This window comes from Clostridium sp. BNL1100, assembly GCF_000244875.1.
In the GTDB taxonomy this organism is placed as follows: domain Bacteria; phylum Bacillota; class Clostridia; order Acetivibrionales; family DSM-1351; genus Ruminiclostridium.
Genome location: NC_016791.1, coordinates 4,285,795 through 4,516,480 on the forward strand (window position 1 = coordinate 4,285,795; position 230,686 = coordinate 4,516,480).

General features: G+C 37.6%; 196 protein-coding genes, 6 tRNA genes, 3 rRNA genes, 1 other RNA gene, 1 pseudogene and 2 riboswitches (2 of these 209 running past the window's edge). Of the genes and pseudogenes, 69 read left to right on the plus strand and 138 right to left on the minus strand.

From position 1 onward, the window contains the following. The 6 genes from CLO1100_RS18460 to CLO1100_RS18485 all read right to left on the minus strand — a co-directional run. Positions 1-560 carry the 5' portion of a flagellar hook-basal body protein gene (locus CLO1100_RS18460; RefSeq protein WP_014315290.1) on the minus strand. Its footprint begins 253 nt before the window's first position, so only the first 560 of its 813 coding nucleotides appear in the window; the start codon lies at positions 558-560; the stop codon falls past the left edge of the window. A gap of 49 nt (positions 561-609) precedes the next feature. After that, on the minus strand, positions 610-1,407 hold the full coding sequence (locus CLO1100_RS18465) for a flagellar hook-basal body protein (RefSeq protein ID WP_014315291.1): 798 nt from the start codon (positions 1,405-1,407) through the stop codon (positions 610-612). A 134-nt stretch (positions 1,408-1,541) separates the two neighbouring features. Beyond that, positions 1,542-2,570, minus strand: a complete 1,029-nt coding sequence (locus CLO1100_RS18470) for a rod shape-determining protein (RefSeq protein ID WP_014315292.1) — start codon at positions 2,568-2,570, stop codon at positions 1,542-1,544. 183 nt (positions 2,571-2,753) lie between these two features. Next, positions 2,754-3,944, minus strand: a complete 1,191-nt coding sequence (gene hydF, locus CLO1100_RS18475; RefSeq protein WP_014315293.1) for a [FeFe] hydrogenase H-cluster maturation GTPase HydF — start codon at positions 3,942-3,944, stop codon at positions 2,754-2,756. 16 nt (positions 3,945-3,960) lie between these two features. Continuing rightward, positions 3,961-5,373, minus strand: a complete 1,413-nt coding sequence (gene hydG / locus CLO1100_RS18480; protein ID WP_014315294.1) for a [FeFe] hydrogenase H-cluster radical SAM maturase HydG — start codon at positions 5,371-5,373, stop codon at positions 3,961-3,963. 59 nt (positions 5,374-5,432) lie between these two features. Beyond that, entirely contained in the window at positions 5,433-5,678 is a 246-nt protein-coding gene (locus tag CLO1100_RS18485; RefSeq protein ID WP_014315295.1) for a TM1266 family iron-only hydrogenase system putative regulator, read from the minus strand. 302 nt (positions 5,679-5,980) lie between these two features. Between CLO1100_RS18485 and CLO1100_RS18490 the strand changes: the two genes are divergently transcribed. Continuing rightward, entirely contained in the window at positions 5,981-6,373 is a 393-nt protein-coding gene (locus CLO1100_RS18490) for a hypothetical protein (RefSeq protein ID WP_014315296.1), read from the plus strand. 17 nt (positions 6,374-6,390) lie between these two features. On the opposite strand, the gene CLO1100_RS20895 is transcribed toward CLO1100_RS18490, so the two are convergent. The 7 genes from CLO1100_RS20895 to CLO1100_RS18520 form a co-directional block, all read right to left on the minus strand. After that, entirely contained in the window at positions 6,391-6,558 is a 168-nt protein-coding gene (locus CLO1100_RS20895; protein ID WP_014315297.1) for a hypothetical protein, read from the minus strand. 243 nt (positions 6,559-6,801) lie between these two features. Further along, entirely contained in the window at positions 6,802-8,391 is a 1,590-nt protein-coding gene (locus CLO1100_RS18495; RefSeq protein WP_014312332.1) for an IS1182 family transposase, read from the minus strand. A 235-nt stretch (positions 8,392-8,626) separates the two neighbouring features. After that, positions 8,627-9,832, minus strand: a complete 1,206-nt coding sequence (locus CLO1100_RS18500; protein ID WP_014315298.1) for a cation:proton antiporter — start codon at positions 9,830-9,832, stop codon at positions 8,627-8,629. After that, positions 9,832-10,323 (minus strand): cation:proton antiporter regulatory subunit, encoded by a 492-nt coding sequence (locus CLO1100_RS18505; RefSeq protein WP_014315299.1) that lies wholly within the window; start codon positions 10,321-10,323, stop codon positions 9,832-9,834. The genes CLO1100_RS18500 and CLO1100_RS18505 overlap by 1 nt, the downstream gene beginning before the upstream one ends. Before the next feature lie 711 nt (positions 10,324-11,034). Next, positions 11,035-12,339 (minus strand): M60 family metallopeptidase, encoded by a 1,305-nt coding sequence (locus CLO1100_RS18510; protein ID WP_014315300.1) that lies wholly within the window; start codon positions 12,337-12,339, stop codon positions 11,035-11,037. Between the two features lie 208 nt (positions 12,340-12,547). Beyond that, complete coding sequence (gene spoIIID, locus CLO1100_RS18515) at positions 12,548-12,796, minus strand: sporulation transcriptional regulator SpoIIID (protein WP_004618537.1); 249 nt, start codon at positions 12,794-12,796, stop codon at positions 12,548-12,550. Positions 12,797-12,980: 184 nt separating this feature from the next. Next, positions 12,981-13,544: a TetR/AcrR family transcriptional regulator C-terminal domain-containing protein gene (locus tag CLO1100_RS18520; protein WP_014315301.1), complete on the minus strand. Its 564-nt coding sequence runs from the start codon at positions 13,542-13,544 to the stop codon at positions 12,981-12,983. A 117-nt stretch (positions 13,545-13,661) separates the two neighbouring features. Here CLO1100_RS18520 and CLO1100_RS18525 point away from each other — a divergent pair, with 117 nt between their 5' ends. Both CLO1100_RS18525 and CLO1100_RS18530 read left to right on the plus strand, forming a co-directional pair. Beyond that, positions 13,662-14,876 (plus strand): macrolide family glycosyltransferase, encoded by a 1,215-nt coding sequence (locus CLO1100_RS18525; protein WP_014315302.1) that lies wholly within the window; start codon positions 13,662-13,664, stop codon positions 14,874-14,876. 24 nt (positions 14,877-14,900) lie between these two features. Beyond that, positions 14,901-15,611 carry a YiiX/YebB-like N1pC/P60 family cysteine hydrolase gene (locus CLO1100_RS18530; protein WP_014315303.1) on the plus strand — a complete coding sequence of 237 codons (711 nt, stop codon included), beginning with the start codon at positions 14,901-14,903 and terminating at the stop codon, positions 15,609-15,611. An 88-nt stretch (positions 15,612-15,699) separates the two neighbouring features. Here CLO1100_RS18530 and serS read toward each other — a convergent pair whose 3' ends face one another. The 3 genes from serS to CLO1100_RS18545 form a co-directional block, all read right to left on the minus strand. After that, complete coding sequence (gene serS, locus CLO1100_RS18535; protein ID WP_014315304.1) at positions 15,700-16,977, minus strand: serine--tRNA ligase; 1,278 nt, start codon at positions 16,975-16,977, stop codon at positions 15,700-15,702. Positions 16,978-17,326: 349 nt separating this feature from the next. Beyond that, positions 17,327-17,887, minus strand: a complete 561-nt coding sequence (locus CLO1100_RS18540) for a hydrolase (protein WP_014315305.1) — start codon at positions 17,885-17,887, stop codon at positions 17,327-17,329. Between the two features lie 39 nt (positions 17,888-17,926). Further along, the gene (locus CLO1100_RS18545; RefSeq protein ID WP_014315306.1) at positions 17,927-19,102 is read right to left on the minus strand and encodes a MalY/PatB family protein; all 1,176 of its coding nucleotides are present in this window, start codon (positions 19,100-19,102) and stop codon (positions 17,927-17,929) included. A gap of 249 nt (positions 19,103-19,351) precedes the next feature. Between CLO1100_RS18545 and cysK the strand changes: the two genes are divergently transcribed. The 6 genes from cysK to CLO1100_RS18575 all read left to right on the plus strand — a co-directional run bounded on the left by cysK (position 19,352) and on the right by CLO1100_RS18575 (position 24,679). Then, positions 19,352-20,284: a cysteine synthase A gene (cysK, locus tag CLO1100_RS18550; protein ID WP_014315307.1), complete on the plus strand. Its 933-nt coding sequence runs from the start codon at positions 19,352-19,354 to the stop codon at positions 20,282-20,284. A 181-nt stretch (positions 20,285-20,465) separates the two neighbouring features. Continuing rightward, entirely contained in the window at positions 20,466-21,254 is a 789-nt protein-coding gene (locus CLO1100_RS18555) for a phosphopantothenate--cysteine ligase (RefSeq protein WP_242836743.1), read from the plus strand. 1 nt (position 21,255) lies between these two features. After that, complete coding sequence (gene coaBC / locus CLO1100_RS18560) at positions 21,256-21,792, plus strand: bifunctional phosphopantothenoylcysteine decarboxylase/phosphopantothenate--cysteine ligase CoaBC (protein ID WP_014315309.1); 537 nt, start codon at positions 21,256-21,258, stop codon at positions 21,790-21,792. A gap of 56 nt (positions 21,793-21,848) precedes the next feature. Continuing rightward, positions 21,849-22,886: a [FeFe] hydrogenase H-cluster radical SAM maturase HydE gene (hydE, locus tag CLO1100_RS18565; protein ID WP_014315310.1), complete on the plus strand. Its 1,038-nt coding sequence runs from the start codon at positions 21,849-21,851 to the stop codon at positions 22,884-22,886. A 225-nt stretch (positions 22,887-23,111) separates the two neighbouring features. After that, positions 23,112-23,768 carry a helix-turn-helix domain-containing protein gene (locus tag CLO1100_RS18570; protein ID WP_014315311.1) on the plus strand — a complete coding sequence of 219 codons (657 nt, stop codon included), beginning with the start codon at positions 23,112-23,114 and terminating at the stop codon, positions 23,766-23,768. A gap of 20 nt (positions 23,769-23,788) precedes the next feature. Beyond that, positions 23,789-24,679 carry an IS3 family transposase gene (locus CLO1100_RS18575; RefSeq protein ID WP_148265090.1) on the plus strand — a complete coding sequence of 297 codons (891 nt, stop codon included), beginning with the start codon at positions 23,789-23,791 and terminating at the stop codon, positions 24,677-24,679. A 210-nt stretch (positions 24,680-24,889) separates the two neighbouring features. Here CLO1100_RS18575 and CLO1100_RS18580 read toward each other — a convergent pair whose 3' ends face one another. The 3 genes from CLO1100_RS18580 to CLO1100_RS18590 form a co-directional block, all read right to left on the minus strand. Further along, positions 24,890-25,261, minus strand: coding sequence for a PH domain-containing protein (locus CLO1100_RS18580; RefSeq protein ID WP_014315313.1), 372 nt, complete (start codon positions 25,259-25,261; stop codon positions 24,890-24,892). Between the two features lie 91 nt (positions 25,262-25,352). Continuing rightward, positions 25,353-26,453 (minus strand): sugar kinase, encoded by a 1,101-nt coding sequence (locus CLO1100_RS18585; RefSeq protein ID WP_014315314.1) that lies wholly within the window; start codon positions 26,451-26,453, stop codon positions 25,353-25,355. Between the two features lie 33 nt (positions 26,454-26,486). Further along, positions 26,487-27,128, minus strand: a complete 642-nt coding sequence (locus tag CLO1100_RS18590) for a bifunctional 2-keto-4-hydroxyglutarate aldolase/2-keto-3-deoxy-6-phosphogluconate aldolase (protein ID WP_014315315.1) — start codon at positions 27,126-27,128, stop codon at positions 26,487-26,489. A 207-nt stretch (positions 27,129-27,335) separates the two neighbouring features. Here CLO1100_RS18590 and CLO1100_RS18595 point away from each other — a divergent pair, with 207 nt between their 5' ends. After that, entirely contained in the window at positions 27,336-28,013 is a 678-nt protein-coding gene (locus CLO1100_RS18595; protein WP_014315316.1) for a GntR family transcriptional regulator, read from the plus strand. Between the two features lie 315 nt (positions 28,014-28,328). On the opposite strand, the gene CLO1100_RS18600 is transcribed toward CLO1100_RS18595, so the two are convergent. The 3 genes from CLO1100_RS18600 to adhE (CLO1100_RS18610) all read right to left on the minus strand — a co-directional run bounded on the left by CLO1100_RS18600 (position 28,329) and on the right by adhE (CLO1100_RS18610) (position 33,218). Continuing rightward, on the minus strand, positions 28,329-28,994 hold the full coding sequence (locus CLO1100_RS18600; RefSeq protein ID WP_242836627.1) for a hypothetical protein: 666 nt from the start codon (positions 28,992-28,994) through the stop codon (positions 28,329-28,331). A gap of 238 nt (positions 28,995-29,232) precedes the next feature. Continuing rightward, positions 29,233-30,402 (minus strand): iron-containing alcohol dehydrogenase, encoded by a 1,170-nt coding sequence (locus CLO1100_RS18605; RefSeq protein WP_014315318.1) that lies wholly within the window; start codon positions 30,400-30,402, stop codon positions 29,233-29,235. A 212-nt stretch (positions 30,403-30,614) separates the two neighbouring features. Then, complete coding sequence (gene adhE, locus CLO1100_RS18610) at positions 30,615-33,218, minus strand: bifunctional acetaldehyde-CoA/alcohol dehydrogenase (RefSeq protein ID WP_014315319.1); 2,604 nt, start codon at positions 33,216-33,218, stop codon at positions 30,615-30,617. Between the two features lie 369 nt (positions 33,219-33,587). Between adhE (CLO1100_RS18610) and CLO1100_RS18615 the strand changes: the two genes are divergently transcribed. The 3 genes from CLO1100_RS18615 to CLO1100_RS18625 are packed head-to-tail and all read left to right on the plus strand — an operon-like array spanning position 33,588 to position 36,872. Continuing rightward, entirely contained in the window at positions 33,588-34,232 is a 645-nt protein-coding gene (locus CLO1100_RS18615; RefSeq protein ID WP_014315320.1) for a corrinoid protein, read from the plus strand. Positions 34,233-34,276: 44 nt separating this feature from the next. Further along, on the plus strand, positions 34,277-35,038 hold the full coding sequence (locus CLO1100_RS18620; protein ID WP_014315321.1) for a DUF1638 domain-containing protein: 762 nt from the start codon (positions 34,277-34,279) through the stop codon (positions 35,036-35,038). Then, positions 35,031-36,872, plus strand: a complete 1,842-nt coding sequence (locus tag CLO1100_RS18625) for an ASKHA domain-containing protein (protein WP_014315322.1) — start codon at positions 35,031-35,033, stop codon at positions 36,870-36,872. The genes CLO1100_RS18620 and CLO1100_RS18625 overlap by 8 nt, the downstream gene beginning before the upstream one ends. Before the next feature lie 16 nt (positions 36,873-36,888). On the opposite strand, the gene CLO1100_RS18630 is transcribed toward CLO1100_RS18625, so the two are convergent. From CLO1100_RS18630 to CLO1100_RS18645, 4 genes are all read right to left on the minus strand, one after another. After that, positions 36,889-38,106, minus strand: a complete 1,218-nt coding sequence (locus CLO1100_RS18630) for an ABC transporter ATP-binding protein (RefSeq protein WP_014315323.1) — start codon at positions 38,104-38,106, stop codon at positions 36,889-36,891. A 1-nt stretch (position 38,107) separates the two neighbouring features. Further along, positions 38,108-39,160, minus strand: a complete 1,053-nt coding sequence (locus CLO1100_RS18635; protein WP_014315324.1) for an iron ABC transporter permease — start codon at positions 39,158-39,160, stop codon at positions 38,108-38,110. Between the two features lie 12 nt (positions 39,161-39,172). Next, the gene (locus CLO1100_RS18640; RefSeq protein ID WP_014315325.1) at positions 39,173-40,177 is read right to left on the minus strand and encodes an ABC transporter substrate-binding protein; all 1,005 of its coding nucleotides are present in this window, start codon (positions 40,175-40,177) and stop codon (positions 39,173-39,175) included. 133 nt (positions 40,178-40,310) lie between these two features. Continuing rightward, positions 40,311-40,473, minus strand: a riboswitch (cobalamin riboswitch). A gap of 117 nt (positions 40,474-40,590) precedes the next feature. Continuing rightward, on the minus strand, positions 40,591-41,772 hold the full coding sequence (locus CLO1100_RS18645; protein ID WP_014315326.1) for a phosphopentomutase: 1,182 nt from the start codon (positions 41,770-41,772) through the stop codon (positions 40,591-40,593). Between the two features lie 239 nt (positions 41,773-42,011). Between CLO1100_RS18645 and CLO1100_RS18650 the strand changes: the two genes are divergently transcribed. Together CLO1100_RS18650 and CLO1100_RS18655 are read left to right on the plus strand one after the other, a co-directional pair. Continuing rightward, positions 42,012-43,286: a CapA family protein gene (locus CLO1100_RS18650; RefSeq protein WP_014315327.1), complete on the plus strand. Its 1,275-nt coding sequence runs from the start codon at positions 42,012-42,014 to the stop codon at positions 43,284-43,286. Positions 43,287-43,728: 442 nt separating this feature from the next. Next, positions 43,729-45,168 (plus strand): LTA synthase family protein, encoded by a 1,440-nt coding sequence (locus tag CLO1100_RS18655; RefSeq protein ID WP_242836629.1) that lies wholly within the window; start codon positions 43,729-43,731, stop codon positions 45,166-45,168. Positions 45,169-45,199: 31 nt separating this feature from the next. On the opposite strand, the gene CLO1100_RS18660 is transcribed toward CLO1100_RS18655, so the two are convergent. Beyond that, a complete protein-coding gene (locus CLO1100_RS18660) occupies positions 45,200-46,216 on the minus strand; it encodes a nucleoid-associated protein (RefSeq protein WP_014315329.1) in 1,017 nt (338 codons plus the stop codon). Between the two features lie 120 nt (positions 46,217-46,336). Between CLO1100_RS18660 and CLO1100_RS18665 the strand changes: the two genes are divergently transcribed. Continuing rightward, entirely contained in the window at positions 46,337-47,038 is a 702-nt protein-coding gene (locus tag CLO1100_RS18665; protein ID WP_014315330.1) for a tetratricopeptide repeat protein, read from the plus strand. Positions 47,039-47,115: 77 nt separating this feature from the next. Here the strand turns inward: CLO1100_RS18665 and CLO1100_RS18670 are convergent, their stop codons facing one another. After that, positions 47,116-47,808, minus strand: a complete 693-nt coding sequence (locus tag CLO1100_RS18670) for an SGNH/GDSL hydrolase family protein (protein ID WP_014315331.1) — start codon at positions 47,806-47,808, stop codon at positions 47,116-47,118. Positions 47,809-48,004: 196 nt separating this feature from the next. On the opposite strand from CLO1100_RS18670, the gene CLO1100_RS18675 reads away from it, so the two are divergent. Further along, positions 48,005-48,601, plus strand: a complete 597-nt coding sequence (locus CLO1100_RS18675; protein WP_014315332.1) for a DUF1836 domain-containing protein — start codon at positions 48,005-48,007, stop codon at positions 48,599-48,601. Here the strand turns inward: CLO1100_RS18675 and ytaF are convergent, their stop codons facing one another. Then, positions 48,602-49,225, minus strand: coding sequence for a sporulation membrane protein YtaF (ytaF, locus tag CLO1100_RS18680; RefSeq protein WP_014315333.1), 624 nt, complete (start codon positions 49,223-49,225; stop codon positions 48,602-48,604). Positions 49,226-49,727: 502 nt separating this feature from the next. On the opposite strand from ytaF, the gene trpE reads away from it, so the two are divergent. Genes trpE through trpA form a run of 7 tightly spaced genes read left to right on the plus strand, consistent with a single transcriptional unit; the run spans position 49,728 to position 56,175 of the window. Beyond that, positions 49,728-51,194 carry an anthranilate synthase component I gene (gene trpE / locus CLO1100_RS18685; protein WP_014315334.1) on the plus strand — a complete coding sequence of 489 codons (1,467 nt, stop codon included), beginning with the start codon at positions 49,728-49,730 and terminating at the stop codon, positions 51,192-51,194. Further along, positions 51,194-51,775, plus strand: a complete 582-nt coding sequence (locus tag CLO1100_RS18690; protein WP_014315335.1) for an aminodeoxychorismate/anthranilate synthase component II — start codon at positions 51,194-51,196, stop codon at positions 51,773-51,775. The genes trpE and CLO1100_RS18690 overlap by 1 nt, the downstream gene beginning before the upstream one ends. Next, positions 51,772-52,785, plus strand: coding sequence for an anthranilate phosphoribosyltransferase (trpD, locus tag CLO1100_RS18695; protein ID WP_014315336.1), 1,014 nt, complete (start codon positions 51,772-51,774; stop codon positions 52,783-52,785). The genes CLO1100_RS18690 and trpD overlap by 4 nt, the downstream gene beginning before the upstream one ends. Positions 52,786-52,796: 11 nt before the next feature. Then, positions 52,797-53,585: an indole-3-glycerol phosphate synthase TrpC gene (trpC, locus tag CLO1100_RS18700; RefSeq protein WP_014315337.1), complete on the plus strand. Its 789-nt coding sequence runs from the start codon at positions 52,797-52,799 to the stop codon at positions 53,583-53,585. A gap of 24 nt (positions 53,586-53,609) precedes the next feature. Further along, positions 53,610-54,227: a phosphoribosylanthranilate isomerase gene (locus tag CLO1100_RS18705; protein WP_014315338.1), complete on the plus strand. Its 618-nt coding sequence runs from the start codon at positions 53,610-53,612 to the stop codon at positions 54,225-54,227. Beyond that, positions 54,228-55,412: a tryptophan synthase subunit beta gene (gene trpB, locus CLO1100_RS18710; RefSeq protein WP_014315339.1), complete on the plus strand. Its 1,185-nt coding sequence runs from the start codon at positions 54,228-54,230 to the stop codon at positions 55,410-55,412. Further along, positions 55,405-56,175, plus strand: coding sequence for a tryptophan synthase subunit alpha (trpA, locus tag CLO1100_RS18715; protein WP_014315340.1), 771 nt, complete (start codon positions 55,405-55,407; stop codon positions 56,173-56,175). Before trpB ends, trpA begins: the two co-directional genes overlap by 8 nt. Positions 56,176-56,502: 327 nt before the next feature. Here the strand turns inward: trpA and CLO1100_RS18720 are convergent, their stop codons facing one another. After that, entirely contained in the window at positions 56,503-59,391 is a 2,889-nt protein-coding gene (locus CLO1100_RS18720) for a methyltransferase domain-containing protein (protein WP_041700334.1), read from the minus strand. Between the two features lie 195 nt (positions 59,392-59,586). On the opposite strand from CLO1100_RS18720, the gene CLO1100_RS18725 reads away from it, so the two are divergent. Together CLO1100_RS18725 and CLO1100_RS18730 are read left to right on the plus strand one after the other, a co-directional pair. Then, on the plus strand, positions 59,587-61,806 hold the full coding sequence (locus CLO1100_RS18725) for an NTTRR-F1 domain (RefSeq protein WP_014315342.1): 2,220 nt from the start codon (positions 59,587-59,589) through the stop codon (positions 61,804-61,806). A gap of 131 nt (positions 61,807-61,937) precedes the next feature. Further along, positions 61,938-63,026, plus strand: a complete 1,089-nt coding sequence (locus CLO1100_RS18730) for a glycosyltransferase (protein WP_014315343.1) — start codon at positions 61,938-61,940, stop codon at positions 63,024-63,026. A 63-nt stretch (positions 63,027-63,089) separates the two neighbouring features. Here CLO1100_RS18730 and CLO1100_RS18735 read toward each other — a convergent pair whose 3' ends face one another. The 10 genes from CLO1100_RS18735 to CLO1100_RS18780 form a co-directional block, all read right to left on the minus strand. Then, a complete protein-coding gene (locus CLO1100_RS18735; RefSeq protein ID WP_014315344.1) occupies positions 63,090-64,007 on the minus strand; it encodes an aldo/keto reductase family oxidoreductase in 918 nt (305 codons plus the stop codon). 154 nt (positions 64,008-64,161) lie between these two features. Beyond that, the gene (locus tag CLO1100_RS18740) at positions 64,162-65,457 is read right to left on the minus strand and encodes a hexokinase (protein WP_014315345.1); all 1,296 of its coding nucleotides are present in this window, start codon (positions 65,455-65,457) and stop codon (positions 64,162-64,164) included. A 64-nt stretch (positions 65,458-65,521) separates the two neighbouring features. After that, complete coding sequence (locus CLO1100_RS18745; protein WP_014315346.1) at positions 65,522-66,367, minus strand: hypothetical protein; 846 nt, start codon at positions 66,365-66,367, stop codon at positions 65,522-65,524. Between the two features lie 94 nt (positions 66,368-66,461). Beyond that, positions 66,462-67,244, minus strand: coding sequence for an N-acetylmuramoyl-L-alanine amidase (locus tag CLO1100_RS18750; RefSeq protein WP_014315347.1), 783 nt, complete (start codon positions 67,242-67,244; stop codon positions 66,462-66,464). Positions 67,245-67,446: 202 nt separating this feature from the next. Then, entirely contained in the window at positions 67,447-69,843 is a 2,397-nt protein-coding gene (locus tag CLO1100_RS18755; protein WP_014315348.1) for a methyl-accepting chemotaxis protein, read from the minus strand. Between the two features lie 116 nt (positions 69,844-69,959). Next, positions 69,960-71,342 (minus strand): hypothetical protein, encoded by a 1,383-nt coding sequence (locus CLO1100_RS18760; RefSeq protein ID WP_014315349.1) that lies wholly within the window; start codon positions 71,340-71,342, stop codon positions 69,960-69,962. Then, entirely contained in the window at positions 71,343-71,924 is a 582-nt protein-coding gene (locus tag CLO1100_RS18765; protein WP_014315350.1) for a sigma-70 family RNA polymerase sigma factor, read from the minus strand. Between the two features lie 147 nt (positions 71,925-72,071). Beyond that, on the minus strand, positions 72,072-72,764 hold the full coding sequence (locus tag CLO1100_RS18770) for a GTP pyrophosphokinase family protein (protein WP_014315351.1): 693 nt from the start codon (positions 72,762-72,764) through the stop codon (positions 72,072-72,074). 141 nt (positions 72,765-72,905) lie between these two features. Further along, positions 72,906-73,145, minus strand: a complete 240-nt coding sequence (locus tag CLO1100_RS18775) for a zinc ribbon domain-containing protein (protein ID WP_014315352.1) — start codon at positions 73,143-73,145, stop codon at positions 72,906-72,908. Positions 73,146-73,163: 18 nt separating this feature from the next. Continuing rightward, the gene (locus tag CLO1100_RS18780) at positions 73,164-73,757 is read right to left on the minus strand and encodes a TetR/AcrR family transcriptional regulator (RefSeq protein ID WP_014315353.1); all 594 of its coding nucleotides are present in this window, start codon (positions 73,755-73,757) and stop codon (positions 73,164-73,166) included. A gap of 269 nt (positions 73,758-74,026) precedes the next feature. On the opposite strand from CLO1100_RS18780, the gene CLO1100_RS18785 reads away from it, so the two are divergent. Further along, a complete protein-coding gene (locus tag CLO1100_RS18785; protein ID WP_014315354.1) occupies positions 74,027-74,998 on the plus strand; it encodes an alpha/beta hydrolase in 972 nt (323 codons plus the stop codon). 21 nt (positions 74,999-75,019) lie between these two features. On the opposite strand, the gene CLO1100_RS18790 is transcribed toward CLO1100_RS18785, so the two are convergent. Beyond that, positions 75,020-76,573 (minus strand): dockerin type I repeat-containing protein, encoded by a 1,554-nt coding sequence (locus CLO1100_RS18790; protein ID WP_014315355.1) that lies wholly within the window; start codon positions 76,571-76,573, stop codon positions 75,020-75,022. A gap of 420 nt (positions 76,574-76,993) precedes the next feature. Between CLO1100_RS18790 and abc-f the strand changes: the two genes are divergently transcribed. Both abc-f and CLO1100_RS18800 read left to right on the plus strand, forming a co-directional pair. Further along, the gene (gene abc-f, locus CLO1100_RS18795; protein WP_014315356.1) at positions 76,994-78,460 is read left to right on the plus strand and encodes a ribosomal protection-like ABC-F family protein; all 1,467 of its coding nucleotides are present in this window, start codon (positions 76,994-76,996) and stop codon (positions 78,458-78,460) included. 96 nt (positions 78,461-78,556) lie between these two features. After that, positions 78,557-79,138: a uracil-DNA glycosylase gene (locus CLO1100_RS18800; protein WP_014315357.1), complete on the plus strand. Its 582-nt coding sequence runs from the start codon at positions 78,557-78,559 to the stop codon at positions 79,136-79,138. Here the strand turns inward: CLO1100_RS18800 and CLO1100_RS18805 are convergent. Then, the gene (locus CLO1100_RS18805) at positions 79,122-79,676 is read right to left on the minus strand and encodes a biotin transporter BioY (RefSeq protein WP_014315358.1); all 555 of its coding nucleotides are present in this window, start codon (positions 79,674-79,676) and stop codon (positions 79,122-79,124) included. The two genes, CLO1100_RS18800 and CLO1100_RS18805, sit on opposite strands and share 17 nt — an antisense overlap. 142 nt (positions 79,677-79,818) lie before the next feature. Then, complete coding sequence (locus tag CLO1100_RS18810) at positions 79,819-81,096, minus strand: C45 family peptidase (RefSeq protein ID WP_014315359.1); 1,278 nt, start codon at positions 81,094-81,096, stop codon at positions 79,819-79,821. 132 nt (positions 81,097-81,228) lie between these two features. On the opposite strand from CLO1100_RS18810, the gene CLO1100_RS18815 reads away from it, so the two are divergent. Further along, positions 81,229-81,876 (plus strand): isoprenylcysteine carboxylmethyltransferase family protein, encoded by a 648-nt coding sequence (locus CLO1100_RS18815; protein ID WP_014315360.1) that lies wholly within the window; start codon positions 81,229-81,231, stop codon positions 81,874-81,876. A 264-nt stretch (positions 81,877-82,140) separates the two neighbouring features. Beyond that, positions 82,141-84,177, plus strand: a complete 2,037-nt coding sequence (locus CLO1100_RS18820) for a methyl-accepting chemotaxis protein (RefSeq protein ID WP_014315361.1) — start codon at positions 82,141-82,143, stop codon at positions 84,175-84,177. A gap of 46 nt (positions 84,178-84,223) precedes the next feature. Here CLO1100_RS18820 and CLO1100_RS18825 read toward each other — a convergent pair whose 3' ends face one another. After that, the gene (locus CLO1100_RS18825; RefSeq protein ID WP_014315362.1) at positions 84,224-85,111 is read right to left on the minus strand and encodes a hypothetical protein; all 888 of its coding nucleotides are present in this window, start codon (positions 85,109-85,111) and stop codon (positions 84,224-84,226) included. Between the two features lie 348 nt (positions 85,112-85,459). Here CLO1100_RS18825 and CLO1100_RS18830 point away from each other — a divergent pair, with 348 nt between their 5' ends. Beyond that, positions 85,460-85,756 carry a hypothetical protein gene (locus CLO1100_RS18830; RefSeq protein ID WP_014315363.1) on the plus strand — a complete coding sequence of 99 codons (297 nt, stop codon included), beginning with the start codon at positions 85,460-85,462 and terminating at the stop codon, positions 85,754-85,756. Between the two features lie 204 nt (positions 85,757-85,960). On the opposite strand, the gene CLO1100_RS18835 is transcribed toward CLO1100_RS18830, so the two are convergent. The 11 genes from CLO1100_RS18835 to CLO1100_RS18885 form a co-directional block, all read right to left on the minus strand. Beyond that, entirely contained in the window at positions 85,961-86,653 is a 693-nt protein-coding gene (locus CLO1100_RS18835) for a DinB family protein (protein WP_014315364.1), read from the minus strand. A gap of 253 nt (positions 86,654-86,906) precedes the next feature. Continuing rightward, positions 86,907-86,982 (minus strand) — tRNA-Thr (locus tag CLO1100_RS18840). Positions 86,983-86,988: 6 nt separating this feature from the next. Continuing rightward, positions 86,989-87,062, minus strand: a tRNA-Gly gene (locus tag CLO1100_RS18845). 83 nt (positions 87,063-87,145) lie between these two features. Next, entirely contained in the window at positions 87,146-87,790 is a 645-nt protein-coding gene (sigH, locus tag CLO1100_RS18850; protein ID WP_014315365.1) for an RNA polymerase sporulation sigma factor SigH, read from the minus strand. A gap of 208 nt (positions 87,791-87,998) precedes the next feature. After that, entirely contained in the window at positions 87,999-88,958 is a 960-nt protein-coding gene (rlmB, locus tag CLO1100_RS18855; RefSeq protein WP_014315366.1) for a 23S rRNA (guanosine(2251)-2'-O)-methyltransferase RlmB, read from the minus strand. 31 nt (positions 88,959-88,989) lie between these two features. Beyond that, complete coding sequence (locus CLO1100_RS18860) at positions 88,990-89,409, minus strand: ribonuclease III domain-containing protein (RefSeq protein ID WP_014315367.1); 420 nt, start codon at positions 89,407-89,409, stop codon at positions 88,990-88,992. Positions 89,410-89,669: 260 nt separating this feature from the next. Further along, the gene (locus CLO1100_RS18865; protein WP_014315368.1) at positions 89,670-90,431 is read right to left on the minus strand and encodes an exodeoxyribonuclease III; all 762 of its coding nucleotides are present in this window, start codon (positions 90,429-90,431) and stop codon (positions 89,670-89,672) included. 64 nt (positions 90,432-90,495) lie between these two features. Then, a complete protein-coding gene (locus tag CLO1100_RS18870; RefSeq protein ID WP_014315369.1) occupies positions 90,496-91,329 on the minus strand; it encodes an NlpC/P60 family protein in 834 nt (277 codons plus the stop codon). Positions 91,330-91,462: 133 nt separating this feature from the next. After that, entirely contained in the window at positions 91,463-92,848 is a 1,386-nt protein-coding gene (gene cysS / locus CLO1100_RS18875; protein WP_014315370.1) for a cysteine--tRNA ligase, read from the minus strand. A gap of 23 nt (positions 92,849-92,871) precedes the next feature. Then, positions 92,872-93,579, minus strand: coding sequence for a serine O-acetyltransferase EpsC (gene epsC, locus CLO1100_RS18880; protein WP_014315371.1), 708 nt, complete (start codon positions 93,577-93,579; stop codon positions 92,872-92,874). Positions 93,580-93,766: 187 nt separating this feature from the next. Next, on the minus strand, positions 93,767-94,645 hold the full coding sequence (locus CLO1100_RS18885; protein ID WP_014315372.1) for a hypothetical protein: 879 nt from the start codon (positions 94,643-94,645) through the stop codon (positions 93,767-93,769). Positions 94,646-94,785: 140 nt separating this feature from the next. On the opposite strand from CLO1100_RS18885, the gene CLO1100_RS18890 reads away from it, so the two are divergent. Continuing rightward, positions 94,786-96,222, plus strand: a complete 1,437-nt coding sequence (locus CLO1100_RS18890) for an FHA domain-containing protein (protein ID WP_014315373.1) — start codon at positions 94,786-94,788, stop codon at positions 96,220-96,222. Between the two features lie 32 nt (positions 96,223-96,254). Here the strand turns inward: CLO1100_RS18890 and ssrS are convergent. The 3 genes from ssrS to CLO1100_RS18900 form a co-directional block, all read right to left on the minus strand. After that, positions 96,255-96,467: non-coding RNA, 6S RNA (gene ssrS / locus CLO1100_RS20385), on the minus strand. Positions 96,468-96,609: 142 nt separating this feature from the next. After that, the gene (locus CLO1100_RS18895; protein WP_014315374.1) at positions 96,610-96,867 is read right to left on the minus strand and encodes a DUF3343 domain-containing protein; all 258 of its coding nucleotides are present in this window, start codon (positions 96,865-96,867) and stop codon (positions 96,610-96,612) included. A gap of 96 nt (positions 96,868-96,963) precedes the next feature. Beyond that, positions 96,964-97,851 (minus strand): DNA glycosylase, encoded by an 888-nt coding sequence (locus CLO1100_RS18900; RefSeq protein WP_014315375.1) that lies wholly within the window; start codon positions 97,849-97,851, stop codon positions 96,964-96,966. A gap of 209 nt (positions 97,852-98,060) precedes the next feature. Here CLO1100_RS18900 and CLO1100_RS18905 point away from each other — a divergent pair, with 209 nt between their 5' ends. Continuing rightward, on the plus strand, positions 98,061-98,840 hold the full coding sequence (locus CLO1100_RS18905) for a DUF6062 family protein (protein ID WP_014315376.1): 780 nt from the start codon (positions 98,061-98,063) through the stop codon (positions 98,838-98,840). 198 nt (positions 98,841-99,038) lie between these two features. Here the strand turns inward: CLO1100_RS18905 and metA are convergent, their stop codons facing one another. From metA to CLO1100_RS18945, 7 genes are all read right to left on the minus strand, one after another. Then, positions 99,039-99,959: a homoserine O-succinyltransferase gene (gene metA / locus CLO1100_RS18910; RefSeq protein ID WP_014315377.1), complete on the minus strand. Its 921-nt coding sequence runs from the start codon at positions 99,957-99,959 to the stop codon at positions 99,039-99,041. A gap of 101 nt (positions 99,960-100,060) precedes the next feature. After that, positions 100,061-101,341, minus strand: a complete 1,281-nt coding sequence (locus CLO1100_RS18915) for an O-acetylhomoserine aminocarboxypropyltransferase/cysteine synthase family protein (protein WP_014315378.1) — start codon at positions 101,339-101,341, stop codon at positions 100,061-100,063. Between the two features lie 266 nt (positions 101,342-101,607). Next, positions 101,608-102,663: a hypothetical protein gene (locus tag CLO1100_RS18920; RefSeq protein WP_014315379.1), complete on the minus strand. Its 1,056-nt coding sequence runs from the start codon at positions 102,661-102,663 to the stop codon at positions 101,608-101,610. Positions 102,664-102,733: 70 nt separating this feature from the next. Then, entirely contained in the window at positions 102,734-103,825 is a 1,092-nt protein-coding gene (locus CLO1100_RS18925; protein ID WP_014315380.1) for an endospore germination permease, read from the minus strand. Positions 103,826-104,049: 224 nt separating this feature from the next. After that, entirely contained in the window at positions 104,050-105,201 is a 1,152-nt protein-coding gene (locus CLO1100_RS18935; protein ID WP_014315382.1) for a Ger(x)C family spore germination protein, read from the minus strand. Continuing rightward, positions 105,198-106,766 (minus strand): spore germination protein, encoded by a 1,569-nt coding sequence (locus CLO1100_RS18940; RefSeq protein WP_041700336.1) that lies wholly within the window; start codon positions 106,764-106,766, stop codon positions 105,198-105,200. Before CLO1100_RS18940 ends, CLO1100_RS18935 begins: the two co-directional genes overlap by 4 nt. Before the next feature lie 152 nt (positions 106,767-106,918). After that, complete coding sequence (locus CLO1100_RS18945; RefSeq protein ID WP_014315384.1) at positions 106,919-108,094, minus strand: iron-containing alcohol dehydrogenase; 1,176 nt, start codon at positions 108,092-108,094, stop codon at positions 106,919-106,921. A 186-nt stretch (positions 108,095-108,280) separates the two neighbouring features. Between CLO1100_RS18945 and CLO1100_RS18950 the strand changes: the two genes are divergently transcribed. Continuing rightward, positions 108,281-108,655, plus strand: a complete 375-nt coding sequence (locus tag CLO1100_RS18950) for a MerR family transcriptional regulator (protein ID WP_014315385.1) — start codon at positions 108,281-108,283, stop codon at positions 108,653-108,655. 220 nt (positions 108,656-108,875) lie between these two features. Here CLO1100_RS18950 and CLO1100_RS18960 read toward each other — a convergent pair whose 3' ends face one another. Beyond that, the gene (locus CLO1100_RS18960; protein WP_014315387.1) at positions 108,876-109,463 is read right to left on the minus strand and encodes a response regulator; all 588 of its coding nucleotides are present in this window, start codon (positions 109,461-109,463) and stop codon (positions 108,876-108,878) included. Next, on the minus strand, positions 109,464-111,311 hold the full coding sequence (locus tag CLO1100_RS18965) for an ATP-binding protein (RefSeq protein ID WP_014315388.1): 1,848 nt from the start codon (positions 111,309-111,311) through the stop codon (positions 109,464-109,466). A gap of 267 nt (positions 111,312-111,578) precedes the next feature. Between CLO1100_RS18965 and kdpA the strand changes: the two genes are divergently transcribed. From kdpA to kdpC, 3 genes are read left to right on the plus strand one after another with little or no spacing between them, the layout of a single operon-like run. Next, positions 111,579-113,258, plus strand: a complete 1,680-nt coding sequence (gene kdpA / locus CLO1100_RS18970; RefSeq protein WP_014315389.1) for a potassium-transporting ATPase subunit KdpA — start codon at positions 111,579-111,581, stop codon at positions 113,256-113,258. 13 nt (positions 113,259-113,271) lie between these two features. Beyond that, on the plus strand, positions 113,272-115,332 hold the full coding sequence (gene kdpB / locus CLO1100_RS18975) for a potassium-transporting ATPase subunit KdpB (RefSeq protein ID WP_014315390.1): 2,061 nt from the start codon (positions 113,272-113,274) through the stop codon (positions 115,330-115,332). Between the two features lie 19 nt (positions 115,333-115,351). Further along, positions 115,352-115,951, plus strand: a complete 600-nt coding sequence (gene kdpC, locus CLO1100_RS18980; protein WP_014315391.1) for a potassium-transporting ATPase subunit KdpC — start codon at positions 115,352-115,354, stop codon at positions 115,949-115,951. A gap of 53 nt (positions 115,952-116,004) precedes the next feature. Here the strand turns inward: kdpC and CLO1100_RS18985 are convergent, their stop codons facing one another. The 4 genes from CLO1100_RS18985 to CLO1100_RS19000 all read right to left on the minus strand — a co-directional run bounded on the left by CLO1100_RS18985 (position 116,005) and on the right by CLO1100_RS19000 (position 120,170). Continuing rightward, a complete protein-coding gene (locus CLO1100_RS18985) occupies positions 116,005-117,147 on the minus strand; it encodes a universal stress protein (RefSeq protein ID WP_014315392.1) in 1,143 nt (380 codons plus the stop codon). A 16-nt stretch (positions 117,148-117,163) separates the two neighbouring features. Then, positions 117,164-117,988 carry an Asp23/Gls24 family envelope stress response protein gene (locus CLO1100_RS18990; RefSeq protein WP_014315393.1) on the minus strand — a complete coding sequence of 275 codons (825 nt, stop codon included), beginning with the start codon at positions 117,986-117,988 and terminating at the stop codon, positions 117,164-117,166. 361 nt (positions 117,989-118,349) lie between these two features. Beyond that, positions 118,350-119,267: a putative sporulation protein YtxC gene (gene ytxC, locus CLO1100_RS18995; protein WP_014315394.1), complete on the minus strand. Its 918-nt coding sequence runs from the start codon at positions 119,265-119,267 to the stop codon at positions 118,350-118,352. A 147-nt stretch (positions 119,268-119,414) separates the two neighbouring features. Further along, entirely contained in the window at positions 119,415-120,170 is a 756-nt protein-coding gene (locus tag CLO1100_RS19000) for a DUF6873 family GME fold protein (protein ID WP_014315395.1), read from the minus strand. Positions 120,171-120,462: 292 nt separating this feature from the next. Between CLO1100_RS19000 and CLO1100_RS19005 the strand changes: the two genes are divergently transcribed. From CLO1100_RS19005 to CLO1100_RS19035, 7 genes are all read left to right on the plus strand, one after another. Next, a complete protein-coding gene (locus CLO1100_RS19005) occupies positions 120,463-120,678 on the plus strand; it encodes a DUF378 domain-containing protein (protein ID WP_014315396.1) in 216 nt (71 codons plus the stop codon). Between the two features lie 146 nt (positions 120,679-120,824). Then, on the plus strand, positions 120,825-121,016 hold the full coding sequence (locus tag CLO1100_RS19010; RefSeq protein ID WP_004618309.1) for an alpha/beta-type small acid-soluble spore protein: 192 nt from the start codon (positions 120,825-120,827) through the stop codon (positions 121,014-121,016). 210 nt (positions 121,017-121,226) lie between these two features. Then, positions 121,227-122,273: an AI-2E family transporter gene (locus CLO1100_RS19015; RefSeq protein ID WP_014315397.1), complete on the plus strand. Its 1,047-nt coding sequence runs from the start codon at positions 121,227-121,229 to the stop codon at positions 122,271-122,273. 47 nt (positions 122,274-122,320) lie between these two features. Beyond that, on the plus strand, positions 122,321-122,587 hold the full coding sequence (locus CLO1100_RS19020; RefSeq protein ID WP_014315398.1) for a hypothetical protein: 267 nt from the start codon (positions 122,321-122,323) through the stop codon (positions 122,585-122,587). Between the two features lie 30 nt (positions 122,588-122,617). Beyond that, positions 122,618-122,851 carry a MerR family transcriptional regulator gene (locus tag CLO1100_RS19025; protein WP_014315399.1) on the plus strand — a complete coding sequence of 78 codons (234 nt, stop codon included), beginning with the start codon at positions 122,618-122,620 and terminating at the stop codon, positions 122,849-122,851. Positions 122,852-122,941: 90 nt separating this feature from the next. Then, the gene (locus CLO1100_RS19030; protein WP_014315400.1) at positions 122,942-123,358 is read left to right on the plus strand and encodes a hypothetical protein; all 417 of its coding nucleotides are present in this window, start codon (positions 122,942-122,944) and stop codon (positions 123,356-123,358) included. A gap of 147 nt (positions 123,359-123,505) precedes the next feature. Beyond that, entirely contained in the window at positions 123,506-124,066 is a 561-nt protein-coding gene (locus CLO1100_RS19035) for a phosphatase PAP2 family protein (protein ID WP_014315401.1), read from the plus strand. 15 nt (positions 124,067-124,081) lie between these two features. Here the strand turns inward: CLO1100_RS19035 and CLO1100_RS19040 are convergent, their stop codons facing one another. Beyond that, positions 124,082-125,191 carry a DNRLRE domain-containing protein gene (locus CLO1100_RS19040; RefSeq protein ID WP_014315402.1) on the minus strand — a complete coding sequence of 370 codons (1,110 nt, stop codon included), beginning with the start codon at positions 125,189-125,191 and terminating at the stop codon, positions 124,082-124,084. A gap of 70 nt (positions 125,192-125,261) precedes the next feature. Continuing rightward, positions 125,262-126,566 carry an extracellular solute-binding protein gene (locus tag CLO1100_RS19045; RefSeq protein ID WP_014315403.1) on the minus strand — a complete coding sequence of 435 codons (1,305 nt, stop codon included), beginning with the start codon at positions 126,564-126,566 and terminating at the stop codon, positions 125,262-125,264. Between the two features lie 176 nt (positions 126,567-126,742). On the opposite strand from CLO1100_RS19045, the gene CLO1100_RS19050 reads away from it, so the two are divergent. Further along, positions 126,743-128,482, plus strand: coding sequence for an ABC transporter ATP-binding protein (locus tag CLO1100_RS19050; RefSeq protein WP_014315404.1), 1,740 nt, complete (start codon positions 126,743-126,745; stop codon positions 128,480-128,482). A gap of 129 nt (positions 128,483-128,611) precedes the next feature. Here CLO1100_RS19050 and CLO1100_RS19055 read toward each other — a convergent pair whose 3' ends face one another. The 10 genes from CLO1100_RS19055 to yyaC form a co-directional block, all read right to left on the minus strand. Further along, complete coding sequence (locus tag CLO1100_RS19055; RefSeq protein WP_014315405.1) at positions 128,612-129,844, minus strand: DUF438 domain-containing protein; 1,233 nt, start codon at positions 129,842-129,844, stop codon at positions 128,612-128,614. 13 nt (positions 129,845-129,857) lie between these two features. After that, complete coding sequence (locus tag CLO1100_RS19060) at positions 129,858-130,085, minus strand: DUF1858 domain-containing protein (RefSeq protein WP_014315406.1); 228 nt, start codon at positions 130,083-130,085, stop codon at positions 129,858-129,860. A 147-nt stretch (positions 130,086-130,232) separates the two neighbouring features. Further along, positions 130,233-130,526 (minus strand): hypothetical protein, encoded by a 294-nt coding sequence (locus tag CLO1100_RS19065; RefSeq protein WP_014315407.1) that lies wholly within the window; start codon positions 130,524-130,526, stop codon positions 130,233-130,235. An 85-nt stretch (positions 130,527-130,611) separates the two neighbouring features. After that, the gene (locus tag CLO1100_RS19070; RefSeq protein WP_014315408.1) at positions 130,612-130,821 is read right to left on the minus strand and encodes a DUF951 domain-containing protein; all 210 of its coding nucleotides are present in this window, start codon (positions 130,819-130,821) and stop codon (positions 130,612-130,614) included. A gap of 16 nt (positions 130,822-130,837) precedes the next feature. After that, positions 130,838-131,674 carry a mechanosensitive ion channel family protein gene (locus CLO1100_RS19075; RefSeq protein WP_014315409.1) on the minus strand — a complete coding sequence of 279 codons (837 nt, stop codon included), beginning with the start codon at positions 131,672-131,674 and terminating at the stop codon, positions 130,838-130,840. Between the two features lie 54 nt (positions 131,675-131,728). Continuing rightward, a complete protein-coding gene (locus tag CLO1100_RS19080; protein WP_014315410.1) occupies positions 131,729-132,445 on the minus strand; it encodes a gamma-glutamyl-gamma-aminobutyrate hydrolase family protein in 717 nt (238 codons plus the stop codon). 116 nt (positions 132,446-132,561) lie between these two features. Then, entirely contained in the window at positions 132,562-132,720 is a 159-nt protein-coding gene (gene rd, locus CLO1100_RS19085) for a rubredoxin (RefSeq protein WP_014315411.1), read from the minus strand. 83 nt (positions 132,721-132,803) lie between these two features. After that, the gene (locus CLO1100_RS19090) at positions 132,804-133,004 is read right to left on the minus strand and encodes a hypothetical protein (protein ID WP_014315412.1); all 201 of its coding nucleotides are present in this window, start codon (positions 133,002-133,004) and stop codon (positions 132,804-132,806) included. A 139-nt stretch (positions 133,005-133,143) separates the two neighbouring features. Beyond that, positions 133,144-133,659 carry a DUF5668 domain-containing protein gene (locus CLO1100_RS19095; RefSeq protein ID WP_014315413.1) on the minus strand — a complete coding sequence of 172 codons (516 nt, stop codon included), beginning with the start codon at positions 133,657-133,659 and terminating at the stop codon, positions 133,144-133,146. A 122-nt stretch (positions 133,660-133,781) separates the two neighbouring features. Next, complete coding sequence (gene yyaC / locus CLO1100_RS19100) at positions 133,782-134,396, minus strand: spore protease YyaC (RefSeq protein WP_014315414.1); 615 nt, start codon at positions 134,394-134,396, stop codon at positions 133,782-133,784. A 152-nt stretch (positions 134,397-134,548) separates the two neighbouring features. On the opposite strand from yyaC, the gene CLO1100_RS19105 reads away from it, so the two are divergent. Together CLO1100_RS19105 and map are read left to right on the plus strand one after the other, a co-directional pair. Next, positions 134,549-135,670, plus strand: a complete 1,122-nt coding sequence (locus CLO1100_RS19105; protein WP_014315415.1) for a SpoIIE family protein phosphatase — start codon at positions 134,549-134,551, stop codon at positions 135,668-135,670. 63 nt (positions 135,671-135,733) lie between these two features. After that, on the plus strand, positions 135,734-136,546 hold the full coding sequence (map, locus tag CLO1100_RS19110) for a type I methionyl aminopeptidase (RefSeq protein WP_014315416.1): 813 nt from the start codon (positions 135,734-135,736) through the stop codon (positions 136,544-136,546). Here map and hypB read toward each other — a convergent pair. The 9 genes from hypB to CLO1100_RS19155 form a co-directional block, all read right to left on the minus strand. After that, positions 136,512-137,180 carry a hydrogenase nickel incorporation protein HypB gene (gene hypB / locus CLO1100_RS19115; protein WP_014315417.1) on the minus strand — a complete coding sequence of 223 codons (669 nt, stop codon included), beginning with the start codon at positions 137,178-137,180 and terminating at the stop codon, positions 136,512-136,514. The two genes, map and hypB, sit on opposite strands and share 35 nt — an antisense overlap. A gap of 29 nt (positions 137,181-137,209) precedes the next feature. Then, positions 137,210-137,881 carry a trimeric intracellular cation channel family protein gene (locus CLO1100_RS19120; RefSeq protein WP_242836631.1) on the minus strand — a complete coding sequence of 224 codons (672 nt, stop codon included), beginning with the start codon at positions 137,879-137,881 and terminating at the stop codon, positions 137,210-137,212. A 68-nt stretch (positions 137,882-137,949) separates the two neighbouring features. Further along, positions 137,950-138,297, minus strand: a complete 348-nt coding sequence (hypA, locus tag CLO1100_RS19125; RefSeq protein ID WP_242836634.1) for a hydrogenase maturation nickel metallochaperone HypA — start codon at positions 138,295-138,297, stop codon at positions 137,950-137,952. Between the two features lie 125 nt (positions 138,298-138,422). Further along, positions 138,423-138,797, minus strand: a complete 375-nt coding sequence (locus CLO1100_RS19130) for a 4Fe-4S binding protein (protein ID WP_014315420.1) — start codon at positions 138,795-138,797, stop codon at positions 138,423-138,425. A gap of 35 nt (positions 138,798-138,832) precedes the next feature. Continuing rightward, a complete protein-coding gene (locus CLO1100_RS19135; RefSeq protein ID WP_014315421.1) occupies positions 138,833-139,912 on the minus strand; it encodes a nickel-dependent hydrogenase large subunit in 1,080 nt (359 codons plus the stop codon). Then, the gene (locus tag CLO1100_RS19140) at positions 139,912-140,292 is read right to left on the minus strand and encodes an NADH-quinone oxidoreductase subunit C (protein WP_014315422.1); all 381 of its coding nucleotides are present in this window, start codon (positions 140,290-140,292) and stop codon (positions 139,912-139,914) included. The genes CLO1100_RS19135 and CLO1100_RS19140 overlap by 1 nt, the downstream gene beginning before the upstream one ends. A 32-nt stretch (positions 140,293-140,324) precedes the next feature. Continuing rightward, positions 140,325-140,774 (minus strand): NADH-quinone oxidoreductase subunit B family protein, encoded by a 450-nt coding sequence (locus CLO1100_RS19145; protein ID WP_014315423.1) that lies wholly within the window; start codon positions 140,772-140,774, stop codon positions 140,325-140,327. Positions 140,775-140,856: 82 nt separating this feature from the next. Continuing rightward, on the minus strand, positions 140,857-141,714 hold the full coding sequence (locus CLO1100_RS19150; RefSeq protein WP_014315424.1) for a complex I subunit 1 family protein: 858 nt from the start codon (positions 141,712-141,714) through the stop codon (positions 140,857-140,859). Beyond that, the gene (locus CLO1100_RS19155; protein ID WP_014315425.1) at positions 141,711-143,696 is read right to left on the minus strand and encodes an NADH-quinone oxidoreductase subunit L; all 1,986 of its coding nucleotides are present in this window, start codon (positions 143,694-143,696) and stop codon (positions 141,711-141,713) included. The genes CLO1100_RS19150 and CLO1100_RS19155 overlap by 4 nt, the downstream gene beginning before the upstream one ends. Before the next feature lie 522 nt (positions 143,697-144,218). On the opposite strand from CLO1100_RS19155, the gene ytvI reads away from it, so the two are divergent. Continuing rightward, entirely contained in the window at positions 144,219-145,280 is a 1,062-nt protein-coding gene (ytvI, locus tag CLO1100_RS19160; protein WP_014315426.1) for a sporulation integral membrane protein YtvI, read from the plus strand. A gap of 2 nt (positions 145,281-145,282) precedes the next feature. On the opposite strand, the gene prmC is transcribed toward ytvI, so the two are convergent. From prmC to rho, 4 genes are all read right to left on the minus strand, one after another. Then, entirely contained in the window at positions 145,283-146,161 is an 879-nt protein-coding gene (prmC, locus tag CLO1100_RS19165) for a peptide chain release factor N(5)-glutamine methyltransferase (protein WP_014315427.1), read from the minus strand. Positions 146,162-146,179: 18 nt separating this feature from the next. After that, complete coding sequence (locus tag CLO1100_RS19170) at positions 146,180-147,106, minus strand: DUF1385 domain-containing protein (protein ID WP_014315428.1); 927 nt, start codon at positions 147,104-147,106, stop codon at positions 146,180-146,182. Between the two features lie 186 nt (positions 147,107-147,292). Beyond that, positions 147,293-147,502 (minus strand): 50S ribosomal protein L31, encoded by a 210-nt coding sequence (gene rpmE / locus CLO1100_RS19175; protein ID WP_014315429.1) that lies wholly within the window; start codon positions 147,500-147,502, stop codon positions 147,293-147,295. Positions 147,503-147,687: 185 nt separating this feature from the next. Continuing rightward, entirely contained in the window at positions 147,688-149,763 is a 2,076-nt protein-coding gene (gene rho, locus CLO1100_RS19180; RefSeq protein ID WP_014315430.1) for a transcription termination factor Rho, read from the minus strand. Between the two features lie 627 nt (positions 149,764-150,390). On the opposite strand from rho, the gene CLO1100_RS19185 reads away from it, so the two are divergent. Beyond that, complete coding sequence (locus CLO1100_RS19185; protein ID WP_014315431.1) at positions 150,391-150,744, plus strand: VOC family protein; 354 nt, start codon at positions 150,391-150,393, stop codon at positions 150,742-150,744. 74 nt (positions 150,745-150,818) lie between these two features. Here CLO1100_RS19185 and CLO1100_RS19190 read toward each other — a convergent pair. Together CLO1100_RS19190 and CLO1100_RS19195 are read right to left on the minus strand one after the other, a co-directional pair. After that, a tRNA-Thr gene (locus CLO1100_RS19190) sits at positions 150,819-150,894 on the minus strand. A 235-nt stretch (positions 150,895-151,129) separates the two neighbouring features. Continuing rightward, positions 151,130-151,205 (minus strand) — tRNA-Val (locus tag CLO1100_RS19195). A gap of 159 nt (positions 151,206-151,364) precedes the next feature. On the opposite strand from CLO1100_RS19195, the gene deoD reads away from it, so the two are divergent. The 3 genes from deoD to CLO1100_RS19210 all read left to right on the plus strand — a co-directional run bounded on the left by deoD (position 151,365) and on the right by CLO1100_RS19210 (position 156,835). Beyond that, a complete protein-coding gene (gene deoD / locus CLO1100_RS19200) occupies positions 151,365-152,072 on the plus strand; it encodes a purine-nucleoside phosphorylase (protein ID WP_014315432.1) in 708 nt (235 codons plus the stop codon). Between the two features lie 310 nt (positions 152,073-152,382). Continuing rightward, a complete protein-coding gene (locus CLO1100_RS19205; protein ID WP_014315433.1) occupies positions 152,383-154,860 on the plus strand; it encodes an LTA synthase family protein in 2,478 nt (825 codons plus the stop codon). 316 nt (positions 154,861-155,176) lie between these two features. Beyond that, positions 155,177-156,835 carry a PAS domain-containing sensor histidine kinase gene (locus tag CLO1100_RS19210; protein WP_242836636.1) on the plus strand — a complete coding sequence of 553 codons (1,659 nt, stop codon included), beginning with the start codon at positions 155,177-155,179 and terminating at the stop codon, positions 156,833-156,835. A gap of 24 nt (positions 156,836-156,859) precedes the next feature. Here CLO1100_RS19210 and amrA read toward each other — a convergent pair whose 3' ends face one another. Together amrA and arcA are read right to left on the minus strand one after the other, a co-directional pair. Next, positions 156,860-158,266, minus strand: a complete 1,407-nt coding sequence (gene amrA, locus CLO1100_RS19215; RefSeq protein ID WP_014315435.1) for an AmmeMemoRadiSam system protein A — start codon at positions 158,264-158,266, stop codon at positions 156,860-156,862. 21 nt (positions 158,267-158,287) lie between these two features. Further along, a complete protein-coding gene (arcA, locus tag CLO1100_RS19220; RefSeq protein ID WP_014315436.1) occupies positions 158,288-159,523 on the minus strand; it encodes an arginine deiminase in 1,236 nt (411 codons plus the stop codon). A gap of 146 nt (positions 159,524-159,669) precedes the next feature. On the opposite strand from arcA, the gene CLO1100_RS19225 reads away from it, so the two are divergent. Further along, complete coding sequence (locus CLO1100_RS19225) at positions 159,670-161,010, plus strand: flagellin (protein ID WP_014315437.1); 1,341 nt, start codon at positions 159,670-159,672, stop codon at positions 161,008-161,010. Here the strand turns inward: CLO1100_RS19225 and CLO1100_RS19230 are convergent. The 25 genes and pseudogenes from CLO1100_RS19230 to CLO1100_RS19345 form a co-directional block, all read right to left on the minus strand. Beyond that, a complete protein-coding gene (locus tag CLO1100_RS19230) occupies positions 161,007-163,112 on the minus strand; it encodes an MASE3 domain-containing protein (RefSeq protein ID WP_014315438.1) in 2,106 nt (701 codons plus the stop codon). The genes CLO1100_RS19225 and CLO1100_RS19230 overlap by 4 nt on opposite strands. Positions 163,113-163,424: 312 nt before the next feature. Beyond that, positions 163,425-164,789, minus strand: coding sequence for an MATE family efflux transporter (locus CLO1100_RS19235; protein WP_014315439.1), 1,365 nt, complete (start codon positions 164,787-164,789; stop codon positions 163,425-163,427). Between the two features lie 410 nt (positions 164,790-165,199). Continuing rightward, positions 165,200-165,340, minus strand: a complete 141-nt coding sequence (locus tag CLO1100_RS20900; RefSeq protein ID WP_187288900.1) for a hypothetical protein — start codon at positions 165,338-165,340, stop codon at positions 165,200-165,202. 56 nt (positions 165,341-165,396) lie between these two features. Then, complete coding sequence (locus tag CLO1100_RS19240) at positions 165,397-166,140, minus strand: ABC transporter permease (RefSeq protein ID WP_041700530.1); 744 nt, start codon at positions 166,138-166,140, stop codon at positions 165,397-165,399. Then, complete coding sequence (locus tag CLO1100_RS19245; protein WP_014315441.1) at positions 166,127-166,858, minus strand: ABC transporter ATP-binding protein; 732 nt, start codon at positions 166,856-166,858, stop codon at positions 166,127-166,129. The genes CLO1100_RS19240 and CLO1100_RS19245 overlap by 14 nt, the downstream gene beginning before the upstream one ends. A 51-nt stretch (positions 166,859-166,909) precedes the next feature. Further along, entirely contained in the window at positions 166,910-167,674 is a 765-nt protein-coding gene (locus CLO1100_RS19250) for a MerR family transcriptional regulator (protein WP_014315442.1), read from the minus strand. A 212-nt stretch (positions 167,675-167,886) separates the two neighbouring features. After that, positions 167,887-168,642: a CPBP family intramembrane glutamic endopeptidase gene (locus CLO1100_RS19255; RefSeq protein WP_014315443.1), complete on the minus strand. Its 756-nt coding sequence runs from the start codon at positions 168,640-168,642 to the stop codon at positions 167,887-167,889. Between the two features lie 118 nt (positions 168,643-168,760). Then, positions 168,761-169,240 (minus strand): 23S rRNA (pseudouridine(1915)-N(3))-methyltransferase RlmH, encoded by a 480-nt coding sequence (gene rlmH, locus CLO1100_RS19260; protein WP_014315444.1) that lies wholly within the window; start codon positions 169,238-169,240, stop codon positions 168,761-168,763. Positions 169,241-169,317: 77 nt separating this feature from the next. After that, positions 169,318-170,109 (minus strand): MBL fold metallo-hydrolase, encoded by a 792-nt coding sequence (locus CLO1100_RS19265; RefSeq protein WP_014315445.1) that lies wholly within the window; start codon positions 170,107-170,109, stop codon positions 169,318-169,320. A gap of 23 nt (positions 170,110-170,132) precedes the next feature. Beyond that, entirely contained in the window at positions 170,133-171,398 is a 1,266-nt protein-coding gene (locus tag CLO1100_RS19270; RefSeq protein WP_014315446.1) for a UDP-N-acetylglucosamine 1-carboxyvinyltransferase, read from the minus strand. A gap of 205 nt (positions 171,399-171,603) precedes the next feature. Beyond that, the gene (yycI, locus tag CLO1100_RS19275; RefSeq protein ID WP_014315447.1) at positions 171,604-172,437 is read right to left on the minus strand and encodes a two-component system regulatory protein YycI; all 834 of its coding nucleotides are present in this window, start codon (positions 172,435-172,437) and stop codon (positions 171,604-171,606) included. Positions 172,438-172,509: 72 nt separating this feature from the next. After that, entirely contained in the window at positions 172,510-174,015 is a 1,506-nt protein-coding gene (locus CLO1100_RS19280) for a hypothetical protein (RefSeq protein ID WP_014315448.1), read from the minus strand. A gap of 6 nt (positions 174,016-174,021) precedes the next feature. Beyond that, positions 174,022-174,462, minus strand: coding sequence for a hypothetical protein (locus tag CLO1100_RS19285; protein WP_014315449.1), 441 nt, complete (start codon positions 174,460-174,462; stop codon positions 174,022-174,024). Positions 174,463-174,569: 107 nt separating this feature from the next. Beyond that, positions 174,570-176,393: an ATP-binding protein gene (locus tag CLO1100_RS19290; RefSeq protein WP_014315450.1), complete on the minus strand. Its 1,824-nt coding sequence runs from the start codon at positions 176,391-176,393 to the stop codon at positions 174,570-174,572. Positions 176,394-176,428: 35 nt separating this feature from the next. Beyond that, a complete protein-coding gene (gene yycF, locus CLO1100_RS19295) occupies positions 176,429-177,127 on the minus strand; it encodes a response regulator YycF (RefSeq protein WP_014315451.1) in 699 nt (232 codons plus the stop codon). A 212-nt stretch (positions 177,128-177,339) separates the two neighbouring features. Then, entirely contained in the window at positions 177,340-178,434 is a 1,095-nt protein-coding gene (locus CLO1100_RS19300) for a TolC family protein (RefSeq protein WP_014315452.1), read from the minus strand. 30 nt (positions 178,435-178,464) lie between these two features. Continuing rightward, entirely contained in the window at positions 178,465-179,700 is a 1,236-nt protein-coding gene (locus CLO1100_RS19305) for a TolC family protein (protein ID WP_014315453.1), read from the minus strand. 85 nt (positions 179,701-179,785) lie between these two features. Continuing rightward, positions 179,786-182,056 carry an S-layer homology domain-containing protein gene (locus CLO1100_RS19310; protein ID WP_014315454.1) on the minus strand — a complete coding sequence of 757 codons (2,271 nt, stop codon included), beginning with the start codon at positions 182,054-182,056 and terminating at the stop codon, positions 179,786-179,788. Between the two features lie 266 nt (positions 182,057-182,322). After that, a pseudogene (tnpA, locus tag CLO1100_RS19315) lies at positions 182,323-182,811 on the minus strand (IS200/IS605 family transposase). A gap of 184 nt (positions 182,812-182,995) precedes the next feature. After that, entirely contained in the window at positions 182,996-185,914 is a 2,919-nt protein-coding gene (locus CLO1100_RS19320; RefSeq protein WP_014315455.1) for a hypothetical protein, read from the minus strand. 299 nt (positions 185,915-186,213) lie between these two features. After that, on the minus strand, positions 186,214-189,099 hold the full coding sequence (locus CLO1100_RS19325; protein ID WP_014315456.1) for a hypothetical protein: 2,886 nt from the start codon (positions 189,097-189,099) through the stop codon (positions 186,214-186,216). Between the two features lie 300 nt (positions 189,100-189,399). Next, positions 189,400-190,518, minus strand: coding sequence for a glucose-1-phosphate adenylyltransferase subunit GlgD (gene glgD, locus CLO1100_RS19330; protein ID WP_014315457.1), 1,119 nt, complete (start codon positions 190,516-190,518; stop codon positions 189,400-189,402). Beyond that, entirely contained in the window at positions 190,515-191,795 is a 1,281-nt protein-coding gene (locus tag CLO1100_RS19335; RefSeq protein WP_014315458.1) for a glucose-1-phosphate adenylyltransferase, read from the minus strand. Before CLO1100_RS19335 ends, glgD begins: the two co-directional genes overlap by 4 nt. Before the next feature lie 128 nt (positions 191,796-191,923). Beyond that, on the minus strand, positions 191,924-192,700 hold the full coding sequence (gene murI / locus CLO1100_RS19340; RefSeq protein ID WP_014315459.1) for a glutamate racemase: 777 nt from the start codon (positions 192,698-192,700) through the stop codon (positions 191,924-191,926). A gap of 34 nt (positions 192,701-192,734) precedes the next feature. Beyond that, a complete protein-coding gene (locus tag CLO1100_RS19345) occupies positions 192,735-193,136 on the minus strand; it encodes a hypothetical protein (RefSeq protein WP_014315460.1) in 402 nt (133 codons plus the stop codon). A 192-nt stretch (positions 193,137-193,328) separates the two neighbouring features. Here CLO1100_RS19345 and CLO1100_RS19350 point away from each other — a divergent pair, with 192 nt between their 5' ends. Then, positions 193,329-194,546 (plus strand): DUF6385 domain-containing protein, encoded by a 1,218-nt coding sequence (locus CLO1100_RS19350; protein WP_014315461.1) that lies wholly within the window; start codon positions 193,329-193,331, stop codon positions 194,544-194,546. 170 nt (positions 194,547-194,716) lie between these two features. Continuing rightward, positions 194,717-197,362: a bifunctional acetaldehyde-CoA/alcohol dehydrogenase gene (gene adhE, locus CLO1100_RS19355; RefSeq protein WP_014315462.1), complete on the plus strand. Its 2,646-nt coding sequence runs from the start codon at positions 194,717-194,719 to the stop codon at positions 197,360-197,362. Between the two features lie 151 nt (positions 197,363-197,513). On the opposite strand, the gene CLO1100_RS19360 is transcribed toward adhE (CLO1100_RS19355), so the two are convergent. Continuing rightward, positions 197,514-197,589: transfer RNA gene (locus CLO1100_RS19360), tRNA-Pro, on the minus strand. Positions 197,590-197,893: 304 nt separating this feature from the next. On the opposite strand from CLO1100_RS19360, the gene CLO1100_RS19365 reads away from it, so the two are divergent. Both CLO1100_RS19365 and CLO1100_RS19370 read left to right on the plus strand, forming a co-directional pair. Then, positions 197,894-198,613 (plus strand): tRNA 2-thiocytidine(32) synthetase TtcA, encoded by a 720-nt coding sequence (locus CLO1100_RS19365; protein ID WP_014315463.1) that lies wholly within the window; start codon positions 197,894-197,896, stop codon positions 198,611-198,613. Between the two features lie 99 nt (positions 198,614-198,712). Then, positions 198,713-201,571: a phosphodiester glycosidase family protein gene (locus CLO1100_RS19370; protein ID WP_014315464.1), complete on the plus strand. Its 2,859-nt coding sequence runs from the start codon at positions 198,713-198,715 to the stop codon at positions 201,569-201,571. Positions 201,572-201,656: 85 nt separating this feature from the next. On the opposite strand, the gene galU is transcribed toward CLO1100_RS19370, so the two are convergent. Then, a complete protein-coding gene (gene galU, locus CLO1100_RS19375) occupies positions 201,657-202,532 on the minus strand; it encodes a UTP--glucose-1-phosphate uridylyltransferase GalU (RefSeq protein WP_014315465.1) in 876 nt (291 codons plus the stop codon). A 155-nt stretch (positions 202,533-202,687) separates the two neighbouring features. Further along, a riboswitch (FMN riboswitch) is annotated at positions 202,688-202,816 on the plus strand. 100 nt (positions 202,817-202,916) lie between these two features. On the opposite strand from galU, the gene CLO1100_RS19380 reads away from it, so the two are divergent. Next, on the plus strand, positions 202,917-203,468 hold the full coding sequence (locus CLO1100_RS19380; RefSeq protein ID WP_014315466.1) for an ECF transporter S component: 552 nt from the start codon (positions 202,917-202,919) through the stop codon (positions 203,466-203,468). A gap of 227 nt (positions 203,469-203,695) precedes the next feature. Next, the gene (locus CLO1100_RS19385; protein WP_014315467.1) at positions 203,696-203,995 is read left to right on the plus strand and encodes a hypothetical protein; all 300 of its coding nucleotides are present in this window, start codon (positions 203,696-203,698) and stop codon (positions 203,993-203,995) included. Between the two features lie 283 nt (positions 203,996-204,278). Here CLO1100_RS19385 and CLO1100_RS19390 read toward each other — a convergent pair whose 3' ends face one another. Further along, complete coding sequence (locus tag CLO1100_RS19390; RefSeq protein WP_014315468.1) at positions 204,279-206,201, minus strand: glycoside hydrolase family 3 protein; 1,923 nt, start codon at positions 206,199-206,201, stop codon at positions 204,279-204,281. Between the two features lie 128 nt (positions 206,202-206,329). Between CLO1100_RS19390 and CLO1100_RS19395 the strand changes: the two genes are divergently transcribed. Then, positions 206,330-207,223: a TraB/GumN family protein gene (locus CLO1100_RS19395; RefSeq protein ID WP_014315469.1), complete on the plus strand. Its 894-nt coding sequence runs from the start codon at positions 206,330-206,332 to the stop codon at positions 207,221-207,223. Between the two features lie 459 nt (positions 207,224-207,682). Next, positions 207,683-210,154: a N,N'-diacetylchitobiose phosphorylase gene (locus tag CLO1100_RS19400; protein WP_014315470.1), complete on the plus strand. Its 2,472-nt coding sequence runs from the start codon at positions 207,683-207,685 to the stop codon at positions 210,152-210,154. Between the two features lie 279 nt (positions 210,155-210,433). Here CLO1100_RS19400 and CLO1100_RS19405 read toward each other — a convergent pair whose 3' ends face one another. Next, positions 210,434-211,270: a metal ABC transporter permease gene (locus CLO1100_RS19405; RefSeq protein ID WP_014315471.1), complete on the minus strand. Its 837-nt coding sequence runs from the start codon at positions 211,268-211,270 to the stop codon at positions 210,434-210,436. Further along, positions 211,270-212,079, minus strand: a complete 810-nt coding sequence (locus CLO1100_RS19410) for a metal ABC transporter ATP-binding protein (RefSeq protein ID WP_014315472.1) — start codon at positions 212,077-212,079, stop codon at positions 211,270-211,272. The genes CLO1100_RS19405 and CLO1100_RS19410 overlap by 1 nt, the downstream gene beginning before the upstream one ends. Before the next feature lie 266 nt (positions 212,080-212,345). Here CLO1100_RS19410 and tkt point away from each other — a divergent pair, with 266 nt between their 5' ends. From tkt to CLO1100_RS19445, 7 genes are all read left to right on the plus strand, one after another. After that, the gene (gene tkt, locus CLO1100_RS19415; protein WP_014315473.1) at positions 212,346-214,334 is read left to right on the plus strand and encodes a transketolase; all 1,989 of its coding nucleotides are present in this window, start codon (positions 212,346-212,348) and stop codon (positions 214,332-214,334) included. Between the two features lie 210 nt (positions 214,335-214,544). After that, positions 214,545-215,015: a DUF2975 domain-containing protein gene (locus tag CLO1100_RS19420; RefSeq protein ID WP_014315474.1), complete on the plus strand. Its 471-nt coding sequence runs from the start codon at positions 214,545-214,547 to the stop codon at positions 215,013-215,015. A gap of 15 nt (positions 215,016-215,030) precedes the next feature. Then, a complete protein-coding gene (locus CLO1100_RS19425) occupies positions 215,031-215,264 on the plus strand; it encodes a helix-turn-helix transcriptional regulator (RefSeq protein WP_014315475.1) in 234 nt (77 codons plus the stop codon). 35 nt (positions 215,265-215,299) lie between these two features. After that, positions 215,300-216,871, plus strand: a complete 1,572-nt coding sequence (locus tag CLO1100_RS19430) for a DUF4173 domain-containing protein (protein WP_014315476.1) — start codon at positions 215,300-215,302, stop codon at positions 216,869-216,871. A 9-nt stretch (positions 216,872-216,880) separates the two neighbouring features. Next, on the plus strand, positions 216,881-217,294 hold the full coding sequence (locus CLO1100_RS19435; RefSeq protein WP_242836638.1) for a hypothetical protein: 414 nt from the start codon (positions 216,881-216,883) through the stop codon (positions 217,292-217,294). 99 nt (positions 217,295-217,393) lie between these two features. Beyond that, positions 217,394-218,689: an ATP-binding protein gene (locus tag CLO1100_RS19440; protein WP_014315478.1), complete on the plus strand. Its 1,296-nt coding sequence runs from the start codon at positions 217,394-217,396 to the stop codon at positions 218,687-218,689. Positions 218,690-218,819: 130 nt separating this feature from the next. Then, entirely contained in the window at positions 218,820-220,040 is a 1,221-nt protein-coding gene (locus CLO1100_RS19445; protein ID WP_014315479.1) for a M14 family zinc carboxypeptidase, read from the plus strand. Positions 220,041-220,326: 286 nt separating this feature from the next. Here the strand turns inward: CLO1100_RS19445 and helD are convergent, their stop codons facing one another. The 8 genes from helD to CLO1100_RS19485 all read right to left on the minus strand — a co-directional run. Then, the gene (helD, locus tag CLO1100_RS19450; protein WP_014315481.1) at positions 220,327-222,609 is read right to left on the minus strand and encodes an RNA polymerase recycling motor HelD; all 2,283 of its coding nucleotides are present in this window, start codon (positions 222,607-222,609) and stop codon (positions 220,327-220,329) included. A 148-nt stretch (positions 222,610-222,757) separates the two neighbouring features. After that, positions 222,758-222,874, minus strand: a 5S ribosomal RNA gene (gene rrf, locus CLO1100_RS19455). Between the two features lie 116 nt (positions 222,875-222,990). Beyond that, positions 222,991-226,042: ribosomal RNA gene (locus CLO1100_RS19460) — 23S ribosomal RNA — on the minus strand. 371 nt (positions 226,043-226,413) lie between these two features. Beyond that, positions 226,414-226,489: transfer RNA gene (locus tag CLO1100_RS19465), tRNA-Ala, on the minus strand. Between the two features lie 175 nt (positions 226,490-226,664). After that, a 16S ribosomal RNA gene (locus CLO1100_RS19470) occupies positions 226,665-228,186 on the minus strand. Together the 16S, 23S and 5S rRNA genes with 1 tRNA gene alongside form the textbook arrangement of a ribosomal RNA operon. Before the next feature lie 486 nt (positions 228,187-228,672). Continuing rightward, a complete protein-coding gene (locus CLO1100_RS19475) occupies positions 228,673-229,284 on the minus strand; it encodes a class I SAM-dependent methyltransferase (protein ID WP_014315482.1) in 612 nt (203 codons plus the stop codon). Positions 229,285-229,314: 30 nt separating this feature from the next. Next, a complete protein-coding gene (locus CLO1100_RS19480) occupies positions 229,315-230,277 on the minus strand; it encodes a D-2-hydroxyacid dehydrogenase (RefSeq protein WP_014315483.1) in 963 nt (320 codons plus the stop codon). A gap of 188 nt (positions 230,278-230,465) precedes the next feature. After that, on the minus strand, positions 230,466-230,686 hold the final stretch of the coding sequence (locus CLO1100_RS19485; protein WP_014315484.1) for a methionine ABC transporter permease. The gene runs 439 nt beyond the window's last position; the window shows 221 of its 660 coding nt (coding positions 440-660); its start codon lies off the right edge, out of view; its stop codon occupies positions 230,466-230,468.

Genomic DNA, 230,686 nt, shown 5'->3' on the forward strand with positions numbered 1-230,686 from the left:
GGGAAAATTACCATTCCTATAGTCTGATCCATAGGAACGCTAACGCCTTCTGCATCTTTATAGCTCATCTCTCCACGTGGAGAAACTGAAAGCTCCGATATATTTACTTCAGGGTCGAATAGTATCTCCTCTCCCGAATTGTCAAGAACAGCGTATCCATCGGATGTAGTAAGTTTCTTCATACCGTCCTCTGTAATACTCAGCTTAAAGGAACCATCTCTTGAATACTGAACAATTCCCTGTGGGCCCATTATAGTGAAGAAGCCTTCTCCGTCTATGGCGAAATCGAGATTGGAACTCGTCTGCTCAGGGGTACCGTTTTCAAAATTTCTCACTGTGGAGCTTACTACCGTTCCATGTCCTACCTGAAGATTTACAGGCTTTCCGGCATCATTCAGAACATATGCCCTGTCCATTGTCTGGTACAGGAGATCCTTAAATTCTGCTCTTTCCTTTTTATATCCAGTAGTATTAACGTTTGCAAGATTATTTGAAATAACATCTACATTGAACTGTTGAGCCTTCATTCCTGAGCCGGCTGTATATAATGCTCTCATCATAGCCTTTAAACCTCCAAATAAATTTAAAATATATGTTTATCGGAATCTATTATCTAACCAAACCTACCTCATTGACTGCTTTTTCCAACGTTCCATCCTGAGCCTGCAAAACTTTCTGATTTGCCTCATAAGCTCTCATAACTGTTATCATATCAACCATCTCATCTATAACATTAACATTTGACTGTTCATCATAACCCTGAATAACTGAACCTGTGAATTCAGCTACCTCACCTCCGTTATTCTGAACAAGATTATTTCCGAATTTTCTTAATTGAGTTGAATCCGCAAACTGAGCTATACGAAGAGTGTCAACAACAGCCCCGTTCTGCATGATGTTACCTTTACTGTCAACTGTAAAATCCCCCTGTTTAAGGGTTATAGGTCCTTTTTTGCCTAATACGGCATATCCATCCCCTGTAACCAGCTGATTGTTAGCGTCCAGACAAAATGAACCGTTTTTTGTATAGAACTCCTGCATTGTGTTATCCTGCGGATTTATAACTCCTACAGTGAAAAAAGCAGGACTTGCTGTCGTACCTGAACTGTCATCTTTAATTGCCAGGTCGTATCTGTCTCCGGTCTGCACCATCTGGCCCTGTGTGTAATATGTATATACTTCGCCGACATCACTACTGAGCTCCATTGTACCAACAACGGCTGACGGATTGGTCGGACTCTGTGTGTCGTTAATTCTCCTTGTTAAAATTTCAGGAAAACTCTGGTAAACTACTGTATCCTTCTTGTATGCCGAAGTATTGACGTTTGCCATATTATTTGTAATAACGTCCAGTTTCTTTTGATTTGCCAGCATACTCCACGCAGAAGTATATAAACCTCTAATCATAAGATATCTCCTTATGTAAATTCATTACTCTATATATCGGCAACTATAATTATTTACTTTAGATTTTTTCTATACTAATATATCCTAAATATCAAAAAGAGGGGTAAATGTTTTACCCCTCGATTCACTCTTTTTTATCTTTTATAATTTGCCCTGTTTTCTGTAAGAGCACTGGCTTCAATGGCTTCTATATTGTCCAGCGCCTTACCAGTTCCAAGGGCTACACAAGAGATAGAATCATCTGCAATTATTACATTTATACCTGTTTTCTCCTGAAGCAATTTATCCAGACCGTAAATAAGACTTCCACCGCCTGTCATAACTATACCCCTGTCACTTATGTCAGCTGCAAGCTCAGGTGGCGTACGTTCCAGAACTGAATGTACGGCTTCAACAACACTTGAAATAGGTTCTTCCAATGCTTCCATCATCTCAGTTGAGGATATGGTGATTGTCTTTGGAAGTCCTGAAATCAGGTTCCTTCCTCTGATGTCCATTGTAACCTCCTGAACTCGTGGATAAACCGTACCTATGTTGATTTTCAATTCTTCGGCGGTTCTTTCACCTATCATAATGTTGTGTTTTTTACGCATATAACGAACAATAGCTTCGTCAAACTTGTCTCCGGCTATCTTTATGGAAGTACTTACTACTGTACCGCCCAGTGATATTACAGCAATATCCGTAGTACCGCCGCCCATGTCAACAACCATGCTGCCACATGCCTTTGCAATATCAATGCCTGCTCCAATAGCAGCTGCAATAGGCTCTTCTATCAAATATGTCTTTCTTGCTCCAGCTTGCATGGATGCATCTATTACAGCACGCTTTTCAACTTCTGTAACACCGCTGGGAACACAAACCATAATTCTTGGTTTGAAAAACTTTCTGTTCCCGGTTACTTTATTTATGAAATATTTAAGCATTCTCTCTGTTATGTCATAATCGGAAATTACACCTTCACGCAGAGGCCTGATAGCCACTATGTTTCCGGGTGTTCTTCCCAGCATTCTTCTTGCCTCTTCGCCTACCGCAAGTAATTTATTTGTGTTCTTATCTATAGCTACAACGGATGGCTCCCTTAATACTATTCCCTTACCTTTAATGTATACAAGTACTGTGGCAGTACCCAAATCAATACCGATGTCCTGTCCAAATCCCAAACGAAACAACTCCTTGATTCCCTTAATTTGATAATTTAACAGAAATTATAACCATTTATAGAGTACGATTTAAATTTGTACATATTAAGTCAAAATTATCTATTATTTATATTATCATATTAATATAATTATGCAATATTTTTGTACTTTTTAAAAGTTACAAAATGGTAAATATTTCTTGCCTTATAAAGCCACTTTTTCCAATATGCCCCTAAGCTTTGCAATTGCTATTCCGTAATTGCAGATACTTACATTCTGGGCCCCTGCTGACTCTATACGAGAAAGTACATATTTTCTGTTAAACATACAGCAGCCGCACTGAATAACCAGTGAGTATTTTGACAAATCCTTTGGAAAGTCCGCCCCACTGACAATGTCAACTGTCAGGTCTTCACCCACTTTTTGTCTGAGAAGCCTTGGAAGCTGTACACGTCCGATATCCTCACTGAGCGGTGCGTGTGTACAGGCTTCTGCAATCAGAACAGCTGATTCTTCAGTTAGTGCGTCTATTGCTTCTGCACCTTTAATGTATGCAGAAATATCACCTTTGTATTCTGCAAACAGCACGGAAAATGATGTCAACAGGCTTTCTTCAGGTTTTTTTGCATATACCTTGTCGAACACCTGAGAATCGGTAATTATTAATTTTGGAGGTTTTGCCATTGCCTTTAGTGCATTATCAAGCTTGTCGGTAGTAACACTCATAACCATACATTTTAAATCCAGCAAATCTCTGATTACCTGCACCTGGGGCAAAATCAGGCGACCCTTTGGCGCCTGAATATCCTGAGGCATAACCAGCAATACCAGGTCTCCTTCGTTTACAAGGTGAGCTGTTATGCTGCTTACCTCAAAATCTTCCGGCACGGCTCTTATGAGTTCTTCTCTGACTTTATCAAGTCCGGTTTTTTCCTTTGCACTGATAATAATTGGCATCAGTCCAAGAGTGTCCTCTACCTGCTTTGTTATATCATCGGTATTTTCAAGTATATCTGCTTTATTGATAACAGGAATAACCGGTATTTTACGTTTTTTAAGCTCATCAGTCCATTCCTTTTCCAACGAAAGCTCTGTTCCCGAGAAAAATACGATGGCTACATCTGTTTTTTCAATGGCCTTACGGCTTTTTTCTATTCTCAATTCTCCTAAAGTACCAACATCGTCAAAACCCGCTGTATCAATAAACATAACAGGGCCTATGGGATGCAGCTCCATTGCCTTGTATACGGGATCCGTAGTGGTTCCGGCGATTTCGGATACCAGCGCAATGTCCTGTCCCGTTATTGCATTAATTAGTGAAGATTTTCCGCTGTTTCTTCTGCCGAATAGCGCAATGTGCAGCCTGTTTGCACCCGGTGTATTTGTAAGACTCATTTTTATTCCTCCTAATCTAGAACCTGAAATCCCTCTTACCATCATGGAGATCACTTAAATGCTCTTTTACGATTCTTTTAACATCATCGTTTTGCAGCAGCTCCACTTCTTTTTCTATCATTTTTTCACCTTTTGCTCTTGTGTCTTCCGATGCGTAGTCTTCCAGATATTCTTTTAGTGTCATAATTGCATTGGGATGACAAACGTGTGCAATTGCACCGCTTTTAACAAGTCTCATAAACCTGTCCCCTGTTCTACCTTCCCGGTAGCATGCTGTACAAAAGCTTGGAATATACCCCAGTACCAAAAGCCAGTTAACTATTTCATCCATGGTTCTTGTATCGTTTACTTCAAATTGTGCAGAGTTCTCTGATTCTTTTTCTACGTAACCGCCTACACTTGTTGAAGACCCTCCGCTAATTTGAGAAACACCCAATTTGAGACATTCCCCACGGGTCTTCTCCGATTCTCTTGTGGACATGATTATACCTGTGTACGGTACTGCTATACGAAGAATTGCTACAATTTTTTCAAATATGGAGTCAGGTATTGCATTTGAATACTCCTTCAAATCCACATCATCCGCCGGCCTTATACGTGGTACGCTGATTGTGTGAGGCCCAACTCCCATTGCATCCTCCAAATGCTTTGCGTGCATAAGCAAACCTACAAAATCATATTTGTAAAGGTTCAGGCCAAAAAGGACACCAAGGCCTACATCATCAATTCCACCCTCCATTGCTCTGTCCATGGCTTCAGTATGATAAGCATAATTGTGCTTTGGCCCCTTGGGGTGTAGGTACTCGTATGTTGGCTTATGATAAGTTTCCTGAAATAATATATAGGTTCCTATTCCCGCATCCTTGAGCTTTTTGTAATTTTCAACGGTTGTAGCGGCAATATTCACATTAACTCGGCGGATTGCACCATTCTTGTGCTTTATTCCGTAAATTGTTTTTATACTGTCCAATACATATTCTATTGGACAGTTCTCCGGATCCTCTCCCGTTTCAAGTGCAAGTCGTTTGTGACCCATATCCTGCAGGGCCATAACTTCCCTGACTATGTCCTCCTGAGACAACTGCTTTCTTGCTATATGCTTGTTTGAGCCGTGGTAGGGGCAATATCTGCACTCATTTACACAGTAGTTTGAAAGATAGAGAGGTGCAAACATTACTATCCTGTTTCCATAGAATTTCTTTTTAATATGCTCTGCAAGCTTAGACACCTTTTCTTTAACCTCATCCAGCTCACATTCCAGTAATACTGCTGCTTCCCTGTAGCTTAATCCTTTGTACTCAGCTGCCTTTTGAAGGATATCTTCTATGAGCGATATATTCTCCTTGTTACTGCGGGCATACTCCAGTGTTTCTAAAATTTCCTCGTCGTTAATAAAGTCTTCGGCTTTTTTTGATTTGCTGTTATACATATTAATTCCTCCACAAAACAGATTTTTAATCTGACATTACGAGGATGTTATAAGTGGATTTATATTTTCGAGTAAACGGTCTTTGTATTGACTCCCCTTAACATTCCTAATTTCCCTGAAAGTGAGCTGATGACATCATTTGGGGCATCAACAACCACGCTTATAATGGAGACACCCTTTTCACGGTATGGAATACCCATTCTTCCGACTATATATTTCCCAAATTCATGCAGAATCAGGTTTATCTTTTCTGCTGACGATAAATCATCAACTATTATTCCTATCAGAGCAATCCTTGTCTCCATTTGGCTGCCTCCCTTATAAATAAAATAAAACCCCGGATGCTTTACAGGCACGGGGTTTTTCATACTCCACCTTATAGCACCGCCTTACCACTTGGGACTAACCCTCGTGCATTCAGAACGATTATTTTAAATAATCTCTTCGCTCTTAGTATTAAAACTTTGAGTTCAGATACTTTGATAATATTTTAACATATTCACACAGTACCTTCAAGTTAATAATTACCCACCTTTTAAGATAAATATTGCAAAACCTGCCCGGTACTACTAAAATATATTTAACCCACAAATACGGAGGAAGTTATATGAATTGGTTCAGAAAATTTATGATTGGAAGGTACGGGCCTGATCATTTGTCCGCCGGACTTCTGTTTTTATCACTGCTTATTTCATTAATAGGTATGTTTGTACCGGTTAACTGGTTTGGTTATCTGTCTTATATTCCGCTGCTGCTGTGCCTTTACAGAATGTTTTCTAAAAACATTTACCGCAGAAGAGCAGAAAACAATAAGTTTCTAAAGTTCTGGAATCCTGTTGCCGGCTGGTTTTTTAAAAGAAAAAACCGATTAAAAGATTCTAAAACTCACAGGTATTTCAAATGTCCTCAATGCAAACAAGAGGTACGTGTTCCCAAGGGTAAAGGCAAAATTCAGATAACCTGTCCAAAATGCAGGACAGAGTTCATACGCAAATCCTAATTATAAAGAAAAGTTTACTAAGACCCACCTAGTGTGGGTTTTTCAGTTTTCTTTTTTGCACGCTTGCAGTATGGAAGGTATTTTGAATTTTCCGTATGGTATTTTAAGCACTCGGCACATTTGCCGTGACGCACACATGATTTCTTTTTGCAGCTGCACTTTTCTAATCCGTTTTCAAGAACCATCCCTCAAAACCTCCTGAATTCTCTTAATAAACTATTTTTATTATAAGGTTAGTATCCTGCGCTATTCGGTAAATGTCAACTGATAAAGGGAGTGTCGCAAAACTACTTAAAAAGTAGTCAGCGGTGCTCCCTTCTTTTGCTCCAATATTTTTTGTTGTTAAATTGTTGATTACTCTGTAGTTAATTCCCTATTTTGTGGAATTTGAGCGCACTTTAATAGGCCTATTAGATTTCGTTGGAATTTTAGCAGGCTTTTACTTCATGAAGTTCTTTTCCACATCGGTCATTTTGAATTTTGGAGTGTAATTTGTTTATGTTATAGCCAAAACATAGCAGGATAAATTCGGTTTTAACACTGTTTTTCCCTCGTGTTAAAAAACGGCTGAAATTGTAATCACTTTTTAGAACTCCAAAGGCTCCTTCAACTTGGATGGAACGATTTACCCTTAGAAGAATGCCTTTCTCCGTCAAGATGTTTTCATAAGATTTTTGTCTCTTTTTTACAAATGTCTTAGATACCTGCATTTTGCGATTTCCTTGGGCTTTTGTACACTTAGACTTATAGGGGCAATTACTGCAATCTTCACATTCATATATGCTAATCTCGGAACGATATCCTGTTGCTGATTTTCTATGAGTTGTTCCTGACATTTTTAATTGTTTTCCATTATGGCACGTATACTCATCTTTCTCTTCATCATACTGCATATTTTCACGCTTGCTGATATCTTTCTTGAAGCTTTTCTTCTTCCATATCTCGTATGTTTGAGGTTTTATATAGCTTTTCTGATGCTTTTCTTCCAAATACAGATAGTTTTCTTCGCTCTCATAGCCAGAGTCTGCAATTACGTTTTCATAACATCTACCTAAGTTTGATTCCATACTTTTTAGAAATGGGATTAGTGTAGCAATGTCATTCCTATCCTGAAAAATTCCAATGCCAGTAACATACTCGCTTTCAACTCCAATCTGAACATTGTAGGCAGGTTTTAGCTGAGTATTACGCATGTGGTCATCTTTCATATGCATGAATGTTGCATCAGTATCCGTTTTGGAATAACTGTTTCTCCCCTCGAACAGCTGGTTATGGGCATTGTATTTTTCCTGACGTTCTTTAAATTCCTTGAACTGCTCTGTGAATCTTTGTAATTGAGTTTTACGTTTTCCGATTCCATGAACAAATTCTATGTTATCTTCTTTTTGCTTGTCCTTTAAATATTCAAGAACTTGCTCTAAATCCGCCAATATGCTATCTTTTGATACTGAAAAGTTAGTCAAATATGACTGGTTTATATCCTCTAAGCAAGCTTTTATTTTCTCAAACATCTTTGCTTCGTTTTTATTGACTACTTTCTTCCATACAAAGGTATAGCGGTTTGCATTTGCCTCAATTTTAGTACCATCCACAAAAAGGTTTTCGAATTTAACTTCTCCGATAGAATGCAGGTGCTGTACCATTTGATAGAATAGGTCTTCTATTGCCTCTGGAAGATAATCCTTACGGAATCTGGCTATAGTTGAGTGATCTGGCTTTGATTCCCCTTGGAGCAACCACATGAAATTAATATCTCTTTTACATGCAGTTTCAATTTTTCTACTTGAGTATATGTTATTTGAGTTTGCATATGTTATTACCTTAAACATGGTCTTTGGGTCAACTGCCGGTTTTCTTCCAGTAGAAGAGTAAGCCTTATACAACTTTGTGTAATTCAATCCCTCCAATATTTGGCTTAACAGTCTGACAGAATCATCTTCAGGTATTAACATCTCCAAATTTAAAGGCAAAACTAATTGATAGTATCCGTTAAATTCGGTATAATTTTTATGTTGCATAAGTTTTTTCACAAATTAAATTATACAACACTTGCGGGCCCTACGGGACCCGCATTTTACTATTTTAGGGACAAAAAGGGGACTGTTGCACAGTGAATAAATTTATTCATTGTGCAACAGCCCCTTTTGTATATGATTTTTTCAGAAAAAACGCATAACCTTTTCCTCTAAAAAACTAATTTTTCTAATGTTTTATGATAGGAAACTATCAATATGAAACCTCCTTACGACAGCTTCATAACTGCTTTTCCCTTTTTCTGCGTCCGAAAATCTTTTGTAGCCCATTATAAATCGGAACTGAATGTTTAGCCATCAGCGGGCCGGTAATAGCTAAAATAAGCACATATAACACCGCAAAGGATTGGATTACCGGCATAAGTCCTCCGGCTTTGCCCATGTTTGCCATAATAATCGAAAACTCGCCTCTTGATACCAGCGTAAGGCCTATATTTGCTCTGGCCTTTCCATTAATCCCTGCTGTACGGCCCGCTATTATACCGGAAACCATATTACCGATAATTGTAAACACCGCCGCAATAATTGCCATCCAAACTGCACCGCCCAGGGAAAGCGGATTAATTGTAAGCCCGAAACTGAAGAAGAAAACAGCTCCGAAAAACTCCTTGAAAGGAAGAATGTTGTGCTCTATTCTTTTTGCGTGTACAGACTCTGCAAATACCAGCCCCACCAGCAATGCACCTATAGCCTCAGCAACGTGCAGAGATTCTGAAAATCCTGCCACTAGGAACAGAAATGCCATTACTATCAGTAAGAACAACTCTGTGGACGGAATATCCAAAAGTTTGTCAAGATATTTAATCAGTCTCTTTCCGACAAACAGAATAAACAGTATAAATACTATGGCTGTGGCCGCAGTGAAAATAATTCCCCATACAGATTTGGACCCGCTTAAAAGTAATCCTGATAATATAGAAATATGTATGGCAATGAACAAATCATCAAACATAATCATTCCCATAATTATTTCTGTTTCCTTATTAGCCGTTCGCTTAAGATCCATTAGCACCTTTGCAACAATTGCTGTTGAAGAACTGGTCATAATACCGCATATAACCAAGGTTTCTTTTATTGGAAGACCTCCAATCCAGCCCATTATCAAACCCGTGGAAAAGTTGATTAAGATATAGGATAAACCACCCGTTAATATTGATTTGCCCGATTTAACAAACCTCGATACAGAAAATTCCATACCCAGACTAAAAAGAAGGAAAAGAATACCCAGACGTCCCATAAACTCAATAAATTGGGAGCTTTCAATAAATCTAAGATCAAATATACCATAATACGGTGCATGTGGCCCTACAGCCATCCCAATCAAGATGTAAAAAGGAATAACTGAGAAGCGCAGCCTTTTTGATATCAACCCCATTGCTGCTATTAATGCAACCGCTAAACCAATCTCGAAAATTAAATTGTGCATTATAACCCCCCATCTCTAATATAATCTTTGAATATTTTCAAATTCTTTCTTTCTGCTATGACAATTAGTGTGGAATCAGGGGTAAACTGATAGTCCGGTCCGGGATTGATATTCTTTTCACGGTTTTTTTCAATCACTGCGAGTACGGTGACTCCGGTTAACTTGCGTATATTCATTTCCGTAATGGTTTTTCCAACACATGCAAAGCCTTCCCCAACCTTATACCACTCAATAACCAGCCCGCCTAATACTACCTCTATGTTTTCCAACGACTTAGGGCTATATGCCATGCCCCCGATAATACCTGCCAGCAGCCTTGCTTCTGCATCCTCCATACTGACCATAGATGCACTGTCATCCTCTCCATTATTAAAATGGTACAACTCCCGACGGCCATCGTCGTGAACAATAACCACAATTTTATCTCCGCCGTTAACTTCCATTTCAAATTTCTTCCCAATTCCCGGTAAATCCAGCTCTCTGATTATCACAAATATTCCCTCCAAAATTCTCGTACTTTTTATACGCACCCTGTCAAAACCCGTTCTCAGGCGACAGTCTGTCTATAATTAATATAAGTATTTTCTCCTGTCTTAAATTTTACTATGCAATCTGATTCTAATAACGAACTCTGATTCTTTCCATCACAGCGTTGCTGCCTTTTTAATTATTAATAACCACCTCGCCTCTTTTTAGATATTTTTATTTGAAAATTGCGACAGGACTCATAAGGTTCGCCAAAAAACTATGGGACTCTTAATTAAATCCGTATGGCTGCGTGTAATAACAGTCCGACTATATTTAGTTGTAATCTTGTTTCAATACTTCAGATAAAACTTTTGTAAAAAATTTGATAATCAAATGGCTTTACAAATGCTAATCAGCCATTTTTTTAACAGAAAAGAATCAGATGGTATTCACCGTACTCTCATTTTAGCTCATTTTAGCACAATTTTCAATACTTCATTTGAAATTTTTCATTTAATACTTATTATCGATGATTATCTAAGTAAATCATCTGTTATATCAACGAATCTTTTTTGACATTTCAAGTAATTAGTGAAACACTATTTGTTTATCCATAAACACATATAATTTATGTAAACAGATTGCTTCGAACGAATTTATATATTACTAATGAAAAAAGGACCCTGAGATATAATCCCAAAGTCCTTTACCTCTCAATTCAATTGACAGTCATATCAATTGGATGTGAGATAGTTCCTTATGGTATTCAATTCACCTGTCAGAAATGTTGATCTAACATTATAGCCTGAATATTCAGATAATTTGTCCAGAAACAGGTCAAATTTTGCAACCTTTGTTGAAGGATTTACACCTGAACTTGTAAAGTATCTGAATGTTTGCTTAAACGGTTCCCAGCCAATTGTATTCTTGATTCTGATAAAGCAATATGTAACTCCGTCTCCGCTATAAGTTCCTCTTGCTATTGAGTTATTATAACTCCCTGATGCATCTGCCCTATAGTAATTTTCCAATTGTGAGCCAACATAGTACATATTATTCTGCCAAACCTTTCCTCCAAGCTGTTCAAGAATATAGTACATTTTTGTATTAGCCCAGAACTCTGCGTCCCAGTTCCAACCTTCCTGGTCAAAATCATGCCCAATTTCATGAAGTATCCCGAATGACCAGTCATCATTTGCGTTAATCCGGCCTATCTCCTCTGCTATATACGGTTGATTCCAGTTAATCGGGTTTCCTGCGATTGCCCAGTAACCGAGATATATATGAGAGGACATAATACCGATTTTTGCTCCGCTGAATGGTTTTGTTCCTACTAATTCATAATATTTATTATATGCATTATCCAGGTGGCCAATCCAACGAGTGTCATTTGTTCCTGTGAAATTTGCCCATTGATTGCTTTCAAGATCCAAATACAGGTTAGTACCGCTACGTCTTTCAAGCTCAGTTATTTCAATGTTATCAAAGTATGCCTTTCCCTTCATTAAATTTCCATAGAATCCGAGTCTGCATCCAATCTGAACACTTCCACTCTCGGGAGCGATAAAATCAAGATATACTTTCTTCCACCCAAAAGTTCCCACTGAATCCGTACTATCACTTAATGTCCACTCACCCATTAAGCAGATATTTGCTCCTACGGTAGACGTACCATCAGGAATAATATTTTCGCCTTTTACATAAGCACTCAGAGAATATGCCTTTCCGGGTGTAAGCTGAACTGTCTGAACCCATCTGGCATCATTATAGGAATTTGATGTTATGCTGATACATCTGCTTCCATTTATACCTGCGTTTGGCTCCCATGTAAAACTACTTCCGCTTGTCCATGCATCTGCAGTCCAATCAGACGGCATATTAAAGGAACCATTTTCAAAACTACCATTTGCTATTGTAGTAACAGCACTGACTTGATTTGCACCTAATACATCTTTAAGTACAGGTATATTTACTGGTAATGCCTGAAGCGCAAGCGCTAGGGATAAACCTGTACATACAACTTTAAATCTTTTCTTCATTTTAACTCCTCCTTGGTATTAATATAAGTTGATAGAAAATATATTACATATTACCAATAAGTATATATTCTGTCAATTATTATCATTTATTAAATTACAATACATTTATTTAATAGGAGGATTATGAATTAACATATTCCCTTTTGAATGCAAAAGCCGGGTTGCTACTCGCTCCCGGCTTTTCTTGATTTCACTTCTCTATGTAAATTTATTTCGCCTGATATTTTGCCTTTGTTGCTTCGCCACCGCGTATATGCCTTTCTGCCTTATTTTCCTCGAGTATTATCCTTACTTCATTCATAAGTACAGGATTTATTTTTTCCAACCGTTCGGTTACGTCCTTGTGGACTGTGCTCTTGCTTATTCCAAACTTTTTAGCGGCGTATCTTACTGTCGTCCTTTTGTCGATGATATAATTTGCAAGTTCCAAGACCCGCTCTTCTATGTACTCCTTCAACCATATACCCCCCTTTTGATAAGGCATTATTCACTGCATCGTAGATATATTATCCTTTAAGCAAGTTTAAACTCACTAAAAAGCTGTATGGCATCGTCTACAGTGTATATATATGCCTCTTGGGAAGGGCTTATGAATGATAGCTGCAAAATTTAGTAAGATGCATTACAAAACTAATTTTATTTCAATTACTATTAAATGCACCTTTAAATATTTTAATAATTTCTTCGGCAAGAACATCTGCGGACTTGTCAGGCTCATTATACAGCCAATACATTAGCAGTTGGCTATAGCCTGCAACATAGAATCTTGTCTGAGTTATGTAAAATGAATCCTTACGGGCTTTATCCGCACCAACCGTATTATTCAATATAGTAGTAAACCAGTCAAAAATCAGCTTTTGAAAAAAATTATTAAATGATTGCTGTTTATCATCCTTAAAAGCATTTTTAAAGAATTTGCGGTTCTCCTCAAAGTAACGAAGAATTCTGGGAACCTGATTTATTGATTGCTGTATTAATGATTCTCCCGCAACAGCATCATAATCTATTACAAGCATCTGTGTCACTATCTGGTACAGCAGGTCATACTTATCGTTAAAGTGATTATAAAAGGAATGACGGTTTACTTCCGCTATATCAGTGATATTTTGTATCCTGATCTTGTCAAATGGCATTATTGTCATCAAATACTGAAATGCCTCAATTATAGCTGTTCTGGTTCGTGTTTTTTTATGTTGATATTTCACTAATATCACTCCTTTGTTATTTTTTGGACAAACTTTCAATTTTGTCTATTTAAATAGTATACTAATTGGTAATATAATTCTCAATAGTAAATAATTTCCATTAAAGGAGTGATAGTTATGTCCCATGTATTATTTATTAATGTATTTGGTCACGGACACATAAACCCCACCATTAGTATAGTTAGTGAATTGGTGGACAGAGGAGAGAAAGTTACATATATAGCAGGAGAAGAATTTAAGGACAAAATAGAAGGTGCAGGCGCCAGATTTATTGGATATAAGAATTTTGACGAACTTGGATTCAATAACGGTGATATCAGCCCTACGGAAATTGAACCTCAGTTAATGGAAATAGCTCGTGTTTATGTGGAGATTATAGAGATTGTTTTCAGCATTAAGGACAATTTTGACTACGTCATATATGACTCATTATTTTTTGTAGGCGCGGAAATAGCAAAAATATTAAAAATCCCTGCCATCAGCTCAAATTCCACTTTTGCAGTAAATGATAAAACAAATTATCTGTGGTCGTTTTTTACAAGGTTCGGGCCTGTTATAAAAGAGCTTCTCAATAAGCCTGACTTCGCAGCAATTAATTTTTTAAGGGAAAAGTACGGGATAATTGTACCTGATTTATTAGGCTTACACAAATTGAAAAGTGACCTTAGTTTAGTTTACACTTCAAGATATTTTCAAATGAATAGTGAGAGTTTTGACGACAGCTATAAATTTATCGGGCCTTCAATATCTGACAGACAAGAAATACTTGCACCTGAACTGATAAGTAAGGAAAAAAGCAAAATCATTTATATTTCTTTGGGCACTATTTTTAACAAGTCTATAGAATTTTATGAAAGCTGTTTTGAAGCTTTCAGAGGCATGGATGCAAAAATTATTATGTCTGTTGGCATGAATATAGATATCGACAGCTTTAAAGATATTCCCGACAACTTTATTATCAGGAATTATGTACCTCAGCTGGAGATTTTAAAACATGCGGATCTCTTTATAACTCACGGCGGGATGAATAGTACAAACGAAGGATTGTATTATTCTGTACCTTTGATAGTTGTACCTCATTTTTTTGACCAGCCGGTTGTAGCATATAGAGTTGCCGAACTGGGTGCAGGCATAGTAATTGAAAAAGATAAAGTATCTCCTGCGCTTTTAAAAGATTCCGTTACCAAGATTCTTTCAGACAAGTCCTACAAGGTAAACAGTGAAAAAATAGGTAAGTCACTGCGAGAATCAGGAGGGAACAAGAAAGGAGTTGATGAAATTCTTATCTTAAAAGACAGAAAAAAGGCAGCAGGTGAGCTTATTTACATTTAACTTTTATATTATAGGAGGTCTATTATGAAGAAAAAACTAATCTCGTCACTGTTTTGTGCAGCACTGATGTTTGCAAATGTTATCGGTTCAAATGTTTATGCATTTGATCAGAAAATCGATCCCGGTCTTCAATCTTATATTGATAAATCAAAAACAAATGTAAATGAAGCGGAGGCAATTTATAAAGAAATAATTGATACATTGAGCTTTCAGGCATACATAGAAAAAAACTGGAACAACCTACCTGTAGAAAAAGACATGGATCTGTATAATTCTACTGACAAATGGGTTGGAAAACCGGGAGATATCCTCATTACAGTATTTGATAAAACTAACAGTGATATCAATGCAATTACTATGGGTTCCCTTACCACACATGCAGCCTTTGTAGATTCTGACCCTACAAAAGTTCTGGAACTTTTTCAGGATGGTATAGGCAATCGTGAAAATGACTGGAGAACCAGATACAAAAAAATCCTTGTTGTACGTCCAAAGGTTGACCCCAAAGTTATTGCGGATGCAATTGCATACGGACATACCAGAATTGGTACTCCATTCAGCTACTTTAGTAATATGTTCCAGAAAACAAAGATAGATAAATACTATTGTTCACAGTTTGTTTGGGATTGTTATTTCAAAAGTGGAGTTGATTTGGATGGAAATGGCGGAAAAGCTGTTTTCCCATACGACTTTTTAAGAAGTGATAAAGTATCAATTGTTTATAAGCAGGGCTAATAGTTTAAAATTAATTTTGCGACAATCCCTATTTATGTCAAAAAAGCAACTTCAAAAATGAAGTTGCTTTTTTTATAAGTATAAACTCTTATTTAATTACAGTTTTGCCGCCCATGTAAGGTTGCAATGCAACCGGTATATTTACCGAACCGTCTTCATTAAGGTTATTTTCCAGAAATGCAATAAGCATTCTCGGCGGAGCAACAACTGTATTATTTAGTGTATGAGCAAAGTATTTTCCGTTTTCTCCGTCAACACGGATTTTTAAGCGGCGTGCCTGAGCATCACCAAGGTTTGAACAGCTTCCAACCTCAAAATATTTCTTTTGTCTTGGTGACCATGCTTCTATATCCACTGATTTAACCTTCAAATCAGCGAGATCTCCTGAACAACACTCCAGAGTTCTAACGGGAATGTCCAGGGATTGGAATAAATCTACAGTGTTCTGCCACATTTTATCATACCACATCATGCTGTCCTCAGGCTTACAGACAACTACCATCTCCTGTTTTTCAAACTGATGTATTCTGTAAACTCCTCTTTCCTCTATACCGTGAGCTCCTTTTTCCTTTCTGAAGCAGGGTGAATAGCTGGTCAGAGTGTAAGGCAGTGAAGTTTCGGGTATTATGGTGTCTATAAACTTTCCTATCATGGAGTGTTCGCTTGTACCAATGAGGAACAAATCTTCACCCTCTATTTTGTACATCATAGCTTCCATTTCAGCAAAACTCATAACTCCAGTTACAACCTCGCTGCGTATCATGAAAGGAGGTATGCAGTAAGTGAAGCCACGGTTTATCATAAAATCTCTGGCATATGAAATTACAGCAGAATGAAGTCTTGCAATATCCCCCATCAGATAGTAGAAGCCATTACCTGCAACCTTTCTGGCACTGTCCAAGTCAATTCCCTTTAACTTTTCCATAATTTCAGTGTGATAAGGAATCTCAAAGTCAGGCACTACTGGCTCACCGTAACGTTGAACCTCTACGTTCTCGCTGTCATCCTTTCCTATGGGAACACTTGGGTCAATTATATTAGGAATGGTCATGAGAATGTTTTTTACCTTCTCTTCAAGCTCATTTTCTTGTACTTCCAACGCTGCTAGGCGTTCAGATTGAGCTGTAACCTGCTGCTTCATTTCCTCTGCCTCAGCCTTTTTACCCTGAGCCATAAGTCCGCCAATCTGCTTTGAAATTTTGTTTCTGTTTGCTCTTAAAGTTTCTGCCTCCTGCTTTGCGCTTCTCAGCTCAGAATCAAGAGCAATAACCTCATCAACTAACCTAAGCTTTCTATCCTGAAATTTATTCCTTATATTCTGCTTTACAATTTCGGGATTCTCTCTGACAAATCTTAAATCTAACATCCTTGTTCCTCCTGTATTAAATATTGTAGTTTTAAACGAATTAAATAAAATCAAAAAAACCTTCTGTCCCAAATAATACTGGGACGGAAGGTATCCGCGTTGCCACCCAAATTGCCGATAAAAAATACCGGCCACTCGACATAAGTACTATAAAGGGTACCAACCTTTCGATTCGTCACCGACAGCTCCAAAAGTGGATAGATTTATTCTTTCACCGATTTTCACCACCCACCGGCTCTCTAGAGAAATAAACAAATCATAGCTTTTATTATCACTGTTTTTTGGTATTTTGATATATTATTTTCTATTATATATATATTTATTCCAGTTTTCAAGTATTCATGCTGTTTTAATCAACCGCTTCACATTCACGCATTGCAAGTATAGTCTGCTGTATCAGGTAATCCAATTCCCATCCCAGTAATTCAGCTCCACGTTCTATAACCTCTCTGGAACATCCGGCTGCGAAATTGGAAGTCTTATATTTTTTCTTAACCGATTTCACCTCAAGGTCTGAAACACTTTTTGAAGGCCTCATAAGAGCAACTGCGCCAATGAGTCCTGTAAGCTCATCCACTGCATAAAGAACCTTTTCCATTTGATGTTCAGGCTTTATATCCACGGTAAGGCCATAGCCATGACTTGCGGTTGCACGAATAATCAGCGGGTTTATTCCCTTTTCCTTCATGATTTCCTGTTGCTTTATACAGTGTTCCTCAGGATATTGCTCAAAATCCAGATCATGCAGTAAACCTACGATTCCCCAGAAATCCTCTTCCCCCGAATAACCCAACTGTCTTGCAAAATATCTCATTACACCTTCCACAACCTGTGCATGCTTCAAATGAAAAGCATCCTTGTTATACTCTGTAAGAAGCTCCCATGCTTTTTCCCTCGTAATTGTACTCATACTTACTCCACCTCTTTTTGCAAAATATAGATATATATATTATAGTCGGTTTACAGCGGCTTCAAGCTGTAAAAAAGCCTTTTCCAGTATTACTCTGGGGCAGGCAATATTTATCCTTTGAAAGCCTTTTCCCTCTTCCCCAAACATTGCCCCACCGTCAAGCCACAGCTTTGCATCACTTACTATAAGTTTTTCAAGTTCCGCTTCAGTCAACCCAAGTTCTTTAAAATCCAGCCATATCAGATAAGTTCCCTGTGGCTCCGCAAGCTTTACCTGTGGCAGTCTTTCAGCAAGAAAGTTTCTGACAAAAGACAGGTTTCCTGCAAGATAAGCCTTTAGCTGTTGCAGCCATTCATGACCATGCTGGTAGGCTGCTTTACAGGCAACGATTCCCATAGTATTAATCTGACCGTGTCCGGTCTTGTTTATCTCACTCTTTATTGCTCCTTTAATCCCCCTGTTACTTATTATGATATTAGATACTTGCAGTCCCGCAAGGTTAAAGGTCTTACTGGGAGCGGTACATGTAATAGTAATGTCGGCAAATTCAGGCTTTATATTTGCAAACACCTGATGTCTGTAGCCGTCATAAATAAAATCAGCGTGGATTTCATCAGCTACAACTGTAACACCATGCTTCAGGCATATATCTCCCAGCCTTATAAGCTCCTCTCTTGTCCATACCCTGCCTACCGGGTTATGGGGATTGCACAGAATGAACAATTTTACACCGTTCTCTATTATTTTAGTCTCAAAATCTTCAAAATCTATAGAATAGGTTCGGTCATTATATATAAGAGGATTATTTACAAGAGTTCGTTCATTATCAATTATTACATTTGAAAAGGGATAATACACGGGTCTTTGAATCATAACCGCATCACCTTTGTCAGTTAATGCCCTGACGGCCACGGCAATTGCAAAAACAACACCGGGTGTTTTTACAAGCCATGACGGATGTATTTCCCAATCAAAGTTATCCATAAACCACTTCTGGAGGGTCAGAAAATATTCCTCCCTTGTTTCGGAGTATCCAAAAATACCGTGTTCACCTGATTTTACGAGAGCCTCTATGACAGGGGCCGGTGTTCTGAAATCCATATCTGCAACCCACAAGGGTATAGCATCATCAGGCATTCCGTTTCTCCCATGGAAGTCGTGCTTTACTGAATTGGTATTTTTCCTGTCAATTACTTCGTCAAAGTTATAGTTCATAAATAACCTCCTTTACACTTAAATTAATTCCTTTAATATTACATTGTTAGAAAATTAAAGTCAATATCCTACTAAACATATATGAAAAATATTATTATTAATTCAAAAGATATTGACATTTGCATATACGAGGAATATAATGAATACATACTAATTATATAGGAAATATATGAAATATACATATTCATTTCCTATATGCATAACTCACTGATAATTACATTAAACTAATATAAAAGGAGTGTATTAAACATGGCAAAAATATATAAAAGTCTTACTGACCTAATTGGGAAAACCCCTCTTCTCGAACTTTCAAACTACGAAAAAACACACGACTTAAAAGCAACTGTTATTGCAAAACTGGAATATTTTAATCCGGCAGGCAGTGTAAAGGATAGAATAGCAAAGGCTATGATTGATGATGCCGAAGCAAAGGGTATTTTAAAGGAAGGTTCTGTAATAATCGAGCCTACCAGTGGAAATACAGGAATCGGCCTGGCATCTGTTGCTGCTGCAAGAGGATATAAAATAATTCTTACCATGCCTGAAACAATGAGTATAGAACGTAGAAATCTCTTAAAGGCATATGGTGCCGAGCTTGTATTAACCGAAGGTGCAAAGGGTATGAAGGGAGCAATCGCTAAGGCCGAAGAACTGGCAGCATCAACTCCAAACAGCTTTATTCCGGGTCAGTTTGTGAATCCGGCAAACCCTGCGGTTCACAAGGCTACTACCGGCCCTGAAATCTGGGAAGACACAGACGGAAAAGTTGATATATTTGTTGCCGGAATAGGTACAGGCGGCACAATCACCGGAGCCGGTGAATACCTGAAGTCACAGAACCCAAATGTAAAAGTAGTTGCAGTTGAACCTGCAAGCTCCCCCGTCCTTTCTAAAGGAACTGCAGGCCCACACAAGATACAGGGCATAGGTGCCGGTTTTGTTCCCGATACCTTGAATACTAAGATATATGATGAAATAATTGCAGTTGAAAACGATGATGCTTTCGCAGCCGGAAGAGAACTTTCCAAGGCGGAAGGCCTTTTGGTAGGTATTTCATCAGGTGCGGCACTTTGGGCTGCAACCGAACTTGCAAAACGTCCCGAAAATGCAGGAAAGCATATCGTAGTACTACTTCCAGATACCGGTGAAAGATATCTTTCAACACCTTTATTCTCTGAATAATAAACTCAATAAATTAAAATCACCAGGTAAAAGGCAGATGAAAGCTGTAAGATGGCGTTCTTCTGCCTTTTGCTTTGTTATGTTTGTACTGCCGCCATTGAAATAACACATTAGAAGTGTTAAAGTATATTCAACAAGTACCATAAAGACAGCAAATAGTAAGGATGTGAATAGATTGGTTGTGTTGATTACAGCGGGTGGAACAACTGAAAAAATCGATGACGTAAGAGCTATTTCAAACAATTCCACCGGACGATTAGGGACTGCAATAGCAGAGGCCTTTTTGAATTATAAAAGTACTTCTATAGAAAAGATTTACTATGTCTGCGGACAAAGTGCAGTTGTACCTTCATCAAATAAAGTAAGTATTATAAGGATAGAAAGTGTAGCACAGCTTGCATCTGCACTGGAAGAAATCCTTGCCAGCCACAAGGTTGATATAGTGGTTCATTCCATGGCGGTAAGCGACTACGGTGTTGATTGCGTTACAACTAAGGACAGTATTTGCAAATCCATAGAGGGCTATATTCTAGAAAATCCGGAGAAAATCGCAGCTCTGCATCCAAAAGACCTTGCTAAAAACATAACCGACTATGTATTCAGTAATTCAGCAATTAATAATGAAAATAAGCTTAGTTCCGATATAAACGACCTTATAATAAGTCTGAAGAAGACTCCTAAAATCATTGGAATGATTAAAAAAATTCAACCGGAAACAACACTTGTGGGCTTCAAACTTTTAAGCAATGCAGCTAAAGAAGAGTTAATAGACATTGGTTACGGCCTGCTTGAAAGAAACAATTGTGAAATGGTACTGGCAAATGATATGAGCCGGATTACCAATGACAGTCATACAGGGCATCTGATTTTCAGGGATAAGTCGTACCTGACCTATCAAACAAAAGCACAAATAGCAGATGCAATAGTTGCTCATTCTATTGAAATTACTTTGAGCAAAGGGAGGGTTTAGAATGAAAAATATTATTCTTGGAGTAACGGGAAGTATCGCAGCCTACAAAGCGGCTGATATAGCAAATATATTGACCAAGCGTGGTTACAACGTTGACGTTATTATGACAAAGAGTGCAATGGAATTTATTACTCCACTGACTTTTCAATCCCTGACTAAAAACAAAGTTTACTGGAACATGTTTGAGGAGATTACACCTAAAGAAATAAAGCACATATCTCTTGCAAAGAAAGCGGACTTGTGTCTGCTTGCCCCTGCCAGTGCTAACCTGATTGGCAAAATTGCATCAGGTATCGCCGATGATATGCTAACAACAGTGGTAATGGCAATGAACAAGATTCCGGTCTACATTTGCCCTGCCATGAATACCAACATGTACAATAACCCAATTGTTCAGCGAAATATCAGAACTCTTTCGGAACTGGGGTACAGGTTTATTGATCCCAAAGAGGCAGTTCTGGCCTGCGGAGACCTTGGAAAGGGTGCATTGGCTGATGTTGAAACTATAGTAAATACTGTAGAAACATATTTTAAATAACTCTATTGGTGGTATATATATTGTAGCATTGTTAAAATAAATCAGGAGGCCTTTCAATGAAGGAATTAATCGATAAACTATATGAAACACAAGGGCTTGAAAGAAGTGAACTGCTCCTAATATTAAACAATTTCAACGCAGATATAAGCGAATATCTGTTTGAAAAAGCACGATTTGTTTCCAAAAGCCATTTTGGTAACTCCATTTATACAAGAGGCTTAATAGAGTTTACTAATTTTTGTAAAAACGATTGCTATTACTGTGGTATCAGCAGAAGCAATAAAAATGCAGACAGATACAGATTAAGCATGGAAGAAATCCTATCCTGCTGTAAAACAGGGTACGAACTTGGTTTCAGAACTTTCGTTTTACAAGGCGGTGAAGATGGATTTTATTCTGAAGACAAAGTTGTTGAAATAATAAAAAGCATCAAATCAGCATACCCCGACTGTGCAATAACCCTTTCTATCGGTGAACACAGCTATGAATCCTACAAAAGATTTTTTCAGGCCGGAGCCGACCGTTATCTGTTACGTCATGAAACGGCAACGGACGAGCATTACAACAGGCTCCATCCCACAGAACTTTCATTGGCTGACAGAAAGCAATGTCTGTACAATCTGAAAGAAATCGGTTTTCAGGTAGGAACCGGCTTTATGGTAGGCTCTCCATTCCAGACCATGGAAAACATAGTAGAAGACTTACTGTTTATAAAAGAATTTAAGCCGCACATGATTGGGATAGGGCCTTTTATACCACATAAGGACACACGGTTTTTAAACGAAAAACAAGGTAGTCTTGAATTGACACTTTTACTTATAGGAATATTAAGGCTTATGAACCCCAAAGCCCTTATCCCTGCAACAACTGCATTGGGAACTATTGATTCCAAGGGACGAGAAATGGGTATTCTGGCAGGGGCAAACGTTGTAATGCCAAACCTTTCCCCTGTTTCTGTAAGAAAAAAATACGCATTGTATGATAACAAGATATGCACTGGAGAGGAAGCAGCAGAATGTAGGTTCTGCCTTCAAAACCGTATGCAGAAAATCGGTTATGAGCTTGTTGTGGACAGAGGGGATTATAAGGAATAGCAGAAATTTTTCTATTTTAACACCTGTACTCCCGTATAAAATTATATCAATGATTGCTTCCAAGATGGTAGAGTTTCTGGCGGCTCAGCAAAGGATATTTTACCGGCGCTCACATTCATCGTCCATGATTCATGGTTTCGCTAAAACCTACCTAGTGATATGCTCCCCTTGTGGTAGACAGATAAAATAATTAAAACTGTTTATCAAAAGGAGGAGCATGTTTTTGTGAAAAGAATACGTAAATTTACATCAGATGAGAAATTAAGATGCGTTTTCAGGTGCATTGAGGGAAAAGAGCCGGTTCGTCACGTTGCAAATTTGATAGGAGTCAATCATATTACATTGAAGGAATGGATTAGAAATTACAAAGTATTAGGAATCGCCGCTCTAAGCACCACTCATAAGAGGCCTATTTATTCCGATGAGCTAAAAGAATCAGCTGTTAAAGACTATCTTAATGGTATTGGTTCTCAGGAATCTCTCTGCTTAAAATACAGTATACTTGCTAAAAGTACATTACGTAATTGGATTTTGAAGTATAATAGTCATATGGAAGATTCAATAGCAGGAGGAACATCTTTAATGACTGATGCCCATGAAGTCACTTATTACGAAAAATTTGAAATAGTTAGGTATTGTATTGAACACCAGAAAAATTATTCTGAAACAGCCCAAAAGTTTAATGTATCTTATCATCAGGTTTATTCTTGGACACACAAATATGAATCTGGAGGTATAGATGCCTTGCAGGACAATCGTGGAAAGAAAAAGAATAAGGGTGAATGGTCTGAGCTAGAAAAACTGAGAGCTGAGAACCGCAGACAAAAAATGGAGATAGATTTTCTAAAAAAACTCGACGAGATAGAAAGGAGGCGGTTCTAAGTCAGGTAAGATATGAAACTATTTATCTGGCAATACAAGAGCTTCACGATATCATAGCATATCCAATCACAGAATTATGTAATATTGCAGGAATTCAACGCTCTTCATATTACAAATGGCTTAATAGAAAAGAAAGTAACAATGAACAATTCAATAAAAAACTACTTCATATTATAAAAGATGTATATGAAGAGAGAAATGGTATTCTTGGATATCGTCAGATGACAGTCAAGTTAAATCGTGAGCACGATTTCCATGTAAACAATAAGAGAATATACAGACTTATGAGAATACTTAACTTAAAATCTGTGTGCCGTAAAAAGAAAAAGATCTATATCAAATCAACTCCCGAAATTGCTGCAGAAAATGTACTTAATAGAAAATTTTACACGGATGGATTTGGCAAGAAGTGGCTTACTGATATAACAGAAATGAAGTATGGTCTAAATAGCAAAGCTTATCTTAGTGCTATACTGGATTTAGGAGATAAAAGTATTGTATCTTTTGTACTTGGTCATTCAAACAACAATGAACTGGTATTTAATACATTTGACTTTGCACACAATAAATATTCTAAAGCAAAACCAATTTTCCACAGTGATAGAGGATTCCAATATACATCAAGGATATTTAAGAAAAAACTTGATGAGGCAGGCATGACACAGAGCATGTCAAGAATTTCCCGTTGTATTGATAATGGGCCAATGGAAGCATTTTGGGGAATGCTTAAATCCGAAATGTATTATCTAAAAAAATTTAACACATACGATGAACTCGAAGCAGCAGTTAGTGAATACATAGATTATTACAATAACTACCGCTACCAGAAGAGTCTTGACGGTATGACTCCAATAGAGTACAGGCAACATCTTATGGAAAACTTACATAAAGAGGACGCCCACCATAATTAAATGATTGACGTCCTTAAGAATTTATTTTTTCCCTGTCTACTTGACAGGGAGCATATCATAGTGTAGGTTTCCCGGTAAAATATCCATGTTCGCCTATAAACATCTGCAAATATCTTTAACCAAGCTTTCATTGATACAATTTATACTCCTTAAGTACAAGTTAAAAAGGTAAAAATTATTTTCGACAACCCAGTTATTTTTGCTAAAATGCTATTTAAGCAGAGCATTTGCTATAAGCATGTCAAACTTCCTTATATCAACACCTTTTTGCAGATTTATTTTAATATGACCTGCCCGAGTCCACAACTCAACTTCAGCATTAAAATCAAGAAATCGACCTGCATTTTCTGTTGACCACATATTAATGGATGAATATGGTAAATAGTACACCTCAACCTTTTTACCGGTGAGCCCCTGTGCATCCCTTACAATCAGCCTCTTATTGGTGAAAACTGCGGTATCCCGGAATGTTTTATACGCAGCTACTGCCACTTCTCCCTCAACCATCAGATCGTTTACGTCCTCAGGGATAGGACATTCAGATACCAGAGTCCATGCCAGAATACTATTTGTTTCAGCCATGCAAAATTCCTCCTTATGGTTTACGATTTTTTAAACCCATAGTAAAAGTGTATTCAATTACCAATATACTATACCGTAAAACATAATTCAATCACCTTACAACTCTTGCACTCTGACCTTTCATGACACTCTCAACTTCCTTGAGGTTTGCCATTGAGGTATCACCTGGGGTAGTCATTGCAAGTGCCCCATGGGCAACACCATAATTTACAGCCTTTTGAGCATCTCCTGTTGTCATCAGGCCATAAACCAAACCAGATGCAAAGCTGTCACCTCCGCCTACCCTGTCATAAATCTCAAGACCCGGGAATTCGATGGACTTGAAAATTGTGCCGTCAGCCCAGCATATTGCACGCCAGTCATTAACAGTAGCAGTTTTTACTCCTCTTAATGTTGTTGCAACTACTTTCATATTCGGATATTCCTCGACAACCCTGTCTATCATTTTCTTGTAGCCTTCTATATCAAGCTCTTTGAGATTTTTGTCGTTGCCTTCAACCTCAAAACCCAGACATTGAGTAAAGTCCTCTTCATTTCCTATCATAACATCTATATACTTTGCAATTTCCTTGTTTACTTCCTGTGCCTTCTTGTTCCCTCCGATGTAGTTCCATAGAGAAGGCCTGTAGTTTAAGTCATAGGAAACAATAGTATTGTACTTCTTTGCAGTTTTAACGGCCTCAATAACTACCTCAGGTGTAGTCTCAGACAGTGCTGCAAAAATTCCGCCTGTGTGGAACCACCTTGCTCCAAGCTTACCGAATATATACTCCCAGTCAATGTCCCCGGCCTTCAACTGTGCTGCCGCAGTGTTTGCCCTGTCGGAAACACCAAGGGCAGCTCTGATTCCAAAGCCTTTTTCTGTAAAATTCAGTCCGTTTCTTACAGCCCTGCCGATACCGTCAAAAGGTATCCATTTTATGAGGGAGGTATCAACTCCGCCCTGTAGAATCATATCTTCAATAAGCTTTCCGATATCATTATCGGCAAAAGCAGTAACAACGGCACATTTCATTCCAAAGCACTTGCGAAGCCCACGGGATACATTGTATTCTCCTCCGCCTTCCCACGCTTTGAATTCTCTGCTGTTTCTTATCCTTCCATCTCCCGGATCAAGTCTTAGCATTACTTCACCCAGAGAAATACAATCATATGTATAACTTCCTTCAGGTTTTAAATTCAGAATAGACATAACGGCCTCCTTATTTGCTGTGTAGAGTCACTATCAGGCCCTAGCCTGCTTTACCTTTTCAATAAACTGTCTACCTATAGTAACGATTGACTCATAGTCTCCCTTTTTAGCTCCGGCAGTTAAATTTCCGCCGACTCCTACTGCAACACTTCCGGCTTTTATCCACTCTGCTGTGTTTTCCAGGTTTACTCCTCCGGTAGGCATAAGTTTAATCTGAGGCAACGGGCCTCTGAATGCCTTGATAATAGCAGGGCCAAAAAGTTCTCCAGGGAATACCTTTACAATGTCAGCACCTGCTTCCATACACTCAACAGCCTCTTTAACAGTCATGGCTCCGGGCATACAAGCAACCTGATATCTGTTGCAAACCTTAACAACCTCTTTATTCAGGCAAGGGCTTACAATAAACTGAGCTCCTGCAAGTATTGCTGCTCTGGCTGTTTCAGGGTCAAGAATAGTACCTGCTCCTATGAGGATCTTATTGTCCTTGTTGGACTCTGCCAACTTCTTAATTACGTCCAGAGCACCATGTACCGTAAAGGTTATTTCAATGGCACTGATTCCTGCCTCTACGCAGGAGTCGGCTATTTTCATAGCCTGTTCAGAGCTATCAGCCCTGACAACTGCCACGACACCACAATCGCAAATCTTTTTCAACACTTCATTCTTATCCATAATATTACCTCATCAAAAAATATTGAATAACTTCATCTTATATATTAATATACTAGTATACAAGTTGAGTGTCAATCCACTAATATTAATATCACATTACTCTTAAGTTCAGGTAAAAGCTCACAGCTATAAATTGTAAATGTGATGCTTACTGTGCTAAAATTGACAAGAGTTCATTAAAAGCTTTAGTGTGCATAGGAGAGTACCATGAATAGATTTCAAAGAAATGTACTTCCATTAAAAGAAGTAATTTATATGGAAGTTAAAAATAAAATACTGAATCTTGAATATAAACCCGGTCAAATGATTAGCGAGACAGAAATATCAGAACTGCTAAATGTCAGTAGGACACCCGTAAGAGAAGTTTTTATACGGCTTTCCTACGAAAAGCTGATTGATATATATCCCCAGAAGGGCACATTTGTGTCCCTTGTAGACCTTTCCTATGTAAAGGAGAGTGTTTATATGAGAAACCTTCTTGAATGTCAGATTGCAGGTGAAATAGTCGACAGCGAAAAGAAGGATTTACCTGCTGAAATAAAAAAGAATATACGGTTGCAGAAAGATTTAGTTGAAAATGAAGGCAATATAGAAGAATTTCTGGAACTTGACAATGACTTTCACAAGGTTATATTCAAGGCTGTAAACCATGAAACAATCTGGGATATCATTAGTACAACAAGAATTCACTACAACAGATTCAGGCTTTTGACCATGTATGAGCCTGAAATGCTGAACAGGGTATTCCAAGAGCACTTTGACATTATGACCAAAATTGAAGAGGGAGATAAAGCAGGCTGTAATGCACTGCTTAAAAAGCATCATTATAACGGTCTCGAACATGCAGATATCCTCAAGGAAAAATACCCGGGATACTTTTTATAAAATAATGGCATTAAAAATTGGTTGTGGCAAAATTGATTTTTATTTTTTTAACCAGTATTTAGGAATATAAATTATATCAATCGAAGCTTGGTTAAAGATATTTGAATATGTTTCTCGGCGAACATGGATATTTTACCGGAAACTTTACACGATGTAGGTTTTAGCGAAACCATGAATCATGGACGATGAATGTGAGCGACGGTAAAACATCCTAAGATGAGCCGCTAGAAACTCTTGCAAATATCTTGGAAGCAATCATTGATATAATTTTATACGGGAGTATCGGTGTTAAAATAGAAAAACTATCTGTTTTGCCTACATATTTACCTTTCGGCTTCTGGTTACTTCGAATTTTTCCAGCCACCCTTTTTTAAATTTAAGTGAAATAAATCCGGTAATACTGGTTGCAAGCGCTCCTAAGGAATCAACTATTAAATCCTTCATAGTATCTGCCAGAGCCGCTCTTCCCATCATAAGACTTCCGTCTTCGTGTGCAAACTTCTGCATGTTAAGCCCCAGCAGCTTGTCAAAGGCAAACTCGTATATCTCCCACAATGCACCTATTGCCAAGGCGAATGAAAAGGCAAAAACAGCTACAAATAAGGGACTCAGGTTAATCTGTACCTTTTCTGAATCGTTCAAAAGCTTTACAACTGAAAATCCAAGTGCTCCTATCATTGCACCGCTGAAAGTATGAAGAACAGTATCCCAATGGGGTATCTTGTAGTAGAAACTTCTCACCTCACCGAGGTATATAGCCGCATAGAGGAAAAAAACAAAAACTATGTGCATAAAACCGGGGATATTTATTTTCCATTTTCTTTCGATAATTGATGGAAGGAACATAATAATCATACCCATAATACACTGAATCAACATAAGGACATAGTCGCTTCTAAGCTTGACAAATGCTTGTCCCACAAAAGGCTTAGAAGGTGCAGTAATAACATTTACAAGTGAAAAGACCGTTGACAAGATCAATGTGGCAAAGACAAACCAAAAAGTAGTCTTCTCCCAATTTATTTTTTTCTTTATAAAAATAATATCACCCCACTTAATAAATTATACCGTGAATAATTAAAAATGTCTTATTGAATACTTTATAACACTGAAATTTCAGGGTCAAGTTTAATTTTAACAAAGTTGAAAAACAAGCCGCATAAGCATGCCAACTGCAGATTGACATTTATTATGCGGCTCCGTATAAAAGGTCTGCAAATTATTTATAAGACTTAGTATAGATTTCAACAACATCTTTATCGGATAGCTCCACAGGGTCGCAAGCAAACAAACCTCCCATTGTATGCCTTGCATTCTTTGCCAAAGCTTCCATTTCACTAAGCTTAATTCCGTATTCGGACATTTTCAGATCGTCAACTCCACAAGCCTTTTGAAGCTCTACCAATGCTGTCACAAAATCCATAGGCTCCTTTGCATCTTTCTTGCCCAAGGCTACAGCCATGTCAATCATTCTCTGACTGCATGAGCCTGATTTTGCAAAAAACGTATAGTATTCCCTGCTCACCATAATAAGTCCGGCTCCATGGGGTAAATCGGGGTGTAATGCACTCATGGCATGTTCCAGAGAATGTTCTGAAGTACAGCCTGAGGTAGATTCAACCATTCCTGCAAGTGTATTTGCTAAAGCAACCTTTTCACGTGCCTCTTCGTTGGAACCATCATTTACAGCCTTTGAAAGATATCTTCCTATAAGCTCTATGCTCTTTAGGGCATACATGTCACTCATTTCATTTGCAACTACATTTATATATCCCTCTGTGCTGTGGAACAGTGCGTCAAAACCCTGATAAGCTGTAAGATGTGCAGGAACCGTCATCATCAGGTCAGGGTCAACTACAGACAAAACAGGAAAAGTTTTATCATAGCCAAAGCCGATTTTTTCATTGGTCTCGTCATTGGTTATAACCGTCCAGGGGTCTGCTTCAGTACCTGTACCGGCAGTAGTTGTAATAGCCACCACAGGCAGCGGATCAACAGTAACCGGCATGCCCTTTCCGGAGCCCCCGCCTACATAATCCCAATAGTCACCTTCATTTGAAGCCATTACAGCAATAGATTTTGCAGAATCAATACTGCTGCCGCCTCCAAGACCTATAATGAAGTCGCAGCCCTTTTGCCTTGCAAGTTTTGCTCCCTCCATGACATGAGGCTTTATGGGATTTGGCAATATTTTATCAAATAGAATGAATTCTACATTTGCCTTTTTAAGCTCCTCTTCCAGCCTTCCAAGATAACCGTGCCTTTTCATAGATGTTCCGGCTGATGTGACAATCAATGCCTTTTTCCCCGGCAGGCACTGATTATGAAGATTCGAGAGCTGTCCCTTACCAAAAAGTATTCTCGACGGAATAAAATAATTAAAACTCATATGGTAAAATCTCCTTTACAAATTTTCGTATTCAATATATTTATATCCTTTACTTCGTACTCCAATTACGAAAAATGCACCTATGTCTATAATAATTATAGCATCATTATTATTTAAAATCGAACTGTCAAAAAACAAGCCGCATAATCATGCCAACTGAAGATTGACATTTATTATGCGGCTTACCAAATTATATTATAAGGATGTTTTTCTTACTTGCCGTAGTAAACTTTCAGGTACATATCCTTGATTTCACTCAAGAGTGGGTATCTTGGGTTGGCACCTGTGCACTGATCATCGAATGCCTGTTCAACCATTTCATCCAAGGTTGCAAGGAATTTTTCCTCATTCACGCCTGCCTCCTTGATAGTCTTAGGCAATCCTATTTTTGCTTTTAATTCATCTATTTTAGCTAAAAGCTTTTTGAATTTTTCTTCATCGCTGGAACCTGTAATTCCGATAAAGGATGCTACTTCAGCATACCTCTTGAGTATTTCAGGGTACTTATACTGTGAGAACGCACCCATCTTTACAGGAGCTTCGGCTATGTTGAACTTCATTACTTCAGTAATCAACAGTGCATTTGCCACACCGTGAGGCAGGTGGTGGAATGCTCCCAGCTTGTGGGCCATTGAGTGGCAAACACCCAGGAATGCGTTTGCAAAGGCCATACCGGCCATTGTTGATGCATCAGCCATCTTTTCTCTTGCTATAGAATCTTTTGCACCATTCTCATATGCTGAAGGTAAATATTCAAAAATGCTCTTTGTTGCCTGTAAAGCAAGACCTTTTGTATAATCTGTTGAAAGCATTGAAGCGTATGCTTCAAGAGCATGTGTCAAAGCATCTATACCGGAAGCTGATGTAAGACCCTTAGGCATGTTCATCATAAGGTCTGCATCAACTATTGCCATCTTAGGCATAAGTTCGTAGTCTGCAAGAGGATACTTTACACCTGACTGTTCGTCAGTAATAACTGCAAACGGTGTCACCTCTGAACCTGTTCCTGCTGATGTCGGGATTGCAACAAAGTATGCCTTCTCGCCCATCTTAGGGAATGTGTATACTCTTTTTCTGATATCCATAAATCTCATTGCGAGATCCTGGAAATCAACTTCAGGATGTTCATACATTGTCCACATGATCTTACCTGCGTCCATTGCGGAACCTCCGCCTATTGCTATGATAACGTCAGGCTTGAAATCTCTCATTGCTTCAGCACCAAGCTTGGCACAAGCAAGAGTCGGGTCCGGAGCTACATCAAAGAAAGTATGATGCTTGATATTCATATCATCCAAAAGATTGGTAACAGCTTTAGTATATCCGTTGTTGTAAAGGAATGAGTCTGTAACTATGAATGCCCTTTGCTTATTCATCTCAGTCTTGAGTTCTCTTAATGCAACACCAAGGCATCCTTTCTTGAAATAAACTTTTTCAGGCGCTCTAAACCACAACATATTCTCTCTCCTCTCGGCAACAGTCTTAATATTAATCAGATGCTTTACTCCGACATTTTCTGAAACGGAGTTGCCGCCCCATGAACCGCAACCAAGGGTAAGTGAAGGAGCAAGTTTAAAGTTATAGAGGTCTCCGATTCCTCCCTGTGCAGATGGTGTATTTATAACAATTCTGCAAGTCTTCATTGCCGCAGTGAATTTATCAAGTTTATCCTTGCTGTTTACAGTATCAATATATAATGAAGCAGTATGACCGAATCCGCCGTCTGCTATAAGTCTTTCAGCCTTTAATACAGCGTCATCGAAGCTCTTTGCCTTGTACATTGCAAGTACAGGTGAAAGCTTTTCATGTGCGAAAGCTTCAGACAATTCAACTGACTCAACCTCTCCTACCAATACCTTTGCTTCAACCGGAACTTCAAAACCTGCTAATTTTGCAATAGTGTGAGCTGTCTGACCAACGATTTTTGCATTTAATGCACCGTTAACCAATATAACTTCTCTCACTTTTTGAGTTTCTTCTTTATTGAGCATGTAAGCGCCCCTGAGAATAAACTCTTTTTTTACTTCGTTGTATATTTTATCTAAAACGATTACTGACTGCTCAGAAGCACAAATCATACCGTTGTCAAATGTCTTTGAAACAATGATTGAACTTACAGCTGTCTTTATATCGGCACTTTCGTCAATTATTGCAGGTACGTTACCGGGTCCAACGCCTATTGCCGGCTTTCCTGATGAGTATGCAGCCTTAACCATACCGGGTCCGCCTGTAGCAAGTATTATATCCGCTTCCTTCATAACTCTTTCGGAAAGCTCTATTGTAGGCTCATCAACCCATCCGATGATTCCCTTTGGTGCACCTGCTGCAACAGCTGCTTCCAATATTATGTTTGCGGCCTCGATAGTGGACTTCTTTGCTCTTGGATGTGGTGAGAATATAATTCCGTTTCTGGTTTTCAAAGCAATAAGTGCCTTGAAAATAGCTGTTGAAGTTGGGTTTGTAGTTGGCACAATTGCTGCAACAACACCAAGAGGTTCAGCTATCTTTGTAATACCAAAAGCTTCATCACGTTCAATAACACCGCAGGTTTGTGTATCCTTATATGCGTTGTAAATGTACTCTGCTGCATAATGATTTTTGATTACCTTATCTTCTATAACACCCATTCCTGTTTCAGCCTGAGCCATTTTAGCAAGAGGAATTCTCTTTTTATTAGCAGCAAGTGAAGCAGCCAGAAATATCTTGTCAACCTGTTCCTGTGTAAATGTTGAATATTCTTGCTGTGCCTTCCTTATCTCTGCCAGTTTTTCCAACAGAGTGTCTACACTATTTACTACCAAATTTTTCTTAGTCATAATAAGTCACCCTCCATATTCTTGAAGTCAAAGTTGTTTTACTACTAAATCACCAATAGTAATATTTTTATAACTCTGGGTATTGTTATTTTTTTAACAACCTAACCCTTAAAAGCACGTGTTAATTATTTAACAATTTAATTGTAGTCCTTTGTTAATTAATTGTCAATGTTTTTTTGATATTTTTTTAACATACCATATATTAGCAAATATTATTTGATAAGGTATATTGTACAAGGACAAATTTTTACTTTAATTAACATTGTAAAATAATAATGATTTGAATATTTATACTTTTTTTGTATAATATATGACATAGTTATTATAATTTAAGCAAGTGCTAATGAATAGTAAAGTGAGGTTGTACAATTGAGTATATTAAATGAAATTTCACAGGCATTGCAATCAGGCAAAGCCAAAGTTGTCAAAGAATTGGCTCAAAAAGCTGTTGACGAGGGTTTATCAGCTGTTGATATTTTAAATAATGGTCTGTTGGATGGAATGGCTGTTATAGGTGAGAAATTTAAAAAAGATGAAATATATGTTCCTGATGTACTGATAGCTGCAAGGGCTATGAATGCAGGTACAGAAATTATCAAACCACTTCTTATTTCCAGCGGTGCGAAGGCTGTGGGAAAAGTTGTTATAGGAACAGTTTTTGGTGATCTTCATGACATCGGTAAAAATCTGGTTAAGATGATGCTGGAAGGCAGGGGTCTGGAAGTTGTTGATTTGGGCGTAAATGTACCTGCACAGAAATTTATCGACATGGCAATTCAGGAAAATGCTCAGATAATATGTTGCTCTACTTTACTTACGACTACTATGCCTGAAATGGAAATCGTAGTTAATGCTGCTAAAAATGCCGGCATCAGGGAAAAGGTGACTATTATGATTGGCGGAGCTCCTGTTAATCAGAGCTATTGCGATAAGATTTCAGCAGACATATATACACCGGATGCGGCTTCAGCTGCTGAGGAAGCTGTTAAAGCATGCAAAGCCGGGGAAGCTTAACATTACTTGTATAGTGTATGTTTGAGTGTAAAGGGTGAAATTAAATGCTTCGTCTAAAAGTTATAGCCTGCGATGTACTAAACAGAGAAATATCCTACCTTGCCAGTCAGTCAGAGCATTATACCGATGTAACGTTTGTGCACCAGGGTTTGCACGATACCCCTGAAAAGTTGAATAAACGCCTTCAGTATGAAATCGACAAGGTAAATGAAGGTTTTCCATATAACTACTTTGATACCTGTCCCGATTACGATTATATAATTGTCTGCTATGGACTTTGCAGTAACGGAATTACCGGGATAAGCAGTCAAAGGCTGCCTATGGTAGTTCCCAAAGCCCATGACTGCATTACTCTTCTTCTGGGCTCAAAGGAGAAATATATGGATTTATTCAGGCAGCAACCCGGAACTTACTGGTTCTCAACCGGGTGGATTGAGCGTGGCTGGCAGCCGGGAGAACTTAAATACACAACACTCCAAAGAGAGTACATTCAGAAATACGGTGAAGAAAATGCCGAGTATCTTATGGAAATGGAACAAAGCTGGATGAAAGAGTACAATAATGCCGGCTTTATTTCATGGAGTTCCTTTAACAATAATGAATTTTACAGGTCGGCGGCACGTTCCGCTGCTGATTTTCTAAATTGGGATTTCTTTGAAGTACCCGGCAATCCCGGTCTTTTGAAAAACATGTTAAATGGCAGGTTTAATGAGAATGAAGTTCTCATAGTACCACCGAGGGCAAAAATCGCCGCATCCAATGACAATGATATAATAACAGTCGAAGGAGATAATCGGGATGTTTAGTGTAACGGTCAGAAATAACGGCAATACAAAAGTATATACAGCAAACAACGGCAAAAATTTATTTGAGCTGCTCCGGGAAAAGGGTTTTTGTATTGATTCGCCCTGCAACGGGAATGGTACTTGCGGTAAATGCAGAGTAAAGCTTATCCAAGGCTCTAACAGTCCGGCTAAAGCCGAAGAAATAAAACTCCTTGGGCTTAAAGCTCTGGAAGACGGCTACAGATTGGCTTGCCGGTACCATATTCTATCAGATATTGAAATTCTAATAGACAGTAATGACCTTCCTGCAAGTATAGCTACAGAAAGCATACAGCTAAATACTGAATTTAATCCACTGGTCACAAAGGTTTATAGCGTTCTTGAAAAACCTTCACTTGATAATTCTGTCTCTGATTTTATCAGAGTAATGAATGGGAGCTATAATGATAATCCCCTCGAGATAAATGATTTGGGACTTTTAAGAAATATTCCTGATGTTATAAGAAAAAATAATTTTGAAATAACCCTTGTAAAAAACTCATGGGATATAATCGCAGTGGAATCAGGAAATACTACAAATACCCTGTACGGAGTGGCTGTAGATATCGGAACAACCACCATTGCAGCCTACTTGGTAGACTTGACTACCGGTAAAAAAGTCTCAGTTACTTCCCTTCTGAATCCCCAAAAGGCATTCGGGGCAGATGTAATATCACGTATCAGCTATACCATGGAAAATGAACATGGATTGGAACAGCTGAATAGCTTGCTTGTTCAATCACTAAACGTATGTATTACGATTTTATGTAAACAAGCAGGAATTTTGCCAACTGATGTTTACGTAATAACTTTTGCAGGAAATACCACTATGCTTCATCTGCTACTTAAAGTAAATCCGTCAAACATTGCCTATGCACCATTTGTTCCGGCTTTCACCTCCACTGTAAAGGTAAAGGCCAGTGAATTACCCCTGAATATCAACCCTAATGGTACAGCATATATTCTGCCCGGAGTATCTGCGTATGTGGGTGCAGATACCGTGGGAGCAGTACTGGCTGTTGGTATGCACCAGCAGACTTCTGCTTCACTACTCATTGATATAGGAACCAACGGAGAAATTGTTCTTGGAGACAAAAGCGGTATGTACGCCTGTTCAGCGGCAGCAGGTCCTGCTTTTGAAGGAGCGAATATAAAAAATGGGATGGGGAGTGTGAATGGTGCCATTAACAGCGTGTCTTTAAAACATGGAATCACCTACACCACCATTGGGCACACAAAACCAATGGGCTTATGCGGTACAGGTGTTGTTGGCCTGATTGCAGAGCTTCTTGAAGTTGGGATAGTTGACGAAACCGGAAGAATTGATATGTCATGGGAGCCGGAATCTCCAGATCAGGAATCTCTTTGTGGCAGAATAGTTTCCGTGGACGGAGTTAATGCTTTTGTACTTTGCAAAGCCCATGAAACCCTTTCCGGGAGTGAAATACTTCTTACACAGCGTGATATCCGTGAAATTCAGAATGCTAAAGCTGCTATAGCCGCTGGAATAAGAGTACTTGTCAAAAATGCCGGCATAGTTTTTGAAGATATTAAGCAGGTGTATTTGGCAGGGGGCTTCGGAAGCTATATTAATATTGACAGTGCATTAAAAATCGGCCTTATCCCGAGAGAACTGGAAGGCCGAATAGTATCCGTCGGAAATGCCGCAGCTCAGGGAGCCATAGATGTTCTTAACAACAAGTCCCTACTGTCTTCGGCACAGGAAATAAGTAAATCCATTAATTATACAGAGCTTTCCAACAGTAAGGATTTTAATGATTACTATGTAGACTGTATGACCTTTGAGGAAATATAAATCAAATATGTCCCTGCTAAAGCACCTCATGCAGTCTGGAGGAATTTATTACTGCAACCGCCTTTCTTTTAAGGCGGTTATATATTTCTGTAGCTTTCCCGCCTGTAAAGTCTCTGGTCTCAGGCAGGTCGTCCTCTATTATAACAAGCTTCTCTGCCTGTTCTGCAGCCTCCAGATTCCTAATATTTTGAAATCCAAGGGGCATATTGCAGAGTATTGTTGTATGAGAGTTCTTTACATATTCAAGATTCTCGTTGAAAAGTTCATCAGAAATACTGGAGAAAGGCTTTTCCATAAGGTAATCTATCCCGAACACCTCTGCCGATGCTATATCACTGTCCCCCTGAAAAAAAACCCCCGCAGATATATAATACCCTTGTTCGTAAAGCTGTCTTAATACGCTTCCGGCTGTTCCCCCTCCGCCTATTACATGAAACCTTACGGATTTGTTTTTTTCATTAACCTTATGTATGTAAATATCCAGCAAGCCTGTTATTCTGTTTTTGTAAACCAGTGCATTTACACCATAAACACGTGACAAGTTCAGGGACGTAAGAACCTCCTCCGGACTTCCGTCTGCTACAATCCGTCCATCATTCATGAGAACAAGCCTTGTACAGTATTTTGCTGCAATTTTCAGGTCATGGATTGCAGCTAATACGGTTTTTCCCTGTTCAGACAGTTCTCTTGAATATTTGAATATTTGTTCCTGATAAGTAATATCCAGACTTGCGGTAGGCTCATCAAGAAGTATGATATCTGTTTCCTGAGTCAAGGTTTTTGCAAAAAGTACTCTCTGCCTTTCGCCTCCTGACATTTCGTTTATTGCACAATCTTCCAGCTTTTCAGTATCAGTATACTCCATGTTTTTTCTTGCAATCTTATAATCCTCTTTACTCTCTCTTTGCATCCTCTTAAGATAAGGATACCTTCCCATAAGTACTACTTCTCTTGCAGGGAACGGGAAACCTATCTGAGTATTCTGATGCATTAGAGCTATCTTTTCGGCAAGGCTTTTGTTACTCATCTGGTTTATAAATAATCCGTTGACCTTTACAGTACCTTCTGCCTTATAAATACCGTTAAGACATTTAAGCAGTGTGGTTTTACCTGCACCGTTAGGGCCTATGAGACCAACCAGCTCTCCTTTTTTTACATTCAGACAAATATTATCAAGAATTTTTTTACTGTTAATCTCATAATTGAGGTTTTGAATTTCAATAATACTCTCCATATCAGATTACCGCTCCTCCTTCCTTTTTGCTTCTTAGTAAAAGGTAAAGGAAATAAGGAGCTCCCAACAACGCTGTTATTATTCCTACTCCAATCTCATATGGAATGGCCACAACACGCGATACAAGATCACAAGCCACAAGGAAAATAGCCCCTCCAATACTGCTGGCAGGCAGCAGCTTTTTATAATTGGGCCCAACCAGAAGTCTCATTATATGGGGAACAATCAGACCTACAAAACTTATGGCTCCACTGACACAAACCGCACTGGCTGTAGCGATGGAAACTAACACCAGTAATACTGTTCTTATTTTACCTGAACTTAATCCTACAGACTTCGCTTCCTCTTCCCCCAACATAAGAACATTCAAGTCCCTTGAAAAAACAAACATAAGTATAACACTTAAAATTATTGGAATAAGCACCAGCTGTACGTGTTCCCAACGTCTGCCGTCAAGGCCTCCCGTGGACCAGAAAAGAAACTCTTTAACCTGATAATCATAGGACAGAGTTAAGATAATATTGGTTATTGCCCCTATAAAAGTACTTACCGCAATTCCCGAAAGCATCAGTGTAAGTACGGGTACTTTCCCTTTCTGGTAGGACAGCAGGTAAATTACAAATATTGCAATAAATGCTCCCGTAAATGCAAACAGTGGCATAAAATACATGCTTACGGCAGTTAACCCCAGCTTTATAGCCAGAACCGCTCCCAATCCGGAACCGCTGGATATTCCCAGCAATCCCGGGTCTGCCATAGGATTTCTGAACATTCCCTGCATAACTGCCCCGGATGAGGCAAGGGCTGTCCCTGCAAGTGCAGCTACCAGCACTCTTGGGAACCTTACAAGAAAAATTATAGGTTCCTGTCCTTCAGCAAATGTTGCATGTTTTAAAATACCAATATTTTTAAGAATGATTTTAAAGGTATCAAAAAAAGGTACGTTTACAGCCCCTATTGCTGTTCCTGCAACCATTACAAGCAGTAGAAGAACCAGCATTGCCGGTATAAACCCGATATTTGTCAGGTTTTTTTTGATTTTTCTATTTTTCATGTTTCCTCCGGATTATTTAAACAGTCCCGGATAGGCAACCATTGCAATATCCTCTACTGCCAGTACAGCGTATTGTGATGTTGATGAAATATGATTATATGGTACTGAAATGATTTTATTATTCTTTACTGCTTTTATATCAGCCAGTGCCTTATCACCCTTTATCTTCTCATTCAAAGTATAAAAGTTAACTTTAGCGTCATAGTACCATGACGGCAGAATAATAATTTGGGGGTTATACTTTATTATCATTTCCTTGGACAATTCAGGCCATCCTTCAAGACCATCCTTCGATACTGGGTTTATAAGGCCTGCTCTTGTAACAATATCATCAAAATTTGTTCCCTTACCGCTCGTGGTACTCATTTCACTGTAATCAAGTACCGTTTGTTTCTGGTCATCAGTCATTAGTTCAATTCTATCTGATACAGCTTTTAGCTTCTGATCCATCCATTTAATTAAATCCTGTGCTTTGGCAGCCTCACCTACAATTTTTCCTAACAATTTAAGGTTATCTTTCACCTGATCAATATTTGAGGGAGTATTCAGCATAAATACGGTTATATTTGCATCTCTGAGCTGTTTAATAACATTCGCATCTGCCAGATTATCCATAAGAACAAGATCAGGCTGCAATGCAATTATTTTTTCCGCATTGGACTCGGTTCTCTTACCTACTCCTTTAGCCTCATCAGCAATGTTTGAAACTTTAGCATCGTCCACATAATAAGTCATAGCCGCAATTCTGCTTTTGTCTACAAGCGACATAAGCATTTCACAGGTTCCAAGAGGCATACTTACTATTTTAGCCGGCTTGGCCTTTAGAGTTACCTTTGTACCCTTTGAATCCTCCAATGCCAGAGGGTATGTTTCTGTTTTAGTACTTGTCACCGATGTATCAATTGCCTGAGTTGTTTCAGACGCCTGCTGGTTTGTATTACTGGCACATGCTCCAAGGATTCCGGTTGCAAAAATCAATGCGAGTATTAAAGATAAGATTTTTAAATTCCTTTTCATTTTATAGTAGCTCCTAACATTATGTATTTTTTACTCCTTTAAACACAAAAGCCCTTTAAACGTTTTTGTGTTTAAAGGGCATAATTCCATCTGGAATTTTTTTATTAAACACACCCCCTATCACTCGTAGAGTTAACAGTGTAAACATACAGACAGGTATTCTGACTAAGGCATCAACGCTCTCCATTCCTTCCCGGTTAATGTACCAGTGGATTATATGGAGAACTCCTCCAACACAGCGGCGGGACCGTGCAGGGTTCAAACCTGCTTCCCTTATCTGTAGCTCTTATTAAGTTATATTGCATATATTAATATAAAACAAGCTTAATAGCAAATACAAATCATACACATTATCGTCCAAATTTCTTATTCTAGCGGATTTGTCAATTAAATACCATATTTGTCAAAGAATATTAATATTTGATAATCTCCCTTAAAAAGCTTTGTCCAGGGAATTTGTTCTCTGCATTAAATACCTCTGCAATGGTGCAGGCTATATCAGCAAAGGTTTTTCTTGTTCCAAGATTTATATCCTCTCGTATACCCTTACCATAGATAATTACAGGTACATGTTCCCTTGAATGGTCAGTACTTGGAGTAGTCGGGTCACAGCCGTGATCCGCTGTAATTATCAACATATCGTTATCTTTCATGGCAGACAAAATTTCAGGTAATCTGTTATCGAATTCCTCTAAAGCCTGTTTATAACCTTCCGGATTATTTCTGTGTCCGAATACCATATCAAAATCTACAAGATTTGTAAAAATCAGGCCTTTGCTCTCTTGACCCATAAATTTTAATGTAATGTCAACACCATCCATGTTGTTTTTTGTATGTTCAGCAACAGTAACTCCTTTTTTTGAAAATATGTCTTCAATCTTTCCTACCGCAATAACATCCAGGCCCTTTTTATTCAGAATATCCAAAACAGTGTCTGATGTAGGCTCGGCAGAAAAATCCCTTCTGTTCGGTGTTCTTGTAAAGTTGCCCGGTTCACCTATAAACGGCCTGGCAATAACACGTCCAACCATATGTTCCCCTTGCAGCATCTCCCTCGCTATACCGCAAATACGGTACAAATCTTCCAGAGGAACGACTTCTTCATGGGCTGCTATTTGAAAAACACTGTCCGCAGACGTATAAACTATGAGTTTTCCCGTTTTCATGTGTTCCTCGCCGTACTCCTTGATTATTTCAGTTCCCGATGCGGCACAGTTTCCCAGAACACCTCTTCCGGTAAGCTTTACAAACTCATCAAGGACTTCCTTTGGAAAACCGTCAGGATATGTGGGAAACGGGTATTCAAGCTGAAGTCCTGCAATTTCCCAATGTCCTGTTATAGTATCCTTTCCTTTAGAAACCTCCGCCATTCGACCATAGCTCCCTGTAACATGTTCGGGTATGGAAAGATAGTCTACTCCATCTATCTTTCCCATTCCAAGCCGGCTAAGGTTGGGAAGGTTTATTCCATTGCAAACTTTCACGATATTTCCCAATGTATTGCTTCCTTTATCACCGTATTCGCCGGCATCCGGAAGCTCACCTATTCCTACACTGTCAAGGACAATCATAATTACTCTATCTATATTTGTCATATCTATTCTCTCCCAGTTATTTATAATACGTACACATACCTACTACTATTATATTAATACCAAATATTTGCTTTTTCAAACATATTAAAAACTTTTAATTTATTAATATTTCCATATAATTCAAAAATTATACCAATTTCCGTTAAGATTATGGTATAGTTTATTGTAGTTCATACATACAGGATATTTCCGACCAAGAAGACACCCACCGAAATTGAATAAGAGGAATGGTTTGCATAATGATGAGAACAAAGATGATTATCTTCAAACGCACTTTTTACGTATTGTGTATTATGTGCTTTCTGCTTTTAGTCAGCACAACAATAATACTTGCAATAGGTGGTCTCAATACAGACCAGATAAATTCTGCGGCACCAAAGCCCCCTGCTCAAAGCAGTTTTACGGGTTCATCAGAGAGCTCTGCGAATACATCGGATACACCCAAACCGCCAAGCACTCCTCCGCCCCCTCAGACAATAACAATATCAGCCGTGGGAGATATTATGCTGCATCAGGGAAATCTCAATAGTGCATATGATTCTAAAAGCAGGAGATATGACTTCAACGGCTTTTTTGAATTCGTTAAGCCGTATTTGAGTTCATCTGACCTGACAATAGCTAATTTTGAAACGGTTACAGCCGGTGCAGGTATCAAGTATAGAAGTTTTCCTCTTTTTAACTCCCCTGACAGCATACTTCCTGCTTTGTCGGGATCAGGAGTTGATATACTCTCTACGGCAAATAACCATTGTCTTGACTGGGGTATCAACGGTCTTACAAGAACTATTCAAAAAATCAGAGAATATAAAATGGTGAACATAGGAAGCTCTGTCAATGGTAAAGACAAATATGTTATTAAAGATGTAAAGGGTATTAAAATAGCTATTCTAAGCTATTCTCAGTTTTTTAACGGCCATGAAGCAAAGTTAAGCAGCAGTGATAAATCTAAATATCTTAGTATATTAAACGAATCCAAGATTCAAAATGATATAAAAGAAGTAAAGGCAAAGGGAGTTGATACAGTTATAACTGTCCTCCATTGGGGAAATGAATATATTCGTACACCAAGTACCTATCAGACAAATTTGTCCAAAAAGGTTCTGTCATGGGGAGCTGATATAATACTTGGTTCCCATCCCCACGTTATACAAAAATCGGAAATAGTAAAAGTAAACGGCAAAAATAAGTTTATTATTTATTCCATGGGTAATTTTATATCCGGCTACAGACGTACAGATAAAGCAAAACGAATTAATAAAGTTTATACCGAGGATGGAGTTATCGTCACCCTCAAACTTAATAAAGATACTAAAGGCGGCATAAATATTAAAGATGTGACTTATATACCGACATGGGTTGATATGTATTCTTCAAAGAATAAGCCTGTTTATAAAATACTTCCCGTTCCTACACCTGATGTAAAAGCTCCTTATATAAACAGCAGAAATAAGTCCTATGTAAAGCAGTCATATAATAATACCATGAGTATAATGGCAAAATTCAATAGTAAATAATAATATTTTATATAAATTTACAAATCAAATAAATTCTTATAAAATATATAATGGTATATAATGTTATAACTTAGAAAGGTAAATTCAAAACGTAATGTTAAATAATTTTTATGGTAGAGTTTTAAATGCGTTCAAGAATAAGCCATACCGAAGAGCAGTAATTGTTACGGTAATTTTAATAATTTTAAATGCATTTAAGACAACCCTTTTCAACTTTCTGATGTTGCCAAAAACCGGCGGAGGTGCGTTAGGTTATAAATTCTGGATTTCTTTACTTGTTTGTGTTATTGTTTTTTCGTTTGTTCTTAGCTTGAAGTCAAGATATGTTTTTTTAATCGTGTATATAATACAAGGGATTTATTGTTTTACTAATATATCATACTTCCTTTATTACCACAGTTACCTGCATTTTCTTCAGTGGATTTCCTTGTTTAAGGAGGCTATGATTTCAGCTTCCCACTTTGCCAACCCAATAAGCATTCAGCTGTTGGTAGTTTTTATTGATGTTCCGGTAGCTCTATATATTTTCTTCAAATGTTTCAAACGGGAAGTCAAAAGTACAAGGCTGCCTTTTTTGCGCAATGCTATTATTGGTTTATCGGCAGTAATTCTTATAGTAATTGAGATATTTAACTTTGCAAACGGCCAGTCTGTGGTACAGTTCATGGATGACAGATATTCCGGAGAAACACGGATAGTTGAAAGGTACGGTACTGTTGCAAACGGAATAGTTAATATAGTTCAAAATAACACGGAAGAAAAGCTGATTAAACAAATTAATTACGGTAAAAGCATTTCTTCCCCCAGTTCTGTAACTACTTCAAAAAGTACCTCACAGCAGCCGAATTATGTAGTAATACAAGTTGAGTCAATGGATTCAAATATTGTTAAGCAAAAATATAAAGGCTCCTATGTTATGCCTTACCTTAGCTCATTGATGGATAACAGCGTTTATTATCCGTACACCCTCAGCTATCATAAGGGTGGAGGTACATCAGACGCTGAATTTTCAGTTATAAACAGTGTTGAAACCCTTGATTCTTTCCCGGCAATCAAGCTGTCATCATACAGCTACCCCAATTCAGTTGTCTCCAAACTTGCAAAGGCCTCATATAACACTATGGCTTTTCATGGCAACGTGGGAACATTTTATAACAGAAATATAGCTTTTTCAAAAATGGGCTTTAAAAAGTTCTATGACATAAGCTCAATGAACTACGATGACGAGGGCTGGGGAGCACCGGATGACAAGGTCTTCTCATTTGCTTTTGAAAAAATTGAGAAAAGTACAACTCCTTTTTATACACATGTTATAACAATGACAAGTCACGGCCCCTTTGAAAGTGCCAGACATTATTATAATAACAAGGCTTACGACGATATAGAAAATGAAATTGTCCAGAACTATTATAATTCCTTTAGTTATGTTGATAAATCAATAAAGGATTTCGTAGAGAAGATTCAGGCAAAATACAGCAACACTTATATAGTAATTTATGGTGACCATACTCCCAATGTCAACTCACAGGATTTTGCTCAGGCTTCGTTTATAGAGGGCGACAAATATTTTGAGTTTGTTCCCATGTTTTTGCTTACACCTGACCACAAGAAGTACAAGGAAGATTCTGTTGTAGCATCCTTCCTTGACGTTTCTCCAACCATATTGGCAACATCCAAGCTGTCATATAACGTTAAAACTGATGGAAGAAGCCTGTTGGATACTGAAACCCTACCTTCAAACATACCTTTTAAGGGCGGTTCCTTTGACCGCAGCTGGTTGTATAATACAATATCTAACCATAAGTATGTGGAAGAAGAACCTTTGTGGCGAAAATACCTGCCATCCTTTATTTCTTCAAGCCTTATTGAACGACATAAATAAGTATATAAAATAACAAGAGGTAGGTTTTCCCCTACCTCTTGTTTATTATTTTACCAACGTTTTTGATTATGATTGATATGGAACCGTCAGGGTTATTTGCAAATTCTATCATATCCCTGTTGTCGTAATAGCTTAGTGGGAAATTTATCTCAATGCCTGTATCTGTCTTGATTTTATGGGTTTTAAATTTTTTCTCTGCCAATTTTTCAGGTACTGTGATAGCCTCTTCAGTAAGGCCGGCTTTTTGAATCTCCTGTATGTACTCTTCCCTGACGGCAAGATTCGTTTCAAATACCTCCTGAGCTATTTCATCCACCCGTATTTCGTTCTTTTCTTCCAGCCCTTCGGATACAACCTTCTTAAGCTTTGCTACCTTGTCAAAGTCCTCGTCATAGTATTTTTTGCTTATCTTCTGTGTTACCTTGTCAATAATTTTGAGCTTTTGGTTGTCCGACAAATCAGTTGTACAGTTAATCAGGTAATTGGACATGTAAAATTCTTTTGTACCGTTTATTTCGTAGGCTTTTTCAATGAGTTTTATTTCACCTGTTTCCAGACTGATAAGAACGGCTTCATCAACTTTTTGTCCGTCCGACGGTAAAAGTGTTTTATGCCGTATAATTGTATTTACCGCCCCTTCTTCCATCTGGCTTACGTAATGGGTAAATCCTGTTTTATAGTTCAGTTTCAATAGTCCCAGATATGGTTCATTGCTTGCAAGAAAATGACAGCATATAAGGTCCCCGGGAGCTATATCAATATTTTTAAGCATAAAATCAAAAGTCATTGCTCCAATGGCCCTGGTTACTTCCATAAAACAGCCCGAATCCTCTTTAAGTGCATTGCACATATCCCGTACTGTGTTTACTTCACCTGTAAACTGAGCATTTTTCAAATTTGTATCCTCAAAGGTTTTGGAAATATGCTTTTCTAAAAAATCTGCCAATTCTCCGCTTAGCTCAATTTCCTTATCAGAAAGTACGGGAAAGTTTACGCTGGTGTCTAAAATATGCAGGACAGCTGTGTTTATATGAATACTGTATTCCATATCAAGTAATATCTCCTTTTTTATTCGAAGTCAAAACCCGTCCTATATTATATCAAACTTTTAATACAAAAAATAATACATATTTGATATAATCTACTTTAGTGAACAGGAGGAATCTACATGTTTGGAAAATTTAAATCATCTATATACGTTATAAAAGCAAATAGTGCCTATCAAAAAGGCAATACTCAGGAGGCCATAAATTGGTTGGAAAAAGCATATAAAACCGGAAGTGCAAAACCCGGCATAGTTACCACCCTAGGCTACCTCCTTTTAAAGGAAGGGCACCTTGACGAATCATTAAAGATATTTAAGGAGCAGATTAACTCCACTTCAAAGATTAAAGATAATGACCTGTACAGTCTCAAATCCAATTACGCCCTTGCATTGTGGAAAAACGGAGAGCTTGACAGAGCCATTGCACTTTATGAAGAGATATTCCCAAATTACAAAAATACAAATGTTTATGGAAGCCTGGGATATTTGTATATCCTTAAAGGCAACCTTGAAAAAGCCCTGAAATTCAATCAAGAAGCCATGGAATACAATAATACCGGTGCGGTAATATTAGATAATCTGGGTCAAACCTACTATATGATGGGTGAATATGAAAAAGCAGATGAAATATTTAAAAAGTTAATGGCATTGTCGCCAAAGTTCCCAGAAGCATATTATGACTACGCACTGGTAATGGAGAAGCTGGGAGACAAGGATCGTTGTATAGAAAATCTTAAAAACGCTTTGAATTACAAGCCAAATTTTCTGTCAGGTGTTACAGTGGAACAGATTGAGGATAAGCTGAAGCAGGTTGAAACAGAGTAAAATAGGTTTTAAACGTAAAAAAGTTTGTAACGGTAAACCAACACAAAGGTTAACCGCAACAAACTTTTTTTAATGTCTTAGAAGCTAAATTCCAGCATGGATTTCAGAATCTTTTTATGGCCTTTTTCATTTGGATGAATACCATCTGCACAAATCTGTGAACTATAGTTCCTGCATAGTAAAAAGCTCTCCCTGATATCTATCATTTTGCAGTCCATCTGACGTGAAACCCACTCTACTGCATTGTTATAAGCTTCCTGCCAACGGTATATCCTTGCGACATCACCCAACCAGTGAAGTATATTTTCCCTATTTAAGCCTTTGGATATCCAGTTAAAATATCTTTCAGGTTCCAGAGGCGGTAAATTCATAAGTACAGGAGTTATACCTTTTTTCCTGAACATCTCCACCATATTTTGCAGGGTGTTTTTGAAGCTTTCAATAGAAGTTTTGGGCTGATGTACTAAGTCCGGATTCTCAGCTACCTCGCTCCAGTTAAAATCGCAGTCATTTCCGCCAAATTCTATTATTACAATATTTTCTTTATCGGTAATTAATTTATCTATAGAATTTGATATTCTGTTCAGGGCCTTGGTGGAGGTCATGCCGAAGTATGCATTATTCTTCACATTAAACCCTGTTATCTGGGCAAAGCTGCTTATGCTGTTATCCTTCATTACCTTATATTTGCCGTCTTTTTCATCTAGAATAACACCTTTTAAAATTGAATCTCCCCAAACAATTATATTTTTATTTGCTGAATTTGACATAGACGATACATCTCCTATTACCTGAAATTATATAACTTTAAAATTATGTATTGAATTATCAATATCCTATTATCTAGTTTTCAATACTATATTACCCATTTTAGTTCTTCTTGTCAAGGCTTTTTAATAACTATATTGTAATAAATAAACAATGTGTTATAATTAAGATAACCATTTACCAGGAGTGATATTCATTTTGGAGAATAGTAAAATCAATAATATAAAGGAAGAACTTGGCCAATTATCGGCCTCCCTTGGATCATATAAAACTGAAAATTGGAACCAATTTCCGGCAATAGACTTATATATGGATCAGGTAATAACCTATCTTGAAAGACTGCTGAACATTTTCGGTGATACTTCCGATTCCGGCAAGACAATTACCTCAAGTATGGTAAATAATTATGTAAAAGAAGGCTATCTAAAACGTCCCGTAAATAAAAAGTATGACCGGGTGCATCTTGTGTCACTTTACATTATGTCAATGCTAAAGCCGGTACTGCCAATTCCGCTTATTGCCCGTTCACTAGGTAATTTTAACAGTGAAGATGAGTACCGTAATTTTTACAGTGAACTGACCAGTCTTCAGGATCAGGCATTTAACAGTGTTTCTCAAAAGCTCCTAAACCTTATCGAGAGTATGGATGAGGACGATTATGAAAACTCTCTGCGTCTTTTTGCTTTACAGCTTTCAAGCGAAGCAAATGCTCATAGGATTGCCGCTGAGAAAATAATGTCCTTGCTGAATCAAAATGAAGCGTCAAATAAAAATGATAAGACTAAAAGCAAGTAATTATGCAATTATTTGATACAAACCTATAACCAGCAACAGCATGCCCGATATGACTGTTGCTTTTTCACCTAAAAATTTTGACGCATACCGTCTGCCTATTATTGCCCCCACAGAGATAGTTATAAGGCTGAAAACTATTACTGCTGCTGACAATACAAATGCATTTATTCCCGATACACCTGCGCCAAATCCCGTACCAATACAATTGGATGCCAGTGCTATTCCCAAAAGTATGGATTCTTTAAGTGATATGTCTCCGGAATAGTCTCTATCGGCAATACCCGGGTCATCCATTACGGCCTTTATATCGTCTATGTACTGAATACTGTTACCATGAACCTTTTTGGATTTCCTTCTGCTATTCATATATCCAATAATTGTAAATAAGCCCATTGTAATCACTATAGAACCGCCAATGGTTTTTCCAAGGTGGTCGGAAATATAGTTTGTAAGTACGTTTCCAAGAAGACTGGACAATAAGGTTGCTATACCCGAAAATAAAGCGATTGAAATATTCGACTTAAACGGTACATTTATCTTTCTTGCTCCATATGCCAGACCGATTGCCATATTGTCTAAATTCGGTGCCAGGCACAGTAAAAAAATTGATAGAATAACCCCCACGGTCTTTTCACCTCAGGATAGTATATTTTCATTTACACAGAATAGTGCATGTCTCAAAAACGTATTACTATTTGTAAATTTTATACTTTTAAGTATTTTTATGTTTTTTATGTTAAAACATATTGACAATTTTTAATTATGGATGTAATCTTATATTAAATTTAATATCTGCCCTTAAACCGTTGATGTGGAGATAACGGTGATACGTGCACTTACAGAGAGCAAGGGAAGCTGAGAGCCTTGCAGAACGCAGTACATCAAATGGACCACTGAGGGCGTAGTCAAATGGAATTTTTCTTTCCAGAGTATTCTACGACGTAACACATGCGTTATTTGTGAGAAATATGTTTGTATTTCGTAAGTGTGTAAGATTTATTTGCTTACAAAACAAGGTGGCACCGCGGGTGAATTTTAGTACACTCGTCCTTGACTATTTCAGTCAAAGGGCGGGTGTTTTTAGTTTATCAAGAAAATAAATCTTGTACGAAAAAGGAGTGGTATTATGTACAAACCAAGCTTGGAGGAAGCAAAACAACTGTCAGCAGGATATACAATTATCCCTGTTAGCTGCGAAATCTTCTCAGATATTAAAACACCAATTGCAGTACTCCAAAGCCTCAGGGCAGTAAGTAGCCGTTATTATCTTCTGGAAAGCGTTGAAAACGGTGAAAAATGGGGTCGGTACTCATTTCTGGGCTTTGATCCCGTAATTGAACTTTCCTGCAAAGACGGAAACCTTGAAATCAAGGGCGAATGTTCAAAAAAAGTTTTCACAAATGATCCAAACAGCCATATCAGAGAAATCCTGAACCAATACAGAAGTCCCAAACTCAGCTTTCTTCCGCCTTTTACAGGAGGCTTCGTAGGTTACTTTGCATATGATTATATCAAGTATTCCGAAAGAACCCTGAAGCTTGACGGAACAGACGAAGCAAATTTCAACGATGTGGATTTAATGCTTTTCGACAAGGTAATAGCCTTTGACCATTTTAAGCAAAAAGTTATTGTAATTGTAAATATAAAAACCGATAATCTTGAGGCAAATTATGAAAAAGCTCTAAAGGAAATAGAGCGTACAATAAACCTGATTAAACAGGAAGTCCCTGCTGAAAAGCCTGTCTCAAAATTATTGTCACCCTTTACCCCTAAATTCACCATCGAGCAGTACGCTGAAATTGTGGAAAAGGTTAAGCACTACATTTTTGAAGGTGATATATTTCAGGCTGTTCCATCCAACAGGCAGACGGCAGACTTTGAAGGAAGCCTTTTGGATGCCTACAGAACTTTAAGAACCACCAATCCGTCCCCATATATGTTCTTTGTAAAATTTAATGATTTAGAGATAACCGGAACCTCACCTGAAACACTTATAAAGCTGGAAAACGGTAATCTTTCAACCTTCCCTATCGCCGGAACAAGACCTCGTGGGGAAACCGAGGAAAAAGACAAAGAATTGATTGAAGGCCTTTTAAGTGATGAAAAAGAGCTTTCAGAACATAACATGCTTGTTGACCTTGGGAGGAACGATCTTGGAAGAATCAGTGAATTCGGAACAGTTGAGGTTAAGGATTATCTGAGTATAAAAAAGTTCTCCCACGTTATTCATATAGAGTCCAAAGTTACGGGCAAGCTGCGTAAGGATATGGATCAGCTTGATGCCATAACTGCTATCCTCCCTGCCGGAACGCTTTCAGGAGCACCCAAAATCCGTGCCTGTCAGATAATAAATGAAGTTGAGGGGCATAGGCGCGGGATTTACGGCGGTACAATAGGATACATTGATTTTACCGGAAATATGGACACCTGCATTGCAATAAGAACAGCCATTCTCAAGGATAAGAAAGTATATGTCCAATCCGGAGGAGGCATCGTTGCAGACAGTGTTCCCGAAACGGAATATATGGAGACAGTAAATAAGGCAAGAGCCGTAATAAGTGCTATAGAGATGTCCGAAAGGGGGATTGACTAATGATTTTATTAATTGATAATTATGACAGCTTTTCTTATAACCTTTATCAGCTTATAGGTACTATAAACAGTGATATAAGAGTCGTCAGAAATGATGAAATTACCATTTTAGAAATAGAAGCTTTAAATCCTTCCCATATTATCCTTTCCCCCGGGCCGGGTCGCCCCTCAGATGCAGGTATATGCGAAGAAGTAATAAGGCACTTCCATAAAGTAAAGCCGATTTTAGGGGTATGCCTTGGGCATCAGGCAATCTGTGAGACCTTTGGAGCCACCGTTTCATATGCCAAAGTATTAATGCACGGTAAAAAAAGTCTCATACACATTGCAAACGGCAGTGCAGTTTTCAGAGGTCTGCCACCCATTATTGAAGGTGCAAGATATCATTCTCTATCAGCAGTGCGCAGTACTCTCCCCGATGAACTATTGGTTATAGGAGAGGACGACGGCGGTGAAGTAATGGGTATCAAGCACAGAGATTACAATGTTTACGGACTGCAATTTCATCCGGAGTCTGTTTTAACACCCAATGGTATAAAGATATTGGATAATTTTCTAAGAATAGGCGGTGAAGCAAATTGATTCAGGAAGCTATTTATCAGGTAATTAACAAGCAGAATTTGGATCTTGATAAAACAACACAGGTTATGGAGGAAATCATGGAGGGCCACGCTACAAATGCACAGATAGGCTCATTCCTCACGGCCATGAGAATGAAGGGTGAGACTATAGACGAAATAACCGCATGTGCAACTGTTATGAGGCAAAAGTGCAAACGAATTCACCCCGAAAAGGATGTTCTGGATATCGTCGGTACAGGCGGCGATGAGGCCAATACCTTCAACATCTCAACAGTCTCCTCTTTTGTTGTATCTGCTGGCGGTGTACCCGTTGCAAAGCACGGAGGACGTTCTGTTTCAAGCAAATGCGGCAGCGCAGACCTTCTGGAGGCACTGGGTATTAATATTACTTTGTCCGCCGATCAAAGTGCAGAAATACTGCAAAAAATCGGAATGTGTTTTATGTTTGCTCCAACTTATCATGCTTCTATGAAGTATGCCGCTCCCGTCCGTAAGGAACTTTCAGTGAGAACTATTTTCAATATACTGGGGCCTCTGGCAAACCCGGCAGGAGCAAACATGCAGCTTTTAGGAGTATATGATGAAAATCTCGTGGAACCTCTTGCCAGAGTCCTGCTAAATCTGGGAGTTAAGCGTGCAATGGTTGTCCACGGCCATGACGGTCTGGATGAAGTAACTCTCTGCGACACCACCACAATCTGCGAAGTCAGCAACGGCAGCATTAACAGCTTTTTCCTCTCCCCCGAACAATTAGGCTTTTCAAGGTGCACGTTAAAGGAATTGGTTGGGGGTGACCCAAAGGAAAATGCCTCAATAGCTCTGGATATTTTAAATGGAAGTAAGGGGCCTAAAAGGGATATTGTTGTATTAAACTCGGCACTATGCCTTTATATGTCATACAACCAAACTACTCTAAGGGATTGTGTTAAATTGGCTGAACAGCTTATTGACAGCGGTGCTGCAAAGGCTCAGCTGGATAAATTTATAGAGCTGTCAAACAGCTTTAACTAAGAGGTGACATGATGATACTGAATAAAATTGCTGAACATACAAAAATACGTGTTGAGAATCTAAAAAAGGAAGTGCCTTTTGATTTCGTAAAATCTGAGGCCTTAAAATTGGTAAATAAGAGTCCTTTTGCTTTTGAAAAAGCAATAAATAATGGTGAGCTTAATTTTATATGCGAGATAAAAAAAGCTTCTCCTTCAAAAGGACTTATCTCTGAAAATTTTCCTTATATTGATATAGCTAAAGATTATGAAGCTGCCGGGGCCGGAGCAATCTCGGTTTTGACGGAACCTGAATTTTTTCTTGGCAATGACCGATATTTGAAAGACGTAAAAAAAACAGTAAGTATTCCTGTTCTTAGAAAAGATTTTACTATTGACCCGTATCAGATTTATGAAGCGGCCTTAATAGGTGCAGATTGTGTATTGCTGATATGTTCCTTGCTGGATACTCATACTTTGAAAGAGTATATTAAGATTGTGGATAGCCTTGGACTGTCCTGTCTTGTGGAAGCCCACGATGAAACTGAAGTTAAAAGTGCGATTGAAGCCGGCAGCAGGATAATTGGCGTTAATAACAGGAATTTAAAAACCTTCGAAGTTGATATAACAAACAGTGTACGCCTTAGAAAACTTGTACCCTCTGATATAACTTTTGTATCGGAAAGCGGTATCCGCAATGCTCAGGATATTTCAGTACTCCGACAAATAGGGGTAAATGCCGTTCTGATTGGTGAAACCCTTATGAGAAGCGGCAATGCAGGGGCGGAACTGGAAAAGCTGCGGAGTTCTGCAAAAAACTAGGCTATTTCCCATGGGAGGGTTCTTATGTCTGTAAAAATAAAAATTTGCGGTCTTACCAGACCCCAGGATATTGAATATGTAAACGAAGCTCTTCCGGATTTTATAGGTTTTGTTTTTGCAAAAAGCAAAAGACAGGTAACTTCTGAAATTGCGGAACAGCTTAGAAAACTTCTGGATTCAAGAATAACTGTTGTGGGAGTTTTTGTAAATGAGGATATGGATAAAATAACCTTTCTATGCAAAAAGGGTATTATTGATATCGTCCAACTCCACGGAGACGAAAGTGCAGACTATATACAGTCACTGCGTCAGAAAATAAATAATCCAATTATAAAGGCTGTCAGAGTCAAGGACAGTGAATCGGTAAGAGCAGCCTGCTCCCTTCCCTGCGACTATTTGCTTCTGGATACATACTCAGGCAATGACTACGGAGGAACAGGCAAAGCATTTGACTGGGGGCTGATTTCAGAAACAACCAAACCTTTCTTTCTGGCGGGAGGAATATCAGCCGAAAATGCAGAGACAGCAATAAAAAATATAAAGCCCTACTGCTTGGATGTCAGCAGCGGAGTGGAAACAGATTCTTTTAAGGACAGAAATAAAATTTTAAATATTGTAAATTTGGTAAGGAGTGTGAAGTAAATGCTAAAAGGCAGGTATGGAAAGCATGGGGGGCAATATGTCCCTGAAATCTTAATGAACACCATAAATGAGCTCGAGGAGAGTTATAACTACTTCAAGAATGATTTTGACTTCAACAGGGAACTTGATACCTTATTAAAGGAATACGCCGGAAGACCCTCCCTTCTGTATTTTGCAAAAAAAATGACAGAGGATTTGGGTGGCGCAAAAATATATCTAAAACGTGAAGACCTGAATCACACAGGCTCCCACAAGATAAACAATGTTCTGGGGCAGGTGCTTCTGGCAAAGAAAATGGGCAAAAAGCGTGTAATAGCAGAGACAGGTGCCGGACAGCACGGCGTGGCTACTGCAACCGCTGCGGCACTTATGGGTCTGGATTGTGAAATTTTTATGGGCTTGGAGGATACTAAACGTCAGGCCTTAAATGTTTTCAGAATGGAGCTTTTGGGTGCAAAAGTTCACCCGGTTACAAGCGGAACACAAACCCTGAAAGATGCAGTTAATGAGACTTTTCGTGAGTGGGCTTCCAGAATGGAAGACACCGCTTATGTACTGGGTTCCGTTATGGGGCCTCACCCATTCCCAATGATTGTACGAGATTACCAGAGTATTATCGGTAAGGAAGTCAGGGAACAATTGCTTGAAAAAGAAGGAAGGCTTCCGGATATTGCTATGGCTTGCGTTGGTGGTGGCAGTAATGCTATGGGACTTTTTTACGATTTTATCGGGGACAAATCCGTTGAACTGATAGGTTGTGAAGCTGCCGGAAAAGGTGTAGACACTGAGTTGCATGCAGCTACAATAGCAAAAGGACAGCTTGGAATATTCCACGGTATGAAATCGTATTTCTGTCAGGACGAGTACGGGCAAATCGCTCCGGTATACTCTATCTCAGCAGGACTTGATTATCCCGGTATAGGCCCGGAACATGCGTCCCTGCACGACACAAACCGTGCCAAGTATGTTCCCGTAACTGATGCAGAGGCGGTTGCAGCCTTTGAATATCTGTCCCGAACAGAAGGTATTATTCCGGCAATTGAAAGCTCCCACGCAGTTGCTCATGCAATGAAAATTGCACCTAAAATGGGAAAAGACAAAATAATAGTCATTTGCCTGTCAGGAAGAGGAGACAAGGACGTTGCCGCTATTGCAAAATATATGGGGGTGAATATAGATGAGTAAAATCAGTAATGCGTTTAAAAATGGTAAGGCATTTATAGGCTTTCTTACAGCAGGTGACCCGTCCTTGGAAAAGACTGAGGAATTTGTTCTGGAAATGGTTAAGGCGGGTGCTGACCTTATAGAGATAGGAATTCCGTTTTCAGACCCTATTGCAGAGGGTGAGGTTATTCAAAGAGCAAACATAAGGGCATTGACAAACGGAACGACTATGGATAAAGTTTTTGAAACAGTTAAAAGGATAAGACAAAAGACTCAGGTTCCACTTGTTTTCCTAACTTATCTTAATCCTGTATTCACCTACGGTTATGACCACTTTTTCAGAGAATGTAGTGAGTATGGCGTTGACGGTGTTATAATTCCTGATATTCCATTTGAGGAAAAAGACGAACTGATGCCTTTTAGTGATAAATATAATGTTGATATCATATCATTAATCGCACCTACCTCTGAGGAACGTATTAACAAGTTAGCTTCCTGCGCAAAGGGATTTGTCTACTGTGTATCCTCAAAGGGAGTTACAGGTGTCCGCAATGAAATAAAAACAGACCTGCAGTCAATTGTATCCTCTGTCAGGTCTGCGACAAAAATTCCTGTAGCTGTGGGCTTTGGTATATCCACCTCTCAACAGGCATCAGAGATTTCTAAATATGCTGATGGGATTATTGTTGGAAGTGCTATTGTAAAAATTATCGAACAATACGGTAATGATGCTGCAACACCTCTATTTGATTATGTTAGCAACATTAAACAGTCTATAAAATAAAACAAGGTTTCATATTATTCAAGGGGTTGTTTCAAAAGAAAAAGGTTTTCTGTTTTAACACCTGTACTCCCGTATAAAGTTATATCAATGCTTGCTTCCAAGATATTTGCAAGAGTTTATAGCGGCTCATCTTTGGATATTTTACCGTCGCTCACATTCATCGTCCATGATTCATGGTTTCGCTAAAACCTACTTCGTGATAGGTTTTCCGGTAAAATATCCATCTTCGCCTATAAACATCTGCAAATATCTTTAACCAAGCTTTCATTGATACAATTTATACTCACGCACAGGTTAATAAAAAACTAATTTGCAACAGCCTCCTCCTTATTTTTCACAGACTGCTATCATGTTGTATGCCGTTCTCTTTATTCCTTTTTCCACCTTATAATTCTCTACTGAGTAAAATTCTACCGAATCAAATACCTTGTTCAGTATTGTACTGAATTCTTCAAATTCATACTCTTTTATATGAAAAGGATTATGAACATTTCTTCTCATTGCCTTGTTTGGTGTAGATATAATGAATTTCCCCGATTTCTTCAAAACCCTGTATGCTTCTTCTACGTGCTTAACTGTCATATCAACTGTTAGATGTTCAAATACTTCAAATGAAACATACACATCAAATTCCCCGGCATGATAAGGCAGGCAGGTAACATCCCCCGTATTCCAGTGTACGTTTGACTGTCTGTATGCCTGCTTTGCAAATCTTATATTATCATCTGCTATATCTATTGCCTCTACACTGTTGCATACCTTTGATAAATATGCAGCGCCATAACCAAAGCCACACGGGGCTTCCAGTACCCTGCTTTCATTACTCATGAAGCCGGAAGCAAAGGTATATCTCTCGGCTATTTTAAGATACACATTCAATGGAAGAAATTGTGAAGCCGGTATCCCTCTTTCCCACATATAGGCAAGATAATTCTGCTCTACCTCTGCCTTGATTTTCAGGTCTGATATAAAGCCAGCAATATTGTTCTTATATACAGCGTCTTTTTTTAAAATATTACTTGTTATTGATAGGATTTCATCAGAGTTTTTGCTGTTTTTAATCTGCTGGGGAAGTGCATACACTTTGTTGTACAAGTCATACCAAATATTATTTATAATTAACTTTTTATCCTGACTGTTATTTAAGATAAACTCTATTAATTCATATCTGTTAAATTTCTCCCTTTTTCCTATTATTACTTTGGCAGTAGTAAAATCAAAAGTGTCAAAATTATTAGTCTCATAGGAGATAAACTCATTCATCTTGTCATGTATATATTCAAAGGTCGGATTATAATCCTTTTCAAGAAGCCTAAGAATATCCGCTTTCCCTGAAAATTTATGCCATAATTTTTGATTTTGTTTTATTTGCTTTTCAATCAGGGCAATTCGCTCTCTAATACTGTCCGTATCATATATTTCCTCCAGCTTAATACTTATTTTGCAAGGGTTTGTTTTCTTTTTTATAATAAGGAGCTTTTCTGTCAGTCCCATATTCTTAGTGCATGTCAGCTGTCTATCTTTTAGCATCAGGTACTCCCCTACAATATTCTTCTCATCGTTACTCAATTCACTGTCCTTAAAAATTTCAGGAAGGGTATTAAACAGTTGCATAGCTGCTTCTCCGCCTTTTCCCGCCAAATCCTTGTCAAATGGGTAATTCATAAAGTACGAAACCGGAAGCATTTCCACCAATTCCAAACCGTAAGCTTCTAAAATATTTTCTACGTAGTCCCTATCTCTTATTACCATATGAGGTGACTTGCTTTTTACCTGCAAAACACTTATTGGGTCAAGTATTATACAAAATCCGTTAGTGTCCAGATGAATTGAGATATTTTCCAATACTCTTTTATATCGTGTTTCATCTGTTAAATGAAGCAATACATCAGCAGCAAATATTAAATCATATTTTCCACTATAGTACGTTTGATCGCTTATATCACCATTTTTGAATAAATACCCCGGGTATGCTTTACTTAATTCCGAGACCGACTTTTCTGAAATGTCGACAGCTTTATATCCAGCCACTTTATTATTATGGAAAAGTTTTGTGAAAATCCCGGTTCCGGGGCCTAGTTCTAAAACTCTTTTACTGTTCATATTATCAAATAATTTATTTACTATTGCATCCAGCAAATTAATTCTGTTCTTGTAAAGAAATTGGTTATATATCTCACCTAATCCCATAAACCCTACACCTTCAATATCGAATTTTGAATTCAGTCTTTTAATCCAATAATTTTTATAATCGAAGCCTGTAATGTGTTTATTTCTGGCTGAAATATCCTCCAGCAACGATATTATGGATTTTAGCTGCATATCCAGTGAGTAATTATCAGCAACAAAATTTCTGTATTCATCAGAATCATATTCATTATCTTTAATTTTCAAAGTAGCCTCATTAACCGTATTCCACAAATATTTGTGAGGATAAATCTCTGATGCACCTACAAAATTGTGTATAACCGGCTTTATACCTTTAGCCATTGCCTGCATTACACTCATATTCTGCGATTCCAGTACGCTTGTGCACAATATGTAATTTTTATCCTCCAACCATTTATCCAGATTCTTTTGCCAACCTTCAAAGTAATAGTTTTTTTCTAATCCCAACTCAGTTACCATCTGTTTGAAATACAGTGAGTATCTGGGGTCTTGAAACTGACCTGCGATGTAAAAATTATATCGGTTATCACAGTCGTATAGTGCTTTAAAGACCTGCAAAAGCAACATTGGCCCTTTTTTGTAATTAATATATCCCGCATAGGCAACATTAAATCCTGAGTTTCTATTTGCAAAGTTGAACTGTGATAAGTCTACTCCGTTTGGTATTACTGTAGTAATTTTTTCATCTATTCCAAAAGTGTTAATTGCATATTTACGTATTGTTTCTGATACGAATATGAGACTGTCAACACAATCCCAATTAACCCTTGCCGGATAATTTGTAAATGCCTCATAGCTGTGCAGTCTGCAAATTATTTTTTTTTCTTTTGCAATATTAAGTCTAGTGGCATATACCAAAAGTTCATCACACCATTCAAACCAGCAAATATCAGCCCAGTTCATCCATTCTTCCAACTTTTCCATATGCAACATATTGATAGTTATTTTCTGAATGTCATAATACGCTGATAGTTTATTAGCTATATCCCCGATGAATTTGTCATCACCCTTTGAAAATAAAGCTAGTTTTATATTTTTGTCTCCCATGATAACCCCAAGCATAATAAATGTATCTGTTACTATTTATATGCTGCATATATGTTACACATAACGTCACTTTTTAATGTTTTTTGTTAACATAAGGAACAAATTGTGCTATACACCCATATACTGTATCGTAGCATACTAAATATTTAGAGTATGTCTATCACCAAAAACTTTCAAGGAGGTGACAAATTAAAAATGGCTACTAATATTATTATAAATGGCGGTTTTGAAACAGGAACTTTTCCTCCCTGGAATTCGTTCAATGCAATAGTAACTTCCGCCTTCAGCCATTCAGGTACTTTTTCTGCTGAATTACTTGATGGAGGTGTAACCTCAACTATTTATCAGATAATTGAAGCAGATTTTACTGAGCCTTACGAATTCTCCGCTTTCCTCGCAAAAGTAGGAGCATTGCCAAATCCACTTACTACTATTACAATAGCTTATTTTGATGCTAACTTTAATTATCTGGGACTTGGTCTCGTTATCAGTATTCCACCCGGTACCCTTCCTGATGCTACGCTGAATAACTGGCAGGAATTCACGGGTACAACTACGCCTGCACCGGCTGGAACCGTGTATGCGATTGTATCTATAAGTAAGCAGGCCGAACCAAATACAGCTAATGTAGTTGTTGATGATGTATCTTTGACATCATCATCCGGACCTACTGGACCTACCGGACCTACTGGACCGACTGGACCGACCGGGCCTACTGGGGCAACTGGAGCTACTGGTGCTACTGGCGCTACTGGAGCTACTGGCGCTACTGGAGCCACTGGCGCTACTGGTGCTACTGGAGCCACTGGAGCAACTGGCGCTACTGGCGTAACGGGTGCCACCGGAGCTACTGGCGCTACTGGTGCTACTGGCGCAACTGGCGCTACTGGGGCAACTGGAGCTACTGGTGCTACTGGAGCAACTGGTGCTACTGGTGCAACTGGCGCAACTGGAGCCACCGGAGCAACTGGAGCAACTGGCGCTACTGGAGCCACCGGAGCAACTGGAGCCACTGGGGCAACTGGAGCTACTGGTGCTACTGGAGCAACTGGTGCTACTGGTGCAACTGGCACAACTGGAGCCACCGGAGCAACTGGAGCAACTGGCGCTACTGGAGCCACCGGAGCAACTGGAGCCACTGGCGCTACTGGGGCTACTGGCGCTACTGGTGCTACCGGAGCAACCGGAGCCACCGGAGCCACTGGCGCAACTGGCGCAACTGGCGCAACTGGCGCTACTGGCGCTACTGGCGCTACTGGCGCTACTGGCGTAACGGGTGCCACCGGAGCTACTGGTGCTACCGGAGCTACTGGCGTAACCGGAGCCACTGGTGCTACCGGAGCCACTGGTGCTACCGGAGCCACTGGAGCTACTGGCGCTACTGGGGCAACTGGAGCCACCGGAGCAACCGGAGCAACCGGAGCTACTGGCGCTACTGGCCCAACTGGAGCTACTGGCGTAACGGGTGCCACCGGAGCTACTGGCGCTACTGGTGCTACCGGAGCTACTGGCGCTACTGGCGCAACTGGCGCAACTGGCGCAACTGGCGCAACTGGTGCAACTGGAGCAACCGGAGCAACCGGAGCCACTGGCGCTACTGGTGCTACTGGAGCAACTGGAGCTACTGGCGCAACTGGCGCAACTGGAGCAACTGGCGCTACTGGAGCCACTGGAGCCACCGGAGCTACTGGTACTACTGGTGCTACTGGCGCAACCGGAGCCACTGGTGCCACTGGTGCAACCGGGGCTACCGGCGCTACCGGCGCTACTGGCGTAACGGGTGCAACCGGAGCAACTGGTGCTACTGGTACAACCGGAGCTACTGGCGCTACTGGCGCTACTGGTGCCACTGGAGCCACTGGCGCAACTGGACCGACTGGACCGACTGGACCGACCGGGCCTACTGGGGCAACTGGAGCTACTGGTGCTACTGGCGCTACTGGTGCTACTGGCGCAACTGGCGCTACTGGCGTAACGGGTGCCACCGGAGCTACTGGCGCTACTGGCCCAACCGGACCGGCACCAACTTTATTCTTTAATGAATCGCCTGGTCCGGTATCAGTTTTACCGGCAGGTACAGAAATAACGTTGGTATCGGTAACAGTTCCGGTTACAATTGGAGAAGAAATTAAAGTTGACTATACCACAACTATAAATGCAACTGCAGCAGCTTTAGGAGTTTTCGACTTTGAAATCAGATTGTACAGAAATTCTACACTGATTGATACCAGGACATTCAGCAATTCTGTTGTCCAGGTTGGAACTCAATCTATGCAATTGGCAAGTACACAAGTGGATACTGAGTCAGCTACAGGTAACAACACTTATTCTGTAAGAGTTTTTGTAACAACAGCTACGTTAATTACTGCAGCTACAGCAGACAATAGTGATATTAATGCGATTGTATTCCCATAGTATTGTATTTTTACATTAGGATACCTCTTAGGGTATCCTAATGTTTTACCTATTACACCATAAAATAAATAAACAATATATTTGTTAATCTGAATATAATATTATAACTGTACATTAGAAAGGATTGGAAAATGATAAGTATCAGTCTGTGTATGATTGTAAAGAATGAGGAAGAAACTCTTGCACGTTGTTTGGACACAGTAAAGGAGATAGTGGATGAGATTAACATTGTTGACACGGGTTCAACTGATAAGACAAAGGAAATAGCCTCCAGATATACCGACCGTGTTTTTGATTTTCCCTGGACTAACAGCTTTGCGGATGCTCGGAATGAATCATACAAGTATGCTACAAAGGACTATATCCTATACCTGGATGCAGATGATGTGCTATTAGAGGCTGATCAGGTTAAATTTAAAGAGTTAAAGGAAAGCCTCGACCCATCCGTAGAATCAGTATCAATGTATTATGATGCTGGAACGGATGAATTTGGTAATGTTACTTTAAGATATAGACGTAACCGTCTTGTTAAAAGAGAGAAAAATTTTCGATGGTATGGAGATTGCCACAACTATATAGAAGTCAGCGGAAAAATTATTAATTCAGAAGTAGCCATCACTCATAAAAAGATACGTCATTCAGTTGGGCGTACCGTGTCCATATTTGAAACAAAAAAACAGCGTGGGGATGCCTTTAGTGCCAGAGACTACTTCTATTACGGAAATGAATTAAGAGAAAATGGTCGTTATCAGGAAGCGATAGATAGTTATAATCAAAACCTTGCTTTGAAAGAGGGTTGGGTTGAAGACAAGATTTTTTCCTGTATATTCAAGGGGGACTGTTATCGGTATTTAAATGACAAAGAGAATGAGCTAACGGCTTTATTCCAATCATTTCAATTTGCACCTCCAAGGGCAGAGGCCTGCTGCCGTATAGGGTATAATTTTCATCGTAACCGTCAGTATAAAACAGCTATTTTCTGGTATGAGCTTGCAACACAGCAAGTTCCTGATCCCGACAGGTGGAGCTTTATATATATGGCATATTACACCTGGTATCCACATTTACAGCTATGCGTATGTTACTACAATACAGGCGATATGCAAAAGGCCTATGAACATAATGAAATCGCTGCAGGGTACAGGCCGTCAGACTCCAGCGTTTTGTACAACAAAGAACTGTTTGCAAAAATGATAGAAGAAGGCAGGATCAAGCCATAAACAAAACAGCTGTTGCCCGTACTGCAACAGCTGTTTTGTTATATTAGTTAATATGGTCTATTTTTATGGGAGTTTATTACCTGCCGCCAAATATATCTCATACCACTCCTGTCTGGTAAGCTCGATTGTCGATGCCTTGCAAATATCCTTGAGACGGGATACATTGGTTGTGCCCACAATTGGCTGCATTTTAGCAGGGTGTCTCAAAAGCCATGCAATAGCTATTGCTGTATTTGCAACACCTTTTTCCTGTGCCAGTTCATCTATTTTTTTATTGAGTTCAGGGAATTTAGCATTATTGAGAAATACCCCCTCGAAAAAACCGTACTGGAAAGGTGACCATGGCTGGATTGTAATGTCATTTAACCTGCAATAGTCCAATATGCTTCCGTCTCTGTCAATAGAACCTTCGACTTTCATATTTACATTGATTCCTGCGTCTATCATTCCGGTATTTGTAATACTAAGCTGTAACTGATTTATAATTAGTTTCTGATTAAGGTATTTTTTCAGCAGCTCAATCTGCATTGGGTTCTGATTGCTTACTCCAAAATTTCTTACCTTTCCGTTACTTTGAAGAATTGAAAAGGCCTCAGCAACTTCTTCCGGTTCAACAAGTGCATCCGGACGGTGCAGCAGCAGAACATCTATATAATCGGTCTGCAAACGTTTAAGGCTTCCGTCAACAGTTTCTAAAATATGCTCTTTTGAAAAATCATAATACCCTTGTCTTATCCCGCATTTTGTCTGAATTACGAACTTTTCCCTTATGCTTGGACGCATATCAACTGCCTGTGCAAATACTTCTTCTGATTTTCCGCCGCCGTAGATATCAGCATGGTCAAAAAAATCTATTCCCTCTTCCAAAGCAGTATTAATAAGGTTGGCTGCATCATTTTTAGACATCTCACTTATCCTCATACAGCCTAAAGAAATTTCAGAAGAAGTAAGTGCTCCGTTTCCAATGCTAATTCGTCTCATAAAATCATCCTCCTGATATATTAAAACAATAACTGAATTCTACACCTTAAAGTAAACTTTAAGTCAATACTACTATTGTGTACAAAAAATAGCTGCCGTAAAACCTGTTTTCTTTTTGGCTTTAATGCAGCTATTTGATCTTAAAAATTATCAATTATTGTGTTACTGCAAACGCAGCAGCTATTGCAGCACCTAAACCTGAACCATCCTTTACAAGTCTTATTTCAATATTGGATGCGTCATCTCCAAGTGCATCTTTAAATGCCTCCTCCATAAGCTTCGGAGCGTTAGGCATTTTTTCATATATAGTTCCGTCTATTGCAATTACATGCTTATTATTTACCGAAGTACCGCTGTTTTCCTGATGGAAAAGGATTCCCATATGTGACACTGCTACAAGCCTAACAGTTCTTTTTAATATGGCCTCAGATACCTTCTTTATTACCTCAGCATCTTCTAATGTGCAATTATATTGTTCCTTTGTATTTGATGGATATAGAATAAAATTCTCAACCATTAATGCATTAAAGCTCTGGCTAAAAAATGCATCTGTATCGACACCTTCTGATGTAAATATTGCTTTGTTTTTATATAAATCCTGACAAACCTCTTTTAAAAGGCTTCCCATATAGTAACCTGAAACCATTTTTTCAAGCAGCTGCGCTCCCGGTATCTGACTATTTTTATCTATTATCTCATCGTACTTAGTTACAGGAAGTCCAACATTGTAGTTACCTGATTCCATGTTTACAATCATCTTCTGACCGTTAAGAGGATGATTGTTCTCCAGATAACATGTGTTATGGCCTGTCCCCATAATAGAGCCAATATCCGCTGCCTGATAACTGTACATGGCTACCAGCAAGGTACCTACAGTATCATTCAGTATTGCAACCGGCTTAACATTTATGTTTCTTGCCTTCAAAGCCTGTCCAAGCAGCTTATTTATATTCTGACCCTCAACCCCGGAGGTTGTTATTTCCTTTGTCCACTGGATAAGGTAAGCATCGTTTATTCCTTCCTGCCTGCAAGGGAATGAAAATGTGTTTCCGAGATACAAAGTTTCCCCCGGCTCAACCATTTTACCTATACATTCGGCCATATAACCAAAAAGCTGCTTTTCATCGGAATCTGACTTTGTAAGGTCATAATTTTTTTCCTTATTTATAAGCTTCTCTTTTATTTCAGAAACTTTTTCAAAATTTCCACTGCTTATCTTATACTTTGTACATCTAAAATTAGTGCCACCCATGTCTATGGTCATAAAAGTACCCTGTTCTTTTCCAGTAGGCTTTCCAATGTATGAAGGAAGCATTTTAAGACAGGTTTTTTCGCCTTTCAGGCTTTTTTCCATAGTTTCCTTAAACAGTGTTGCTATTCTCAGCATACTTTCTCTGTCAACCTCAAAATTATTAATAACATCTTTTATTATTTCAGAATTGAACCCCATTACGCACCTCTCAAATGTATAATTTTAAATATTAACCTGATTGTATTGTAACTTTTGTATGCGGTCAAGCTTGAATTACTCCATTTATAAATGACATTGCCTTTAGAAGTTCATCCGTTTTTTCATTTTGGTAAAATAATTCAAAGGTTTTCTTAGTACAGAACATATATTTCAGTACCATTCCCTTTTCCGTTGATTCAAGGGATACGCTTTTTACGGAATTCAAAGGTATAAATATCAAATCTCCACATATGTCCTTTTCGTCCATTGGTTCATACTTTTCCTTGAAAACTACTATCTCATTATTACTTACAATTGAGTAGTGCGTTTGAGTAATGATTTTCCTGAATATTGACCAGTATCTGTCATATACTCTCCTTTGATAGAGTTCCAATACAGATATCTGATTTTTAAATAATGCCTCGGTTGTCAAAACCTTGCCTACATATGCCGGTTCATGGCTGGTGTATTCACCCAATTTAACGGCATCGGCAGGGCCTCTCCCCTGTATAATAAACTCCCGCATTTCCTTTACCAATCGGTTCATAATTTCTTCTGCAAAAGAATCAAAGAATATTCTTTCCCTGCCTTCTTCCCTATAGTAAATATTAAGACAAACAGGCTTGGGAAGTCCTTCTATAACTATGTAATTAATTTCGTTATATTCAATAGTATATTTCGATATACTTCCGTTTACTTTTTTTAAAATGACAATTCTATTTTCGTATATTAATAAAAATTTTTCAAATGCATTATGCTTTTCGTTTGTAAGAGAGGAACACATTATTATATTGACAGGGCTGAGTTCAGCTTGCATCAGAATATTATAATATTCCTCGTATTCATTTTTAAGAAGTTCTATATCATTCTCAATAAAGTCTTTTGCATTTGACCCATCGGTATAAAACATATCTTCACTCCTTTTACAGCTGGGATTAAAAAATTCCCCGTAAGTATAATTGTACAAAATTATATAATATTTGTAAAACAAAAAAATATGTCTGTTATTTTTCCTTTACGTATTTAATAAGCCCCTCTGTAATACCTGCTACCATTTTGTTCTGATAATCATCTGTATTAAGACGCTTATCTTCCTCCGGGTTAGTCATAAATCCCATTTCAAGAAGAATTACAGGTACCCTTGACCAATTAAACCCTGTCAATTCTGATGTCTCTTGGATACCTCTTGATTTGGCTTTTGTGTGTTCTATTACACCTGCTAGAACAAGTTCCCCTGCTTTTCTGCTATTTTTCAGAAGTTCTTTATCCTTTATATACTTATTTCCGGGTATCATCATCAGTACTCCGGACACACTGCTGTCATTTGTGCCGTTCCCATGTATACGTATGGTAAGATCCACTTTAGAGGAATTCCAGAATTTTGCCCGTTCTACATTTGTGAGCCCGCATACTTCAGTTTCCCTAACCATAATTACTTTTGCACCATTTTGTTTCAACGATTCTCTAAGCTTTTTAGCTACCGTAAGATTAAGACTTGCTTCCGATATCCCTGTAGCTACGCCCATTGTACCGCTTGCATTTGCTGCTTTTTGAATTTCAGCGTTGGGAGCTATAGGCTCAGTTTCCTTATTTGAACCTGTGGTTTTGCCATGCCCCGGATCTATGCACACAGTAAGGTCTTTAAGTGGAGTACTGCTAACAGTCTGAACCTCTTTACCTACTTGATGTGAAAAATCCCGATTTATGTCAACATGATTGGCAACCCCATATCCTAAAATTATAGAAACGGCTAGGGCTATTACGTATATTTTTATATTTCTCATCATATAAACTCCCTGTTATTTTTTTAGTATAATAGTAGTTTTTGTATTTTTATCTAATTTTATTATAAAAAAGATATTACAATCATTATATTTTATAAGTTAACCCAGTGATTGTTTTCATTTTCACGTTAAACAAAGAGCCAATCACAATAGTGATTAGCTCTTTGTCTTTATAATATAAAGTTATATTTGATTTGCTAACAATTTACTCTGTCTTAAATTTAGAAATCTGGCTTCTTAAATTAACTGACAGATCATTAAGAGTCTTAGCATGGTTTGCCAGATCCTCCGCCGATGCCATCTGCTCTTGTGTGCTGGCTGATATTTCTTCGGTGGTAGCTGCTGATTCCTCAGCCACAGCTGAAATGTTCTCCATGGATTCCATTACTTTTTCTTTCGAAACCATTATATTCTCAACTGATTTTTCAGTTCTTTCAATATTTTCAATAACTTCATCCATAGCACTAAATACAGTTTTGAACAATTCCTGAGTATTATTTACTGCATTTATCTGCTCACTCACAACCTCATTTGATTTAAGAACTTCCTGTACAGTATCATTTGTTTTTTGTTCAATATCGGCAATAATACTGTTAATACTTCCGGTAAACTCTTTTGACTGGTCAGCAAGCTTTTTAACTTCGTTTGCTACAACCGCAAAGCCCTTTCCTGCCTCGCCTGCACGTGCGGCTTCAATAGCAGCATTAAGTGATAAAAGGTTCGTTTGCTCGGATATATTCACCATCATTTTAAGTATTTTTTGTATTTCCTTCATGCTGGAACTTAAATCATTAATATTTTCAGAAACTTTAGCTGTAGTATTGCTTACCTGGCTCGACTTAGTATTAAGTTCCTTGATAGTTGCACTTGCTGTTTTGTTCAACCCGCTGATTTCACGTGCAATTGATGTAACCTTGGACACATCCTCTTCAACATATACAATACCTTGAGCCAGTTTGTCCATATGGCTTACACTTTCATTTATCTCTTCTGCCTGATCTGTAGAACCCTTTGCAATCTGTTCTATTGTAAGAGCTACCTGTTCCGAAGAACTATAGGCTGCTTCAGAGGCAGTTGCTATCTTCTGTGCAGAATTAAGCACACCTTGCGAAGAACCTCTTACACTTGCTACCAGCTTGTTTATATTGGTTATCATTTCATTAAAGTTATGACACACATCTGAAATTTCGTCGTTTTCATTGTCATTTATAGTACCGGTTAAATCGCCTTCTTTTGCCCTTTTCATTGCAGCTGTTACCTTTTCCAACGGTGTTGAAACACTTCTGGCAATTACAATACATAGGAGTATAGCTATGAGGAAGCAAATAATTCCGATTATAATTGTCTTAGTTCTAAGGCTGTTTGCTTCTTTGTTTAAATATGAATAAGGTACAACTGAAGCAAGATACCAGTCTTTATTGCCTATCTTCGTATATGTAATCAAACTTTTACTTCCGCCAACCTTCAAATCAATATGTCCTGACTTTACATCACCCTTTATAGCCTTAGTGATGTTAGTAGCCAGATTTTTGGAGTCATCATTCGACTTATTTACGGGATACATGTCTTCCATTCTTGAGGATACGATTTTACCGTTTGAGTCTACAACTAAAATCGGAAAACCCTTACCCTTATCATCTTTTCCCGTCTCCATATCTTCATAGCTGTCTGCAAGGAAATTTACTTTAGGTATTAAAACAATTTTAGCAATATCTTTACCAAAAGTAGTTGATTTAACATTGCTGATAACTCCTGTATATGAGCCGTTATTAACTTCAATATCTGCCCACTTCATCTTGTTTTCAGCCAGTTTAATTGCCTTTTCCTTGTTGACTTCTAGACTGTTGCTTGTGTATACCTGCGCTCGCCCAAAGTTGTTTCCGTACATAACAGTACAGTTTAGTATACCACCTGCTACTGTGAACTTATTTGTCAGGATTGTCTGAAGTTCTCTTTCCTTGGTCATCTCTTCAAATTGATCCCCTGTCCCATATGTATTCAGTATGTTTTGTACTGAGGTATTCATACCAATATCGTTAATATAACTTTCTATATTTTTTATTTGGCTGCTAAGTACTACACCAGTTTGTTTAATTGTCTCTAAAGAATATGTTTTTACATTAGTGTCAATTGTATTGGTTGAGCTCGTATAAGAAAATATACCTGTAACCAAAAGCATAATCATCAGAAGTAAATTGAAAGACATTATTAATCTATTCTTAATCTTGAACCTTCTCAGGAAGACAGATTTCCCGGAAAACGTGTTACCTACAGCTCCCTTGGTTTTACCTGCTTTACCTACCGGCTTTTTCTCTAGCAATTTCTTTACAGTTGATATCACAGCCGATACAGCCGAAGAAAAGAATAATGTGATTTTCTTACCGATACCGTTCATTTTCATATGCTTACCTCCACAATTTAAACTTGTATTATAACAATTTAAGTCTTCTACAATTACTTTGTCTCTGGTACCATAATTACATAATATGACCTGTGGAACATTAGCAGAGTATTCAAAAAAGCCAAAAATATCAGAATACTCATTAATTTTTACAATTCTATCATACTTCACCAAAGGTATTTTATCAAGTACTTTAGTCATATATTAACAAATCCAGAGAATTTGTCAGATTGTTTTTTTGTCTAAATATACTAAATTATTTATTTTTTTATAATTTATGGTAACATTATAGGTAAACATGCGGAATTATCTTCCAATTATAAGATGTTATTCAGTTTTAAACTGTACTCCCCAAGAAGAAAATACTCCGGATCTTTTATTCCCAGTCTCAATACATCCCCATTCGGTTCATCCAAACTATAATCTATTGACTGTGGAATTCCTTCTTTAAGGTTTGTAGAGTATCCTCCGCCCTGCTCCATACCGAGAATATTCACTCTTCTGAATTGTGCATTGAACATTACCATGTTTTTATCCTCGTTTTCAAATTTAAAATATATTCTCAAAGCTCCGTTAGGGTTTCCATTTTTTATCCTTTCAACATCGCTTATAACCATAGTTGAATTCTTGAATTTTACCTTTTTATTTATTGTGACCCGTTTCCCCTCTTCCGGTATTTTTAAAGTGACTTTTTTCATTTTTTCCTGACTCTTTACAATTAAATAAGGTATTTTGAGTGTTAGGTTTTTTTCTTGAGGCAATACATTAAAATAAAATTTGTTATTGACGCCCATAAAGCCCTCAGGTATTGTGTATGAGTGACTTGTTTTATCTGTTTCAAGTGTCAGCTCCTTTTTTTCATAGCCGAAATCATATTCCTTGGTGAAAGAGGTTATTGTTAGGCCGCTTTTATTAACAGGGTACAGTTCTACAAGCAGTTTATTGTCTTGGCGACTGGATACTGCTGTTATGGATATATTGTTTTTGGTATCTGTTGGCCCTATCTCTTCCAAAGAGTCATAGCCCTCCGGAACTTTTAGTCTGAACTCTACTGAAAGGTTATATTTGTTATAGTTAAATCTATAGACATCTCTTGTACTTAAATTATCCTGTTCAATTTGGTAAGCTGCCGAAATATATTCTACTTTTCCGCCACTTCCAATACTACATCCGGAAGGACGATACTCCTTTCCGTTTACAGCCATAACTAAATTGTTCTTATCATGCTGTATATTGTTTTCAATATTTGATAAGTTCTTTTCCTCATGGAAACTCTTCAATTTAATGAGACAATTTAAAGTAAGATTATTCTTCGTTGCAATTACACTGTTTATTGTAAGAATTGCCTGACTGTTTTCGGAACTTATATTGCGTCCGTCTATGATATATTGAATACTTTGATTGTCTTCCATAATCCCGTATCCCGGTATAAATCCAAACAGCCTCCCCATAGCACTTACGACATTGTCAAAACCTATTGAAAATATTGAAACTACAATTATTATTATTGCTGCCGCTATGGCTGACAATCCTCTGGTCACAAAAGTTTTCCGCCTCATAATTCCTGCTTTTGAGTAAGTGGATTTCTTAATCCTTTTAATGCTATTGGAATCAAGTTTAAATTTTAGCTCCTTTTCAAGGAGCTTGTCTGTTTCCTTTATGTCAAGTAAATCCAATGTGTGTGATATTTTTTTATCCATTCATTTTCCCTCCATTTCTTGGGGCTTTTCCATATTGCCCACTATTGCCCTTAGCTTCGACAGCCCTCTTGACAGCCTTTTGTCTATTGTATTTTGTTTAATTCCCATCAGCTCGGATATTTTCTTGGAGTTCTGACCAAGGTAGTATTTACGGATAAATATTTCACTATCAGGTTCACCCAAGGCCTTTATAGCCTGTATAAGCATATCCTTGGTCTCGGTGTCCACTTCATCTTCAACATTGAAAAGTTGGTTCACAGCACAGTCTTCCAATTCTTGTGTTTCCAGAGAAATCAGATTTGTCACATGCTTCGAGTTTTTTCTAAACAAATCTATCGCCCTGCGTTTAGATAGAACAGCAATATAAGCCTTCAGCGTCCCTTTTGAGAGGTCTATTACACTTCTGTTTTTATATACCTCATAGAAAACTGAGCTGACACACTCTTCTATATCCTCTACCGAAAAGTATTGATTCAGCTTGTTATAAATTATTGTATACACTAGGCCTGAATAAGTATTAATAAGCTTTTCCAGACCTTTTTCGGGTTTATTATTTAATAAATCCAGTATTTTTTTATCCAAATCTTGTACCTTCCCTTCAAAATTCAAACCGGTTCATTTATTAGTTCGTAGATACTAAAAAAAATCTGACAATAAACATTAAAAATTATTCTAAAAATAAAAAAAGCAGCCCTATTCGAGCTGCTTCGCCTCTTAGATAGCATTTTTCTATAAATCACCCTTATTTAATTCTTCGATTGATTTATATATGCTTTGCATTTTAAGATCAGTTTTTGCTATGGTATCTGCACATTCCTGAAGTTCCTGTGCAACAGAGTGCGGTACGGTATCATTGGTTTTGTATCTCAGCTGATGCTCCAGACTTGCCCAGAAATCCATGGCCATTGTCCTTATCTGTATTTCTACAGGTACTACTTCCTTCCTGTCCGAGAAGAAAACGGGTACGGACACAACCAAATGCAAGCTGCGGTAGCCATTCTCTTTGGGGTTCTGTATATAGTCTGTTATACGCAGCAGAACAATATCGTCCTGCTGTGTAAGCATTTTCGCTATCATGTATATATCATCAATGTAATAACACACTACCCTGATTCCGGCTATATCATGAAGGTTTGTTTTAGCCGATTCAAGACTTATATCGTTATCTCTTCTGCTTAACTTTTCAAAGATGCTTTTTATGGATTTAATACGGCTTTGCATATGATGTATAGGGTTTCTTTTATGTATAACCTGAAACTCATCATCCAAAATTTCTAATTTTGTACTTACCTCACGTATCGCTGATTGATACAAATGCTGCATCTCGAAAAAGCTGTTTTTAAGGCTGTTAATATCTTCTCCCGTAAATAATTGCTCCATACCGTTTAAGGAGCTGATAGTTGCGGTTTTTTTCATTATCATGCTTAATTGTACTCTCCTTTGTATTCGATAGGTTAGTTACCTATACCATCCGTACATTGTTTGGACAAAAAGTGCATCCACTTATATTATATCGGTACAAAGTTAAATATGTATGAAAAAAATATGAATATTTTAAATAAACTACATGTTTTTCCACGCAGGAAGTTTCTTCATCATTGCTTCTGCGGCAGAACCGGCAGCTTTTTTATCTAATCCCTGTGTTTTTATTATAAAATTCGTCAAGGAATCCAATTTTTCCTGGTATGACTGCATTGTGCCGTCAGGTCGTGCGCAAAATTTGCAGTAATCTTTTGACTCATCACCTGATGCGTAATCAGAAACTTCTTGCATAGGCATTCCGCATGCTATACATTTTTTCATTTTAAATCATCCTCTCTTTTATTTGTTGTAATTTACCATGTTGAGGTAAAATTCAATCATTTTTTCACCACAAGTCTTTAAAACAGAATCCTCCGGTGCAAATAAGTCACTGTTGGCGATATAGTAGTGAACAAGCCCAATCCATCCGTTAAAAACCATATCTTCAGGAAGTTTTTTCATGACCCCTGCCTCAACTTCCTTTTGAATCGTCTGACTAAGGTGAAAGGATACTGTTGACTGAAGCATTAAAAAAGTATCCCTTGCCTCTTTCGGAAGCAATCTGTTTTCTATTACCAGTCTTGTATAAAATGGCTCAAATTCCGTCAGTACTTCTATATGAGCTTTAAGAGCCAAGTTAAAACCTTTTTGACCACCTGCAACCTCGTGGAGACGAGTGTTAATTCTTTCTCCAACATCTTCTATGACCGCAGTCAGGAGCTCTTCCTGAGTATGAAAGTGTGCAAATATTGTTCCATGAGACACACCTGCTTCTCCGGCAACGTCTGCGGTACGAGTGGTTGTCAGACCATTTATGGCAAACTGTTTGACTGCTGCTTCAATAATCTTCTTTCTTGTTGAATTTTTTTGTAGCTGTCTCTTATTTTCTTTCACTTAATCACTTCCGGTTATTTTATTGACTTGCTACTCATTGACTACTCACTCATTATAACTCTTTAGAGAATGTATTGTCAATATCTCCGCAATATTCTCTTGTTATAACTGGAAAGGTATGTTTATTGCACTGTTTGAGCATTTTCAGGTATAATTTATGTATACTTAATTTCAATCTTTTTTATATTCAGAAATATTTGCAAGTCATAATTTTAATCACTTTATAATAAATTTATCTGATATTGGTCGAGATATAGTGGGAGATATCCATGAAAATTTTTGTAAAAGCATGCATTATAATTGTATTAATAGCTTTTGTTGTAGTTTTGGTTGCCGGTTTCTATTTTTATGATCTTTCCGTTGCCCGTACTAAAAAAGCATTTCTTGCTGAAGACGTAGCCCTTAAAAAGTCCGTTATGGTAAACAGCGAAATTGAACTAAAAAAAACGTCATCAGAATTCACAGATGACGTTGATTGGTTGAGCAGCCAGGCCTATGAGACAGTTGATATTGTATCTTACGACGGGTTGAACCTAAAGGGATATTATCTTAGCGCTGAATCTCCATCTATGAATACAGTTATATTGTCTCACGGTTATTCCTCAAAAGGTCTGTGGATGGGCTTATATGCCAAGCTGTATAATATGTTTGGTTATAACGTTCTTATGCCTGACAACAGAGGGCATGGCAGCAGCGAAGGCAATTACATTGGGTTTGGCTGGATGGACAGGAACGATTATTTAAAATGGATTGATTTCGTTATTAAAAAATCAGGCCCTGATACCAAGATAGTTCTTCATGGAGTTTCCATGGGAGGAGCAACGGTTCTCATGACCGGCGGAGAAAACCTCCCCTCCAATGTAAAGGCTATTGTTTCTGACTGTGCTTATACGTCGGTAAAGGATGAACTCTCATATCAAATGTCAAGAATGTATCACCTTCCTTCTTTTCCTCTGCTTAATGCCACAAGTATTATTACCAAAATAAAGGCAGGGTTTACCTTTGAGGAAGCATCAGCTCTTAAACAGGTTAAAAAAAGTAAGACCCCTACACTTTTTATTCATGGCGGTAATGACGAATTCGTTCCTACCAGTATGGTAAACAAGTTGTTTGAGGCATGCAGCAGTGAAAAAGAACTTTTTATCGTTCCCGGTGCAGGCCACGGAGCTGCATTAAATGCAGACCCCGATGGTTACATTGCAAAGGTAAAGGACTTTACCGAAAAATATATTAATAAATAAATTAAGCATGATAATACGCCTTTAGGGTACTGCCATTTCAAATGCTACACAGAAGTTTGGGAGGGGCTTTCCGCTGTTATATCCCACAAGTGGGTCTGAATCCCGGAGAAGTCCCCACCTGCATGTTCCTCCTGTTCTGTTTGTTCCGGCTGTGAAAGCATACCCGACCTTAACTCCGGTTGACGGCACATCTCCATCACAGGTTATTTTCACTGAATCACCTATTATTGCAACTGATTGTATGGTTATTCTCTTACTTTGTGTGTATACTTCAAAGCCTTTTCCGTTTTTCCATTCTGCTAGGGTGCTTTGATTTGGTTCAGGTAGAGAAGTATCCCAAACCAAAGGCCCGGCAGGCACATGGAACCTCACCGTTATAACATTTCCGCTTCTTTCTACTACTGTTGGCTGTAAAGGCTGCCAGTCATGCCCAAGGACGACCCTTTCGTAATAAACCTTGGCAAACTGCTCTCCTAACTGCTGATATCCGCTTGCTGTCAAATGCACACCATCGGCGGCATATTGTCTTTGATAGTTTGGCCCCACGCAAACCATATCCCCGGGGTAATCTAAGCCAGCCTTCCATTGCACCAGTGTAGATGTAGCAGTTCCCGTACTCCCGCATGAATTCTGCTGAACAATGAACATGGGTATATTCTGGGTTTGTCCGGTAATAGCCTTAATATCCTGATTGTAGTCTGCCCATAATGTGTGCAGCTGATTTTCATAGTTTGTGTTGCCTGCATCCCTTTCACCATGGGTCATTATAACAGCACCTACTCCATAGGTTTTACCCGCCTGTTGTGCAAGGCGTTTTATTGCTTTGACTTCAAATAAAGTGGCTGCATATGCACGTCCTGAATAAGTTGTTTCGGGTGCACCCTTACTGAGGGCATCGATCCCCTGCCCTGTTTCGCCAACCGCAGTATGTACAGAAACATAGTCTTTTCCCGAAGCATTTCTGACCAGAGATGTTATTTGGTTAGCCATTGCTGAATGTGGAGTTTCTCCAAATATGTTCCCCGGATAAGCACCTCCATAGTAATAGCCGTATTCCCTTACGGGTTCAATCAGAGGAATCATCTTAAACAGGCTATTATTGGGTTCAAATGGCGGAACCATAACCTTTTCCAATGAAAGTTTCAGATTGCTAAAGGGCTGTTGGGTTGTAACCGGAGGGTTCCCTTCAGCACCAACCGCAAGGCTTTGTCCGGTACCAATAATCCCGGCCCAGTCCCAAGGGATTTTTACATTGCTTATAGATTCCGCAGGAAATTTGTTAATAATTCCAAGTAAATAGCTTTTCAACAAAGCATAATCCAGAACATCAACAACCCCGTCCCCGTTTAAATCGGCATACTTAAAGCGATTATCTCCCGGGAAACCCCTGTCGTTATCCAATAAATAAATTTTAAATGCTGCGAAGTCAAGTCCGTCAACACTGCCATCACTGTTCAAATCCCCGTAAATATCCGTTGATACAGCGGCATTGGAAAGGGAAATATTACTTGTGATCGAGCAGATAAAAGCGAGAATTGTTAAAAAGACAAGAACCTTTTGACTTGTTTTTTTCATATATCCACGTCCTTTTTGCAATTTTGTTAATTCTTTGTTGTGTATACATTAATTGTATTTACTTACATATTCTATTTTTAGTGCAATAAATCCTCCAAAGCAATTATCTACCTATAATTTAAAGTTGTTTATTTATTGAATTACAGCTATGTGTGTGGTATGCTATTTACAAATAAATGATTGGAGTTGAAAAGATGAAGTAATATTTCTTGCTGATTTTAAACATAACTAAACAATAATTTTTATGGGAGTAATCCCTTGTTTTGTTGTGTACGCAAGAAAGTTACTTATTCTTTTTGGCTCATTCGGCATAATCCTTTGTTCCCTGTCTCCGGTAGACGGGGCCTTGCTGTATTTATATGAGCTGCGGAAAAATTAACTTTCTTGCAGCTCATATTTTTTTGTACAGGAGGGTATTTTATGTCTTTAATTAACGTTACAAATCTGACTTTTGCCTATGACGGCAGTTATGATAATATATTTGAAAATGTAAGCTTCCAGATAGATACTGATTGGAAGCTGGGCTTTACAGGGAGGAATGGCAGGGGAAAAACTACATTCCTCAATCTCCTGCTGGGCAAGTATGAATACAGCGGTAGTATTTCGTCAAAAGTTCCCTTTGAATATTTCCCTTATGAGGTAAAAAATAAAGAAAACAATACCATAGATATTATTGAAGAAGTTTTTCCCAATTATGTTCTGTGGGAGGTTATGCGTGAGCTGTCCTTATTGGAGGTTGACGACGATGTTTTATACAGGCCTTTTGATACTTTGTCCAACGGAGAGCAGACAAAGGTTTTGCTTGCAGCACTTTTTCTGAAAGAGAACAGTTTTTTGCTTATTGATGAACCTACAAATCATTTGGATATAAATGCAAGAAAAGTTGTCAGCGATTATATCAGTACAAAGCATGGATTTATCTTGGTTTCCCATGACAGGGCTTTTTTAGATAATTGTGTTGATCATATTCTTTCTATTAATAAAACTAATATTGAAATACAGAAAGGAAATTTTTCTTCCTGGTGGGAAAATAAAGAGATGCAGGATAGCTATGAACGTGCGGAAAACGACAAGCTCAAAAAGGATATCAAAAGACTTTCCGAAGCGGCAAAACGGACATCTGACTGGTCAGATAAAACTGAGAAATCCAAGATTGGCAATCACGCACCTGACAGAGGTTTCATAGGTCATAAGGCTGCAAAAATGATGAGCCGTTCAAAAGCTATACAAGCAAGACAGCAGTCGGCAATTGAGGATAAATCCAATCTTCTCAAGAACATAGAAAGCTCTGAAAAGCTTAAAATTGCACAACTGAATTTTCATACAGACAGACTTGTTGAGTTGGAAAATGTCTCTATCTTCTATGGTGATAAAACAGCTTGTGATAACGTGACCTTCACCATAGAACAAGGGGACAGGATAGCCCTGATGGGTAAAAACGGTTCGGGCAAGTCAAGTATAATAAAGCTTATTTGCGGTGAGGATATTAATTATTCCGGGACTATCAGGAAGTCAAACCAGTTGAAGATTTCCTATGTATCCCAGAATACCACCCAACTTTGCGGAAATCTAAGTGACTATGCCAGGGCTAACGAAATTGACGAGAGCCTTTTCAAGGCTATTTTAAGGAAGCTTGATTTTTCCAGAGTACAGTTTGAGAAAGATATTTCTGATTTCAGCGGAGGACAAAAGAAAAAGGTATTGATTGCTAAAAGCCTTTGTGATAAAGCCCACCTGCATATATGGGACGAACCGCTGAATTTTATTGACGTAATTTCACGTATGCAGATTGAAGAACTGCTATTGGAACATCAGCCGACTATTCTCTTTGTAGAACATGATATTGAGTTTTGTAATAACATTGCCACTAAGATTGTCCAGCTGTAAGTTATGCTAAAAAACCGGGAAGGGTTTCTCTTCCCGGTTTTTTACCGTTTATATGAAAACTGTTACGGCAATACTGAATACAAGGAGAAAAGATATATGAATCAAGATTTTTCACCTGTAATATGGCCGGAAGAAAAAGTACCGGAACAAGCAACCAACTGTCAAAAATGTGAATTACACTGTCAGAGGTCCCGCATTATATGGGGAGAAGGCAACCCCAAAGCTCCAATACTAGTATTGCTGGATAACCCGGGAGCCCGTGAGGATAAATCCGGTATTGAATTTGTCTGTGGCACCAGACAAACCCTTCAACGTGCAGTTTTTGAAACCGGCCTTCAAATGAAGGATTTATATGTAACATATGTTTTGAAATGCCGTCCTTTACGTCGCTATGACAAAGAAACGGCAAGAAGTGCTTGCCTGGAATATCTTGTGGAACAAATTGACCGACAGAAGCCAATGTTTGTATTCTGCCTTGGCAATATAGCTGCCCAGTGGTTTTTTGGGGAAAAGGATGCAGAGGTCAAAAACCTTAGAGGTGCATGGCATTCCGTGAGAGGATATACCACAACCACTACCTATCATCCTCTTGCCGTCAGAAGACGCCCCAACCTATACTCTACCTTTCTTTGTGATTGGAAGATGCTGGCGGAGCGTTATTTTAAAGAGATACATTGAATAAATTAGCTTTCATCAAGCCTCTACGAATTTGAGGCCCTGCAAAAGCAGCTATCAGAACTTTTACCATATCTCCCGGAATAAAAGGAATCACACCTGCCGAGAATGCTGCTCCCAAAGACATATGTGCCTGATATGCCAGCCATACAGTACCGAACAAATAGCAAACTGCTGTACCCACCACCATTCCTATTAAAGACAAGTACCATTTATTCCAAAACCTGTCTATAAACCAACCTCCAATTATTGCCATGAAAATAAAGCCTATGATATAGCCTCCCGTTGGGCCAACGAGTTTTGACAGACCTCCTGAAAAACCTGAAAACACTGGAATACCTACCAATCCTATCAGCATATAAACTATGTAGCTGAGAGTTCCTTTTCTCATACCAAGGGTATAAAGTGCAAAGTATATTGCAAGATTTGTAAAGGAAATAGGCACTACACCTATCGGTATGGATAATGGCCCTAAAATACAGATTACAGCCGTTATAACACCTATAATTGCAATTTGACGTATGTTCATATTGTTTTTCATAGCTCTCCTCCGAAACTCTTTATGTATATTATATTTATTACCACGTAATATGAGTATATATTTAAGAGAGGCTATTGTCAACCAAAACATTTGTTTAGGTTGACAATAGCCTCTCTTTCATTAACCAAAGAGCTATATTTTCTTAAAATAAAACAGATATTTTTTCAAAAACCGGAACTTTGGGCAAGTCACCTGAAACAGGTCTGAAAAATACCTCATATCTGTTTTTTGCAGGCTCAAAAACCATTATTTGTTGAGTACTTGTGTTATACAAATCTCCTTCTATTTGAGGCCCCGGTTCCTCACCTTGATAATATGATGCTACAGCTTTCATGTTATCAAATGTAACCTTTTCACCTTGTTCCTTTAGTACTTTTTTCATACCGTAAAACCTATTGGTGTTAGAAGGGTTATCAGAGTGGTTATCTAAATTTCCCTTTAAAATAAATGAATTTACACAACCTATTGCGTTCTTGATATCCCATGAAATACCATCATTTAATCCTGACTTTTCAGCCCTGACCTCTCTAAGGCTGTTTTCTTTTCCGCTTATATTATTTTCCAATACCCTAGTTACTTCGGCATCACTTAAAAATATTAAATGACCATATGTATAATTTCTAACAGGAGATTTAAGATAAGCTGCAACCCCATTGAGTGTTGTATAATTTTCAAGTGCATGTCTTAAGTCAAAGGGATATGATCGTTTTTCTTGGGAGGTATAAGGTTCTCCTGTATGTGAGTCCAGAATTGCACCAAATACCTTATTATCATTGAATGCCGATATACATCCCATATATCCCAAATACCCTATAGTACAGATAGACTTTTTAGAATTTTTATATGTAACGACTGATTGGATCCGTGCCAGTTGATTTTCAGACCCTGCATGCCAATCCAATATTCTCATGCTTATATTGTCCTTGTTTTCAGATTTGTCTCCATATACTCCTGCCGCACAGCACTGTGAAGGCCTGACTACATCGGGACATAAATTCATTAAAAATATCTCTTCTGTTGAGAGTTTGCCATCCCCTCTTACATTATCATTCTTCCCGGTGAAATTTGATGCAATTCCCTTTATTTCATCAACATAGTCTTTATCTACTTGAGGTATAATGTCATTTACCCTTTGCAGCATTAAGCTGTATACTTCATCATTTGAGGTAATTTCCGCCAAGTATGAGTCTACAAGGGCTTCATATTGCGGAACTGATTTTAGAATTTGGGAACCGTATTCCTTTCCGATTTTTTCATGAGATTTTTCACCTTTAAAATTTAGTATTACTTCATAGTGTGAACCCTTGTCAGTGATAGTAACTCTTTGGGTAGTTTCTGCTGCGTTTATTGTAATGGCACCCAAATTTAAGCCCGTTACCAAAACAATAACAGACAATAGATATAATAGTTTTTTTCGCATACTTTCCTCCTCGTGTAACCATTTTTGTAATATTATAACATGTATTTGGTACTTCTTGCTTTTTTTCCGTGATTCATATAATATTATTATATGAATGATTGTTCATATATTCAATTATAGGAGGGTTTTAGTATGCAGATAACTGATTTTATTTCTTTGATGTTGTTTTTTATTTTTGGATTAAGCTATATTTTAAAGCTTGTAATATTAAATAAAAACAACAGAATTAAAGCAAATGTACTTGCTAAAGGCAATAAAGAATTTTCAATTTACTCTACGGAACTGTTTGTTAGGACTTCGAGTATGTTGTGGCTGCTGACCTGGATATCTGAAATTGTATTTCATAATAAGATTTCTCATATTGCAGGCAATATCTTCAAAAGTATGTTTATTACATATACAGGTATCCTTATAACCGCTTTAGGTGCAGGCGTTTTTATTTTGGCAGTGGTTTTTATGAAAACTTCATGGAGAGTAGGCATAGACAAAAATACGCAAACAGCTCTTATTACAAACGGCATTTACAAATTCAGCAGAAATCCTGCTTTTGTTGGCTTCAATCTAATGTTTTTAGGTGTTTTCCTTACTTATTCCAACATTATAACCTTGGGCATATGGTTTATTAATATGATTGCTTTTCATTTACTTATTCTGCAAGAAGAACAGCACCTGTCTACTGTGTTTGGAAAGGAATATGAAAAATACAAAAGTAATGTTCCAAGGTACTTTTTAAAGTTCAATTATTTAGTTTATAAAGTTAAAGAATCTTGTAGAAAATGAAGGATTTTAGGATAATTTGTCGAATAATAAACAATGTAAATCTTAAAGCTACTCTTCTACTTTAATAATTTGTTCCTTAAAATTCAAATAAACTAGGTAAGTACACGGCAATAGCAGATAATACGATGTTATGAATTCAATTGCTTCTACTATGTAATTGTTCGGTAAAGCTGTACCAGGATAATGTACTGCCGATAATCAAATTAATACTTTGCTTATCCGGTGTAAATTATACAATATTCTTCAATTAACAGGAGGTAACAAATGCGTATCAAAGGTGCAATTAAATTCAGGGGGTTGAGTTGGAAGATATTCATGGTATCTGTGCTGTGTATGTTAATACCTATGCTGATAAGTTTGTTTATAGCCAGTTATTTTTCCGAAAAGTATTTAGGTAACTCGGCCAGTAATTCGTTATTAAATATTGCTGTTGAAAAGACAAACCAAATAGAATTGGCCTTGTCTGACCTGGAGAAGCAGGCCCAGTCAATTGCAATTCAACCTAGTATAGTTGATCCTCTAACCGAGGCCGCTATCAATTCCACTAATCCAATCGGAACAGATGTGGAGAAGATTTCAAAGAATTTGCAGAATAATTTTAATCTGTCAAACGGGCTTTTTGAAAATATATTCTTAATGTACAAAAACAAAGATATAGCTGACGGTATCGGTGGCAAATCTGTCGGTTGGGAAAATGAAACAATGGGAAGTACGGATAAGTTGCTGATACGAGAAGCTAAAGCATCACCTACTACCGGACGTCCTGTTATTACAATAGTTACCCCTGTAAAAAACAATGAAAAACACCTCGGTACAATAGCAATGGCAATAGAATTGAACAATGTATCTAAAAATATAATTGATAGTAATTCTTCTAAGAATGATTTTAAAACACTAATTTTAAATTCAGAAGGACTTGTTATTTCATCAATAGATCAAAAACAAGTTTTATCTTTAAACTTTCAGGATAAAGCTGTAGGACTGCAAGATTTTTATAATACAATTAAATCTAATAAATCAGGTATCGGTAATTTTACCCTCGATGGAAATAAATATATTGCAGCCTACAGCAACAGTGACAAGTATGGTATGTACATATTGACTTACAAGCCGGTTTCAGCACATATGGAAATGATAGATAATCTGAAATTAATATTATTTGGGGTTATTCTAATAAGCATTATACTGGCACCAATTATTATTTATTTATTAACCAGAAAAATGACAAAACCTATACTTGCAGCTGCCAACCAAGCAGAACGTTTGGCAAATGGAGATTTAACGGTTTATATTCCGGAAGCTTCTCTGAAAAGGAAGGATGAGCTTGGTATGCTGGCGAATTCTTTTTCTGCTATGATTAAGAATTTTAAAACAATAATTACTCAGATAAACGAAACGTCTGACAAAGTGGCTGCATCCAGTCAGGAATTGTATGCATCCGGTGAGCAGGTTGGTACTGCGGCTGAGGATGTAGGCAACACAATTCTTGGTATTTCCACCGGTGCGGAAGAACAATCCGCCAATATTGATTCGGCATTGTCAAACCTGAAAAATTTAATCAACCATATCAATGAAGTAAATACAAGTACTCATAATATGCAAAAAACTACTGTGCATATGATAGATGATATTACAAGAGGAAGCAAGACGGCTAGTGAATCCATTAATAGCATCAATAACCTAAAAGCTGATACAGAAGGTGTTTCAAAGGTTATTTTCAATTTGGGGAACACTTCTAATCAAATAGGACAGATTATTGAATTAATCACCGGCATAGCTGAACAGACCAACTTACTTGCTTTAAATGCAGCTATTGAGGCGGCAAGAGCAGGAGAAGCCGGTAGAGGCTTTAGTGTGGTGGCAGATGAAATCAGGAAACTGGCCGAAGAATCTGCTGACGCCAGCGGCAGGATAGCAAAGTTAATTGTAGAAGTAAGAAGTGGAGTTGACACAGCCGTTACTAAGATGGATAGCAGTATAAAATCCGTAAATTCAAGTGTAAAAGCCATCCAGGAAAATGGTGATACTTTCTCCGTAATTTTTGGACAAGCAGAACAACTAAAGGATATCGTAGCTAATGTAACTGAAAGTGTAAAAATAATGACCGAAAGCAGCCATGACTTTGAGCATACAATGCAGCAAATAAATGAGACAAGCCATGAGTTTGCCGCTAATGCCGAAGGGGTATCGGCAGCTAGTGAAGAACAAATTGCTTTAACAGAAGAAATAGTCTCTTCTTCAAAAGCAATGGCGGAAATGTCTGAAGAACTATCGGGCCTTATCAAAAATTTCAAACTATAAAACCTTATAATAAAGGCTATAGGCAGTTTGCCTATAGCCTTTTGTTTTATATTATGACAAATCCTACTGCGATTGATGCGACATTGGCAATAAAGGTGTAAGCTGCAATTTGTCTTTTTTCTGCTTTACCGAACAGTTTAACATAAATTAAATACTCTGCTAAAAATACCAGAATCTCTCCTATAAGCAAGATTACAAGATAGCCTGTATTAAAAGGCATTTTATGTAAAATTGGATAATTAAATATCATTCCAAAGGTAAGAAAAGTCTGAGTTATGATATTTACTCCCGCAATAATCAATAATCTCTTGGCTTTATTATAGAAGAACGGAATAGCCAAAAATATCTCTATTATCAAGGTTAATAGGAGCCTTATTAAATAGTCTTTGAAAAACTTTTTATCTAATTTTATACCGTTTTTAAGTATGTTTCCACTTATAGACAATACCTGATTGGTCTTCATGTCATATTTTACGTGGGCATTGAAGTACCCATTCCGGATAATATCCGATACCTGTATTGACCCATCAGACTTCTGGATTATTATTTTGAATTTTTGTGGAACGCCAACATAACCAAAGGAATGTCTCATTGTAAGGACTTTCCCGTTTTTATCTTTTTCTACAGGGTCTCCCGTAAGTTTTCCGTTCAGAACCCAAGTTCTCATATGTATAGCCTTCCAGCCATCCTTGTTATATTTATAGATTGGCTGGTCATGCATATTGTCGTACTCTTGGTTGCCATCCGTTGCATCAAAGTATCCATACTCACCTTCCTTGCCAAGAAGGTCCAGATAGTAGCTAGTATCCTGAGGATTTAAAACTGTTATCTCCAGTGTAGGCTTTGGCCCGGAATCTGCATTGACTGTACTATAACTTAATATGAATATAACAAACATTAGAAGTAGTATAATGTGCTTTCTCATTTTTACCATTATGCTTTACCTCAATTTTTCGCTTTATTATATTTACCATTATAATACATATTACTCATTAACAACCATGCTAAAATTCATCTTATAAACTTGTTGCAAAATTCTCCCATAATAGATATAATCTTTTTAGGGAAAATTAAATAGTTGCCGTGATTTCTAAGTGTTGGAGCACTTAGAAACTCATGCAGGTGTCAACACCACCCACACGTATGGACGAAAGTCCACCACAGCAACCAGTTTTTATTATACTTGGTTTTGTTTCTTTTTGCAATCAAACAAGTGCGTGTAGGGTCACACCTATCCGCACTTTTTAATTTTCCCTCCATTTTTTCTTTGGAGGGAAATTATATGTGTTTTAAGAATAACGTTGGTTTTAAGGACAGGGAAACTTTCATTCTATCTTGTATGGATAGCCGAATTGATAAGTTGAGCGACGAATTCATTAATTCCGCTTCATATTTGGAGTTTTCCGCTAAGTATCAAGACATCTTAAAGAAGTTGGCAAATTTATTGCCTTCTGAAACCTTTGCACTGGTTTTGGAGCTTGACAGCTTAAATGGAAAACTATCCTCCGACAATCAAACCTTCTTTTATAAGCAAGGATTTTTTGACTGTCGGATGGTTTTTAATTTTTTGAGGAGATGAAGTATCTCTTTATCAGCGTAATAAATCCTTCAGGCTAACTTATGCCTGTAGGATTTTCTAATGTTAAATCATTTTGTCTTAACCGGTATCCATATTTCACCTGTGCAATGTCCGCTCATACCATAATACATTTCAAAACTCGGTCCCTCAACCTGTTCATTGCCTTGCATTTCATGCACAGGAAAGTCAGATGTATGCTAATAGCTAAACTTTGGCCGTATGTGATGTCTGGCACCTCTTTTTTATTCGTAAAGACTCATTTAGATGCACCATATGATGACGGGTTACAGGCATTAATAAAATTCCTGCTACATTTTTCCTACCCCAAAAATCAATTAACCAATTAGCACCTTCAACGTCCAATACGGCACCTTCATCTATAACCCTCTTCAGTTTGTTCTTTTCTATTTTTCTTTTTAAATCTTCAGGTTTAAAGTCTCTTATAATCTCACGAGTCCTTTTTCCTACTGCAATTCTATATTTACGTAACTCATTCATATCAATATTAGTACTAAAGTGAACAATTTCTTCATTTGTCATAGCATTACCGGTATCACAAATTACATTATTCATTTTTTGAATCCATTGCCCTGAACTGATTACTTGAGCTCCGTCTGCCACCAATATATTCATTGTTATATCTTCTATTCTTGTTGAATGCCATATACACCATGCAATAGTATTATTTTCACTTGCCAACATAGTACGAAATGTTGATTCATCTAGTCCTTGCCACAATTCATCTTCAAATGTTGTAATATTTTTTTGTGACATATCAGAAGAGTGTACCATTTCATGTTGATTCAGACATAATTCAATTACCTCGTCAAATTTGTCTGGTTTTAAAATTATGCTTCTTAATAAATTCTGTTGAGATCCCCATGCTTTTTTATCCATTTTGACCACCTGATTACTTTTGTAATGGCTGCCCCAAGTTTACAATATATAAGGTTTAATTGGGGCTGATTATATGCGATTATCATACCATGAACAACTTAAATTTTCCATATAATATGAAAAGAGAGGAGAATAAAGGCTTCACCGGCTCAGCCCGGCAGAGCGTACACACATTAATGAATTGAGGTCAGTCCGAGTCGAGTCATAGCCCCAAAAAAGAAATACCTCCGACTTTGTCGAAGGTATTTCTTTTTGGAGCTCCCAATCGGAATCGGACCGATGACCTCATCCTTACCATGGATGCGCTCTGCCAACTGAGCTATGGGAGCATATATTGGAGCGGGTGATGGGAATCGAACCCACGCTGTCAGCTTGGGAAGCTGATGTTCTACCATTGAACTACACCCGCATACGTGCGGGACACTAGAACGAACGTATTATAGCATGTTATGAACAATATAGTCCAGTGCTGAAAACGCCAATTTAACCAAATTAGGCTTTCTGTTCTTCTAGATATTTCTCCAATTTACGTTTTACACGCTGTAACGCATTGTCTATGGATTTTACATGCCTGTCCAAATCTTCCGCAATTTCCTGATATGATTTACCGTCAAGGTATGAAGTCAAAACTTCCCATTCAAGGGAACTCAAAATCTCACCCATCTTATTTTCTATGCCACGGAATTCTTCCCTGTTTATAATCAGTTCTTCGGGGTCGCTTATACTCTCCTCACTGATTATGTCCATCAAAGTACGGTCTGATTCTTCGTCAAAAATGGGTTTGTTTAAAGAGACATATGAATTTAATGGAATATGTTTTTGTCTGGTAGCAGTTTTAATAGCGGTAATTATTTGTCTGGTAATACAGAGTTCTGCAAATGCTCTGAAGGATGAAAGCTTGTCCCCTTTATAGTCCCGGATAGCCTTAAAAAGTCCAATCATACCTTCCTGAATAATGTCTTCTCTGTCTGCACCTATCAGGAAGTACGTTCTGGCTTTTGCCCGAACAAAGCTTTTATACTTGTTAATAAGATATTCCAGAGCTTGTTGGTCACCTGCTCTAGCCTCTAATATTACATCTTCGTCAACCATACCAGAATATGTTTGATAGACCTCAGCCTTTAAGTTTATTTTCAATACAGTTGCCCCCATTTTGGCTTACATAAGTATGGTAAGAATTACAACTAAATAAAGATATAGACACTCATTTAAAATTATAAGTGTCTATGTCCCATATGTCAAGTTACTTTACTTTACTGAATTTATCCGGCTCCCGAAAACCCCAGTTTTCCTGCCGAATATACTTTTATTGTGCTTTTATGGGGTTTACTTAAAAAATGTACTTCTATTTACCTCTTTGTTTTAGTATCTCATACATAACTATAGCTGCTGCAACAGATGCATTTAATGAGCTGATTTCCCCCTGCATAGGGATATTAACAACAAAATCACATTTCTCTCTTACAAGTTTACCCATTCCTTCGCCTTCACTTCCCACGACAAGAGCCATCGGGCCTTTCAAGTCGCTTTCGTAAAAAGCTTTTTCTCCTGTAGAATCAGTTCCAACAACCCAGACATTATTTTTCTTGAGATATTCTATAGTCTGGGAAATATTTGTTACCCTTGAAACCGGTACATACTCCACCGCCCCGGCTGATGCCTTTGACACTGCCGAAGTAAGTCCTATGGCCCTTCTCTTTGGAATAATTACCCCATGAGCTCCTACAGCATTGGCTGTTCTTAAGATTGCACCGAAATTATGGGGGTCAGAAATCTCATCCAGTATGATAATAAACGGAGGCTGGCCCTTCTCCTGAGCAGCTGCAAGTATATCGTCTACTTCCACATAATCCTTAACTGCAACATAAGCTATAACTCCCTGATGAGATCTGGTTGTAGACATTCCGTCAAGTATATTTTTGTCAACCTCAGTAGTAATAATCCCTTTTTGCCTTGCCATAGCTATAATCTGGCGAATAGAGCCTTCCTTTTCGCCCTTTGCTATAAACAGCTTATTTATTGTTCTGTTCGCTTTCAGAGCCTCCATTACGGAGTTTCTTCCCTCAAGCTTGTCACTTTCCTCTGGGACAACATTATCTTTTTCAATGTTTTCAAACTCGGTATCTTTTACAGGTGTCGCATAGGTTCCTCTCTTTGCAGGCTCACTCTTGAACCCCTTGCGTTCTTCCGGCTTTACCCCACGTTTTTTACTGTCTCCAGAAAAATTCTTCCTTCCATAGTCAGAAGTGGGGCCCTTTTTATCATAACGGGCATTACCTGGTCTTCTGTTTCTTGATTCTGCCATATTCTTAATTCCACGCTTTCATCGTTATTTGTTATTCTTCAACTGCCAGTCTTAAAATTTCCATAAGCCGTTCGTAGTTGTTTGTTAGGTATAAATATCCTATCAATGCCTCAAAGCCGGTAGAATACCTGTAATCTGTAACATCTGCATGTTTCGGAACAGTTGCCGATTTGGCATTGCGGCCTCTCCTGACAATATCCTGCTCGTCCGCAGTAAGTCTGTCGTTAACACGGTGAACTATATCTGCCTGAGACTTTGCTTTAACATACTTGACAGACATCTTATGAAGCATATTTACATTTGACTTGCTGTTTACTACAAGCATAGTACGTATATAAACTTCATAAACCGCATCCCCTATATAAGCTAAAACCAATGGCTGAAGATTCATCACATCCATCGGTTTAATATCGAAATCTTTGCGCATGTTTTGTATAGTTTCTTCAAACATTCATTTTCTCCAACTCTAATATGCCTTTTTATGCATATTTATTATACACGAAAGTAGCATATGTTAAAACAATTTTTATCCATCATTCCTTTTTGCTTACTTATCCACAGCTAAAACGTAAATAGAGTGATATTTAACACGTTATCCACATTGTCTTTATGTTGTGGACATGTTTTTCTGTGGATAATGTGTATAAATCTGTGTATATATTTAAAATAGGCTTATCCACCATGTGAATAATTCCGGGATAAATTACTGAATTATTCACACTTAATTGTCAATCCTACAGGACAATGATCGGAACCCATAATGTCACAGTATATTTCAGCAGCTTCAATTCTATCCTTTAATGCCTCCGATATGCAGAAATAATCTATTCTCCAGCCTACATTCTTTTCTCTGGCTTTGAACATATATGACCACCATGTGTAGGCTCCCGTTTTATCCGGATACAGAGTTCTGAAAGTGTCCACAAACCCCTGCTCCAGAAGCTCGGAGAATTTTTCTCTTTCCTCCATGGTAAAGCCTGCACTTCTTTTATTTGAACGCGGATTCTTTATATCGATCTCCTGGTGAGCCACATTCATATCGCCGCAAATTATAACAGGTTTAGTCTGCTCCAGCTGCTTCAGGTACACCCTGAAATCATCTTCCCACTTCATACGATATTCCAGTCTTTCAAGCTCTCTCTTGGAGTTTGGTGTATACACATTTACAAGAAAGTACTCCTCAAACTCCAGAGTTATAACCCTTCCTTCATTGTCGTGTTCCTCTATACCGATGCCGCAGGAAGATGATACAGGCTTTATTTTTGTGAAAATAGCCGTACCAGAGTATCCTTTTTTAACAGCATAATTCCAATAATGTTCATAACCTTCAAGCTCCAGTTCAATCTGTCCTTCCTGAAGCTTTGTTTCCTGAACGCAGAATATATCCGCATCTACCTCTTTGAAAAAATCCCAAAAGCCCTTGCCAATACACGCCCTAAGCCCATTGACATTCCATGAAACCAGCTTTGTCATAAGTATTTTCTCCCGTTGTAAAATAAATTAAATAAAGTATATCATAAACGTAAAAAAATTTCTTCTAGTTGAGATTTGCCCCGAATGCCTTTGCAATTTTAATTAAGCAGACATCCAGCCATTTAACATCTCCAGCATGATTATACCAGTATACATTGTCAATACCTGCATTTTGGCTCAAAAAAGCAATAGCTTTAGCAAGCTCATTATAGTCATCAAGTACAGCCACCTTTACAAAACCGATTTTTCCGTTTAAATTTATCTGATACCATCCGTTGTCTGTTTCCCCTGTCACATGTACAAGGCTCCCCACATTTATGATTCCTATGCCTGCTGTATTATCAAATGGCTGTTCATTTACCGTAGTTTTAACTTTTGCCTTTTTAATTGCATTTACAGGTTTAATAATCGCTTCGGGCTTTTGGTCTTCGAAGAAGTTCAGTCTGCCGAAAGTATTAAATGATGGAAAAACCTGTGTTTCAACCACCCCATAAAAAGTTCCTCTTGCATGAATAATTCTGCCGTTTCCCATAAATACACCTACATGAACTATACCCGAACTCGTTTTATTAAAACATAAATCTCCTGCCTGTAAATCCTTTGATTCTATAGGCTTGCATAGCTGAGAATAAATTGCCTGTGCAGTATAATCAGCGGTATTTGCAATAAGCCCCATTTTCCTCAGGGTATAAACAATTAGTCCTGAACAGTCATAATATTCTTTTCCCAACCATCTTTCAGCGGAAAAGCTGTTAAAATAGTAATGGGATTTCCCAAACCGTTTAACCAGTTCTGCCAAGGCTTCCTTCGTCAAAGGCTTATCGTTCTGTCCTCCAAAAACATAGCCGCTGCCAAGCTTTGACCTGACAATTCCTATAAATTCCTGCAACCTGTTCATTAAATCACTCCTTCATATACTATTAAAAAATGTCTATTAACATAATATGAAGGAAAGCGCAAAAAAACACACCTTGGTTTTGCCCAAGGTGTGAAAGGATTTGAGAAATATATAAATTTTACTTGTTATCAAATTACAAAAGCTTTAATTTAGGCCCATTTGCAGTATCTTCTACTGCATACCCCATAGCCTTTAATTCGTCTCTTATCTCATCTGAACGTTTCCAGTTCTTTTGGGCTCTGGCTTCTTGTCTTTCTTCCAGTAGTTTCTGAACCTCGGGACTTATTTCCGTTTCACCTGTGTTGTCCTTCTTTTTCTCCAGATTAAATCCGAATATTTTGTTCATTTTAGTAAGAAGCTCATATATCTCCTGTGACTTTTTACCGTATCTGATTGCGTTCCAAGCCACTCCCAGAGCCTTTGGAATATTCAGGTCATCATTTACGGCATCTTCAAAATCACTGAGGAGTTCTTTTACAACGGCACTGTCAATCTGTTCCTTTCCATCCTTGTGAGAAAGTACACCTTCCACAAACCTGTCATAGGAAACCTGTGCCGACTGCATAACATCCCATGTAAAGTTCAGCTTGTTTCTGTAGTGGGCGTTCAGACACATATATCTGAATGCCATAGGGTCGTAACCCTTTTCCTTTAAATTGTCTATGGTATAAGTATTACCAAGGCTCTTTGACATTTTACCGTTGTTAACCATCATAAATTCACCGTGCATCCAGTAATTTACTGCCGGTTTTTCAAGAAGTGCCTCTGACTGGGCAATTTCATTTTCATGATGAACGGGTATATGGTCAACTCCGCCTGTATGAATATCAAAGGTATCTCCAAGATATTTTCTTCCCATTGCAGAACACTCAATATGCCAACCGGGATATCCCATTCCCCATTCGCTTGGCCACTGCATGATGTGTTCCTTTGGAGCCTTTTTCCATATAGCAAAGTCCGCAGGATGATGCTTTTCCTCATTTACCTCAACTCTTGCTCCTGCAATCTGGTCTTCAAGGTTGGCCCTTGAAAGCTTTCCGTATTCGTCAAATTTTTGTATGTCAAAATATATTCCATCGCTGGTTTCATATCCATAGCCCTTGTCAACAAGACCATGAACAAATTCCAACATTTCCGGAATATGCTCAGTTGCTTTTGGTACTATTTCAGGAATCTGTATATTAAGAGCCTTTATATCTTTCATAAAAATGTTAGTATAGTATTCTGCGATTTCCCAGGGCGTCTTTTTCTGTTCACGGGCACCCTTTACCATTTTGTCCTCGCCCTCGTCCTCATCTGAAACAAGATGACCTACGTCTGTAATATTCATAACATGTTTAAGGCTGTATCCGTTATATTCCAGAACCCTCCTGAGTATATCCATAAATACATATGTGCGGAGGTTTCCTATATGTGCATAATTATAAACGGTAGGACCACAGGAATATATACGTACCTCTTTATCATCAATAGGCTTGAAATCTTCTTTTTGCCTTGAAAGTGTATTGTAGACCTTCATTTCTCTTCTCCTCTCATGTACATCTATTTATTAATTGTATTATTATCATTCTTTTTATTCAAGGGCTGAGAATTCCCACCTGACACCCTTTCACTGTTGCATATCATATTTTCAAAATGCTGCAAACGATTTGCGAGTTTACATATCTCCTGTGACAATGGATCCGGCATGTGTATCTGATCCAGAGACTCGGACGGACAATCAACTCTCTTACCTGCCTTTTTAACAGTTCTCCCTTTTACCCCTACCACTGTGGAATATGGCTCAACCTCAAAGGATACAAAAGTATTTGCTCCTATGGTTGAATTATCTCCAATATTGAAGGGCCCTAACACCTTTGCTCCTGCCCCAATAAGTACATTATTCCCAACTGTGGGATGACGTTTCCTGCCCTTGTCCTTACCTGTTCCTCCAAGGGTAACTCCGTGGTAAATTGTACAGTTATCCCCTATTTCCGCTGACTCTCCTATAACAACACCCATTCCGTGATCTATAAACAAACCGCTACCTATTTTGGCACCGGGATGTATCTCTATACCTGTAAAATGTCTGCCAAACTGCGATATAAACCTGGCTATAAAAAACCTTTTCTTTTTATAAAACCAATGAGCTATCCTATGATATACAAGAGCATGAAAACCCGGATACAGTAAAACGACCTCCAGTGTACTCTTCGCAGCAGGGTCACGACTCGCTATTGATTTCGCATCATACATCAGACCTTTTTTCATACTTTATCCTTTATATATAAATTAAATTCTAAATCATTATATTCTTAATTCAAAAAATCAATCCTGTACAGCTATAGTAATTTTAACAGTTTTAATTTTCTATGTAAATAAGGATACATTGACAGTATAAAGCATAATAAAAAAGGAAGGAACTAAATCCTTCCTCTTTCACCTTACAGTTGCTACGCTAGTCCTCGCATCCATTCACATCTTCAAGTAAAAGCCTTTCTTGATCTGTCGCACCGGGGAAATCAAATTTTTGAGGTGGATAGAACTCATCATATGGAAAATCGAACGTATCAAACAATTCACATGCGTTGTCATCTGTTCCTGCAGGACAGTGCTTATGCGGATATGAAAAATCGAAAGCAGGTATTAAGAGTGGTACAACCCTTGCAAGACTAACTATTGAGAATAATCCTACTGTAACGTACACTCTTCTTGTAAGTACAGGTCCAGGCTGTGGGCCGGGTCCTCTTTCCATTTCCCTGTCATCATCCAGTTTGTCTAAACAGCTCTTTGTTCTTGCAGTTAACGGAATAGGCTCAGCAACTTCTATCTTACAGAAAGGCAGGTTACTTTGCTGCAGCTCGGCATTTGATTGGATGTCCAGTGCCCTTGGCTGGTAAAGTGACTTAAATATCTTAACTCCGCCTTCTGAACCGAATAATATTATTTTCTTGTCGTAGGATATGTTGCCTTCTACTGAAGTTATCTGAATTCTTTCTCTGCCTCCCACAGTTATTCTGGTAAAGAAATCAAGTGTTACAGCTATAATAAATTTGACATCTACAGCATAAAAGCCTCTCTTAAATGGAACTGCTTCTATATCCGTTATAACATCATTTACCTCTGCCGTTCTAATTTTAACGTTAAAGGAATCATTGATAGCACGAACTTCAGCATCCGTAAGACGATCAAAATATACTCTTGCATTTTCTATACAATCCCTATCCTTACATGAATCGTATATTTTTTCAGCATGTACACCGACGGCTTCTCTTATTTTACTGAGATCTCTCTCACAAATAAGCCCCGAGACCACTCTGTCATTATCTTGACCCATAAAAATCCCCCTTAATTGCAGTTGTTTGATGATTTCCCTTAATTACATATTATGTTATTTAAACAAATGTGTGATTACTTTGTTTTGTTACTAAACAGCTAATTTTAAGCATATATATTAATGATTGGAGGCCGATAAATATGTACAATCCCAACAACAAACAATTTGTATTTAAAGATTCCGAGGGCAAGCTTTGGAATTTTTACTATGATACCAATCAGGGAATATGTTACAGCGTATTTTCTAAAAGATTCGCCTGGTCGGAGCCCAGAGTAGTGCAGTCAGAAGCCTATGAGCAATTCTATGTGGAAATCGATGAAAAGGATTGCTTCCATATCATTTATCAGGATAAGAAAGGTAATATTATTTATTGTTTTATGCAGCAAAATGAAACAGTTAAGGCGTTACCCGTCCTTACCAGTAAATCACACTCTGTATTTAACAAACATTTATCGTTGATTGTTGCAAATAGTTCCGTACATATTTTCTTTATAATTGAACATAACGGAATATATATGCTGTCCTATCAGACAATAACCGATGGTGTTCCTGTTGCACCCAAAAAAGTGGATAATATAACTATACTCCCAAACCCTTACACGGTTGTTTATGACTTGAATGATGATATATATGTCTTTTACCATATATCTGACGGAAAGAATAACCAAATAGGTTACAAGAAGTATTCTACGGTTAATAAAACCTGGAGCGAGTATTCACAAATTACCATGTTTTCCTCCAACAGTCAGAATCCGAGAGTAGTCGTTGACAGAAACGGTATCTTCCATATCTGTTATGTAAGAAAACAGGATAAACAGTTTCAGTTGGTATATCAACAAAAAATACCGGACAGAAACATGTGGACATCTGAAAGCATTCTGGCAGCTTCGGGTACTCCTATTTCCAACTTTTCAATACTATCCGTAAAGAGTAGCCTGGTGATATATTACCTTAAGGATGATGCCCTTAATTCATTTATATCAAATGATTCCGGAGCCAGTTTCACAAAATCCCCTAAAAGCACCTCTCTTTCAAGGCAGCATATTTGTGTCAGATATAAGTCAAATAGCCTATATGAGCATGTCCAGTCCAACGAAATACCAGCCACATTTGTAAACGGCTTTAAGTTAATGTTTACACATGATTCCATGGATTGGGAAAGCGGTCTTAGCACTGATGAAATGAGAGCCATTATAACAACGGAACTTAAATTATTGAAAAGACAGGTAGCAGATTTAAAAGAAGCCCAAAATATTATTTTTAATAATATTAAAGCTATTGAGTCAAATCAACAGAATATGGAGCTCTCTCTTATGAAAGAAATATCTAAAATACTGATAGGCATGAAACCGGGAAACCCGAGTACCGAACCGATAGAGGCAAATAGAAGCACCTACGTAGCAGACCTTCCGAATAATATAAAGCGAACTAACAATCCCTATACCCAATCCTTTACCAATCTCCCAAAATCCCGAGAAGAATTGAAGCGTCTATTTTCAGACAGGGTTAAGAGAAAGGTACGCTTGATTAAAAATTTTAAAGGAGTATGGAAAATAAAAAGAAAAAAAGATAAGTAAAAGGGGCATATAAATGCCCCTCGTCACTTTAAGTTAGTCCCAAAATGGCGTCCCCAGTATTTTGACACCTAGCCCGAAGCTAGGTGGGTGTCCCGGTGGTATCTTCAGCCTTCCTTCGCCGTTGCACAACGTTCACGCCGTGTGTCGGAATTACATAAGGCCTGACATCGTATACCAGACAGCAGACTCCCTTATGAAAGATGTAGGTTCAAAATAAAGGTTTCATTCGCTCATTTCAGGATAACTGTTATTCAATTTTTGAAAGTTCACCAGTCGTATATCTGACTGCTTTCGATGGATTTATTATAACATCGGTTCCTATCCATGTAAAACAGAATCTAAATAATATATCGGGTAATAGCGACTGTTTTCTCCCTTATAATTTGTCTAATATAATCTTTCATACTTATTCTTTGAAAACCCCGAAATAACTCTGTATACTTCCTTTACGGGAGTATTGATACGAGCGGCTTCCGCCTTTATTACGCCAAGAAATTCTTCTGGAAATTTCAGACAAAGCCCACATCCTCCTTTAGCAATGCTGCACGGAGTAGACAAAATTTCAAAATCATATCCTTTTTTTTCAAGCTCAGAATTCAGCTTGTAAACATAATTTCCAGATTCTAATATTGCAATACACTTCATAAAATCCACTCCAATTCCGTAATATCCTATACCCACAATTAGTTGCTCTACATTACATAATATTGAAATGGCTTTTAAAAAGTTCCGCAAATGTTTTTATTTCGACATACCTATTTTATTTAACCTTGCATGATAAAATAAATACTGTTGGGCGTACCCTGTAAGGTTTCCGAACTGCTTTGAGGCAAATTGCTGTATTTCTTTGAGACCTGATTCCTTTTTAAGATACAGTTCCTCCATGACACGTTTCACCCAAACGTCAATTGGAAAAACATCATATTTCAATCCGCTGAAAAGCAATATACAATCGGCAACCTTGGGCCCAACACCGGGAAGCTTCATTAGCTCCTTACGTGCCATAGCTGTGTCCATGCCCCTTAAATTTTCTTCTGTTAAAATACCTTGTGCCATCAAGGCAGATGTCTTGTGAATATATTTGCATCTGAATCCTGCCTTACACTGCTGTATATCCTCCAATGACATATTTGAAAGTGTTTCAACATCCGGAAAGCTGTATGCGTTCAGTTGCGGGTCAATACACTTGCCTTTTAAAACAGAAAGAGTGTCTACTGTTTTCATTATTCTTGGTATCATGTTATTTGCAGATATTATAAATGAGATTAGTATTTCCCAGAAATCCTGTTTTAGAAGACGTATACCCCAGCCTGTTTTTATTGCTTCTTTCATTATTTCATCCTGCTCAAGGATAGTTTTGATTTTTGAATAATTAGTACCAAGGTCAAAATATTCATACCAAATGTCTATAAAATCCTGCTCTCTGGAGTTGGTTATACATAGAATCTCGTTATTATAGCTTACATTTACCAGCCGACCTCCCGCTATTCCTCTATAGCTTCCGTCCTCCTGTCTTATCCATCTGAAACACTGTCCGCAGTCGAATATGTGCGTTAAATTGAAGTCCTTAACATTCTTTACGTAAAGGTTTCCATCTGCGGTTTCAAGTGTATAGCCTTTATATTCCATTTTCATTCCTCCCCATTACAATAGTACCCGTCATATGATCGGCAAAACAATATGTTATATCCATAAAGACATTATATTAAGAATATTAATTACAACCCGGAATATCAATGGTTATGTGTGGGAGAAATATTTCTTTAAAGCGCATTGTTTCAATGATATAATTTGAAAATATGGTGTATTTCACTTTTCATATTATAGCGGAGGTTACAATGAAGGAGAAAATATATACAATACCTGTGTCAGATGCTTTTGCAGAGGACTGCGAGTGTCCCCTTTGCGTTTTGGAAAATAAGCTGGAGAATGAGTGTATAGAATATGCTCTTGGACCATCCCTGATGGAACCTGATATGAGACAGGAAACAAATGAAAAAGGGTTTTGCAAAGACCATTTTGAGGCTATGTTCAATAGTCAGGCTAACCGCCTTGGCCTTGCCCTCATGATTGATACTTTTATGCAGGAAAAAAACAAAAAGTTTCAAAACATATTTGAACAACGTGTTGGCTCACTAAAAAAGGATGCTAATGCTGGGCTTATGAAGAATATATCAAATAAAATTTCATCAAAGCAGACGGAAACGGACAAGTTGGTGCAGGAGCTTGTAGGCGAGCTTGATAAGATAGAACACAGCTGTTCAATATGCAGTAAGCTTGAACACACAATGGACAGATATATAGATGTTATTTTTTATTTGTATTTCCGGGAGCCTGATTTCAGGGAAGTCTTTGATTCTAAAAAAGGTTTTTGTCTGAAACACCTTAAACAATTGCTTGTATCAACAAAGAAATATCTTAATACAAGCGAGACAGCTATATTTACTAAAAAGCTCATGGAAATGCAAATCTCCAACCTCGATAGAGTAGAAAAGGAAGTTGATTGGTTTACAAAGAAATTTGACTACAGGTATAACGACGCACCTTGGGGAAACTCAAAGGATGCTGTTTTAAGAAGCATTCAAAAAATAAGAGGAAATTGCAATTTAAAACAGTAACATTTTATATAAAAAATAATATTATGTAAAGTAGATAGACAAATGTCTATCTAGCCTTGAGCACCAAGTGACTACCACCAATCCTGTACCGGCCCTCCCCCTGGCACAGTTATCGAGTCGTAACATGCTATGCCCGTCAAAAAGGTTATGATTTATCACCCTTTCAGGTGCTCAAGGTATTTATTTAATTCATTTTTATTACTTTCCTATGCTAGTTAAATCGTAAGGTGTTTCCTGATATACATAATAGTTGAGCCAATTTAAAAATAAAAGGTTTCCATGGCCTCGCCATCTTACGATAGGCTCCTTTGTTGGATCATCCCCGGGGAAGTAGTTTTTTGGAACCTCTATATCCATATCCCTTTCTACATCTCTCTCGTACTCAAATTTGAGTGTGTAGGGATCATATTCAGAATGTCCTGTAGCAAATATGTGACGTCCATCTTTTGATGCTACCAGATATACCCCTGCTTCTTTGGATTCAGCCAGTATTTCCAGTTTGTCAATCTTTGCTACATCCTCATGAGTAATCTCCGTATGTCTGGAATGGGGTACAAAAAACACATCGTCAAAGCCTCTGAGTAGTTTGACATGCTCCTTTATTTTAGTGTGTTCAAATACACCAAACATTTTCTTAGGCAAATCACGTTTTGCTACGCCGTAGTGATAATACAGACCTGCCTGTGCGCCCCAGCATATGTGCAGTGTAGAGTATACGTTTTTCTTACTCCAATCCATTATCCGTTCAAGCTCTTCCCAGTAATTTACGTCTTCAAAGGGCATTTGTTCAACAGGCGCTCCTGTGATAATCAGTCCGTCAAAATGCTCTCCTTGTATCTCGTCAAAGGTTTTATAAAAAGTTTCAAGGTGTTCCTCAGGAGTATTTTTTGACATATGGGATGCGGGATGCAGCAGTACAATTTCCACCTGAAGAGGTGTGTTTCCAAGAAGTCTGAGCAGCTGCGTCTCCGTGGTTATTTTAGTCGGCATTATATTTAAAATTGCAATTTTAAGCGGTCTTATATCCTGATGGTATGCCCTGTCCTCAGACATGACAAATATGTTCTCACTATTCAGGGTTTCCACCGCAGGTAGATTGTCAGGGATTCTGATTGGCATATTGACCTCCATCTATTAAATAAATAAAATGTAAAAAAAGTGCATAGTATAAATTATATTATTCAATAAGGAAAAGTCAACAGCCAGTCAATATAGGTTTTTTACCTGCTCTTCTCAAGTGCCTGTTCTATGTCATATATAAGATCATCCGAATCTTCAATACCTATAGAAAGTCTAATTGTTCCGGGCGTTATTCCTGATTTTAAAAGTTCATCTTCCGAAAGCTGGGAATGAGTAGTGCTTGCAGGATGTATTACCAGAGATTTAGCATCTGCGACATTTGCAAGTAATGAGAATATTTCCAAGTTGTCTATAAATTTCTTTGCAGCTTCAAGGCCTCCTTTTATTTCAAAAGTAAATATTGATCCTGAACCCTTTGGAAAATATTTTTGTGCGAGTTCAAAGTATTTATTTCCTTTCAGGCTTGGGTAATTTACTTTCTCCACCAAGGAGTGTTTTTCAAGATATTCCGCTATCTTTTTAGAATTGCTTACATGTCTTTCCACCCTTAGAGATAGTGTCTCCAGTCCCTGTATAAATAAGAAGGAATTAAAGGGGCTGATAGCTGCGCCTGTGTCTCTAAGCAGCTGAACTCTGGCTTTTGTTATAAATGCCACCCCGCCTAACTGACTGAATACAACCCCGTGGTAGCTTGCATCAGGTGTTGTAAAACCGGGGAATTTATCTCCAGCAGAATAGTCAAATTTACCTCCGTCAATGATTACTCCACCAATAGAAGTTCCGTGTCCTCCTATGAATTTTGTTGCAGAATGTACAACTACGTCTGCTCCGAAATCTATAGGCCTTACCAGATATGGTGAGCCAAAGGTGTTATCAACTATAAGGGGGATACCATGCTTATGTGCAATGTCTGCTACAGCTTGAATATCAATTAGATTTGCATTTGGGTTACCTATTGATTCAATGTATAGTGCTTTTGTTTTGTCAGTAATAGCGTCTTCAAAGTTCTGGATGTTATCAGGATCTACAAAGGTTGTTTTTACTCCATATCTTGGAAAGGTTGCCGCAAAAAGGTTATAAGTTCCTCCATACAGGGTGTTGGCAGCTACTATCTCGTCTCCGACTCCGGCAACATTTAATACAGAATATGTTATTGCCGCTGATCCTGATGCAACCGCAAGTGCCCCGCTACCGCCTTCAAGTGCTGCAATCCTTTTTTCAAATACGTCGGTTGTAGGGTTCATCATTCTTGTGTAAACATTACCGGATTCCCTTAATCCGAATAAATCTGCTGCATTATCTGAATCTTTGAATACATAGGATGTTGTCTGGTATATAGGCACTGCCCTTGACCTTGTGGTCGGATCTACTTCCTGTCCTGCGTGAACCTGTAATGTGTCAAAACTGAGTTTTCTGCTCATATATGGTATCCCCCTTTATATGCTAGTAAGTTTATAGGTTTTATTATATTAATATAATAAAACCAAATTATATTTTAGTCAATACCTTTTTTATAAAATTTAAAATTATTTTATTTATATTTATACGAATTATATATTATATTTATTTTAAATGCCCGAATTTTGTTTTTTGTACGTCAAGCATTATATCAATAACTTTTAAGTATAAAAAAAGGAATACCTCTTTTGTGAAGTATTCCTTCTACTCTTAAATTATTTTACTTATTTTACTGCAATTTAAAATATATAAAGCTTCCGTCATAATCTATATCTCGTACCTGTTCATTCTGCATAACGAGATAGTTTGTTTTATTCTTATACAGGTCAATTATGACTTTACCTTCCGCAGTAAATGATTCTGTTATACCGGGAGTTACTTTTCTAAATTCTGTAGCTTCATCCATAGCATCATCCAGACTTCCATCAAAGCCATAATCCATAGTCCCTATTATTGATGCATTGTCAGAGGTTTTTATTCCCCATATGTAGGGATCCCAACCGACACTAAGATAAGCTGATCCTTCTCCTTTAACCTTTGTAAGCTGAGCGTTTTGAACTTCCCATAGAACATCTATTACAGCATACTCATGGTCAGCCCTATCCTTCGCAGTGATTCCCATTTGTTCCAGTTCATCCAGTGTCACCTTTTTAAAACTTTTAACAGTCATTGAGAAGGTAGCAGATATTTTGTCACTTAGGAAGTCCTTTGTTTCACTCCAAGTATATTTTTGGTTCAATGGAACCGGGTTATTAATAGTTCCGAGAACTGTTGACGGATTAATAAGATTGTTTGCGGTCTTTTCTCCGTATATGGAGCTTAAATGTTTCTTAACTTCAGTTTTCTGACTACTTGTAAGACTCTTTACCTGAATTGCCTTTGTTGTTGTTGCTACTGCATTATAGGCGTATGTCTTCTTGTTTTTTGTTTTGAGATAAACACCACCGCTGATATTAGAAACACTTAATGTAGTCTTACTGCTAATTACCAGCAAGCCTTTCAGGTTAGCGGTATTCAACTTCTGTTTTGAATCGTAGCCCTTTGAATACTGCGGAGTAAGTATCTTTGCTGTTGAGCCGTTTGGTATGTTCAGCATTTTGTAGGTAACACCGCTATACTTGTAACTATTGATATACTGTAGATTTTTTGTTTCAAGGGTTTTTTGATATGCCTTTATGATGTTAAGCTCTGAAGATGTCAGTTTTGCTGATGCAGCCGTTATGGGAACAGCAAATACAGATAATACAAGACAAACACTTAATACAAATGCTAATATCTTTTTCATATCCAACCTCCTAGGTTTTTATATCCAAATAATAGCATTGTGTTAAAATCTAGTCAATATATGCCTTTTTTCACTTATTAGCAAGAGGTTGTCTCGATTGTTTTATCTCCGCAATAATCCAAGTAATAACCGGTATTATCACCTGCATTGGGAATGCATAGTACGGATAAACTTTGAGGACCCAGTAATTCATTTCAATTATATTGTGATAAACAAAATATGAAAAATAAATCATCAGTAGTCCTATTTGAATAACAATTGACTTGTAATCCTTTAAGTTGAACATTTGACTGATTCCTTTACAAGCTCCCAATAAACATACTGAAGTTTTCACAAAAATGCCTATTATGAATACAAAGGATACCGTAACCTCCACCCCTTGTAAAAAATCACCAACCCTGATTCTGCTGACAGCTTCATAAGAAGGAAAATAGAAGCTGCCTGCCAGATTCCCTAGTACTGCGATATTCCTCATTGTTACTATGATAATCATAAATGATGCAATAAAGGTTCCCCATAAGTAAACCTTTTTTGGTGATTTTTTGGTCTGAAGAGAATTAAAAATGAAAAGGAAGACGACAGTCTCAGCCATGGGAAAGGAAAAACTTATAAACGATCCTCTCATCACCGGGGCCAATCCATTCCCGAGAACAGGTTTAATGTAATTTAGGTGAAGCTGGGGTATTCCTAATATCAATACAACCACTACAATAAAAATAATCAACGGTACAAAAATAGATGCAGTCCTGCTCATAACCTCAACCCCAAGATAAACTGCAGCTATACACACCAGTCCCAGACAAAACAAGGAAATAAACATAGGGGTTTCAGGCAAAGCTACTACTTTGATGAACTCCCCAAAATTCCGCAGTACAAGTGCTCCCAGATGAAAGGTGTACCATATGTATATGGCGGATAAAATTTTACCAGCTATTTTTCCAAATAAAATACTGAAAATTTCAAACAAATCCTTTCCCGGAAAAAGTGCCAACAATCTTGAAAATATAAAAAGAAGCGGAATAAAGAATACAGTTCCTAATACGCCCGAAATCCATGCATCATTTTGAGCATCTCCACCTGTTCCTATAATCATAGTGCTGCCGATAATAAATATAATTAGCGTGATTATTGCTTCTTTATCTGATATTTGCTCTCTTCCCATTTCAAAAAACCTACTTTCCGAATATTGAAGTAATCAAAGTCTCTATAGGCTTAGCTGGACTCGGTATTTTAACATTAAAGGATATTAAAGCGGCTATGATAAAAGATAGTAACCCTAAGAAACTATTGAGCCAGAAGTCATGCCATAATTTCTTCTTATATAACGGAATAAAATCAAATATAACCAATAATGTATAACCGATTACTACAAAAGTTATCAATGCTTTAGCCACCTTTTTTTAATGTTTTCACTAAAATAGAGCTGTTTTTTATACGTACTTTAACATTAACATCTACCTCTAAATCTCTAAAAACGTCATCCCATTTGTCTGATACCCTATTCCATTCCTTTATATTATTTTCCCTAAGCTTCTCGCCAAACTTAAACACATCTGCACCATATTCCGATTGGATTTTCTTAATCAAACCGGTTATATTTTCTTTTGTTGATTCTGAAGCTCCGGCCTCCAGTTCACTTACAGCTTTTTCCTCTATAAAGTTCTCATTCCCTTCAACTTCATCAACTCCCACACTTGTTTTGATGTCTATTCTAAATTTAAGCTTACCTGCCTCGACAACCGGTTTTACTTTTGTTTTGTTGCCGAATATTTCAAGGGAAACAGGAGCCGATATATTTTCTCCCTTTTGTTCAACCAGAACTCCTCCCTTTAACTGGTCTCTTATAAATAGGAGAAATTTTGTTTCATCCCCGCTTAACTCGCCGGCAATTTTATCATTTTTTATAATCGCTGTGCCTATTACCTTAGGAACTATACTGCCGTTTATTTCCTCAAGATGTACAGTGGGAATTACAGTTGAAATACCTTTAGTCTGCCTTTCTATACTAAAATTTAATATATCCATTTTGGGGGCTTTGCTAAGGCTATTTTGATTTTTTATTATATCTTCCAGCGCAAAAGACTTTATGCTCTCGGTTATTTCCTCTCCCTCAAATATTTCTTTCGCCGTATCCTGTTGTGAGTATAATATATTTACGTCATCCCTTATTTCAGCATCCCGAACGAAAACATCAATAAACTTTGTAATTCCTTCCTCTGCCACGTCTTTGCTTAAAATTACCACTTTACAATGGCTCCAGTAAAGTTTCTTTCCGGTTGTTGATATTCCGTTTCTAATGGCATCCAATACGGTTTTTCCGTTCATTGATACCAGTTTTGGCGTTGATTTTGTTTCAACTCCGCCACCTACCTGTACAATTTCAGCAGTTACGATGTATAGTCCGTCAGAATCTTTATCTATAGCTGCTCCCGCAACTATTGCGAGCTTGTCTAATTCTCTGTAGTTCCAGCATCCGGCAGTAATAATTAAATTTATAAAAATAATGCTTGCCATAATAACAAATTTAAGTTTTTTCATTTATTTTTATTTCCATTGTTTTTATTTGAGACTTGTCTTGTCAAATCCTTTGAAAAGATTTTGGGTCTTAGGGTCATATCCCACCAGGGTGCACGAATCCAAGCATCTTGTCCGTCATGGTTTTTAGCCCGGGTACTACCCATCATGTATGGAATACCAAAAGAGCGAATACTCATCATGTGAAGGTACATGACAATAATACACATCAGTAATCCGTATATACCTAGGAATGACGCTCCCAGCAAATAAAAAGTACGAAATACAATAGTGGAACCAATTATGTTCATGTTTATTAATGTTGTAATTCCCGTAAGTGCGGTAATTATGATTACCGGAGCACTGACCAGTTTTGCCTGAACTGCAGCCTGCCCTAAAACCAGTGTCCCTACAATGTTTACTGCCTGACCTACAGGCCCGGGCATTCTTGTACCTACTTCCCTTAAAATATCAAATATAAATAGCATAATGAACAATGAAAGAGATGTCGGAAATGGAACACCCTGTCTGGAAGAAGAAATGCTTACCAGCAACGGAGTCGGAAGCATCTCCTGATGAAATGTCACAAGAGCTAAAAATATTGCCGGTATAGTAGTGGAAGTTACCGCTGTAAAGCCTCTTATTAAACGATTTATGTTTGCGAAAATATAGTTATTGTAATAGTCTTCACTGGCCTGAAAATTCTCCCCGCCAGTAAATGGCATTGTTAATACAAACGGGCTTCCGTCTACAAATAAAGCAACTCGCCCTTCAAGAAGTTTAGACGCTACAACATCCGGCCTCTCATATGCTCCTACAGTCTCAAAAGGCGAATAGGGAGCATCCTTAATAAGCTCCTGAATATAACCTGAATCCAAGATTCCGTCAATCTTTATTTTATTTAAACGTTGGTCAAGTTCAGTTAATACTTCTTCTATTGCCAAACCTTCCACATAGCATATACAGATGGATGTATGCGTTCTTTCTCCCAATTCCCTGAATTTGAACTTCAAATCAGGATTTTGGATTTTTCTACGTACCAACGAAAGGTTTACCGTCAGTGATTCCGTAAAACCCTCTCTGGGGCCACGCACAACCTTTGAGGATTCAGGCTCCTCAATTGACCTTTTTTCCCAGCCCTTGGACCCAATGACCAGACCTTTATCATATCCCTCCAAAATAAAAAGGGTATCCCCTTTAATTATAGAGCTCACCATCTTATTGATATCTGTCTCAATTTTTACATTGTTTGATACAATGACGTTTTCCTTTAGGGCCTCCAACAGATTATTAACATTAATATCTTCAGCAAGATTATTGCGTAAAACAGGCTGAATGATATTTTCATTTACAACCTCTGTATTAATCATTCCCGATATATAAACAATACAGCACTTGGCTTCCTTAACAGATTTATTCTGAAATTCCCTTGTTATAAGGGTCTGATCATCCTTAAATATGTTTTTAAACAGTGATATGTTCTCCTCCAAAGATACCGTCAAATTTTTTGCTTGAGGAGAAGTTCCGGCTTGCTCAGCACTATCTTCAGGATGGTTCATCTTATACTTTTTCGAGCCTTTTTTATACATAACATCATCACCGATCAAATTTTCTAAAATAACAATTTTAGTTATTTGCAATTTAGTGATAAATTAAACAAATTTTATAAATTTTTCATATAGATAAAATAAAACCCTAAAAAGCTAGAATAATCAGCCTTTCAGGGTTTATTTCACGTTTTTTACTTTGCAAGCTTATATATTTCAAGTACATCCTGCCAGTAAAGTTTTTTGAGGCCTCCGATTGAATGTTCTCTACCATATGCCTCACCGGTCGCTTTTTGGGCCATAAGCTCATATTTGCTTTCCTCTATACCGATTTCTGTGAGAGTTGCCGGGAGACCCATTTTTTTATAAAATTCACGGAGTCTTGCGATTCCTTCCATTACTATGGCATCAGGGTCACGATAGCTGCCTTCTACGCCCATTACGTTAACAGCGAACTGTACAAACATATTAATGTTTGTCTTATAAACATACTGCATCCATGCAGGAGTTAATATTGCTAGACCCGCACCATGTGCAATATCATATATGGCACTCAGTTCATGTTCCATATCATGACAAGCCCAATCCTGAGCCCTTCCTAGACCCAGTATGTCATTGTGTGCTATAGTACCTCCAAAACCAACCTGACACCATGCATCATAATTTTCAGGGTTTTGTGAAACTATTAATGCATTTTTCATAATGGTTTTAAGAGTTGTTTCACACAAGCCGTCTGTAAGGTCTGTATGAGTGGTATTTGTGAAATATCTCTCAAAAATATGGCTCATCATATCAGCTACGCCATTAGCAATTTGATTTTTTGGAAGTGTAAAAAACAATTCCGGATTTACTATACTAAGAACAGGTTTAAGATAATTACTGCCATATCCCTTTTTAATCTGTTTTTCTTCGTTGGTAATTACTGTATGCGGGCTGGATTCACTTCCTGCTGCTGGTATTGTCAGAATTGTGGCAACGGTTAGAGCAGCTTTAATTTCACCGCCCTCTTCATAAAACTTCCATATATCATCATTGCATGCGCCTAGCGCTATCGCCTTTGCAGAGTCTATTACACTTCCTCCGCCTACTGCAAGTATCAGGTCTACGCCTTCTTTTTTACAAAGTTCGGCCCCTTCCTCAGCTAAAGACAACCGTGGATTGGGAACTACACCGCCCAGTTCAACAAATTCTATGTTATTTTCCTTCAGGGAAGCAACCACCTGATCGTATAGTCCGCTTTTCTTGATACTATTTCCGCCATAATGTAAAAGTGCTTTTTGGGTATATGGTTTAATTAAACTGCCTATCATTTTTTGGGTGTCCTTACCAAATACAATACGTGTGGGTAGATGCATATCAAAGTTTAGCATAGTCATTTTCCTTTCTCACTTACTATTAATTTTCCAAGTATTATTATACTTATTTTTTACCTTAATTATTTGGCCCCATCTTCAATTAGGATGTTGATGAAGCCTAATATTTTAAGTATAATAAAATTGTAAACCTTAACGTAAACTTTAAGTCAATAGTAATTTTAATATACAGGAGGATATTTAATGGACTATTCTATAAAGCAAGTATCTGAAAAGACAAATTTAAAAGCCCATGTTTTACGCTATTATGAAAGAGAAGGACTGCTTCCTAATGTATCCAGAAGTGAAAGCGGAATACGTCGGTATTCGGAAGAAGACCTCGAATGGCTTGGTCTTATCTGCTGTCTCAAGAATACCGGAATGTCCATTAAACAGATCAGAGAATTTGTCGCACTGAGCACTCAAGGAAAGGGAACTCTGAAGCAGCGTTGTGATATGCTCATAGAGCATAAAAAGACCGTTAAAAGTCAAATTGAGGAAATGAATAACCATTTGAAAAAAGTTACTCATAAAATAGAGTATTTCACTTCCCAGTATGAGGAGTATTTGGGTAAATAGAAGGGTGAAATTAATCAATAATTTCACCCGAACAACCCTCATAACTTTTACCGTTTTTACTTTTACATTTAAAATACGGAGAATAGTTTATTTTATGATAGTTCAAGATATCTATTTTATGCAAATTGCAATAGCCTTGAACACCCTTTACTCGTTTTATTAGTTTTGCCTTTTCAAAATGTCTGCAATTCATTTTTTTCACCTTTCTCTTTTATTTTTTTTAATTTTCCGTAAAAGTCTTATAAAACTGATAAAACCTCTCTGCACTCTTTTCATTCCCGAGTCCTCTATAAGCCCTGCTTATCAGCAAATATACCTCCGGATTTTCAATATCCTTTCCAAGGGCTCTTTGGGCCAATTCCAGTGATTTTTCATAGTTGTTAGCATCAAGAAAAGCCTTTGCCCTTAAAATAAAATTTTCTAAATTCTCTTCATTCTTATTATTCAAATGGGAGTTTTCAAATTCCATTAGTACATTTCTTATTTTGTCTGCTGAAAACGGTTTCTGTACATATGCAACGGCACCTAAATTGGTACAGTCCACGGCATTCTTTACGGTTGCATATGCTGTGATAATTATTACAGGTGTCTTTATACCGTTTTCCCTTATCCTCTTTAAAACCTCAGTTCCTCTTACCCCCGGTAGTTTTATATCAAGGAAGGCCAAATCAAAGGTGTGGGTGGTAAATAACTCCAGAGCCTGTGTTCCGTCACTTGCAGTCAAAACCTCATATCCTTCAAGTTCAAGGCACTTTGTTAATATCATCCTAATATTCTTTGTATCATCAACTACAAGAACTTTCTTCATTTAATATTTGTTCCTTCCTGCTATGTTCAGTGTAAAGCCGAAACTGCTTCCAACGTCAAGACGGCTCTCGCACCATATCCTTCCATGGTGTGCCTCAATTATTTCTCTTACTACTGCAAGCCCCAATCCTGTTCCTCTTACCTCAAAATCAGCATCCTTTACCTGTACAAACTTTTCAAATATATTATCGATGTATTCCTCCGGAATACCCAGTCCTGTGTCTTTAACGGTGACGCACATCATATTATTCTTATCTACACTGGCTGTTACGCTTATTTCATCTCCAGCATTGGTATACTTTAATGCATTTGAAATCAGGTTATTCAAGACCCAGGTTATTTTTTCAAAATCTGCTACAACGTAAGGCATATCTTCTTTACATTTAAAATAAAGTGTTTTATCCTGTTGCTCTGCAATTTGATAAAATGGTTTTATGGCACATTCGATAATATCGTCAATTGCATATTCCTTAATTTTAAATATTGCTTTTCCTGACTCAATTCTTGTTAATTCAAGCAAATCATTCACAAGCTTTGTAAGCCTGTCACTATCTTCACGTATGGCCTTGATAATTTGCTTCTGGTCATCATTCAAATGCCCCATTCCTTCATCAGACAATATATCCGTTCCCATGACAATAGATGTTAAAGGTGTCTTAAATTCATGAGATATTGTGGCAATAAAATCAGTTCTTATTTTTTCAAGTTCTTTTAGATGAGTTACATTCTGAAAGACTGCTATTATTCCTGAAAGATTGGCATTATTATCTTTGACGGTTGTAACAATAATATTAAAATAGTAATCCTCCCTGTTTGCTTTCACCGCAAATATTTTTTGCTCCGTCTCACTCCCGGACCTAAAGGTGTCTGAAATAAAATCAAATATCTCTCCATTTCTTATTCCTTCAAGGAAATGCTTGTTTGTGAGTATTTCCTCGCTGACATTGAATATCTTTTCAAATGCATCATTCAGTAAAATTATCCTGTACTCAGTGTCAAGAAACACCAGGGGGTCAGAAATACATTTAACAATTGCCACAGACTTGTTTTTTTCTGCAAGTAGGTCTCCCATGGTGCTCTGTTCATATTGCTGCAGCCGTTTAGTCATGTTATTAAATTCTGCCGAAAGCTCACCGATTTCATCTTTTACAAATATATCTGCCTCCTGATTAAGGTCCCCGGCTTTTACCATTTTCATTGTCTGAGTCAAAAGGGTTATGGGTTTTAAAAATCTATCCGTAAAATACCTTGATACTGCAAATCCTCCTATAAAAGCCACGGTAGATATTCCAAGGACAAGGTACATTGAATCCTGAGCATTTTTAGTAGCTTCAGCCTTGCTTTTAAACATTGACTTTTCATTTAGAACGCTCAGTTGTCTAAGCTCGTTTTTAGTATTGTTAAACTCTTTGCTCATTTGGGTATTAAAAAATTCATTTGCTTTTGATATACCCTGTTGACTGTGTATTTCTTCTAAATCAAGGAAAAACTTCATATATCTTGTGTAGGATGCCTTAATGGCATTTACTATGTCTTTTTCCCCTTTTTCAGTAATATTATTGGAATCTACATTGTACCATTTAAAAAACACTTCACTATTGTTTGTAAAAAGCTCTTTGCCCTTTTGGGTATCAACATTTATATATAATAACGCTGCGCTGTCCTGCCGTTCTATAGCTTCCATCATCATATTGGTAGCATTTATACTCTTATAGTTGGATATCATCAGGCCATCAATGGCTCTGCTTAACCTAAACAAATTCACTGAAGCAGTTATCCCCACTACAGCAATAAGTATAACGAGACTTAAATATAATAGCGAAACCTTACCTTTAAGTGTCTTAATCATTATTTATCCCCTGATTTAAATATCTTGTATTTAGTATATTGTCTGGGCTGTTTTTTATCAACAAACCATACTATAGCTTTATATTAAAAATACGAGATAATGCTTCGAGTAAGTGTGATAAACTAATTTCATCCCCCCTAAAGGTGTGAGCAAAAGACTGAATTGAAAATTCTCAAGCTTTAGTAATACAGCCTTTTAGAATTATAATCTAACAGACATCAGAATATGGAAACCGGAAGAAATTTTAATTTTAGGGGGGTTAATTCTTTGGAAATTATTCAAATATTAATAACACTGGGTATACTTATGGTTCTGGTTATACCTATGGGAAAGTATCTTTCCAAGGTTATATCAGGTGAGAAATCCTTTATAGATCCATGCTTTGACAGGATTGACGGAGTAATATACAAGCTTACGGGGATTAAAAAGTCTGAAATGAACTGGAAGCAGTACGCTGTTTCCCTTGTTGCAACAAATTTGATAATGGTATTACTTGTGTATATACTTTTCAGGCTTCAGGGAGCTCTTGTACTGAATCCTAGCGGAAATAAAAGCATGAATCCGCTGCTTGCTCTTAATACTGCCATTAGTTTCATTACAAATACCAACCTCCAGCATTACAGCGGAGAATGGGGAATGACTTACTTTACTCAAATGGCAGCGGTCACCTTTTTAATGTTCACATCAGCTGCATCCGGGTTTTCAGTTGCAGCTGCATTTATTCGTGGTATTACAGGCAAGTCGGAAACTGTCGGTAATTTTTTCGTAGATATGGTACGTGTCATTACGAGAGTTCTTTTGCCCCTTTCAATTATAGTAACATTGATTCTTGTATGGCAGGGCGTACCACAGACATTAGTGGGAACTAAAACTATAACTACCTTGCAGGGAAGTTATCAGGATATTCCCCTTGGCCCGGTTGCCAGTATGGAATCCATTAAGCATTTAGGTACAAACGGAGGCGGATTCTTCGGGGCAAATTCCGCACATCCCTTTGAAAACCCGACTCCTTTTTCCAATTTGATTGAAATTATATCTATGATGTTAATTCCCGCATCACTCGTTTATGCCTTTGGTATAATGCTCAAAAACAAAAAGCAGGCGTGGGTATTATTTGCCGCAATGTTGGTTTTATTTCTGATATCTTTACCGGTATGCTATTTTTCTGAAGCAGGAGGTAATCCGATTCTTGCTGATGCAGGTCTCTCCCAGTCAATGGGTAATATGGAAGGAAAAGAGGTAAGGTTTGGAATAGGCCAATCCTCACTTTTTACTACCGTAACTACAGCATTTACCACAGGTTCAGTTAACAACATGCACGACTCTCTTACACCGCTGGGGGGACTGGTACCACTGTTCCAAATGATGCTTAATGTTGTGTTCGGCGGTGAAGGCGTTGGCTTTATGAATATTATTATGTATGCGATATTAGCTGTTTTCCTTTCCGGGTTAATGGTAGGAAGAACTCCGGAATTTCTGGGAAAGAAAATAGAAGGCCGGGAGATGAAATTAATTGCTATAGCCATTCTTATTCATCCTTTTATAATCCTTATGCCTACTGCAATATCACTTATTTCACATCAGGGACTGTCGGCAATAACCAACCCGGGATTTCACGGATTATCGCAGGTTCTTTATGAGTTTACGTCATCAGCAGCTAACAATGGTTCAGGGTTTGAAGGTCTGGTGGATAATACACCATTTTGGAACATTCTAACAGCCATTGTCATGTCTGCAGGTCGTTATCTATCAATTATTATATTACTTGCAGTTGCAGGTTCTCTGGCCTCAAAAAGGCTTATACCCGCCGGAATCGGTACTTTCAGAACAGATAAAACTATTTTTGCTTTTATTCTTGTGGCTGTAGTACTTATTGTAGGAGCATTGACATTTTTTCCGGCACTGGCTTTAGGCCCTATAGCCGAGCAACTAACGTTGGGAAAGTAGGAGGATGGAGTTTATGAATGAGAATTTAAAAAAGAAAAAAAGTTGGATAACTAAGGACATTTTAAAAAATGCAGTAAAGGATTCATTTAAAAAGCTTAATCCTAAAGATATGGTAAAAAACCCGGTCATGTTTGTAGTAGAAGTTGGATTTATTATTACTTTGGTTCTGACTGTCTTTCCAAACCTACTTGAGAAAAATGGAAATTCCTTGTATAACGGAATAGTTTCTGGAATCTTATTTATAACCCTGCTTTTTGCTAACTTTGCCGAGGCGGTTGCCGAGGGCAGAGGGAAAGCTCAGGCTGATAGTATGAAGAAAACTAAGAAGGATACCAAAGCAAAGCTTGTAGACAAAAGCGGCAGCATTAAAATTTTAAGCTCCAATGAAATAAAAAAAGGAGATATCGTTTTATGCGAACCCGGGGATATCATTCCAAATGACGGTGAGGTTGTGGAAGGCCTAGCATTCGTTGATGAATCGGCCATTACAGGGGAATCTGCTCCCGTTCTTAAGGAAGCAGGAGGCGACTTTAGCTCTGTAACAGGCGGAACTAAAGTAACCAGCGACTGGCTTAAAATCAAAATAACAGCGACCCCCGGAGAATCCTTTCTTGATAAGATGATTAGCCTTGTAGAAGGTGCTTCAAGGCAGAAGACGCCCAACGAAATAGCCTTATCAACAATTCTAATAAGCCTTACCGTAATTTTTTTGATTGTAGTTATAACACTCTACCCAATGGCTCATTATGCGGGTGTAACAATCTCCGTTTCGTCTCTAATTGCCTTGCTTGTCTGCCTGATACCTACCACCATAGGAGGTCTTTTATCAGCCATTGGCATTGCCGGCATGGACAGGGTAACACGTTTCAACGTTATTGCTATGTCAGGAAAAGCCGTTGAAGCCTGTGGAGACGTGGACACAATGATACTCGATAAAACCGGAACTATTACCTATGGAAACAGGCTGGCGGCGGAGTTTATTCCTGTAGGCAAGTTCACCCAGGAAAACATTGCAAGGTTTGCTGTAATTGCCTCCTTGAAGGATGACACTCCGGAAGGCCGTTCTGTTGTTGAATTGGCAGCTAAACAGGGAATCAATATTGACAAATCAGAGTACGATAAAGCCGAAAATATAGAATTTACAAGTCAGACACGGATGAGTGGTCTAAATCTGCCCAATGGAACCCCGGTAAGAAAAGGTGCTTCAGATACTATCCAGAAGTACATTTCGGAGCTTGGAGGAACTGTGCCTGAGGACCTTCAGCCAAACGTTGATAAAATTTCAAAACTTGGGGGAACTCCTCTTGTTGTATGTGTTGACAAGGAGATAATAGGAGTCATATACCTGAAAGATACTGTTAAGCCCGGCCTTGTTGACAGGTTCCAGCGTTTGCGTCAAATCGGGATAAAAACAATTATGTGTACCGGGGATAATCCCCTTACTGCGGAAACAATTGCAAAAGAAGCCGGAGTTGATGACTTTATAGCAGAATGTAAGCCGGAGGACAAAATAGACGTAATTAAGCGTGAGCAGGCTCTGGGAAGGCTTGTGGCAATGACCGGTGACGGAACAAACGATGCCCCTGCTCTGGCACAGGCTGATGTTGGTCTTGCCATGAACAGCGGTACTGTAGCCGCAAAGGAAGCCGCCAACATGGTGGACCTGGATTCTGACCCCACAAAGATTATTGAAGTTGTGGAAATCGGGAAGCAACTCCTTATTACCCGCGGTTCATTAACAACCTTCAGCATTGCAAATGATGTTGCAAAATATTTTGCAATTATTCCGGCTATGTTTACATTATCAATACCACAAATGAGAGTATTGAATGTAATGGGGCTTTCCACTCCCAATAGTGCAATTCTGTCGGCACTGATATTTAATGCCGTTATTATACCTGCACTAATTCCTATCGCCATGAGGGGTGTTAAATATAAGCCTATGAGTGCTGAAGCTATGCTTGCTAAAAATATGCTGATTTACGGATTAGGCGGGATGGCAGTACCCTTTATAGGAATTAAATTGATAGATGTTTTAATAAGTCCTATTCTGAAAGCTTTAAATTTGGGTTAATGTGTCAAGGAGGTACTTTATGAAATTACTTTTACGAGCTGTAACAATAACTATTGCTTTATTTATAATTTGTGGATTAGTATATCCGCTTGCTATGACCGGGATAAGTCAGCTGCTATTCCACCATGAGGCAAACGGCAGTATCATGGAAAACAACGGTAAGCAGATTGGTTCCGAGCTGCTGGGCCAGAGTTTTACCGATTCAAGATTTTTTCACGGAAGAATTTCCGCAGTTAACTACAATACTTATAATTCAAAGGATAAAACTGCTTATTCCGGGCCTGGTTCAGGGTCCGCCAATCTTGCACCGTCCAACCCTGAACTTGTAAAACGTGTAAAAAAGGATATCGATGCCTTTTTAAAGGCCAACCCGGAAGTAAGAAAGGAGGATATTCCCACCGATTTGTTGACAAGCTCCGGCTCAGGTCTTGACCCGGATATAAGTCCCGAAGCAGCCAGAATTCAGATACCTGCAATTTCAAAAGCCACAGGTATTAGTATAAGTGATTTGGAGAAAATTGTAGAGAAGTATACTACCGGAAGGACTCTTGGCATATTCGGTGAACCGAGGTTCAACGTTCTTAAAGCAAATATTGAGATATCAGAGAAAATAAAGTAATATAAAAAACTGTCCGTGGATATACAATCTTCCGGGCAGTTTTTGTCTGTGTACTATAAATCGTTGGGAATTACATGAACTTCTATATTCTTTGTCTGTTTTAACAATTTTGTAACCGTTGAGCCCCGTAAAAATGTTTGAAGCTTTGTCCTTCTGGAATGACCTATAATTATCTGAGTTATATGCCTTTCATGTGCAAACTTGGCAAGCTCGCCGGATACACTTTTGCCTTTTAGTCTCTCAACCTCTGCTCCAAGCTGTCTTGCAAGCTTATGGTAATTTTCAAGCATTTCAAGCTGTTTGGGCGTGGTTTTTGGGGCAAAGGTATTTGTACAATCTACACTAACCACCAGCCATTCACACTTGTACCTTCTGGCTATTCTAGCCCCTCTGCGTATAAGTTTCTTTGCAGAAGGACTCGAACCGATACATACCATTACCCTTTCAACAATCCGCCAGTTATCTTTTATACCATGCTCCTTCATGTACTCTTCGAGTTCTTCGTCCACCTCTTCGGCTGTCTGACGCAGAGCCAATTCCCTGAGAGCATTCAGGTTTCCTTTTCTAAAAAAGTTTTTCAGGGCCTGAGGTACCTTTTCCAGATTATATACATTTCCTCTTTTAAGCCTGTTTTGAAGGGCATCGGGAGTTATGTCAACAACAACGACTTCGTCAGCTTTTTCTACAATATAGTCGGGAATAGTCTCCCTTACGGCTATGCCGGTTATCTGCCTTACCACATCGTTAAGGCTTTCCATGTGCTGAATATTTAGGGTTGCTATTACATTGATCCCGCGACAAAGAATTTCTTCTACATCCTCATAACGCTTTTGGTTTTTTGAACCGGGGACATTAGTATGCGCAAGTTCATCAACCAGCACTATCTGTGGTCTCCTTGCTATTATGGAATCTGTATCCATTTCTTCCATAACTACGCCATTATATTCGATCTTCTTTCTAGGTATTATTTCAAGTTGTCCGATTTGCCGGTCGGTTTCTTCTCTTTGATGAGATTCAACATAGCCGATGACAATATCCTTTCCCCTCTTTGCCCTTCTGTTGCCTTCATTGAGCATAGAGTAGGTTTTACCGACTCCCGGTGCATAACCAATAAATATTTTCAGCTTACCCCTGTATTCGTGATTACATTGCTTTAATGCTTCTTCAGGAGTAATACGCTTAAATTCTTCACTCATGCTAAAAATGTATCCTTTATTTCTTATTCTCAACTACAAGGCTTTTCGCCACAACATTCATTCTCTGGATATTAAGTGCTGTCAAATGCTTTATCTGTTCACTTACTTTTTCCTGTACCTCTCTTAAAAGAGGCTTAATCATATAACCGTAAATCAGAACCAGATCCATCTCAATATATATTCCATCCGGCCTGTTCTCTGCTCTGAATCTGGATATTTTTGACACACCCGGGATATTTGCAGTTACATACTCAACTATCTGGTAAATTGTATAATCCGATATGGTATAATTTCCCATATAACTGAATGTGGGACGAACAACGGATTTTTCTCCTACCAGCTGATAGCTGCCTTTTCCTTTTCGTCTGAATATCTGAAGCGGGTCAAGAAAATAACCCGAGAAATCTTTCTTTATTTCGAAGGTTGGCACAGGTATGACATGCTTTCCCTGTTCCCGTCTTGTTGCCAAAGCCTGTTTGATTTCATATTCGCTGGCAACATCGGTAATATATACTTTCTCATCTACAGGGCCTATCCCAAGCCTTTCAGCTATGGTTTCTACCATCCCGTCGGAGGTTCCCAGAATTAGAAGTGCTTGTGCATTGTAGAGAGTAAGTGCGTTTGCTACGTCTTCCGTATGTTTTTTGTCCGTGAATAAAGCCCTTTTAATTGAGGCAATCTTAGTGCTTTCCTTTTTTGCTGAAACACCTGCAATAATCTGATTGCCCTTTATAAGAAGCCCGTCATCTATAATAAAATCAGTTCCGCGTTCTCTGGCAACCCATGAAGCTCTGTGGCTTTTGCCTGTCCCACTCGGGCCTACAAATCCTATTACTTTCAAAAAGTACTCCTCCTAAGAATTTCCCGTTTATTTTATTATTTTGTACTTACTTAGTGTATCCTTGTTATATTAATATAGCACAAAATGCGTAAAAAGGGAAAAGAGAGTCACAAGACTCTCTTTTCTTTTCCCCGGACATTCTTCTTTTGTAATTTTGTTTTTTGTCTTTGGTAAGTAAGTTATATTTTGTCATTTGTACATTTAAAATAAGCTATATTAGCATATTGCCAATACATGTTATTTATTATCAATATATTGTAATTACACAATATATTGTATTTATATACCGACTTTTTGTCAATATATAATGACCTCAAAAGGTCTAGTACTATATTACTATTTTTCCCGACGTTTGTAAATATTATTCTTTACTGTCTGTTTTTACCATTACAATGGAGCATATGTCACATCCATTACATAAAACAACTTTTCCTGAAAAAACGTTTTTTATAGTATCAAGAAGCTTCTTATTTTTAAACCTCTCCCAGTTGTGAACTATAATGTTTCTGGGAGCCAGTGTTATCAGAGAACTAACCAAAAGGTCGTCATGGCTTATATCTGCCTCAGACAGCTCAGTTACAAATTCCTGAATACATTCATTGGTTATTTCATGCTTTTTTTCATCTAAAAGCATGTAGTTATCATCATACTCCATAACAACATGAACAACGTCAAATTTGGAATCCTGTATTTCAACGAAATATTTCAAAAGCCTTATAAACTCCTTGTATTCACGTTCAATTAAAAAATCATCAACTGCATTATCAATAATTTCTTCCAGCTCTTTGTTATAATCTTTTAATCTGAAATTTACAAATCCGTCAAGTATAATACTATTAGAACCTTCAAAGTATTCTAACAACTTCTTTACAATGAGATTTCTTCTGCGTATTTGAAATAGTGTATTAAAAAAAACCTTGTCATCATTTCTAATAATCTTCTTACATATTTCCAATATTTCCCGTTTATCCATAGAATTAAAATAACCATAGTTGCTGTTTATTATCCTGATTAGAAGACGTTCCTCATACTGCTGTATTATATAATCCGCAAGTGCATTAGATATATGGTATTTTAACAGCTCATACTGACTGGTTTTTTTTGAAAACAGTCCCTCCTCCTCCAAATTGCATAGGACGGAAGTTGCACCTTCAATATCAACCACTTTTATTGAGTAATTAATTCTTTTTTCCTTTAATTGCTGAAGTTCTTGATCTATATGCTGTATAACGTTTTCTGCGCTATCATTAACTCCGATTGAGAGGTATTGATACTGCATCAACTTCACTTCCCTTCGTGTGTAGTATATGTTTTCGTATAATGTTGTATTCAATAGGCGTTTAGCAGTTTATTCTAAGTTATGTTACATTATATGCATCGCATATTTTATAGGTACTACACACATTAAGATTTATTTGTATGGTAACTATTCCTGAGTAACGGGAATGATTGTCCCTAAATCAGTCAAATGTTCATCTTTAATAATAACCATGTCCACAGCTTTTAAACTTAAAAAATCATTTATTTCTTTATAATTTTTATGAAGAGTTATATCTCCCGTAAAAAGCAGTTTATTTTTTGATATCAATCCCGTTGCTCCTCCGATAAATCCCATATCAAAAGGTTCAAGCTTAATAGATTTATCCGGCTCGATTAAAAGCACATCCAGTCCTACTCCTGCCGCTTTCCTGTAGATCTCTCGGTCTGAGGTTATAATGCTTTTACTGTCAACAACACATGTAAGACACTTGGAGTACCCCTGTTTTACATGTATCAGGCGGATTTCCTGCTCCTCCAGCAGCTTTTTAATAATAGGGTCCGTGTATTTAGTATTATGAAATGCAAAACTTCCTACCCTTGCAACATTGTAAGCAATAGTTCCCGGATATTTGTTTTGAAGGAAAGTTTCTCCCTTTATCATTTCAAAGCCTTTTTTGCAAAGAAATTCCATTATCTTTAATGGTGTGTTAGGTGCATATACGATAATATTTCCCGAAATATGGTGAAACATAATATCAGGATGGCATGATACGGCAGAATATACGTCCGGATGTTCAAATACCGGGATTATCTCTATATTTCTATTTTTTAATTCATCAATCAGTTTTTTTGGAGCTCTCGCATCCAATAAAACGCAGGAAACATTTCCATCCGGAAGGTTAGGTATTTTGACTATTTTCATATTTTCCTCTCTTATAACCTTTTATCTTAAGTTAAATTTTAGTATCACACATATTTTTAAAATTTCATATTATACTAAAGAAAGAATCTTAAAATCAAAAATCTTCATATTCCAGTACTAACTGCTCTGCGAAAGCGGACAGTTATTCAAATACACCGCATTTCCAAAAACGGAGATGCGGTTATTTTATTTATGGTATCTTTTTTCCACTGAATAAAATCTGTTTATTTAATAATAATATAGAACTGTAACAGAATCTAATTAAATTTTAAAAAAGAAGGGAGTTGGTAATATGAGAACACCATTGGATAGAGTTGCATTAGTACTCATTATAATCGGAGCTCTTAACTGGCTTTCTGTAGGGTTATTCCGCTATGATCTTGTAGGTGCAATTTTTGGACCCGCTTCACTAATTACAAGAGCAATTTTTGTTATCGTCGGTATTGCAGGACTGTACAGCATCAGTCTTCTTTTCAGGGAAAATGATCAAGCTGTACGTCAGCAATAATCAATCAAAGTGGCGTGTTTACGCCACTTGATTTCGGGAAGAGACAGCAAGTAGACATAAATTTCCGTTATATTTTAAGTAATATTGCAAATTATATTAGTACACCGGTAAATCACAGGTGAAAATCACAAAGGAGGAATTTAATTATGGCTAATAACAATAGTAATAACAGACCTTCAGGATTTGAAAACTTGAAATATGAAATAGCTTCTCAGGTTGGTGTAAACCTCAAAGAGGGCTATAATGGTGATTTAACTTCAAGAGAAGCTGGTAAAGTCGGTGGAAATATCACTAAGAGAGTATTCCAGGTATTTAGGGATCAACACCAGAATCAGTAAGAATGAATTTTATGCTGAGTAATAAATAAATAAAAGGATGCCCGTCTTTTCTGACGTGCATCCTTTTATTTTAAAATTAACACTATAGTACTTTATTACTTGATAATCTTTATATATAATTTATATAAGTTAGTACATCACTTTTGCACGGAATATAATCAGCAGAAGTTCCTATGTATTTCCAAATATAAACGATAAGGAAACAACACTATGACCGACTTTAAATCCATTTTGTCCAAGAAAATAACCAAGAGAGTACTAATCCTTGCAGCATTCGCACTTCTGATATACTTCATGCGGGGTATGGCGAACATGTTTCTGCTGACCTTCATATTTGCATATCTGGGGTATACCGCACAAAGCTACGTATTTAAACGGACTAAAATCATTAATTCAAGACTGCTGAAGGCAATAATAATAACCTTTTATCTTGTGGCTGTAACATTGGCTGTCCTGGTACTTTACAAGTATATTCCGGTAATTATATCGGAGCTTAAAACCCTCATAGTGCAAGTAACAACCTTTTATAATATGACTTACGAAAACGATACTCTGAACTACATTATTTCATTATCAAAAGAAATCAAGATTTCTTCCTATATACGGGATAATTTTGAAGTTCTCTATAAATCAATTTCAAATATAGGTAAAATAGGTTTTGACTTTGTTATGGCAATTGTGCTTAGCTTGTTCTTTATATTGGAGAAAAATAGAATTGTCAGATTTACATCAGGTTTTAAAAACAGCAAACTGTCTGTAGTTTATGATGAGCTTTCATTCTTTGGACGTAAATTTCTCCAGTCTTTCGGAAAGGTAATACAGACTCAGATAACTATTTCATTCATAAATGCCATTTTATCCATGATAATGCTTTATATACTCAAATTTCCGCAGATTTTCGGACTTGGCTTCATGATTTTTGTTCTTGGCCTCGTCCCTGTGGCTGGCGTCGTAATATCCCTTCTTCCGCTTTCCATGATAGCACTCAGAATCGGCGGGCCTACGATGATTCTTTATGTTTTGGTACTGGTTATAATACTTCATGCTCTTGAAAGCTATATTCTTAACCCAAAACTCATGTCCCAAAAAACAAAATTGCCTGTGTTCTATACATTTGTGGTATTAATAGTTTCAGAGCATATACTGGGAATATGGGGGCTTATTATAGGTATTCCGATTTTTATATTTATACTTGATGTTCTGGAGGTTAAAAATCCTGATGCAGCTCCCGCTACATCAGATTCAAATAACGATTAATGGGGTATACTTTCCTTATTATATAAAAAACTTTAGGAGGCAATACAATGGCAAAATACAATGTTATGTCTGTTCTGACAAATAAAAGAGTGCAAAATGTAAATCTAATGCAAAATGTTCTCACTGAGTCCGGCTGTATAATTAAAACCCGACTTGGTATACATGATGCAAGCGAAGACAACTGTTCAAATGAGGGCCTTATAATACTTCATCTGACAGGCTCTGACGATGAAATAGAGAGACTGGAAAGCAAATTAAATGAAATTCCGGGCGTAAAAGCCAAAAATATCCTGCTAAGCTCGGAAGATGCATAGATTAATTTATTCTATCAGGGGGGAAATTGGGTGGCTGAACCAAAACGCTGCAAAGAGTGTAACTGCACCTTCCAATATGTAAACAGTGAACAATTATGTTTTAGCTGTAGTCAGAAAAACGATTCCGAATTCCGGAGGATTAAAGAATTTTTAAAGGATAATCCAAAGTCATCGGTCAGTATGGTAGCAACTTCTCTTGATATAAGCGTATCCCATATACAAAAGTTTATTGATGAAGGAAGGCTGGAAATTATCGACAAGTGACAGGAAAATTCAGGTATATTGTTACTAATAGCTTATGTACATTTAGCCGATAAATAAAATGAAAACACAATTATTTTAAGGGGTGCCAATATGGATATTTTTGAACTTATTGCATATCTCAAGGAAACTCAAGGCTACATAGAGTATTCTTTTTATAAACATTCATCTGAAATTATGAACGCTATTTCCAACAAAGGTATAGATGAAGTATTAAATATTATTTCCATGAGAGAAATTAAAAAAGGGGCATATGAATGTGTTACCACATGGGAAGTTGATAACAATTCCTGTTTCAGCAAAACTGTAATAATTGACATATCCAATGAAATGCTTTATATTACCGAAACTCTGGATGGTGCCGACAGCCAGTCAGCCAAAGCAGATTTGGTTTCAGATTTTGATGTGCTGAAGGAATACTCGGAAATTATAGATTTAATGAAGACCAAACAATTAAACAGTATTGAAAAGGAGCTACTTACAAAAGTCGTTGCTGCGTTTTTCAAATAATACATAATGCGATTTCACCTTGATGCAATGAAATTAGCACGGAGTTTTGCACTAAATTACAGTTAGTGCAAAGCTCCTTTTTCATAAAAATACTATTTTTCAGTTGGTATTTATATATGTTAGAATAGGTTCTGATGAGGTGATAAAATGATTTCTGCTATCCAAAATACAGACACATTTATCTTGAACTTTATACAAAACAATCTCCACTCAACTTTTATGGATAAAATCATGCCGGTAATTACTTTTCTGGGTGACAACGGTATGGTTTGGATTGTTATTGCTATTTTACTTGTAATTTCAAAAAAATACAGGACAACAGGCCTTATGCTCATAGGTGCATTGGTAATCTGCCTGATTATAGGCAACCTTACCTTAAAGCCTGTTATTGCGAGGGCACGTCCCTGTTGGGTTAACACAAGTGTACATTTACTGGTGTCATCCCCAAAGGATTATTCTTTTCCTTCAGGGCACACCATGTCTTCCTTTGCAGCGGCTGTTGTTCTTTTCTTAAGAAACAAGAAGTTGGGAATATGGGCCTTACTTGTGGCGGCTATGATATCCTTTTCAAGGCTTTATCTCTATGTTCATTATCCTTCCGATGTAGCTGCCGGCTTGGTTCTGGGAATTGCAGCTGCTTATTTGTCTGTTAAAGCCTTACCAATAATATGGAATCTGTTTAACAAAATAGTTAAAACCCGGCCATAAGGCCGGGTTTTTGGTTTATTTTGGGCTAACTTCCTTTTCTATTTGATTTTCCACATTGATGGAAACCTGACTTTTACTACTCTCTGCTGTTGCCAAAGAAGGGCTTGCAGCAGGGATTATCGCCGTTATAGGTAAAACCGGAATAAATACCGGAGTATTTCCGCTGCCATCAGACAGTACAATTATTCCGTATTCATTTTTATATATTATCCCTGTAGCATGTACATTTGAACCTGTATATATTTCAACATCAGTTTTACCGTTTAAATATTCATAATATGCCGTTACAATATCCGTATCGTATCCGGGGGTGAAAGCAGGTACCGGCAGATATGTAAAAGAAGGATTGTATACCGTACCATCCCCGGTGTATATTGCCGTAATAGAGTTAAGGGGAATTGTTTGCTCTTGTCCGTTGTCCATTACTATGAATAATGCTCCGTTTTTTGCAACAGGAGAAGCAAACAGCTGATAAGGCGTACCTGTTATGGAGGAAGCAGTTAATCCTTTAGTAAACACAGTTACCGTATTGGTAGGATAGAACATTATAATCTGCTGTATTATGTGTGCCAACTGTGAATAACAGAAGTTTGTTGCTGAATTTTCTGACGGAGTGCCGGTATATGTAAGCATCAGTTTGGGGAAATATGGCTCCCATGAGATATTATCTGTGCCAAACTGAACAACAGTAGTCCCGTCGGAATTAGTTAATGCTAAGCCATTGTTTGCAACAGTTCCGTTGAGCCAACTGTTTACCAAAGCTGTTATGTCTATCTCAACTGTTTTATAAAGGTCGTTTGTTGTAACATTAACCTGTGATTGCGTAGGTGTATAAGCCGGCCGTGTATTATAGGTCACTGTAGTTCTGTTGAAAGGTTCCATTACTGTATTTACCACAACAGGACTGGGATTGGTACCGCTTTTTACAATAACAGCCAACTGAAGCACAGCACTGTCAACAAAATTTACGGGCAACGACGGCAATGCTATTTGCATCAAACTTATACAGTTCTGATACTGTGTGTCAGTACCTGAATAAATGGTGGGATATACCGAGAAGTTAATAGTAGGCTGTGCAGAAGACACAAATGTCGTGCTTGGAATATCCACTACAACGGTTGACATAATACGATTCCTTCTTTCATATTTGTTGTATTACTTACATAATATGATTAAAAGAATACTATTATGAGTATTATTTTTCTTTACCTGTTTTCTTTAAGGTATTTTCAATCTCCTTAACTGCCTGCTCCTTGGTATAAGTTTTTGCAATATATCCTTGCATTATCTCTCCAAACTTCTGATGGAAATCGTCTTTTACATAGTTTATATACATATCTCCAACCATATTGTCCTTTTTATAGGTCTCAAACTCCTTAGCAATCTGCATTTTTGACATATCTGCGCCATTTACAGGCGGCATTACCTTGGCAATTTTAGAAAACCACTTCTTACCATAGTCAGAAGTAAAAAGCCAGTTATACAAATCCAAAACCTCAGATAATGCGGGTGAATCCTTATATATCCTCGTAGCCTGCTCGGTTCCCGCAACAATAAATGCATTTAAGGTTTTATCATCTACCGGATATCCTGTAACTCCCAGCTTCATTTTGGGATTAATATTTAAAATATCGGATTCAGCCCATGAACCCTGTCCTATAATCATAGCTGCCTTTCCCATGGCAAAATCAGCTAGCTCTGCTGACAGGTCTGTTTCAAGAGGCTTTATGTCCCCATACTTTACTGTTAAATCAATAAATTTAAAGAAATTATCATTAATAAGGGGATACGTTTCAAATTTATCTTTTCCGGAAGTAAAATTCTTTACAAGCCCTTCAACGTCATCCGGCTTTGAAGCATCCATGAAATGCATAAAAACATGCCTGAACACCCATACCTCCTTATATCCCGTTGAAAAAGGCTGTACACCCATAGATTTCAGCTTCTGAGCCGCAGCTTCAAGCTCAACCAAGGTTTTTGGTACAGGTATTTTGTTCTTATCAAACAACTCCTTGTTGTATACCAAGCCATACACATTTTCCTTGATAGGAAAGCCATAAACCTTACCTTTATATGACATATTCATTCTTACCTCGTCTGTCATAGCTTTTGCAAGGGGTTGGCCTGTTAGGTCATAGGAGTATTTTGCATATTCCTTAATTTCACTGCCTGCGGAAGTTGTAAATACATCAGGCATATCACCTGACTTAATCTTTGTTTTAAGCATTTGAGAATAATCCGACTGAACTGTTTTTAAGTTTACTGTTAAGTTTGGTTTGTTCTTTTTGTATTCCTTAAGGTACTCATTAATTGCATCAACATATTCGGGGTTATTAACAAAAATATTGATCTCTGCTGATTTTGACTTGGATGCCATTGATTTTTTTGAGGCAGTACCTTGTGAAGGCATCTTAGGCGACGGTTCCTCCTTTTTACATCCTGTCATCATACTTACAGTCAGAACAAAAGCCAATATTAAAGACAATAATCTCTTATTCATCGGTATTTCTCCTTTTTATCCCTTTATCAAGTTTAATATAATCAACATAATGGATTTTTATGCAGTTAAAGGTGCTTATCAGATGTATTTTTTGCCCATATTAATCCACCGTTGTGGTAAAATACATCATATAAATTAAAATATAAGAACATCAGAATATTTTTTAGGGAGGTCGTATGCAAACTTTTAAAAAATTTATCAGGTTTTACAAACCTTATAAAAAACTGTTCTTCATTGATATGCTCTGCGCACTTATTGCCTCTGCCATAGACCTTGCTTTCCCACAGATATTGAATCTGCTGACAAAAGGTGTATTCACAGGTAGCTCTGCTCAAATACTTCGTTCACTGTGGATTATCGGGACAGGGTTAATCGTAATGTATATAGTCAGATATTACTGTCAGTATTTTATAACCTCTTGGGGACATATAATGGGTGCCCGTATGGAAAGTGACATGCGGCAAGAACTATTTGACCACTACCAAAAGCTGTCTTTTTCATACTATGATAAAAACAATACAGGAGAAATGATGTCAAAGCTCATTTCTGATTTATTTGATATAACCGAACTGGCCCATCACGGCCCTGAAAACTTTTTCATATCTGCTATAAAGATAATAGGTTCGTTTATACTGCTGGCAATGATTAATGTCCCGATGACGCTGATTTTGCTTGTTATTACGTTAACTATGGGTATTTTCAGCCTTTTCAAAAATCGAAAAATGCGTTCCGTATTTTTCGATAATAGAAAAAAGATTGCAACCGTAAATTCACGTTTACAGGACAGCCTGTCAGGAATCAGGGTTGTACAGTCCTTTGCAAATGAAGAAATCGAAAGGGACAAATTCGGCGAAAGCAATCTGAAATTTCTGGATTCCAAAAAAGACAGCTATCTTATAATGGGAAGCTTTCATGCCGGAAATTCCTTCTTTCAAGGGTTACTTTACACTGTAGTACTTGTCAGTGGAGGGTTCTTTATAGCTAAAGGTACTCTGAGAGCAGCAGACCTTGCTATTTATGCCCTATATATAGGTATTTTCCTTAATCCTCTTGATGTCCTCATAAACTTCACAGAAGCCTTTCAGAAAGGATTTTCAGGCTTCAGGCGTTTCCTTGATGTAGTGGAGACCAAGCCTGAAATAGTGGACAGAAAGGGTGCAAAACCTTTAGTTAACCCACGGGGAGATATCAGCTACAATAATGTTTCATTCAGGTATGAGACGGACTCAGAGGTACTGGATAATGTAAACATAACCATAAAAGCAGGAAAAACTGTTGCTTTTGTTGGGCCTTCCGGAGGAGGAAAAACTACTTTATGCTCTCTTCTCCCAAGGTTTTATGATGTTACCGACGGACAAATCACAATCGACGGAAAAGATATTCGGGATGTAACTCTTAAGTCCCTTAGGAATTGTATCGGAATTGTTCAGCAGGATGTATACTTATTTGCGGGAAGCATCCGTGAAAACATTGCATATGGCAAACCAGACGCATCTGATGAAGAAATAATCCAAGCTGCCCGGAATGCCAATATACATGAATTTGTCATGAGCCTTGAGGATGGATATGATACCTACGTAGGGGAACGAGGTACACGTCTTTCAGGGGGACAAAAGCAGAGAATAGCCATTGCCCGTGTATTTCTAAAGAATCCGCCTATTCTTATTCTGGACGAAGCCACCTCTGCGTTGGATAATGAAAGTGAGCGCCATATACAGGTTTCACTTGAACATCTTGCAAAGAACCGTACAACGATAGTAATAGCTCACAGACTTAGTACAATCCGGAATGCCGATGAAATAATAGTTATAGATCAAAGTGGAATTCAGGAAAGAGGTACACATGATACTTTACTAAAGCAGGACGGTTTGTATGCCAAGTATTATAACATGCAATTCGAAGGTTTAGGTGAGTAAAGTTTTTTCTGTTTTAACACTGATACTCCCGTATAAAATTGTATCAATGATTGCTTCCAAGCTTCCATTGATACAATTTATACTCGCGTACAGACCAAAAAAGATAAAAATTAATTTTGCAACGTTTTATCATGTGGAGGATGCAAGCCTCTTCTCACCGGTAATTTCCTGTATTGGCTTGATATCCTGTGTAACCTCAATAGTCCCCAGATATTCACCTTTGGCATTTCTAACTGCAAAATACCGGATATACACAAATTTATCTCCCATCCTTATCCAAAAGTCCTCATGATCTTTTTTACCGGAGCTAAGATCCTCTACAATTTTTTCTACAATATGAACACTTGCCGGAGGGTGACAGTTTTTCACTTCCCTGCCTATGATGGCTTTTGTTCTTGCAAATATCCTTTCCTTGCCCTGCGTAAAGTATTTTACGATACCATCCTTGTCTACAAAGGTCATATCCAGTGGAAGTGTATTCAAAACTGCATTAATTTCATCGGGAGACATAATTCCCGCATCAAACTTTACATAACCATTATTTGAAGGTTCCTCACCTTCTTTTTCTACCTTTTTTTCCACGTTCACCTTAACAGGCTTCCATTTAACAACGTTATCCAAAAGGCAGTACCCGATTTCACTACTACCCTCTTCAATTATAAACCATTCGTCCTCAGACAATGTTTCCATGACCATTGGAAAAAGTATATTCTCTTCCTTAAAAATCATCTCTTTTACTCTTACTGCCGTCTCTTCCGCCTTGTCTGCCAACTGCTCCCTGTTTACACTGCTATAGTCCGATAAAAGTGTCTTTACGTCCTTTATTGCATCTCGTATTTCATCATCAACTCCCCACATTACCTTTGGAGGTGCTGTGATCTGGTATTTCTCCATAAACGGAAACAAAAGATTTTCTTTTCTTGAATAGTGCTTGTCTATTTCCCAAAGCTTTTCAAAGTCATTTCTGAGATTTTGTATATTATCATGTGTATCCTGACTTCGAAATTTTTCAATGTCTGTCTTGATTTTATCAATCAGACTTTCTATTTTTTTATTTTCAAGCTTAAAAGTGTGAACAGGGTGTCCCGGCGCATCCTCTGCCTTTTGAGGCCTGTGAATTTCTTCGATTGAACCCTTAAAAACTGCCGCATGAACATCACAAAGCCTTTGTACCTCTTCCACAGGCATTCCGTCCATCATAAGGGAATGTTCCATTTCGGATATTTCAGTAGGAGAAACTCCTTCGATAAGTTTTTCAAAGCGCTCTTTAACTTCATCTACACTTTTACCGCTGTGCAATTCTGAAATGAGTTCTTTTAAAACCTTTTGCCTGTATTCCCTGTTATTGATTACTTCGCTCATAAATACCAACCTTTCATTCTTTAATGCTAAAGCCCTTTCCTGCAAGTATATCTTTTAGCTTTTGCAGCTCTATACCCTTCATAGCAGCTCCCTTGGGTATTGTCATAATACGCCCTGCAGTATTTAACATACCCGGTGCAGTAATATTCTCAAATCCCATTTCTTTAAGAATACCTACCATTTCCGGATATTCCTTGCAGATATCATGTACGGATTTTGATAAATCAATTACTTTTGACATAATAGCCACCTACTTCCAGTCTATAAAAACCAATAATATGTATTAATTATTTCCATATTTATGCAATATTATTAGTATTCATGAAAATAAAAACGGCCGTTAAAAGCAAATCTCAAATTGCTTTTAGCGGCCTCTATCCTATAAGGATTAAAGACATACCTTTTGTTTTGTTTCACCTTCAATTTTTCCAATACCGTAACCGTAGCAAAAAGATTGGTACATACTTGTTACTATAAGTGAATGTAAGCAGTCTCTTTCTTCTTCATTAAGCCCCATATCCATTGTCCGCATAAAATTTTTGGTTTTATCGCGAGCAATAAGCTTTATAGCCTCTCTCGTACCTGCCAGATCCTTCTCAAGTTTTTCTTTTCCCTGATGCAGGTAGTCTTTTATGATGGTTTCAAATGTTTGTGATGGTTGCACCTTGTTAGTATCTGCCATTTTAGCCTCCATGTCTCAATACCTAGATAACGGTACTTTTGTAATATTTAATAATATTACTAAGTGTTTCCATGACATGGATTTCCTATACATTCGCTTCATCTGATACTGCGCTTTTAATAATCTTCTTTACGCTTTTTTCAAATTTTGTCCTTGCAAGCATTACCTGGTGGGCACAGCCCACACATTTTATCCTGAAATCAGCTCCGGTACGAATTATCTCCCATTGCTTGCTGCCACAGGGATGCTGTTTTTTCATTTCAACTATATCACCAACTGAAAATTTATCAGGCATGTTTCCATTATTCCTTTCATTCCGGCCTTATGAGTCGTGTTCTGTCAAAAAACTCAAGCCCGTTTTTCTCAAACTCTTCCTTTATTTTAAGACGTATGTGCCGTTCAATCTCCCACTGTTCATTTGGAAGTGTACGTGCCGTAATCCTTAGATTCATGCTTTGTTCACCAAGACTGGTTATTCCCAGTATGGACGGGTCTTCTGTAAATTTGTCAAATTCCTTTTTAACCTCATCACATACCTTTTTCGCAATTTCAGTAACCTTAGCCATATTACTTGAATAGGCTATTGGAATATCAACAATAACCAGTTTGTTGTCTCTGGTGTGATTAATAACCTTTCTTATTTCGCCGTTAGGAATAATATACAAATCTCCGGTATAATTTTTCAGCCTCGTAACTCTAAGTTCCATATGTTCAACTGTACCTGTGAGACCTTCAATAGTTACCGTATCCCCGACAGCATACTGATCCTCAAGAAGTATAAAAAACCCTGAAATTGTATCCTTCACAAGACTCTGGGCCCCGAATCCCAAAGCAACACCTCCTACACCCGCTGCAGCCAGTATTGCTTTTAGGTCAAGTATCCCTGATAATATTGTGAGTAACGCTCCTATATATACAGTATATTTGAATATGCTTATAGTCAACGTTGAAATAGTATCGATTCTTTTATCATCAATCTTAAACTTTAATTTCTTTTGTTTATCGAAAAGCTTTTTTATTACTACTCTGCCTATTTTGACTAACGCAAATGCAACTATCAGCACTATGACTGTTTTAAGTAATATCATTGCGGGGTCGTAAAAATCTCCAAGCAGATATTCAAGCCTTTCTTTTACAGTCCCAAGCATCCTTTCCCTCCGCTTCCGTGTTTACAAAAACTATAACGTGTTCTTCGGACTATTTTAACATACTGAAACAAGCCTTTCAAATAGCTTTAAATGCGTCCGGTCCTTTCTCCACAAATTCTCTGGATGCCACTGCACACTCAGGACAAATTTCTTATTTTCATTACTTATTGCTTCAATAATACCATCCTGGGAGCAAGCATTTACCGTAAACCCCGGGGCAACTTCACTGACAGCCTGATGATGAAATGAATTAACCTTGAGGCTATCCTTGCCAAAAACATTGTATAAGCATGATGGTTTGTATATATTAACATCGTGTATCTGAAACCATCTTGGAGCCTGCTGACTGTGCTTTAACAATGTGTTTCCCTCGCTGCACTCAACGTATATGTCCTGGTAAATGCTTCCTCCTGCTGCAATATTCATTATCTGGCAGCCTCTGCAAATACCAAGAATAGGTTTATCCATAGCTATGGCCTGTTGTGTGAGAAAAATCTCCATGCTGTCCCGGATTGGTGAAATCTCGTTTGCATATGGCATATTGCCTTTACCAAAATATGCAGCATCGATATCCGGGCCTCCTGAAAGTATAAATCCGCTACATATATCCAAGTATTCAACCCATGCACTTTTTTCTTCAGTTACAGGGATTATAACGGGTAAACCACCGCATTGAATAATTGCCTCATAATAATCATCCTTCAAAGTACTGATATTTTTGTCATAATCAAATGCAGCAGTAATTCCAATTATCGGCTTGCCCTTATACATTTTTTCATCCCCCATCTTGATATTTGAATTTTCTGTCGACGAATAAAAACGGTCTTCCTCTGACTATAGGGAAAACCGTCTCTCTCCAGCTTACGTTTTTTATTGTAAATATGCTCTTATTGTTTCTCAAACATGTCCTTACCTACTCCGCAAAGTGGACAAACCCAATCCTCAGGTATATCTTCAAAAGCTGTTCCTGGTGCAATTCCACCATCGGGGTCCCCTTCTTCAGGGTCATAAACATAACCGCATACTGTACAAACGTATTTATCCATAGTTACCCTCCTAATTAATTTGAGCCGAAAAAAGAGATTCGAGCCCATCGTATTGTAATTACTACAATATATATTCCCAAATTTTATCTCGCATAACACCTTTTTTTAAAATTTCTTTCAATTTTAAGAGCCCTTTGGTGTTTAGTCGGTTTATACTTCTGGGTATCCACAAAATCTCTGATTTCTGGAGCCTCCGTATTTTGGGAAATCAAATGTTGTATTTCATTATACATATAGCATTTAAGATTTTCAAGCCTTACTCTGATATCATCACCGCTACTCATAAAAGCACACCTCTGTCCCCTGCTCTTAATATTCGCCAAGCAGTATCTATGTATTTATTTTAAAAAGATTCTCAGATTTACTCCCAAGAATCTTCTTAATAACTAATACATTATATGCAATTAATGAGCAAACAGGCACTTAAATTCTTCGATTTCGGGTTACTATTAAAATTCCTCCCAATATGAGTATAATCGGTACAAGGTAGGTTCTAAGTACCCATGAACTTCCCAGAGAAAAAGTAAAGAAAATAAGTGATAAGCCACCCAGAATAAATACAGGAATCAAAAGTCCTTTTTCTCTTGTGCCGAAAAGGTAAAGTTCAAAGAGTCCTACTGCAACTGCAAGTATAAAGCCCGGCCACATAAAGGACCACAAGTCAAACAGCATCGAAATCTGACAGGTAAGACCTGTTACAAGTAAAATGCCTCCCGGTACCAATAAGCCTGCATCCGGCGTTTTTGCCGTAAAGTATGCGTAATGAAAAATTACTCCGGGAATTATGAGGAACATAGGCCAGAAATGTGCAAAAAGAAAACCTATATCAAAAATATCAAAATAAATTTCAAATATACCGAAATTACTGAGTAGAAAAAGTACCCCTAATATTATAAGTACCAACCCTATAATCATGGTACCTCTGTGCCTGTTATTCATAAAAATCCTCCTTAAAAGTACTTAAGTAACATATATAAGAATGTCAATCCAGCTGTCTTGTTCTTATATACTATTATAAGTATAAACTTTTAAAAAGTCTGAATCAGAAGAAAATAAATTATCTATGCCTCTTCTACTCTTACAGAGCCTTTCTCTGAAAGTACATCTTCCCTTGAAACCTTCCACATAACATACTTCAATCCGGTTGCAACAATATCCGCTATCTTCATTACTGTACCAAGTCTGGTATTCTGAAGAATCATAAATTCCATAAATCCTCCGGCATTAACGATACCGGTAACATGCATGTGTCCCACAGGCTCCAGTTCCTTGTTCAATGCAGAACCCGGTCTTATAGAACCCTTTCCTACAGAAATAAAACCGACGTGATCTGCCCTTCCCAGTGAAGCATCAACAGCAATTAAAAAAGGTTTTTCATATCTTTTGTATATACTTTCAATTGTCTCCTGAAGATTCTTTGCGTGAACCGGACTTTCCAAGTCACCATAAACATATACATTACCATAATTCATTCCTCTGAGTTTGTATCCGATAATGGGCCCAAGGCTGTCCCCGGTTGACCTGTCTGTTCCGATACATATAATAACAATTTCCCGGTATCCATCTGTTTTACAGTTTGTTAAAGTCTGGTACAGAGCATCTGAGAAAGACAAAATTGCAGTTGCATTATTAGAATCTATATATTTTAAATTTTTAACCTTGCTGCCTGAATTCATACTGCTTTCACCATCTAATCCCTTCTATAATGATTTATTAAGTAGTATTGACAAGAATAAGATTAAATAGTACGTTCTTAACAAACTATGTTAAAATATATGTAAATATAAAAAAAGTATGTTTTAAGTGATATACGAAAGGTTGATACTTATTGTCAAATAAAATTGTTAAAGAATTTGCATCATCAGAATCAAATTTCATAGAAGATATAATAGATGGAATGCAGGATTGGGTCAGAGTCATAGACAGAGACGGCAAGGTTTTATTTGTCAATAAACCAATGCGTGAGGGTCTGGGCTATGATGCTGTTGGCAGAAAGTGCTTTGAGGTTCTTGGCCGTTCCTCCCCTTGTCCAAATTGTATATCAAGCCTCAGAGGTGAAAATCTTCCTAATTCTAAGGAAGAAGCAATAAACGGACGTGTTTTTTCAGTCACAAGCTCCCCTTTAAAAAGTTTTCAATCAAACAACGTGGAAGCTGTTATTGAGGTGCTCCATGATATAACTGAACTCAAGGTGCTAAGTCAGGAACTGGAACGGCAGAATGAACAGCTTAAAGAGGATCTCTCCATGGCAAGGAAACTGCAATGCAGTCTTCTCCCAAAACAGCAGTCTGTTGGAGAAAAAATAAGTTTTAGCTATATTTATAAACCCTGCGAAATGATTGGCGGTGATTTCCTTGATATTTTTGAAATTGACGAAGATCACGTAGGTATTTATATCGCTGACGTATCCGGTCACGGAGTTGCGGCATCCATGCTTACAATGTTTTTACGTGCTGCTATAGACAAGTCCTCTCTTTCGCCGTCAAAGGTACTGACTCAACTCTATCACGAGTTCAATAAGAACGGTTTTGAAGACGAGCTTTATATTTCCGTATTTTATGGAATAATAAATATATCGGATTATAGTTTTTCATACTCAAATGCAGGGCTAAACGTTTCACCTATTTTATTTTCAGGAGAAGACTTCAAGCTGCTGAGAACTAGGGGAATACCAATCAGCAACTGGGTGGATAACCCTGAATATACTGAAGTAACACAAAAGCTTAATCCAAAGGACAGATTGTTATTCTACACTGATGGAATAATTGAGATTAAAAACAAGTCCAGTGAGCAGTTTGGGGAGGACAGAATCGTTGAGCATTTTTTAAGGAAAGACTTAAAACCCTCAAGTATAATATCCAAGCTTGTTGATAAAGCTTTGTCCTTTTCAGGCAGCAGTATGCACGATATAATGGACGATATTACCGTGGCTTTGCTGGAAATGAAATAAATGTTGTTATATTTGTTATAATTAATAGAAGGCTTAAAAACATTATTAAGGAAGTGTATTTTAGTGAGTATCAATGATATTGCACAAAAACTGGAAAATTTAAAAAACATGGGATATATAATACCCCATAAATCCTTATTAAAAAATTCTCAGCAGATTGAAGGTATCCGTAAAAGCGGTAAGATTACTACTCAGATACTTGATTTATTAGAGAAGGAAGTTAAACCCGGCATAACAACTGCAGAAATTGATAAAATAGTGTATGAATACACAGTTGCACACAATGCAATTCCGGCACCACTGAATTACAACGGGTTTCCCAAAAGCGTATGTACTTCTATAAACAATGTTGTCTGCCACGGAATTCCCAATGAAAAAACCGTACTCAAATCAGGAGATATAGTGAACATTGATGTTTCTACCATTTTAGACGGATATTTTTCAGATGCAAGCAGAATGTATATGATAGGCGATGTTCTACCGAATGCAAGGAAGCTTGTAGAGGTAACTAAAGAGTGTCTTCATATCGGCACAAAGCAGGTTAAACCTTTCGGTTCAATAAATGATATAGGAAGAGCCATTGAGCCTTTTGCCAATAAAAACGGCTATAGCGTTGTTCGTGATTTAGGTGGTCATGGTGTGGGAGTGCACTTCCATGAGGACCCCCATGTCGATCACTTTCGAAGGAAGGACATGGGATTCCTGATACTTCCCGGAATGGTATTTACAATAGAACCTATGATAAATGAGGGCAGTTACAGAGTCCAGATTGGAAAAGACAATTGGACCGTGACCACAAAAGACGGTTCTTTATCTGCCCAGTGGGAATACACTATAGCTGTTACACAGACGGGTTATGAGATACTTGCACATTAACATTAAGCATCCAATCTGCAAGTTCGCTTATTCCTTCACCTGTTTTACATGATACCTCAATAATCTTTGCATTTTCATTTAATGCCTTAACGCCTTTGTAAAAGCTGTCCTTATCAAAGTCGATATAAGGCATTAAATCTGTCTTGTTAAGTACAACAATATCAGCAAGTTCAAACATTGAGGTATATTTGTAAGGCTTGTCATGTCCCTCAGGAACACTGGCAATAACCATTTTTATACCTTCACCTAGATCAAAGGAAGAAGGACATACAAGATTTCCTACATTTTCTATAAAAAGGATTGCCCCATCCTTTAGTTGTAGACTCTCTGCAGCGCTTTTTATCATGTTTGCGTCAAGGTGACATCCTCCGCCGGTATTTATCTGAATAACAGGATTACCTAGCTTGTCTATTTTTTCTGCATCAATAGAAGAGGCAATATCACCTTCAACTACAGCTACATTTGCTCTGTCACCAAAAGCTTCTATAAGCTTCATAATAGTACTGGTTTTCCCTGAACCCGGTGAAGCCATTATATTAACAGCCTTTATTCCCTTACTTTTAAAATAATTTCTATTTTCCTCTGCAAGCCTATCGTTGGCATGCATTATGTTTTTCATGACCTTTATTTCCATAAGTACCTCCAATAAGTTTTATCAAAAATTCACATTCTAAAGCTTCTTCGGTTGTTCCCGCCGGACGATTTGCCTGTATCGCTCCTACTTATAACAGGCAAATGCAGTCTCAACCTTACGGATATCATTCTGATGGCAAATATTACTCCTACACATAGATAAATGTTAAAACTAAGGCTAATCCGTCCATACATGAAGTAAAACAAAAGAGAGCCTATAATTGACGGTATGGCATATATTTCACTTCTGAATATCAATGGAATCTCATTAACCATTATATCTCTTAGTATGCCTCCGCCAACCCCGGTTATAACTCCCGCAAAAACAATGCCGAGAAGTGGCAGGCCATATTCCATCGCCTTATATGTAGCGGTTACGGTGAAAACTCCCAGCCCTACTGCGTCAGCCAGCACTATAAAGGACATAACCCTGTTAACCATGGTATACAGCAGGCAAGTAGCAATCATCGTTGCTGTTATGGCAGCGAAATACCTCCATTGTACGAAAAAAACAGGTACCTCTCTTCCAATAACAATATCCCGTATAATTCCACCACCGGAGGCCGTCGCCATGGCCAGCACATAAATACCGAATAAATCAAGCTTGTTCCTGATTCCCACAAGAACTCCAGATACAGCAAAAGCTACTGTACCTATTATATCAACTATGCTCAAAACCAACATGAAGCTTCCTCTCAGCATAAATTAAGACCCACTCCGGCAGCATATTATACTTTATAATATGAAAATGCTGAAAGAATGTGTTTTTGTTATTCAATTTCAAGACTTTCGATATAAAACTCCCTGCCTACACCAGTTGGCATACCAAGTCCCCCGCACTTGGGGCAGTCAAAACCTGTGGTGGGCTTTATAAATACCTCGCCGCATTCTTTGCACTTGAATTCAGCTTTTACACGTCTGAAAACAAGTTTTGCTCCATGGGCAATGGTGCCTTCGCTCATAATATCAAAATACATTTGTACCGAGTCATCAACTATAGTTGATAAATCTCCTATTACAAGCCGTATTTCCAGTATTTTTGATGCCTTAACCCGCTTGGCTTCATCTAAAACAAGCTTTAGCATCGACTGGGTTACCGCATATTCATGCACGTCCATAACCTCCGTGTCTCAATATATATGTTTTATCACATAATATTATATCCACAAACACTAAAATTCAGAGAAAGCCTTATCTTCCTCTGAATTTTAAGTAGTATATATAAATTCACTTATTATTATACCTAAGCTGTAACCTTGCTGTTATCGCTTTCAGCTTCCTTTGGAGGCTGAACTGCTTTGTAATTTTCCTTTTTGGTTTGTGCAGTTTTATGCTCCGCACTTGCTACAATACATTTCTTTGGGCAAGCTTCAACACATGCATTGCATATTACGCACTTAAACTGGTTAATTTCCCAGGACTTCTCGGCTTTATTTACCACTATAGCATTAGCCGGACATTTTCTCTGGCAAATTCCGCAGAAAATACATTTATCTATTTCAATACCTTCAATCTGACCTCTGGAATCCTTGAATGGTTCTCTTTTTTCAATAGGATACATTCTGGTTGCAGGCTTTGAAGCAAGATTCTTAAATACATTTTCCATCATCTTAAACATCTCTTATGACCTCCTATCTACCAAATACATTTCTATTATCTCTCGGTACAGGATATGCATGGGTCAATGGTCAGAATAAGCATAGGTACATCTGCAAGCTGACTTCCCGGCAACATCTTCAGAAGTGACGGAATATTTGCAAATGTAGGAGTTCTAAGTCTCAATCTATCCAAATTCTTTGTACCATTTCCTCTTAAATAATAGAGAACTTCACCTCTTGGCTGCTCAACTCTTGAAATTACATCACCCTTTGGTGGGAATCCCTTAAAAGGAACAACATGCTCGCCTTCAGGTATCTTTGCTATAGCCTGTTTTATAAGGTCAATAGACTGATAAACCTCTTTGAGTCTTACATAAGTTCTTGCATAGCAGTCACCATCATTATGAGTAATAGGCTCAAAATCCAATTGTCCGTATGCAGAATATCCTGTGGTTCTCATATCCGTAACAATACCGCTTGCTCTTGCCATCGGTCCTACTGTACAATATTCGATTGCATCAGCTTTTGTGAGGACACCCACTCCAACCAACCTGTGCTTAACTGTATAATTGTTGAGAAATACTGCTTCAACCTGTTCCAAATCATGCTTAATATCATCAACTGTTGCAATAATCTTAGCCATTTGTTCTTTAGTCAGGTCTCTTCTTGTACCACCTATTGTATTACATGAAATAACAACCCTGCTTCCGGCTGTTTCTTCCATTATATCCATTACCTTTTCTCTATCTCTCCATGTCTGCATGAAAAGACTTTCGAAACCAAAGGCATCTGCCAGAAGCCCTAACCAAAGCAAGTGACTGTGCATTCTGTGAAGCTCTGCCCAGATAACTCTCAAAAACTTTGCTCTGTCTGATATCTCAATATTCATCAATTCTTCGATACCCTGACAGTAAGCCATTGCATGCATTACACTGCATATACCGCAAACTCTTTCAACAACAAATGTGTTTTGAGTAAACTCTTTTGTTTCAGTTAGCTTTTCAAGCCCTCTGTGAACATACCCAATAGCAGGTATTGCATCTACAATATTTTCATCTTCCATAACTAGCTTGATGTGAAGGGGTTCCGGAAGCACAGGATGCTGTGGCCCAAAAGGAACTATAGTTGAACTCATTATGAATTACCCCCTCTTTTTTCAATAGTTATTTGCTGTCTTAACATTGGTGAACCAAGTTCTTCCTCTGAGAGAAGCATATGTCCGCCGTAATCTACTACAATTCCGGTGATATTTACTCCAAACAGTTCCTTTATCTCATTTTCAACCAGTAAAGCACTGACATAAACTTTTGAAATACTTGGAACTTCTTCATCCTTCTTAACAGTAATCTTTAAATTCTTCATTTTATAGTCGATATCAAAATGATATACAATATCTATAGTGTCATCACCGTTATCTACACTAGTTGTAGTAACGAATCTGTATCCATCATACTTGCACTTCTGAACTTCTGCAAGTAGCTGATCACTTGTAATTTCCACCAAATTTTCAATCATTCTATTCTTACCTCCATGAGCCTTGACAGCCCTTATTTAGCTACCTTCTTCATTGCATCAGCCTTTTCGTCAAGTTTACCTATAGCCTGAACTATACCGTCTATAATGGCTTCAGGTCTAGCACAGCAGCCCGGAACAAATACATCAACAGGAATTACGTTTTCAACTCCGCCAAGTACATTGTAACATTCCTTAAAAATACCTCCTGTACATGCGCAAGCTCCAATGGCAACGACGCACTTAGGGTCAGGCATTTGATTGTATATATTCTTTAATACAAGTTCGTTTCTCTTATTTACAGAACCGGTTACAAGCAATATATCAGCATGTTTTGGGTTACCAACATTTATAATACCCAAACGCTCTGCATCATACATTGGAGTGAGGCATGCAAGTGTCTCAATATCACATCCGTTGCAGCTTGTACAGTCGTAATGCATTATCCAGGGTGATTTCTTCCTTGATTTGCTTATTATACCCATACAATTCACCTTTCTTACAGGATAGGCTGCTTGCAAATATCTTTTGTCAGCAAGCAACCTCCAATATATTTAGTAGTTCCTATTAAGGAATCAGATACATCCATACAATATTTACCAGAGCTGCTCCGATACCTGCAACCCAAGTAATTTTAACCATCCACTGCCAGGTAACTCTGGCACTGATATTATCAATAACTATTTCAAAGAAATAACATACTAATGCTATTAATATACCTACCCATAAAGGTTTTGCAAAAAACAATGAAATTAATCCCATGAGCAGTACCAAATCAATCCAGTCTGTCAATTCCAGCAATGCCAACTGAGTACCTGAGAACTCCGTGGTCACACCCTTTATCAATTCCTGATGACCATGGTGAGAAGTTGCAAAGTCAAATGGTGACTTTCTCAGCTTTATTGTCAAAACATAGATGAATGCTAAGAACAAAAGAGGCAAACTGTACAACAGAGGTTTGTCGTGGTTGAAAATATCAGAAATCATAAAGCTTCCTGTTACCTTGTACACCCCAACAACCATTAACAGCAAAACAGGTTCATATGCCATCATCTGCATAATTTCTCTCTGAGCACCAATCTTACTGTATGGGGAACGCACACTCATTGCACCCATTATCAGTGATATGCCTGAGAATGCCAGAATAAACATAAGCATAAGTAAATCCTGTTTTAATACCAGCATAACCAGAGCACCTATTGCAAAGAACAAATGTCCTAGAACATAAACCATCTGAGTCTGGTTAACAGCAATTCCCTGCTTGCCCAGCAATTTAAAGAAATCATAGAAAGGCTGAAGCAGTGGAGGTCCAAATCTATTCTGCATTCTTGCAGTAATTTTTCTGTCAATACCAAAAAGTAATCCACCCAAAATCGGAGCAGCTATTATGGCAATAACAGCAGTTAAAATATTGTTTATGCTCATAATCCGATCACCACCCCTAACAAAATTATTATAATTGCACCTGCAGCAAGGTTGAGCCAGAAAGTCAGCTTGTTTTCACCAAAAACAGACTCCATGTAATAGTTTCTAACAACTACCTTCTCAACTTTGTCACCGGGGCTAATAAACTCTAACCCTCTTAAATCTTCATCTACATTACTACCGCAAAGATATGGCGGTTTTAATCTTGCAGGCTTGATTCTGTTTGCAATGATAGGTATTGCAACCATCAATATCAAAATCACACCGAAGAATATTATGGAAGCAAACCCTCCATATACAGCCTGATTAACCTTTTCCAACCATACTCCCATACCGGTTCCGGAAAGCATCTCTTTGTCAGAAATATTAAATGCCATTATCTGAGGCTTTACAAACTGGTTATACAAAGGAGCGATTCCTATACTTGCTGCCATTACCAAAGCGATTAACACAGACAAAGCAGCTCTGATTGAGAAAGCAAGCTTTTCCATATGATACTTAGGTTTGTAGGACATTGTAAGAATCATTCCAATCCACTTTGACCAGAATACAACTGTAAGCGCACTTCCCAGTATTATGAATAACAATACTATTGGGTTGTGTACAGCCGTCTCTATTGCCATCCACTTTGTTATCAAGACACCGAAAGGTGGCAAAAGCATTGAAATCTGACCGATTACTGTAATAACTGTTGTAAACGGCATCTTTTTGAATAAGCCCTGCATATCTTCGATATCACGGCTGCCAATACCAAGCTCAATAGTACCCACGCAAAGGAAGAGTAATCCTTTTGATACGGCATGGAAAATCATAAGCAGAACAGCAGCAGCGAGAGAAATTCTTGTACCGATTCCTGCGCAACATATAATCAATCCAAGGTTTGCTATTGTTGAGTACGCAAGAACCTTCTTGGCATTACTCTGGCTTATTGCTATGGCTGAAGCAGCAACAAAAGTAAATCCTCCGGCAACAGCAACCAGCTGTCCAAGTATTGTACCTGAGAAAGCAGGAGCAATTCTTACAACCAGATAAACACCGGCCTTAACCATTGTACTAGAGTGAAGCAATGCAGATACAGGTGTAGGCGCAACCATGGCTCCCAATAACCAGCTCTGGAATGGGAATTGCGCCGACTTTGTAAAACCTGCTATGCACAGGAGACCAAGTGCTATTGGCATCATTCCGGCAAAAGTGCCCTGCATTCCCGAATTTGATATAGCCTGTATTGAAAGTGTATCCAGGCTTGTGTTTACCATTAATATAGCGATGATAAAAGCTACACCGCCCACTGAGTTAATCCACAACGCTCTTAAACCGTTTTTAATGGCTATTTCAGTCCCGTCATGTGATATGAGCAAGAATGAGCAAAGTGTTGTTACCTCCCAGAAGAAATACATCCAGGATAGATTATCTGTCATTACCAATGCGTTCATTGCACCAAGGAATATGAAAAGTATCATAAAGAATCTTGGTTGCCTTGATACTTTCAGGTGCAAGTGATGTTCATGCTCCTTCATGTAGCCAAGTCCGAAAAATGTAACAATCGGGCCGATAATTGAAACAAGCATTATCATTATTAATGACAGATGGTCAATTACAAATGCCTGTTCAGGTTCGTGAACCTTGCCGAACACTCCAAATATCTCAAATAAAACCCAAGGAATAAATTGTAATACTGTTAATACAAGTACTATTGCTTTTTTATGCTTTATACCTATATACCCGATGTAGCAGAAGAGTAAGAAGTCAAGTCCTTTAATCAACCCACCGACAATCTCGAGTACATGCTCATCCATCTGGAAAACCAGTTTTCCTTCAGGAGAGTTAATCATAAGTGCTATGAAGCCGCCTGCCACTGCAAAAAGCAGCAGAGTAGAAATGCTCACTACAGCAATACGCACCTTCTGATTCTTCAGAATCAAGCATAATGCTGCGCTTAGTGCAGGCAGCAGAATAGCTGCCAGTAATAAATACCAATCCACAGCTTATTCTCCTTTCAAAATGTAATTTTAACCCTCATATTTTTAAGAATCTCATTATTAGTTACATAATAAAATTCTAAAAAAGACAAAAAAATAATAAAGTCAGACTAAATCCCTTATCAATGATAATTTATAAATGGTGCTTTAGTCAATCTCGCTATTAGGTAAAAAAAATATTCAATTATTACTTTTGTCACTTATTCTCCTGCAATGTCTTCCGTTTATCAATTTACAGATTTTTTTCAAAGTAAATTTAATAAAAGCCTATGTTTTAAGGCATTTGAATAAGTTTTAGCTGTGTATTGTATACAAAAATTGTAGAAAGCTACTAATAGTGTTCCAATTTCCCTTTACAGGATAGTTTTATACTAGTATTTCTCACTGCTTCTTAACCGTGTACAGGTGTATTTTCCATAAAATTAACTAGAACCGGTAAAATTAACTTGAATATGTACTTTTGTATTATTATAATGTATAAATTAAATATAAGGATTTTTGGAACAGGGTAAGGAGTATTACTACATGGAGTTATGGAACAAGTATCAATCTACAATTAAAAAGTTTTTTTTGATTTTGCTTATTTTCGCTGTGATTTATCTGTCTATATCGTACCTTTTGCCATTTTTCGCCCCATTTGTTATAGCTTTAATCGTTTCCTATATAAATGAACCGGTTATCAAGCTGCTCCAAAGATTTAATATATCGAGAAAGGCTGCAGCTGCTATATCCCTGTTATTTACAATGTCAGTACTTGGATTTGGTTTGACCGTAGGAATTATAAAAATATATAATGAATTAATAGTTTTACAAGACAACCTAACGGCATATTCCAGTGATATATCCGTTAAAATTAACGGATTAATAGACAAAGCAACAATATTTTACAACGGGCTTCCGGATCAGGTAACCAGCACCATAACCAAAAATCTTGTATCGTTTTCGGAAAAAATCGGATTTATGATAACTTCAGTTATTCAGTACGTAATAAATACCGTATCCTCTATTCCAAGGTTGACGGTTTTTGTTATCGTAACCATTCTGGGTACATATTTCATAAGCAGCGACAGGAAAAGTATTTCTTCCTTTTTCTACAGACAGCTTCCCTTTTCATGGAGAAAAAATATAGCCAGCTTGAAAAAAGATACCTTCAAAGCACTTCTGGGTTACTTTAAAGCTATCCTTATTCTCATGGGCTTTACTTTTATAGAAGTAAGCGTAGGCTTGTTTATTTTAAATGTAAAATATGCATTTCTAATAGCCTTGGTAGTGGGCCTATCAGATGCAATTCCTATTATGGGTACAGGCGTGGTAATGGTTCCGTGGATTTTATGGACCGTAATATCGGGAGATATGCCTCTTGCCCTTGGTCTTAGTATAATTTATGTTCTCGGTATACTTATAAGGCAGATAATGGAGCCCAAGATAGTGGGCAGCCAGATAGGACTGCACCCATTGGTAACTCTCCTTGCAATGTATATTGGGTTAAAATTCTTCGGAATAATAGGAATGTTTGTGGGCCCTATAAGCATCATCGTGGTGAAGAAGCTTCAGGATTCGGGTGCAATGCGGTTATGGAATGATTAACTTCAAATTGACAGCTGCCCAACTACAACTCTGTCATTACCGCCGTAGTCTTTTAGCACCTGTATATTGATAAAGGACTCCTCCATTAGGGCGGAAACCTTTTCTCCTTGATTATACCCGATTTCAAAGGCCAGCCAACCAAGGTTATTAAGATATTCAGGGGCTTTGGCTGTAATTTTTTTATAAAAAACAAGTCCGTCTGCACCGCCGTCCAGTGCTAATTCAGGCTCATAACTGCGGACTTCCTTTTGAAGACCTGATATTGTTTCTGTTTCTATGTATGGCGGATTACTGACTATAAAATCAAATTTGTAATTGCCTTTAAGTGCTTCAAATAAGTCTCCGCAAAAAATCTCCACTCTGTTTTGGACTCCGTTCAACTCACTGTTAGCTTTTGCTACCTTAATTGCTTCCTTTGATATATCACAAGCCACAATACTGCATTCAGTGCAGAAATGTGCAATGCTTACTGCTATACAACCTGAGCCTGTACACATGTCCAATACATATAACCTTGCATTACTACCCTCGTTCTGCCTTTGAAATCTCCGCTTTTTTGCCAGCTCAATAACCTTTTCCACTAAAATTTCCGTGTCCTGCCTTGGTATAAGCACCGCAGGAGTTACCATAAACCTTAATGACATGAATTCCGTGTCCCCTACGATATATTGCAGTGGAATATTCTTAGCACGTTGAGCCAGCATATGGTCAAGTTTTGCTTTTTCATCAGGGCTCAATTCTCTGTCGCCGTGGGCATAGAGATATGCCCTTCCGCAGTTAAGTACCTGACAAAGCATGACCCCGGCTTCTTGTACCGGGGTCTCAATATTTGCATTTTTTAATTTATCTTCCGCATAATGTGTGAATTCATTTATATTCATATTTCACCGTTATATTCTTTAGTCTTTTCCCCAATCATCGCTGATTTCGCTGTTTGGAATAACTTCATTGAAAGCGGCTATTGCTACTTCAATCTGACTGTCATCAGGCTCTCTGGTAGTAAACTTCTGAAACATTAAGCCTGGTGCGCTGAATACCTTGAACAGCCAGTTGTCATGTCTCACCGCAAATTTTATAAGTTCCAGAGATACTCCTGCTATAACAGGCACAAGAAGAATCCTGATTGCGGCATTTAGAAATATATTATGCCATCCGGTAAATGAAAATATTAAAATACTGATTATCATTATGGTAAAAAATAGTGATGTCCCGCATCTGGGGTGCTTTGTAGTATATTTTCTTACATTATCAACTGTAAGCTCGTCACCGTGCTCATAACAGTGTATTGTCTTATGCTCTGCACCGTGATATTCCCATACCCTTTTCATATCTTTCAGCAGTGAAACGAGGGCCAGGTATCCTATAAATATACCTACTCTAAGGGCTCCTTCTATGAGGTTCTTAATTACAACTCCTTCTACAGGTATAAAACCTGCTATCAGGTTTGGAAGCAATATAAATAACCCCACACTTAAAAAAATGGATAGCACTACTGAAAAATATATTGCTATATCTGTTATCTTGTCTCCGAATTTTCGCTCAAGAAATTGCTCGAATTTTGAAGGCTCATTACTTTTATCATCATCTTCAATATCTATAAATTCGGCAGAATACATAAGAGCCTTAACTCCTATTACCATCTGGGAAAATAGATTTACAGCGCCTCTTACTATTGGAATCTTGGACAGCTTACCTTTCGGCTTTTGCGGATGTTTTTCAACAATTATCTCTCCATCCGGCTTCCTAACTGCCGTAGCCCTGTACTCCGGCCCTATCATGAGAAGGCCTTCAAGTAGAGCTTGACCACCAATCGTTGTCTTTTTCATTTTTCCTCCTATATTAAAAACAGAGTTGGTAAAACCACCGTATACACAGACTTATCTATATAAAGACTTAACCCTTAAAAAAGATTATAACTCGAATATTATTAAAAGAAAAGATTAATAGCAATTTGTTTACAGATATGAAACAAAAGACCGGGAAAAACATTCCCAGTCTTTATAATACCTTCATTATGCGTTATCAACAATACCGTATTTCTTCTTAAACTTATCAACACGTCCACCAACATCAATGAGCTTCTGTCTACCAGTGTAGAACGGATGACACTTTGAACAAATTTCAACGTGAAGGGCTTTCTTTGTAGAACCAGTTGTAAAAGTCTCGCCGCAAGCACACTTTACTACTGCTTCAGAATATTCTGGATGAATTCCTTCTTTCATTGCTTTTCACCTTCTTTCAAAACATAATTGCAATGTCCTCAATGAACAGCATTATTATTATATATTCAACGTACAATAAAATGTACTTAGTTGCTTATTAAAGAGGCAAGTGATATTTTAACATAAAATCAAATACACCGCAATACCTTTTTTAGTACTTACGATAAGTACCATATATTGGATTACTATCTATCCTGCGAATTTTTATCTAAAAAAGATATTTTAATACTATTTACAAAATCATCGTTTGTTCTGGTCTGCATAAGTTTATTAATTAAAATCTCAGTAACCTCTGCAGTTCCCATATTGCTCATAGCCTTTCTTATAGCCCAGACACTTTCAAGCTCTTTTTGGCTGAGAAGAAGCTCCTCACGTCTGGTTCCCGACTTATTAATATCGATTGCAGGAAAGATTCTCTTTTCAGATAACTTCCTATCCAGATGTAGTTCCATGTTACCTGTTCCTTTAAATTCCTCAAAGATAACATCGTCCATTCTGCTTCCTGTTTCAATGAGCGCAGTGGCCATAATTGTCAAGCTACCGCCATTTTCAATATTTCTTGCCGCTCCGAAAAATCTCTTTGGCTTATGAAGTGCACCCGGGTCCAAACCTCCGGACAATGTTCTTCCTGTTGGTGGAATAGTAAGGTTATATGCCCTTGCCAGTCTTGTTATACTATCCAGAAGAATGACAACATCTTTCTTTTGTTCAACAAGACGTTGAGCTCTCTCAAGCACCATTTCCGCAACCTTTATATGATGTTCTGGAACCTCGTCAAAGGTAGAATAAATTACCTCTCCCTTTATAGAACGCTGCATATCGGTTACTTCTTCAGGTCTTTCGTCAATAAGCAGAACTATTAGCTCGGCTTCAGGGTAGTTAATTGTGATTGCATTTGCAATTTTTTTCAAAAGTATTGTTTTACCCGCTTTTGGGGGAGAAACAATCATTCCTCTCTGGCCTTTTCCAATTGGAGCTATAAGATCTATAAGCCTTGTTGAAAATTCTCTAGGTGAAGTTTCAAGAGTAATTCTGTTATCAGGATATATAGGTGTTAAGTACTCAAACGCAACTCTCTTGGACGCAACATCGGGAGTGTCTCCGTTAATTGACTGTACATACAATAATGCCTGAAATTTTTCCCCTTCTTTTGGAATCCTGCCTTTTCCCCTTAGCTTATCACCGGTTTTAAGACCAAAACGTCTTATTTGTGAAGGTGATACGTAAACATCTTTAGGGCCAGACAGATAGTTTTCACTTCTTAAAAAACCATAACCGTCCGGTAATACTTCAAGTACTCCTTCTACAGGATCATCACTTTCTATTTTTTCACTACCTTGCGGTTGTTGAATCTGAGGTGAAATAACCTGAGGCTGGGATGGTGTTGGTTGCTGAGGCTGAACCTGCTGTGGCTGCTGATTTAATGGCATACGCTGCGGTTCCGATGAGATATCAGACTTGACGTTTGTGTTTGTATACGGTCTGATTTGCCTGTGCTGTTGTCTATTATCCTGCCTTGCTGAAGGCTGATCTTCCTTTTTGTATATTTGAGGTTTCGAATCCTTTTCAACTTTCCCTTGTATCTTTTCATCAGAAACGTTTTTGGGCTGTTCTATCGTTTGCTCCGGCTTTAATCTGCTGTTTTTCCTGTGTGGTATGTTATCTGCCGAATTGTTTCCTTTGTCTTGGGCTGAAACTTCTGATGTGTTTGATGTGTTTGATAATAATTTATTTTCAGTAACCGGGGGTTCGCTAGAAGGTTGAACATCCTTTTTCCGTCCTCTGCTATGAGGCTTTTTCTCGATATTTTTTGTTTCCAGATGCTTTAATGTGTCAGACAATCTGTCCGGTTTATCACTTTGTTCTGGTACGGAATTTGGATTTTTACCCTGGTTATCCTGACCTGTAACGCTAGTAAGTAAATCTGATACACCGGTATTCTCCGGCTTGTCCATTGATTTCGATGCCTTGCTCGGCCTTCCTCTCCGGGATTTTCTTAAGACAGGAACCTCCTCTGAAGCTTCTTTGGACCTTTCTTCGCTTGCTTGAGTTTCTATTGTATTCGCAGCTGGTTCAGCCGTTTTAATTTCTTCAGAAACAACTTCTTCCACAATATCATCAGATTTAAGTTTTTTGGAGTTTTCACTAAGCAGTTCTACCAACTCACTCTTCTTATATTTGGATATATTTTTCATCCCCAGCATTTTTGCAATATATCTCAAATCTTCTAACGTTTTTGACTGTAAATTAATTTGGTCCATAATTCACCACCTTATAAAATCTTTTACTATTTAGACCATTAAAAAGTAAGGAAAATATTTTCACGAAAATCTTTATAGAAAATCAAACTACTTCTTCCGTTTTCTAGAGGAGAATTTTTGAATATCCCACAAAAATCATTATATCAAAAGTGTAAATACATGTCAATGTTATTAAAATTTACTAACATGGAAAATAGTCTCAGCCCCGCTATGTAGGTATATTAACCTGATTGGTTTTCACTTTTGACCTGAGGAAATAAAATTCGCCCTTAAGTAATTATTGCCATTATGTAAGTTTTAATTCATATTGCCTTTATATCTTTAAATATTTCTCCTTATAGAACTTTTCCGGGAGTAGTTTACGTAATATAAAAAGTCATAAAATGTTAACAATCGTCATTTTGTCCTTTATTGTTCAGAAATTTTAAAATGATAGACATAATAATTCATAAATAATATAGTATATATATTTATTCCGGGTTGTTGCACATATCGTTTGCTATTTGTATTTCAAATATACATGTTATTATGTATACAGAATCTGATAGTGTATTAATTTAATTGATTGAATGTTATAATTATCAAAGTTATACGGTGTAATTTAAATATACGTAAAGGAATGGAAAAATGAATTTAGGAGAAGTTTGCATAGAAACAAATGATGTTGTTAAAATTGCTGATTTCTACAGAAATATCTTAGGTATTTCTTCTGATTGTAAGGACGAAGTACATCAATTTGTGATTACAGAAGGTACTACCTTGAGTGTTTACAATAACGGAAAAGCAAAAAATAACCAAAATGAAAATATAAGCTTAGCTTTTACTGTTGATGATGTAGATGAAGAATATAAAAGATTACTGAATTTAGGAATACATATTATTGATACTCCACAATTACAGCCATGGGGAGCAAAAAATATGCATTTTTGCGATCCCGACGGCAATCACATATATTTTAGAAGTTTGCCAAAGAGTGTTTAGACTAATGTGTGTTGTTTAGGTACAGCTTATCTTTTGACATGAAAAAACCCTTCAAAATAATATTTTGAAGGGTTTGGAGCTGGCGGACGGAATCGAACCCCCGACCTGCTGATTACAAGTCAGCTGCTCTACCTGCTGAGCTACACCAGCGTCTTTTCTGTATCAAAGCAGTTTATTACTGCCCTTGACACTATGATAGTATAACAGGGGAAAACTTATGTGTCAACACTTTTTGACAAGAAAATTTGTCCAGTTAACTGTCAAAAAATCAATGTCAAAGGTCTTGATATTCAAAAACTTTTTTTGCAAAGGAGACTCTTGATTAGTAAGTATATTTTTTATTTTAACACTAAAAAAGCAATTATCGTAAAATGATAACTGCTTTTGGTGGGAACTATAGGGCTCGAACCTATGACCCTCTGCTTGTAAGGCAGATGCTCTCCCAGCTGAGCTAAGCTCCCTCATGCATGAATTATTATAAACTTATCATTATAAAATGTCAATAATTTTTAAACTGATTTCTTTTGTTATATTTTTACTGTTTTTTTGATTGGAAAATTGTATAATTTATATGTATTACAAGTTTTAAACGTAAGATATTAAATTTAGGAGAGTGAATTATGATTCCTACACCACATATCAATGTAAGCGAACATGGTATTATCGCTGAAACAGTATTAATGCCGGGAGATCCTCTTCGTGCCAAATTTATAGCGGAAACCTATTTGGAAAGCCCGGTTCAATTTAATTCCGTTAGAAATATGTTCGGATATACCGGTACTTATAAAGGCAAAAAAATCTCCGTAATGGGATCGGGAATGGGTATGCCCTCAATCGGAATATACTCATATGAATTGTTAAACTTCTATGGAGTTAAGAACATTATCAGGATTGGTTCCTGCGGGGCTATTCAAGAGGATGTAAAAATCAGAGATATAATTATCGGAATGTCTGCATCTACCACATCCAACTATGCTTCCCAATATAACTTACCAGGAACTTATGCTCCCACTGCATCCTGGCCCTTAATGAAAAAGGCTTTGGAAATTGCAGAGAATAAAGCAATACCGGTAAAGGTTGGAAATATTTTATCTTCTGATATATTTTATGATGATGAACCAGAGGTTTGGAAAAGGTGGGCCAGAATGGGTGTTCTGGCAATAGAAATGGAAGCTGCTGCATTATACATGAATGCAGCTCGTGCCGGAGCAAATGCCATATGCATATTGACCGTATCTGACTCTCTTGTTTCACATGAGGCAACCTCAGCCGAGGAACGTCAGACATCTTTTACCAATATGATGGAAATTGCACTAGAATTAGCATAGCAAAATTTATAAATGAGAGCCTGTCCCATTATATATGGGTAGGCTCTTATTTATAAATTTTTTGTTACATTTAAATATTTCTACTTTTATCTACTTTAATATTTAGATTTAGTTTGATATAATCGTTTTCGTGTTTTAAAGTCAGCAAAAATCTGTACAATAATACTTTGCGGGTAAATATTTTTCAAAATTTACCTGTTACTTTAGTAAGACGATAAACATGAAACATACGGCTGCAGGTATTATATTACACAGAAAAGAGCTATCTTGCTTTGTTCTGACTTAAATAATAACAGGAAGCTGGGTAAATATGAAAAATATAAGAAATAATTTAATCTTCTTTTTTTTGGTTGCAGTAATAAGTGCTGTAGATATATTTTATAACGGTAATGGTTTTGTCCAATTGGCTTTAGTTCTACTGGCTTCAACCGTAGTTTTCTATATGCCTGCTATTAAATTCAATATTAACAGACTTACATTTATTATTCTTTTTGGCGCAAACCTAATTGTTTTAACAATGTCACTAACTCACAGAATATATCTTTTAAATATGCTGTTCCTTTCATATCTTTTATGGAGTATTATTACCCCAAAGCTTCAGCATTTTAAATTATTGTTCTCGATAACGTTTTTGCTTTCGTTTATTTCCGTGTATGCTGTATCTTTACTTGACTTCAGTGTACCTATTTTTGTTATGGCACTTTATCCCGTATATGTATTTGGCTCCATGGTAAATGGAAAAAATATTATCAAATCAAAAAAAATATGGGCATTTGCTCTTTTGAACTTGGCAATATCGTCTTTTGGGTTGGCAGTTTTTCTATTTAAATCACTTGGCCGATCAATTATTGATAGTGTACTTTTAATAAATATAGTCAAGATGGGTGCCTTAACGGCTGTTTACTTGCCATTTATAGCACTTTTTTCTATATGGTTTGCTATATCTGCAAATATGATTTTCCGTATGCTTATATCAAAGTTCTCAAACGGTAGTACCGCTTTTGATCTTTCAGATTTTATTAAACCTGTAGTAAGTCTCATATCATTCTTTGCAGTTTCCGGTATTGCAACCTTTATCTGCGAGTTTTCAATAAGGCAGAATCTAAAGGAAACTATCAAGGATGTGCTTGACCCTAATCTGATGTTTAATATATTAGTTTTATGCGGTATTTATCTGTGCTTGACAGCATTGTTAGGTAAAGGTATTCCTAAAATTATCATTGGAATTGTAACAATTTTCCTTACAGTTGCCAACTATATTAAGTTCACATATTTTGATGAACCTTTTTATCCATGGGATTTATACCTGATTCGTAATTTAATCGGTATATCAAGAGAATACCTCAGTATACCCATTATAATTGCTGTTGTTGCCGCAATTGGAATCCTAGTGTATCTTGTAATACATTTCAGAAAGGCTATAGGCAGATATCTGAAACCTAAACTTTCTTTATTCCTGCTTCCTTTTGCCGCCCTATTTTTCCTGCTGAATTCCGTAATTCTTACAAATACACCTTTGTCAATACAGCTGGGAATACAGAAGTCATGGTATATCGGTAAAGATGAAATAATGGCTAACGGAATGTTTGCTCAGAACTATTTCTACCTTACAGAGCTTGATAAGTACCTTAATCCTAAGCCTCAAGGGTACAACGAAAATACAATGGCTGAGATTAATGAGAAATACGGCAAAACAGGCGAAAGTGTAGCCGCCTCTGCCGTTGTTTCAAAAGAAAAGCCTAACGTTATCATGATTATGAGCGAAAGCTTTTGGGATATAACCAAGCTGAATGATTTAAAATTCAGCAAGGATATCGTAGAAAATACTCATAAATACCAAAAGGGGCAGATTGCAGCTCCTATTATCGGTGGCGGAACTGCAAACAGTGAATTTGAAGCGCTCACTGGGATGTCAATCTCTTCTTTAAGCCCAGGTATTATTGTTTACAATGCTTATCTCAGGACAGAAACACCAAGTATTGCATCTGTTTTAAAGGACAACGGCTACAGCACAACTGCTATCCACCCAAATTATGGTTGGTTTTATAACAGAGATAAAGTATATAATTATTTTGGATTTGATAATTTCTACGATGTTGATAAATTCAGCCTCAGTTCCCAGTGCAAAGGACCGTATATTTCGGACTATGCCTTAGTTGACAAGATTATGGATACTTTGAATTCCTCTGATAAGCCCGCATTTATTTTTGGGGTTTCTATGCAGAATCATGACCCCTATATTGATAAATACAGTTCTCATGATGTAACTGTGGAATCAGGTAAACTGAACGACCAACAGAAGAATATCGTAGGTAATTTTGCTCAGGGTATTTATGACGCCGATCAATCTCTTGGAAAACTTATACAAGAGTTGAAAAAGAGTAAAAAGCCTACATTGGTATATTTCTTTGGAGATCATGCCCCCAGACTTGGAAGTCTGAATGATTTCTACAAGGTATATGATCTTCTGGGTACTGATGACAGATCAGCTCAAGATCAAAATTTAGAAAAGCTTAAATATTACACAACTCCGTTTGCTGCATGGTCAAACTTTAAAGAGATTGATTCCTTCTCCGAAATTGTTTCGCCATCTCATATAGCGTACAAGATTTTGCAGGATGCCGGTGTTAAATATCCTAATTATTTTAATATACTGCCTGAGCTAGAGAATAGCTTCCCTGTTCTCCATCAGCAAACTATAAATACAGTTGACAATAACAACCAACTTATTAAGGATTATCGCTTAATCCAGTACGATCTTTTATTTGGAAATAAATACTTGAAATAGACATAATAAGACCGTGATTTACCGTTAAAAAGCTCGAATTTTGGTGTATAATAGTATTTGACTTATTTTTACATAACAGTATAATATTATGGTGTAGAGAGAGGTCATATATATGTGTTATTTGTCTTATTCGGTTTTAGTTCCGATAATATCACTTATAATTTTGTTAACTTACGCAGTTACTACCTCCTGTGTTTTTATCATAAAGCGTAATAATAGCAATCGACGGTTTTATTTACTATTAAATATTGTACTTATACTTTGGTCTTTGTCGTTTGTATTTTTTTCGAGTTCTCCTGACAAAGAAGCTGCTCTTATGTGGTATAAGGTAGGTGCTATAGGGTTTTGTACATATAATATTTTGTCAATTAACATTGTATCAATACTTAATGACGGGCCGCAGAAAACAAAATTGACTGTACCCGTCATATTTTCGTTGTGCATTCCTATAGCGATACTGTTCCTTTTTGACGACTTGAGTTATATTTCCATCTACAAAAGCAACGGGATTTGGTTGTACTCCTTTAAAACACCCGATCCGTGGTTTTTACCTTGCTTCTTGTTTATTGGAATACTTTTGTATGTAAATTTGAAATCAACTGAGCTGAAGTCTGTTATTACGCACGCTCTGCTTCAAACAGTTCCTATAAGTATTGGAATTGTTACAAATATTATAATACCTTTTTTCAGTAGAAACATATCACCGACTCTTGTACATACTGCTGTTATTATATATTCTATTGCTTTAAATATTATATTTGCCAAACAAAGTCTGACCATGACATCGGCTTCAATTTCAGCCAAACAGATTATTTCAAAATTGTCTGATATGGTTATTATTACTGACACAAAGGGTAAAATAGTGGAGGTCAATGATAGTCTTAAAGAGCTCTCTGGATATTCTTATTCTGAGCTTTTGGAAAAAGATATTTGTACTTTGTTTTCACCCAAAATATGCTCGGATAAATCAAGCGTAAAGGTATCAGGCTATAAAATCTTAACCAAGGAGAATCACACAATACCCGTCAATATGTCTATATCCCAGATTTATTCCGATGATAAGACGATTATAATCGGAACTGCATATGTATTGCAGGATATGAGTAATGTACTCAGTCTTGCGGAGAAAGTGGCAGAGGAAGCTGCTGTTACAAAGGTTGCCACTCAGGCAAATGATAAACTAAAAGAATTGGACAAGCTTAAAACTGATTTTCTGTGTAATGTTTCTCATGAGCTTAGAACACCTTTAAATCTTATGGTTAGCAGCCTTAAACTTTCAGCCCTTAAAATCAGTCAGAACCACGGCGTGCCGGACACAGCACTGATGCACAAGCATTTTCATATAATGAACCAGAATTGTTTCAGACTGACGAGAATTATTAATAATATTATAGATATTACCAAGATAGATGCTGGGTCTTTGGAACTGAACCTATCCAACAACAATATTGTTGATGTTGTAGAGGAAACTGTCCTGTCGGTAGCATCTCATATTAAAGATAAGGGTATTACCCTGATATTCGATACGGATGTGGAAGAAAAGTTTCTAGCTTGTGACCCTGACCAAATACAGAGAATTCTTCTGAATTTAATTTCTAATGCCGTAAAGTTTAATAGCAGCGGAAGAGAAATTTATGTAAGTATTGCAGACTCTGATGATAATGTAAAAATATCAGTAAAGGATAACGGAATCGGTATCTCTTTGGAAAATCAACCATTGATTTTTGATAGGTTTATTCAAGTGGATAAGTCCCTTACCCGACAACATGAAGGAAGTGGAATGGGATTGACTATCACAAAGTATCTGGTAGAACTGCACAAGGGTACCATAACTCTTGAAAGCGAGCCCAACAAGGGTAGTACTTTTACAATCACACTGCCTGTATATCTTGTACCGAAAAGTGCAAGCAAAAATGTGCCTACGCTGCTTACTCTAAATGAGAAAGTAAACATAGAGTTTTCAGATGTCTACTAAACCATGAAATAGGGTTATATAGTATTATTCTTCCTTATGCCGTATTACTTTGAATTTCTTAATTGAATAGTCCTCGTTTAGTCTAATACCTGCCTTATCAAGTGCAATGGATAGCTGTTCTTCAACGGTATCTATTCCCTCCAGATCAGGAAGCAAAAGGCCCGTTTTACCTTTACTTCTCACTATAACTCCATATTCTGCCGGATTCAACTCATCCTTTTGTGCAGGTTCAGGTACCGTTAATACATCCACTGAGAAATCGATATCCATCAGTTCTTGAAAATCTACCTCATAAAATCTGGGATCATTGGTGCCTGCCTCTATTGCATTACGCAGAATCTCCAAAGCAATACTCTCGGTTACAGGAAAAATTGTTCCTATGCAGCCTCTAAGTTCACCATTTTTTTTGAGAGATACGAAAATACCCCTCTTTTCTTTTTTCATTTCTTCAGTAACATACTCAGGTAAACTATTCAATTCATTGCCTGTTGTAAGGTAAGTTGTGAGGCTCTCTCTGGCAAGCCTTACATATGGATCGGAATGTAGGGTTTTTCTCTCGTATGCCTCTTTACGTATTGTTTCAAGATCAATTAATTTGGACGTATCTTCGGACAGTATATTAAATTTCATAATTCCATAGCCTACACCAAATGTTCCCTCGTAACTAAGCAAGTCTCCTTTAAACTTTCTGCCTTCCAATGTTCCAAGCATCACTGCGGCCGAACGTCTTCCACATTCTTCCGCATTGCAGATAACATTTTTGTCTATACTGAAGACCCTTTTCACATCCCCTTCTTGCAATGCTTCAAGGAATTCCTTGTCAAATTCCTCACCGGAAGGATCATATCCGTATGGCCCTTCTTCACTAAGCCTGTGTGATAAATCCCCACTGGCAATAAAGACTGCATTTTCATTCAAATCTTCAACTGCTTTATTTATTAAAACTCCCAGCCTGTACAATTCGATGTCGCTAAGAGGTGCATAGGTTATGTGTACAAGCTTGTAGTTATTATAATGTTTGTTTACAAAGTAAAGGGGAACTAATGTACCATGGTCTATGGACACTGATGTACCATATTTTTTCATAAGCTGAGTTGTTGCTAGTAAGGCCGGTATCCCTTCATTTTGTGCCAAATCATATATTTTTTGTGTTAACTTCTTCTGAATCGTCAGCTTCAAGGATACATCGGGTACACCGAATTTTTTCATGCTGCCGGACATCTCATTTTCATAACTCAGGACAATTGCATCCTGAAACATTGTTCCGTGTGGGGTTACGATAATAATTGTATCCGGTGCCTTTTTTGCAATATCTTTCCCAATAGCCTCCATACTTTCAGATGTTCTTCTGATTTTTTGTTCTTCGCCTCTTCCCACCTCCGGTAATACAATGGGCGGATGAGGTAAGAGATAGTATCCTTTTAAGCTCACACAAATCACCTCTGTATTTTTTTAGTTTACCTGTATAGATTCACGGTATAAAGGCATACTCATACACCTTGGCCCTCCCCGGCCCCTGGATAATTCATAGGAATCAAACTCCAGTACCTCAATATGGTTTTTTCTTAAAGCGTTATTGGTAACAATATTTCGGTTATAGCATACAACCTTGCCCGGAGATACTGCCAAAGTGTTACTTCCGTCACTCCATTGCTCACGGCTGGCGGCAATAGGGTCTCCATCTCCGCATCTTATAAGATTTACAGCCGGCAGCTTCAAATATTCCTTTAACACATCAGATAAGTCCTTGTGCTCGTATTTTATTTTCAATTGATTTTTTTCTCCCCTTGTTATGCTGTACACATCAAGAGGATCTTCTATCCCCGGATATATGGTGAACTGGTCGTAATCAACCATTGTGAATACAGTGTCTAGATGCATATATGCTCTTGTTTTTGGAATATCAAATGCCAGCACTGTATCAATTGGTTCCTTTGAACTGAGGAGATTATATGCCAGTCTTTCAACTGCTACCGGACTTGTTCTGTCACTTATTCCTATAGCCAGAACCTTTTCCGACAGAACAAGTATGTCGCCTCCCTCTATAGGGTGTGTCTTATCTCTGTTATACCATCTGGGTACATTCCTAAATCCGGGATGGTAATTGAAAATGTATTTTGCAAAAAGTGTTTCTCTGTTACGGGTTTCATTTGCCATTACATTTAGAGAAATACCTCTTCCGATTGATGCAAAGGGATCTCGTTGAAAGTATAAATTTGGTATAGGATCAAGGTAAAACGGATATGCATTCTTCACCATATCACCCAATTCTTTTGGTTTTATATGTTTCAGATCCTCCTGTCTTATACCCGCTATACATTTATTTATGAGTTCTTTTGGGGATAAATCATCAAGATATTCCAATATTGCCTCCTGAAGGCCTTCTGTAACAGCCTTGCCCTCTATCATAAGCTCTTTTAGAAATTCTCTTCGGATATCCGGATTTCCTAATATATCTGCCATTAAATCCGTAAGATATATAACTTCCACACCCTCATTTCTGAGTATGTCTGCAAACTGGTTATGCTCTCTGCGTGCTTGCTCCAGATATACTATTTCGTCGAAAAGGAGCCTTCTCAGATAATCAGGAACGATATTTTCTACCTCTTCACCAGGGCAGTGAAGGAGTACAGATTTTAATTTTCCTATTTCACTGTAAACATTAATAGTATGAGTTTCTGAAGACATGAATATCCTCCATTGTAAATATGTTTCTAGTCTATAGTTTCCTTATTTTACTGCCATTATTCTTTTGCATATATTTATATTGACGCTAATACGGTTGTTTGTTACACTTAAAATATTACAAGATATTACAGGAAAAGAGTAATTATATGGTAATTTCTCATAATATGAGTTCCCTTAATTCTTACAACGCTTACAATAGTTTAAATATTGAAAAGTCAAAGTCTGTAAAAAAATTAGTCTCAGGTCTGAGAATTAACAATGCAAGTGATGACTCTGCAGGCTTAGCAATATCTGAGAAGATGCGTTCTAAGATCAGGGGACTGGACCAGGCTCAAAGAAATATACAGGACGGGATTTCATTAATTCAGACAGTAGACGGAGCCTTGTCCTCAATAGGAAACTCCCTGATAAGGATGAAGGAACTTGCCATAAAAGCTTCAAACGGGGTATTAAGCTATTCAGACCGCCAATCCGTTCAAGAAGAAATAACACAGCTTTACCTCGGAATAGAGGATATTGCCGACAATACAGAATTTAATAAAATTAAACTTCTTGACGGCTCAAATGTAAAAAACACTCCCGGTACAGAAGAATTTATTGAAGTACAAACAGCTCTCAGCGATCCTAATATGCGCCTTGCGGCAATTATATTTGATTACACCAGAAATCTTTCCCAAAGTCTGGCTGTAGGTATTGTTAATTTCCCTACTAACTTTAATTCCCCCTACAATGCAATGTTTACATTTGAAAACCCTCCCTCAAATCCTAATTTTATATATAGCCCTTTAGGTGAAGATACTAATTCAACTATAGAGAATATGATAAAGACAGTGGAGGATTTAAAAAATGATACAAGTGGTGACCCTATAAAAACAGCACAAAAGAAGTTTCTAATTGACAATAATATTAGCCTTACCCGATATGGAATTGATGTTCTTGTTATGAAACACAGTACTAATACCAATTTTACATACCAGGCAGGAGGGCCTGACGGCAGCGGAGTCAGCAATGGAACCACGTGGGTAGAAAAGGGGTGGACTGCTGATTTTGTTTACCATGAGTTAAAGACTACACCACCGTCTTCATCCGGCACTCCGGTAATTTTACAGGTAGGGCCTGATATGGGAGATATCTTTAAAATAGAATTACCCAATGCCGAACCTGAAAATTTAGGATTAAAAGGTACTGATGTAACAAACCAGTACAATGCACAAGCTGCCGTCTCTAAGATTGACAAAGCCATGAGTACCATATTGTCCCAACGCTCAAAGTTTGGTGCTTATAATAATGCCTTGGAATATACCTTCAGCAATGTGTTAAACAGCGGTCTAAATCTCACTTCCGCAGAATCAAGAATAAGAGATACCGATATGGCATTGGAATATTCCAAGTATATAAAATACAGCATCTTGCAAGAATCTGCGCAAATGCTACTAAAACAGGCAAACCACTCTAAAGAAGGGGTCTTGTATTTACTCAATTTTTAAGAATATATATCCGAAAACTCAACATTTATCTTTTCAACGTTTGTTCTGCTTATAACAGCTCTGTTAGCAGAAATAGACTCATCATGGATTACCTTTACCGGAAGCTCCATGTATACTTGGCTTCCATGCCCCTCTATACTGCTTATTTTAATAATACCTCCATGCATCTCTACCAGAGTTTTGACAAGAGATAATCCTATACCGCTGCCTTCTCTGTTTCTTGTTAATGTTTTATCAACCTGTCCAAACCTTTCAAAAATGGTTTCAAGCTTATCCTTTGGTATACCTATACCTGTATCCCTGACAGATATAGAAATCCGGTCGCCCCTGTCACTCATGCTGATTAAAATACTCCCACCCTTATCAGTAAACTTTATGGAGTTTGAGAGGAGGTTAAGAATAATTCTTTCTATTTTATCAGCATCAACTGCAATTATTTTTTCTTCACAATCAGTATCAAAAGTAATACTAAGACCTCGGTTCTCAACGTAGTCCGCAACGGAAAGCGTAATCTCTTCAACTACGTTTACTATATTCTGATTGCACAGGTTTAACTTTAAAAAACCGGAATCGAATTTTGAAAGGTCAATCAGATTGTTTACAAGTCTTAGAAGTCTATAACAATTTTGTTTCATCACTTTATGATATTTATTCAGATTTTCTTCAAAGGTGTACGGTAGCTCGAAATCGTGGGGTAAGTTTAAAATCTGTATTGCCCCGAGTATAACGTTTAATGGAGTTTTAAGTTCATGTGAAATATTGGAGAAAAACTCTGTTAGCAACTTATTGTATTCTTTCGTCTCATTTAGTACCCTCTCATTGTCCCTTATATCGCTTTTGAGCTTGCTAATCTGCTTTCTTGAGCTAATATCCTTTAGTATACTGATATTTGAAAGCTTGCCCTGATATACCAATAGGTCGCTGGTTGACTCAAGGTCAATTACATGCCCCTTGCGTGACATTATTTTATACTCATATTGTACAGGTGAAGTCTGTCCTAAATAAGACGTCTCCATGTGTTTCCTGACAAGTGTCCTATCATCAGGATGAACAAAACTCATTAGCTCCATTCCAATTAGCTCACCGGAATTATAGGCTCCAAAAATTTTTTCTGCCCGGTCATTTGCAAAAATTAACTTACCTTCACTGGTTACAATTATGGCGTCGCTGGAGTTATTTATTATAAGCTCGTAGCATTTATCATTTTTGACAAGCATATCTTCTATCATCATTCGCTGCTGCTGTTCCTGTTTTAATTGATTATCAATATTATTTATTCTATCAAACAATATGTTGTAAGGCCGTTTTAGACCTGTCTCAATTATTGCTTTATAAAGGAAAAAATAAGACAATACCCGTACTATATGAGACCAGACATTTGTCCAGTCGGAGGGATTAAAAAAATCAGTAAACAGAAGTTCGGAGAATGCCATCAAAATTAAATGGAACTCCATATTAAAGAAAAGCTTAAAATCAATGTTTTTTCTCTTTCTAAAGTATAATATGGCTACAAACAAAATTATTACGGTAATTACTAATTCACTAATAATTTTAAATCGTGTTAGTCCATGCCCTGCAACATAACAAGCAGGAAACACCTTGAAGTAGAGTATTGCTGCAATAACCCCGCAGCTAGCCAGAAAGTATGCTAGAAATATCAGCCACGTCCTGAATTTATTCAAATTTTTATAAAGCAGCAAAGTGGAACCCAGAAGTGTAAATGCCGTCATATACCTTCCGGACATCCAGAATTGCACAACTCTGCTTTGGTCGCCGGTTTTAAATATTATTGATACCCCGGAATATATAAATATATGGAACATATCAATAATACCGATAAAGAAATACCCGATACCTAAAAATACAATAAAGTTGTTTTTTAACATGCTGCTTGTATTAATAGAAATAAAAAACAATCCAAAAGATATTACACATACAAACAACTCTGCTGAAGTGTGAAACAATAAGTGGTAGGAATACCGTGTTAAATACAGAAATATTAAAAATACAGCGAAAAGGAATACTTCCATAATTGATTCCTTTCTGATATGCTTTGTTTCTGTATTAACTCCTTGAACATAAAAGTTCCTAACTAATTTCATAAGACACCCCCGAATTATTAATTATATAATATAGTGATTTGCTCCGGGGACTAATAGATTTTGTTCGCTTAACCTTGAAGCAATTCCTTAGCCAATCATCTGTCCACCAAAACATGATAAGCACAGGAATTATTCGACATTGTACTGTTAATTCCTCCTATAATATCTAGATTTATACAATTATGTATATTTATTAATATGTTTTAATATTTTATGGAAAAATCTATAATTAAAAATGGATATAAAGCAGTTAACCTGACACCTCTTTAAATGATGTCAGGTTATAATTATACTTCTAGCCTGCTTATTGTCTCATGATTCATTCTCGGCCGCTACTAACGATTTATGTTCCCATTTACCCTGCCTGTATCTTATTATACTTGCAATTGCCGTAATACCCCATGTTAAACCTGTAGTAGCCCATACGCTCCAAACTCCAATAGTAGGAATCATTGCTAACCCAGTTGAAAACCCAACTCTACCTATAACTTCAACAAAACCGTTTATCATAGAATAGAACGCATCGCCGGCACCGTTTAAAACACCTCTTGTAATATATATCAGGCCCAGTGCAAAATACATACAGCTTGTAATTTTTATTGCTCTAGCACCAAGCTCTATTACAGCCGATTCTTTAACAAATATGCTCATAATTGCATGGCCTCCGAACTGGGCTGCCAACAGGGCCGTGAGGCTTAATACCGCTACTATTATGATACTTTTATGATAACCCTTTCTTACCCTCTCCAGCTTACCTGCACCCATATTCTGTCCCGCAAAGGTGGACATGGCTGCTCCCAAAGAGTTATAAGGCTGCCCTATAAGCTGTTCTACTCTGCTGGTTGCTGTATATGCAGCAACTGCTACTTTTCCAAATCCATTTACAACACTCTGCAATGCTACCAATGAAATAGCAATCATTGAGTTTTGCAATGCAACTGGAATTCCGATTTTAAAACATTTTTTTATAATAGGCCAACTTATTCTCATATGCTCTTTTTTTAATTTAAAATACGGATTTGTGGATAAAGCAAAGATAATGCAGCCCAAAGCAGCAATTGCCTGAGAAATAACAGTAGCACATGCTGTTCCCGCTACTCCAAACCCAAACTTCAGCACAAACAATAAATCCAGACCTACATTAACTCCACAAGATAGTATTAAAAATAACAAGGGTGTCCTTGAATCCCCTAATGCCCTCAATATACCAGCTATGGCGTTATACGCCGCTACTGCAATCATACCGCCGGCTGTTATTCTCAGAAACTTCACCGAATCATCTATAATTTCATGGGGCGTTCGCATCAACTCCAGTATAGGCCGGGCTAACAGGCAGGTTACTAAACTCATAAGTACTCCTGAAACGGCTATTACATATACTGCATTTGCTATAGCACTCTTTACATCTTCTTCTTTTTTTGCACCAAAATACTGTGAAATTATTATACCTATTCCGATGGACAACCCCAAACAGATAGAAAACGTCAGAAAATTTAGTGAGGCTGTAGCTCCCACCGCCGCAAGTGCATTAGCACCTACATACTTTCCTACAATAACTGAATCAATTAAATTGTAAAATTGTTGAAAGATATTACCGATAAGCATTGGTAATGAAAACTTTATTAGAAGCTTGACTTCATTTCCTTCTGTCATATCTTGCACGTAGTTTATTGACATTTTTGACCCCTTACATTATCAATTAATTTAAATACTGTGTATTGCTACAATGTCTTTTATTCTGTTTTGTCTTATGTATACATTATTATATCAGTATAGGTATATATTTGCTATGTAGTTGCTTAAAATAAGTGATTTTTCAAAAAAATATGCCTATAAGACGAAGTCATCTTACAGGCATACTTTTAAATTATTATCCTTAAGAGAGCATATTGTTTAATTTAAACTTTCGTAGTTCCTCATTTAATTTCTCAGCTAAATTTTGAAGTCCCATTACATAGTTATTAAATTCCTCCATAGTAGCATTAATTTCTTCTGCTGAAGCAGAGACCTCTTGTGAAGCTGCAGCTGTTTCCTGTGATGTTGAAGATATGCTTTCAATTTGTCTGGTAACTTCATCTTTTTGATGATTAATATTTAATACTTGCTCCCTTTACACTATAGACCATATTCATCAAATTATTTATGGAAGAATATATTTCGTTAAAAATCTCAATAATTTCTTCAACAGTCTTATCCTGATCACTCACAATACTCTTAGCTTGTTCCATAGCGTTTACTGCTGTATAGGATTTACCTTTAATTATTTCGACTATTCAAGTGATGTTTACTCCCACTTAAAAAACTTGACAGATATCCAGCTACAAACCACTGCAATTATACTAATTACACAAATCGATACCATTACATTATTTATACTTAAATTTAGTGATACACTTTTTAAAAGTTTTATTCCCTGAGTTAAAGGAAATATATCTGCCACCTTTTGGAGTACTGCCGGCATAACCTCATATGGTAATGTTCCTCCTGAGAAAATAAGCATAGGAAAATATAGAATACTTGCAATTACACCTGCTATTTTAGTATTTTTCGCTATTCCTCCCACCATAAATCCAATACTGAACATTGATATCATAACTAATGCGTATGCTCCTAAAAAGTTCATCCATGAACCCCTAAATTGAAAATTAAAAAATATTTTGGCCGTTAAATAAACAAGCACTAGTGAAACAATTGAATAAATGGCATATACAACCCCTTCAACAGCTAAAATCATTGACGGGCTGACTGGTGTTACTCTGAATCTTTTCAATATCTTTCTGTGACGATACTCAGATAGTACTAATGGTAATCCCATGGCGCCACCTGCACATATTGCAATGGTTGATATGGCTGCAAAGGATTGTTGCATAAATGTATAACCTGCTCCGGGAAATGCGGGCTTATTCCCATAAATTACTCCCAAAATAGTAGTAACTAATACTGGCATGCAGATTGCAAAGATGAACATGTCCATGCCTCTTAGTGATAACTTTAATTCAGTTTTCAGCATTGTTCTAAATACTTTCATCATCCAATTCCTCCTCATCTACATGCCATAAATAAGCATCCTCTAATTTTTCATATGGACTCATTGCTACTGCTTCTTCTACAGTTCCATAGAAATCTATTACCCCGTTTTTTAAAATACATATTTTATCGCAGAGAACTTCAACCTCATCCATGAAATGAGATGTTAAGAATATTGTGAGTCCTTGCTTCTTCAAATTTAATAAGCATTTCCATACATACCTTCTAACTTTTACGTCTAGTCCTGTTGTAAGCTCGTCCAGGAATACTACCTCTGGGTTAGGAATTAACCCTAGTATAATAAATAAACGTTGTTTTTCTCCTCCAGATAGTTCGCTTACAGGATTTTTAATCTTATCTTGAAGATTAAAATCCAATAATAATTTATTGTAATCTAATGGATTTTTATAGAGAACTTCAGTTATTTCACATAACTCTTTAACTGTAATTTTTTCCTGATAATTAGCTTCTTGAAACTGAACCCCAACTTTCTGAAATAGTTGTTTTCTTTCCTTTTGAGGATTCATACCCAAGATAGATACCTGCCCACTATCAAACTTTTTTGTTCCTAAAATGCACTCTATAGTAGTACTCTTTCCTGCACCGTTGGCCCCAAGCAATCCAAATACTTCACCTTTCTTTACGGATAAACTAATATCTTTTAGCACTTCAACCTCACCATAGGATTTATAAAGATTTTGAACTTTAATTAATTCCATGTGTTATTCCCTCCTTCTGATAAAAGAATAACACCATGATAAAGTCTGGTGTTAAAGTGTAGAGTTTATATTAAATTCGTTTTTCATATATTCTAATTGTTTCAATAAACTATGGGCATTTTTTTCTGCATCACTTAAAGAAATAAGCAACTTATCACATGCCGTAACAATCTCCTCATCCTTTTTAGGTTTATTGATTACCTCTCTAATATCAATTTCTTTACTTTCTGATATGGCATTCATCATTCTTAAAATTGCTGAAAGAGAATAGTTTGCACAACGTAAGGTGCGTATTATCTTTAATCTGTTAATATCACTGTCCGTATAAACTCGATAACCATTCTGCTTTCTCTTAACAATAAGCAAACCATTCATCTCCCAATTTCTTAATGTGTCCATTGTAACTTGTATATAGTCAGCAGTTTGCTTTCTTGTGAAAAATATATTGCTCTCTTCAGAATCTATATCTGATAAAAGCTTCTTCGAAAGTTCGATGGCTTCTTCTGCATTTTTTTGCTCTTGCTTTATCTGCTTAATATAATCATTTGTACATTTGATTGCTTCTTCAAGCTCCCCCTTTGCAGATAACTTAACAACATGGATTATTTTCTTTCTAAGTCCATTTTGCAGAATCTCCACTTTAAAGGCAGTTCTGGCAAGTTTAAGCTGCTCTATATGATAGTCAGTAAATACTCTATATCCATTTGGTAATCTCCTAGCCTCGGGTATTAACTTAAGCTTTTCGTACAAACGTACTGTGTTGGAATGTACCCCAATTCTTTTAGCTATTTCAGCTGTTTTATATATCCTATCCATATTATTTTCACCTCCGTGTTATCATCATAACACTTACGCAAAGTCTGGTGATATAGTGGAGAGTTTATTAATCCCTTGGAAAATTTGTTTATCATAATTGCTTACAGTAATTTTTATTTGTGATACGTCTTACCGTATTACTCAAAAACTAAAAAAAGCCATTAGCATATCTCAGGAAATTTCAAATATTATAAAGTCTGCTATCTTTCTTATCATAAAGCTAAATTTAAAACAAGCAAGAACATAGTTATTAAGGAATTACTTATTCCGTGTGCCAAGTATCCACCTAACAAGCTTTTTGATTTAACGAAAATATATCCAAAAGAGAAGCCCATAATTACAACAACTAAAATTTGAAGTGGTACTAGGTATGTTATAGTAAAAGGTAACATGGTCATTCCTATATGTCTTAGTGCAAAAATTATAGTTGAGGCAGTGATAGCTGCAGTTTCCAATCCTCTCTTGGTTTTAAATATATGACGCCATATCATTAAAAAAATCGTTATTAAGAAGCTCCTAAAATAAATTTCTTCAAGCCCTGAAACAAATAATTCAAAGAATGCATAAAATATAAAGTTATAAGTATTCAATGGAAAGGAAAATGTGTAACTAAATAAATTATACTTGGCTGCTATTGTACCAAAAAAAGCATATAAAGGAATAAAAACTGTTAGAAATATTATTGTTGCTTTTATGCTGAACTTATAGTTGAGCATATTAAAGCCAAATCCTTTAAGCGGTATTTTTAAAGCAATTCCTATAAAAACAATAATAATAAATGCAAATATTGCATTCACTATTCCATTTAAAAAGAGTGAAGCAATATTGGGGTTGAGAATATTTCTAAATATAGGCAATAAATATGCTTGTACTAAGTTATTGTTCAAAAAACCGTTGATAAAGTAACTTAGAAAGAATAGTAAAGCGATTTCTACTGGGATTAATAAAATAGATAAAACTTTTTTCATCATTACCCCCAAAAAATAATTACTAAAATTCACATTATTAAAATCATCTACTTGTTTACAGAAATTATAATATTAATTCCTGATCTTACCTATTACCTATACTATTCATATATGGCCCTCATTTGTGATATGTCTCATTCTTAATTATCTTAAAAGCCCTGTACACTTGCTCCATAAGTATAACTCTGGCCAGTTGGTGCGGATAGGTCATTTTTGAAAGACAAAGCCTGTAATCAGCAATATTTATAAGACTTTGATCTAAGCCAAGCGAGCCTCCTATAATGAATGTTATATGTGAATTCCCGGAAAGCATTATATTTTCAACCTTAGCGGAAAATCCCGAAGAAGTTATCTGTTCTCCCGCCAAGTCCAATAATATAACATAGCTTCCCTGTTTTACTCTCTTTAGTATCTTCTCCGCTTCCTTTTTCTTGACTTGACTTTCCTGTGCCTCACTGAGGGAGTCGGGTGCGTATTCATCATCTACTTCTATAATTTCGACTTCCGTGAAGCGGGATAATCTTTTGGAATACTCTGATATTGCTTCTTTCAAATACTTTTCTTTCAGCTTTCCTACAGCTGCTATTGTAATTTTCATTATCTTGTCTCCTAATTTCAACCTCAAAAAAATAAAGGAAAACCAGTAATTACTGATTTCCCCGTTTCCATTCTTTATTATATTATATTAATATGTCCTACCCTGTCCCTTAAAGCAACTGCAAGCTCAACGTCACTGCCTACTGCTATCTTTTTTTCATTTAATGCATTGTATGTTGTCTGGTAGGCAAGTTCCGGGAAATTGTTTTCACTGCTTAAATGCCCTAAAATAAACCGGGTGCAGCCTTTTTCAGCAAGGTATGTAATTACCTTGGCCGCATTCTCATTGGACAAGTGTCCGTGATCTCCCAGAATTCTTTTTTTCAATGGCCATGGGTAAGGGCCCACCTTTAGCATCTCTATATCATGATTAGATTCCAGCAAAACCAGGTCATTTCCTACTATATAGTCCAAAAGTTCATCACTCATATGTCCTATATCCGTTGCCGTTGTAATCCTTTTGCCCTCTGCAAAAAAGTTAAAACCTACGGGTTCCGCTGCATCATGGGGAATTGAAAATGGCCTTACACATATATCTCCGATTTCAAACTCTTCACCGGTACTGAATGCTACTTTGTTTTCAAGCTTTACAGGCCCAAGACCGGTTTCCATAGAACACCAGGTAGACTCATTTGCATATATGGGAATATCTACTTTCCTTGAAAGAATCCCCGCACCCCGAACATGGTCAACGTGTTCATGCGAAATTAATATAGCACTTAGTTCCTCCGGCTTTTCACCAATGGAACACAGTGCCTCAAGTATTTTCTTACCGCTCAAGCCGGCATCTATAAGAAGTTTTGTTTTTTCCGTACCAATAAAAAGAGCATTTCCGCTACTTCCGCTAAATAAACTGCAAAACTTGACCATTTAATTGACCTCTTTGTATATAATTAATCCTCGCAAGGTACCCTGCTGATATCTGCTCCGAGAATATTCAGCTTGTGTACAAAGTCCTCGTATCCTCTATCTATATATTTGATATTCAAAACTTCAGTACGCCCCTTAGAGATTAATCCTGCAAGAACCATCGCAGCCCCTGCCCTCAAATCAGTAGCTTTTACAGGTGCACCTGAAAGCGGATTTCCACCGTCTATGACAGCAATCCTTCCTTCAACCTTAATCCTTGCACCCATCCTTTTCAATTCATCCACATACTGGAATCTAGAATCCCATACGCCTTCCGTAATGGTACTTACACCCTCTGCAAGGCTTAAAAGCACGGTGGCCTGAGGATGAAGGTCAGTAGGAAATCCCGGATAAGGTAATGTCATTATGTTTACATTTCGAATCTTGTTTCCACCTAAAATTCTTATGAAATCTTCATCTTCCTGAACGGTAACACCCATTTCAATCAGCTTAGCAGTAAGTGATTCCATATGCTTGGGAATAACGTTTTTTACAGTTACATCTCCCTGAGTAGCAGCAGCAGCAATCATAAATGTTCCCGCCTCAATCATATCAGGAATAATGGAATGAGTTCCTCCGCCTTTTAGGTGATCTACACCCTTTATCTTTATGACATCTGTTCCGGCACCTCTAATGTTTGCACCCATAGCGTTGAGAAAGTTAGCAACATCAACTACATGCGGTTCCTTTGCAGCATTCTCAATAGTAGTCTGTCCATTAGCCTTTACAGCTGCCAGCATCAGGTTTATAGTAGCACCTACGCTTACAACGTCAAGGTAAATTTGAGCTCCGGTTAGATTTGAGGCATCTACCTTAACAATACCATGCTCAATCTCAACACTAGCTCCCATTGCTTCAAAACCCTTAATGTGCTGATCAATAGGTCTAAATCCAAAATCACAACCACCGGGAAGTGATACCTCCGCTTTTCCGAACCTTGCAATCAATGCTCCCAATAAATAGTATGAAGCCCTCATACTTTTTACGAGCTCATACGGAGCTGTCCAGCAACTGATTTCTCTGGTGTCACATATAACGGTGTTGGCATCTTCTTTAGTAATTTTAGCACCTAATTTACCGAGTATCTCCAATAAAACTTTTACATCCTTGATATCAGGAACATTTTCTATACGGCTGATACCGTTTATGATGAGTGCAGCAGGCAAAACAGCTACTGCAGCGTTCTTGGCTCCGCTAATTGTAACTTCGCCGTTTAGGGGACATGGCCCATTTATTATAAACTTATCCAAACCCTTATACACCAACCTTTTGTATAAACTGTCCAGGCTATAAACAGCAATACCTGTTTAATAAATCAAATGGTAAATCTGTAAATACGTCAAATTATGTAATCAATTATTAATTGCTAAAACATTACACACACGATTTCATTATACCATTTAGATTTAAATTATTCTACCATTAATATCATATATTAAAAATTACCAATCTTAGCTATTTTATTTCTTCACCATTACGTGCATTAAAATAAAATTCTTTTCCATCAGTATTTCTTATTCTCCAGGATAACCCTTCGTAAAGAGTCTTTGTTTCCTTGTCAACCCCGGTATAACCCTTAAATCCCATATCAACATTACATATGTCAATGCCTTGGTATTTAGTCATCTTTGTAATTAAAATCTGATACACGGGTATAACATTTATATCTCTTCTTGCAGTTATACTTATAGGTTTTTTATATTGATATTTTATCCCACGTATTTCCTTATTTATTACCTGAATCTCAATAAAATTATCAAAAACCTCATATCCTTTAAAAAAACCTTTATATATTAATAGTCTTTCGTTTACTTTTTTTGTATCAGGGTAGTAATCCTGTTTGAACTCATCGAATGGTAAATCCATTTTAGAAGCCAATACCTTGAACTTTGCATTGATACCTTCTTTGCTGTCGGTATAAACTTTCACACTGTTTTCGCCAGCGCCTGTATACTCAAAGCCCGAATCCGATGTGAACACAAGCTTATTCGTATCCTTTGTATATGTATCATTCCCTGATTTTACATATCCTTCCCCAAGCAATACCTCAGCTATCTTTGACTTTTTTAAGGGTCTTTCTTCATATTGGAGTATGTAATCTTTGCCTTTATATTTGGGTATGGGACATTCTACATTTATACCGTTTTTAGCCATAATTAGTCCCGTATTAGTTATAGTTTGCTGCGATACCTGCTCAACCTTAATATTTTTATACCAGGCGAAAGCCAAAACTATATTCAATATTGTAAATACTACTATTAAAATTATCTTGGCTCTTTTCCAGTCCATTTATCCTCCCTCTGGTCATTATGTAATTATTTCCCGTTACACCCTGTTATAATCATTTTTTTTAATTCTTTTTTATTTTTCGCTTAATGGTACTACATACCTACCATTGTCATCGGTATAAAGAACAAAACTTGGTGCTATATGTTCTTTAAGAGCAGAATTTGACAATACATAATATATCCCGAAATTCTTAACAGAAATATCTTTGTTGCTTAGCTCCGGATATTTTTCAAATGCCTTTGAGTACATATATTGGAATGCCCATTGATAATTTAACGGTTTTCCTGTTTTAAACTTAATAGGTATCATTTGACAATGGACTACTCTCTTTGAGTTTGCTTCAATAATAATACTGTTTTCCTGGTTATCCATACCTTTTGCAACTGAATAGTCCTTCAACATCACGGGAACCTCCCCATACTGTTCGTTTACCATGACAGCGTAGTCAAACTTAAATATATAGGAGTTTGACTTTTCCTCAATAGAGCTAAGATATACATTTACTTTAGAGAGAAAGTTATTTTGTTTGTTAACATCTATAATAAACTCTATTGCTTTCTTATAGGCATCCAATAACCTAAGATTATAGGCTGATGTCTGACTCCCTGTGTACTTATATTCCAGAACCGAGTTTTTGTATAACCGATACACGATGTCAAGTCTTTTAAAAACCACTGAACCATTGATGTCCCTGTCATAGTCATAATCCCTGCTTGACTCTCCGAACAGCTCTAAAGCAATCTTTTCATAATCTTCATAATCCAGAGACTTTAAGTCTGTTTCATCCATCCCTGAAAAAGTTGAACATGTGATGCTGGGATACACTTCATCAGTATTATCAAGCATGGGACCAAGCATATCATTTGGAAAATTTATTTCTTCGGATTTTCCCCACTTTTCAGCAGCAGTTTGATAATTTTTTGATGCCGGGTTATCTTTGAGGATATTATGCATTTCTGTAAATTCCTCACTTCTCAATGAATTAATCTTATTTATCAAGCTATATGTATATATATTCTTGTCATCTCTGATATAAAGAGTGTCGCTGTATCCGTTATCCGGGTCATCCGGACATATGATTATCTTATAAATGCTTGAAAGGCCATCTCCTGCAGAAGGCTTGAGATTTAACACCCATTTAACAATATCTATCGGAACAGATGTCTTAAACTCGAGCATATAGGGTTTACTGGCTGCCATTTTACCCCACAACTTATCATTATAGAGTTGCGTCTTTTGGGGTTTGTTATCAAGAGCTTGAGCCAAATACAGCTTAGCTCCATCCCAAATACTGTTATAATCCTTTGACCCATTGGGGATAATAAAATGATCTCCATCAAAGTCTGTTGACAGCACAATTCTTGAAGGTAAAAGATACTTTGATTTTGTGTCCTCTACCGATATCTGTAATGCAATTTTGGAATCAGAAAAAAGAGACGATAAAAAAGGGAAACTGCTGGATTGAGTACTCCAGAGAATTCCCACCTGTACTACGCAAAGAACTATTAAGAATATCAAAAAAACTGTTTTAAGCTTTTCGAAATAAAATCTTACTTTATAAGAACTTAATTTTATCATAATATTTTAAAATTTATCTAAAAGCCAATTACGGATATTATCTAACAAACTCTTCTTTTCTGCAGCGTAAATTATAGTGTAATCCTTGGTTTGCGGATCGTCTTTGGTAGCCTTAGTATAAGCTATAACCTTGATATGATTTTCACCTTTATATTTTAGTTCAACGTTCTTACCAAACAGCTTACTGCTTCCGACTTTAAAGGTTAAATCTCCGTCAGTTGTCTCAAGAGGCTGGAACTTCTCAGTAACTTTATCCCAGTATTCAAACTCAATAAAAGTTTCATCATAAGTACACACGCCACAAATTGAAAACACGGGCTTTTCTACTACCTCATTGCCGTCTGGTCTAGTAATCTTGACAATATTTGAAGCTGCCATTGCAGGTACGGCGAATAAAGCTGTTAATACAGAAACTATTATAATAAAAATCAGTATTTTTGATTTCATACTATCACCTCGAGAAAAAAACAACTATTTGTACTATTTCCCAGTACTATATATTTATTATAATACAAATTCTGTTACAATTCCATTACATGGCATTTAAAAAATATTTACACTGCACATGGTAATTTAACTGTTACCTCGGTACCTTTCCCTATTTCACTGGAAATATTTATAGTACCGCCGTGTGCCTGAACAATTTCCTTGGCAATAGAAAGGCCTAACCCTGTGCCTCCCATATCTCTTGACCTTGCCTTGTCTACCCTGTAGAACCTCTCGAACACTCTGGGTAAGGACTCACTTGGAATTCCTATCCCTGTATCCGTAACTTTTACATATATATCGTTATAGATAATACCTACATAAACTGTTATTTCACCATGCTCAGAGGTATACTTGATTGAGTTGCTAATAAGGTTTACTATAACTTGTTCCAATCTGTCCTTATCAGCACTTATTGCAGGAATATCTCCTATTACGTAGCTTTCAAGCTTTTGATGCTTTCTTTGTGCTTCAATTTGCAGTCTTTCTACAATAGCTTTTACAATTGCGTCCAGAGACACACTTTCCATTTTCCAATTCATCTGCTGATTATCAAGTCTGGATAACTGAAGCAAATCCTTTACCAATCTGGTCATTCTATCAGCCTCGGAATCAATTACACTTAGAAAACGTTTTGATGTTTCCTGATCCTCCATAGCACCTTCCAAGAGTGTTTCGGTATAGCTTTTTATTGAAGTAATAGGAGTACGAAGTTCATGTGAAACATTTGCTACAAATTCTCGTCTCATACTATCAAGCTTTTGGTGTTCAGTATCATCGTGAAGTACTACTATAATACCTTCCGGTTTTTTATGGGTATCTGTAAATACAGCAAAATACACCTTTACATACATATCATTTAAAATAGTATCTGATTCCCTCACAGGTGATTCTTCAAAATAAACTATATCTTCAATTCTGACATCCAGACCTACCTTAACGGCAAATTCTTTGAAAGGATTGTTTACCACGTCATTGCCAAGGAGCTTTCTTGCTGCCGGGTTAGCGTGAATAGCCATCCCCTTTAAGTCAAAGGCTATTACACCGTCAGCCATGTAGTTGAGTATCGTCTCAACCTTGTTCTTCTCACTTGAAATCTCGGACAATGTCTTCTTAAGCTCAGATGCCATATAGTTGAAGGTTCTTGTCAGGTTTCCTATTTCGTCTTCCGATTTAACTGCCAGCTGTTCGCCAAAATCGCCTTCAGCAACTTTTTCAGCCTTATGCATAACACTTATTATCGGAGATGTAATAGTCTTTGAAAGCATGTATCCCAGAAACAATGACAAAAAAACTGCTATAAGAGCACTGGTAAGTATCAGGTAGTTAAATTTCTCCAATATTGGCAGCCATGCTTCTTCCTGATACGTAAAGTAAAAAATCAAATTATCTTGAGGCTGTTTAATATATTCAAAATACTTACCGTTAGCACCTTTAATTAAACGCTCGTTTTTCTGGGGTTGGTTACCTGCCCAGATAGACATGAGACTTTCACTGGTTTTAATATTATTTGCAAACTCCTCAGAATCATCCGTATAACCCTTTTCAGACGAATAAAGGATTCCGCCTGTAGAAGTCTGTATCTTTGTTAAGTCAATTATTGTCATTCCGAGGTATGAGGAATTTGCCCCGAAGAACAGGGCATCCCCACCTTCAGTAAAATAATCCGAAAGTTTTTGATTGGATTCCGGAACTCCGCCTCTTACATCTATCCAGTTTTTATACCCTGTCTCTATACTGTTTGCAAAGCTGTCATAATATATATTCTGAAGCCCGGTATTAATAACCACATATACTACGGAAACCAGAATAATACACATTGAAATGAAAATGTAAACAAGCTTCCACTGCAGACTGCTGAGAAGCCTAAAAAACCCTTTCCAAAATTTCATGTTAACTCCTACATATTACATTTAGCTAAATTAAACTAAATTTTATTGAAATAGTATCCGACTCCTCTTTTAGTAACAATGTACTGTGGATTTGCAGGATCCTGCTCGAGTTTTTCCCTTACTCTTCTGACTGTAACGTCAACAGTTCTTACATCCCCGTAGTATTCATAGCCCCAAACCTTTTCCAGAAGAGTTTCTCTTGAAAAAATGGTTCCTTGCTGCGCTGCGAGGAATTTTACCAGTTCAAACTCACGGAGAGTAAGCTCTATGGTTTCTTCTCCCCTCTTAATTTCATACCTGTCTATATCAATAGTTAAATCTCCATACTTGTTTATGTGTGAATTAGTATCCTCACCTGACTGCTCACCGGGTATCAGCCTTCTGAGGTTTGCCTTAACCCGTGCCATAAGTTCTCTTGGGCTAAATGGCTTTGTTATATAATCATCTGCTCCCAGCTCAAGACCCAGAACTTTGTCCACTTCCTCTTCCTTTGCAGTCAGCATAAGAATAGGTGTTGAAATAGATTGTCTTAATTTTCTGCATACAGTGAACCCATCCATTTTCGGAAGCATTATATCCAGCAAAATGAGATCCGGATTCTGGGAAAGTGCGAGGTTAACTGCTTCCTCCCCGTCATAAGCCTCTATTGTATCATAGCCTTCCTTCTTTAGGTTGAATTTCAATATGTCGACAATATTTTTCTCATCGTCTACAATTAAGATCTTTTTGCTCAAAATGACACCCCTAATCAAATTTTTTATGTATTTCTACACTCAAACCTACATGAATTATACCATTAATTATACGTAATTAAAAATTAATATTTTGGTAATAGTGCTTTTTATGTAAAATTGAAGGAGTATAAATAATATACTCCTGTAACTTAGACGTAATCTTTCTGAAAAAGTTCCGGTGGTTTTTAATCTTTATTTTGGTAGAAATTAAGTTATTTCTGGAATTTTTCTGATGCAAGGTAATAATCAAGTTTAGCCTGCTTATATGCTATAACTGAATCCTCATATTTCTGGATTGAATCATTATATGTAACAATATATATATATCCATTATTATATTGAACCTTTGCAGCATTCATCTGCTTTTGATTAAGATTTAACTCCATTTTTTTAATGTCAATATCATCTCTTAAATTTAAAAGCTCATTATATTCTGTCAAAACATTATTTTCTTCATCTAGTAAGAGCTTGTTGTAATCATATTCCGCAATTAGTAATTTATCCTCAGCTTCTTCCAAACCATCCGGAATTATCTGTGTGGAGCTGAAATTTATTATTTTATATTCTATTTTTGCTTCGTTCCAGTCATTAAGTGCTTTTAATATTGATGATCTTTTTACTACTCTGTCATTTAAAATCTTATTTGTGTTTAACTTATCAACCTCATAAAATGGGACATCTTGCTTTACTAAATTTATCTTACTAGATAACGGTCTGCCAAGTAATGAATTCAAATCTATAGTCAAACTATTCAAATCTCTCTCTACCAAATCCTTTTGTTGTTCTGCTTTTTTTAATGCAACTTCTGTTTCTTCAACAACAGACTTTAATTCCCCGCCAGCTGCAACCCGTACTTTGAGAATTTTCAACTTGTTGTTAAGTCTGCTTATGGCATTTATCTCGCTCTGCATCTTTTCCACTGTAAATAGATACTCAAAATATGCTTTTGTAATATCAAGCTTCAAAGATGATATTTTTTCGTTTTTCTGTAGCTGTATTACTGCTAAGGCATCATTCTTTTGAGCAGGAATTAATTCCTTAACTTTTTTTACTTCCGCTCTTTGAGTATCAGTATTCCATGATTCGTCGGTTATTTCAGCTTTTCTTTTTGCGTAATCAAGCCTTTTTTGAGCATTTAATATTTGATTATCTATAAGTTTCACCGAATTATTCTCTAAAGCCACCTCCTGAGCCTGTCCTAAAGTAATCTGTTTATCTAGAGGTACAGCACCAACCGTGTATGACAAGGTTATCAGTATTGATATAACTATGGTAATTGCTGCTATAGAATTTATTATTTTCTTCATACTTATTCTCCTTTTTTGATATTAAATCTTTTAAACTCCGCAGGCAGTATTTAAAGCATTTATTTCATAGGTGAGGTCACGTACGGCCTTCTCATAGTTAATCCTGCTCGTCTCACAACTAAGCCTTGAATAATCCAATGAAGTACTACTTATCTGGCCTGCCTGATACTGAATCTTTGCTTTGTCATAGTTTTTTTTACTTTCGTTGTATTTCCTTGTTTCAATATCAACACCCTTTTTGTTGTGTAAAATTTTGGCATAAGTACTATCTATATCTTTCCGTACATATCCTTCCTGTGTCTTTATTTCATTATCAAACTCACCAATACTTAGCACCGTTTCCTTAAGGGACAATTGTAAATCTTCGTTTTGGGGTACATAAGTCAAATAATGATTAATTACCGGTATACGCGTCTGAGCAGCAAGTTTATTCATTTTGGGTAATGCTATTTCTTTCCTATTAAGTAATGCATTTTTTAGGCTGATATCGTAAGAGGGTATATACAATTCTTTTTGCGATATTTTGTAAGGCTTGATTTCTATAACTGTATTTAGCTTCAATCCAAGATTTTTTTTCAAGTTCAATTCAAGATTTTCTTTTGTTCGTTTCTGTTTGTTTAACTCCATTTTTTTAATTTGAAAATTCATACGGGATCTTTCAAAATCCAGTTCCGAAACAGTTCCAGTTTTAAATTTCTGTTCAACTCCACATAATTCTCGTTCCATAACCTTGAGATACTCTTCAGATAAAGCAATAGAATCATTTATGTAAAGTAAATTGTCATATAGTTGTCTCACCCCATCAATTAATCCTTTTCTCAGATTCTCGCCATTTATCTTTAATTGCATCATTTGTAACCAAACATCGCAGTTTGGAAATTCGTCAGGGTTTATCACAGGTTTTAAGCTCTTATTTTCGAATATTTCAGAGTCCTTAAATACTGCATAGTACATTACCAACTCTCCCTGTTCATATGACTGAAGGAACTGGCCGCTCATCATCTTATCATATAGCCTATTGAACTCTGTTTTCATATCATACTTATCTATTTTGCGTGTCTCTTCTTTTGCACCATAAAGCTTTGTAAGTTTATATAGACTTTTTTCAATTTTTTCGAATTGGTTTGTGGCTAAAATAGCATTTTCGTATGCAGTTTCCAAACTTATTGTCGTAACTTTCTCCTGTGTGATAGCTGAGCAAGGTACTATTGACTGCATTAAAATAAAGGTTAACAGTACTAGCCCCCAAATCTTTTTTACTACCATGCTGTTCCTCCTCTTTGATAATTTTTATCTATTATATTCTAAAAAAGACACTCAAAGAGTGTCCTTTTTACCTGGCAAGCAAACTTTATTCTCCAATTACAATTGCTGTATTGATTTGGTCACCTGAGTACGTCTCTCCTGTGATGTCTTTTATTTCATTATATCTTAAATAAAACTGTTTAGAGAAATCAATCTTATCAAACCGCAATACAATTGTATTAGTATCAATATAGGTTATTGCCAAAGGCATTTTATTTGCGTTGTCATCGCCTATCGTCTGAATGTAATAATTACTTGTTAATATGTTAGGTACATCCAGAGCAATGTCCTTGTTCAAAGTTATTTTAATTGTATCCTTTGCTATAAAAGCAGCTTTTACAATCTCTGGCTTTGTTTTTACTACATTGTTGGCGATATATGTATATTCCAACGGAGCAGTCAAAGCTGTTCCTGTATAGTCCTGCAAAGTGTTCAATATCCTTACTTTATACATATATCCTGCTGTCATAGGCTTGTTATATGCAAAATACAGTTTTACTGTATTAGGGAAATCATTAGTGTATACCGCCTTTACCGGGCTGATATTGTACGAAGTATTGTTAAGGCAAAGAACAGAATAATTTCCTATATCCTCAGCTGTCTTAGGATTCAATTTCCTATCAAAAGAAATTGAAATACTATTTAAGTCTATAGGTATGATAGAAGCAATCTTCATATCACTTATAGCCTTATCCGTAGGATTGAAAGAATATGATTGCTCTTCTATTTTATTTTGCTTGGTTGCATCACTTATACTGTTTATCATCAGTCCATATGCTTTTTTTATATCAAAAGTACCCGCAATTGTTAAAACAACTGCGCAGTCTGTACCATACGTATTATTGGTAGTAGTAGCCTTTATAATCTGTATAGGTGTGCCTATGGTCAATTCTGTTATGTAGTAGCTGAAAACCTGCTCAGCAGTCACCTTATTTATCGGTTTATTAAAATCCAACTGTATTGACTTGTTATTTAAAGGAGTTAATCCAACCAGCTTAAATGCCTCTGTAGCAATAGACTTTGCAATGAAATTCATCTGGTCTCCTGCTTCTTGTCCGAGATAAGTTCCATATGCACTAATGAGAGAACCCTTTATTCTAACCGTATATTCTACATCCTGACTGAAGGTAAAATTCTTAACCCTTATTATTACAGCATCAGACTTGCCATCCATAACCTTAACAGAGATATTATTCTTATTTCCTTCAATTAATGTCTCGTCTGATTTTAAAATTGAGTAACATTCCGGCTGCTCCGCATTAATATTTATAGGATGAGTAAAATATATAGCAAGGTCACTGGCTGATAATTGCTCAATCTTGCTGATTTTAAATAAATCAGATTTAACCGCCTTGTTTTCAAACCCTATGAATTTACTTTTTATTTCTTTTACATAATTATTATCTTCATCTATCAAATTTGATATTTTTATTACATACTCAAGATCTGCCTTTTGATAATCGGTCTTTATCCTGATTTCTTTATCTGTCTGTGATATTATCTTTGTCGAAAGTACTGTCCATTTCAAATTTTCATATACAGATATATCTGTATCCTTTAATTGCTTTACCGGTTCATTCAGTTCAATTTTAATCCATTGACTCCCCTGTACAGACACCTTGGATATTTCAACAGGTAACTTATCATCTGACAGTCCAGCATCTGCTACGACTTTTGGTTCTAGCTGCCCCTCATTTATAAGCTTTTTAAGCAATGTATTATCTGTATCTTTTACTTTAAGCGTTAATGCAGTATACATAGTATCTACAACTTCTGCTCTTGTATAATTAACATTGTCTTGTGTTTTTCCGTTATAGTCACCACCTGTTACCAAGCCTATGTCATAAGCCTTTTGATATACACTGTTCCAGTTAAAATCATCGCTAGTATACCCAAGAGCTTTCATCGTCATAGTTAAGAAGGCTTTTTCAGTTACATTCGAATTCGGACCAAATTTATTATTGCCTATTCCACTAATAACATCATTTTCTCTACAGAACCCAACATATGCTGCAAACCAGTCAGTAGCCTTTATATCATGAAATCCTGTATTTATGTATTGACTATTTTTATCTGCTACCTCCTTGGTCTTACCCATTAGCTTTACAATAAAAGTAGCAGCCTCGCTTCTTTTTAAATTCGAATCCAGGCTATAATTTCCTTTACCGTCACCAGCCAGCATTCCGAGCTTGTTTAATGTCTGAGCTTTAGTAGTAACATCGGTAACTATATCGGTTTCAGCTGCAAAAGTCATTGATACGGATACTGTAAGTATACATATTGTCAAAATCATCGCTAATATTCTTCTTTTGTTCATTGTTCCCTCCTCATATGACTATACGCAAAAATTCCCTTAATGTCTAAATAATATCATATAAATGGGATATATTACATACAATTTTGTTACTTTTATCTTACAAATGTATATCAAGTAGAAGATTATTCTTACTTACATGACAAGTTATTGAACTATTTTCCTAGTCAGAGACCGCCCACTTATTGGGTAGCTTGCACTAGCCCTATATGGGCATGCTACTTACTTAAGCCTTAAGGCTTATTGAATAGTTCGCCAACCGCATTTATTTACTGGCTACCGCTAAAGCGGTCGGCTACGTGCTCTTCTTTTCTTGTATCCGTAAACGGATCCACGTACTCTATCAAACTTAACTGGTCGTTTGCTATGTCTGCTTGCAACTGATTTCTAATATATTCTTCTATTTTTTTCGCATTCTTGCCAACGGTATCAATATAGTATCCTCTAAGCCAAAAGTGTCTGTTAACATATTTATATTTAAGATTAGCATATTTATCGAATATCATTAAAGAACTTTTGACTTTTAAATATCCCATTATTTCTGATACACTATATTTGTATCCTAACAAGCATATGTATGTGGTCCTTACAACACTCCACTTCTATAATTTCGATACCTATCCTTTCGCACAGTTCTCTCAGCATCTTACCTATATTCTGTTTTATTTTACTAATATAATTTGTCGTCTATATTTTGCTGTAAACACTAAATGATATTTATATTCCCATGTCGTATATGCTAAATTATTCTTGTCCATTGTGGCCCCTCCTATGTTTTTTTAATGTTGTTGGCGAACCTACACTATTCTAACATCCGAGGTTTTATTTTTCCTACTTGAAGCTAAAGCCTTATGTCTGACCCCGGCTTAGCCGGGGGTTTATTGTTATAGATAAAAAACCCGCGGGAAAATTCCCACGGGTTTTTTTACTCTTTAAAGAGTCTTATTTGTTTGACCATTCATCCTGAGCACCCAATGTGTTCTTAGCAAGATCCTGGATTTCTCCTACTTGCTTAACCTTAACAGTATCAGTACCCATTGTGTATGAACCATAATCAAGAGTTTTAAGTGTTATAATTATCTGAGTCTTGTTTACTGGATTTACTTCAACACTATCAACTTCGTAGCCAGCAACGGTATAGTCAGCGTCTTGAACAGATGCTGCATATATATCCTCATCATAAGTTATAGTTACAGTCTTCAATGCTTTCTTTGTTCCCTTATTGTCATCGATATCTGTAAATACCATGTCTCCTACCTTAGATGGAGCACGTTTGTCAACTATTGATAAGAGCTTATTGCCATCACCATCTACAGCAGTAGTATCAAATGATACTGTACTACCATATTCATTTTGTGCTTTAGTAGTACCATTTGTCTTAACTTCAACATTTGTACCAACAGCAGTTGCAATATCTTTTGTTACCAAAGTAATGTAGGTAACTCCATCAGCTATACTTACTGATAATGAATCTGGTTTCTGAGTAAATGTAACTCCACCGTCTGTTGAATATAAGAAATCATTAACTTCCATATTCTTCAGATTATCTTCAAACTTAAGCTTTATAGCATTCTTACCAGTAATCTGGTATTCAGTTAAGCCAACGGTAGTCTTTGTTCCAATAGTATTTTCAGCTGAGAAGAATTCTGACCAGTTACCTGCTGCATCCTTAACTCTTGCAACATAGATATTAGCAGTGGAGCTAGGAGCAGTTTTGAAAGTAATAACAACTGCTTTATTACCGTCTACAGCATCAATAGTGTAATCATCAGTATTAAGAGTTGTTGAAGTAGCAGCAGTAGCACCTATTCTATAAACTGTCTTATCAGTTATTGAAGCTAAGTCCATTACCTCAGTAAATGTTATCTTATACTTCAAGTCTGATACCAATTTAGCTGATTTTATTTCTGGTGCAACTTTGTCAGTACCTGTGAATGACAATGTTACTTCATCAATCTGATTTTTAGCTACGGACAAATCTTTTACATTCTTAATAGTAAGAGTGTATGATGTTCCGTTTAATGCTTTTGCATCAGTAGTTGTCAACTTAACTACCTTTTTGCTGTCTCCATCAAAAGCAGCTGATGCCAATGAAACAACATCATTGCCATTCTTTAATACATAGTTTCCTACGTTATTAGCAGCATTTGTCAGTCCATCGCTCATAACATCTTCTGAGAAAGTTACCTTAACTGTCTTTGCATCTACAAATTCTGCAGTTGCAGTAGGCTTAGTTAAATCAGCAGAAGTATTCAGAGTAAATGAAGTAGCTGCCAACTTGTTGCCATAGTTATCTTCAATCTTTGTTCCTGAATCACTAACATAATTAATGTATACAGTAGTTGCTCCCGGTGGGAATGGGCGAGTGCTTCCGAAGCTTATTACAAACGTCTGATCATCATCAGAAGTTACAGCAGTATCAGCAGTAACTTTGTTTGTGTCAGAATTGTATGTATGTGTAATAGCAACATTAGCGTTAGCTTTAAATGAACCAGTCTTTAAAGCCTTGTTAAACTTTACTGTAACAGATGTTTCAGTTGATTCAACATAAGTAAGTACCAGTGCTGAAGTATCTTTTACATAATCAAATGTAAGAGTAGCACCCTGTATCTGATATCCTGCGTTATCAAATAACTTTGATCCTGTACCTATGAACTCAATCTTGTGTGAACCTTCAGACAAGTCTGAATATGTTTTGATATTTAATTCAAGACCGCTAGTAGTTGTGTTAGTTGAGTCTATAGCTATAAATGCACCATCAATTTTTACTGAACTTGCTATATCTGTACCAGTAAGAGCTGTAAACCCGTCTCCAGCATGAGTTCTTAATGGTTCTGATAATGCAACTTTTATATTCTTAGGACCTGTTGTTGAAACTGATTTTGCATATGGTACTGTAGTATCCTTTACAGATATACCCTTTATAGTCTTGTCAGCAGCAAATCCAACTGCCTTCAATATAGTAAGTTCGATATCTGTTGCATAGTTACCCATTGCGTTAGCACTTGCTGTTCTCAAAGTAACAGCAGTCTTGTCATCTGACAATGTAGCCGCTTCTGGTTCACTAGTTCCAATTTTGTAATTTGAAGTCTTCTTAGCAGCATCTACATTTGTTACAGGACCGTTGAAAGTTACTACTAACTCTCTAAGGTTAAGAGCCTCTACCTTAGCAATGTCCAAAGTAGTAGGAGCAGCTATTAAACCTGCCTTTACAGCAACTGATTTCTTAGCAGCGTCAGTTCCAACTAAGACTTCAACAACTGTCTTAGTTGCATCTTTAGCCTTAACAGTTAAAGTATCGAATACTACTGCAGAAGCAGCATCTCTTGTAAGATCTGCATCAGTAATATCATCTACGATAGCTGAAAGAATTTTACCAGCTGACTTAGCAGCCAATAATTCAACTGATGTAGCATAGTCGTTCTCAGCTGCAAAACCGAGAGCGTTCATGAACATAGATGCAAGGTCTTTTCCCTTTAAAGGATCACCAGCAGCTAATTTATTGTTGCCACCTTTCATAACACCTTCTTGAACAGCAAGAGCTACCCAACCTTCAGCCCATGCAGGAACTTCGTCAGCATCATCAAAGTTTGCGATTTTGGAAACATCTGCAGCTTCCATATCTTTGTCTGTCTTACCTAATACAGTCTTTAGTACTAATACAGCACCTTGTGCTCTAGTTAAGTCTTCACCAAGCATCAAGTCACCGGTAGTGTCTCCCTGCCAAATGCCGAGATCCTTAAGTACTGTTGCTTGATCTTCAAATTCATATGAACCTGAAGCAGCGAATGCAGCAGTCATAGATGTTAGAACCAATGCTACGGCTATAACAACTGCAGTTAGCTTTCTGAGATTTCTCATGTTCTCAAATCCTCCTTGTGTATTTTGTAGCGGGCGGGCTTTAAATTCCAGAGCGGGCTACGCCTCTCCCACTATTTATAGCCCAACTCGTTTAACCTATTTTCCAAGATTCGGTAACAATAGATTAAGATTACCTAAATTTACCTATCTTGATTCATATGTATTATATCACTGGCAAATTTTTGAGTCAACGTACTCGATTTAAGTGTAAAGAATTTGTAATAGTAATAAAAAAATCCGAAGGATGTTTCCTTCGGATTTTTGATTTGAACATTAGATATTATGTTTTTAAATTTCTATTAAGCAATTCCGTCAGTAGAAGTGATTACATCCTGTGTACTCAATACATTTCTTAATGAGTCTTCAACCTGTCCTACCTGTGTTACCTTTGGTGTTGCATTAGAATCAACGATATCTTTTTCCTTAACAGTTATTATAACCTTTGCACCATTTACAACAACACCTGTTATTTCGTAGCCTTCTACAGTGTAATCAGCGTCTGATACAGATGCTACATAGAGGTTTTCGCTGTAAGTGATTTCGATTGCATCAATCTTGTTGTTTGCAACTCCTGTATCCTTTGTTACTACTGATACTATAGAAGGAGCAACTTTATCAGTCAATGTTGCTGCTGTAAATTCAAGAGGCTTATTATAAGCATTCTTTGCACTTGTTGTAGCAGCACCATCTTTTGTTCTTACCTGAACATTAGTTGTCTGTGTATTAGCAGCCTTTGAATCAGTTGTCAATGTCATTATTGTATCTCCGTCTACTACCGATACTGACATTCCGATTACTTTTACTGTCCAAGTTGATCCATTGTCAAAGCTTACTTCGAAGTCCCCTGTTGTAGCGCCAGATATTACTTCATCTTCAAATGTAAGTCTTATTTTATCTGTAGCTGTCATTTCAGCCTTAGTGTAAACAATGTTTGAAGCCTTAGTTACATCAAGTGTCTGAGAGAAGCTTTCTGACCAATTTCCAACTACATCCTTAACTCTTGCAAGAGTAAGTTTTTCACTGTCAAGAATTGAATCTGAGTTTGCATCTGTATTATTTAAGTTATTTTTAAATGTAATTATTACTGCTTTATTTCCGTCAGCTGCTACTATAGTATCATTTGCATCAAGAGCTGCTGAGTTGTGCATCCAATTACCTTTATCTGTAATAGTTGCAACATCCATCACTTCGCTGAATGTAACCTTTATCTTGTTATCACCGATTTGCTTTGTGCTGCTAACTGTAGGAGCAACTTTATCTACTCCTGTAAAGGATATTGTAGCATCGTCCATTTCGTTCTTTGCTACTGACACGTCTTTTACATCTTTAACTGTAAGTGTATAAGATCCGCCATTCATAGTATTAGTAGTTAATACTACAACCTTATTTGTGCTATCCTTGAAAGCTGCACCGGTAACTGCTATAACTGTGCCGGTTGAATCCTTTAATGTGTAGAGAGCAGTGTTTTCAGCTCCGTTTGAGCCTGTTCCAGCAAGTACTTTTTCAGAGAAAGTTACTTCCAATGAAGTAGCACTTATGAAATCAACCTTTGATACAGTTGGCTTTGTCAAGTCAGCTGTTGTATTGATTGTAAGGGTTGTTTCAGGCAGCTTGTTTCCATAGTTATCTTTAATAGCTGCATCATTCTGATATACTATGTAAAGATTTGATGCTCCAGGAGCAAAAGGCATGTTATCAGGGAATGTTACTGTAAATTTCTGATCATCGCCTGAATTTACTAATGATGTTCCATCAACCTGGTTAGTTGAAGTGTTGTAAGTGTGTCGTAGTAAAACATTTGCAGTCAATGTAGTTGCATCAATTGGCTTGCTGAACTGAATTGTTGCGGTAGTTTCTGTTGATTCAACAACTTTTACTGTTAATGGTGATGTATCTTTTACATAGTTAAATGATGAACTTGTTGGTGTTACAGTGTAGTTAGCAGAATCAACCAACTTGTTTGAAGAATCATTTTTAACCTGTAATGAGTGAGCTCCTTCGGAAAGATCACCTAAAGTCTTTAATGACAATACATTCCCACTATAAGTTGCACTTGTAGTATCGAGAGCTACAAAACCATTGTCAAGCTTGAATGAGTTAACTGTATCAGCAGTAGTAACATCTTCATTCAAAGGTTCTGAGAAAGTAACCTTAAGATTTCTTGGTCCAGTTGCTTCTACTGAAACAACAGATGGTACTGTAATATCCTTAGCAGAAATATTTGAAATGGTAGTATCTGCTGAAAGACCAACTGCCTTTAATACTTCCAATTTAATATCTGTAGCATAATTGCTCATTCTGTTAGCATTTGATGTTCTTAATGTAACAGTTTTTCCGTCAGCTGATACATCTACAGCTGCAGGATTTGCATCATTTATTTCATAGTTTGTTGCTTTTTTAGCTTCCTCAGTTACTACTGCCTTGTTGAAGGTAATAACTAATTCTCTAAGGTTCAACGCCTTTACGCTGTCTACTGCAAGAACTGCAGGAGTAGCTATAAGTCCAGCATTTTCAGCAATTGCTCTGAGGCTTGGCTTAGCTTCTACTATTTTATCAATTATTGTTGCTTTTCCGTCAGAATATTCTGATGTTAATGAACCAAACATGATTCCTACTGCCTGGTCTCTGAGAACTGACTTTTTAGCAAATGCAAGGTAATCAGCGATTTCCTTTGCACCATCAACCTCTGAAAGCTGATCTATTGCTTCAGTCCAGCTAGATACTGTATATCCGAGCTGCTTGAGAATCAGAGTTGCGAATTGCCCTCCGAGAAGAGCCTCGTCAGCATTTACAAATATATCCCCAGTAGTTGTGTCTTTTGAACCTGACATAATATTGTTCTTAACTAAGTAAGCCAATCTTTTCTTTGCATATGTAGGTATTTTGTCAGCATCTGCAAAATCTTTCAGAATTGCATTTGCCTCATCTTCGGTTAATGCTTGTGCAGCAGTATCCATATTGAAGAGTTTTGCTAATAAAGTTGCACCCTGCCCTCTTGTAAGTGATGTTTCAAGAGATGGTACAAATGAAGTATCGCTAGTTCCAGCGTATAGTTCCAGCTGATTGAGAACACTAGCCTTTTCTCCGTTTACCGGAGTGTATGCGGCTGCAAATGTTGGTACTACTGATGACAACATGATTGCACCGGCAACAACTGCAGCAGAAATCTTTTTAAAATTCCCCATTACTAAATCCTCCCCTAGTTGTTTTCTGGCCAATGGTTTTACAGGGATAAATCGGCCACTAGATTACGTCCCCGGCTTGAAATGGTTTAAAATCAAGGCCTTACGAGTAACTGCACGCCTCAATTTCATAATCATTATAGCACCAGATTTTTTACCGGGTCAACATAATATAGTATTATGTAAATTAAATGTAATCGCCATGTAATAAAGGTTTGGAGTATAGATGGGTATAAAATAGAAACAGAGCTTGCCTTATCAACGACAGCTCTGTTTTATAAGTAATTGGTTACAAACTGAGTATTACACAATAACATTTTTGCCAATAATAATTGGCCATGATTTCTCACCCTTGAGGCATCTGTTTTTTGAAAGTACCACGTTTTTATCAAGTATGGCGTAGTTGAGTGCCGAGTTTTCTTCAACAATACTTCCCTGCATTATAATACTATCCTTTACGATAGCACCCCGCTTTACTGTTACACCTCTGAAAAGTACGCTGTTCTCAACTGTTCCTTCTATAATGCATCCATCTGCAATTATTGAGTTTTTAACCTCTGCTTCTTCATTGTACTTTGCAGGTGCTTCATCCTTGACCTTTGTATATATTTTTAATTTCCCCAACAATTCGTTGTTTATTAAAGGGTCCAGCAGTTCCATATTGCATTTGTAATACATCTGTACCGTAGACATGCTTCTCCAATAGCCGTTGTATTTATATCCGTAGATTTTGAGCTTATGGAGCATCTTTATAATAATATCCAGTACAAAGTCATAGTATCCATGTGCAACGCTTTCTTCAAGAAGTGCAATCAATAATTCCCTTTTTATCATATAAATACCCAGGGAACCATTGAGTGTATTTGGATGCATGGGCTTTTCCTGAAAATCAATTAATCTGGATGAACTGTCAAGCTGCATAACACCCATGTTTGTCAGTTCCTCTACAGGTATATCATTCATTTCACGATAAGCTACAGTTATATCTGCATCTGTTTCCTTATGAGCGTTGAGCATATCGTCAAAGGTTGTTGTAAATATACAATTGCCTTGGGAAATCAGCACATATTCCTCATTACTTCTTTTAAGAAAGGTCAGATTATTGTACATGGCATCAGCGGTACCTCTGTACCAGCCCGTACCTTCATCGGACAAAAATGGAGGGAAAAGAAAAAGCCCGTCTGTTTTTCTATCTAAATCCCATTCCTTACCTGAACCAAGGTGGTCCATCAGTGACCTGAAACTGTACTGAGTTATTACACCTATATTTGTAATCCCTGAATTAACCATATTCGAAAGTATAAAGTCAATAGCTCTGTACTTTCCTCCTACTGGCACTGCCGGGCTGGACCTCATGGTTGAAAGCTCCTTGAGCTTTGTGTTACGTCCGCCTGACATTATTATTCCCATTACATTTTTCATTCTGCCACACCACCTTTGAATACGCTTTTGCCGGATTCAACATTTAAAGATGTAAAATCGGCTGCCGAAGCTCCTATATCAATCATAACATTCTTTCCAATTACAGCATCTGAGGGTATGCTTGCCTGTTCTCCTATAACCGTAATTCCTGAATTGTAAATTCCTGACTTGTATTCATTAGGCACGTCTGCACCTTCTCCAAGCCTTACCTTTTCGCCTATTGTAACCTGTTCGCTGATAATAGACCTGTTTATGTATGCATTTTTGCATACCCTTGAATTGGACATTATAATAGAGTCCTGAATAAATGCTCCCTCTTCTATATAAGCACCCGGAAATAAAATGGAATTTACAACTGTTCCATAAACCGAGCAGCCTTCCGCCACTATGGATTTTTTCACACACCCGCAGTTAGCTATATAGTGAGCCGGTTTCACCGGATTAGGTGTATAAATCCTCCATTCGGGGTCGAATAGATTAAATTGGGGAACCCTGCTTACCAAGTCCATATTTGACTCCCAAAAGGCCTGTATTGTCCCTACATCCCTCCAATAGCCGGAATACTGGTATGCCCACATGCTTTTGCCATCTGCCAGCATTGCGGGGATTATGTTTTTTCCGAAATCATTTTCGGATTCGGAGCATTCATTATCCTTTATCAGATATTCTCTAAGAATTGACCAGTTGAAAATATAAACTCCCATAGATGCAAGGGTGCTTTTTGGATTTTTGGGCTTTTCTTCGAATTCATATATTTTGCCGTTGTCATGACAATTCATAATACCGTATCTGCCAGCCTCATCATAAGGAACATTAATAACTGAAATTGTAGCATCTGCATGATTCTCTTTGTGAAAATCAAGCATTTTGGAATAATCCATTTTGTAGATATGATCACCGGATAAAATAATTACATAATGAGGGGAATATTTGTCTATATACTGGATATTCTGGTAAACTGCATTTGCAGTACCTTTAAACCATTCGCCTATCTCCGCCTTTAAATAGGGGGATAGTATGGTAACACCGCCGTCTATCCTGTCCATATCCCATGGTTTACCTATTCCTATATGGGCATTAAGCTTCAGCGGTTGATATTGGGTCAGAACACCTACTGTATCAATTCCGGAATTTATACAGTTACTAAGAGAAAAGTCAATTATTCTATATTTCCCTCCATATAGAACCGCTGGCTTGGCCACATTCTTAGTGAGGACACCCAGACGGCTTCCTTGGCCCCCGGCCAGTAACATTGCTATCATTTCTTTCCTAATCATTGCACCAACTCCCGGTTAACTGATTTTATGCTGCTTTTAACGTACAATTTACTATTATATTTCTACGTTTAATTTATATTTCCCTTTAAATGTAGTAAGGAAATTACCCCTTTATAACAAAAGAGTTCCTAACAATGGGAAATAAGCCACTTAAAGGTTTTCAGCCTTTCCTGACTCTGTATATGGATGCCGGAATCAAAAAAAACTACCTTTCCGCCATCAACATTTGTACTTATAAGCTGCCTCTCCTCCAGCAAACGCTTGAGATATCTGATTGTTCCTTCGCTTCCGTCTATTATATCAATAAAAGGAGGAAGTACCAGCTTAAATGCGTCCCTATATATGGGAAAATGAGTACACCCTAAAACGAAGGTTTTATAATTTTCCAGATTAAAGCCTTCCAATTTATTTTTTATAACAGGTATTACCCTTTCATAATCAAATATCATATTTTCAGCCAGTTCAACCAGCTCGGGAAAAGGCAGATAATCTACTACATGTTCCTGATCCACTCTCTGTACCAGATTGTGAAATTTTTCCTCACGAAGAGTCAATGCAGTGGCAAGGACAAGAACCCTTTTTCCGTTACCATTCTGGACAGCAGGCTTTACCGCAGGCTCCATTCCTAATATCGGAAAATCATACATACCTCTGAGTTCTCTTACAGCAATACTTGTGGCTGTATTACATGCTACAACAAGTGCTTTTATTCCTTGATTCACCAGAAATTCTACGGCTTGAAAAACATATTCTCTTACTTCTTCCTTTGTCTTTGTTCCATAAGGTACATGTTTTATATCTGCATAATATATGTAATTTTCTTGGGGAAGCTGTCTCAAAGCCTCACTTAATACTGTTATCCCGCCAAAGCCGGAATCCAAAAAACCTATTTTATCGGTGTTCATCTAACTCCAATTACTCCTTTGCCTTTTGTATCTTTTAAAATTCCCTTCTGCGGCTGTTTTTAGACATTTTATCCATAACACCAAATATAATCCATCCTATAATGCAATAAATAGTTGAAGGAAGAAAATATATAAAGTACATCAAGTCCTTAAACATTATAGAAAAATCACCGGTACCATAATAGCTGTACATTGATATTCCTAACGAATACAGTGCTGAAAGTATTAGGCTGACAGGTATAATAACTAATGTTTCAGCTTCCCACAGTCTTCTGTACAAAAGTAACATAGCAGCAGGGTATATTATCGAAGTTACTGCAAAAGCGATATAAATCCCGGCCATTGGCAGATTCAGCTGTACAATAATCACCAGCATTATTACTATTATTATCGCATTGAAGATACTAATTCCCAATGTCCTTAAAACTCTTCTCATATTTACCTCATCTACTTATAAATAAAATCATATGTTTAAACTTATTTATTATTATATAATATCATGTTTCCGGTTATCAAATTTTATTAATATACAGTTTGAGTGAACGTTCAAAATTTAGCATATTATGTTAACCATTTGGCGTATTATTGAATATAATGTAATAAAATCAAATAAAAAGGAGTGAACATTATGCCCGGAATGCCAATTTATCAGGATTCTCCGGCGAATCTAAAAAATCAGATTTTTGCAACAAACGGATCAGCTGTAATTAATGTTCAGGCTGACAGTACAGGTAGATTAAAGGTAGCAACAGACAGTTCGTCTCCCCTTGCTGTTGATGTAGACGAGACTGTAAACAGTATTGCCGTGTATGGTAATGACGGTACTGCAAACCAAATTATAAAAACAAATGCCACTGGTCAGTTGGATATCAGACCATTAACAGTCTCTGATACAGTTAATGTCAATATCACTCAGGCCGACGACAGTATTACCGTCTATGGTAATGATGGTACCACAAACCAAATTATCAGAACAAATGCTACAGGCCAACTGGATATAAGGCCTTTGACCACTTCCGATACTGTTAATGTTGATATTTCGCAAACCACTGACAGTATTGCTGTTTATGGTAATGACGGCACCGACAATCAGATAATTAAAACAAATTCCTCAGGCCAACTGGATATCAGACCCCTTACTTCTTCCGATACTGTTAATGTTGATATTTCCCAAGCCACTGACAGTATTGCTGTTTATGGTAATGACGGCACCGACAATCAGATAATTAAAACAAATTCCTTAGGTCAGCTGGATATCAGACCCCTTACTTCTTCTGATACCGTTAATGTTGATATTTCCCAAACTACTGACAGTATTGCTGTTTATGGTAATGACGGCACCGACAATCAGATAATTAAAACAAATTCCTCAGGTCAGCTGGATATCAGACCTCTTACTTCTTCCGATACCGTTAATGTTGATATTTCGCAAGCCACTGACAGTATTACTGTTTATGGTAATGACGGTACTGACAATCATGTTTTATTAACCGATTCGGCCGGGATTCTGCAGGTAAACACATCCCGTAACTTTGTAAATTCTACACTTACAACATCAGCCACAACAGACAGCTATCAATATACTACACAGCAGGAAATCGCTCAACTCACCACTTATCAGTTCTTTGTAAAAAATACAGGAGGCACAAACAATGTTACAGTTGTGGTTGAATTAAGCCCGAATGGTACAGATTGGGTAATCGACAGTGACGAACGTCCGGTTAGCCCCGGCGCCTCAACTATCATAACTTCAAGTAAATTTTTAAGATATATACGTTTAGGCTACAAATCCACCAGTACCGGTGCCAGCACAGCTATAAGTGTTATTTTTCAAGGTCAGAGCTAAAAAGGACACTTTTAAACTTTCTCCAACTAAGTATTACAAGCCCTCGACAGAAATTTTGTCGGGGGTTTTTACTGTTCAGAGTGCTTTTTAATTCCTTTTTATATGGATAAGGTTGTCAAAAGACACGCATACTATTAGTGTTTTTATCACAAAAAAGGGAGATGGTGTATATGGCGATATCAAATTCTGATGAATTATTACAGAAACTCACTGATATAAGAGCTGCACAAAAAGTATTTGCTACCTTTAGTCAGGCACAGACTGATGAAATATTCAGGCAAGCTGCTATGGCTGCAAACAATGCTAGGATCATCCTTGCCAAAATGGCTGTTAAGGAGACTCGAATGGGCATCGTGGAAGACAAGGTGATTAAAAATCACTTTGCCTCAGAATACATCTACAATAAATATAAGGATGAAAAAACTTGTGGTGTGATTGAAAGGGATGAATCCTTCGGAGTTGCACGAGTTGCAGAACCTGTTGGCGTAATTGCCGCTATCATTCCGACAACGAATCCAACTTCAACAGCAATATTCAAGGCTTTGCTCGCTCTAAAGACTAGGAATGGTATTATTTTTGCCCCCCACCCCAGGGCGAAGAAGTGCACCGTAGCCGCAGCAAAGATTATACTGGATGCCGCCGTTAAGGCAGGTGCCCCGGAAGGAATCATAGGATGGATTGATGAACCTTCCGTTGAACTTTCTCAGCTTCTTATGAGGGAATCAGACTTGATTCTTGCAACAGGTGGACCTGGTATGGTAAAGGCGGCGTATTCATCCGGCCGACCTGCCATTGGTGTAGGCCCGGGGAATACTCCCGTCATCATTGATGAGACAGCCGATTTAATGATGGCAGTAAGCTCGATCCTATTGTCAAAAACCTTCGACAACGGAGTAATCTGCGCTTCTGAACAAGCAGTAATCATTATGGATCAGGTTTATGACGCAGTAAAGAAAGAATTCATTGCACGAGGCGCTCATGTCCTTGCTGATGAAGAAACTGACAAGGTAAGAAATATCATTCTTTCAAACGGTGCGTTGAACGCAGGTATTGTTGGACAAAGTGCCTGCAAGATAGCTGAAATGGCCGGGATAAAAGTAGCAAAAGATGCTAAAGTTCTTATTGGCGAAGTGGAATCCGTTGAAAAAGATGAACCTTTTTCTCATGAAAAGCTTTCTCCCATTCTCGCAATGTATAGAGTAAGCACCTTTGAAGATGCACTAAAAAAAGCAGTCAGGCTTATCGAGCTTGGGGGATTCGGACACACATCTGTGCTTTATACCGATGAAATTAAATCCAGAGCACGAATAGACCAATTCGGGTCTACCATGAAAACAGGACGAACCATTATCAATATGCCTGCCTCCCATGGTGCCATCGGTGACATTTTCAACTTCAAGCTACCACCATCCCTTACCCTTGGTTGCGGTACCTGGGGAGGTAACTCTGTATCAGATAATGTAGGAGTACGCAACCTGCTAAATATGAAAACAGTTGCCGAAAGGAGAGAGAATATGCTCTGGTTTAGAGTCCCGAGGAAAATTTACTACAAATTCGGCAGCCTGGGCGTTGCACTTAGAGAATTATCCAGTATGGATAAAAAAAAGGCCTTCATAGTAACCGATAAGGTTCTGTTCCAATTAGGCTACACCAATAAGGTCACAAGTTTGCTTGATGAGCTTGAAATAAGCTACAAGATATTTTCTGATGTGGAACCGGATCCAACCCTTTCAGCAGCAAAAAAGGGTGCCGATGAAATGGAAAGCTTCAAACCCGATGTTATTATTGCAGTTGGCGGCGGTTCACCAATGGATGCTGCTAAAATCATGTGGGTGCTTTATGAACATCCTGAAGTCAAGTTTGAAGATCTGGCCCTGAGATTTATGGATATAAGAAAGAGAGTGTACACCTTCCCTGAAATGGGTAGAAAAGCTCTGATGATTTCCGTTCCAACCTCAGCAGGTACAGGCTCTGAAGTTACTCCTTTTGCTGTTATTACAGATGACCAGACAGGCATCAAATATCCATTGGCTGACTACGAATTAACTCCCAATATTGCCATCATTGATGCAGAACTTATGGTCAATATGCCCAAAGGCCTTACTGCTGCTTCCGGTATCGATGCATTAACCCACGCCATTGAAGCTTATGTATCCATCCTTGCAACCGAGTTTACAAATGGATTAGCTTTGGAAGCTATTAAGCTGATTTTCACTTACCTCCCTCTAGCCTATAATGAGGGTGCCAATAATATTGAGGCCAGAGAAAAAATGGCTCATGCCTCAACGATAGCAGGCATGGCTTTTGCAAACGCATTCCTGGGAATATGTCATTCAATGGCTCATAAACTTGGAGCAATGCATCATGTGCCTCACGGTGTTGCAAACGGTATACTAATTGGAGAAGTAATCCGATTTAATGCAGTTGATAATCCAAGAAAACAAGCAGCATTTGCACAATACAAATATCCAAATGCAAAAGAGAGATATGCAGAAATCGCTGATTCACTGAAACTGGGTGGTAACAGCGTAGAAGAAAAAATTAATCTTCTACTGCAGGCCATCGAGGACTTGAAGAACAAGGTCAATATACCCAAGACTATAAGTGAAGCCGGTGTCCCAAGAGAAAAATTCTATGAAACCCTGGATGAAATGTGCGAATCTGCATTTGATGACCAATGTACAGGCGCCAATCCCAGATATCCTCTGATTTGTGAAATAAAGCAGATGTATATCAATGCATTCGAAGGTACTCCCGGTAAATTGAGTGATGAGTGTGATGAAATAGTCTGCGGAGATCAGACTCAAGGATTATAAAATATAAATGTATGCAGAATTGTTTCTACCGGCCAGCGCCTTAAGACGCTGGCTTTTACTCTGCATATTCTTTACGCTTTGTGCCTTCTCAGGTTCAAGTCCTTATTTTTTTACGCAAAAAATCCCCGCAGTTCCCTGTCGAGGATTTTATTGGTCGGAGTGAGAGGACTTGAACCTCCAGCATCTTGGTCCCAAACCAAGCGCGCTGCCAATTGCGCTACACCCCGTTATTTACACACTCGTTGTTTTCTCGAGTGCAAAAGTATTTTACTATAGCCCCAAAATATAATCAATTCGTACATTGAGCATATTTCAGCATTTACCCTTCTGATTCTCTATTATGCTCAATTTTACACCGTTTTATTACCTGTTTTGTCAGAATAATTTTATATTTTCATGCACATGAGTGTTTTCAGCATTTTCACAGTTCACAAGAACAATATATCCAATATGTAACATAATTGAAATGTAATATCTCTTGATACGTCATGGTAGTTTTTTTATAATGTAGTAAAACTAAGGAAAAAGGATGTGGTGTCTATACAGCGTATTTTAGGGCAAGTCAGACGGGCAGTTCAGGACTATAACATGATTGAAGATGGAGACAGAATTGCAGTTGGCGTAAGCGGCGGAAAAGATAGCATGACCCTTCTTACTGCACTAAGACAGCTTCAGAATTTCTATCCCAAAAAGTTTGAACTTGAGGCAATCAGTCTTACAATGGGTATAGGAAATGCCGATTTCACTCCGGTCGTCGAATATTGCAAACAAATAGGTGTTAATTATACTATTGAAGAAACTCTCATTGGCAAGATAATTTTTGAAGTAAGAAATGAAAAGAACCCTTGTTCTATGTGTGCAAATCTTAGAAGAGGAGCTCTCCATAATAAAGCAAAAATGCTTGGCTGCAATAAGGTTGCTCTGGGCCATCATAGGGACGATGCTGTTGAAACTCTGTTGCTCAGTACCTTCTATGAAGGAAGAATACATACTTTTTCTCCTGTGACTTATCTTGACAGGAAGGATTTATTCCTTATTCGTCCTCTTATTTATACTGAAGAAAAGCAAATAAAATCAGTTGTAAAGTCAGAGAGTTTTCCAATTGTAAAAAGTCCATGTCATGTAGATGGTAAAACGAAACGTCAGTATATTAAGGATTTAATTCTAGAACTCCAAAAGGATAACAGAGAAATTAAAAGTAACCTTTTTGGAGCAATAAAACGTGCGGAAATCGACGGATGGCACGAATAACACAATACCCCGTAAAGTTGTTGCAATAGAACCTGGGTATAGCCATTTAATTTCACAGCGGGGTAAATCAACATAATATTGGGGGTACATAACAGAAAAATGAATAAATACATACGTAGAAGTCTTGCACTTTTAGTTATCTTAACTTTACTGCTGACATCTTTCAGCAATGTATTCGGAGCACAACAGCTTATAAGTCAAACTGTTGAAAAGCAGACAGTTACTTCGGGTGTGACTTTGGAAAGCTATGACCGCTTTACTACAAGCGGGTGGATTAAGTCATATGTTCTCAGAGTAGATTTGTCTGATAAAAACGTAAAGGTAGACACGCTGGTAAATAAAAAATCAGTGGTGGGTTCTTCAACTGTTTTGAATCTGGCAAAAAACAGCGGAGCTATTGCTGCAGTAAATGGCAGCTTTTTTGATTTCGGACCCAGTGGAAGCGGGAAAAGTTATACCTACGGTCCTGTTGTTTCTTCTGGAGAAGTTGATTTGGCAGCTACCAGAGACAGTAAGGACACCGGAACCTTTTCCCTTAACGATGTGAACGAAGCACTATTCACATACTGGAATACCAAAGTTGAACTTATCACTCCAAAGGGTGAAAGGAAAGTTGCCGCATCATATAACAGATACAACGGTAATTTTAACGGAATGTCTATAATAGATGCAAAATGGGGTGCTAAAACTCCCGGTGCCACAACTAAATATCCTGAATGGATTGAGATGGTAGTTGAGGACGGTATAGTAAAAGAGTTTAATGAAAACAAACCCGGTATTGATATGCCAAAAAGTGGTTTTGTCGTGTTAGGTGCAGGAAGTCATATTCAATATTTAAAAGACAATTTCAAGGTTGGTGATCCGGTTGAATACAGTATCACCATGAACGTTGATACAAGTAAAATGACAATGGCCCTTACAGGCGGAGCAATGCTTGTAAAGGATGATAAAGTTTTAACCTCTTTCTCTCACAATCCGGTGTCACCGAGTACAAGGGCGCCAAGAACCGCAATAGGAACATCAAAAGATGGGAAAACCCTGATTATTGCAGCTGTTGACGGAAAATCCAGTGCCAGTATAGGAATGACACAAGCAGAGCTTGCATCGTATATGCACGAACTTGGCTGTGCTAATGCATTGAATCTGGACGGAGGCGGCTCGACTACACTGGTATCCAGAGAACAGGGCACAACAGGCTTAAGCGTTCAAAATAGGCCTTCAGACGGTTCACAAAGAGGAGTAGGCGCATCTCTGGGAATTTTCTCGGTAGCACCCCAAGGGCCTGTGGATTCTCTTTACGTAACCTCATATGAGGATCAAGTATTTGTTAACACCTCCAGAGCTTTTACAGCAAGGGGCATGGATAAGTACATGAATCCTGTTAACATTAATACAAATGATATAAAATGGTCTGTATCGGGCGTGAAGGGTACTTTTAAAAGCAATGTACTATATCCTACCACAGCAGGAGAAGCCGTGGTTACAGCAAAAATAGGTGACCATGTAGTAGGAACATGTCCTATTACTGTATTAGAGTCACCAACCAGACTTGAACTCAATCATGACACACTTAACATTAATCCCGGAAGTTCGGTTACATTTTCCGTTAAAGGATGGGATAAAAACGGGTATACCGCAAGTATTCCCCCTGCAAACATTAAATGGAGCACAGGCGGAAATGTAGGTAAAGTTTCCTCATCAAACGTATTTACTGCAAGTAAAAGCGGAGGAACAGGCTATGTAGCTGCTACTGTAGGTTCAGCAGTTGTTTCATGTCCAGTATCTATTCGTATGTCGGGTTTAACTAAAATTATTCAAGACTTTAATTCAACAGGAATAAAACTGACAACCTCGCCAAAATCGGCTAAGGCATCTTATAGTTTAGCATCTAACGTATATAAGTCAGCAAAATACTCCGCAAAAATCACATATGATTTTTCCACTGACTTAAGTGTAAACAAAACAGCATATCTGAATCTGCCAAATGGAGGCTATACATTGGAATCCACCACCTCAAAACTTGGTATGTGGGTTTACAGTTCAGCCAAAAAACCAATTTGGATAGGGGCTACTGTCCACGATTCTAAAGGAAACTACAGTAGTGAGTATTTTGCAAAAGGAATCACCTGGACAGGATGGAAGTACCTTGAAGTATCTCTGGATGATTTGAACACACCTAAAAAAGTAACAAATGTATTTGCTGTCCAGCCTAAAAATGGAAAGTCTTCAGGAACAGTTTATTTTGATAACTTGACAATGGTTTACACAGGCTATCCTGATGTTGATATGTCAAAGGTTCCAAAAACAACGGTACCAAAAGATGATAATTATAAGGATAGTTCTGTATTAGGCGCCGATTCAATGACCTTTTCAGTATTTGGTCAGTCAACAGCATATACTTCATCCAACAAGACACAGGTTGATATGCTTAACAAATTGGCAGGACGAGTAAGCAGTTCTGTAGATGTCTCTGTACTGGTTGGCTCAAATGACGGGCTTACAAGAAGCAGTATAAAGGTTCCACAGTTGAGTACCACAGCAAGCTATAAGTCATTGGATATTAACGGTAACCGACTTATTCAACTGAATACTGCCAAAGGCGGCTTACGTGTAACAAACACAAATGAGTGGTTATGGTTTATTAATCAACTCGATTCCTTTAACGGCAAAAACGTATTTGTATTTCTCAAGGAAGATCCTTTGAAATTTAATGATACAAAAGAAGGACAGCTTCTAAAAGACACACTTACAGATTTTAAAAAGAAAACAGGAAAGAATGTATGGGTATTCTATAAAGGAAATTCCAATTCAAGTTATATGGACAAAGGTGTTAAATATGTAGTCACCGCAGGCTTTGATTCCTATGGCTTCAGTGACAGCAACAAGGGCGCTGCAAAGTATGCCGTTGTAAAAGTTAAGGGAACATCGGTAACATACCAGTTCAAATCATTTAATTAAGACATAAAAATAAAACCGGAAGCAACAAAAGCTAAACGCTTTAATGTTTCCGGTTTTTATTTTCTCTTTTTTTGATAATACATTGTTATTCAGGAAGCTGATCCATTTTGTGTTTCAAGAAAGCTGTAAAATCATCCTTTAATTCATCTCTTTTTAGAGCAAATTCTACCGTAGCCTTTAAAAATCCTATTCTGTCGCCTACATCATACCTGTCGCCTTCAAAATCAAAAGCATACATTGCTTCCTGCTCCATCAAATTCTGCAATGCGTCTGTGAGCCAAATTTCACCATTCTTACCCGGTGTAGCAGTTTGAAGGAACTCAAAAATTCTGGGAGAAATAATATACCTACCCAGTATAGCTATATTTGATGGTGCCTGCTCAACCTCCGGTTTCTCAACCAATCCTTTTACCTTATATACTCTTTCATCTATCTGTGTTCCACCGATAACACCATATTTTGTTACATCCTGAAGGGGTACTTTTTGAACTCCCAGGATAGTAGTCTGGTATTCGTTATATACATCCATCAACTGCTTAATACATGGTACCGGAGAATCCACTATATCGTCACCCAGCATGACAGCAAAAGGCTCATTGCCGATAAACGATTTAGCACAATAAATAGCATGTCCGAGGCCTTTTGCTTCCTTCTGTCTTATGTAGTGTATATTTGCAATATTTGAAATCTCCTGTACAACACTCAACAGCTCCTGTTTTCCTTTTCTATGGAGCTCCTCTTCCAATTCGTAAGATTTATCAAAATGGTCTTCAATTGCTCTTTTATTTCTTCCGGAGATAATAAGTATATCCTCTATCCCCGCAGCAACTGCTTCTTCAACAATGTATTGTATAGTAGGTTTGTCGACTATAGGTATCATTTCCTTAGGTTGTGCCTTGGTTGCAGGTAAAAATCTGGTTCCAAGACCGGCAGCAGGTATTATCGCCTTTCGTACTTTCATAGATTTCCTCCATATGTACTTTATTCAAATATATTTTACCACATATTTTAATTTTATCGCAACAAATGTTTCCATTTATACCCTTTTAATCCAATGCATTGATTATCCTTGTATTTTATGTTATAGTTTTAACATAGCTATGATTAAAAACTTCATAATATCTTCAGGGCAGGGTGTGATTCCCTACCGGCGGTAATGTACTATTTTGTATTAGCCCGCGAGCGTTTTGCAGACATGGTGTGATTCCATGGCCGACAGTACAGTCTGGATGAAAGAAGAACATTAAACAACACTAATTTGTTATTTGGTTAAGCTCTGTGGATTATTATTCGCAGGGCTTTTTAATTTACTTTTATTTACATTACCATAAGGGGGCAAATCTCAATGAATAGCAGTAGAATCAGAAAAATGACAACAATGGGTGTATTGGTAGCAATTTCGGTAATTCTTATAATATCTCCTCTGAAATTTCCATTTCCCGGTGCACCGTTCCTTGTGTACGATGCGGCAGACGTAGCCATTATTATAGGAGGATTTATCTTTGGGCCTGTTGAAGGCGTTATCCTTACTATTGTAACAGCTCTTGTTCAAACACTGGCAGTTAATACCGGCGGCGGATGGATAGGCTGCGTTATGCATATTGTTGCTACGTCAGCTCTGGTAAGTACCGCTTCTATAGTTTATTTAAAGAAAAAAACTCTTAAAAGTGCTGTTATCGGTTTAATTCTAGGAAGTCTTGCAATGACTGCACTGATGATACCCATGAACATGATCTTTTATCCTTTGTTTGCAGGAACTCCGGTTGATGCTGTAATTAAAATGATTGTTCCGGCTCTGCTTCCTTTTAATTTAATGAAAGCAGGTATTAACTCAGTTATCGCCTTATTATTGTACAAATCTGCCGGCAGACTGTTATCCCAGATAGCCCTGAAATAAGGCTATCCGGAGACTATCACACCAAAAATCAGGAAATGATTGCAATTATTTGTTATAGCTATTATGATATATGTTATCAAAAATATAAAATATTAGGAATTACATATTTACATTAAAATAATTAGCACGTATTATAATATTAACATCATATTGTGACAGTGTCACATGGGCATCATATGCCAATTAATTTTAATTTGCTAATGCAATAATTGCGGGGTGATATTGGTATGGAATTTTGTAATAAATGCGGCTCTTTGAAGATTAGCGGGAATTGCACAAACAAAAAATGTGACCAACATGTTAAATCTATGGTAGAATTGGCTACAACTCAGCAAATTGAGTATATCAAAGAGTTGGCAGAGCAGTTAAATGAAGATATCAGTGATATGAACTTTGAAACCATGACAAAAAATGATGCTTCATATCTTATTGATGACTATCTGGAACGTTTGGATGACAATGACAAGAAACTTATAGCTGAAGATGATATTCTTGATGATGAAGAAACTGACGAAGAAGAATTATAACGTTATATTATATTGTAAAAAGCGAGAGAAAATTCCTCGCTTTTTATTTTTTCAACAAAATACTCTAAAAGCTGTTGATAACTTCTGAATTACTTGTTAATTATAACATGTGGATATGTGATACTGTTTACAAAAAACTGTGAATAATTATAAAACCTCATGGGGACCAAGGATTTCCCACGTTTTTTACATACTTTTTAATATTGCATTATATATGTGGATAATGTGCATAAATCTGTGCATAATTTAAATTTGATAGTTCACATAAGTGTGGAAAAGTGGGTTAATTTGAATATTTTAAACTAAATCCGTATTGAAAAAGAGCATCATATTCTTCATTGTTATCCAACTTTTCAATTGTAATGGGAAGTTGTTCAGCTGATTTAGGCCAACTCACAGGTAGTCGTCCTTTGAAATTGCAGTTATCTCCGTAAATAACCGGTGCAACCGCCCCTCCTTCTGTGCCGGGTAACCATGCCTCAACCAGGGCATCCCATTTATTAATCTCACTTGTGATTATCCTCGGTCTCCCCGATACAATAATGACAACTACGGGTTTCTTTGATTCATATGCAATTTTCAGTGTATGGGCATTTTCACTAAAAGCCAGCCCTTCGCTTAATCCCAGCGTTTTTTCATCGCCTCTTCCTTCAGCATAAGGGTGTTCTCCTAAAACTGCGACAACCACATCCGCATCCTTTATTTTTGCAGGATCGGTGATTATAACACCTCTTCCTTCATCTGCCATTTCCTTAAATCCATCCAGAATAGTTGTACCGCCCATCCATCTCTTATCTCCGACATCCAATCCACCTTGCCATGTCTTTGTCCAACCGCCGCATTGTACACCTATATTATTTGAGGCTGGTCCAACAACTGCAACTTTTGCTGATTTTTTGAGAGGAAGTATGTTCTTTTTATTTTTCAGAAGAACCAATGATTCCTTCACAGCCTGTTCCGCAATTTGAATATTGGAATTCTGCCTGATATCATAATCTTTATTTGTCCTATCACCTTTTTCGTCAAATTTGTCTGACTCCATTTTTACTCTTAGTATCCTGAAAACTGCTTCATCTATCCTATCCATATTTATATCCTGCCGCTTCTCACTTGCTGCCTCCAGTAAACATTTATAGGACTCCTTCCACCGTTTCCCTTCCATTAATACGTCTATTCCGGCATTCACAGCATTTGCTATTTTTACATAAAGGCTGTTGCCATCCAGATATTCAACACCCTCATAGTCACTGATTACTACTCCCTGAAAGCCAATATCCTGCTTAAGTTTGTATTCTATAAGGTCTCTTTCAGAGTGATTTTTCCTACCCTTTACACTGCTGTATGAGACCATAATTGATTTAACGCCGGCTTTAACTGCATCTTTATATACAGATATATATTTATCTTTAAGTTCCTCTGTGCTGATATTGGTATTTCCACGATCAAGCAGTCCATTCATGCCTGAGCCAAATTCAACTGCTCCGTCTGCCACGTAATGCTTTGCACATGCAATTATGCCCTTTTCCTGAAGAGCTGTTATAAAAGGAGTTGACATCATAGTCACAAGATCTGAGGTCTCACTGAAACACTCATAATCCCTCCCCCATCTTATATCGTTGCTTACTGCAACACACGGGGAAAATGTCCAATCAACGCCTATTGAATTTAATTCATCTGCCACGGCTGCTCCAATTTCCCTTGCAAGTTTCCCGTTACGAGTAGCTCCCAAGGCAATATTGTGAGGATATATAACGGTATCCTTCATGTTGTTGTTACCATGAACGGCATCTACGGCAAATAAGAGAGGTATCGATAACCTTGACTCTTTAGCCGCATTTTTATATGTACATATCATTTTTCTCCAACCATCCGGGTTATTTTCTTCCGGAGCTGAACCCCCTTGGGCAAAAACAGACCCTATTGAGTAGGTTTTAACATCCTGAGCGGTAATAAAGTCCTTTTCCGCCATAATCATCTGACCTACTTTTTCCTCCAGTGTCATCTTTTTTATATATGCAATTATATTTTCCTTGATTGATTTTTCTTTGTCGTATATTGCCATTACTCCTGAATTATTTCCGCTGTCTGTGGAAATATGAGTGTTGTTTGGAGCCTTATGTGTATTAGGTGTAGTATTACTGCAGCAGCATAGTGATAATATTAATAAAGAGGTCAGAAGTATTCTTTCCAGTCTTTTAAAGTTCAATTAATCACCCCAGTGTTTGGTATATATTACTATAATATTAAAATAATTGTAATATATCAACATTAATCTACTTATATCTTAATATAGTTAGTAGTATTTAATAAATTAATATAATCCGGAGGTTTTCAATGAGAAGATTACTACCCTTTATTACCTTAATACTTATTATATGCCTTACTTTGGCATCTTCAGCTTCTACTGAAGCCCTTCCTGCCGAGAATAACCATATAAGCATGTGGAAAGTTACAAATCAAAATGATACCTCGGAAAGAAATATTACATACCTTGTGGGATCATTATCAATTACAGACAAAAGCATATTCCCTTTAAATGCACAACTCGAAAAGGTATACAGTGAATGTTCAAAAATAATTGTAGAAACTGATATGACAAAAACTACACAGGACCAAACCGTAACAGCCCTATTAAAATATGGGCTGCTATCAAAAACAACCATAGATAAGGTGTTAACAAAGGAACAGTATACCAAAGCAGACAACCTTATAAAAAAGTATACTCAAAATAAGAAATCACTTGCTGCTTACAAGAATTTTATGCCCTGGGTAATAGAAAACCTAATTTCTAGTCTTGCAATTAGCAACTCACAAAATTTTTTACAAAACCCTGTTTCCTCATATTTTGTAGCAAAGGCAAAGAAAGACGGAAAGTCAATAGTTGAAATTGAATCTCCTGATTTACAGCTAAGCAGGCTTAGCTCAATGTCATACTCTCTTCAAGGTTCACTACTTGAGAATACAATTAACGTTGTAGAAAAGGAGTCTGAAACTGTAAAAAATGCAACGGCGTTATGGAAAGAAGGTAACATCGAGGGCCTTAGCGAGCTATATTCATTTGACAAGGCCTTTCGAACAACAGTAACCCAAAAAACCTATGAATGCATTATTAAAAATTTAAAATCCGGTGGTAAATATTTTGCCGTAGCTGACATTTCGATGCTGGCAGGAAAGAATGGTGTTATCAATATGCTTAAGGAAAAAGGCTATAAAGTAGAACAGCTGTAGTACTTTAATAGGGCTTCCAGATAAATTACTCCCATCTGCGTCCTATATCGTTGACAATACCTAAGCAATCACATATTTTCATAGCCTGGTGATTCAGTATATCATCAAGGAATTACCATTGCATCGGTAATATATGAGCCGCTGGATATTCTCGCCGCCAGACTATCTTTATCATATGTGAAATTTGCAAACCCAACACCTGCTCAATACCGTAGTCCGTTTCGAGCCCTATATTCTCAACGGCATATTTGCTCATACTTGGGGTACACTCTTGAGTACCTCAAGTAGTCTGATTCCATGTATGGCTCCTGAAGCACCGGAAATGTCTACAACTATATTTATTTAAAGCACCTTCCTTTATCCGTTAATAATTATTTTTCTAATGTTTTGAATTGTTGACATTTATTTTAAGATTTATGATATTATTATCTCTGAATTTGGTTTTCGGAGGTGCTTTAAATGAATTTTGGTCATTTTAATCCAGTTAACAAGGAGTATGTTATTACCCGCCCGGATACTCCTGCCCCCTGGTGTAATTATCTTGGGTCTGTAGACTACGGTGCAATTATATCCAACAATGCAACGGGCTATAGTTTTGTAAAATCCGGTGCAGCCGGGAGAATAATTCGTTTCAGATTAAATTCCATGTCCAACGATCAACCCGGTAGATTTATTTATATACGAGACAATGCAGACGGGGATTACTGGTCAGGCTCGTGGCAGCCGGTTTGTAAATCAATTGACAGCTATAAGAGTGAGTGCAGACATGGAACTGCCTATACTATTATTTCATCCTCCTACAAGGATATAGAAAGCCGTACCCTTTATTATGTTCCTCTTGATAAAAACTATGAAGTATGGAATTTCAGAATAAAGAATAATGGCGTAAACAAACGGAGCTTATCTATATATGGCATGGCGGAATTCACAAACCATGACCACTATGAAAATGACACTGTGAATCTTCAATATTCACAATTTATAAGTAAAACATATTTTAAAGATAATCACATACTCCAGGTAATTAACGAAAATGGAAGCGAGGCATCAGCAGATGTTGAAGGAACTTCCAATAAAAAGGGCGACCCTATATACAGGTTTTTCGGTCTGGCAGGTCAGTCTGTTTCTGCTTTTGACGGCGAAAGAGATATTTTTATAGGTAACTATAGAAATTATGGCAATCCTGTTGCCGTAGAATCAGGAAAGTGTTCAAATACCGTTGCCTATAACGGAAATTCCTTTGGGGCTGTCCAGACAGATATAGAATTAAATCCCGGTGAGGAAGCTGAAATGACTTTCCTCCTTGGGGCAGGAAATGAAGACTTTGCAAGAAATATTATTTCAAAATATGATGCCGTTGAAAAGACTAACATATGCTCTTGTGAAGATTCTTTCGGTTTCAGCAAGGTTGTGTCCCTTGAACTTTCACAACTGAAAACCTTCTGGCATTCAAGGCTAGGCAATCTTCAGGTGGAAACCCCGGATGATAATTTTAATAATATGGCAAACGTATGGAATGCATACCAGTGCTTTATAACATTTTTCTGGTCCAGAGCAGCCTCTTTCCAATACTGCGGTCTGAGAAACGGGTTAGGATACCGTGACACGGTACAGGATATACAGGGTATAATCCACTTGGACCATAATGCTGCACGAGAAAGACTTTGGCTTATGCTTTCGGGACAGGTTTCCAACGGCGGCGGCCTGCCTCTTGTGAAATTCGACCATAAGCCCGGAAAGGAAACTACTCCTGATGAATCACAATATGCAAAAGAAACGAGACAATCCTTCTACAGGGCAGATGATGCACTTTGGCTCTTCCCAACTGTTATTACATATATTAAGGAAAGCGGTGACTGGGGCTTTATAGATCAAACAATCCCTTACGCTGACAAGGGCGAAGCATCTGTTTACACCCACCTTAAACAAGCAATACAGTTTAACTTGGACAGACAGGGCAGCCATGGCCTACCGGCAGGGTTATTTGCTGACTGGAACGATTGCCTTAGACTTGGCTCAAAAGGAGAATCTCTCTTCGTGGCATTCCAGCTGTACTATGCCCTTAAAATTTTTGAAGAATTTGCAGTTAAAAAGGATGCTTCAGATGATATTGCATGGGCAAAAGACTGTCTTGAAGAATTAAGTGGAAATATCCAAAAATCCGCATGGGAAGGGGATCAATATGTCCGTGGCTTCACTGAGGACGGATATATTATTGGATCGAAAAACAATTCCGAGGCAAGTCTGTGGCTTAATCCTCAGGTCTGGTCCGTTATAAGCGGTGCCGCTGAAGGAGAAATGGCCAATACCGTTCTTGATAAGGTATATGACAATTTGAATACTAAATATGGTGCAATGTTGTTTTACCCGGCTTTCAGGGAATATGGTCTTCCTGTTGCAAGAATGTCACTTTTTAATGCCGGAACCAAGGAAAATGCGGGAATATTCTCACAGCCCCAAGGCTGGTTGATACTAGCTGAAACAATAATAGGAAATGGTAACAGGGCCTATGAATATTTTACCGAAATAAATCCCGCTGCCATGAACGACAATGCCGAAAAAAGAAAACTGGAGCCATATATCCATGGGCAGGCTACAGAAGGAATTGATACCCAAAACCACGGACGTTCACATGTTCACTGGCTGACAGGTACAGCTTCAACCGTTATGGTTTCAATGGTATACGGAATTCTGGGGCTACAGCCTGAGTACGACGGTATAAAAATAAGTCCATGTATCCCTTCAAGCTGGAAGAACTTTAAAATGACCAAGGTATTCAGAAATAATGTTCTCAATATAACTGTCGATAACAGTCAGGGAGTGGAAAAAGGAGTACAATACGTTACCGTTAACGGAAAACATATTGATGGCTGTTATATCAGCATAAATGAACTTAAAGATACTAATGAAATAGTAGTAGTAATGGGTTAATAAAATAGAATGGGGCTGTTGCAAACCTGTACGTTAGTATAAATTGTATCAATGGAGGCTTGGTTAAAGATATTTGCAGATATTTGTCGGCGAACATGGATATTTTACCGTAATATCTACACGATGTAGGTATTAGCGACACAATGAATCATGGATGATGAATGTGAGCGACGGTAAAATATCCTATGATGAGCCGTTATAAACTCTTGCAAATATCTTAGAAGCAATCATTGATATAATTTTATACGGGAGTACAGGTGTTAAAACAGCCCCTTCTTATTAAATAAACCTTTTTCTTAATCCAAGTGTTATAAAATATATAACCGCTGCAATAATAACTATTGTTGCTCCCGTTGCAGTATCCAGATAGTATGACATGATAAGGCCACCAATACCTGAAACAAAGGAAATCAGTAGTGCAATGATATTGTACTGCCGGGCGTTTGATGATACGTTTCTTGCAGCAGCAGCAGGAAGAACCAGAAGTGAATTAATTATCAAAAGTCCGATCCACTGTATGCTGACTGTTACCACCACCGCTATAGCAGATGTGAAAGCCAGTTCAACCGCCATGGTATTTATTCCACGGCTTTTTGCCAGTGATTGATTCAAGCTTACCAAAAGTATTTTATTGTAAAACATTAACCAAAGTACGATTATTATAATGGCTATAATGAGCAATAGCCCTACCTCTCCGGCACTTATGCTTAAAAGATCTCCTACCAGAACAGAAGAGTATTTACTGCTGCCTTTTGAATACATTAGTACAACGCCCAAGGCTATTGCAGCAGAAGAAAATACCCCGATAACTGTATCTGTAGATGTCTTTGTTTTATTCTTAACAATTGTAATCAGTACAGAAAAAGCAATAGAAAACACTATCGCAGACCACATAGGCTGAAAAATACCTATTGCCGTACCTATTGCAATACCGGTAAACGCACCATGCCCCAAAGCATCAGAGAAAAATGCCATACGGTTGTTTACAATTATTGTTCCCAGAATACCGAATACCGGAGCAATCAGCAAAATAGCCAGGAAGGCATTTTTCATAAATTCATAATCGAGCCAACTGAACGGGAACAAAATATCAAGTATTTTATATATCTGCACCATTATTTCCCGCCTCCGTTCTCGTCCGTTTCATTTCCCAAAAAACCGGTCAAACCGAAGGTTTCATGCATCCGTTTATCAGTGTAAACTTCTTCCGGATTTCCATTGAGTATTACCGTCCTATTTAACAAAACCACTCTGTCTGCATGTTTCCTTACCAAATCAAGATCATGGGATACAAGTATTATAGTCAGATCATACTCTTTCCTTATTTTAGACACAATCTCATAGAAAACTTCAAGACCCTTCCTGTCAACCCCTGACACCGGCTCGTCCAGAAGTAAAAGCTGTGGCATTGGCTCAAGTGCCAGCGCCAGTAATACTCTTTGCAGCTCTCCACCGGACAAAGCTCCCAATCGTTTATCTATAAGTTTATCTGCCTGAACTCTGTCCAGACAATCTATAATCCTTTTGTCCAGTTTTTTTGAAACACCCTGCCATGCAGGTTTTCTGCTCATACATGATACAAACAGGTTTCTTACGCTAAGAGGTGCGGAAGTATCGAATTCCAATTGCTGAGGTACGTAGCCAACAACAGGCCTCCCGCCAGCCTCCCCACTAGCTCCTGCAAACACAATATTACCCTCATGCTTAATTTCTCCGAGTATGGATTTAAGTAAAGTACTCTTTCCTGCCCCGTTAGGGCCTATTATGGCAGTCAACTCCCCACAATGTAAGTGAAGGTTTACATCCTGCAATATTTGCGTTCTCCCTATCGTTACAGAAAAATTCTCTATTTTAGTACAGCAATACCCGCAGCAGCCCAAGCTATTCTCACAATTTCCTCTGTGCTTTCCAATAAACTCTTCCATTATATTTCCTCATATTCCAATTATATTGCAGTTAATTTTAGTATTAACTATTATACACCTTTCCCTTCGAAAAGATAATATTTTTAAGAATATATGGTATGAATCACTATTCATATGCAAACACTTAGTTATATCTGTTGAGAAATTCAGGATTAATTTTTGAAGTTTTTTATTATATAACTATAATTTTTTGTAATAGATACTTATTTTTATATATTTTTGTGTTAATATGTTTAATGTAATAATTATATTGGGGAGGACTAATAATGAGCAAGATAGACACAGCTTCTATTAACACTATAAGGGTGTTGGCTGCAGAAGCAGTTCAAAAAGCATCTTCAGGACATCCGGGTTTGCCACTGGGTGCAGCACCTATAGCCTATACTGTTTGGGCAAAACATATGAAACATAATCCCAAAAACCCACAATGGCCAAATAGAGACAGATTCGTACTCTCAGCAGGTCATGGTTCAGCAATGCTGTATTCAATGCTGCATGTGTTCGGTTATGATGTTTCAATGGAAGATTTGAAGAACTTCAGACAATTTAACAGTAAAACTCCGGGACATCCTGAATACGGACATACACCGGGCGTTGAAATTACAACTGGACCTCTTGGTCAAGGTGTTGCCAATGCGGTTGGTATGGCAATGGCTGAAGAATTTATGGCTGCCAAATTCAACAAGGACGGCTACAAAATAGTTGATAACTATACTTTTGCATTATCAGGAGACGGCTGTCTCATGGAAGGTGTTGCAAGCGAAGCAGCTTCACTTGCAGGTACCTTGAAACTGGGCAAGCTTATATTACTTTATGACAGCAACAATATTACTATAGAAGGAAATACAGACATAGCTTTCACAGAAGATGTTGCAAAACGTTTCGACGCATATGGTTGGCAAGTACTTAAAGTTGAAGACGGAAACAGTGTTGAGGACATCAGTGCAGCAGTTGCCAAGGCAAAAGCTGACACAAGTGCACCTACAATTATTATCATAAATACTCAAATCGGTTATGGATCACCAAAAGCAGGAAGTTCTTCTGTTCATGGTGAACCTCTTGGAGAAGAAGGACTTGCAAAGACTAAGGAATTCTTGGGAATGTGCAAGGATGATTGCTTCAACGTAAATGAAGAAGTTTCAGCTTACATGAAAGAACTCGTTGATTCCGGTATTAAAGCTGAAAATGAGTGGAATGATATGTTCAATAAATATGCTGCTGAATACCCAGGTCTCGCAAAGGAATGGGAAATGTGGCATAATAACAGCTACGAAGAAATGCTTCTAAACGATGAAAACTTCTGGAAAGCTGAGCCTAAAGCAAATGCAACCAGAGCTATTTCAGGAAATCTTATAAATTATCTGGCACAAAGAATTCCTAATCTTGTTGGAGGTTCTGCTGACCTTGCACCTTCAAACAAGACTGCTATGAAGGGTGTAGGAGATTTCTCAGCTAAAGATTACAGCGGCAGAAACCTTCACTTCGGTGTAAGAGAACACGGAATGGCAGCTATAGCAAATGCAATGGCTGTATATGGCGGATTAAAACTGTACTGTGCGACCTTCTTTGTGTTCACTGACTATTTAAAGGGTGCTATGAGACTCTCAGCACTTATGAAGACACCTGTAACATACGTAATGACTCATGACAGTATCGGTGTTGGAGAAGACGGACCTACTCACCAACCAATCGAACAGTTGGCATCAATAAGAAGTATACCAAACTTCATTGATTTCAGACCTGCTGATGCAAATGAAACAGCTGCAGGTTGGTTTACAGCAGTAACAAACCCATCTTCACCTACTTGTCTGGTATTAACAAGACAAAACCTCCCTGTTCTTGACATCGACGGAAAAGTAGCTTTAAAGGGTGCTTATACTCTATTGGATTCAAAGAATGCAACTCCTGAAATCATTTTGATAGCTTGTGGCTCAGAAGTTCACATTACTCTTGAAGCCGGCAAACAACTGCAAGCAGAAGGTATTGATGCAAGAGTTGTAAGTATGCCTTCAATGGAACTCTTTGATAGACAGTCAGCTGAATACAAGGAAAGCGTACTTCCATCATCTGTCGCTAACAGAGTGGCAGTTGAAGCAGCTTCCTCATTCGGATGGCATAAGTATGTTGGATTAAAGGGCGAAGTAATTTCCATAGATACCTTTGGTGCTTCCGGCCCTGCAGATGAGCTGTTCAAGCACTTTGGCTTCACAACTGAAAATGTTGTTGCAAAGGCGAAGGCTGTTTTGGCTAAATAATTAATTCTAAACAAAATATATAAAAAAAGAACCCGTGAAAATAACGTATTATTTTCACGGGTTCTTTTTTATATGAGAAAAATACTGAATATCGAAAAGTATTTATTAATACTTGATACTTTTTTATTGACAAACGATAACAATAGATGTATATTACATTTGGATAGCGGTACAATAAATATATTAAGATAAAAAAGGTGTGAATTATTTATGGGTTATCAGATACTTGGAAAAAGAGGTTTAAGTCAGCTTATGGAAGTGCTCTGCACAGTGTTTCAGGTTTTTGGCGTTATATTGATTGCCAGCTTGCCATGGACACTAAACTATTACCTTCTACTAAAAAATACAACTGTAGAGCCTAGAATATATTATTCCATGATGGTACTTTTAGTAATATCCGGTATATGTGCTTTTACAATATTAATTCAAGCAAAAAAGGTTTTGCATAATATTAATTCAAAAAGCCCCTTTACATTTGATACGGCCAATCGAATTAAATATATATCCTACCTGTGTTTACCTGTAGCACTTGCGTATATTATAGGCATATTCTTTATCCCGTCGGTATTCGTTATTCTTGTAGGACTGACCTTTTTATTTTTAGCTGCCTGCATATTTATTATCGCAGAGTTGTTCTATCAGGCAGTTAAATATAAGCAAGAAAACGACTTGACAATATAGATAAGGAGAACCACTATGCCGATTATAGTAAATGTTGATGTAATGCTTGCAAAGAGAAAAATGAGTTCAACAGAACTAGCTGAAAAAATAGGTATAACTACTGCTAACCTATCAATATTAAAGACCAACAAGGCTAAAGCCATTAGATTTTCAACCCTTGAGGAGATATGCAAGGCTTTAAACTGCCAGCCCGGTGATATCCTTGAATACGTACCAGCTGAAGAAAAAACCGTAGAAATAGACGAATAAATATATATTTTTTAATTATTGAGAGGAGTCTTACAATGGAAAACAATGATCAAATATCCGGAGCTTCAGCCACTCCATTACCCCCACCTTATTATGCAAGTTATGTTCCAAGAAATAAAAAACCCGAATATTTTGAATTTAAATCACGTGTTACCTCATCCAAAGGATTAACAATCTCATTATTGAGTATTATATTATGTATACTGTTTTTAGAAACAATTTTTTTCCAATCTCCGGGAATTGCTGCCCCAATATATCTCGCCGCCTTTTATTGCAGCATTTATTACTTTTTCAGGGAGAATGATACTCCCCTTAATAGGGCAGCTGTAATTTTAACCATACCGGCAATGCTAATGGCAGTAAGCTTCTTTATTCATTACAATCCAAGTACCAGATGGATTACATGGCTTACGTTAATTGGGATTATATGCATACAGCTTATTCTTCTTGGCAATTTTCAGATAAACAGCTTATTTTCGCCGGACACACTTGTCAAAGTTATTTCGAACCTATTCGCCAAGCCGTTTACTAATCTTCCAATGCCTTTCTACTCTTTTGGAATACTCAAGAACAAGAAATCTGCTACTACAAAAAACGTCTTGTACGCCTTAATAGGCATAATCGTGGCTATACCTGTTGCCGCAATCCTTATGGGATTATTTGTTCAGGCAGATGCAGTATTCGCTGCTTCGGTAAGGTCATTTAAGAACTTTATAGGTTTAGACTTTGACAGAATAACTATAGAATTATTCTTAGGACTTCCGTCAGGTGTATTTCTTGGCGCTGCACTGCTTGGTTTAAAGTATGAAAAACACAAAGAAAAAACCGTAAAAAATTTGGGCAGCTGCATAGAGCCTGTTATTACCGGTACTTTCTTAACCATTATAAATATGTTCTTGATAGCATTTGTAGGATTTCAGTTCATGTATCTCTTCGGGGGATTAGATAATATAAAAACTTCCGGAATAAGCTATGCAGAGTATGCAAGACGTGGCTTCTTTGAACTATGTACTGCATCAGCTATAATATTTGCCATTGCACTTTTTGTTATAATTATGACTAAGAAAAAAAATGAAAAGCTTTCAATATGGATAAGCCTTGGAACAGTGGTTCTATGTGCGGGTGATGGCATATTACTTATATCTGCAGTTAAGAGAATGTTTATGTATATAAGTGCTTACGGCCTTAGTATCAAACGTGTCTTGACACTCTGGCTTATGGCGGTAATTGGATTGTGTTTGCTATGGATGATAATAAAGTGCTTTAAAATCAGGTTGGATGTTACGAAATGGATAGGAATAACTGTAATCGTAGGTGTTTGTATATTAAGCCTGGCTAACATTGAAAAAATTATTGCAGAATACAATGTAGACAGCTACCTTAAAAATCCTGATGAACCCTCAGTAATATTTTATTTGAATCAATTATCCTATACCGCTGCTCCTCAACTGGAAAAACTGTGGGATTTACCGACACACCAAAAAACTGAAATAAACTTTAATGAAATAGTAGAAAATAAAAAACTCCAGCTTTCTGTACGAAACAAACTATACGGCTTTACACTGGACAGCATTGAGGCATCAAAGGTACTTAGCCGGTCCAAGTAGCTTAAGGAGATGGTTATAGTGAAACAAAAAAGCAATATCATACTGGGGCTATATGATTTAGTTTTAGCAATAACAGCTATTGTCATAGGGATACAGATGATACAATCCAATAGTGGGATATTCTCTGAATATCCCACTGAGTGGCTTTTTAAATTACCTTTTAATAGTTGGGTTCAGCCCGGTATAATTGCAATTCTTTTGTTTGGAGCAGGTAACATTTTTTCGGCAATTATGTGCCTTAAAAACAGCTTTAATATGTCTTGGCTGTCATCAGCCATAATTGGATTAATGCTATTGATATGCGTAATAGCTCAGGTGATAATTCTGGGAGAATGGTACTTGCCATCTGTAGAATTTTTTGCAGCCGGAATAATCCAAATTTTTATAAGCGGTTATGCTTTAACTACCAGAAAAATATCTTAGTTTTGTATAATTGTTCTACTAACTTCCTTTTTTGTTGACATACCCTGTGGTCAGTGCTATAACAGAAATAAAACATAAATAGCAAAGGAACTGCGGCTTATGTATATTAACACAAATGAATTAATCCTGTATAAGTATTTTTACCGGCCTGATATTTTTGAAGACCTTTCGTGGGTTATAAACAATTACCAAAGCAAAGCTTTTTCCAAGGAAAATATAAAGTCAAGACTATACGAAGGTTTGCATAAATTAGTTGAGTTTTCAGTTGACAAGGGTTTTAGTGGTAATTTGTTTCATTGTTACCTTACCTATGTTCTTATTACCAATGAAAATGCCTTTTCACGGTCTTGTGAAGTATCTGTAAAACCAAGTGGTACAATAAATGAGCTGGCATTAAATGATTTCATTATATTAAAAAAATTGTATGACTTTGATTTGTCCTTAATTGATGAAGTTCTCCAAACCCAGTCTTTAAACATCATTAAAACTTATATTTCCTCCGATACCGATAAAAATATAAATAATAATCTGCCATGTTTTAAAGAACTCGTAAATAGTCTATCAGCATCTGAGAATGAACATACATTCTATGAGATAATAACTAACTTCTACAAAAAGTTCGGTGTTGGAAAGTATGGATTAAACAAAGCTTTCAGTGTTATACACTGTGATAAAACTATTGAACTGAAGCCTATTACAAGCACTGAACCAATACTTCTTAATGACCTTGTTGGCTATCAACTTCAAAAGAACGAGCTTATTAAGAACACAGAAGCTTTTGTACAGGGACACAAGGCCAATAACGTGCTATTGTATGGCGACAGCGGTACAGGTAAATCATCAAGTATTAAAGCTATTTTAAATGAATACTTTAAACATGGTCTCAGAATGATAGAGGTCTATAAACACCAAATGAGGGATTTGCCTCTTATTATAGAACAGATAAAAGACAGAAAATATAAGTTTATCATTTACATGGACGACTTGTCCTTTGAAGACTTTGAAACAGACTATAAATACTTGAAGGCTGTCATAGAAGGAGGCCTTGAGGCAAAACCAGAAAATGTACTAATTTATGCTACTTCTAACAGAAGACATATTATCCGTGAGAAGTGGAGTGACAAGAACGACAGGGATGACGACCTTCATACCAACGATACGGTTCAGGAAAAGCTTTCACTATCAGCAAGATTTGGTTTACCGATTCTGTATATAGCCCCCAACAGAAAAGAATTTCAGCAAATTGTTAAGGTACTTGCCGATAAATATCATATCAATATTCCTGAAGAAGAACTTTATCTGGAAGCAAATCGATGGGAACTTCGCAATGGCGGTCTGTCAGGAAGAACAGCTCAACATTTTATCACATATCTACTCGGAAAAAATAATAAGTAGCATTATAAATAAAAAACCGATAGCACTGCTGTCGGTTTTTTTTATTTGTATATTTGGCTTCTAGCCAAAATAGTAAATATAATATAAAATAATAATTATTGTAATATTATGTCGTCTAGGGGAGGTTTTCATGTCTAAGAGAATAACTGTTTTTCTACTTGCTTTAATCTATACATTAACATCCTTGAGTACCTTTTCAGTACAAGCATCAAAAATTACATATTCTAAAACTCTTGAACAAATATATAAAAGCAAGGATGTTTATACAGACACACAGAAACGACTTACAGAGTTTAATAAAAATTACAGCAATATAACATATCTCTTTTCAGCAGGAAAAAGTGTACAGAAGAGAGATTTGTCAGTAATAAAGATAGGAAGCGGCTCTAAAAAGATTTTTATAAATGCAGCACATCATCCTAGAGAATACATAGGTACAATCCTTACACTAAACCAGATTCAAAATTTACTAGAGGCATACGCTAGTAATGGAACTATCGACGGTCAAAAAGTCAGGAATCTGCTTGATAATCAAGTAACCTTTTATTTTATGCCACTGGTAAATCCGGACGGCGTACAGATATGTGTTAATGGGTCTCCCTCCTATTACTTTAACGCTAATAAGGTTGACCTTAATCATAATTATGATGCACTATGGTTTAAAAAAATTACCTCTACATATTCTACAGGAACTAAAGCATTCTCTGAGCCCGAAACCCAGGCAGTTAGAGATTTATGCCTCAATATAGAATTTGACCTGACTCTTGCATATCATGCAGCAGGAAATATAATCTATTGGTATTTTGGACAAGAAGGAGCAGATAGAACAAGAGACTTGGCTTATGCAAATATGCTAAAGGCTACAACCGGTTACAGTTTGGTAAGCCCCTCCAACTACAAATCGTCAACTTCGGGATTTAAAGATTGGTGTGTACAAAAATTAAAAATTCCATCCTTTACACTTGAGGTAGGAGGTAAAAGAGGTATTACAAAGCCCGTAGTATGGTCATATTACAGCACAATCTGGAATGAAAATAAGCTTATCCCCGTTAGAATCGCCAAACAGCTGATGACGCAGGTAAAATTTAATAGCGATAAGAAGACCTCATTAATATATAAAAGCAATTTATTCCGTCAAGGACAGATAATATCTTTAGATGGGAAGCAATACCTCGCTGAAAAAGATGTAACATTACTTGCAGGAAAGATATCAGACAGCCAGAAAGAGAAACTTAATCAAACAGAAATTTATATAAACAAAATATCCTATATAAACCTTGAAACCTTAGCAGAATGTTTGAACCTTAACTTCAAATTTGAAAAATCCTCAAATACGGTTTATATTTCATAGATAAAAATTTGACCCTCATTCAGAAAATGAGGGTTTTTTATTATAAGTTATGGTATCTATATTGGAATATATGGTAATAATGTTTATAAGTTAATATGAAAGGAGTAATTATATGGGAGACAAAGGTAGTACAAAAAAAGCCCCAAAGATGTCAAAGAAAGAGGCTAGAGCAGCAAAAATAGCTGGGAGAAGCAATAAGGCCAGCGAAAACTCATAAAAACCTTTCTATTAAAATGAACCCTCTCTTGTGATATAAAATACTTCACAAGCCGGGTTCGTTTTTTATTTATTTTAGCAGACTTGAAATTTCTCCTGTATAATAAATACAAAGTTTATGCAAAGGCCTTGTCATGGCTACATAAAGCAGCTTAATATCAAGATCGCTTGTTGTATAATTATCGCTGCCGGCATTTGAAATAAGTACCACATCAAATTCCAGACCCTTTGATAGATAAGATGGAACCACTACAATACCGCTTTTGTATTCCTTCTCATTTCCTGTAATAATACTTATATTTTTATCAGCCTTCTTTATCATAGGCAGTATTTGATTACATTCTTCCATGGTTTTACAGATAACTGCTATTGTTTTATGTCCTTGTCTTTTTGCCTGCTCAATTTTTTCGACTATGTCTGCAGCAACATCCTCAATGTCAAACTTCTGAATGTATTCAACAGGATCTCCATGTCGGATAACAGGTTTTGCACGTACGAGACCCTTATTATCCAGTTTCTCCATAACATTATTAGCAGCCTCCATAATTTCAACGGTAGTTCTGTAGCTTTGTTCCAAGGTTAAAAATTCGCACTTTTTACCCTCAAAAACATTATTAACAATCTCGTCCCAACTACGTACTCCCCTGTAAAAATGAATTCCCTGACATAAATCCCCGAGAATCGTAAAAGAACTGTCCTTGACAATTCTTTTCATAACATAAAACTGAAACGCACTGAAATCTTGAGCTTCATCAATTACAATATGCCTGACTGGTATCTTCTCATCCATACCATAAATCTTATATTTCAGATATATTATCGGTGCCAGATCTTCCTGTTCAAGCCTTTCACTATTTAATATATCAAGAGTATACTCTCTAATAAACTTACATGTCTTTTCGTCAGTGTATTTGCCCACAATCCTATCAAAAACTTCAGCATTATTCATCAGATCAACATAGTATTGATATGGGCTTAATTTTGGTAGACTGGCTACATAGTCCTTAACTAAAGATTTTGCTGCTTTATCAATCTTCTTTAAAACACGGTCTCTTTTTTCAAAAGCTTCTAGTATACACTTTTGCCTTTCAGACTCATCAGGAATTCCTACCCTTGCCCTTGCTACCTTTTTGTCACATTCAGCATGTATCTGTTGAATAAACTGTTCCTTACTTGTTTTCAACCTTGTTTTAATACTTTTCTTAATCTCATTCATCCTCTGTGCAATAGGCCACATACCATACTGGGTTAAAAACAAATTATTTATTTCATCATATGAAAAAATAACTTTAGTACCCAGGGTAATATCCTTTTTAGGAATAAAAGATAGCTCAATTTCCTTTATGTATTCATCAATAATATCTTTGAAGTCCATAGACGTTTTTAGAATGGACGAACATCTTACAAGATCATTATACTCAATCTGTTCCTTAGTCACATTATGATTAACAAACATATTCAACTTTTCATTTGCATCTGTAAGCTTAAAGTTTTTCCCTATAAGCTCCATAGAAAAATCCTCAAAAGTTGTTTGCTTAACCCTCTCAACTCCAAGTTCAGGTAGTACCTCTGAAATATAGTTAAGAAAAAGTCTGTTTGGAGCAATAATCATAAAATTTTCAGGATCAAAACTTTTTTCAAATGTATATATAAGATACGCTATTCTATGAAGAGCAATAGTTGTTTTACCGCTACCTGCAACCCCTTGAACAATCAGAGGCTTCCACATGGGAGCTCTTACTATTTTGTTCTGTTCCTCCTGAATTGTAGAAACAATTTCTTTAAGTCTATTTTCTGCATTTGCCCCAAGATATGTTTGAAGAAATTCATCATTTGTTGTTATATCTATATCAAAAATTTCATCAAGATTCCCATTATTAATGGAAAACTGCCTTTTCAAAAGAAGATCTCCATCGATTTTGCCATCCGGACATTCATAGCTTGACTGTCCGAGTCTGCCCTCGTAATAAAGATTTGCTATCGGCGCCCTCCAGTCTACAATAACTATTTCCTGGTCCTCATCCCTAGATAATGACATTTTTCCTATATACAGCTTTTCTGTCCTAACCGAATCGTTTTCCTTATAGTCTACCCTGGCAAAATAGGGTTTACCTCTGGCAGTATATAGATTCTTAACCTTTAAAGCCAGAGTATCATGTAGCATAGTATTTACCAGTATACTAGTATAATCAGCACTACTGTCACCGCTCATATGCTTTTGTACACTTTCAAGCTCATTACCTATCTTTTCTCTCTTTTCAAGAGCTTTTTTCAGGCTTTTTTCCACATAGTCCAGAGTATATCTGCACCTTTCAAGCTCTTCCTTATAGGCCGGATGGTTTGCAGCTGACATTGTTATTACCCCTCTTCTTTAAAATTTAAAATAGACTTATATTATATATTTTTAATTAACTATAATCAACTATCCTAACAAATTGCCCAAAAAATCTTTTTTAAAACAAAACAAAACCTCAAGCTATAAGCTTGAGGTTTTCATATAAATCCGGCAGAGACCTACTTTCCCAGGCCGTTTCCAGCCAAGTATTATCGGCACTGAGATGCTTAACTGCCGTGTTCGGTATGGGAACGGGTGTGGCCATCTCGTCATTTCCACCAGAAGATTTATTAGGTACTTTGTACCTTCAGAACTGATTAATGTTATCCTTTTAAGAAGATGTGAAGCTCTCTCATTGTCTAGTTTTAAGACCTTCTACTTTTGAATACCTGTTTTCTTTGGGTCAAACCCTCGACCTATTAGTATCAGTCAGCTTAACACATTACTATGCTTACACTCCTGACCTATCAACCATGTAGTCTACATGGGGTCTTACCTATTGCTAGTGGGATATCTCATCTTGAGGTGGGTTTCACGCTTAGATGCCTTCAGCGTTTATCCCTGCCGAACTTGGCTACCCAGCTGTGCCATTGGTATGACAACTGGTGCACTAGAGGTTCGTCCATCCCGGTCCTCTCGTACTAAGGACAGATCCTCTCAAATATCCTGCGCCCGCGACAGATAGGGACCGAACTGTCTCACGACGTTCTGAACCCAGCTCGCGTACCGCTTTAATTGGCGAACAGCCAAACCCTTGGAACCTGCTACAGCTCCAGGATGCGATGAGCCGACATCGAGGTGCCAAACCTCCCCGTCGATGTGGACTCTTGGGGGAGATAAGCCTGTTATCCCCAGGGTAGCTTTTATCCGTTGAGCGATGGCAATTCCACTTTCATACCACCGGATCACTAAGCCCTACTTTCGTACCTGCTCGAGGTGTCTCTCTCGCAGTCAGGCTACCTTATGCCTTTGCACTCGTTGCGCGATTTCCAACCGCGCTGAGGTAACCTTTGGACGCCTCCGTTACTCTTTGGGAGGCGACCGCCCCAGTCAAACTGCCCACCTGACAGTGTCCCTAGACCAGCTTATGGTCTCAGGTTAGAGTTCCAGTACTTTTAGAGTGGTATCCCAACGTCGACTCCATGATGGCTGGCGCCACCACTTCTCAGTCTCCCACCTATCCTGTACAAAAAATACCGAAACCCAATATCAAGCTACAGTGAAGCTCCATGGGGTCTTTCCGTCTAGTCGCGGGTAACTTGCATCTTCACAAGTACTACAATTTCGCCGGGTACGTTGTTGAGACAGTGCCCAAGTCATTACGCCATTCGTGCGGGTCAGAACTTACCTGACAAGGAATTTCGCTACCTTAGGACCGTTATAGTTACGGCCGCCGTTTACTGGGGCTTAAGTTCATGCCTTCGCTTGCGCTAAGCAATTCCCGTAACCTTCCAGCACCGGGCAGGCGTCAGCCCCTATACTTCATCTTTCGATTTAGCAGAGACCTGTGTTTTTGATAAACAGTTGCTTGGGCCTATTCTCTGCGGCCTCAATCTCTTGAGGCACCCCTTTTCGCTAACTTACGGGGTCAATTTGCCGAGTTCCTTAACAACGCTTCTCCCGCTCGTCTTAGGATTCTCTCCTCACCTACCTGTGTCGGTTTGCGGTACTGGTACCTTTAATCTGGATAGTGGTTTTTCTCGTCAGTGTGGAATCTGTCACTTCGGTACTTGTTTTCCCTCCGCATCACGTCTTCGAAACATCCGGCGGATTTGCCTACCGGACTATCTACCTCGCTTGCACGATCTTTTCCAGCTGATCGCTTGACTTATCCTCCTGCGTCCCCACCTCTCTCATATCGATTAACGGTAGTACAGGAATTTCAACCTGTTGTCCATCACTTACGCCTTTCGGCCTCAGCTTAGGTCCAGACTTACCCTGGGCGGACGAACCTTCCCCAGGAAACCTTAGGTTTTCGACGGTAAAGATTCTCACTTTACTCTCGCTACTTATTCCGGCATTCTCACTACTGCTTCGTCCACAAGTCCTTTCGATCTTGCTTCAACCTACAACAGTAAGCTCCCCTACCACCCTCGTACATCCAATACTACTGCTAATGGCACAAGTTTAGCTGTGGGAATTTGACGAAATGTTTTGAATCATTTTTGATATGTTACATTTCGTGAAATTACCTCATCGCTTCTTAATTTATTTAGCAATACTATTGGATGTACGCTGATCCATAGCTTCGGTACACAGTTTAGCCCCGGTAATTTTCGGCGCAGGCTCACTCGACTAGTGAGCTATTACGCACTCTTTGAATGAGTGGCTGCTTCTAAGCCAACATCCTAGTTGTCTTAGCAAGCCCACATCCTTTTCCACTTAACTGTGATTTTGGGACCTTAGCTGATGGTCTGGGCTGTTTCCCTTTTGACCATGGGACTTATCTCTCATAGTCTGACTCCCAAGTAACATCATTACGGCATTCGGAGTTTGATAGGGTTCGGTAACCCGGTAAGGCCCCTAGCCCATTCAGTGCTCTACCTCCGTTTGATTTTCCCTTGAGGCTAGCCCTAAAGCTATTTCGGGGAGAACCAGCTATCTCCGAGTTCGATTGGAATTTCTCCGCCACCCACAGCTCATCCCAGACCTTTTCAACGGTCATGTGGTTCGGTCCTCCACGAGATTTTACTCCCGCTTCAACCTGTCCATGGGTAGGTCACCCGGTTTCGGGTCTATAGCATGCAACTTGACGCGCTTTTAACACTCGGTTTCCCTTCGGCTCCGTACCTTTAGTACTTAACCTTGCTGCATACAATAACTCGCCGGACCGTTCTACAAAAAGTACGCTGTCGAGCTTTAACGCTCTTCAACTGCTTGTAAACATAGGGTTTCAGGTTCTCTTTCACTCCCCTCCCGGGGTTCTTTTCACCTTTCCCTCACGGTACTGCTTCACTATCGGTCACCAGTTAGTATTTAGCCTTGGATGGTGGTCCACCCTGCTTCCCACGAGGTTTCACGTGCCTCGTGGTACTCTGGATACTAGCCTGCCTCTTAACATTTCGCTTACGGGACTTTTACCCTCTATGGTCTCAGCTTTCCAGCTGCTCATTCTGCTATGTCTTGAGGATCATTATGCTAGTCCACAACCCCGAAAGATATTGCTATCTTTTGGTTTGGGCTCTTCCGCTTTCGCTCGCCACTACTTACGGAATCTCTTTTTGATTTCTACTCCTGTTGGTACTTAGATGTTTCAGTTCCCAACGTCTGCCTTCGTAACACTATGTATTCATGTTACGATGACCGAGTGTTTAACTCGGCCGGGTTTCCCCATTCGGATATCTACGGGTCGATGGCTATTTGCGCCTCTCCGTAGCTTTTCGCAGCTTGTCACGTCCTTCATCGCCTTCTGGTGCCAAGGCATTCACCCTATGCTCTTAGTAGCTTGACCTCTTCGAATTATCTTCGATTCTTTCAGATTCTCTTAAAGTGATTGTCTTAACCTATCAATGAGTTAGTTTCCTAAGAGTCGCATGTTTCCAACGTAAACTGCTTTACGTGTTTCAAGGATTTCTCCTTTTCACATGTTACCCTTATTACTTTTCAGAAAATACATAATTAATTATATATCTCTTGTCTTCTCATCTTCTTAAAACGTATTTCAAACTAATAGTTTGAAACGCATTCTTTGAATAACATTATTCAGTTCTCAAGGTACAAACTTCGCAGTTGTTTATGTTTCCACACTGACTGCGGAGTTCCTATTATACCAGTTTTCATTGTTATGTCAACTGGTATTTTTTAGGCTTTTCTAAAAAGCCTTGGTGGAGATAATGAGAATCGAACTCATGACCCCCTGCTTGCAAGGCAGGTGCTCTCCCAGCTGAGCTATACCCCCATAAAATCAAAGTCCATTTTCATGGGCTTTGAAAACTAAACAGTGATTGTAAAGAAACTCTAAGATAATGATTTTCAGTCCGGCGAGCTTAGCTCAAGCCTTCCTGTCATTTATCTTCGACCTGAAGATTTGATTCATCTTAGAAACTAGTTCTGCATGAATCATGTCTCCTTAGAAAGGAGGTGATCCAGCCGCACCTTCCGATACGGCTACCTTGTTACGACTTCACCCCAATCATCGGCCCCACCTTCGGCGACGTCCTCCTTGCGGTTAGACTATCGACTTCGGGTGTTGCAGACTCTCATGGTGTGACGGGCGGTGTGTACAAGGCCCGGGAACGTATTCACGGCAGTATGCTGACCTGCCATTACTAGCAATTCCGACTTCATGTGGGCGGGTTGCAGCCCACAATCTGAACTGGGACTATTTTTGGGGATTTGCTCCACTTTGCAGCTTAGCTTCCCTCTGTTATAGCCATTGTAGTACGTGTGTAGCCCAAGACATAAGGGGCATGATGATTTGACGTCGTCCCCACCTTCCTCCGATTTATCACCGGCAGTCTCGCTAGAGTGATCAACTAAATGTTATCAACTAGCAACAGGGGTTGCGCTCGTTGCGGGACTTAACCCAACATCTCACGACACGAGCTGACGACAACCATGCACCACCTGTATAGCAGTCCCGAAGGACTATGATATCTCTACCATATTCCGCTATATGTCAAGCCTTGGTAAGGTTCTTCGCGTTGCTTCGAATTAAACCACATACTCCACTGCTTGTGCGGGCCCCCGTCAATTCCTTTGAGTTTCAACCTTGCGGCCGTACTCCCCAGGTGGGATACTTATTGTGTTAACTCCGGCACAGAAGGGGTCGATACCTCCTACACCTAGTATCCATCGTTTACAGCGTGGACTACCAGGGTATCTAATCCTGTTTGCTCCCCACGCTTTCGCGCCTCAGCGTCAGTTACCGTCCAGAAAGCCGCCTTCGCCACTGGTGTTCCTCCTAATATCTACGCATTTCACCGCTACACTAGGAATTCCGCTTTCCTCTCCGGCACTCAAGAAACATAGTTTCAGATGCAGCTCCAGAGTTAAGCTCTGGGATTTCACATCTGACTTACATTCCCGCCTACACGCCCTTTACACCCAGTAATTCCGGACAACGCTTGCCACCTACGTATTACCGCGGCTGCTGGCACGTAGTTAGCCGTGGCTTATTCTTCAGGTACCGTCATTTTTTCGTCCCTGACTAAAGAAGTTTACAATCCGAAAACCTTCATCCTTCACGCGGCGTTGCTGCATCAGGGTTTCCCCCATTGTGCAATATTCCCCACTGCTGCCTCCCGTAGGAGTCTGGGCCGTGTCTCAGTCCCAATGTGGCCGATCAACCTCTCAGTTCGGCTACCAATCGTCGCCTTGGTGGTCCGTTACATCACCAACTAGCTAATTGGACGCGGGCCCATCTGTTACCGGATTGCTCCTTTGACAACAAGAAAATGCTTTCTCGCTGTATTATGCGGTATTAGCACAAGTTTCCCTGTGTTATCCCCCTGTAACAGGCAGGTTGCCCACGCGTTACTCACCCGTCCGCCGCTAAGTTAATCAAAAGCAAGCTTTCAATTAACTCCGCTCGACTTGCATGTGTTAGGCACGCCGCCAGCGTTCGTCCTGAGCCAGGATCAAACTCTCAAATTAATATTTGAAAAATTTAATTAGCTCATTAAAATTGCTGACTTTTTTTCTAGTTCTTGTTTCCAAAAACCAGGTTGTAAAGTTCGCAAGTTACTCAATTTTGAAATCGTTTTACGATTTCGGAATTTTTCGAGTTCCTTTACATGTTTATCACTGTTTACTTTTCAAAGTCCATAAAGCCTTCTTACGACTGCTTTGTAAGGTTTTTGCTGTTTGTTTTAACGCAATCAGCTTTATTATAATACCACGCTGACAGGCCTTTGTCAACATTTGATTTCAAGAAATTATTTCCTAGAGAATCATTATACGCTATTTCGTACTTTTTAGTGTATCGCCTGTGACAGCTACGCTAGTATACCACCCTTATTATTGCTTTTTCAAGTGCATTTAATTCCCCATACAAGCCTTTTATAGGATTTATTTTAATTTATAAAATGCTTTCTCTTGTATGTTCTAAAATACTCTCTGATTCTCTAGTTATCATGAGATTTATTTCTTTTTTAATAATACGGTAAAATCATTATTAAGATATCCCTTTACTATAGTAACAGTCCAATCCATTCCATACTTTTCTGTTAATAACTGTCCTACCTTATCCGGGTCAAAATAAAAGTATTTATCCTCCCTGTCGGGGGACTTATCCCATAGCAAATTAAATGATATTACTCCGCCAGATAACTCTTGGAAAACGTCCAAGGCATCCAATAGGAATTCCTTGTTGTTGCCCAAATTGAGATTAAATATTCCTGATGAAAATATTGCATCGAATGAATTGCTCCAGAAGGGATTGTTCTTAAACAAATCCATACATATAAACTTTCCTTTTAACTTTTTACCAACAGCTATGTTGATCATATGGGGCAGAATATCCACCCCTGTATAATCAAATCCCGTATATCTCTGATTAATGTACTCCAGTAAATTCCCTGTTCCGCACCCAACGTCAAGAATTTTCTTATTGTTAAGATTAATCTGACCAACCAGTTCTTTAAACCTCATCTCCTGGGCAGTCTTATTTTCCCACCCTTGTATGTAGTAATCGGGATATCCTTCTTTGTAATTATCCTCATAGTATTTTTTTATATTGTTCATATGGCTCATATTTAAGCACCTTCTATCTTAGTATTATAATTACTGATTATTAACGACATTAACCGGGGTTCCCTTTAAAAAAGAGTCGATATTCTTTATTAATGTATCCATAAGACGTTCCCGGGCCTCTTTTGTAGCCCATGCAAAATGCGGGGTAATTATACAGTTCTTCGCATTAAGCAGTGGATTTTCAGCTTGTATCGGCTCTATAGACACTACATCTGTTCCCAGACCGGCCAGTTTACCGGCATTTAATGCCTGTGCTACATCATTTTCATCTATAACCGGCCCTCTTGATGTATTTATAAGGATAGCTCCGTCCTTAATTTTAGATATTGTATCCTTATTTATAAGCCCCCTTGTTTGCTCTGTCAGAGGACAGTGTAATGTTATAAAATCAGACTCGGCAAGTACCTTCTCTAATGTAGCAGATTTTATATTATCTGTTTCAAGACCGGGTTTTATAGTCCTGCTATGGAATAATACTTGCATACCGAATATCTCTGCAATTTGCGCAACTTTTTGCCCAATGGCACCAAAGCCTATTATACCTAATGTTTTATTTTTTATTTCTATAAGAGGGTAATACCAGAATGAGAAATCAGGGCTTTTTGTCCATTTTCCTTCATGAACAGCTCTGCTGTGTTCTCCTACATGGTTACAAAATTCCATTATAAATGCAAACACCATTTGAGCTACGGAATCAGTGCTGTAGGCCGGTACATTTGTGACAATAATTCCGAGTTCTTTTGCATATTCAGTATTAACTACATTATATCCCGTTGCCATTATACCGATATATTTAACTGACGGTGTTTTATCTAATATCTCTTTTGTTAAGATTACTTTATTTGTAAGAACTATCTCTGCATTATCTATTCTTTCAATTATCTTGTCAGCCGGAGTTCTGTCGTAAACTACCAGTTCCCCGAGTTGTCCCATTGCATCCCATGACATGTCTCCCGGATTTAGTGTATGTCCGTCTAATACAACTATTTTCATGATTACCTCCAGTAATAAGCTATTAGTATTAACCCCTGACCAAATGAAATTTATTCTGGCTATTAGAATTTATTATACAATTATAGTCTATATAAATTGCCAGTTCCAGACCATTTCCTAAATAAAATAAAGGAGCTGCCTATCCTGTGTGACAGACAACCCCTTTATTATTTACTGTAAAGCTAAACTTAATCTTTAGTTAACAGTTTTGCAAATTTTTCACCTGATACCTGTATTGCCTGAACAACTATAATTAATAAAATAACTGTTGTTAACATTACATCCATCTGATATCTATAGTAGCCGAATCTGACTGCCAAATCGCCAATACCGCCTCCGCCTACAGTTCCTGCCATTGCCGAATATCCTATAATACTTATTATAGTTACCGTTAAAGCCCGTATTAAGG

Excerpts from the sequence above, each read along its gene's own strand:
- CLO1100_RS18465 (WP_014315291.1), bottom strand. The coding sequence starts at position 1,407 with ATGATTAGAGGTTTATATACTTCTGCGTGGAGTATGCTGGCAAATCAA.
- hydF (WP_014315293.1), bottom strand. The coding sequence starts at position 3,944 with ATGAGTCTTACAAATACACCGGGTGCAAACAGGCTGCACATTGCGCTA.
- hydG (WP_014315294.1), bottom strand. The coding sequence starts at position 5,373 with ATGTATAACAGCAAATCAAAAAAAGCCGAAGACTTTATTAACGACGAG.
- CLO1100_RS18485 (WP_014315295.1), bottom strand. The coding sequence starts at position 5,678 with ATGGAGACAAGGATTGCTCTGATAGGAATAATAGTTGATGATTTATCG.
- CLO1100_RS18490 (WP_014315296.1), top strand. The coding sequence starts at position 5,981 with ATGAATTGGTTCAGAAAATTTATGATTGGAAGGTACGGGCCTGATCAT.
- CLO1100_RS20895 (WP_014315297.1), bottom strand. The coding sequence starts at position 6,558 with ATGGTTCTTGAAAACGGATTAGAAAAGTGCAGCTGCAAAAAGAAATCA.
- CLO1100_RS18495 (WP_014312332.1), bottom strand. The coding sequence starts at position 8,391 with ATGCAACATAAAAATTATACCGAATTTAACGGATACTATCAATTAGTT.
- CLO1100_RS18500 (WP_014315298.1), bottom strand. The coding sequence starts at position 9,832 with ATGCACAATTTAATTTTCGAGATTGGTTTAGCGGTTGCATTAATAGCA.
- CLO1100_RS18510 (WP_014315300.1), bottom strand. The coding sequence starts at position 12,339 with ATGAAGAAAAGATTTAAAGTTGTATGTACAGGTTTATCCCTAGCGCTT.
- CLO1100_RS18525 (WP_014315302.1), top strand. The coding sequence starts at position 13,662 with ATGTCCCATGTATTATTTATTAATGTATTTGGTCACGGACACATAAAC.
- CLO1100_RS18530 (WP_014315303.1), top strand. The coding sequence starts at position 14,901 with ATGAAGAAAAAACTAATCTCGTCACTGTTTTGTGCAGCACTGATGTTT.
- serS (WP_014315304.1), bottom strand. The coding sequence starts at position 16,977 with ATGTTAGATTTAAGATTTGTCAGAGAGAATCCCGAAATTGTAAAGCAG.
- CLO1100_RS18540 (WP_014315305.1), bottom strand. The coding sequence starts at position 17,887 with ATGAGTACAATTACGAGGGAAAAAGCATGGGAGCTTCTTACAGAGTAT.
- CLO1100_RS18545 (WP_014315306.1), bottom strand. The coding sequence starts at position 19,102 with ATGAACTATAACTTTGACGAAGTAATTGACAGGAAAAATACCAATTCA.
- cysK (WP_014315307.1), top strand. The coding sequence starts at position 19,352 with ATGGCAAAAATATATAAAAGTCTTACTGACCTAATTGGGAAAACCCCT.
- coaBC (WP_014315309.1), top strand. The coding sequence starts at position 21,256 with ATGAAAAATATTATTCTTGGAGTAACGGGAAGTATCGCAGCCTACAAA.
- hydE (WP_014315310.1), top strand. The coding sequence starts at position 21,849 with ATGAAGGAATTAATCGATAAACTATATGAAACACAAGGGCTTGAAAGA.
- CLO1100_RS18580 (WP_014315313.1), bottom strand. The coding sequence starts at position 25,261 with ATGGCTGAAACAAATAGTATTCTGGCATGGACTCTGGTATCTGAATGT.
- CLO1100_RS18585 (WP_014315314.1), bottom strand. The coding sequence starts at position 26,453 with ATGTCTATTCTGAATTTAAAACCTGAAGGAAGTTATACATATGATTGT.
- CLO1100_RS18590 (WP_014315315.1), bottom strand. The coding sequence starts at position 27,128 with ATGGATAAGAATGAAGTGTTGAAAAAGATTTGCGATTGTGGTGTCGTG.
- CLO1100_RS18595 (WP_014315316.1), top strand. The coding sequence starts at position 27,336 with ATGAATAGATTTCAAAGAAATGTACTTCCATTAAAAGAAGTAATTTAT.
- CLO1100_RS18605 (WP_014315318.1), bottom strand. The coding sequence starts at position 30,402 with ATGAGTTTTAATTATTTTATTCCGTCGAGAATACTTTTTGGTAAGGGA.
- adhE (WP_014315319.1), bottom strand. The coding sequence starts at position 33,218 with ATGACTAAGAAAAATTTGGTAGTAAATAGTGTAGACACTCTGTTGGAA.
- CLO1100_RS18620 (WP_014315321.1), top strand. The coding sequence starts at position 34,277 with ATGCTTCGTCTAAAAGTTATAGCCTGCGATGTACTAAACAGAGAAATA.
- CLO1100_RS18625 (WP_014315322.1), top strand. The coding sequence starts at position 35,031 with ATGTTTAGTGTAACGGTCAGAAATAACGGCAATACAAAAGTATATACA.
- CLO1100_RS18630 (WP_014315323.1), bottom strand. The coding sequence starts at position 38,106 with ATGGAGAGTATTATTGAAATTCAAAACCTCAATTATGAGATTAACAGT.
- CLO1100_RS18635 (WP_014315324.1), bottom strand. The coding sequence starts at position 39,160 with ATGAAAAATAGAAAAATCAAAAAAAACCTGACAAATATCGGGTTTATA.
- CLO1100_RS18640 (WP_014315325.1), bottom strand. The coding sequence starts at position 40,177 with ATGAAAAGGAATTTAAAAATCTTATCTTTAATACTCGCATTGATTTTT.
- CLO1100_RS18645 (WP_014315326.1), bottom strand. The coding sequence starts at position 41,772 with ATGACAAATATAGATAGAGTAATTATGATTGTCCTTGACAGTGTAGGA.
- CLO1100_RS18650 (WP_014315327.1), top strand. The coding sequence starts at position 42,012 with ATGATGAGAACAAAGATGATTATCTTCAAACGCACTTTTTACGTATTG.
- CLO1100_RS18655 (WP_242836629.1), top strand. The coding sequence starts at position 43,729 with ATGATTTCAGCTTCCCACTTTGCCAACCCAATAAGCATTCAGCTGTTG.
- CLO1100_RS18660 (WP_014315329.1), bottom strand. The coding sequence starts at position 46,216 with ATGGAATACAGTATTCATATAAACACAGCTGTCCTGCATATTTTAGAC.
- CLO1100_RS18665 (WP_014315330.1), top strand. The coding sequence starts at position 46,337 with ATGTTTGGAAAATTTAAATCATCTATATACGTTATAAAAGCAAATAGT.
- CLO1100_RS18670 (WP_014315331.1), bottom strand. The coding sequence starts at position 47,808 with ATGTCAAATTCAGCAAATAAAAATATAATTGTTTGGGGAGATTCAATT.
- trpE (WP_014315334.1), top strand. The coding sequence starts at position 49,728 with ATGTACAAACCAAGCTTGGAGGAAGCAAAACAACTGTCAGCAGGATAT.
- CLO1100_RS18690 (WP_014315335.1), top strand. The coding sequence starts at position 51,194 with ATGATTTTATTAATTGATAATTATGACAGCTTTTCTTATAACCTTTAT.
- trpC (WP_014315337.1), top strand. The coding sequence starts at position 52,797 with ATGATACTGAATAAAATTGCTGAACATACAAAAATACGTGTTGAGAAT.
- CLO1100_RS18705 (WP_014315338.1), top strand. The coding sequence starts at position 53,610 with ATGTCTGTAAAAATAAAAATTTGCGGTCTTACCAGACCCCAGGATATT.
- trpB (WP_014315339.1), top strand. The coding sequence starts at position 54,228 with ATGCTAAAAGGCAGGTATGGAAAGCATGGGGGGCAATATGTCCCTGAA.
- trpA (WP_014315340.1), top strand. The coding sequence starts at position 55,405 with ATGAGTAAAATCAGTAATGCGTTTAAAAATGGTAAGGCATTTATAGGC.
- CLO1100_RS18720 (WP_041700334.1), bottom strand. The coding sequence starts at position 59,391 with ATGGGAGACAAAAATATAAAACTAGCTTTATTTTCAAAGGGTGATGAC.
- CLO1100_RS18725 (WP_014315342.1), top strand. The coding sequence starts at position 59,587 with ATGGCTACTAATATTATTATAAATGGCGGTTTTGAAACAGGAACTTTT.
- CLO1100_RS18730 (WP_014315343.1), top strand. The coding sequence starts at position 61,938 with ATGATAAGTATCAGTCTGTGTATGATTGTAAAGAATGAGGAAGAAACT.
- CLO1100_RS18735 (WP_014315344.1), bottom strand. The coding sequence starts at position 64,007 with ATGAGACGAATTAGCATTGGAAACGGAGCACTTACTTCTTCTGAAATT.
- CLO1100_RS18740 (WP_014315345.1), bottom strand. The coding sequence starts at position 65,457 with ATGGGGTTCAATTCTGAAATAATAAAAGATGTTATTAATAATTTTGAG.
- CLO1100_RS18745 (WP_014315346.1), bottom strand. The coding sequence starts at position 66,367 with ATGTTTTATACCGATGGGTCAAATGCAAAAGACTTTATTGAGAATGAT.
- CLO1100_RS18750 (WP_014315347.1), bottom strand. The coding sequence starts at position 67,244 with ATGATGAGAAATATAAAAATATACGTAATAGCCCTAGCCGTTTCTATA.
- CLO1100_RS18755 (WP_014315348.1), bottom strand. The coding sequence starts at position 69,843 with ATGACTAAAGTACTTGATAAAATACCTTTGGTGAAGTATGATAGAATT.
- CLO1100_RS18760 (WP_014315349.1), bottom strand. The coding sequence starts at position 71,342 with ATGGATAAAAAAATATCACACACATTGGATTTACTTGACATAAAGGAA.
- CLO1100_RS18770 (WP_014315351.1), bottom strand. The coding sequence starts at position 72,764 with ATGATAATGAAAAAAACCGCAACTATCAGCTCCTTAAACGGTATGGAG.
- CLO1100_RS18775 (WP_014315352.1), bottom strand. The coding sequence starts at position 73,145 with ATGAAAAAATGTATAGCATGCGGAATGCCTATGCAAGAAGTTTCTGAT.
- CLO1100_RS18785 (WP_014315354.1), top strand. The coding sequence starts at position 74,027 with ATGAAAATTTTTGTAAAAGCATGCATTATAATTGTATTAATAGCTTTT.
- CLO1100_RS18790 (WP_014315355.1), bottom strand. The coding sequence starts at position 76,573 with ATGAAAAAAACAAGTCAAAAGGTTCTTGTCTTTTTAACAATTCTCGCT.
- abc-f (WP_014315356.1), top strand. The coding sequence starts at position 76,994 with ATGTCTTTAATTAACGTTACAAATCTGACTTTTGCCTATGACGGCAGT.
- CLO1100_RS18800 (WP_014315357.1), top strand. The coding sequence starts at position 78,557 with ATGAATCAAGATTTTTCACCTGTAATATGGCCGGAAGAAAAAGTACCG.
- CLO1100_RS18805 (WP_014315358.1), bottom strand. The coding sequence starts at position 79,676 with ATGAAAAACAATATGAACATACGTCAAATTGCAATTATAGGTGTTATA.
- CLO1100_RS18810 (WP_014315359.1), bottom strand. The coding sequence starts at position 81,096 with ATGCGAAAAAAACTATTATATCTATTGTCTGTTATTGTTTTGGTAACG.
- CLO1100_RS18815 (WP_014315360.1), top strand. The coding sequence starts at position 81,229 with ATGCAGATAACTGATTTTATTTCTTTGATGTTGTTTTTTATTTTTGGA.
- CLO1100_RS18820 (WP_014315361.1), top strand. The coding sequence starts at position 82,141 with ATGCGTATCAAAGGTGCAATTAAATTCAGGGGGTTGAGTTGGAAGATA.
- CLO1100_RS18825 (WP_014315362.1), bottom strand. The coding sequence starts at position 85,111 with ATGGTAAAAATGAGAAAGCACATTATACTACTTCTAATGTTTGTTATA.
- CLO1100_RS18830 (WP_014315363.1), top strand. The coding sequence starts at position 85,460 with ATGTGTTTTAAGAATAACGTTGGTTTTAAGGACAGGGAAACTTTCATT.
- CLO1100_RS18835 (WP_014315364.1), bottom strand. The coding sequence starts at position 86,653 with ATGGATAAAAAAGCATGGGGATCTCAACAGAATTTATTAAGAAGCATA.
- rlmB (WP_014315366.1), bottom strand. The coding sequence starts at position 88,958 with ATGGCAGAATCAAGAAACAGAAGACCAGGTAATGCCCGTTATGATAAA.
- CLO1100_RS18860 (WP_014315367.1), bottom strand. The coding sequence starts at position 89,409 with ATGTTTGAAGAAACTATACAAAACATGCGCAAAGATTTCGATATTAAA.
- CLO1100_RS18865 (WP_014315368.1), bottom strand. The coding sequence starts at position 90,431 with ATGACAAAGCTGGTTTCATGGAATGTCAATGGGCTTAGGGCGTGTATT.
- CLO1100_RS18870 (WP_014315369.1), bottom strand. The coding sequence starts at position 91,329 with ATGAACAGGTTGCAGGAATTTATAGGAATTGTCAGGTCAAAGCTTGGC.
- cysS (WP_014315370.1), bottom strand. The coding sequence starts at position 92,848 with ATGAAGGTCTACAATACACTTTCAAGGCAAAAAGAAGATTTCAAGCCT.
- epsC (WP_014315371.1), bottom strand. The coding sequence starts at position 93,579 with ATGAAAAAAGGTCTGATGTATGATGCGAAATCAATAGCGAGTCGTGAC.
- CLO1100_RS18885 (WP_014315372.1), bottom strand. The coding sequence starts at position 94,645 with ATGGGTCAAGATAATGACAGAGTGGTCTCGGGGCTTATTTGTGAGAGA.
- CLO1100_RS18890 (WP_014315373.1), top strand. The coding sequence starts at position 94,786 with ATGTACAATCCCAACAACAAACAATTTGTATTTAAAGATTCCGAGGGC.
- CLO1100_RS18895 (WP_014315374.1), bottom strand. The coding sequence starts at position 96,867 with ATGAAGTGTATTGCAATATTAGAATCTGGAAATTATGTTTACAAGCTG.
- CLO1100_RS18900 (WP_014315375.1), bottom strand. The coding sequence starts at position 97,851 with ATGGAATATAAAGGCTATACACTTGAAACCGCAGATGGAAACCTTTAC.
- CLO1100_RS18905 (WP_014315376.1), top strand. The coding sequence starts at position 98,061 with ATGAAGGAGAAAATATATACAATACCTGTGTCAGATGCTTTTGCAGAG.
- metA (WP_014315377.1), bottom strand. The coding sequence starts at position 99,959 with ATGCCAATCAGAATCCCTGACAATCTACCTGCGGTGGAAACCCTGAAT.
- CLO1100_RS18915 (WP_014315378.1), bottom strand. The coding sequence starts at position 101,341 with ATGAGCAGAAAACTCAGTTTTGACACATTACAGGTTCACGCAGGACAG.
- CLO1100_RS18920 (WP_014315379.1), bottom strand. The coding sequence starts at position 102,663 with ATGAAAAAGATATTAGCATTTGTATTAAGTGTTTGTCTTGTATTATCT.
- CLO1100_RS18925 (WP_014315380.1), bottom strand. The coding sequence starts at position 103,825 with ATGGGAAGAGAGCAAATATCAGATAAAGAAGCAATAATCACGCTAATT.
- CLO1100_RS18935 (WP_014315382.1), bottom strand. The coding sequence starts at position 105,201 with ATGAAAAAACTTAAATTTGTTATTATGGCAAGCATTATTTTTATAAAT.
- CLO1100_RS18940 (WP_041700336.1), bottom strand. The coding sequence starts at position 106,766 with ATGTATAAAAAAGGCTCGAAAAAGTATAAGATGAACCATCCTGAAGAT.
- CLO1100_RS18945 (WP_014315384.1), bottom strand. The coding sequence starts at position 108,094 with ATGCTAAACTTTGATATGCATCTACCCACACGTATTGTATTTGGTAAG.
- CLO1100_RS18950 (WP_014315385.1), top strand. The coding sequence starts at position 108,281 with ATGGACTATTCTATAAAGCAAGTATCTGAAAAGACAAATTTAAAAGCC.
- CLO1100_RS18960 (WP_014315387.1), bottom strand. The coding sequence starts at position 109,463 with ATGAAGAAAGTTCTTGTAGTTGATGATACAAAGAATATTAGGATGATA.
- CLO1100_RS18965 (WP_014315388.1), bottom strand. The coding sequence starts at position 111,311 with ATGATTAAGACACTTAAAGGTAAGGTTTCGCTATTATATTTAAGTCTC.
- kdpB (WP_014315390.1), top strand. The coding sequence starts at position 113,272 with ATGAATGAGAATTTAAAAAAGAAAAAAAGTTGGATAACTAAGGACATT.
- kdpC (WP_014315391.1), top strand. The coding sequence starts at position 115,352 with ATGAAATTACTTTTACGAGCTGTAACAATAACTATTGCTTTATTTATA.
- CLO1100_RS18985 (WP_014315392.1), bottom strand. The coding sequence starts at position 117,147 with ATGAGTGAAGAATTTAAGCGTATTACTCCTGAAGAAGCATTAAAGCAA.
- ytxC (WP_014315394.1), bottom strand. The coding sequence starts at position 119,267 with ATGCAGTATCAATACCTCTCAATCGGAGTTAATGATAGCGCAGAAAAC.
- CLO1100_RS19000 (WP_014315395.1), bottom strand. The coding sequence starts at position 120,170 with ATGAAAATAGTCAAAATACCTAACCTTCCGGATGGAAATGTTTCCTGC.
- CLO1100_RS19005 (WP_014315396.1), top strand. The coding sequence starts at position 120,463 with ATGAGAACACCATTGGATAGAGTTGCATTAGTACTCATTATAATCGGA.
- CLO1100_RS19010 (WP_004618309.1), top strand. The coding sequence starts at position 120,825 with ATGGCTAATAACAATAGTAATAACAGACCTTCAGGATTTGAAAACTTG.
- CLO1100_RS19015 (WP_014315397.1), top strand. The coding sequence starts at position 121,227 with ATGACCGACTTTAAATCCATTTTGTCCAAGAAAATAACCAAGAGAGTA.
- CLO1100_RS19020 (WP_014315398.1), top strand. The coding sequence starts at position 122,321 with ATGGCAAAATACAATGTTATGTCTGTTCTGACAAATAAAAGAGTGCAA.
- CLO1100_RS19030 (WP_014315400.1), top strand. The coding sequence starts at position 122,942 with ATGGATATTTTTGAACTTATTGCATATCTCAAGGAAACTCAAGGCTAC.
- CLO1100_RS19035 (WP_014315401.1), top strand. The coding sequence starts at position 123,506 with ATGATTTCTGCTATCCAAAATACAGACACATTTATCTTGAACTTTATA.
- CLO1100_RS19040 (WP_014315402.1), bottom strand. The coding sequence starts at position 125,191 with ATGTCAACCGTTGTAGTGGATATTCCAAGCACGACATTTGTGTCTTCT.
- CLO1100_RS19045 (WP_014315403.1), bottom strand. The coding sequence starts at position 126,566 with ATGAATAAGAGATTATTGTCTTTAATATTGGCTTTTGTTCTGACTGTA.
- CLO1100_RS19050 (WP_014315404.1), top strand. The coding sequence starts at position 126,743 with ATGCAAACTTTTAAAAAATTTATCAGGTTTTACAAACCTTATAAAAAA.
- CLO1100_RS19055 (WP_014315405.1), bottom strand. The coding sequence starts at position 129,844 with ATGAGCGAAGTAATCAATAACAGGGAATACAGGCAAAAGGTTTTAAAA.
- CLO1100_RS19060 (WP_014315406.1), bottom strand. The coding sequence starts at position 130,085 with ATGTCAAAAGTAATTGATTTATCAAAATCCGTACATGATATCTGCAAG.
- CLO1100_RS19065 (WP_014315407.1), bottom strand. The coding sequence starts at position 130,526 with ATGGCAGATACTAACAAGGTGCAACCATCACAAACATTTGAAACCATC.
- CLO1100_RS19070 (WP_014315408.1), bottom strand. The coding sequence starts at position 130,821 with ATGCCTGATAAATTTTCAGTTGGTGATATAGTTGAAATGAAAAAACAG.
- CLO1100_RS19075 (WP_014315409.1), bottom strand. The coding sequence starts at position 131,674 with ATGCTTGGGACTGTAAAAGAAAGGCTTGAATATCTGCTTGGAGATTTT.
- CLO1100_RS19080 (WP_014315410.1), bottom strand. The coding sequence starts at position 132,445 with ATGTATAAGGGCAAGCCGATAATTGGAATTACTGCTGCATTTGATTAT.
- rd (WP_014315411.1), bottom strand. The coding sequence starts at position 132,720 with ATGGATAAATACGTTTGTACAGTATGCGGTTATGTTTATGACCCTGAA.
- CLO1100_RS19090 (WP_014315412.1), bottom strand. The coding sequence starts at position 133,004 with ATGAGTAGCGGTGATGATATCAGAGTAAGGCTTGAAAATCTTAAATGC.
- CLO1100_RS19095 (WP_014315413.1), bottom strand. The coding sequence starts at position 133,659 with ATGAATAACAGGCACAGAGGTACCATGATTATAGGGTTGGTACTTATA.
- yyaC (WP_014315414.1), bottom strand. The coding sequence starts at position 134,396 with ATGAATTCAGGCAGCAAGGTTAAAAATTTAAAATATATAGATTCTAAT.
- hypB (WP_014315417.1), bottom strand. The coding sequence starts at position 137,180 with ATGGAAATAAAGGTCATGAAAAACATAATGCATGCCAACGATAGGCTT.
- CLO1100_RS19120 (WP_242836631.1), bottom strand. The coding sequence starts at position 137,881 with ATGCTGAGAGGAAGCTTCATGTTGGTTTTGAGCATAGTTGATATAATA.
- hypA (WP_242836634.1), bottom strand. The coding sequence starts at position 138,297 with ATGGACGTGCATGAATATGCGGTAACCCAGTCGATGCTAAAGCTTGTT.
- CLO1100_RS19130 (WP_014315420.1), bottom strand. The coding sequence starts at position 138,797 with ATGTTTAAGATGATGGAAAATGTATTTAAGAATCTTGCTTCAAAGCCT.
- CLO1100_RS19135 (WP_014315421.1), bottom strand. The coding sequence starts at position 139,912 with ATGAGTTCAACTATAGTTCCTTTTGGGCCACAGCATCCTGTGCTTCCG.
- CLO1100_RS19140 (WP_014315422.1), bottom strand. The coding sequence starts at position 140,292 with ATGATTGAAAATTTGGTGGAAATTACAAGTGATCAGCTACTTGCAGAA.
- CLO1100_RS19145 (WP_014315423.1), bottom strand. The coding sequence starts at position 140,774 with ATGGGTATAATAAGCAAATCAAGGAAGAAATCACCCTGGATAATGCAT.
- CLO1100_RS19150 (WP_014315424.1), bottom strand. The coding sequence starts at position 141,714 with ATGAGCATAAACAATATTTTAACTGCTGTTATTGCCATAATAGCTGCT.
- ytvI (WP_014315426.1), top strand. The coding sequence starts at position 144,219 with ATGGAGTTATGGAACAAGTATCAATCTACAATTAAAAAGTTTTTTTTG.
- prmC (WP_014315427.1), bottom strand. The coding sequence starts at position 146,161 with ATGAATATAAATGAATTCACACATTATGCGGAAGATAAATTAAAAAAT.
- CLO1100_RS19170 (WP_014315428.1), bottom strand. The coding sequence starts at position 147,106 with ATGAAAAAGACAACGATTGGTGGTCAAGCTCTACTTGAAGGCCTTCTC.
- rpmE (WP_014315429.1), bottom strand. The coding sequence starts at position 147,502 with ATGAAAGAAGGAATTCATCCAGAATATTCTGAAGCAGTAGTAAAGTGT.
- rho (WP_014315430.1), bottom strand. The coding sequence starts at position 149,763 with ATGGACCAAATTAATTTACAGTCAAAAACGTTAGAAGATTTGAGATAT.
- CLO1100_RS19185 (WP_014315431.1), top strand. The coding sequence starts at position 150,391 with ATGAATTTAGGAGAAGTTTGCATAGAAACAAATGATGTTGTTAAAATT.
- deoD (WP_014315432.1), top strand. The coding sequence starts at position 151,365 with ATGATTCCTACACCACATATCAATGTAAGCGAACATGGTATTATCGCT.
- CLO1100_RS19205 (WP_014315433.1), top strand. The coding sequence starts at position 152,383 with ATGAAAAATATAAGAAATAATTTAATCTTCTTTTTTTTGGTTGCAGTA.
- CLO1100_RS19210 (WP_242836636.1), top strand. The coding sequence starts at position 155,177 with ATGTGGTATAAGGTAGGTGCTATAGGGTTTTGTACATATAATATTTTG.
- arcA (WP_014315436.1), bottom strand. The coding sequence starts at position 159,523 with ATGTCTTCAGAAACTCATACTATTAATGTTTACAGTGAAATAGGAAAA.
- CLO1100_RS19225 (WP_014315437.1), top strand. The coding sequence starts at position 159,670 with ATGGTAATTTCTCATAATATGAGTTCCCTTAATTCTTACAACGCTTAC.
- CLO1100_RS19230 (WP_014315438.1), bottom strand. The coding sequence starts at position 163,112 with ATGAAATTAGTTAGGAACTTTTATGTTCAAGGAGTTAATACAGAAACA.
- CLO1100_RS19235 (WP_014315439.1), bottom strand. The coding sequence starts at position 164,789 with ATGTCAATAAACTACGTGCAAGATATGACAGAAGGAAATGAAGTCAAG.
- CLO1100_RS20900 (WP_187288900.1), bottom strand. The coding sequence starts at position 165,340 with ATGGAACAAGCTAAGAGTATTGTGAGTGATCAGGATAAGACTGTTGAA.
- CLO1100_RS19240 (WP_041700530.1), bottom strand. The coding sequence starts at position 166,140 with ATGAAAGTATTTAGAACAATGCTGAAAACTGAATTAAAGTTATCACTA.
- CLO1100_RS19245 (WP_014315441.1), bottom strand. The coding sequence starts at position 166,858 with ATGGAATTAATTAAAGTTCAAAATCTTTATAAATCCTATGGTGAGGTT.
- CLO1100_RS19250 (WP_014315442.1), bottom strand. The coding sequence starts at position 167,674 with ATGGATAGGATATATAAAACAGCTGAAATAGCTAAAAGAATTGGGGTA.
- CLO1100_RS19255 (WP_014315443.1), bottom strand. The coding sequence starts at position 168,642 with ATGAAAAAAGTTTTATCTATTTTATTAATCCCAGTAGAAATCGCTTTA.
- rlmH (WP_014315444.1), bottom strand. The coding sequence starts at position 169,240 with ATGAAAATTACAATAGCAGCTGTAGGAAAGCTGAAAGAAAAGTATTTG.
- CLO1100_RS19265 (WP_014315445.1), bottom strand. The coding sequence starts at position 170,109 with ATGGTCAAGTTTTGCAGTTTATTTAGCGGAAGTAGCGGAAATGCTCTT.
- yycI (WP_014315447.1), bottom strand. The coding sequence starts at position 172,437 with ATGGACTGGAAAAGAGCCAAGATAATTTTAATAGTAGTATTTACAATA.
- CLO1100_RS19280 (WP_014315448.1), bottom strand. The coding sequence starts at position 174,015 with ATGATAAAATTAAGTTCTTATAAAGTAAGATTTTATTTCGAAAAGCTT.
- CLO1100_RS19285 (WP_014315449.1), bottom strand. The coding sequence starts at position 174,462 with ATGAAATCAAAAATACTGATTTTTATTATAATAGTTTCTGTATTAACA.
- CLO1100_RS19290 (WP_014315450.1), bottom strand. The coding sequence starts at position 176,393 with ATGAAATTTTGGAAAGGGTTTTTTAGGCTTCTCAGCAGTCTGCAGTGG.
- CLO1100_RS19300 (WP_014315452.1), bottom strand. The coding sequence starts at position 178,434 with ATGAAGAAAATAATAAATTCTATAGCAGCAATTACCATAGTTATATCA.
- CLO1100_RS19305 (WP_014315453.1), bottom strand. The coding sequence starts at position 179,700 with ATGGTAGTAAAAAAGATTTGGGGGCTAGTACTGTTAACCTTTATTTTA.
- CLO1100_RS19310 (WP_014315454.1), bottom strand. The coding sequence starts at position 182,056 with ATGAACAAAAGAAGAATATTAGCGATGATTTTGACAATATGTATACTT.
- CLO1100_RS19320 (WP_014315455.1), bottom strand. The coding sequence starts at position 185,914 with ATGAGAAATCTCAGAAAGCTAACTGCAGTTGTTATAGCCGTAGCATTG.
- CLO1100_RS19325 (WP_014315456.1), bottom strand. The coding sequence starts at position 189,099 with ATGGGGAATTTTAAAAAGATTTCTGCTGCAGTTGTTGCCGGTGCAATC.
- glgD (WP_014315457.1), bottom strand. The coding sequence starts at position 190,518 with ATGAAAAATGTAATGGGAATAATAATGTCAGGCGGACGTAACACAAAG.
- CLO1100_RS19335 (WP_014315458.1), bottom strand. The coding sequence starts at position 191,795 with ATGATTAGGAAAGAAATGATAGCAATGTTACTGGCCGGGGGCCAAGGA.
- murI (WP_014315459.1), bottom strand. The coding sequence starts at position 192,700 with ATGAACACCGATAAAATAGGTTTTTTGGATTCCGGCTTTGGCGGGATA.
- CLO1100_RS19345 (WP_014315460.1), bottom strand. The coding sequence starts at position 193,136 with ATGAGAAGAGTTTTAAGGACATTGGGAATTAGTATCTTCAATGCGATA.
- CLO1100_RS19350 (WP_014315461.1), top strand. The coding sequence starts at position 193,329 with ATGCCCGGAATGCCAATTTATCAGGATTCTCCGGCGAATCTAAAAAAT.
- adhE (WP_014315462.1), top strand. The coding sequence starts at position 194,717 with ATGGCGATATCAAATTCTGATGAATTATTACAGAAACTCACTGATATA.
- CLO1100_RS19370 (WP_014315464.1), top strand. The coding sequence starts at position 198,713 with ATGAATAAATACATACGTAGAAGTCTTGCACTTTTAGTTATCTTAACT.
- galU (WP_014315465.1), bottom strand. The coding sequence starts at position 202,532 with ATGAAAGTACGAAAGGCGATAATACCTGCTGCCGGTCTTGGAACCAGA.
- CLO1100_RS19380 (WP_014315466.1), top strand. The coding sequence starts at position 202,917 with ATGAATAGCAGTAGAATCAGAAAAATGACAACAATGGGTGTATTGGTA.
- CLO1100_RS19385 (WP_014315467.1), top strand. The coding sequence starts at position 203,696 with ATGGAATTTTGTAATAAATGCGGCTCTTTGAAGATTAGCGGGAATTGC.
- CLO1100_RS19395 (WP_014315469.1), top strand. The coding sequence starts at position 206,330 with ATGAGAAGATTACTACCCTTTATTACCTTAATACTTATTATATGCCTT.
- CLO1100_RS19400 (WP_014315470.1), top strand. The coding sequence starts at position 207,683 with ATGAATTTTGGTCATTTTAATCCAGTTAACAAGGAGTATGTTATTACC.
- CLO1100_RS19405 (WP_014315471.1), bottom strand. The coding sequence starts at position 211,270 with ATGGTGCAGATATATAAAATACTTGATATTTTGTTCCCGTTCAGTTGG.
- CLO1100_RS19410 (WP_014315472.1), bottom strand. The coding sequence starts at position 212,079 with ATGGAAGAGTTTATTGGAAAGCACAGAGGAAATTGTGAGAATAGCTTG.
- tkt (WP_014315473.1), top strand. The coding sequence starts at position 212,346 with ATGAGCAAGATAGACACAGCTTCTATTAACACTATAAGGGTGTTGGCT.
- CLO1100_RS19420 (WP_014315474.1), top strand. The coding sequence starts at position 214,545 with ATGGGTTATCAGATACTTGGAAAAAGAGGTTTAAGTCAGCTTATGGAA.
- CLO1100_RS19425 (WP_014315475.1), top strand. The coding sequence starts at position 215,031 with ATGCCGATTATAGTAAATGTTGATGTAATGCTTGCAAAGAGAAAAATG.
- CLO1100_RS19430 (WP_014315476.1), top strand. The coding sequence starts at position 215,300 with ATGGAAAACAATGATCAAATATCCGGAGCTTCAGCCACTCCATTACCC.
- CLO1100_RS19435 (WP_242836638.1), top strand. The coding sequence starts at position 216,881 with ATGGTTATAGTGAAACAAAAAAGCAATATCATACTGGGGCTATATGAT.
- CLO1100_RS19440 (WP_014315478.1), top strand. The coding sequence starts at position 217,394 with ATGTATATTAACACAAATGAATTAATCCTGTATAAGTATTTTTACCGG.
- CLO1100_RS19445 (WP_014315479.1), top strand. The coding sequence starts at position 218,820 with ATGTCTAAGAGAATAACTGTTTTTCTACTTGCTTTAATCTATACATTA.
- helD (WP_014315481.1), bottom strand. The coding sequence starts at position 222,609 with ATGTCAGCTGCAAACCATCCGGCCTATAAGGAAGAGCTTGAAAGGTGC.
- CLO1100_RS19475 (WP_014315482.1), bottom strand. The coding sequence starts at position 229,284 with ATGAGCCATATGAACAATATAAAAAAATACTATGAGGATAATTACAAA.
- CLO1100_RS19480 (WP_014315483.1), bottom strand. The coding sequence starts at position 230,277 with ATGAAAATAGTTGTATTAGACGGACATACACTAAATCCGGGAGACATG.